At 53.1% G+C, this 230686-nt stretch carries 214 protein-coding genes, 5 tRNA genes, 4 pseudogenes, 2 riboswitches and 1 other annotated feature (2 of these 226 running past the window's edge); of the genes and pseudogenes, 88 read left to right on the plus strand and 135 right to left on the minus strand.

Annotated features, from left to right (window positions below):
• The 5 genes from iucD to mrkJ form a co-directional block, all read left to right on the plus strand.
• A protein-coding gene (gene iucD, locus OGX84_RS09825) for an NADPH-dependent L-lysine N(6)-monooxygenase (protein ID WP_012131874.1) crosses the window boundary here: on the plus strand, positions 1–195 show its 3' end. The gene continues 1140 nt to the left of window position 1, outside the view; 195 of the gene's 1335 nt are visible here — the last part of the coding sequence; its start codon lies beyond the left edge, outside the window; the stop codon is at positions 193–195.
• A gap of 25 nt (positions 196–220) precedes the next feature.
• Positions 221–2422: a ferric aerobactin receptor IutA gene (gene iutA / locus OGX84_RS09830; RefSeq protein ID WP_012131873.1), complete on the plus strand. Its 2202-nt coding sequence runs from the start codon at positions 221–223 to the stop codon at positions 2420–2422.
• A 176-nt stretch (positions 2423–2598) separates the two neighbouring features.
• Positions 2599–3312: a flagellar brake protein gene (locus tag OGX84_RS09835; protein WP_147491771.1), complete on the plus strand. Its 714-nt coding sequence runs from the start codon at positions 2599–2601 to the stop codon at positions 3310–3312.
• Positions 3313–3327: 15 nt separating this feature from the next.
• Complete coding sequence (locus OGX84_RS09840) at positions 3328–3912, plus strand: helix-turn-helix domain-containing protein (RefSeq protein WP_441302974.1); 585 nt, start codon at positions 3328–3330, stop codon at positions 3910–3912.
• 142 nt (positions 3913–4054) lie between these two features.
• Positions 4055–4771: a cyclic-di-GMP phosphodiesterase MrkJ gene (gene mrkJ / locus OGX84_RS09845; protein ID WP_058669307.1), complete on the plus strand. Its 717-nt coding sequence runs from the start codon at positions 4055–4057 to the stop codon at positions 4769–4771.
• Positions 4772–4830: 59 nt separating this feature from the next.
• Here the strand turns inward: mrkJ and OGX84_RS09850 are convergent, their stop codons facing one another.
• The 6 genes from OGX84_RS09850 to OGX84_RS09875 all read right to left on the minus strand — a co-directional run bounded on the left by OGX84_RS09850 (position 4831) and on the right by OGX84_RS09875 (position 11084).
• The gene (locus OGX84_RS09850) at positions 4831–5481 is read right to left on the minus strand and encodes a fimbrial protein (protein ID WP_112001974.1); all 651 of its coding nucleotides are present in this window, start codon (positions 5479–5481) and stop codon (positions 4831–4833) included.
• A gap of 14 nt (positions 5482–5495) precedes the next feature.
• The gene (locus OGX84_RS09855) at positions 5496–6491 is read right to left on the minus strand and encodes a fimbrial protein (protein ID WP_047462854.1); all 996 of its coding nucleotides are present in this window, start codon (positions 6489–6491) and stop codon (positions 5496–5498) included.
• Complete coding sequence (locus OGX84_RS09860; protein WP_199976043.1) at positions 6482–8968, minus strand: fimbria/pilus outer membrane usher protein; 2487 nt, start codon at positions 8966–8968, stop codon at positions 6482–6484. The genes OGX84_RS09855 and OGX84_RS09860 overlap by 10 nt, the downstream gene beginning before the upstream one ends.
• Before the next feature lie 11 nt (positions 8969–8979).
• A complete protein-coding gene (locus OGX84_RS09865) occupies positions 8980–9681 on the minus strand; it encodes a fimbrial biogenesis chaperone (RefSeq protein ID WP_012131866.1) in 702 nt (233 codons plus the stop codon).
• Positions 9682–9776: 95 nt separating this feature from the next.
• Complete coding sequence (locus tag OGX84_RS09870; protein ID WP_049011647.1) at positions 9777–10385, minus strand: fimbrial protein; 609 nt, start codon at positions 10383–10385, stop codon at positions 9777–9779.
• A 609-nt stretch (positions 10386–10994) separates the two neighbouring features.
• Positions 10995–11084: transfer RNA gene (locus tag OGX84_RS09875), tRNA-Ser, on the minus strand.
• A gap of 93 nt (positions 11085–11177) precedes the next feature.
• Between OGX84_RS09875 and mtfA the strand changes: the two genes are divergently transcribed.
• Both mtfA and OGX84_RS09885 read left to right on the plus strand, forming a co-directional pair.
• Positions 11178–11975 (plus strand): DgsA anti-repressor MtfA, encoded by a 798-nt coding sequence (mtfA, locus tag OGX84_RS09880; protein WP_012131863.1) that lies wholly within the window; start codon positions 11178–11180, stop codon positions 11973–11975.
• Positions 11976–12075: 100 nt separating this feature from the next.
• A tRNA-Asn gene (locus OGX84_RS09885) sits at positions 12076–12151 on the plus strand.
• Between the two features lie 37 nt (positions 12152–12188).
• Here OGX84_RS09885 and cbl read toward each other — a convergent pair.
• Positions 12189–13139 (minus strand): HTH-type transcriptional regulator Cbl, encoded by a 951-nt coding sequence (gene cbl / locus OGX84_RS09890; RefSeq protein ID WP_024130225.1) that lies wholly within the window; start codon positions 13137–13139, stop codon positions 12189–12191.
• 101 nt (positions 13140–13240) lie between these two features.
• Positions 13241–14158, minus strand: a complete 918-nt coding sequence (gene nac / locus OGX84_RS09895; RefSeq protein ID WP_047462844.1) for a nitrogen assimilation transcriptional regulator NAC — start codon at positions 14156–14158, stop codon at positions 13241–13243.
• Positions 14159–14485: 327 nt separating this feature from the next.
• Here nac and OGX84_RS09900 point away from each other — a divergent pair.
• A tRNA-Asn gene (locus OGX84_RS09900) sits at positions 14486–14561 on the plus strand.
• A gap of 98 nt (positions 14562–14659) precedes the next feature.
• Here OGX84_RS09900 and OGX84_RS09905 read toward each other — a convergent pair.
• From OGX84_RS09905 to OGX84_RS09915, 3 genes are read right to left on the minus strand one after another with little or no spacing between them, the layout of a single operon-like run.
• Positions 14660–15670, minus strand: a complete 1011-nt coding sequence (locus tag OGX84_RS09905) for a FecCD family ABC transporter permease (RefSeq protein WP_112001972.1) — start codon at positions 15668–15670, stop codon at positions 14660–14662.
• A complete protein-coding gene (locus tag OGX84_RS09910) occupies positions 15667–16623 on the minus strand; it encodes an ABC transporter substrate-binding protein (protein WP_112001971.1) in 957 nt (318 codons plus the stop codon). The genes OGX84_RS09905 and OGX84_RS09910 overlap by 4 nt, the downstream gene beginning before the upstream one ends.
• A 19-nt stretch (positions 16624–16642) precedes the next feature.
• Entirely contained in the window at positions 16643–17476 is an 834-nt protein-coding gene (locus OGX84_RS09915) for an ABC transporter ATP-binding protein (protein WP_232623323.1), read from the minus strand.
• 229 nt (positions 17477–17705) lie between these two features.
• On the opposite strand from OGX84_RS09915, the gene shiA reads away from it, so the two are divergent.
• From shiA to OGX84_RS09930, 3 genes are all read left to right on the plus strand, one after another.
• Positions 17706–19022: a shikimate transporter gene (gene shiA / locus OGX84_RS09920; RefSeq protein ID WP_012131820.1), complete on the plus strand. Its 1317-nt coding sequence runs from the start codon at positions 17706–17708 to the stop codon at positions 19020–19022.
• A gap of 117 nt (positions 19023–19139) precedes the next feature.
• Entirely contained in the window at positions 19140–20594 is a 1455-nt protein-coding gene (locus OGX84_RS09925; protein ID WP_112001969.1) for an AMP nucleosidase, read from the plus strand.
• Between the two features lie 15 nt (positions 20595–20609).
• A complete protein-coding gene (locus tag OGX84_RS09930) occupies positions 20610–22388 on the plus strand; it encodes an aminopeptidase P family protein (RefSeq protein ID WP_112001968.1) in 1779 nt (592 codons plus the stop codon).
• A 212-nt stretch (positions 22389–22600) separates the two neighbouring features.
• On the opposite strand, the gene OGX84_RS09935 is transcribed toward OGX84_RS09930, so the two are convergent.
• The 7 genes from OGX84_RS09935 to OGX84_RS09965 form a co-directional block, all read right to left on the minus strand.
• A complete protein-coding gene (locus tag OGX84_RS09935) occupies positions 22601–22999 on the minus strand; it encodes a P-loop nucleotide/nucleoside kinase family protein (protein ID WP_306414159.1) in 399 nt (132 codons plus the stop codon).
• Positions 23000–23568: 569 nt separating this feature from the next.
• A complete protein-coding gene (gene fdnI, locus OGX84_RS09940) occupies positions 23569–24219 on the minus strand; it encodes a formate dehydrogenase-N subunit gamma (protein WP_058669333.1) in 651 nt (216 codons plus the stop codon).
• Positions 24212–25093, minus strand: a complete 882-nt coding sequence (gene fdxH, locus OGX84_RS09945; protein ID WP_047462820.1) for a formate dehydrogenase subunit beta — start codon at positions 25091–25093, stop codon at positions 24212–24214. The genes fdnI and fdxH overlap by 8 nt, the downstream gene beginning before the upstream one ends.
• Before the next feature lie 11 nt (positions 25094–25104).
• A complete protein-coding gene (gene fdnG, locus OGX84_RS09950; protein ID WP_072025323.1) occupies positions 25105–28155 on the minus strand; it encodes a formate dehydrogenase-N subunit alpha in 3051 nt (1016 codons plus the stop codon).
• Positions 28156–28610: 455 nt separating this feature from the next.
• Positions 28611–29306: an alpha/beta fold hydrolase gene (locus tag OGX84_RS09955; RefSeq protein ID WP_112001967.1), complete on the minus strand. Its 696-nt coding sequence runs from the start codon at positions 29304–29306 to the stop codon at positions 28611–28613.
• Between the two features lie 41 nt (positions 29307–29347).
• Positions 29348–29656, minus strand: a complete 309-nt coding sequence (locus OGX84_RS09960) for an AzlD family protein (protein ID WP_047462811.1) — start codon at positions 29654–29656, stop codon at positions 29348–29350.
• Positions 29653–30360 (minus strand): AzlC family ABC transporter permease, encoded by a 708-nt coding sequence (locus OGX84_RS09965; RefSeq protein WP_047462808.1) that lies wholly within the window; start codon positions 30358–30360, stop codon positions 29653–29655. The genes OGX84_RS09960 and OGX84_RS09965 overlap by 4 nt, the downstream gene beginning before the upstream one ends.
• Positions 30361–30505: 145 nt before the next feature.
• Between OGX84_RS09965 and OGX84_RS09970 the strand changes: the two genes are divergently transcribed.
• Complete coding sequence (locus tag OGX84_RS09970) at positions 30506–31357, plus strand: LysR family transcriptional regulator (RefSeq protein WP_286457973.1); 852 nt, start codon at positions 30506–30508, stop codon at positions 31355–31357.
• A gap of 155 nt (positions 31358–31512) precedes the next feature.
• On the opposite strand, the gene OGX84_RS09975 is transcribed toward OGX84_RS09970, so the two are convergent.
• Positions 31513–32292, minus strand: coding sequence for an SDR family oxidoreductase (locus tag OGX84_RS09975; protein ID WP_058669334.1), 780 nt, complete (start codon positions 32290–32292; stop codon positions 31513–31515).
• The gene (locus tag OGX84_RS09980) at positions 32292–32618 is read right to left on the minus strand and encodes a nuclear transport factor 2 family protein (RefSeq protein WP_047462801.1); all 327 of its coding nucleotides are present in this window, start codon (positions 32616–32618) and stop codon (positions 32292–32294) included. Before OGX84_RS09980 ends, OGX84_RS09975 begins: the two co-directional genes overlap by 1 nt.
• Positions 32619–32708: 90 nt before the next feature.
• On the opposite strand from OGX84_RS09980, the gene OGX84_RS09985 reads away from it, so the two are divergent.
• On the plus strand, positions 32709–33035 hold the full coding sequence (locus OGX84_RS09985) for a winged helix-turn-helix transcriptional regulator (protein ID WP_012131813.1): 327 nt from the start codon (positions 32709–32711) through the stop codon (positions 33033–33035).
• 174 nt (positions 33036–33209) lie between these two features.
• Here the strand turns inward: OGX84_RS09985 and OGX84_RS09990 are convergent, their stop codons facing one another.
• Complete coding sequence (locus OGX84_RS09990) at positions 33210–34943, minus strand: ABC transporter ATP-binding protein (protein ID WP_161799995.1); 1734 nt, start codon at positions 34941–34943, stop codon at positions 33210–33212.
• A gap of 301 nt (positions 34944–35244) precedes the next feature.
• Here OGX84_RS09990 and OGX84_RS09995 point away from each other — a divergent pair, with 301 nt between their 5' ends.
• Both OGX84_RS09995 and OGX84_RS10000 read left to right on the plus strand, forming a co-directional pair.
• Complete coding sequence (locus OGX84_RS09995; protein ID WP_047462794.1) at positions 35245–35718, plus strand: cold-shock protein; 474 nt, start codon at positions 35245–35247, stop codon at positions 35716–35718.
• A gap of 127 nt (positions 35719–35845) precedes the next feature.
• Positions 35846–36385 (plus strand): DUF2058 domain-containing protein, encoded by a 540-nt coding sequence (locus tag OGX84_RS10000; protein WP_012131810.1) that lies wholly within the window; start codon positions 35846–35848, stop codon positions 36383–36385.
• Positions 36386–36486: 101 nt separating this feature from the next.
• Here OGX84_RS10000 and OGX84_RS10005 read toward each other — a convergent pair.
• From OGX84_RS10005 to OGX84_RS10015, 3 genes are all read right to left on the minus strand, one after another.
• Positions 36487–36562: transfer RNA gene (locus tag OGX84_RS10005), tRNA-Asn, on the minus strand.
• Between the two features lie 87 nt (positions 36563–36649).
• Positions 36650–38140 (minus strand): EmmdR/YeeO family multidrug/toxin efflux MATE transporter, encoded by a 1491-nt coding sequence (locus tag OGX84_RS10010; protein WP_012131809.1) that lies wholly within the window; start codon positions 38138–38140, stop codon positions 36650–36652.
• A 1-nt stretch (position 38141) separates the two neighbouring features.
• Positions 38142–38294, minus strand: coding sequence for a DUF5951 family protein (locus tag OGX84_RS10015; RefSeq protein ID WP_153257545.1), 153 nt, complete (start codon positions 38292–38294; stop codon positions 38142–38144).
• A gap of 6 nt (positions 38295–38300) precedes the next feature.
• Between OGX84_RS10015 and OGX84_RS10020 the strand changes: the two genes are divergently transcribed.
• From OGX84_RS10020 to OGX84_RS10040, 5 genes are all read left to right on the plus strand, one after another.
• Positions 38301–38376, plus strand: a tRNA-Asn gene (locus OGX84_RS10020).
• 244 nt (positions 38377–38620) lie between these two features.
• The gene (locus tag OGX84_RS10025) at positions 38621–40690 is read left to right on the plus strand and encodes a TonB-dependent siderophore receptor (RefSeq protein ID WP_286457976.1); all 2070 of its coding nucleotides are present in this window, start codon (positions 38621–38623) and stop codon (positions 40688–40690) included.
• Complete coding sequence (locus tag OGX84_RS10030) at positions 40690–41703, plus strand: ABC transporter substrate-binding protein (RefSeq protein ID WP_112001963.1); 1014 nt, start codon at positions 40690–40692, stop codon at positions 41701–41703. The genes OGX84_RS10025 and OGX84_RS10030 overlap by 1 nt, the downstream gene beginning before the upstream one ends.
• Complete coding sequence (locus tag OGX84_RS10035) at positions 41633–42382, plus strand: class I SAM-dependent methyltransferase (protein ID WP_047462788.1); 750 nt, start codon at positions 41633–41635, stop codon at positions 42380–42382. The genes OGX84_RS10030 and OGX84_RS10035 overlap by 71 nt, the downstream gene beginning before the upstream one ends.
• 32 nt (positions 42383–42414) lie before the next feature.
• Positions 42415–43392 (plus strand): FecCD family ABC transporter permease, encoded by a 978-nt coding sequence (locus OGX84_RS10040; RefSeq protein WP_172958466.1) that lies wholly within the window; start codon positions 42415–42417, stop codon positions 43390–43392.
• Between the two features lie 87 nt (positions 43393–43479).
• Here the strand turns inward: OGX84_RS10040 and OGX84_RS10045 are convergent, their stop codons facing one another.
• Positions 43480–44043 carry a flavin reductase family protein gene (locus OGX84_RS10045; protein WP_012131804.1) on the minus strand — a complete coding sequence of 188 codons (564 nt, stop codon included), beginning with the start codon at positions 44041–44043 and terminating at the stop codon, positions 43480–43482.
• Positions 44044–44286: 243 nt separating this feature from the next.
• Here OGX84_RS10045 and OGX84_RS10050 point away from each other — a divergent pair, with 243 nt between their 5' ends.
• The 4 genes from OGX84_RS10050 to OGX84_RS10065 all read left to right on the plus strand — a co-directional run bounded on the left by OGX84_RS10050 (position 44287) and on the right by OGX84_RS10065 (position 47009).
• The gene (locus tag OGX84_RS10050; protein ID WP_181574537.1) at positions 44287–45411 is read left to right on the plus strand and encodes a YbdK family carboxylate-amine ligase; all 1125 of its coding nucleotides are present in this window, start codon (positions 44287–44289) and stop codon (positions 45409–45411) included.
• Between the two features lie 336 nt (positions 45412–45747).
• A complete protein-coding gene (locus OGX84_RS10055; protein ID WP_181574536.1) occupies positions 45748–46116 on the plus strand; it encodes an NlpC/P60 family protein in 369 nt (122 codons plus the stop codon).
• On the plus strand, positions 46116–46619 hold the full coding sequence (locus tag OGX84_RS10060) for a YqhG/Tai3 family protein (protein ID WP_012131801.1): 504 nt from the start codon (positions 46116–46118) through the stop codon (positions 46617–46619). The genes OGX84_RS10055 and OGX84_RS10060 overlap by 1 nt, the downstream gene beginning before the upstream one ends.
• 117 nt (positions 46620–46736) lie before the next feature.
• Entirely contained in the window at positions 46737–47009 is a 273-nt protein-coding gene (locus OGX84_RS10065; protein ID WP_181574535.1) for a hypothetical protein, read from the plus strand.
• Positions 47010–47097: 88 nt separating this feature from the next.
• On the opposite strand, the gene dctP is transcribed toward OGX84_RS10065, so the two are convergent.
• Complete coding sequence (gene dctP / locus OGX84_RS10070; protein WP_258525308.1) at positions 47098–48153, minus strand: TRAP transporter substrate-binding protein DctP; 1056 nt, start codon at positions 48151–48153, stop codon at positions 47098–47100.
• A 48-nt stretch (positions 48154–48201) separates the two neighbouring features.
• A complete protein-coding gene (locus OGX84_RS10075) occupies positions 48202–48792 on the minus strand; it encodes a nuclear transport factor 2 family protein (protein ID WP_104868495.1) in 591 nt (196 codons plus the stop codon).
• 110 nt (positions 48793–48902) lie between these two features.
• Here OGX84_RS10075 and OGX84_RS10080 point away from each other — a divergent pair, with 110 nt between their 5' ends.
• The gene (locus OGX84_RS10080) at positions 48903–49805 is read left to right on the plus strand and encodes a LysR substrate-binding domain-containing protein (protein WP_071258852.1); all 903 of its coding nucleotides are present in this window, start codon (positions 48903–48905) and stop codon (positions 49803–49805) included.
• Here OGX84_RS10080 and ldtA read toward each other — a convergent pair.
• The 23 genes from ldtA to pduF all read right to left on the minus strand — a co-directional run bounded on the left by ldtA (position 49780) and on the right by pduF (position 69806).
• Positions 49780–50709: a L,D-transpeptidase gene (ldtA, locus tag OGX84_RS10085; RefSeq protein WP_104869120.1), complete on the minus strand. Its 930-nt coding sequence runs from the start codon at positions 50707–50709 to the stop codon at positions 49780–49782. The genes OGX84_RS10080 and ldtA overlap by 26 nt on opposite strands.
• 112 nt (positions 50710–50821) lie before the next feature.
• Positions 50822–51880, minus strand: a complete 1059-nt coding sequence (gene cobT / locus OGX84_RS10090; RefSeq protein ID WP_047462767.1) for a nicotinate-nucleotide--dimethylbenzimidazole phosphoribosyltransferase — start codon at positions 51878–51880, stop codon at positions 50822–50824.
• Positions 51881–51905: 25 nt separating this feature from the next.
• Complete coding sequence (gene cobS, locus OGX84_RS10095; protein ID WP_104868494.1) at positions 51906–52649, minus strand: adenosylcobinamide-GDP ribazoletransferase; 744 nt, start codon at positions 52647–52649, stop codon at positions 51906–51908.
• The gene (gene cobU, locus OGX84_RS10100; protein ID WP_012131793.1) at positions 52646–53191 is read right to left on the minus strand and encodes a bifunctional adenosylcobinamide kinase/adenosylcobinamide-phosphate guanylyltransferase; all 546 of its coding nucleotides are present in this window, start codon (positions 53189–53191) and stop codon (positions 52646–52648) included. Before cobU ends, cobS begins: the two co-directional genes overlap by 4 nt.
• Complete coding sequence (locus tag OGX84_RS10105) at positions 53188–54708, minus strand: cobyric acid synthase (protein ID WP_104868493.1); 1521 nt, start codon at positions 54706–54708, stop codon at positions 53188–53190. The genes cobU and OGX84_RS10105 overlap by 4 nt, the downstream gene beginning before the upstream one ends.
• On the minus strand, positions 54705–55520 hold the full coding sequence (locus OGX84_RS10110; protein ID WP_012131791.1) for an energy-coupling factor ABC transporter ATP-binding protein: 816 nt from the start codon (positions 55518–55520) through the stop codon (positions 54705–54707). The genes OGX84_RS10105 and OGX84_RS10110 overlap by 4 nt, the downstream gene beginning before the upstream one ends.
• An 8-nt stretch (positions 55521–55528) precedes the next feature.
• On the minus strand, positions 55529–56206 hold the full coding sequence (locus OGX84_RS10115) for an energy-coupling factor ABC transporter transmembrane protein (protein WP_047462753.1): 678 nt from the start codon (positions 56204–56206) through the stop codon (positions 55529–55531).
• Positions 56193–56474 (minus strand): energy-coupling factor ABC transporter substrate-binding protein, encoded by a 282-nt coding sequence (locus tag OGX84_RS10120; protein ID WP_012131789.1) that lies wholly within the window; start codon positions 56472–56474, stop codon positions 56193–56195. The genes OGX84_RS10115 and OGX84_RS10120 overlap by 14 nt, the downstream gene beginning before the upstream one ends.
• Position 56475: 1 nt before the next feature.
• The gene (gene cbiM, locus OGX84_RS10125) at positions 56476–57213 is read right to left on the minus strand and encodes a cobalt ECF transporter S component CbiM (protein ID WP_012131788.1); all 738 of its coding nucleotides are present in this window, start codon (positions 57211–57213) and stop codon (positions 56476–56478) included.
• On the minus strand, positions 57210–57923 hold the full coding sequence (locus OGX84_RS10130) for a cobalt-factor II C(20)-methyltransferase (RefSeq protein ID WP_104868491.1): 714 nt from the start codon (positions 57921–57923) through the stop codon (positions 57210–57212). Before OGX84_RS10130 ends, cbiM begins: the two co-directional genes overlap by 4 nt.
• On the minus strand, positions 57920–58714 hold the full coding sequence (gene cbiK / locus OGX84_RS10135) for a sirohydrochlorin cobaltochelatase (protein ID WP_012131786.1): 795 nt from the start codon (positions 58712–58714) through the stop codon (positions 57920–57922). The genes OGX84_RS10130 and cbiK overlap by 4 nt, the downstream gene beginning before the upstream one ends.
• A 10-nt stretch (positions 58715–58724) precedes the next feature.
• Complete coding sequence (locus OGX84_RS10140; RefSeq protein WP_012131785.1) at positions 58725–59510, minus strand: cobalt-precorrin-6A reductase; 786 nt, start codon at positions 59508–59510, stop codon at positions 58725–58727.
• Positions 59507–60232 (minus strand): precorrin-3B C(17)-methyltransferase, encoded by a 726-nt coding sequence (locus tag OGX84_RS10145; RefSeq protein WP_012131784.1) that lies wholly within the window; start codon positions 60230–60232, stop codon positions 59507–59509. Before OGX84_RS10145 ends, OGX84_RS10140 begins: the two co-directional genes overlap by 4 nt.
• The gene (gene cbiG / locus OGX84_RS10150; RefSeq protein WP_049011682.1) at positions 60232–61287 is read right to left on the minus strand and encodes a cobalt-precorrin 5A hydrolase; all 1056 of its coding nucleotides are present in this window, start codon (positions 61285–61287) and stop codon (positions 60232–60234) included. The genes OGX84_RS10145 and cbiG overlap by 1 nt, the downstream gene beginning before the upstream one ends.
• Positions 61268–62041, minus strand: a complete 774-nt coding sequence (locus OGX84_RS10155) for a cobalt-precorrin-4 methyltransferase (RefSeq protein WP_286457979.1) — start codon at positions 62039–62041, stop codon at positions 61268–61270. The genes cbiG and OGX84_RS10155 overlap by 20 nt, the downstream gene beginning before the upstream one ends.
• A complete protein-coding gene (locus tag OGX84_RS10160) occupies positions 62034–62603 on the minus strand; it encodes a decarboxylating cobalt-precorrin-6B (C(15))-methyltransferase (RefSeq protein ID WP_112001958.1) in 570 nt (189 codons plus the stop codon). Before OGX84_RS10160 ends, OGX84_RS10155 begins: the two co-directional genes overlap by 8 nt.
• Positions 62593–63198 carry a cobalt-precorrin-7 (C(5))-methyltransferase gene (locus OGX84_RS10165; protein ID WP_047462737.1) on the minus strand — a complete coding sequence of 202 codons (606 nt, stop codon included), beginning with the start codon at positions 63196–63198 and terminating at the stop codon, positions 62593–62595. Before OGX84_RS10165 ends, OGX84_RS10160 begins: the two co-directional genes overlap by 11 nt.
• Positions 63192–64331: a cobalt-precorrin-5B (C(1))-methyltransferase CbiD gene (gene cbiD, locus OGX84_RS10170; protein ID WP_012131779.1), complete on the minus strand. Its 1140-nt coding sequence runs from the start codon at positions 64329–64331 to the stop codon at positions 63192–63194. Before cbiD ends, OGX84_RS10165 begins: the two co-directional genes overlap by 7 nt.
• Entirely contained in the window at positions 64328–64960 is a 633-nt protein-coding gene (locus OGX84_RS10175; RefSeq protein WP_112001957.1) for a cobalt-precorrin-8 methylmutase, read from the minus strand. The genes cbiD and OGX84_RS10175 overlap by 4 nt, the downstream gene beginning before the upstream one ends.
• Before the next feature lie 12 nt (positions 64961–64972).
• Entirely contained in the window at positions 64973–65932 is a 960-nt protein-coding gene (gene cbiB / locus OGX84_RS10180; RefSeq protein ID WP_112001956.1) for an adenosylcobinamide-phosphate synthase CbiB, read from the minus strand.
• Positions 65929–67308, minus strand: coding sequence for a cobyrinic acid a,c-diamide synthase CobB (locus tag OGX84_RS10185; protein ID WP_286457982.1), 1380 nt, complete (start codon positions 67306–67308; stop codon positions 65929–65931). The genes cbiB and OGX84_RS10185 overlap by 4 nt, the downstream gene beginning before the upstream one ends.
• A 99-nt stretch (positions 67309–67407) precedes the next feature.
• Positions 67408–67581, minus strand: a riboswitch (cobalamin riboswitch).
• A gap of 298 nt (positions 67582–67879) precedes the next feature.
• The gene (pocR, locus tag OGX84_RS10190) at positions 67880–68791 is read right to left on the minus strand and encodes a transcriptional regulator PocR (protein WP_012131773.1); all 912 of its coding nucleotides are present in this window, start codon (positions 68789–68791) and stop codon (positions 67880–67882) included.
• 205 nt (positions 68792–68996) lie between these two features.
• Positions 68997–69806 carry a propanediol diffusion facilitator PduF gene (gene pduF / locus OGX84_RS10195; RefSeq protein ID WP_112001954.1) on the minus strand — a complete coding sequence of 270 codons (810 nt, stop codon included), beginning with the start codon at positions 69804–69806 and terminating at the stop codon, positions 68997–68999.
• A 523-nt stretch (positions 69807–70329) separates the two neighbouring features.
• On the opposite strand from pduF, the gene pduA reads away from it, so the two are divergent.
• From pduA to OGX84_RS10300, 21 genes are all read left to right on the plus strand, one after another.
• Complete coding sequence (pduA, locus tag OGX84_RS10200; protein ID WP_001183618.1) at positions 70330–70614, plus strand: propanediol utilization microcompartment protein PduA; 285 nt, start codon at positions 70330–70332, stop codon at positions 70612–70614.
• Positions 70611–71423 carry a propanediol utilization microcompartment protein PduB gene (gene pduB, locus OGX84_RS10205; RefSeq protein ID WP_112001953.1) on the plus strand — a complete coding sequence of 271 codons (813 nt, stop codon included), beginning with the start codon at positions 70611–70613 and terminating at the stop codon, positions 71421–71423. Before pduA ends, pduB begins: the two co-directional genes overlap by 4 nt.
• Positions 71424–71441: 18 nt before the next feature.
• Complete coding sequence (gene pduC, locus OGX84_RS10210) at positions 71442–73106, plus strand: propanediol dehydratase large subunit PduC (protein WP_047462720.1); 1665 nt, start codon at positions 71442–71444, stop codon at positions 73104–73106.
• Positions 73107–73116: 10 nt separating this feature from the next.
• The gene (gene pduD, locus OGX84_RS10215; protein WP_112001952.1) at positions 73117–73791 is read left to right on the plus strand and encodes a propanediol dehydratase medium subunit PduD; all 675 of its coding nucleotides are present in this window, start codon (positions 73117–73119) and stop codon (positions 73789–73791) included.
• A 14-nt stretch (positions 73792–73805) separates the two neighbouring features.
• Positions 73806–74324: a propanediol dehydratase small subunit PduE gene (gene pduE, locus OGX84_RS10220; RefSeq protein WP_112001951.1), complete on the plus strand. Its 519-nt coding sequence runs from the start codon at positions 73806–73808 to the stop codon at positions 74322–74324.
• Positions 74325–74339: 15 nt separating this feature from the next.
• Positions 74340–76172 (plus strand): diol dehydratase reactivase subunit alpha, encoded by a 1833-nt coding sequence (locus OGX84_RS10225; protein ID WP_112001950.1) that lies wholly within the window; start codon positions 74340–74342, stop codon positions 76170–76172.
• A complete protein-coding gene (locus OGX84_RS10230) occupies positions 76162–76512 on the plus strand; it encodes a glycerol dehydratase reactivase beta/small subunit family protein (RefSeq protein WP_112001949.1) in 351 nt (116 codons plus the stop codon). The genes OGX84_RS10225 and OGX84_RS10230 overlap by 11 nt, the downstream gene beginning before the upstream one ends.
• A 19-nt stretch (positions 76513–76531) precedes the next feature.
• Complete coding sequence (gene pduJ / locus OGX84_RS10235) at positions 76532–76807, plus strand: propanediol utilization microcompartment protein PduJ (RefSeq protein WP_004853788.1); 276 nt, start codon at positions 76532–76534, stop codon at positions 76805–76807.
• Between the two features lie 24 nt (positions 76808–76831).
• Positions 76832–77314, plus strand: coding sequence for a BMC domain-containing protein (locus OGX84_RS10240; RefSeq protein ID WP_275166046.1), 483 nt, complete (start codon positions 76832–76834; stop codon positions 77312–77314).
• A gap of 11 nt (positions 77315–77325) precedes the next feature.
• Positions 77326–77958: a phosphate propanoyltransferase gene (locus OGX84_RS10245; RefSeq protein ID WP_112001948.1), complete on the plus strand. Its 633-nt coding sequence runs from the start codon at positions 77326–77328 to the stop codon at positions 77956–77958.
• Positions 77955–78446, plus strand: a complete 492-nt coding sequence (pduM, locus tag OGX84_RS10250) for a microcompartment protein PduM (protein ID WP_058669355.1) — start codon at positions 77955–77957, stop codon at positions 78444–78446. The genes OGX84_RS10245 and pduM overlap by 4 nt, the downstream gene beginning before the upstream one ends.
• A gap of 3 nt (positions 78447–78449) precedes the next feature.
• On the plus strand, positions 78450–78725 hold the full coding sequence (locus tag OGX84_RS10255) for a EutN/CcmL family microcompartment protein (RefSeq protein WP_047462697.1): 276 nt from the start codon (positions 78450–78452) through the stop codon (positions 78723–78725).
• A 10-nt stretch (positions 78726–78735) separates the two neighbouring features.
• Positions 78736–79743 carry a two-domain cob(I)yrinic acid a,c-diamide adenosyltransferase PduO gene (gene pduO / locus OGX84_RS10260; RefSeq protein WP_112001947.1) on the plus strand — a complete coding sequence of 336 codons (1008 nt, stop codon included), beginning with the start codon at positions 78736–78738 and terminating at the stop codon, positions 79741–79743.
• Positions 79740–81125: a CoA-acylating propionaldehyde dehydrogenase PduP gene (gene pduP / locus OGX84_RS10265; protein WP_112001946.1), complete on the plus strand. Its 1386-nt coding sequence runs from the start codon at positions 79740–79742 to the stop codon at positions 81123–81125. Before pduO ends, pduP begins: the two co-directional genes overlap by 4 nt.
• Before the next feature lie 10 nt (positions 81126–81135).
• Positions 81136–82248 carry a 1-propanol dehydrogenase PduQ gene (locus OGX84_RS10270; RefSeq protein ID WP_047462690.1) on the plus strand — a complete coding sequence of 371 codons (1113 nt, stop codon included), beginning with the start codon at positions 81136–81138 and terminating at the stop codon, positions 82246–82248.
• Positions 82245–83600: a 4Fe-4S dicluster domain-containing protein gene (locus tag OGX84_RS10275; protein ID WP_112001945.1), complete on the plus strand. Its 1356-nt coding sequence runs from the start codon at positions 82245–82247 to the stop codon at positions 83598–83600. The genes OGX84_RS10270 and OGX84_RS10275 overlap by 4 nt, the downstream gene beginning before the upstream one ends.
• Before the next feature lie 2 nt (positions 83601–83602).
• On the plus strand, positions 83603–84157 hold the full coding sequence (gene pduT, locus OGX84_RS10280; RefSeq protein WP_012131757.1) for a propanediol utilization microcompartment protein PduT: 555 nt from the start codon (positions 83603–83605) through the stop codon (positions 84155–84157).
• Entirely contained in the window at positions 84157–84507 is a 351-nt protein-coding gene (gene pduU, locus OGX84_RS10285) for a propanediol utilization microcompartment protein PduU (protein ID WP_047462685.1), read from the plus strand. The genes pduT and pduU overlap by 1 nt, the downstream gene beginning before the upstream one ends.
• Positions 84508–84511: 4 nt before the next feature.
• Positions 84512–84964 carry a EutP/PduV family microcompartment system protein gene (gene pduV / locus OGX84_RS10290; protein WP_112001944.1) on the plus strand — a complete coding sequence of 151 codons (453 nt, stop codon included), beginning with the start codon at positions 84512–84514 and terminating at the stop codon, positions 84962–84964.
• Positions 84949–86163 carry an acetate/propionate family kinase gene (locus OGX84_RS10295; protein ID WP_112001943.1) on the plus strand — a complete coding sequence of 405 codons (1215 nt, stop codon included), beginning with the start codon at positions 84949–84951 and terminating at the stop codon, positions 86161–86163. The genes pduV and OGX84_RS10295 overlap by 16 nt, the downstream gene beginning before the upstream one ends.
• A 92-nt stretch (positions 86164–86255) precedes the next feature.
• Entirely contained in the window at positions 86256–87122 is an 867-nt protein-coding gene (locus tag OGX84_RS10300) for a GHMP family kinase ATP-binding protein (protein ID WP_047462679.1), read from the plus strand.
• A gap of 33 nt (positions 87123–87155) precedes the next feature.
• On the opposite strand, the gene OGX84_RS10305 is transcribed toward OGX84_RS10300, so the two are convergent.
• From OGX84_RS10305 to dacD, 4 genes are all read right to left on the minus strand, one after another.
• Positions 87156–87491, minus strand: a complete 336-nt coding sequence (locus OGX84_RS10305) for a DUF496 family protein (RefSeq protein WP_024130204.1) — start codon at positions 87489–87491, stop codon at positions 87156–87158.
• 172 nt (positions 87492–87663) lie between these two features.
• Positions 87664–88722 (minus strand): FUSC family protein, encoded by a 1059-nt coding sequence (locus tag OGX84_RS10310; RefSeq protein ID WP_012131751.1) that lies wholly within the window; start codon positions 88720–88722, stop codon positions 87664–87666.
• Between the two features lie 143 nt (positions 88723–88865).
• On the minus strand, positions 88866–89333 hold the full coding sequence (gene sbmC, locus OGX84_RS10315) for a DNA gyrase inhibitor SbmC (protein WP_012131750.1): 468 nt from the start codon (positions 89331–89333) through the stop codon (positions 88866–88868).
• Positions 89334–89581: 248 nt separating this feature from the next.
• The gene (gene dacD / locus OGX84_RS10320; RefSeq protein ID WP_115591166.1) at positions 89582–90754 is read right to left on the minus strand and encodes a serine-type D-Ala-D-Ala carboxypeptidase DacD; all 1173 of its coding nucleotides are present in this window, start codon (positions 90752–90754) and stop codon (positions 89582–89584) included.
• A gap of 224 nt (positions 90755–90978) precedes the next feature.
• On the opposite strand from dacD, the gene sbcB reads away from it, so the two are divergent.
• Positions 90979–92403 (plus strand): exodeoxyribonuclease I, encoded by a 1425-nt coding sequence (sbcB, locus tag OGX84_RS10325; RefSeq protein ID WP_112001941.1) that lies wholly within the window; start codon positions 90979–90981, stop codon positions 92401–92403.
• Positions 92404–92416: 13 nt separating this feature from the next.
• Here sbcB and OGX84_RS22805 read toward each other — a convergent pair.
• The 5 genes and pseudogenes from OGX84_RS22805 to OGX84_RS10345 form a co-directional block, all read right to left on the minus strand.
• Positions 92417–92500, minus strand: a pseudogene (locus OGX84_RS22805) (hypothetical protein); the annotation flags it as partial.
• Between the two features lie 110 nt (positions 92501–92610).
• The gene (locus tag OGX84_RS10330; RefSeq protein WP_024130202.1) at positions 92611–93972 is read right to left on the minus strand and encodes an APC family permease; all 1362 of its coding nucleotides are present in this window, start codon (positions 93970–93972) and stop codon (positions 92611–92613) included.
• Positions 93962–94024, minus strand: coding sequence for a membrane protein YoeI (gene yoeI, locus OGX84_RS10335; RefSeq protein ID WP_099433339.1), 63 nt, complete (start codon positions 94022–94024; stop codon positions 93962–93964). The genes OGX84_RS10330 and yoeI overlap by 11 nt, the downstream gene beginning before the upstream one ends.
• A 161-nt stretch (positions 94025–94185) precedes the next feature.
• Positions 94186–95170, minus strand: a pseudogene (locus OGX84_RS10340) (LysR family transcriptional regulator).
• Between the two features lie 41 nt (positions 95171–95211).
• Complete coding sequence (locus tag OGX84_RS10345) at positions 95212–96036, minus strand: SDR family oxidoreductase (protein ID WP_112001940.1); 825 nt, start codon at positions 96034–96036, stop codon at positions 95212–95214.
• A 175-nt stretch (positions 96037–96211) separates the two neighbouring features.
• Between OGX84_RS10345 and hisL the strand changes: the two genes are divergently transcribed.
• The 9 genes from hisL (at position 96212) to hisIE (ending at position 103447) form a co-directional block, all read left to right on the plus strand.
• Positions 96212–96262, plus strand: a complete 51-nt coding sequence (gene hisL, locus OGX84_RS10350) for a his operon leader peptide (protein WP_001364200.1) — start codon at positions 96212–96214, stop codon at positions 96260–96262.
• Positions 96238–96362: a sequence feature (His leader region), on the plus strand. Its footprint overlaps the gene before it by 25 nt.
• Before the next feature lie 45 nt (positions 96363–96407).
• A complete protein-coding gene (gene hisG, locus OGX84_RS10355) occupies positions 96408–97307 on the plus strand; it encodes an ATP phosphoribosyltransferase (protein ID WP_024130200.1) in 900 nt (299 codons plus the stop codon).
• Between the two features lie 5 nt (positions 97308–97312).
• Positions 97313–98617, plus strand: a complete 1305-nt coding sequence (gene hisD, locus OGX84_RS10360; RefSeq protein WP_049009130.1) for a histidinol dehydrogenase — start codon at positions 97313–97315, stop codon at positions 98615–98617.
• Positions 98614–99693 carry a histidinol-phosphate transaminase gene (gene hisC / locus OGX84_RS10365; protein ID WP_112001939.1) on the plus strand — a complete coding sequence of 360 codons (1080 nt, stop codon included), beginning with the start codon at positions 98614–98616 and terminating at the stop codon, positions 99691–99693. The genes hisD and hisC overlap by 4 nt, the downstream gene beginning before the upstream one ends.
• On the plus strand, positions 99690–100757 hold the full coding sequence (hisB, locus tag OGX84_RS10370) for a bifunctional histidinol-phosphatase/imidazoleglycerol-phosphate dehydratase HisB (RefSeq protein ID WP_047462654.1): 1068 nt from the start codon (positions 99690–99692) through the stop codon (positions 100755–100757). Before hisC ends, hisB begins: the two co-directional genes overlap by 4 nt.
• Positions 100757–101347, plus strand: a complete 591-nt coding sequence (gene hisH / locus OGX84_RS10375) for an imidazole glycerol phosphate synthase subunit HisH (RefSeq protein WP_071258894.1) — start codon at positions 100757–100759, stop codon at positions 101345–101347. The genes hisB and hisH overlap by 1 nt, the downstream gene beginning before the upstream one ends.
• The gene (gene hisA, locus OGX84_RS10380) at positions 101347–102084 is read left to right on the plus strand and encodes a 1-(5-phosphoribosyl)-5-[(5-phosphoribosylamino)methylideneamino]imidazole-4-carboxamide isomerase (RefSeq protein WP_012131736.1); all 738 of its coding nucleotides are present in this window, start codon (positions 101347–101349) and stop codon (positions 102082–102084) included. Before hisH ends, hisA begins: the two co-directional genes overlap by 1 nt.
• Entirely contained in the window at positions 102066–102842 is a 777-nt protein-coding gene (gene hisF, locus OGX84_RS10385; protein WP_012131735.1) for an imidazole glycerol phosphate synthase subunit HisF, read from the plus strand. The genes hisA and hisF overlap by 19 nt, the downstream gene beginning before the upstream one ends.
• The gene (gene hisIE / locus OGX84_RS10390) at positions 102836–103447 is read left to right on the plus strand and encodes a bifunctional phosphoribosyl-AMP cyclohydrolase/phosphoribosyl-ATP diphosphatase HisIE (RefSeq protein ID WP_047462646.1); all 612 of its coding nucleotides are present in this window, start codon (positions 102836–102838) and stop codon (positions 103445–103447) included. The genes hisF and hisIE overlap by 7 nt, the downstream gene beginning before the upstream one ends.
• A gap of 79 nt (positions 103448–103526) precedes the next feature.
• Here hisIE and wzzB read toward each other — a convergent pair whose 3' ends face one another.
• From wzzB to OGX84_RS10545, 31 genes and pseudogenes are all read right to left on the minus strand, one after another.
• The gene (gene wzzB, locus OGX84_RS10395; protein WP_047462644.1) at positions 103527–104510 is read right to left on the minus strand and encodes an LPS O-antigen chain length determinant protein WzzB; all 984 of its coding nucleotides are present in this window, start codon (positions 104508–104510) and stop codon (positions 103527–103529) included.
• Positions 104511–104656: 146 nt separating this feature from the next.
• The gene (ugd, locus tag OGX84_RS10400) at positions 104657–105823 is read right to left on the minus strand and encodes a UDP-glucose 6-dehydrogenase (RefSeq protein WP_112001938.1); all 1167 of its coding nucleotides are present in this window, start codon (positions 105821–105823) and stop codon (positions 104657–104659) included.
• Positions 105824–106059: 236 nt separating this feature from the next.
• Positions 106060–107466, minus strand: coding sequence for an NADP-dependent phosphogluconate dehydrogenase (gene gnd, locus OGX84_RS10405; protein ID WP_047462640.1), 1407 nt, complete (start codon positions 107464–107466; stop codon positions 106060–106062).
• Positions 107467–107615: 149 nt separating this feature from the next.
• A complete protein-coding gene (locus OGX84_RS10410) occupies positions 107616–109052 on the minus strand; it encodes an undecaprenyl-phosphate galactose phosphotransferase (protein WP_012131730.1) in 1437 nt (478 codons plus the stop codon).
• Between the two features lie 14 nt (positions 109053–109066).
• On the minus strand, positions 109067–110215 hold the full coding sequence (glf, locus tag OGX84_RS10415; RefSeq protein WP_047462637.1) for a UDP-galactopyranose mutase: 1149 nt from the start codon (positions 110213–110215) through the stop codon (positions 109067–109069).
• A 12-nt stretch (positions 110216–110227) separates the two neighbouring features.
• Positions 110228–111217 carry an acyltransferase family protein gene (locus OGX84_RS10420; protein WP_047462633.1) on the minus strand — a complete coding sequence of 330 codons (990 nt, stop codon included), beginning with the start codon at positions 111215–111217 and terminating at the stop codon, positions 110228–110230.
• 23 nt (positions 111218–111240) lie between these two features.
• The gene (locus OGX84_RS10425; RefSeq protein WP_012131727.1) at positions 111241–112002 is read right to left on the minus strand and encodes a DUF4422 domain-containing protein; all 762 of its coding nucleotides are present in this window, start codon (positions 112000–112002) and stop codon (positions 111241–111243) included.
• A gap of 13 nt (positions 112003–112015) precedes the next feature.
• Positions 112016–113296: an MATE family efflux transporter gene (locus OGX84_RS10430; RefSeq protein ID WP_012131726.1), complete on the minus strand. Its 1281-nt coding sequence runs from the start codon at positions 113294–113296 to the stop codon at positions 112016–112018.
• Positions 113296–114372, minus strand: a complete 1077-nt coding sequence (locus OGX84_RS10435) for an EpsG family protein (protein ID WP_101743975.1) — start codon at positions 114370–114372, stop codon at positions 113296–113298. The genes OGX84_RS10430 and OGX84_RS10435 overlap by 1 nt, the downstream gene beginning before the upstream one ends.
• Entirely contained in the window at positions 114360–115670 is a 1311-nt protein-coding gene (locus OGX84_RS10440) for a capsular polysaccharide export protein, LipB/KpsS family (RefSeq protein ID WP_104868476.1), read from the minus strand. Before OGX84_RS10440 ends, OGX84_RS10435 begins: the two co-directional genes overlap by 13 nt.
• A gap of 363 nt (positions 115671–116033) precedes the next feature.
• Complete coding sequence (galF, locus tag OGX84_RS10445) at positions 116034–116927, minus strand: UTP--glucose-1-phosphate uridylyltransferase GalF (RefSeq protein WP_012131721.1); 894 nt, start codon at positions 116925–116927, stop codon at positions 116034–116036.
• A gap of 165 nt (positions 116928–117092) precedes the next feature.
• Positions 117093–118496: a colanic acid biosynthesis protein WcaM gene (gene wcaM, locus OGX84_RS10450; RefSeq protein WP_112001937.1), complete on the minus strand. Its 1404-nt coding sequence runs from the start codon at positions 118494–118496 to the stop codon at positions 117093–117095.
• Positions 118497–118507: 11 nt separating this feature from the next.
• Positions 118508–119728, minus strand: a complete 1221-nt coding sequence (wcaL, locus tag OGX84_RS10455) for a colanic acid biosynthesis glycosyltransferase WcaL (RefSeq protein WP_047462621.1) — start codon at positions 119726–119728, stop codon at positions 118508–118510.
• Positions 119725–121005: a colanic acid biosynthesis pyruvyl transferase WcaK gene (gene wcaK / locus OGX84_RS10460; RefSeq protein ID WP_286457994.1), complete on the minus strand. Its 1281-nt coding sequence runs from the start codon at positions 121003–121005 to the stop codon at positions 119725–119727. Before wcaK ends, wcaL begins: the two co-directional genes overlap by 4 nt.
• 109 nt (positions 121006–121114) lie before the next feature.
• Positions 121115–122593, minus strand: a complete 1479-nt coding sequence (wzxC, locus tag OGX84_RS10465) for a colanic acid undecaprenyl disphosphate flippase WzxC (RefSeq protein ID WP_110494065.1) — start codon at positions 122591–122593, stop codon at positions 121115–121117.
• 9 nt (positions 122594–122602) lie between these two features.
• Positions 122603–123997 carry an undecaprenyl-phosphate glucose phosphotransferase gene (wcaJ, locus tag OGX84_RS10470; RefSeq protein WP_199976137.1) on the minus strand — a complete coding sequence of 465 codons (1395 nt, stop codon included), beginning with the start codon at positions 123995–123997 and terminating at the stop codon, positions 122603–122605.
• A gap of 54 nt (positions 123998–124051) precedes the next feature.
• Positions 124052–125422 (minus strand): colanic acid biosynthesis phosphomannomutase CpsG, encoded by a 1371-nt coding sequence (cpsG, locus tag OGX84_RS10475; RefSeq protein ID WP_012131713.1) that lies wholly within the window; start codon positions 125420–125422, stop codon positions 124052–124054.
• A gap of 149 nt (positions 125423–125571) precedes the next feature.
• Positions 125572–127008, minus strand: a complete 1437-nt coding sequence (gene cpsB, locus OGX84_RS10480; RefSeq protein ID WP_012131712.1) for a mannose-1-phosphate guanyltransferase — start codon at positions 127006–127008, stop codon at positions 125572–125574.
• Positions 127009–127011: 3 nt separating this feature from the next.
• On the minus strand, positions 127012–128235 hold the full coding sequence (wcaI, locus tag OGX84_RS10485; protein ID WP_047462609.1) for a colanic acid biosynthesis fucosyltransferase WcaI: 1224 nt from the start codon (positions 128233–128235) through the stop codon (positions 127012–127014).
• An 86-nt stretch (positions 128236–128321) separates the two neighbouring features.
• A pseudogene (locus OGX84_RS10490) lies at positions 128322–128795 on the minus strand (GDP-mannose mannosyl hydrolase); the annotation flags it as partial.
• 2 nt (positions 128796–128797) lie between these two features.
• Positions 128798–129763 (minus strand): GDP-L-fucose synthase, encoded by a 966-nt coding sequence (gene fcl, locus OGX84_RS10495; RefSeq protein WP_047462602.1) that lies wholly within the window; start codon positions 129761–129763, stop codon positions 128798–128800.
• A gap of 2 nt (positions 129764–129765) precedes the next feature.
• Positions 129766–130887, minus strand: a complete 1122-nt coding sequence (gene gmd / locus OGX84_RS10500; RefSeq protein WP_012131708.1) for a GDP-mannose 4,6-dehydratase — start codon at positions 130885–130887, stop codon at positions 129766–129768.
• Positions 130888–130910: 23 nt separating this feature from the next.
• Positions 130911–131465, minus strand: a complete 555-nt coding sequence (wcaF, locus tag OGX84_RS10505) for a colanic acid biosynthesis acetyltransferase WcaF (protein WP_047462599.1) — start codon at positions 131463–131465, stop codon at positions 130911–130913.
• 15 nt (positions 131466–131480) lie between these two features.
• Positions 131481–132227, minus strand: coding sequence for a colanic acid biosynthesis glycosyltransferase WcaE (gene wcaE / locus OGX84_RS10510; protein WP_012131706.1), 747 nt, complete (start codon positions 132225–132227; stop codon positions 131481–131483).
• A 12-nt stretch (positions 132228–132239) separates the two neighbouring features.
• Positions 132240–133460, minus strand: a complete 1221-nt coding sequence (gene wcaD / locus OGX84_RS10515) for a colanic acid polymerase WcaD (protein WP_012131705.1) — start codon at positions 133458–133460, stop codon at positions 132240–132242.
• Positions 133435–134652: a colanic acid biosynthesis glycosyltransferase WcaC gene (gene wcaC, locus OGX84_RS10520; RefSeq protein WP_047462595.1), complete on the minus strand. Its 1218-nt coding sequence runs from the start codon at positions 134650–134652 to the stop codon at positions 133435–133437. Before wcaC ends, wcaD begins: the two co-directional genes overlap by 26 nt.
• Positions 134649–135137, minus strand: coding sequence for a colanic acid biosynthesis acetyltransferase WcaB (gene wcaB, locus OGX84_RS10525; RefSeq protein ID WP_049011279.1), 489 nt, complete (start codon positions 135135–135137; stop codon positions 134649–134651). Before wcaB ends, wcaC begins: the two co-directional genes overlap by 4 nt.
• Before the next feature lie 2 nt (positions 135138–135139).
• Entirely contained in the window at positions 135140–135982 is an 843-nt protein-coding gene (gene wcaA / locus OGX84_RS10530) for a colanic acid biosynthesis glycosyltransferase WcaA (protein WP_024130193.1), read from the minus strand.
• A gap of 114 nt (positions 135983–136096) precedes the next feature.
• Entirely contained in the window at positions 136097–138259 is a 2163-nt protein-coding gene (wzc, locus tag OGX84_RS10535) for a tyrosine-protein kinase Wzc (RefSeq protein WP_153257713.1), read from the minus strand.
• A gap of 2 nt (positions 138260–138261) precedes the next feature.
• Positions 138262–138705, minus strand: a complete 444-nt coding sequence (wzb, locus tag OGX84_RS10540) for a low molecular weight protein-tyrosine-phosphatase Wzb (RefSeq protein ID WP_012131700.1) — start codon at positions 138703–138705, stop codon at positions 138262–138264.
• 5 nt (positions 138706–138710) lie between these two features.
• A complete protein-coding gene (locus tag OGX84_RS10545) occupies positions 138711–139850 on the minus strand; it encodes a polysaccharide export protein (protein ID WP_012131699.1) in 1140 nt (379 codons plus the stop codon).
• Between the two features lie 691 nt (positions 139851–140541).
• Here OGX84_RS10545 and OGX84_RS10550 point away from each other — a divergent pair.
• Positions 140542–142125 (plus strand): TerC family protein, encoded by a 1584-nt coding sequence (locus OGX84_RS10550; protein ID WP_286457998.1) that lies wholly within the window; start codon positions 140542–140544, stop codon positions 142123–142125.
• Between the two features lie 171 nt (positions 142126–142296).
• Here OGX84_RS10550 and asmA read toward each other — a convergent pair whose 3' ends face one another.
• The 3 genes from asmA to udk form a co-directional block, all read right to left on the minus strand.
• Complete coding sequence (asmA, locus tag OGX84_RS10555; protein WP_286457999.1) at positions 142297–144150, minus strand: outer membrane assembly protein AsmA; 1854 nt, start codon at positions 144148–144150, stop codon at positions 142297–142299.
• A 21-nt stretch (positions 144151–144171) separates the two neighbouring features.
• Positions 144172–144753 (minus strand): dCTP deaminase, encoded by a 582-nt coding sequence (gene dcd / locus OGX84_RS10560; protein ID WP_012131692.1) that lies wholly within the window; start codon positions 144751–144753, stop codon positions 144172–144174.
• 91 nt (positions 144754–144844) lie between these two features.
• Positions 144845–145486, minus strand: coding sequence for a uridine kinase (gene udk / locus OGX84_RS10565; protein WP_024130192.1), 642 nt, complete (start codon positions 145484–145486; stop codon positions 144845–144847).
• 327 nt (positions 145487–145813) lie between these two features.
• On the opposite strand from udk, the gene OGX84_RS10570 reads away from it, so the two are divergent.
• Positions 145814–149143 (plus strand): diguanylate cyclase, encoded by a 3330-nt coding sequence (locus tag OGX84_RS10570; RefSeq protein WP_286458000.1) that lies wholly within the window; start codon positions 145814–145816, stop codon positions 149141–149143.
• Here the strand turns inward: OGX84_RS10570 and alkA are convergent.
• On the minus strand, positions 149111–149980 hold the full coding sequence (alkA, locus tag OGX84_RS10575; RefSeq protein ID WP_286458001.1) for a DNA-3-methyladenine glycosylase 2: 870 nt from the start codon (positions 149978–149980) through the stop codon (positions 149111–149113). The genes OGX84_RS10570 and alkA overlap by 33 nt on opposite strands.
• A 135-nt stretch (positions 149981–150115) precedes the next feature.
• Between alkA and yegD the strand changes: the two genes are divergently transcribed.
• On the plus strand, positions 150116–151468 hold the full coding sequence (yegD, locus tag OGX84_RS10580) for a molecular chaperone (RefSeq protein ID WP_286458002.1): 1353 nt from the start codon (positions 150116–150118) through the stop codon (positions 151466–151468).
• A gap of 99 nt (positions 151469–151567) precedes the next feature.
• On the opposite strand, the gene OGX84_RS10585 is transcribed toward yegD, so the two are convergent.
• Entirely contained in the window at positions 151568–151627 is a 60-nt protein-coding gene (locus OGX84_RS10585; protein WP_075203763.1) for a type I toxin-antitoxin system Ibs family toxin, read from the minus strand.
• Between the two features lie 280 nt (positions 151628–151907).
• On the opposite strand from OGX84_RS10585, the gene OGX84_RS10590 reads away from it, so the two are divergent.
• The 8 genes from OGX84_RS10590 (at position 151908) to yegS (ending at position 165634) form a co-directional block, all read left to right on the plus strand.
• Positions 151908–153155 carry an MdtA/MuxA family multidrug efflux RND transporter periplasmic adaptor subunit gene (locus OGX84_RS10590; protein ID WP_071258926.1) on the plus strand — a complete coding sequence of 416 codons (1248 nt, stop codon included), beginning with the start codon at positions 151908–151910 and terminating at the stop codon, positions 153153–153155.
• Positions 153155–156277 carry a multidrug efflux RND transporter permease subunit MdtB gene (gene mdtB / locus OGX84_RS10595; RefSeq protein ID WP_012131683.1) on the plus strand — a complete coding sequence of 1041 codons (3123 nt, stop codon included), beginning with the start codon at positions 153155–153157 and terminating at the stop codon, positions 156275–156277. Before OGX84_RS10590 ends, mdtB begins: the two co-directional genes overlap by 1 nt.
• Positions 156278–159364: a multidrug efflux RND transporter permease subunit MdtC gene (gene mdtC, locus OGX84_RS10600; RefSeq protein ID WP_286458003.1), complete on the plus strand. Its 3087-nt coding sequence runs from the start codon at positions 156278–156280 to the stop codon at positions 159362–159364.
• On the plus strand, positions 159361–160776 hold the full coding sequence (locus OGX84_RS10605; RefSeq protein ID WP_114848202.1) for an MFS transporter: 1416 nt from the start codon (positions 159361–159363) through the stop codon (positions 160774–160776). Before mdtC ends, OGX84_RS10605 begins: the two co-directional genes overlap by 4 nt.
• Positions 160773–162176 carry an envelope stress sensor histidine kinase BaeS gene (gene baeS / locus OGX84_RS10610; RefSeq protein WP_047462573.1) on the plus strand — a complete coding sequence of 468 codons (1404 nt, stop codon included), beginning with the start codon at positions 160773–160775 and terminating at the stop codon, positions 162174–162176. Before OGX84_RS10605 ends, baeS begins: the two co-directional genes overlap by 4 nt.
• Positions 162173–162895 carry an envelope stress response regulator BaeR gene (gene baeR, locus OGX84_RS10615; protein ID WP_012131679.1) on the plus strand — a complete coding sequence of 241 codons (723 nt, stop codon included), beginning with the start codon at positions 162173–162175 and terminating at the stop codon, positions 162893–162895. Before baeS ends, baeR begins: the two co-directional genes overlap by 4 nt.
• 209 nt (positions 162896–163104) lie before the next feature.
• A complete protein-coding gene (gene trhP, locus OGX84_RS10620; RefSeq protein ID WP_012131678.1) occupies positions 163105–164466 on the plus strand; it encodes a prephenate-dependent tRNA uridine(34) hydroxylase TrhP in 1362 nt (453 codons plus the stop codon).
• Between the two features lie 268 nt (positions 164467–164734).
• Positions 164735–165634, plus strand: a complete 900-nt coding sequence (gene yegS / locus OGX84_RS10625; RefSeq protein WP_101744013.1) for a lipid kinase YegS — start codon at positions 164735–164737, stop codon at positions 165632–165634.
• A 78-nt stretch (positions 165635–165712) separates the two neighbouring features.
• On the opposite strand, the gene OGX84_RS10630 is transcribed toward yegS, so the two are convergent.
• From OGX84_RS10630 to dalD, 4 genes are all read right to left on the minus strand, one after another.
• The gene (locus OGX84_RS10630; RefSeq protein WP_112001931.1) at positions 165713–166375 is read right to left on the minus strand and encodes an HAD family hydrolase; all 663 of its coding nucleotides are present in this window, start codon (positions 166373–166375) and stop codon (positions 165713–165715) included.
• Positions 166376–166423: 48 nt separating this feature from the next.
• Entirely contained in the window at positions 166424–167701 is a 1278-nt protein-coding gene (locus tag OGX84_RS10635) for an RbtT/DalT/CsbX family MFS transporter (RefSeq protein WP_012131672.1), read from the minus strand.
• Between the two features lie 67 nt (positions 167702–167768).
• The gene (xylB, locus tag OGX84_RS10640) at positions 167769–169232 is read right to left on the minus strand and encodes a xylulokinase (RefSeq protein ID WP_101744014.1); all 1464 of its coding nucleotides are present in this window, start codon (positions 169230–169232) and stop codon (positions 167769–167771) included.
• 9 nt (positions 169233–169241) lie between these two features.
• Positions 169242–170609, minus strand: coding sequence for a D-arabinitol 4-dehydrogenase (gene dalD, locus OGX84_RS10645; RefSeq protein ID WP_112001930.1), 1368 nt, complete (start codon positions 170607–170609; stop codon positions 169242–169244).
• A 209-nt stretch (positions 170610–170818) separates the two neighbouring features.
• Between dalD and OGX84_RS10650 the strand changes: the two genes are divergently transcribed.
• Positions 170819–171760: a sugar-binding transcriptional regulator gene (locus OGX84_RS10650; RefSeq protein WP_012131669.1), complete on the plus strand. Its 942-nt coding sequence runs from the start codon at positions 170819–170821 to the stop codon at positions 171758–171760.
• Here OGX84_RS10650 and OGX84_RS10655 read toward each other — a convergent pair.
• On the minus strand, positions 171757–172788 hold the full coding sequence (locus OGX84_RS10655) for a LacI family DNA-binding transcriptional regulator (RefSeq protein ID WP_112001929.1): 1032 nt from the start codon (positions 172786–172788) through the stop codon (positions 171757–171759). The genes OGX84_RS10650 and OGX84_RS10655 overlap by 4 nt on opposite strands.
• A 164-nt stretch (positions 172789–172952) precedes the next feature.
• Here OGX84_RS10655 and OGX84_RS10660 point away from each other — a divergent pair, with 164 nt between their 5' ends.
• Entirely contained in the window at positions 172953–173702 is a 750-nt protein-coding gene (locus tag OGX84_RS10660) for an SDR family oxidoreductase (RefSeq protein WP_165383417.1), read from the plus strand.
• An 11-nt stretch (positions 173703–173713) separates the two neighbouring features.
• Positions 173714–175321 (plus strand): FGGY family pentulose kinase, encoded by a 1608-nt coding sequence (locus OGX84_RS10665; protein ID WP_112001927.1) that lies wholly within the window; start codon positions 173714–173716, stop codon positions 175319–175321.
• Positions 175322–175382: 61 nt separating this feature from the next.
• Here the strand turns inward: OGX84_RS10665 and fbaB are convergent, their stop codons facing one another.
• A complete protein-coding gene (gene fbaB / locus OGX84_RS10670; protein WP_112001926.1) occupies positions 175383–176435 on the minus strand; it encodes a class I fructose-bisphosphate aldolase in 1053 nt (350 codons plus the stop codon).
• 252 nt (positions 176436–176687) lie between these two features.
• Between fbaB and OGX84_RS10675 the strand changes: the two genes are divergently transcribed.
• From OGX84_RS10675 to OGX84_RS10685, 3 genes are read left to right on the plus strand one after another with little or no spacing between them, the layout of a single operon-like run.
• Positions 176688–177965, plus strand: coding sequence for a nucleoside permease (locus tag OGX84_RS10675; protein ID WP_047462559.1), 1278 nt, complete (start codon positions 176688–176690; stop codon positions 177963–177965).
• Complete coding sequence (locus OGX84_RS10680) at positions 177962–178966, plus strand: ADP-ribosylglycohydrolase family protein (RefSeq protein WP_049011729.1); 1005 nt, start codon at positions 177962–177964, stop codon at positions 178964–178966. Before OGX84_RS10675 ends, OGX84_RS10680 begins: the two co-directional genes overlap by 4 nt.
• Complete coding sequence (locus OGX84_RS10685; RefSeq protein WP_112001924.1) at positions 178963–179928, plus strand: PfkB family carbohydrate kinase; 966 nt, start codon at positions 178963–178965, stop codon at positions 179926–179928. Before OGX84_RS10680 ends, OGX84_RS10685 begins: the two co-directional genes overlap by 4 nt.
• On the opposite strand, the gene OGX84_RS10690 is transcribed toward OGX84_RS10685, so the two are convergent.
• From OGX84_RS10690 to thiM, 3 genes are read right to left on the minus strand one after another with little or no spacing between them, the layout of a single operon-like run.
• Positions 179902–180648 (minus strand): GntR family transcriptional regulator, encoded by a 747-nt coding sequence (locus OGX84_RS10690; RefSeq protein ID WP_012131660.1) that lies wholly within the window; start codon positions 180646–180648, stop codon positions 179902–179904. The two genes, OGX84_RS10685 and OGX84_RS10690, sit on opposite strands and share 27 nt — an antisense overlap.
• 44 nt (positions 180649–180692) lie before the next feature.
• A complete protein-coding gene (gene thiD, locus OGX84_RS10695) occupies positions 180693–181493 on the minus strand; it encodes a bifunctional hydroxymethylpyrimidine kinase/phosphomethylpyrimidine kinase (RefSeq protein ID WP_101744016.1) in 801 nt (266 codons plus the stop codon).
• A complete protein-coding gene (thiM, locus tag OGX84_RS10700) occupies positions 181490–182278 on the minus strand; it encodes a hydroxyethylthiazole kinase (protein WP_112001923.1) in 789 nt (262 codons plus the stop codon). Before thiM ends, thiD begins: the two co-directional genes overlap by 4 nt.
• A 31-nt stretch (positions 182279–182309) precedes the next feature.
• Positions 182310–182407, minus strand: a riboswitch (TPP riboswitch).
• Between the two features lie 281 nt (positions 182408–182688).
• Between thiM and rcnB the strand changes: the two genes are divergently transcribed.
• Entirely contained in the window at positions 182689–183009 is a 321-nt protein-coding gene (rcnB, locus tag OGX84_RS10705) for a Ni(II)/Co(II) efflux transporter accessory subunit RcnB (protein ID WP_024130186.1), read from the plus strand.
• Between the two features lie 73 nt (positions 183010–183082).
• On the opposite strand, the gene OGX84_RS10710 is transcribed toward rcnB, so the two are convergent.
• The 6 genes and pseudogenes from OGX84_RS10710 to apbC form a co-directional block, all read right to left on the minus strand.
• Positions 183083–184063: a fimbrial protein gene (locus OGX84_RS10710; RefSeq protein WP_112001922.1), complete on the minus strand. Its 981-nt coding sequence runs from the start codon at positions 184061–184063 to the stop codon at positions 183083–183085.
• Positions 184064–184075: 12 nt separating this feature from the next.
• Positions 184076–186562: pseudogene (locus OGX84_RS10715) on the minus strand (fimbrial biogenesis outer membrane usher protein).
• Positions 186563–186576: 14 nt separating this feature from the next.
• Positions 186577–187257 carry a fimbrial assembly chaperone gene (locus OGX84_RS10720; RefSeq protein WP_110494039.1) on the minus strand — a complete coding sequence of 227 codons (681 nt, stop codon included), beginning with the start codon at positions 187255–187257 and terminating at the stop codon, positions 186577–186579.
• Positions 187258–187321: 64 nt separating this feature from the next.
• Complete coding sequence (gene yehD, locus OGX84_RS10725; RefSeq protein ID WP_112001920.1) at positions 187322–187855, minus strand: fimbrial protein YehD; 534 nt, start codon at positions 187853–187855, stop codon at positions 187322–187324.
• A gap of 278 nt (positions 187856–188133) precedes the next feature.
• A complete protein-coding gene (locus tag OGX84_RS10730) occupies positions 188134–188415 on the minus strand; it encodes a YehE family protein (RefSeq protein WP_112001919.1) in 282 nt (93 codons plus the stop codon).
• A gap of 274 nt (positions 188416–188689) precedes the next feature.
• Positions 188690–189799, minus strand: coding sequence for an iron-sulfur cluster carrier protein ApbC (gene apbC, locus OGX84_RS10735; protein ID WP_012131650.1), 1110 nt, complete (start codon positions 189797–189799; stop codon positions 188690–188692).
• 165 nt (positions 189800–189964) lie between these two features.
• Between apbC and metG the strand changes: the two genes are divergently transcribed.
• Complete coding sequence (gene metG / locus OGX84_RS10740; RefSeq protein ID WP_012131649.1) at positions 189965–191998, plus strand: methionine--tRNA ligase; 2034 nt, start codon at positions 189965–189967, stop codon at positions 191996–191998.
• Between the two features lie 141 nt (positions 191999–192139).
• Here the strand turns inward: metG and OGX84_RS10745 are convergent, their stop codons facing one another.
• Genes OGX84_RS10745 through OGX84_RS10755 form a run of 3 tightly spaced genes read right to left on the minus strand, consistent with a single transcriptional unit; the run spans position 192140 to position 195058 of the window.
• Complete coding sequence (locus OGX84_RS10745; RefSeq protein WP_049011721.1) at positions 192140–192610, minus strand: YehS family protein; 471 nt, start codon at positions 192608–192610, stop codon at positions 192140–192142.
• A gap of 46 nt (positions 192611–192656) precedes the next feature.
• Positions 192657–193376 (minus strand): two-component system response regulator BtsR, encoded by a 720-nt coding sequence (gene btsR, locus OGX84_RS10750; RefSeq protein WP_012131647.1) that lies wholly within the window; start codon positions 193374–193376, stop codon positions 192657–192659.
• Positions 193373–195058: a sensor histidine kinase gene (locus OGX84_RS10755; protein WP_012131646.1), complete on the minus strand. Its 1686-nt coding sequence runs from the start codon at positions 195056–195058 to the stop codon at positions 193373–193375. Before OGX84_RS10755 ends, btsR begins: the two co-directional genes overlap by 4 nt.
• A gap of 222 nt (positions 195059–195280) precedes the next feature.
• On the opposite strand from OGX84_RS10755, the gene mlrA reads away from it, so the two are divergent.
• Together mlrA and OGX84_RS10765 are read left to right on the plus strand one after the other, a co-directional pair.
• Positions 195281–196012: an HTH-type transcriptional regulator MlrA gene (gene mlrA, locus OGX84_RS10760; RefSeq protein ID WP_012131645.1), complete on the plus strand. Its 732-nt coding sequence runs from the start codon at positions 195281–195283 to the stop codon at positions 196010–196012.
• Between the two features lie 109 nt (positions 196013–196121).
• Positions 196122–196229: a protein YohO gene (locus OGX84_RS10765; RefSeq protein ID WP_047462533.1), complete on the plus strand. Its 108-nt coding sequence runs from the start codon at positions 196122–196124 to the stop codon at positions 196227–196229.
• Here OGX84_RS10765 and OGX84_RS10770 read toward each other — a convergent pair.
• From OGX84_RS10770 to bglX, 5 genes are all read right to left on the minus strand, one after another.
• Positions 196210–196941 carry an ABC transporter permease gene (locus OGX84_RS10770; RefSeq protein WP_049011719.1) on the minus strand — a complete coding sequence of 244 codons (732 nt, stop codon included), beginning with the start codon at positions 196939–196941 and terminating at the stop codon, positions 196210–196212. The genes OGX84_RS10765 and OGX84_RS10770 overlap by 20 nt on opposite strands.
• On the minus strand, positions 196925–197872 hold the full coding sequence (locus OGX84_RS10775) for an ABC transporter ATP-binding protein (RefSeq protein WP_115182321.1): 948 nt from the start codon (positions 197870–197872) through the stop codon (positions 196925–196927). Before OGX84_RS10775 ends, OGX84_RS10770 begins: the two co-directional genes overlap by 17 nt.
• Positions 197865–199022: an ABC transporter permease gene (locus tag OGX84_RS10780; protein WP_110494898.1), complete on the minus strand. Its 1158-nt coding sequence runs from the start codon at positions 199020–199022 to the stop codon at positions 197865–197867. The genes OGX84_RS10775 and OGX84_RS10780 overlap by 8 nt, the downstream gene beginning before the upstream one ends.
• A 24-nt stretch (positions 199023–199046) precedes the next feature.
• On the minus strand, positions 199047–199964 hold the full coding sequence (osmF, locus tag OGX84_RS10785; RefSeq protein WP_130029049.1) for a glycine betaine ABC transporter substrate-binding protein OsmF: 918 nt from the start codon (positions 199962–199964) through the stop codon (positions 199047–199049).
• Positions 199965–200165: 201 nt separating this feature from the next.
• On the minus strand, positions 200166–202463 hold the full coding sequence (bglX, locus tag OGX84_RS10790) for a beta-glucosidase BglX (RefSeq protein ID WP_112001915.1): 2298 nt from the start codon (positions 202461–202463) through the stop codon (positions 200166–200168).
• Positions 202464–202714: 251 nt separating this feature from the next.
• Here bglX and dld point away from each other — a divergent pair, with 251 nt between their 5' ends.
• Complete coding sequence (gene dld / locus OGX84_RS10795; RefSeq protein ID WP_024130181.1) at positions 202715–204445, plus strand: D-lactate dehydrogenase; 1731 nt, start codon at positions 202715–202717, stop codon at positions 204443–204445.
• Positions 204446–204569: 124 nt separating this feature from the next.
• Here the strand turns inward: dld and pbpG are convergent, their stop codons facing one another.
• Together pbpG and OGX84_RS10805 are read right to left on the minus strand one after the other, a co-directional pair.
• A complete protein-coding gene (pbpG, locus tag OGX84_RS10800) occupies positions 204570–205505 on the minus strand; it encodes a D-alanyl-D-alanine endopeptidase (RefSeq protein WP_012131638.1) in 936 nt (311 codons plus the stop codon).
• A gap of 230 nt (positions 205506–205735) precedes the next feature.
• Positions 205736–206323 (minus strand): Yip1 family protein, encoded by a 588-nt coding sequence (locus OGX84_RS10805; RefSeq protein ID WP_012131637.1) that lies wholly within the window; start codon positions 206321–206323, stop codon positions 205736–205738.
• 163 nt (positions 206324–206486) lie between these two features.
• On the opposite strand from OGX84_RS10805, the gene OGX84_RS10810 reads away from it, so the two are divergent.
• Positions 206487–207056 (plus strand): DedA family protein, encoded by a 570-nt coding sequence (locus tag OGX84_RS10810; protein WP_049011492.1) that lies wholly within the window; start codon positions 206487–206489, stop codon positions 207054–207056.
• Between the two features lie 48 nt (positions 207057–207104).
• Here the strand turns inward: OGX84_RS10810 and mdtQ are convergent, their stop codons facing one another.
• The 7 genes from mdtQ to mhbT form a co-directional block, all read right to left on the minus strand.
• Entirely contained in the window at positions 207105–208541 is a 1437-nt protein-coding gene (gene mdtQ / locus OGX84_RS10815) for a multidrug resistance outer membrane protein MdtQ (RefSeq protein ID WP_110494035.1), read from the minus strand.
• Positions 208542–208805: 264 nt separating this feature from the next.
• Positions 208806–209744: a tRNA dihydrouridine(16) synthase DusC gene (gene dusC / locus OGX84_RS10820; RefSeq protein WP_012131633.1), complete on the minus strand. Its 939-nt coding sequence runs from the start codon at positions 209742–209744 to the stop codon at positions 208806–208808.
• 66 nt (positions 209745–209810) lie between these two features.
• Positions 209811–211004, minus strand: coding sequence for a 3-hydroxybenzoate 6-monooxygenase (locus tag OGX84_RS10825; RefSeq protein WP_012131632.1), 1194 nt, complete (start codon positions 211002–211004; stop codon positions 209811–209813).
• A 14-nt stretch (positions 211005–211018) separates the two neighbouring features.
• The gene (gene maiA / locus OGX84_RS10830; protein ID WP_112001914.1) at positions 211019–211663 is read right to left on the minus strand and encodes a maleylacetoacetate isomerase; all 645 of its coding nucleotides are present in this window, start codon (positions 211661–211663) and stop codon (positions 211019–211021) included.
• An 8-nt stretch (positions 211664–211671) separates the two neighbouring features.
• The gene (locus tag OGX84_RS10835; RefSeq protein WP_112001913.1) at positions 211672–212373 is read right to left on the minus strand and encodes a fumarylacetoacetate hydrolase family protein; all 702 of its coding nucleotides are present in this window, start codon (positions 212371–212373) and stop codon (positions 211672–211674) included.
• 15 nt (positions 212374–212388) lie between these two features.
• The gene (gtdA, locus tag OGX84_RS10840) at positions 212389–213426 is read right to left on the minus strand and encodes a gentisate 1,2-dioxygenase (protein WP_071258977.1); all 1038 of its coding nucleotides are present in this window, start codon (positions 213424–213426) and stop codon (positions 212389–212391) included.
• Positions 213427–213437: 11 nt separating this feature from the next.
• Entirely contained in the window at positions 213438–214796 is a 1359-nt protein-coding gene (gene mhbT, locus OGX84_RS10845) for a 3-hydroxybenzoate transporter MhbT (RefSeq protein ID WP_058669418.1), read from the minus strand.
• 126 nt (positions 214797–214922) lie between these two features.
• On the opposite strand from mhbT, the gene OGX84_RS10850 reads away from it, so the two are divergent.
• The 6 genes from OGX84_RS10850 to OGX84_RS10875 all read left to right on the plus strand — a co-directional run bounded on the left by OGX84_RS10850 (position 214923) and on the right by OGX84_RS10875 (position 219193).
• Complete coding sequence (locus tag OGX84_RS10850; protein WP_024130178.1) at positions 214923–215831, plus strand: LysR substrate-binding domain-containing protein; 909 nt, start codon at positions 214923–214925, stop codon at positions 215829–215831.
• 129 nt (positions 215832–215960) lie between these two features.
• Positions 215961–216359, plus strand: coding sequence for a CidA/LrgA family protein (locus OGX84_RS10855; RefSeq protein ID WP_012131626.1), 399 nt, complete (start codon positions 215961–215963; stop codon positions 216357–216359).
• Complete coding sequence (locus OGX84_RS10860; RefSeq protein WP_071258980.1) at positions 216356–217051, plus strand: CidB/LrgB family autolysis modulator; 696 nt, start codon at positions 216356–216358, stop codon at positions 217049–217051. The genes OGX84_RS10855 and OGX84_RS10860 overlap by 4 nt, the downstream gene beginning before the upstream one ends.
• Positions 217052–217180: 129 nt before the next feature.
• Positions 217181–218065 carry a cytidine deaminase gene (gene cdd / locus OGX84_RS10865; RefSeq protein WP_049009086.1) on the plus strand — a complete coding sequence of 295 codons (885 nt, stop codon included), beginning with the start codon at positions 217181–217183 and terminating at the stop codon, positions 218063–218065.
• A 166-nt stretch (positions 218066–218231) separates the two neighbouring features.
• Positions 218232–218951 (plus strand): outer membrane permeability protein SanA, encoded by a 720-nt coding sequence (gene sanA / locus OGX84_RS10870; protein ID WP_012131623.1) that lies wholly within the window; start codon positions 218232–218234, stop codon positions 218949–218951.
• A 2-nt stretch (positions 218952–218953) separates the two neighbouring features.
• Positions 218954–219193, plus strand: a complete 240-nt coding sequence (locus OGX84_RS10875) for a DUF2542 family protein (protein ID WP_012131622.1) — start codon at positions 218954–218956, stop codon at positions 219191–219193.
• Positions 219194–219252: 59 nt separating this feature from the next.
• Here OGX84_RS10875 and mglC read toward each other — a convergent pair whose 3' ends face one another.
• The 6 genes from mglC to folE form a co-directional block, all read right to left on the minus strand.
• Positions 219253–220263, minus strand: coding sequence for a galactose/methyl galactoside ABC transporter permease MglC (gene mglC / locus OGX84_RS10880; RefSeq protein ID WP_012131621.1), 1011 nt, complete (start codon positions 220261–220263; stop codon positions 219253–219255).
• 15 nt (positions 220264–220278) lie between these two features.
• Entirely contained in the window at positions 220279–221799 is a 1521-nt protein-coding gene (gene mglA, locus OGX84_RS10885; RefSeq protein WP_047462502.1) for a galactose/methyl galactoside ABC transporter ATP-binding protein MglA, read from the minus strand.
• A gap of 78 nt (positions 221800–221877) precedes the next feature.
• A complete protein-coding gene (gene mglB, locus OGX84_RS10890; protein ID WP_012131619.1) occupies positions 221878–222876 on the minus strand; it encodes a galactose/glucose ABC transporter substrate-binding protein MglB in 999 nt (332 codons plus the stop codon).
• Between the two features lie 279 nt (positions 222877–223155).
• Positions 223156–224196, minus strand: coding sequence for an HTH-type transcriptional regulator GalS (galS, locus tag OGX84_RS10895; protein WP_110494029.1), 1041 nt, complete (start codon positions 224194–224196; stop codon positions 223156–223158).
• A 152-nt stretch (positions 224197–224348) separates the two neighbouring features.
• Positions 224349–225506 carry a DUF418 domain-containing protein YeiB gene (yeiB, locus tag OGX84_RS10900; protein ID WP_012131617.1) on the minus strand — a complete coding sequence of 386 codons (1158 nt, stop codon included), beginning with the start codon at positions 225504–225506 and terminating at the stop codon, positions 224349–224351.
• Between the two features lie 14 nt (positions 225507–225520).
• Entirely contained in the window at positions 225521–226189 is a 669-nt protein-coding gene (gene folE / locus OGX84_RS10905) for a GTP cyclohydrolase I FolE (protein ID WP_012131616.1), read from the minus strand.
• Positions 226190–226526: 337 nt separating this feature from the next.
• Here folE and fghA point away from each other — a divergent pair, with 337 nt between their 5' ends.
• Positions 226527–227363, plus strand: a complete 837-nt coding sequence (gene fghA, locus OGX84_RS10910; RefSeq protein ID WP_112001912.1) for an S-formylglutathione hydrolase — start codon at positions 226527–226529, stop codon at positions 227361–227363.
• On the opposite strand, the gene OGX84_RS10915 is transcribed toward fghA, so the two are convergent.
• Together OGX84_RS10915 and OGX84_RS10920 are read right to left on the minus strand one after the other, a co-directional pair.
• A complete protein-coding gene (locus OGX84_RS10915; RefSeq protein ID WP_024130176.1) occupies positions 227364–227741 on the minus strand; it encodes a helix-turn-helix transcriptional regulator in 378 nt (125 codons plus the stop codon).
• Between the two features lie 4 nt (positions 227742–227745).
• Entirely contained in the window at positions 227746–229113 is a 1368-nt protein-coding gene (locus tag OGX84_RS10920) for an L-serine ammonia-lyase (RefSeq protein WP_072025320.1), read from the minus strand.
• A gap of 216 nt (positions 229114–229329) precedes the next feature.
• Here OGX84_RS10920 and serB point away from each other — a divergent pair, with 216 nt between their 5' ends.
• Positions 229330–230217: a phosphoserine phosphatase SerB gene (serB, locus tag OGX84_RS10925; RefSeq protein WP_112001911.1), complete on the plus strand. Its 888-nt coding sequence runs from the start codon at positions 229330–229332 to the stop codon at positions 230215–230217.
• A 32-nt stretch (positions 230218–230249) separates the two neighbouring features.
• Positions 230250–230686: the 5' portion of an MFS transporter gene (locus OGX84_RS10930; protein ID WP_012131609.1), read on the plus strand. Its footprint extends 886 nt past the window's final position; 437 of the gene's 1323 nt are visible here — the first part of the coding sequence; the start codon lies at positions 230250–230252; the stop codon falls past the right edge of the window.

Raw genomic sequence — 230686 nt, forward strand, 5'->3', positions numbered from 1 at the left:
CAAACCCACGGCATCGCCGAACCACAGCTCAGCCTGATGGCCTGGCGCTCCGCCCGTATTCTTAATCGCGCGCTGGGGCGTGATTTATTCGATCTCAGTATGCCGCCCGCCCTGATTCAATGGCGCAGCGGCAGCCGGGAAAAACCGCAGCCGGAGGCTGCTTCTTTAACTCGCTACACAGCATCTTTGGGCTGATTTTTTCCGCCCGTGTGAAGGAATAATGATGATAAGCAAAAAGTATACGCTTTGGGCTCTCAACCCACTGCTTCTCGCCATGATGGCGCCAGCAGTCGCTCAACAAACCGATGATGAAACGCTCGTGGTGTCTGCCAACCGCAGCAATCGCACCGTAGCGGAGATGGCGCAAACCACCTGGGTTATCGAAAACGCCGAACTGGAACAGCAGATTCAGGGCGGCAAAGAGCTGAAAGACGCGCTGGCTCAGCTGATCCCTGGCCTTGACGTCAGCAGCCAGAGCCGCACCAACTACGGTATGAACGTGCGTGGCCGCCCGCTGGTCGTGCTGGTTGACGGCGTGCGTCTCAACTCTTCACGCACCGACAGCCGACAGCTGGACTCTATCGATCCTTTCAATATCGATCATATTGAAGTGATCTCCGGCGCGACGGCCCTGTACGGCGGCGGCAGTACCGGTGGTCTGATCAACATCGTGACCAAAAAAGGCCAGCCGGAAACCCAGATGGAGTTTGAGGCTGGCACCAAAAGCGGCTTTAACAGCAGTAAAGATCACGATGAGCGCATTGCCAGCGCCATCTCCGGCGGCAATGACCATATCTCCGGGCGTGTTTCAGTGGCGTACCAGAAGTTTGGCGGCTGGTTTGACGGTAACGGCGATGCCACCCTGCTCGATAACACCCAGACCGGACTACAGTATTCCGATCGCCTGGACATCATGGGCACCGGTACGCTGAACATCGATGAAACCCAGCAGCTTCAGCTGATCACGCAGTACTATAAAAGCCAGGGCGACGACGATTACGGGCTGAATCTTGGGAAAGATTTCTCCGCCATTAGCGGGGCCAGCACGCCATACGTCAGTAAGGGGCTGAATTCCGACCGTATTCCCGGCACCGAGCGTCATCTGATCAGCCTACAGTACTCCAACAGCGATTTCTTTGGTCAGGAGCTGGTCGGCCAGGTTTACTACCGCGATGAGTCGCTGCTGTTCTACCCGTTCCCGACCGTAAATGCGAACAAACAGGCGACGGCTTTCTCCTCGTCACAGCAGGACACCGACCAGTACGGCATGAAACTGACCCTGAACAGCAAACCGCTGGACGGCTGGCAAATCACCTACGGGCTGGATGCCGACCACGAGCGCTTTACCTCCAACCAGATGTTCTTCGATCTGGCTCAGGCAAGCGCTTCCGGGGGGCTGAACAACCAGAAGATTTACACCACCGGGCGTTATCCGTCGTATGACATCACCAACCTGGCGGCCTTCCTGCAATCGAGCTATGACATCAATGATATCTTTACCCTCAGCGGCGGCGTACGCTATCAGTACACTGAGAACAAGATTGATGATTTCATCGGCTACGCGCAGCAACAGCAGATTGCCGCCGGGAAGGCGACATCCGCCGACGCCATTCCAGGCGGCTCGGTCGATTACGACAACTTCCTGTTCAACGCCGGTCTGCTGATGCACATCACCGAACGCCAGCAGGCATGGCTCAACTTCTCCCAGGGCGTGGAGCTGCCGGACCCGGGTAAATACTACGGTCGCGGCACCTATGGCGCAGCGGTGAACGGTCACCTTCCTCTGACCAACAGCGTGAACGTCGGCGACAGCAAGCTGGAAGGCGTGAAGGTCGATTCTTATGAGCTGGGCTGGCGCTTTACCGGCGACAACCTGCGCACCCAAATCGCGGCCTACTACTCGATTTCCGATAAGAGCGTGGTGGCGAATAAAGATCTGACCATCAGCGTGGTGGACGACAAACGCCGCATTTACGGCGTGGAAGGCGCGGTGGACTACCTGATTCCAGATACCGACTGGAGTACCGGTGCAAACTTCAACGTGCTGAAAACCGAGTCGAAAGTGAACGGTAGCTGGCAGAAATATGACGTGAAGGTGGCAAGCCCATCGAAAGCGACAGCCTACATTGGCTGGGCGCCGGACCCGTGGAGCCTGCGCGTACAGAGCACCACCTCCTTCGATGTGAGCGATGCAGAAGGCTACAGCATTGATGGCTATACCACCGTCGATTTGCTCGGCAGCTATCAGCTTCCGGTGGGTAAACTCAGCTTCAGCGTTGAGAACCTCTTCGACCGTGACTACACCACCGTCTGGGGGCAGCGCGCGCCGCTGTACTACAGCCCAGGTTACGGCCCCGCTTCCCTGTATGACTACAAAGGACGCGGCCGCACCTTTGGTCTGAACTACTCAGTTCTGTTCTAAACCGACCTCCTTGCCCGGCACATGCCGGGCAAATTCGCCGAATGTCAATACGCAATCAATAGCATTGAACTATTTTTGAAAATTCAACAATAGGCCGCATCCTTTTATTTTTAATAAACAGGCGATCGCAACATGGGATAATAATCTGAAAGGACATTGTATTTTAGAGAGATGGTATGTCAGAAGGAGTTTCGAAAAAATCCAGATATGAAATTATTGCTATCCTGAGAGAAGAATTCAGGGTTAAGTCTAAACTGGATTTTAGTTTTAACGATCTGAGCTGGCAATCAGATTTACGAAAAGTTGACAGTTCATCTTTTTATATCGATCTCCCTCCCTCTTTTCAGCCTTCGTTATCTGAAAACGACGATGTCTGTTTTCAGATCCACAGTAAACTTGGCAGGATTGAGTTTGCCACCGCGCAGATAAATACTGAGCACAATAGCCCGGATAATATTTTCCGCTTTGCCATTCCTGAGAGCATAAACATACTGCAACGACGATCGTCCCCCCGACTTAAGACAAGAGAGAGTTATCAATTCTGTTGTTCTGGTCGTTATAAAAATGGCATTACCTTCAGACATACATTAAATGATGTCTCTGACGGCGGGTGTTCTTTCATATCCACCCAATCTCAACTTAAATTTATGCGTAAAGATAATGTGTTAGAAAACGTTGAGATGAGCTTTGGTGAATATGGCAGCGTAATGACTAACTTAAAAATCATCAGCGTAACAGAACTCCATAGCGAAAAATCGTATGAAGAAGCAGATTTCCGCATCTCTTGTATGTTTCAGCATAAAAGTGACGATTATAAACATTACATAGAGAATGTTATCGTCAAATTAATTATTGACAATAAAATTAAAAATAAGATTTTTTTAGTTTAACAGACCGAGAAAACATTGAGTAATTTATTATTTTACACGGATGATAATCTCATTGGGCAATCAATCCTGCATTACATGGTGGACAATGAGATAAATATTACCACGCTGGGCTATCAGGAGATCGCCGGGAGAACCTGTGCCCCTCAGTCGGGTACGATTATTATCAATGTCATTCATAAAGATATCTCTGCGGCCAGGACGGTCGCCTTGCTCAATAGATTGCGAATGTATCTCACGCACTGCACGCTGCTCGTTCTGATTGTAAAAAGCGACCTCGCCAGCTTATGCCGTGAACTTCTCGATCTTGAAAATGTATTTATTCTGACGGAAAACGCGTCTTGCTCCGATCTCTCGGCCATCTTCAAACATCCTTTAACGGCCCGCGAATATCAGCGCTTATACACCCGGCGAAAACTCACTACCAGGGAGCAGCAGGTGCTGGCGCTAATGATTGCCAACCATAACAATAAACAAATAGCAGAGCTTCTCAACATTGACTATAAAACGGCCCACACTCACAGAGCGAGTATTATGAGAAAGTTAGGCATGAATAACTCGCAAATGATGAACAAAAGAATCGTCAATATGTTTCGATGCTAAACATATTAAATGTGCAGATGACCAATCAAAAACCGATAATTAATTGTTAACCAGACTTCTGTCAATCATTTTCACCGACAAAAATATCACTTATATTAATACCACCTCCTCCCACCGTTGACCTGATTTCTGACGAGATATAATGGACGCACTTATGTTTTTCAATCATAATTTGTCACGTAGCGATATATCCGTTCGATATGTCTTCCAAAAAATGTTTTCACCTCTCGGGGCGCTTGTCGCCGTTGAGTGCCTGAGCCGCTTTGACCATATCCCTGTTTCTCCAGAAGAGTTATTTCGTTATGCCAATGCGGACTTACGGGAAAGTATCTTTATGGAACAACTGGCGTTAATAGAAAAACATAAAGCGTGGTTTATAAAAAACAATGTTTCTGCCACGATTAACGTTGACGACCATATACTTAGCGTCCTGCTACGGCCAGAAGTGAAAGCGAAAGTCAAAGCACTGGGCTGCGTTCACTTTGAAATCACGGAAAACTCTAACGAACTGTTGAATAACTCTCTCGCCGCCTGGTGTGATTCCCACAGCACCCCACTCTGGCTCGATGACTTTGGCGCTGGCTACGCGGGAATTAACGCGATTCGCGGCTATCATTTTGATTATGTCAAAATCGACAGAAACTTCTTCTGGCATTTAATGCAAAAAGAGTCTGGTCGGCCATTGATGGATGCGCTGGTCACTTTCCTTTCCCGTAACCAACATAATGTGATTATTGAAGGCGTCGAAAGCGAAGCGCATAAGAAATGGTTGCAGGGTATGGAGTGGTTTGCCATTCAGGGGCATTACTGGAAAGAAGTCAGTATTGAACAACTGGTCAAAGAAGAGATTACTGTTTAAAAAAGAGAAAAAAATGCCGGAAGACTCCGGCATCAAAATCAACCTTCACACGCAAGAAATCAGTTATACACTAACTCCCAGGTCGCCCAACTGATCAACGGGCCACTGGTCGCTTTCTCCGGCGCTGGCGTAACGTAACCGATGTAATAAGTAAACACACCGCCGCTTACCGCTTTTTCCACCAAAGGCACCCGGTTTTGCTGCGGGTCAGCCGGAACAATTTTGTTGCTTTTATCCAGCGTATTATTGTCGTTGGTCGACAGCGCCAGAAAAATATGGCTGGCCCCATCCGCTCGTGTATTCGCCAGATAACCGGCATTTTCGTTGCCGACGGTATTGACCGTGAATCCATCAATCCAGCGCACACTTACCGTGCTGATCTCATCGTTATTCGCAGCGCCACCATCATGACGTAACTGGCAGTTCGACAATTCCAGGGTGAAGGATTGCGGTTTCATAAATGCGCCCGCGCCACGGGCATGTACTTCCGCCAGGCTTACCGGAGCCAGCCAGACGCTACCGCTGCCCGCATTGTCGCCCCCGTTGAGCGCCACGCTACAGGAGATATCCGTCACTCGTCCTGCGAAGTCCACCCGTCCGCTATCGTAATTGGTTTCAAATCCCCACGCTGAAGAGGCGACAAGCATTCCGCTTATCAGGGTCAACTGAGTGAGTCGTCTGATATTTTTATACTGTGCTGAATCACGCATACCCACCTCCCGAATTAATCGTACGTCAGGTTAAAGATCATGTGCGACTCCACCTCACCGGTACTTGTGGTCGATGCGTATTGATAGAAGCGTGCACGATAAGGCAATGTAATGTAACGGGTTTCCTGGGTCTGCAAGGTGCCGATATTATATTTCTTGCTAAATTCCAGCGGGGTGCCATCTTTCAGTACCTGGACGCCAATCCCTTTCGCCGCAGCGTTTCCGCTTTTTTCGTTGATGAGCACGCCCTGAGCGGCAGTGGTGCTTGTCGCCAGGTTGCCGGAAAAAGTCGTATGGATATTGGCGAAACCGGATTCACTTACGCCGCCGCTGCACTGCAACTGGATATTAAAATCTTTGCCTCCCGCCGTGGTGCCAACGCCATTCAGATCGCTGCGCTTAATCGTACCGATATCAACGTTCATATTCTTACCGCTTAACACGGTACAGGAGGGCGAGACGACGGTGATGGCATTGGCGCTGAGGAACGTTTCAAGGATCGGGTTACTGCCGTTTTCCCAGTCATAAGAGGTATATTTCCCCGCCGCCAGGGTGCCACTGCCGGTCACGTTCGCAGTTTTAATCACTTCCAGCGTAAAGCGGGAGCCTTCCAGTGAATAATTGGTCTGCCTGTTGACATAGGAGGAGTAGACATCCGGGTAGACAATATTGACCGTTGCGCCACCGCGGCTAAAACGCAAGCCGATGCCGTCTACGTTTGTCGAATAAATTTTATTCCCCAGGTCGGTGGCTCCGGGCACGACAATTTTCGCCGCAAAACGGTTAGTACCGGCTGAACAGCTATAGCTTGCGCCACCCGACGCCGACATTGTCCAGTCACGGGACACAATCACTGAGCCCACCGGCAGATCCGGCGGAACAACCACTCGCCCGATGGCCATGTCTAATGTCACCGTCGGCTGTGAAAGGCGCGAGCAGAAAGCCCATGCCGACGTTGTCCCCAGCGCCATTAATCCAATAAAAAGCGTCAGTCTTTTACTCAGCGACATAGCGTTTCCTTTGTTTTTGCCTGACTCAGATCCACCGTACATTGCCCGCCATTCCACTTAACCGTGGCTTTTGACGCGCTGGCGTCGCTGATAAACATCATGCTGCCCTGCCCCACAACACCGATCTCTTTTCCGTTCGGGTCAAAGATCGTGGCGGCGAACGGTAACGGCAGACCATTCGCCTGGCGCGCCTGCACCGTGATATTGTTTTGCACCGTGGTATTGAAGGCAACTTTGACTACGCTCCCCTCCCACGGCACAACCTGCGCCACGGTACGATCGAAAGCGATATCGTCATTACTGCCTTTCGGGTCAATTTCAACGGCGTTAATCCGGTAAGGCCGCAGATACGGCAGAATGGCGTAGCCGTTGCTGTCAATGCGGGTTCCCGGCGAACCTGGCAACATGGCGCCTGCGGCATCTTTCGCTTCGATCAGCGCCATCGTGGTGCCGCTTTCCGGCGAGAACACCACGCCGTGCTGATGGGCAATCAGCGTCCCGCTGGCGCCCAGACCACTCTGACGATACCCTTCGCCCTGGCTATAACTGCCGTTCAGCGTAGTCCACGGGGTACGATAGCTGCCGTTCAGCGCCACATCGTGCTGGCCTCCGGTCGCGGTGGTGGTCGACACGCCATAGTTGAGGTTGTTTTCACTGTCCAGCGAGCCATTGACGCCAATCTGCGAGCTGGCGAAGTGCGAGTTGTTGAACGAGGTATTTGACGTCAGATTCGCGGTGCGATTCTCGCCGAACCACAGCGGGTAGCTAAAGTTGAGCGAAACGCGATCGTCGCGACGATGACCGGAGCTGTCCGGCGTATAGACACGCTGGGCGCTGACCGACCATGAGAGACGACCGAACATATTGTTATAGCTGAGCTGATACTGCTTCTCCGTGCCTGAACGGTTCCAGTAATCCGACACCCGACCGCTTAAGTAGAAACCGCCCCAGCCGTCCGGCAGGTTCTGGTTTACGGTAAAGGTCATGCTGTTTTTCTGTCGCCACACGGTGTAGTTGCTGTTGTGGTTCTTTTCCTGATCGACGGCGTACAGCGCGTCGTTCAGGTTGTAGTAGCCTTTGGTGGAGTACCGATACGCCGCCAGGACAATACTGGTCTGCGTTTCGGTGAACATACGGTTAAAGGTGGCGCGGTAGCTCTGACCATGCTCGTCAAGGGTATCGCTCTTCAACCGCGAATGGGTGACATCGAATGACAAGGCGCCGATGCCGGTATTCATCCCGGTCCCCAGCAGGAATGCCTGATAGTCATCAAAACCGGTCACGCCAGCATAGCCGGTGAACAGGTTATTTAAGCCCTGTTGCCAGGTCGCCTGGTAGAGCATCGGCTTATTGCGCAGCGAACTATCATCAACCTTACCGGCAGAGAGCGCATAGCGGGTCATCCCCGGGCGCAGTAATTGCGCTACCGAGGCATAAGGCACGCTGAACACCTGTACCGAGCCATCGGCTTCTTTTACTGAAACCTCAAGGTCGCTGCCATAGCCGGAAGGGTAAACATCCTGTAACGTAAACGGTCCCGGCGGCACGGTGGTCTGATAGATAATATTGTTGCCCTGACGTACCGTCACCAGCGCGTTACTTTGCGCCACGCCGCGAATTTCCGGGGCGTAGGAACGCATACCGTCCGGGAACATATTGTCATCGGTCGCCAGATTTACCCCTCGCAGGCCGATGGTGTCGAAAAACTCACCGTTGGTAAAAATCTGCCCACCGCTGACAATCGAGTTAATTTGCGGAATCGGACGTTGCAGGTAGGTCTGGTTGCTGTTCCAGTGCGCCTTCCCCTGCTGTTGTTGCCAGTTCAGGTTACCAATGTGTTTGAGCAGCCAGCCGTCCCAGGAAAGACCCGCGTTAACGCCAAGATAGGCGCTGCTGTTATCTGACCCGTTGGCCGATGACGTGTGGCTGTTCCAGGCGTTAGCCATCCAGCCTAAATTCAGCGCCGCAACGCCTTTATCCCAGAACTCCGGGCTGACAAAATTCTTAAAGCGCTGATCTTCGTAGATTTGCGGTACGGAAATATCCAGCCTCAGAGAGGACTGGATCAGGTTGTCGCTGACATTTTCTTCGTTACGCCACTCTTGCAGTCGTCCGCAATAGCCCTCTTTCGCGCTAAGCTGTGGGTTAAATTTTTCTGGCGAGATACCGTATTGCATCAGCATCGCTTTGGTGTAGCAGACGCCCATTTTGCCGTCTTTTCCACGGGTGATATTCAGGTCGTAGCGGCCTTTCCACTCACCATTGGTATACACATCAAGTGAGTAAACACCCTCGGAGATAGCGCTCGTGGAAAAGCGCGACAGATCGACCTTTTCGCGACTGCCAACAATAAAGCCATCATTAAACTGATAAACCGTTCCTGGGTTTTCCTGGCCGCTTGAAAATGGCGGAAAGCAGTACAGTGCAATCGCAATTGCCGTACTTAATCTTTCCGGGCGGATTGACCTCTGCTTCATGATCGTTTCCCTTATTTAACGGCAACTTTCACTGCGACATCTGCGCCATAGTCATTAATGTTGTTAACAGTCAGGGTCTCGCCTTTGTTCACTGTCGAGGAAAGTGCGATGGTCTGACTGGACTGTGGGGCAAACATCACCGTTTTGCTGTTCAGCGCTTTGCCGCCGTCACGAGAGATACGGCTTACGGTGATATAAAAAGGCGTGGGATTGTTGACGGACAGGCTGCTGCCGTTGGCGGAAAGCACCAACTTTTCCGCCGCCGCATCACGGTTGCCTAATCCATTCGGACGATAGATAAACTTAAAGCGAGAACGAATCGCCAGTTGCAGAATATTCTGCCCTTCATTTTTCTGGTTAGCCTCTACCGGCGGAATTTCCAGAAGGTTCAGCCACCATAATGTCTCTTTATCTTTAGCAAGCCCTGCATTGCTGCCGAGCTTAATACGCAAAGTCTGACCGCTTTTAGCGTCAACGCGGGAAATAGGTGGTGTAATAATAAATGGTGTAGTAATCGTATCCGGCGTCGCATCGGCATTACCGTTATCCAGCCAGGCTTGTGCCAGTGCCGGACGATCTGCGGTATTAGAGAGCTGCACCGTTATTTCTTTTTCATTTCCTGGATAAATAAAGCGGGTGCCATTAACAATAATGTTATTAGCATTAGCCGCAAAACTAAAAATGAAACAGAAAAAAAGGGCAATAAGCTTCATGCTGACCTCTGAATAAAAAATAAGCGGCAGCAGCGGCCGCTTTATTATCGTTTTATACCGCCCCGGCGCGAGGCGGTTTTATCTCTCAGCCGATATTACTGGTAGGTAATTTCGTAAGTCGCATAGCTATTGACCACACCGGTTGTCACGCTGTTAGGCGTGCTGGTGGCATAACCAACATAGTAAGTGAAACGCGCGCCATCCTGAACGGCAGCCGCGTCGCCAGTCGCTTTCGGTTGATCGGCGTCGCCCGGGATGATTTTCTTGGCCAGCGTGGTGGCGTTATCGGTAGACAGAACCAGTTGGATATCCTTCGCGCCAGCCGCTTCCGTATTGGCCAGGTAGCCCTGTTGTTTGCCGGAAGCGCCCGCCAGCAGGTTGCCGCCGGTCCAGTTCACACCCAGTTTGCTCACGTCATCTTGTGGATCACCATTCGCCGCCTGGCAGTTAGAAACATCGATGGTGAAAGATTTTGGTTTCAGATAGGTATCCGCAGCCGCAGCTTTAACTTCCGTTAACGTTACCGGAGACAGATAAACATTAGCATCGCTGCCCTGGCCGTTTACGGAAACAGTACAAGATACGTCGGTAACTTTACCGAAGAAATTAACCTGACCGCCGCCGACATTAGTATCAGCAGCATTTGCCGCAGCCATGCCAAAAAATGCAGTCGCGATTGCAGCAGAGAGAAGAACCTTTTTCATTGCCATTTCCTTGTCAGAGTGAATTAAGTATCAATGAGCAAACAGTGAGTTCACACAAAAATCAGAAGCGATATGCGATTCTTACTTGTGCGACTGTTAATAGAAACTTCGACTGACCGGAAGCTGCTATATTTAAGGTATCAAAAACGAACTCGATAAAAACTCGTTGATGCTGTCGGCGTCAAAGAATGCTATTTCGGAGTCAAATATACATTTTTTCATATCTTGATTGAGGCCGTTTAACAGGATTACACCTATTAATCCTCACCTGAAAAATAGAAAAATCCACTCAATGGCATATTGCTATCTTAAAACTTCTACAATTTCTCTCTGTACTGCCTGTCAGTGCTTCACCAATATTGCCAAATAAGATCATTGGTTAAATTCGCGGCGAACCCGGCAAAGAGAAGCCGTAATTCTCCGGTCATAAAACGAAAAGCCAGAGGTTTGTTGCCGATCGCAAAGCGCAAGTGTTCCCCGACGCTGACTCGTCCTGTTCTGGAAAAATCGGAGGAGGATGATGGCGAGAAGCATACCCGGTGAATATACCAACACTATACCAAGTGTGACGGGGGTCGTTGAAAGGGAGTGAACTAAGTGCTTGAATAGTGGCGGAGAGAGGGGGATTTGAACCCCCGGTAGAGTTGCCCCTACTCCGGTTTTCGAGACCGGTCCGTTCAGCCGCTCCGGCATCTCTCCGTTCTGGTGGTTGCCATGATGCCAGGTAATTTGGCATTTTAACAGACCCTGTTCCTGCAATTTTGTTCAAGTGACGAGTTTGCGAGCAAAACGATGATTAAGTGGCCCTGGAAAGTACACGAAACAGACCAGAATGCGGCCTTGCCGTGGGATGACGCCCTGGCAATTCCCCTTCTGGTCAACCTGACTGCGCAAGAGCAAGCCAGATTAATTGCGCTGGCCGAGCGTTTTTTACAGCAAAAAAGGTTGGTCGCTCTTCAGGGATTTGAACTGGATGCGTTGAAAAGCGCGCGTATTGCGCTGCTTTTTTGTCTCCCGGTGCTGGAGCTGGGCATCGAATGGCTCGATGGCTTCCATGAAGTGCTAATCTACCCTGTGCCTTTTGTTGTGGATGATGAATGGGAAGATGATATTGGTCTGGTGCATAACCAGCGCGTTGTCCAGTCCGGGCAAAGCTGGCAGCAAGGCCCAATAATTCTGAACTGGCTTGATATCCAGGACTCCTTCGATGCGTCCGGCTTCAATCTGATTATCCATGAAGTGGCGCATAAACTTGATATGCGCAATGGCGACCGGGCCAGCGGCATCCCGTTGATTCCTCTGCGCGAAGTGGCTAGTTGGGAGCACGATCTCCACGCGGCTATGAACAATATTCAGGATGAAATTGATCTTGTGGGTGAAACCGCATCCAGCATTGATGCTTACGCAGCAACCGACCCTGCTGAATGCTTTGCGGTTCTGTCAGAATACTTCTTCAGCGCCCCGGAACTGTTCGCCCCGCGTTTCCCGGCATTGTGGCAACGTTTTTGTCAGTTTTATCGCCAGGACCCCTTACTGCGACTGCGTGATAACCCAGAAGAGGACAATATACCGACATCACACGTCCATTAAATCGCGGTTTTGAAGATTAATTAACCAATTGAAATGACGTGCGAATTTTACTGTTGACACGTTACAGAGCGGTCAGTATTATTCGCCTCGTTCACACGATTCCTCTGTAGTTCAGTCGGTAGAACGGCGGACTGTTAATCCGTATGTCACTGGTTCGAGTCCAGTCAGAGGAGCCAAATTTAGAAAAGCCCGCTTTTTAGCGGGCTTTTTGCTTTATATCTGATAATCAATGACCGCCTCATCCGACTCCATCACCTGGCGCTTAATATCTTCGACAGACAGCCCCGCATTACACAACTCAATAAACCGCCAGACGTAGTTGCGCTGTAACTGTCCGCGTTTCAGCCCCAGCCAGACGGTATTGGCATCAAATAAATGTCGGGTATCAAGACGCGTCAGCGCCCCCTCTTCCTGCTCGCCGCTGGATTGCTCGGCGACTAATCCAATCCCCAGCCCCAGAGCAACGTACGTTTTGATCACATCAGAGTCCTGAGCGCTCAGAACAATATCCGGCAACAACCCTTTGCGGGAGAAGGCTTCATCAATACGGGAACGCCCTGTAATGCCCTGACGATAAGTGATTAGCGGCCAGTGCGCGATCGCTTCCAGCGTCAGTGGTGAGGTCTGCACCAGGGGATGATCGCGAGGTACTAATAAACTGTGGTGCCAGCGAAACCAGGGAAAGGCCACCAGCAACGGATCATTACTCAGACGCTCACTGGCAATGCCGATATCCGCGCCACCGTTTTGCAACAGCCCCTCTATCTCCTGCGGCGTGCCCTGAATAAGCTCCAGTCGGACTTCCGGGAAAATCTCGCGAAAGGCTTTGATCACTTCCGGTAAACTATATCGCGCCTGGGTGTGCGTCGTGGCAATGGTCAGTACGCCAGATGTATCATTGGTGAACAGGTCGGCCAGTCTGCGAACATTGCTGGCCTCATTCAGGATGCGCTCGGCAATGACCAGCAGCGCCTTACCCGGTTCTGTCATCCCGAGCAGGCGCTTGCCGCGCCGGATAAAAATTTCAATACCGAGCTCATCTTCAAGCTCGCGAATATGCCGACTCACTCCCGACTGAGAGGTATAAAGCATATTGGCGACTTCAGTCAGGTTGTAATCCTGACGGGCCGCCTCGCGGATGATTTTAAGTTGCTGGAAATTCACGCTTCGCTCCGAAGACATCAGACATGACGCTATTGTTAAAGTCTGAAGCCCGGCATAACAAATAATAAAAACCTGCATCTTATACCGCGATGGAATAACGCTTAGCTCACCAGCAGAAGCTCACGGTTTTCCAGCATAGGGCGGCTCACCAGCGACATCAGGATCTCTTTCACTGCCTGTGCCTGCGGCGTCAGACTCCCCCTCGCCGACATATTCAGCGACAGCGGTAAACTCATCGACGGCGTGGTGATACGCGCCATCCAGCCATTTGCCGCGCCGCTTAACGATCGGGCTGCCGACTCCGGTAACACCGTCACCCCCATCCCACTGGCGATAGCCGCTGTTAATGTCGCGATGGATTCGATTTCACCAATCACTTTTGCGGTCAATCGGCGTAAGGAAAAGGCCTCATCCACGCGCGAACGAACGGCGCTATAGTCGCGAGGAAGGAAAAGATTCATCTCCGCAACCGCCGTTAAATCCACGCTCGGCCCAGGGCAATCCCGGGTTCCCACCAGAAAAAGATCTTCTTTCAGCAGCGGCTGGCTGGTAATACCGGCCACCGGAGAACGCTCGTAAAGAACCGCCATATCAAGTTGGCCACTGAGTAATTTATCATTCAGTACCACCCCGCTGTTTTCATGCAGGTAGACCAACACCTCTGGCAATTCCGCCCGCACGGCCTGTAGCAGCGGCATCGTCACCGACGAAGCGGCCGTTCCCGGCGCCAGACCAATAGACACCTGCCCCCTCAGCGTTTGCCCGACGTTATTAACCGCCAGCTGTGCCTGTTCACACTGACGCAAAATCGTTCGCGCATGGGTATACAGGATTTTTCCTGCTTCAGTCGGCGTCACGCCGCGCTTTGTCCGAATCAACAATTGCTGATCCAGTTCCCCTTCCAGCGTAGCGACCTGCTGGCTGAGTGCGGGTTGCGCAATGTGTAATACTTCCGCGGCCTGCGTCAGGCTACCGATGTCGACGATTTTCACAAAGTATTTCAGTCGTCTGAAGTTCATTTTGCCTCCTGTCAGGAATACCAGTCATGATACTGGCTGTCATGTTATGAAGGATTTTGCAAAAGGCTTGCCAGTTTCTGGCCGACGCTGATTTTTATGCTAACCTGCTGTCAAATAAGAGAATGTGATTACAAGACAACGTTTTTAACGTTAACAACAGTTTCCGATCTGCCCCATAAGAGGTACGTTTGCACCAGAATGGCGCAAAATAGCGGCCGAATGAAAGATCATCGCTTTGTTGATTTTGTCAGCAAACGAACGCGCAATCGCATTTCACCCTTTGACAATGCTCGTGGGCGTCGTTAATATGCGCCCCGTTCACACGATTCCTCTGTAGTTCAGTCGGTAGAACGGCGGACTGTTAATCCGTATGTCACTGGTTCGAGTCCAGTCAGAGGAGCCAGATTTAGAAAAGCCCGCTTTTTAGCGGGCTTTTTGCTTTTCTGTACTCCGAACAACCACAATCAGGTATACGTTCCAGCCGCTTACCGTTTCTGGCCGTCATATTGATGACGTTCTGGCGAGCAACACAATAATAAACAAACCGCCAATACCCGCCGTAATAATGCCGACAGGCAGTTCCTGCGAGGTCAGCAACGTTCGGCTGACAATATCGCCGCCGCACAACAGCACAGCCCCCCAGACACCACAAAGAGGCAGTAAAAGCAGATGCTTAACGCCAGAAAAGTACCGACACAGATGTGGCACCATCAGCCCAACAAAGCCGATCACTCCCGTCAGTGCCACTAAGAAAGAGGTCGCCAGCGCGCAGCACAGGAAAATTTCCATCCGCAGGCGGCTGACGTTAATCCCCAGCGATAACGCCGTCTGCTCACCGGCCAGCATGCCATCCAGCGCACGCCATCGCAGCAGAATAAAAGCGCTCAGTAATATCAGGCTCAGTAAGGCGAAAGGCAGATTGCCCCAACTGGCTAATCCCAGGCCGCCCAGTGACCAGAACAGCACGGAACTGGCGGCACGTTGATCGCCAGAAAAAATGAAATAGCTGGTTAACGCGCCAAACAGAAAGGAGATAGCAAGCCCACTGATAATTAACTGCTCAGCCCCACGTTGCTTTTTGAAGTGGAACAGTAATATCACCGCCATAGAGGAGCAGATCCCACCAACAAATGCCGATACGGGGAGCGTCAGCGTGCCAAGCTGATTGCCGAATCGGGTAATGACCAGCACCGCGCCCGCCGATGCGCCCGATGACAGCCCAAATAAAAACGGATCGGCAAGATCATTACGTGTGGTGGTCTGCAACAACGCGCCCACTATCGCCAGCCCTGCCCCTGTAAGTACAGAGAGCAGCGTCCTCGGCACGCGTAAGTCAATCACAATTCTGCTGACCATATCCGATACCGGCACATCTGCAATCCCCATCGCTCCCAGCACCTGCAACAGCGATAACGAAACAGCGCCTTTGGCAATACTGAGTAACATTAATCCTGCCAGTACCACCACCGCGCTCCACATCGCCCAGTAGTAACGGTACGAAGTGAAACTCATTGTGCAGCCGTCTGATACATGGCCCGCGCCAGTTTTTCTACTGCTTTGACATTCGCAGGGCCTGGCGTCAGTTCAGCATATTGCAGCTTCAGATAACGTTGGTGTTTCACCGCTGGCGTGAGTTTCATCAACGGGTGATTTTCCAGGAAGTGACGAAGCTCATCAGCCCCACTTCCCGTTTGATAATCCAGCAGAATGATAAAGTCCGGCTCAGTGGCAGCCACACTTTCCCAGGAAGTTGTACCCCAACTGATATCCAGCGCCTCCATCGCATTTTTACCACCAGCCGCTTCAATAATGGCGTCAGGCATCGCGTATTTCCCGCTAGTAAAAGGTTTATCCTCTCCCGAATCATAAACAAACACGCTTAATGGTCGGGCTCCTTTCGGCGGTTTGGGCAGCACCTCCAGCGTCTTTTTCCAGTGATTAACCAGCGCCCGAGCGTCATCTTGCTTACCAAAAATCTTCCCCAGCGTCAGTACGTCATTATAAAGTAGATCCATACTGGCTTTACGCTTATGCGTGGCAGTAAAGACGCAACTTTCGCTCAGAACAAAAGTCTTGATGCCATATTTATTGAGTGAAGAAGGCGTCACTTCACCCCCTACTTTCATGCCATAATTCCAGCCTGCGAAAAAGAAATCTGGATTAACCGCCAGCAATGTTTCCAGAGAGGGATATTTCGGTGCCAGTTCAGGGATCGACCCCATTGCTTTTTTAAATTCCGGCGTCATTTTGTACCACCCGCTGATACCGGTCAGACCGACGATACGATCCTGTAAATTCAGAGCGAACGCCATTTCAGACATATTAAGGTCATTAATAATCGCTCGCTTTGGCGGTTCCGTGAACGTCACGGGTGTTCCACAACTTTCTATGGTGACAGGAAAATCCGCAGCCTCTACTGCCGATACCGACAAAATAGCAACCATGCCTGCAAGCAATTTTTTCATCACAATCCTCAGATATTTATTATGCATAGCCAGGAACTTCAAAAATACGCAGCGCTTTCCCCGTATCAGGGTGTGGTACGGTAAAGCAGGTCAACCCAAAAACGGGATAAAGGTTTTCAGACACCAGCACACGCTCCGGTGTGTCGCAAAGCACCATTCTTCCCTGCGACAGAAGAAGAACGCGGTCAGCAAAAGATTCAATCAGCGACAGATCGTGCAATACCGCCACCACCGTTATCCCCTTGTTTTTCACCAACGAAAGCAGTTCCACCCGACCGGAGGGATCCAGATGGTTGGTTGGCTCATCAAGCAGCACCAGGCTCGGCATCTGAGCTAACACCCGCGCCAGCGCCGCCCGCTGCCTTTCTCCGCCAGAAAGCGCAGACAGCGACCGCTTTCGCAACGCCAGTAATCCCGTCTCTTTAATGGCATTCGTCACGATGGCATCATGCCTGTCGCGTGGTGCATCCCGGGCGTGCGGGATACGCCCCAGCGCCACATAATCCTCAAGAGCCAGCCTCAGATTGGGCGTATCATTTTGCGCCAGAACGGCGATCTGCTTTGCCCGCTGCTGCCGCGACAGCGCCGAAACAGACCGGCCCAGTAGCTGAATATTGCCCTTCTGAAGAGGGAGTTCCTGGCTTATTGCCCTCAGTAAAGACGTTTTACCGCTGCCGTTAGGCCCAATAACGGCCAGGCATTTCCCTTCCTCAACCTCAAAGCGAATTGCACAAAGCAGTTCTCCGCCTCCGGGTCGCTGTAGCGACGCAATATTGACGCTTAGAGCACTCGCCGGGTTATCACTGGATGCGACGAATTGCACAATACTTAACCTCTTCCATGATTGAACCATTAATTGGATATGTTATATCATAACAATTAATGTTAACAACCCTGAGATACAAGGCGATTTCAACCGGGGCTCCGTACTATTTTTCATCTTGTCTGCGCGTGACGGATAAAATCATTTTCTCTTTCCGTCTGTCGCGGTAGTCTCATAAAGGCCGTTAATATGTCGGCAGCAATATGAGTAATCATTTCTCCATACTAATAACTAAAAAAACAGCACAGACAGGATAACTATGGATTCCACCCTCACCTCCACGCGTCCCCAGGATGAGACGCCTTCGCTTAATCGCGCGCGCCGCGCCGCATTAGGAAGCTTCGCTGGCGCAGTCGTCGACTGGTACGATTTTCTGCTCTATGGCATCACCGCTGCCCTGGTGTTTAATCGTGAATTCTTCCCGCAAATCAGCCCGGCGATGGGTACACTCGCGGCGTTTGCCACCTTCGGCGTTGGCTTTCTGTTTCGCCCGCTGGGGGGTGTGATCTTCGGCCACTTCGGCGATCGTCTGGGCCGTAAGCGTATGCTGATGCTGACCGTATGGATGATGGGTATCGCTACCGCACTGATTGGCATCCTCCCTTCTTTCGCCACTATAGGCTGGTGGGCGCCGGTATTACTGGTGATATTACGGGCTGTTCAGGGTTTTGCCGTCGGTGGCGAATGGGGTGGCGCTGCATTGCTGTCGGTTGAAAGCGCGCCGGAGAACAAAAAAGCGTTTTACAGCAGCGGCGTTCAGGTGGGTTATGGCGTAGGGCTGCTGCTCTCGACCGGTCTGGTCTCGCTGATCAGCACGCTGACGACCGATGAGCAGTTTCTGAGTTGGGGCTGGCGCATCCCATTCTTGTTCAGCATTATTCTGGTGCTTGGCGCCTTATGGGTGCGCAATGGCATGGAAGAGTCCGCCGAATTTGAACAGCAGAAGCAGGAAACACCACCGGCGAAAAAACGCTTGCCGGTTATGGAGGCGTTGAGCCGTCACCCTGGCGCATTTCTGAAAATCATCGGCCTGCGCCTGTGCGAGCTGCTGACGATGTATATCGTCACCGCGTTCGCCCTGAACTACTCCACCCAAAATCTGGGCCTTCCGCGTGAGCTTTTTCTGAATATCGGTCTGCTGGTGGGGGGACTAAGCTGCCTGACGATTCCCTGCTTTGCCTGGCTTGCGGACCGCTTCGGTCGTCGGCGTGTCTATATTACAGGTGCCTTAATCGGTACGCTCAGCGCATTCCCGTTTTTTATGGCGCTTGAAGCCCAGTCAATCTTCTGGATTGTGTTCTTCTCCATCATGCTGGCCAATATTGCTCATGATATGGTGGTCTGCGTACAGCAGCCGATGTTTACCGGCATGTTCGGTGCAGGTTATCGCTACAGCGGTGCCGGAGTCGGTTACCAGGTCGCCAGCGTCGTGGGCGGCGGGTTCACTCCCTTTATCGCCGCCGCACTGGTCACCTTCTCCGATGGGAACTGGCACAGCGTTGCCATTTACCTGCTGGCAGGCTGCCTGATCTCTGCCGTTACGGCGCTGTTGATGAAAAATAAACCACACGTCTAATCCCTGTACGGGGGCCATCTGGCCTCCGTCTGTTCTTACGCAACGTCTGACTTTTGTTTCACATTCCTGTGACATACTATCGGGAGAGCAGTACACCTGTGGAACAAGGAGACAGACATGAATAATAAGGGCGCTGGCCTGACCCCGTCTCAGGCGCTGGATAAACTGGACGAACTCTACGAGCAATCGGTTCAGGCTCTGCGTAACGCAATTGGCAAGTATGTTGAAAACGGGGAACTTCCAGACATTACAGCCCGAAATAATGGCCTTTTTGTTTACCCATCGCTTTCCGTCTCCTGGAGCGGCAATGCGACGAATCCCCCCAAGACCCGCGCCTATGGCCGCTTTACCCATGCTGGCTGCTACACCACAACCATCACCCGTCCTGCGCTGTTTCGCCCTTACCTTGAAGAGCAATTAACGCTGCTGTATCAGGATTATGACGCGCATATCGCGGTTGAACCGTCCCATCATGAAATTCCGTATCCTTATGTCATTGACGGTTCCGAGCTGACGCTTGACCGCTCTATGAGCGCCGGATTGACGCGCTTTTTCCCCACCACTGAACTGGCGCAGATTGGCGACGAGACCGCGGACGGTTTGTTCCACCCCGGTGAGTTTTATCCGCTCTCTCACTTCGACGCGCGCCGTGTCGATTTCTCGCTGGCGCGACTGCGTCACTACACGGGGACGCCAGTTGAACATTTTCAGCCCTTTGTTCTGTTTACCAACTACACCCGCTATGTAGACGAATTTGTGCGCTGGGGATGCAGCCAGATTCTGGACCCGGACAGTCCCTATATCGCACTTTCCTGTGCTGGCGGGATCTGGATCACCGCAGAAACCGAGGCTCCTGAAGAAGCCACCTCCGATCTGGCGTGGAAAAAACACCAGATGCCAGCCTGGCACCTGATTACGGCTGACGGCCAGGGGATTACGCTGGTGAATATTGGCGTCGGGCCGTCAAACGCCAAAACTATTTGCGATCACCTGGCGGTACTGCGCCCGGACGTCTGGCTGATGATTGGTCACTGCGGCGGCCTGCGTGAAAGTCAGGCGATTGGCGACTATGTGCTGGCGCACGCCTACTTACGTGACGATCATGTGCTCGATGCCGTACTGCCGCCCGATATTCCCATCCCCAGCATCGCAGAAGTTCAGCGCGCGCTGTATGACGCCACAAAAATGGTGAGCGGCATGCCTGGCGAAGAGGTTAAACAACGGCTGCGTACCGGTACGGTCGTCACCACCGATGATCGTAACTGGGAGTTGCGCTACTCCGCCTCCGCATTGCGTTTCAACCTGAGCCGCGCCGTCGCCATTGATATGGAAAGCGCCACAATTGCCGCCCAGGGCTATCGCTTCCGCGTACCTTACGGCACGCTATTGTGCGTCTCCGACAAACCGTTGCACGGTGAGATTAAACTTCCCGGCCAGGCTAACCGTTTTTATGAAGGTGCGATTTCGGAGCACCTGCAAATCGGCATCCGCGCCATTGATCTGTTACGCGCAGAAGGCGATCGCCTGCACTCACGTAAACTGCGCACATTCAACGAACCGCCGTTCCGTTAAGGCATGAAGGTGTCTATGAGCAACCCAACTCCTCTTTCCGCCCTGCGTAATCTCCTGATTGCGCAGGGGCTGGATGGCATGATCGTTCCTCGCGCCGATGCTCATCAAAGCGAGGACTGCACGCCACACGATAATAAACTGGCCTGGTTAACGGGCTTTAGCGGTTCTGCCGGACTGGCGTTAGTGCTTCGCGACCGCGCATTGCTGTTTGTGGATGGCCGCTACCAGGTTCAGGCCCGCGCCGAAGTCGATCGTAATGATTTTGAAATTCATCACCTGCATAACGAGCCGCTTGCGGAGTATTTGCAGGAACAGGTTGCCTCCGGCGCACGTATTGCCTTCGAACCTCTGCTGATGGTCAACAGCCAGTTTGAGACACTCTCAGCTACCCACTGCGAACTGGTGGCGTTAGACAGCGATCCGTTCGACGTTGTATGGCAAAACCGCCCCGCCGCCCCCTGCGGCATCATCCGGGAAATGCCCGTTGAAATCAGCGGTGAAAGCAGCGCGCAGAAACGCGCGCGCATTCTCGACGAACTGGCAAAACAGCAGGCGGATTACCTGCCGATCACCCTGCCGGATAATATCGCCTGGATGCTGAACGTGCGCGGCAGCGACCTCAACATGGTGCCTGTTCCTTTCTCGTTTGCGTTATTGCACCGCACGGGCGAACTGGAATGGTTTGTTGATGAAAAGAAAACTCAGCAGTTACCTGCAAGTTTGCTCAGCACGCTGACCATTTCCCCGCCGGGTGAGTTCCTTGCACGCTGTCAGCAACGCGCGGCCGGAAAGCGTTTCCTGGTTGATAAAGATTTCGCCCCGGTCGCCCTGCGCTTCGCTATTGAGCAGCATGGCGGTGACGTCATCTGGTCAGCAGATCCGATTACGCTGATGAAAGCGCACAAGAACGAAACCGAGCTGGCAGGATACCGCGAATGCCATGAGCAGGACGGCGCCGCCTGGGTTAATTTCCTCGCCTGGCTGGCGCACGAAGTGCCGCTGCGTGAAGCCGCAGGCAATCCAATAACGGAGCTGGAAGCCCAGGAAAAACAGCGGGCTTATCGCCAGCAACAACCGGGATTTCTTGAGCAGAGCTTTAACACCATTTCTGCATCGGCAGGCAATGCCGCCATGTGCCACTATCATTCAAGCGAGAAAACAAACGCGCCAGTCACAACCCAGGAGATGTACCTGAACGATTCGGGCGGTCAATATCAGAATGGTACGACAGACACGACCCGTACCCTCGCATTTGGGCCGCAGGAGCCGCAGCGTCGGTTACACTACACCGCTGTGTTGAAGGGCTTTTTGTCGCTGATTACCCTGCAATTCCCCAGCGGAACTCAGGGACACCAGCTTGACGCCTTTACCCGCCGGGCGCTTTGGGATCTTGGTCTGGATTACGATCACGGTGCGGGACACGGCGTAGGCCATCAGCTATTGATTCATGAGCAGCCACACCGTATCGCCAAAAAAGTGAACCCCTGGCCGCTGGTGGCAGGCAACATCATTACGATAGAGCCGGGCTATTACCTCGCCGGACAATACGGTATCCGCATTGAAAATCAGGTCGAAATTGTCGAAAGCCGCCCTGGTTTCTGCAAATTCTCCACACTGACGCTGGTGCCGATCGACTTAAGTCTCGTGGAATTACATCTGCTTAGCGAGGCAGAAAAACTGTGGATTGATGAGTACCATCAGCAGGTAAGAGAAACATTATCCCCTCGCGTAGAAAGCGGCGCCCGTCCGTGGCTGTTCGCCGCTACCGCTCCCATACGGGTGCGCGCAAATTAACCCTGTATGCTGAAAACCAAAAGCCCGCTAAAAGTGGGCTTTTTGGGTAGAGGGTCGGGTTTGTGCCAGGAGCGGACATTGCTAAGTTCCCGCTGGAGTATTTCTCAAGACCGAGTCATGGGAAAGAACATCGATGATCCTCGAAACACATTCATCACTGGATAATCTGCTCGAGTCTAGAATGAGGTGTTCTCTGTTCCATGGTTCATAAGTCAAATCGGTGACATCTTTCCAGGCAGGGTTAACCCCTCTACTTCAGACACTCTGGTTTCTACTCGTTTACGATGTTCTATCTTATCGGAGCATATAATCTCAATTTCTAAAAAGCCGGTTCTTGCAGATAAAGCGATTTCTCGATAGGCATCACGGATTAACGCCAGTAGGTTGACTGAGTCAGTGATTACTGTTGCTCCTAATAGCAGATTCTCCCTGGCGAGTGAGTAAGCAACAAAATAACCGGCAGGGCCCATTTCACGGTCACCTTCTTCGGCTTTGAGTATGGCTTGCTCAATCGTGTCAATTCGCAAGTAAAATGCGCTTAACTGCTTTGCCAAAGCCTGAGCGATCGTGCTCTTCCCGCTGCCAGGCAAGCCACTGAAGATGATTAGCATAACGTGTCCTTTAAATGATGAAACCCTGCAGTATTAAAACACAGCAGGCCTTAGATTGTGGGGTTTCGCATCGCAGCGATATGACAAGTGAAGAGTATTACTGCTCATGTTAATACCAGGCGCATCCGCTCCTCGCTCTTAGCTGACATGATTGATCGGGAAAATCTTCCGCACATATCTCCCGACTGTAACTATAAAGCACAGGTTTAAGCTCAGAAAATTTTGGTTTATTAAGTATGGATAAATGCGTAACTTGTTGATTTATACTAAGTGTAATATTGCGGATACACCAGCGCGGAAAGTTAACGTGTTGACAATAAATTCGGTATCGAAAACCGTGTTAGGTACAACTCTACCGAGGTTCAAATTCCTATCTCTCCGCTATTATTCAAGAAGTTACCCTTCCTGTTGATAGTGACACATACCGTTGAGAAAAAATGGGAAAAACCAGTGAGAAAAAATAGCGCCAGAGTAATGACTGACGCTACAGTGTTAATCACATTTTTATGTTCAGGGTTGAGCTTATTTTTACCTTTCTGTCGTATACGAGAACCTGAGATTCATGGATGTTATTTGGTCTTTTCTTGTACTTCTTTTTCAGCAGCTTCAACATCACGATACCAGCGAGGATGATGTTTCTTAGCCCACCGTCGACTGACTTTTCCTTCGATCATGCCGGTGATGGAGCCTTTCACCCAGAACGCCATATACATATGAATCAAAATAGCGTGGATCAGCACGATAGCCGCAGTTGCGTGAATCAATAAACTCCAGCGAACGACGACGATTGGAAAATAATGGGTAAAGTAAGGTCGCCAGATAATGACACCCGTCACCAGTAGTACAAAGATCAGGCTCATGATGCTCCAGAACATCATTTTCTGTCCGGCATTATATTTCCCGACATCCGCGACTTTATGTTCATTTCCTTTCAGTACCTCGACAATACCTTTAATCCATGGAATATCTTGTTTATCAGGGATATTGTGATGGACAAAACGGACGAACATAAACATCAGTACGACGAAGATCAGCACGCCAAAGAAGGGATGCAATATCCTTCCCATCTGCGGTGTACCAAAGGTTTCGGTCAACCATTGCAGAGTAGGGAAGAACAGAGCGATACCAGAAAGCGCTACCAGAAAGAAACTGATTACTACTGTCCAGTGACAGGCACGATCAATGAACTTCGTTCTCAGGATCATTTTGCTTTTACTCATGAGCGTTTTCCTCATCATCTGTCTCTTTGTTGGGCCCAATCCCTACATAGTGGTAAATCAGCCCAGCAAAGGTAGCGATAAATCCAGCAGCGGAAAGCGGTTTGAGGATCCCTTTCCATAGATTCACCGGGGTAGCAATATGCGGATCGTTCGGTAAGTTATGGTAAAGTTCCGGCTGATCGGCATGGTGCAAGACATACATCACATGAGTACCGCCCACACCTTGCGGGTTGTACACACCCGCGTTGGTGTATCCGCGTTTTTTTAGTTGTGTTGCACGGGTTTCCGCTACGTTCAGCATCTCTTTCTTGGTGCCAAACTGGATGGCACCTGTCGGGCAGGTTTTCACACAGGCTGGTTCCTGGCCGACGCTGATCCTGTCCACACAGAGCGTGCATTTATAGACACGATTATCTTCAGGGTTCAGCCGTGGGACATTAAACGGGCAACCGGCAATACAGTAACCACAACCGATACAGTGCTCAGACTGGAAATCGACGATACCGTTGGCGTACTGGATGATTGCTCCTGCAGACGGACATGCTTTAAGACAGCCAGGATCCGCGCAGTGCATGCAGCCATCTTTGCGGATCAACCATTCCAGCTTCTCATTCTGGGTGGTTTCGCTAAAACGCATCACAGTCCAGGATTTGGCACTGAGATCTGTAGGGTTGTCATATACACCGTTGCAATATCCGACGTCATCGCGGATGTCGTTCCATTCGGAGCAGGCTACCTGACAGCCTTTGCAGCCAATACAGGTCGTGACATCAATGAGTTTTGCCACTTCGGCACGAAAATCCCGTGCATGCGGCGGTGGAGTAATATTGTTGGTTGCAGAGCGTTTAATAATATCTTGTGATTGCATAGCCATTAGATCCTCCCTTACGCTCGCTCAATGTTAACCAGGAATGCTTTGTATTCTGGTGTTTGTGAGTTGGCGTCGCCGACGGATGGCGTCAGCGTGTTAGCGAGGAACCCTTTGCGTGTAGCCCCTTCAAATCCCCAGTGGCATGGGATCCCAATTGTATCCACCTGCCTGCCGTCAATTGTCAGCGTTTGCAGGCGTTTGGTTACAACGGCTTTCGCTTTGATAAAACCACGTTTGGACATGACCTTCACTGTGTCGCCTGCCGTAATCCCCTTCTTGCTCGCCAGCGCTTCGCCAATTTCGACGAACTGATCAGGTTGGGCGATGGCGTTCAGAAGAGCATGTTTAGTCCAGTGACGGAATAGCTCGGTAATCGAGTAAGTGGTCGCGACGTATGGGAAAATGTCAGATTTGCCCATATTAGCGATATCTCCAGGGTAGATGCGCGCAACCGGACTGGAAACAACATCCGGATGAAGCGGGTTGGTACCAATAGGTGATTCAATGGGTTCGTAATGTTCCGGGAATGGCCCGTCGTTCATTTTGTCGAGAGAAAACAGACGTGCGACACCTTCCGGATTCATGATAAAGGGCCCAACGTTACTGCCCGGAGCGGCCTGACTGTAGTCCGCCACATCCATTCCGGTCCATTTATTACCGTCCCAGTGTAGAAGGGCCCGTTTGACATCCCATGGCTTGCCGGCAGGGTCAGCTGAGGCGCGGTTGTAGAGAATTCGGCGATTTGCCGGCCAGGACCATGCCCAACCTGGCGTACAGCCCAGACCATACGGATCGCTGTTATCGCGATTGGCCATTTGGTTACCTTGCTCGGTCCAGCTTCCACAGTAGACCCAACAGAAGCTGCTGGTCGAGCCATCATCACGAAGCTGAGCAAAGCTGCTCAATTGTTGACCTTTCTTCGCGATCAATTGCCCTTTATCATCGTAGAGGTCTGCCAGCGCTATTCCGTTGGCTTCGCGGGCAATTTCTTCCGGATGTGGGTCATACGGGTCTTTATAGTTCCAGTTGATACTCATAAGAGGTTCTGGATTCGCACCGCCTTCCTGTTGGTATAGCTCACGCAGACGCATAAACAGACGGCCGAGAATTTTGCCATCATGCAACGCCTCACCCGGCGGTTCGGCCGCTGCCCAATGCCACTGTAACCATCGTCCAGAGTTAGCAATTGAACCGTTCTCTTCTGCAAAACAGGATGACGGCAGGCGGAACACTTCTGTCTGGATATCTTCCGGTTTAACCTCGTTCATTTCGCCGTGGTGCTGCCAGAAGTTAGATGATTCGGTAACCAGTGGATCGATAACCACCATATACTTCAGCTTCGAAAGTGCGCGGGACGATTTGTTTTTATCGGGAAATGCAGCCAGTGGATTGAAACCCTGAACGATGTAGCCGTTTATTTTGCCTTCCAGCATCAGCTCGGCCTGAGTCATCACGTCATAAAGACGATCCCATTTAGGCAGCCAGTCATAACCCCAGCTATTTTCCGCAGTTGCATGATCACCCCAGAAGCTTTTCATCATGCTGACAAAGAACTTCGGCGTATTCTGCCAGTAGTTCACTTCATTTACGCCCAACGCAGGTGGGGTAATTTGCGAGATATAGGTCTGATAGTCCGGCTGTTTTTCGGAAGGCAGCGGCATATACCCGGGGAGGTTGGTCGACAGCAGGCCAAGGTCAGTATAGCCCTGAATGTTTGAGTGGCCACGCAGGGCGTTTACGCCACCGCCAGCCATACCAATATTGCCCAACAGCAGTTGCAGCATTCCGGCCGCACGAATGATCTGCGCCCCGGCAGAATGGTGTGTCCAGCCCAACGCGTACAGAATAGTCGCGGTGCGGTCAGGTACGCTGGTGCTGGCGAGAATGTCGCAAATACGATTGAAGTCCTCCACCGATGTTCCGCACAGGCGACTCACCATTTCCGGGGTGTAACGATCGACATGAGTTTTGAGTAAATTCCAGACACAGCGGGGATGACTCAGCGTTTCATCACGCAGGGCATTTTCCTGCTCATCAAGCTGATAGAACCAACTCGATTTATCATATTGCCGTTTTTTAGGGTCATAGCCGCTGAATAATCCGTCATTGAACTGATAGTCTTCGCGGATCAGTAGAGCAGCATTGGTGTAATGGAGTACGTATTCGTACTGTACGCGCTTGTGTTTCAGCAGATACCGAATGACACCCAGCAGGAACGCGGTATCCGAACCCGCACGGATCGGTGCATAGAGATCGGCAACAGCGGCGCTACGGTTAAAACGTGGGTCGACCACCACAACGGTGGCGTCATTTTTGGTCTGTGCTTCAACCACCCATTTAAAACCAACCGGGTGAGCTTCAGCCGCGTTGCCGCCCATAATCAGCACCACGTTGGCGTTTTTAATATCCACCCAGTTGTTGGTCATTGCGCCACGACCAAACGTTGGTGCCAGCGCAGAAACGGTTGGACCATGGCACAGACGAGCCTGGCAGTCGATGGCGACCATCCCCAGGCTACGGGTAAATTTGTCGTCGAGGATACCGGTTTCATTGCTGGCTGCCGAAGAACACAGCATGCCTGTGGTCGTCCAGCGATTGACGGTCACACCCTGCGCGTTTTTCTCGATGAAATTAGCATCGCGATCATCCTTCATTAACCGCGCGATACGGTTGATGGCATCATCCCAACTGATACGTTCCCATTTATCAGAACCAGGGGCGCGATATTCGGGATACTGCAGGCGTGTTTCACTGTGAATATAATCCAACACGCCAGCACCTTTCGGACACAAAGAACCGCGGCTGACCGGATGATCAGGATCACCTTCAATGTGGTAGATGCTTTCTTTGACGTTTTTAGCTGTATCGCCAAGACTGTACATCAGCATGCCGCAACCTACTGAGCAATAAGTACAGTTATTACGAGTCTCTTTTGCTTTTAAGAGTTTGTACTGACGTGTTTCCGCATGAACGGAAAAAGATGATAAGAATCCGAGAGATGCAACAGTTGTTCCTGCCATACCACCCGCGCAGATTCGAAAGAACTGCCTCCGGCTGAGCTCCATTTTTTCTCCAGCTTAAACTTAAGACATGAAAAAGTTCAGTTATTGTAAGGTTAAATCGAATGATAAACCATTAACTTTTAGTGGTTATTGACATGATGAAATATTGTTTTTTTGATCTCGAGGGGGATTGCCAGGTAAAGAGTTGAACTGATATCTGATGATGGAGAAGCGCTAGAAGGGTTGGCGCTGGATGGTGTCGAACTATTGGGCATCGTGACATACTTCATCAACCGTAGGAGTAATGATAATTGCCCGGTGATCTGACATCGATTCGCGTCGGGATAATACCCCCGGTTTTACCGCAACAATACCTCGCATAAAAAACCAGCATAACAGGCTGGTTCTTAAGGGGAATTTTGGTCGGCACGAGAAGATTTGAACCTCCGCCTCCTGGCACCCTATAATGGAGCTGAAGGCTGCTATGTGCCAATAGCGGACCTTACCCACTGCAGTATTTACCTGACTGAGATCCATTCAGTAATGGTTAACGCCAACGCCTCAGGCTGTTCGAACGGAATCATATGACCGCAATCCTTGATGGTTCTCAACGATGCATCAGGTATGGCATCGACCAGCTCCTCTGCTTCCTGCATGGAACGGATGGCGTCATCTTCACTGGCAATAACCAGTGTGGGACAACCTATCGTTGCTGAAGGAATACCTTGTCGGGTTAAGGTCGATTGCGTAATGAAGGCTTCAAATCCGAGACAACGTCCCATTTGCTGGATAGTTGAAATCATATCCCGATCTGATGCGTTTAGGGGGGGCAGTGACCGGGCAATAGCATGGCTGCTCAGCCCCTTAAACGTTGCGGGTGACAATGACTGCACGCTTTGCCACTTTGATTCCGCCTCTAATGGCGTATCTTCCCGTAACGAACTGGCAATCAGTACCAGGGACTCCACACGATCCGAAAAATCTGCAGCAAACTGCCGGGCAATGTACCCTCCCAGTGAAAAACCTATCAACGTAAATTTGTCTGGCAGACAGGTACTCATATGCTGCGCGATATCATGGAGGGTTAGTCCTCCGGTTACGGAAGCATGATGAACAATACAGTTTGCTGGCAGGTATGTTTCAAATTCACGCCAGAGCATTTCATTCAGCATATACCCGGGAATTAAAACGATCGTTCGTGGCGTTAGACTCATAGCACTTGCTTAAATGTATCGGAGGATTAGCTCAGAACGGTTTAAAAATATCTGACCAGGGCTGAAACGACAATCCCAAGGGTGATAGCAATTAAAGGTCTTTTAAAAACCAGCATCACGACGGCCGTGGTCAATAATGCCATCTGAGCGCCTTTGTCGCCTGTGAGGGCAACGGGGGCTAAAATCGCCACGAGAACGGAGCCTGACATCCCCTGAATAAAGGCTTTTATTCGGTTATTAAAAGGCACAAAAGACATAATCCAGACACCACCCCATCGGGTAACGAGGGTGACCAACGCCATAACAAAAATAATAATAAGAGGTCCTGTGCCTACCGTCTCAATACTCATTTTTTCTCTCTCATGATAATTCCAGTAATACCTCCGGCGAGGGCTCCAGCGATCACATGACTATTTTCTGGTAACCATTTATACGCTATCAGCGAGGCACTGGCCGCTGCGGCCCAGATAATCCACATCCTCAGGTTTCTTTCCCCTTCGAACACCATAGAAAGGAGAAAACACCCCATGACCATATCAAGACCAGCGCTTTTGGGATCCTGGATAACGCTCCCGAAATACAGTCCTGCCAGGGTTCCTGCTCCCCAAAAAAGCCATAACGCAAGACCGCCACCAAAGAGTAATCCCAGCCCCGCGCTTCCCCTGCTGAATGCCTGTATGGACATGGCCCAGTTAGCATCGGAAACGACCATCATGATCCCGTAGCGTTTAGCGGGTGTTAACGCGCGCAACCACGGGTATAAAGTGGCCCCCATTAACAGATGCCTGGCATTAATGGCAAAAACGGTGGCGATAAGGGTTAATACAGGAACCTGATCGGTCCAAAGCTCTAAGGTGGCGAATTGAGCATAACCGGCAAAAACCAGCAAACTCATCATTGTCGCCGACGTCGGGTCCACTCCTTTCTGCGATGCGGCCAGGCCAAAGGCTGCACCAAAAATAGCGACAAACAGTGAAACCGGGATAAGCTGCCGAAAACCATCCCATATCAGCGAATGATTAAGTTGAGACAAATCGGGCTGGTGATGCGTCATCCGGGACCTCATGAACTTCATAACAGTGAAAGCAAACAGGGGGCCACTATGACAGTGTTGTGGAATCGATAAAAACGCATAATAATTGATGTTAATATTTGATTACCGAATGCAAGGCTCAAAGGTGCATTATCAAGACCTCCAGATGGACTGGCTTAAATGTTTTGTCGCGGTAGTGGATGCGGGATCGCTTTCGGCTGCGGCACCTGAAGTCTATCGCTCACAATCTGCGGTCAGCATGCAACTTAAAAAGCTGGAATCTGCATTAGGGTGTCAGCTATTACTTCGCGGTCCTCGTCAACATCAACTCACGTCTGAAGGTCAAAAACTGCTGGGATATGCCCGAAGGATACTCGACCTTCATGCTGAAACGCAGGCCGCATTTCACGGTAAGGAGTTAACAGGGCGTATTCGTCTGGGGGTCCCTGATGACTATGCAGCAAAATACCTTACCCCTGCGCTGAAGAGATTTGCCCCTAACTTTGGGTCAGTCGAGATCGAACTGAGCTGTGAGCAATCAACGTCTTTAATTCCCCGCGTTGAGGTCGGCGATCTCGATTTGGCGCTGGTTTCCCGGGAACATCCCAACCAGGGCGCGTTACTGTTTTATGAACCGATGGTGTGGGTGGGTTCTCCACAGTTTGAGGTCTGGCGGCGCGATCCATTACCCATTGCGGTTTATGAAAGTACAAGCCTTGCTAAACGTAGTGCTATCAACGCATTAGCACTGCAGGGGCGGAGATATAAGGTGGTGTATAACAGCTCCAGCCTGTCAGGGCAGATTACCGCAGTGGAAAGTGGACTGGCTGTTGCGGTGCTGACCCAGTGCAGCGTGCCGCCTCATCTGCAAATTCTTGGCAGTGAACATCTTTTGGGGCCTCTTGAACCCATGGAAGTCTCATTGTTCAGAAGCCGTACTTCCCAGGGTTCTCCTGCAGTGGATAGTTTGTACGATTTGCTCCTCAGGACATTACGGGTCAGAAAAGTTGAAAGTTGAGACGATTTTTAGGTGCCTCAACGTCCGCTCATCGCTCATAGCAGACTGTTCACTTACGTCAGACTGTTTTGCGTCAAAACGGACGCTACGATTAACCATTTTCTGCCTCTGGCGATCTTAATCGGCTCATAATTCGAGCCGATTAAGATACATGATTACACCGTCGGGATGGTGCCGCCATCTATCACATATTCGGTGCCGGTGATGGTGGCAGCATGAGATGACGCGAGGAAAGCAATGAGCTTCGCCACCTCAATGGGCTTTGACGGACGACCAAGAGGAATACCCCCGAGTGCATTCATGATGATTTGCTTACCGCCTTCGTAATCCGTTCCCGCCTGCTTCGCCAGTCGCTCTGCCATCGCTACCGAAGCTTCGGTTTCGATCCAGCCGGGCGCAACACGAACCACACGGACCCCCTTCGGGGATACCTCTTTCGACAGGCTCTTGCTGTACGCCGACAGCGCAGCTTTTGCCGCCGCATAACCGGTGGTCGATTCCGGTAACGGCAGTTCACGCTGGATAGAGGTGACGTGAATGATAACCCCGCTGCCCTGCGCCAGCATCCCTGGCAGCAGCGCACGATCTAAGCGTACCGCTGGCAGCAGATTAAGGTTGAGTTCCTGCTGCCACTCCGTTTCGCCCAGTGCTGCAAAACCACCTCCAGGTGAGGTAGAACCGCCCGCAACATGGATGATGGCGTCGACACCGCCCAGATGCTTCTGAACGGCTTCAGCTACTGAAGCACACCCGTTGACCGTGGTCAGGTCCGCCGCCACGAAGGCGTCGGCGATACATTCTGTGGGCGTATGACGCGCGGTGGTTAACACCCTGGCACCCAGTTGCTTTAATAATCCAACGACCGCTTTGCCGACGCCTTTGGTGCCGGCAGTAACCAGTATGCGTTTGTCCTGAAAATCAAGATCTAACGACATCAGATAATCTCCAGTGTGTTGATCTTGCCGCCGACCAGGCCGAAAGCATGCTTAAGCACTATCGGGCTGCCGGGAAAATTACCGACGACGTTTGAGGTGACTGTCACCCGGTGGCCTTCGGTGAGGAACTGAACCGGCTCAACGCTGTAGTCAAACGCGGCCTGTGCGGCACGTTGCCATGCCTCGATCGCTGCGTGTCCCTTATGCGTTTTACCTTCGTCTGTCACGACAGCATCGGCGGTAAAACAGTGCTTAACGTTGGCAATATCTGCTCCGTTGCTGATCGCAAAATAGTCAGAAATAGCGTGCGGTAGGGCTAATGACATGGCGCTTTACTCCCGTTGTTTACAGTACAGGAATTTTCAACATAGACTGTGAAATTGACAAGTACGCACGAAAAAGTGAGCAACTGAATTATGAGTAAGTTATACACTCCAGAATCTGCCGCAAGCGGCGTGGAGCATGTGCTGCGACTGCTGGAAGGTCGCTGGAAATTAATTATTCTTTTTCATCTGTTCGATGGAAAGGTACAGCGCTATTCTGATTTTGAAAAACTGATCCCGGGTATTTCACAGAAGATGCTGGCTCAGCAACTGCGACAACTGGAAGCCGACGGCATAGTATCACGCACGGTGTACCCTCAGGTGCCGCCGAAAGTGGAATATCGCCTGACCGAGTGGGGGCAAGAACTGTGCCCGGCCCTTGATGCAATGCTGAAATGGGCGGAAAAACGCGAGGATTAGTTGTCACCAGGGCCTTTTTGTCGTGAGCGAAAATCACTGATATCTGGTTTTCGCTCAAATCGGACATGGTTATGCCGAACCTCTTGTCCGGCGTACACCGGGGGCAATGACGATATATTTGGATGGGTTACATCTGGAATGACGTGTAAATACCTGCGTACCATTCCCGTAGCATTAAACTGCCTGAGTCATCACCGATTTAAACTGCGCATGCCACATGTCGTAAAATTTTCCCCGACGGCTTATCAGCGCAGTGAAGTCCCCATTTTCGATGACCTCTCCAGCAGACATCACGATAATCCTGTCGAACTCTTTTATATTACCGAGCCTGTGCGTCACTGCGATCACGGTTGTGTTCAGGGCCAGAATATCATTAAACAGCCGGTGCTCAGTTTCAGGATCGAGTGATGAAGAGAACTCATCAAAAATAAACAGATTGGCCTTTCGGTATAGCGCCCGTGCAATCGCGAGCCGCTGCCACTGCCCTATAGAGAGTTCATCGCCGCCGAACTGCTTGCCCAGCCGGGTATGCTGGTCATACGGAAATCCTACCTTTTTCAGCAATTCATCAACCGCTGGCGACGGGGTTTCTGCATCATAATTATTCAGGGCAATGTTTTCGCCCACCGTGAACTCGTATTTTCCGTAATCCTGAAACACGGTGGCTATCTGGTTCCGGTAACTTTCAATATCCAACCTGTCGAGCGGCACGCCTGACACAGACACCGCCCCCTCACTGAAGGCGTACATACGCAGGATCATTTTAATCAGAGTTGTTTTTCCGCTGCCGTTCTCACCGAGAATAACGACCTTTTCACCGGGGGCAATTTCAAGGTTAACCCCATTCAGGGCTGGATGATTACGCCCCTCATACTGAAACCGAAGTTTGTGAATGCTGAGGGCAAAAGGTGTTTCGGCGGGTAAGGTAAGGTGCCCGTTTTTCACCGGTTCAATCTTATCCGTCATAAACGCATGGTAGCGGGTGAAAAAACTGCTCATGCTGACGAGATTCGAACCATAATTGGCTATCTCGTCGAGGTGCGATTTCATCATCACAATGGACTGAAACACCATCACCAGCGCGCTCACGGCAATATCACTGGTGCGTAAGTTGTTTAAAAAAAGAGTTACCCCGACGAACAGCATAGTCAGGCTCAGCATCATGGCTGGCACAGGCGTGATTAGCGCGCGGATGCGCTGTTTGTGCATGCGATTATAGGTATTGCGAGCGGACGCATTGAATTTAGTCAGCAGATATTTACCAAGACCGTAAAGCCGGATCTCCTGCAAAAAACTCTTGTCCATACTGACGCCATATACGTAGCGCATCGCAATCGCATCTTTAGACGTGAAGAATAAATCCCGCACGTATCTCTGCTGGATATGCATATTGATGGCAATCATCGGTATGGCGGAAAGCGCACAAATGGCCGCCCCTGCTCCTGAATAGTTGATCAGAACCAGCAGCAGACTGCCGGCCATGACGATTGCCCGGATAACGTAAATGATACAGATGATGAAATTAAGTGGTCGATACGCCGCTTCTTTTTTCAAATATTCCAGTTGCTCGTAACGCTCCTTATTATCAAACAGGCTCAGGGAAAAGGAGTCGTTCATACGGCACATAATCTTAGCGCTGAAGTGATTGGTCGAAATCTCCGTGACATCCCCCTGAACAAGATTGACCAGAGGCTGCATAAGCTGCATGCCAAGGAGTGAAACACACCAGACCGCAACGTTCAGCATCAGATCGCCGTCGGTGGTTTGCACTGCATGCAGCGTGTTGATTATTTGGCCGGTCATAAAGATGTTGAGGGCCGGTATCAGCCCCTGAAGCAACACAACGACGATAAGTGCGGTAATACGAAGTGGGCATGACGCAAAGACGTACCTGATAGCCAGTAGCACTGACGACCTCCCTTGTTGCAGTAGCCATAGATCGTGTGAGTCGCAGATCATGATAGATGAGAATGGCACTCAATTGCATTAATGGAATGTAACAGTGAACTGGGTTGTGAAGTAGACGTTCTCTCCCATCTCTGGCCATCGGCCAAATGCAATCGCGACTTCCCCTCCCCCAACGGCCCCCTGGTCTGATGGACATTTATCACCCAAACTTAAGCCAAAGACATGGTCTGCGTGGGCATTGTGCTTTACACTGCGCGCTGTAAAAACTGAGTAGATAAACGATTAACCAGGCGGTAAGGCGATGAACGGAACAATCACAACGTGGTTTAAAGATAAAGGTTTTGGATTTATCAAAGATGAAAACGGTGATAATCGCTATTTTCATGTGATTAAGGTTGCCAACCCTGAGCTGATTAAGAAAGACGCGGCGGTGATTTTTGAACCCACCACCAATAACAAAGGCTTGTCCGCTTATGCTGTGAAAGTCATCCCGGAAAGCAAATACATCTATATCGCGGGCGAGCGCCTGAAGCTCACGTCGATCAAGTCTTATCTGGTTTACAGCGAAGAAGTGCCAGCCGATACCCGAATTGATAAAGAAAACGCGGTGCTGTCTGTGGGCGTGCTGATGAGTAGTATCAGACCCAAATCAGCCGCAAAGCCCGGTGAAATGCGCTCGCTGAGAAAACTGGCAATCACCACCTTCCAGGGAACGACGTTAATCTTCTCAGAAGATGAGATAGACATAGAGGCCACGGTGAAACTGCTCAAGTAATTCATCTGAATCCCGTGCCGGAATACTGCGCCAGTTATAAACAGAATTCCGGCTCGCGTGCGCCAGGTACAGACGCAAAAATTACGGGTATAATCACATACATTATTCAACGGTTTCAGAAACGAAGATGACAAAACTCACCTTACAAGAGCAGATGCTAAAAGCGGGATTAGTAACCAGTAAAAAAATGGCCAAAGTCCAGAGAACGGCTAAAAAATCACGAGTTCAGGCGCGTGAAGCAAGAGAGGCTGTGGAAGAAAATAAAAAAGCGCAACTTGAGCGTGATAAACAGCTAAGCGAGCAACAAAAACAAGCGGCTTTATCTAAAGAATATAAAGCGCAGGTGAAGCAACTTATTGAAATGAATAGAATCAGCATTTCAAAAGGCGATATTGGTTTTAACTTCACAGATAATAACTTAATTAAAAAAATAGATGTGGATAAGGCGACGCAAGCCCAGTTGATTAATGGTCGTCTCGCCATTGCGCGTTTGGTTGTTGATAACGGTGGGGAATGTGAATACGCGATTATCCCCGCAAGCGTAGCCGATAAAATTGCACAGCGAGATGCTAACAGTATCGTCCTAAATAGTGCGCTTAGTCAGGAAGAGCAGGACGAAGAAGATCCGTATGCTGATTTTAAAGTGCCTGATGATTTGATGTGGTAATCAACGTTTGTCGTTCAGCGTCCGGCGTGCCGGGCACTGAAAGAACTGAATGCCGATGACGGAAAGCAAAAAGCCCGCTAAAAAGCGGGCTTTTCTAAATCTGGCTCCTCTGACTGGACTCGAACCAGTGACATACGGATTAACAGTCCGCCGTTCTACCGACTGAACTACAGAGGAATCGTGTGAACGGGGCGCATATTAACGACGCCCACGAGCATTGTCAAAGCCTGAATGCACAAACACGTTCGTTTGCCGAAATATTCTTCATTTCGTTGGAGATTCAGGCTGAACGGGCGATTTTATGCGCTCAGGACGCGGGTATTTCCATAGCCAACGACCGCTGACCATACGCCAGTAAAACAGTGCGGCGCGCACCGCCCAGTCAAAGAACATCCCCAGCCAGACCCCGACAACGCCCCAGCCAAGCACGATCCCCAACGTGTAACCCGCAACCACACGGCAGCCCCACATCCCCAGCATCGAAACCCACATTGCAAAACGTGCGTCCCGCGCCCCTTTAAACCCTGAGGGCAACACCCAGGACGCAGACCAAATCGGCATAAACGCCGCGTTCAGCCAAATCAGAACCACGACAACATCTTTTACATCCTGATCGTGGGTATAAAACGAGGCCATCAGTCCCGCAAACGGCGCGCTTAACCATGCAATCGCGGTCAGTCCAATGGTAGATAGCCAGAACACATGACGAAGCTGAATCTCTGCCTGGGAAATCTGACCATTCCCCAGCCGTCGGCCAGTGATGATTGTCGATGCAGAACCCAGCGCGTTTCCGGGCAGGTTGATCAGCGCGGCAATTGAAAAAGCGATGAAGTTACCGGCAATAACGCTGGTCCCCATCCCCGCCACAAACATCTGCGTTAACAATTTCCCACCGTTGAACAAAACAGATTCGATGCTCGCAGGGATACCAATCCCCATCACTTCCCAGATAATGGTGAAGTTCAGCGGCTTAAAATAGCTCTTCAACGTAATGCGCAATGCCGGGTTAAAACCAATCATCAACACCCAGATGATGGCGACGGCTCCGATATAGCGAGAGATGGTCAGCCCGAGTCCCGCCCCGACAAAACCCAGCCCCTGCCAGGAAAAAACGCCATAAATCAGGACGCTGCTGATCATGATGTTAAGAATATTCATGCCGCCATTGATCAACAGCGGAATTTTGGTATTTCCGGCTCCACGCAATGCACCACTGCCAATCAGGGCGATGGCCGCAGCGGGATAGCTGATCACCGTCAGTTCCAGGTATGTCAGCGCCAGAGCCTTCACCTCGGAAGACGCCTCCCCGGCCACGACATCAATAATCTGTTCGCCAAAATAGTGAATAACCGCCGCCAGCACGATGGCAAAAAGCGTCATGATCACCAGTGACTGTCTCGCGGCGGCCCTGGCGCGACGACGATCGCGTTTTCCCAGGCTAAACGCCACAACCACGGTCGTCCCCAGATCGATAGCAGCAAAAAACGCCATAATGACCATGTTGAAGCTATCGGCAAGCCCTACCCCGGCCATCGCCTCTTTACCCAACCAACTGACCAGAAAGGTGCTCAGCACCCCCATTAGCAGTACGCAGGTATTTTCCAGAAAGATAGGCACGGCAAGCGGGGTGATTTCACGCCAGAAAAGAACCTTGTAACTCTTACGTTTGGCATACCAGGGTGTACGGGAGACGGCCTGGCGTAAGGCTGCGGAGACGTTCAAAGTGGACCTTAATGAAGAAAGTTGAAACCTCATTTCAAATAATGAGGGAGAATCCAAAAAGCTGCAAAGTTTTTTCCCTGTAAAATGTCTGCAATTGCAACAAACTGTTGAGAGAAGCAGCAATTGAACCACCACCAGGGAAATGAGGTTTGACAAAAGATTTTTCGCCGCTAAGATAAGCCTCCACAACGATTCCTCTGTAGTTCAGTCGGTAGAACGGCGGACTGTTAATCCGTATGTCACTGGTTCGAGTCCAGTCAGAGGAGCCAGATTTTAGTCTCGAGATATCTCAGTGAGTCTTGAGGCGTTTTAAAAGCAGCAGTTAAATTGAACCGGTTGTCCTGATAAGGATTGCCGGTTTTTTTGACGCCTGTCGTTTTTGGACACCCCCACAGACCTCTCCTGCCCCCTTCCCACTTGTTCTCATTTGCCTACTTTTTTTCTTTATGAGATATGTTATGTTATAACATATCCATTATAATGTAATGCCAACCTATGAAACTTAAGCCTTCTTTGATAGCTCTCGCAGTAGCAGTAAATACTTCGCCTCTGGCCTATGCAGCAGATGAAACCATCGTCGTCACCGGCAGTGACGTATCCGACTATTCCGCCGAATCCGACTCGGCACGTCTTTCATCCGGCTCAGCCTCACGTCTCGGTCTGACCGATAAGCAAACGCCACGCCATACTGAAACCATCAGCGCCAGAACCATTACGGCTAAGGGAAAACGCACGCTCACCGAGGTTGTTGAGACCGCCCCGGGCATGTCCGGCACCAGCTCACCTACGCTCTCAAACAGCGTTTCACTGCGCGGCTTCTCCGGCGTTTCCTGGCTGCTAAACGGCGTGGCTGTACCCGGTAGCACCATTCAAATCGCCGACCCGGTTCATTATGAAAACGTGGACATCCTGTATGGCACAGGCTCCGTTTTAAATGGTCTGAGTTCTGCCGGTGGCAGCGTCAACCTGATATCACGTAGAGCAACCTTTGGTCGACAGCCAGTGGAAGCTGACTATAGCTGGTCAAGCTATAACAGCCATCGCGCCCACATCGGCGCGGGCGGTACGCTTGTTGAGGGTATAGCTGCTGGCCGCGTGGATGTAAGCGCATCAAATACCGGCACTCAGGTTGATAAAGAGCGCAGTCGCCCGAAGCGCGTCAGCGCACAGCTCCTGCTGACGCCGACCGATAACACACAGGTCACTTTTGACATCGATCGTAGCTTAACGGATATGCGCAATCCCTATTTCGGGACGCCTGTCATCAACGGTAAAGTTGATCGCGACTTGCGCCATGTAAACTACAACAACATTCAGGATGCGCATATCCGCAGCCAGGCAACCTCATTCCAGTCAACCCAGTCCTGGTATGCAACGCCTGATGTAACCTTTGATAACCAGTTCTATTATTACAAAGGATTCCGCGAATGGCAGAACGTTGAACGCTATTACCCGTCAAACAAAGCGGGCTATGTTACCCGTGATTCTTATGGCGATCTTGCTCATGATGACAAGCTGACGGGCAACCGTACAATGGTCACCTGGGATCACCCGATTGCATCATTCGCCAACCGCGTGACTGCGGGTGTCGATTTTTCAAAACGCGAATTCCAGTACTATTCTAACGGCTTCCCGGGGGGCGAAGATGTTCTGCTGACCAACCCCGCCTCCAATGACTTTCGCACCGGTGCGGGTGGCAAGATGCGCTCACCTGTTCGTCACATCACTCAGAACCAGTATGCCTTGCTGCTGGAAGACAATCTGAATATCACTGATGCTGTCGCCCTGTTAAGCCAGTTGCGCTATACCAACCTGGATATGCACTGGAATTACCAGCAGGACAATAAAACCATCAATCGTAGCTATAGCTTTATGAGCGTTGGTATTGGGCCGAGCTGGGCCATTAACGAAAACTGGACGGTGTATGCCAACTATTCCACAGGTAAAGAGCCCGGCAGCGATATCTTCTTTATCAGCCCTGAACAAACGTCCCTGCCGCTTACAGAAGTTCAGCAATATGAAGCCGGTGTAAAAGGGACATTCGACCACGGCGAAATGAAGCTGGCCGTTTACGATCTCCAGAAAAAAAATCTTTATCAACAATCGGCTGTCCAGGCCGGTGTATGGAATGCGGTTGGCAAGCAGACTTCGCGCGGCATCGAGTTCAGCGGATTGATTAAACCGCTGGATAGCGTCACGCTGGCGGGTAATGTGGCTTATACCCATGCGCGCTTTGACCATTTCAAACAAGGTACGCAGGACCTTTCCGGTAATCAGCCGCGCTATATCCCGGAGTGGACGGCTAACCTTTCTGGCCGTTATATGCCGATTAGCAAACTGGGGCTGGACGCACAGCTCCACTATGTTGGCAGTAGCTATAACGATGATGCCAACAAAAACAAAATGGGCGATTACACGACTGTCGACCTGAACGCCGATTATGAAGTGATTAAGGATGTTACCGTAGGCACCCGCGTGCGTAACCTGACAGATCGCTTTTACACCTGGCAGCGTACTTATACAGGGCAGGAAATGATTGCGCCAGGTCGAACTTACGAAGCCTATGTCAACATGCGCTTCTGATGAAACGCCTGGCCTCCCTCGCATTGCTGGCAACCTTCGCCAGCTTTGCGCATCCCGTTACGTTGCAGAATTGCGGAAGATCCTGGACGTTTGAGCATGTACCACAGCGGGCAATCGTCTATATGCCGACCGCAATGGAAAACATGCTCGCATTACGTCTGGGAGATTCCGTGATCAGTGCTGTCGGTTATCGGCCAGATGAAGATACCGCGCCCTCCCCCTGGTACAAACCGCTAAAAGCACGTCTCGACAGTTCGCCCTGGTCGGGAGAGGCCTTGCTGAGTTCCCGACCAGATTTTATCTATTCCGGCAGCTACTACTGGTTTAACAGCCCGGAGACCGCCGGTCGTGAAAGGATGGCTGAATGGGGAATTGGAAGCTGGCTCATTGAGGGGATGTGCAATGGCCTGCAAAGTGGCCCTCCTGCGCCTGTAACCTTCGACAACATCTACGACGAGTTGCGTAATATTGCGCGCATATATGGCGTGGAGCCGCGCGCAGAGGCGCTTATCAATGAACTGAAGCAACAGGTCGCGGCTGACAGCCGCATAAAACTGCCACGCAGAACGCTCATGTGGTGGTATTCCGGTACGGCAACACCTTATGTGGCGGGCGGTTATGGCGCTTCTGAGCTGTTAACCAAAACCATCGGCAGTAAAAATATCTTTGATAACAGTGCTGAACTGTGGCCCGCCATGAGCTGGGAGGTCATTGCCGAACGGGACCCTGACTACCTGATCCTGGGCGATCTGCAAAGGGGGGGAGATGGCGACAGCGCCCGGAGCAAAATCGATTTTCTTGAACGTAATCCCCTCACCGCAGGCATGAAGGCGGTTAAAGCAAAACGTTACATCATTTTACCTGGCTATGACATGGACGCATCTGCGCGTTCAGTTCTGGCCCTTCACCGACTAGTCACACAAATACACGCTAAGGAACAACATGACCTTTCCAGCCCGCGAATTACTGAAAAACTGGGACGAACAACAAAGCGCCTACATCGCTCACCGTGAAGAACGCTATAACGCCGCGCTGGATGTTCTGGCAATGCTATATGGCGAAGAATTCCATGTGGTGGATCTGGCCTGTGGTCCAGGCTCATTCAGCATGCGTCTTCTGAATCGCTTTCCGGCGATAAGAGTAACGGCTATTGACCTCGACCCGCTTCTGCTTACGCTGGCCAAAGAAGCCTTGTCTGAATACAGTGACCGTATTCAGTTCTTCAGCGGCGATATTGCAACAGCGGATTGCTTTGCCGCTATTACCGACAAACCACAGGCCGTTGTTTCCAGCACGGCCATCCACTGGCTGCTGCCGGAACAGCAGGTCGCGCTTTATCGCAACATCTTTAACCTGCTGGATGAACATGGCTTATTCATGAACGCCGATCATCAGCGATTTGATAATCGCAATCCATGCCAGAAACGGATTGCCCAGCTTCATGACGAAGATACGCAGAAAAAAGCCTGGACAGCGGGAGTGCAGGACTGGGATAGCTGGTTTGCATCGGCCACCCGTCATCATGAGCTGGCTGATTTGATGGACGCGCGCACCGCTATCTTTAAAGACCGCCCGACACCACTGCCCACCACGGTCGAATTCCAGCTCGCTGCTCTGCGCCAGGCGGGTTTTAGCGAAACGGGTACTCTCTGGCAATTCCTGGATGATTATGTGATCGCTGGCTGGAAATAATCATGCTGCGTTCTCCTGTTTTTCGCCTTTCCATGCTGTTTCCGGCCCTGATGCTGGCGTTTTGCATTGCCATTATGTATGGCCCGGTGACCTTTTCCATGAAGGACGTGGCAAATGCCATACTGGCAGGCTACTGGCATAGCGATACAGCGGGAACGCTTCATCAACGGATCGTATGGTCTCTGCGTATGCCGCGCACCCTGCTTGCTGCGCTGGCGGGTGCCGCATTAGCGCTGGCTGGAACGGTGCTCCAGTCGTTGACACGCAATCCTCTTGCCGACCCCTGGGTGTTGGGGATCTCATCCGGCGCAGGGTTTGGTGCGGTACTGGTCATTGCGCTTGGTCTCAGTGCGGGCTGGGCCGCTGTACCTGCCGGAGCGTTCTGCGGCGCGATGCTGGCTTTCGCACTGGTGCTTTTCATGGCGCGGAAATCGCTATCCGGCCAGTCCAGCCGTTTTATCCTGACCGGCGTCGCCGTGACACAGCTTCTCTCCGCCGCCACATCATTAACCACGCTCTGGAAAACGGATGCAGACACCACGCGAGGGGTGATGTTCTGGCTGCTGGGAAGCTTTGCACAGGCATCCTGGCTTCAGGTACTGCTTTGCGCACTGGTGCTGTTGCCGATATTTCTGCTCTGCTGGTGGCGGGCAATAGAGCTGGATGTGCTCACGTTTGGCAATGTGACGGCGGCGTCGCTTGGTGTGGACGTTGGCGCAATCAGGCTCGCCCTGTATTGTTTATTGACCTTATTGACTGCGGTCATTGTGGCATGTTGCGGAGCAATAGGTTTTATTGGGCTGACCGTGCCTCATATCGCCCGCATATTCATTGGTCATCGCCATCGTTCGCTGCTGCCGGCATCCATGCTGTGCGGCGCGACTTTTACCGTTCTGGCTGATACGCTTGCCCGAACGCTGTTTGCGCCCCGTGAATTACCCGTCGGCATCCTGACGGCGATGCTCGGGGTTCCGGTATTTCTGTTCCTGATTTCACGGACTTCCCGATAAAATACTGACGAAGGCGATCCCTGGCAGAAAGCCCGCTAAAAAGCGGGCTTTCTGCCATTTATCCGTGACGAGCGCCACCGGAAACGCTCAGATAAGCATTTCCGGCCTGAACAGCGCGCTCAGATTCATTGTCTTGCCCGACACCATGAACTCCCCCTTCCCTGTATAGTGAATCGTCTCAGGGTGTTCCGGTGATGTGGCCACATGCGCCTTCACGACCTCGAAAATGAAAAAATTGTAGCGTTCCACCAGCACATCATCATACAAACAGCACTCAAAATTCGCATAACATTGCTGGATCAGCGGGGCATCAACCTCATCGGCTTCCTGTGCCGTAAGATTAAATTCGGCAAACTTATCGATGTCGGCGCCGGACGTGTTGCCGATTCGCACGACCGTCTCGGCCAAATCCGTCAGCGGAACGTTGATCACGCATTCCCGGCTATGACGGATCATCTCAAAACTGTGGTTGCCGCCCGAAATCATCAGCCCGACCAGCGAGGGAGAAAATTCCAGAACGGTATGCCAGCCCAGCGTCATGATATTGGTCTTCCCGTTCCATTTGGATGACACCAACACAACCGGGCCCGGTTCTAAATACCGGCGAACCTGACTGACCGGATAATCAACTTTAGTGATAGCTAAACTCATAAGATGACTCCTGTTAAAGTGTTCCACAAAAACAGGCCACACTGCTGCGGCAATACCTGAGCAGTCCTCGCGCTACAGCATACTCTCTCTCGTCATATCGCAAAAAATTAACCATGCTAATAAAATGGTTTTATGACCGTAATCAGGGTTCCGCGATTCACCTCTGGCAGGCATGACCGTCTGACCTACACTTTTAACAATAGAATTTCAGGCCAACCACAACAACTCAGTGCAGAGGACATTATGGTATCTCTACCTTTTACCCGCTCACTGCGGTTTACGACGGGCACCGAGCTGGAACTCCAGTTAATCGACAGAAACGATACCAGGCTGGTGGATAAAGCGGATATCGTGCTGGCCGATATGGCGCACACTCAGCAAATAAAGCATGAGCTAACCAAGTCAATGATTGAACTGAACAGCTCAGTACACTCTTCGGTGTTTAAACTGCATGAAGAATTATCTTTATTAGCCTGTAACGTCAGGGAAGTCGCCAGAAAACACGGCTGCGATGTTACCGGCGGCGGCCGCCATTTAGATGGCGACTGGCGAGAACAGGTGATTAGCGATTTACAACGTCATCAAAATCTGGCCGTACGCTATGGCTACATCACCAAAATGGCCTGCGTATTTGGGCAGCATATTCATATTGGCGTTCAGGATGGCGATGACGCCATTTATCTGTGTCATGCGCTTATTCCCTACCTGCCCCATTTAGTTGCACTCAGCGCCTCTTCGCCGTGGCTGGATGGCGTGGATACCTCTTTTTCAAGTTCCCGCTTTACCGGGCAGAACGCCTTTCTGAACAGTGAACTGATTGAAAACATCTATAACTGGGACGAGTTCGTCGTATTTTATAACGAGATGGTCGATGTCGGGATCATTAAAAGTATCAAAGATATTTACTGGTACGTCAGGCCACAGCCTGCTCTGGGCACAATTGAAATCAGAATATGCGATATGCCGCTGACAATATTTCATGCCGCAATGCTCACAGGCTATAGCAAAATACTGGCTCAGTATCTGTTAGCCAACCGGACAAATATCGTCAAAAAACATCATGCTATTGAAAAATACAATATCTTTAACGCCCGGCGCGATGGCTTACAGGCCAGCTACGTCAACACGTTAACCAGGCAGCGTCAGTCGCTGGCGAGTCAGATATTGCAGACCGTAGAGAACCTGTCATTACGCATCCACAGTGATGAGGATAAGTACGTTCTGCAATATATTGCCCGGTATGTCAAAAAGGGCATCAATGATTCAGACAGAATACGCAGTATGATTAAACGCGCGGTGGACTTGAACACCGTCATGGAACGTATGCGAAAAATGCTGTTATCAGCGCCAAAGAATTATAAAAAATGATGCACGCCAGGGCCGAAAATGGTTATTCGGCCCTTTTATCAGGCAACTGTAGTAATACGTTCCCGATCGTTACGTTTTGCTTTCTCGCTTAAGGGGCCGGAGACATCATCTCGTCCAGAATGCTACTGACCTGTCTCCCGCTCATATTCCGATACCCGCATTCTTTTTTTTCGGAATTCGTTTAGGCAATCCCTTCGCTATTGATTCCGCCTGCTCTCAGCGTCAAGCGCACTTGCCTCGCTTATCACGTTACGCTTTCTGTGGCACTAAATGATTAACCCTCCTAACTAATTGGGTATCTATTAGCAATTTCTCTAACTGAAATGGATGATAATCATGGGATGGGACACAAGAAGCGCCGGAAACTGGGCAAAACATCACGCCGAACCGGGGCCAACGAATAACTGTGCATCGTATGTGCGCAAGGCCATAAAGGCAGGGGGCGTGATCGTAACAAACACGCAAAACGCCAAAGATTACGGCCCAATGCTGGAGTCTGCGGGGTTTAGAAAAATACCTTCAACGCAATCCCCCAGAGCTGGCGACGTGGTAGTGATTCAGCCTTACGCGGGAGGACACGCCGCCGGTCACATGGCTATTTACGACGGCCAGGATTGGTATTCAGACTTTAAACAGCGGGATTTTTGGGGCGGTCCTGGATACCGTTCGTCAAAGCCAGCGCATCAAATGTACAGGAAGGATTGATGAAAGCCCTTTATGTTGTTCTCATGATATTTGCAATTACCGCGTGCAGCTCAGGACGCGATAACGCAGAACGGCGTGTTTCAGATTTCTATACTTACTATCTAAACGTGTTTGCAAATAGTGAAGGGAAAATAAAGCCTGCGCCTGAAAAGATGGATGAATATATTTCGAAGGATACGCTAGCCCAACTAAATACTATCTCTCATATTTATGAGCAGGAGATTATCGACACCGATTACTATACATATGCGCAAGATTATTCAGCAGATTGGATCCCCTTATTGAAAGTTGGAAAAGCTAAAAACTGTTTTGGTGGTGAATACGTCGATGTTTGGTTGGGTCGACAAAACAATCAGACGTATCAAATTGGAGTCTACCTAAAAAGAGAGGGCGGCAAGTGGAAAATATACAGAGTGAAGAATGTTACCGCCGGTTATGAGCATTACATATTTGACGCGCACGCCATTGAGAAAGCGAAGCAACATGCTGCAACCACCAATTAAATAGGGAGATTATGACGGCCGCTAAATTAATCCCAATTCGCGGCCGACCTTAACAGTCATTATGCTTTTCTTTCGTCCTCCGGTGGATTCAACAACGTCAGCGCTACAGAATGTTTTATGATTCAGCAGTCATTTAAGGATATAAGAGCCCACTCCCGCCAGCGTCAGTCGCTGGCGGGTCAGATATTGCAGACCGTAGAGAACTTGTCATTACGCACCCACAGTGATGAGGATAAATACGTTCTGCAATATATTGCCCGGTATGTCAAAAAGGGCATCAATGATTCAGACAGAATACGCAGTATGATTAAACGCGCGGTGGACTTAAACACCGTCATGGAACGTATGCGAAAAATGCTGCTATCAGCACCAAAGAATTATAAAAAATGATGCACGCCAGGGCCGAAAATGGTTATTCGGCCCTTTTATCAGGCAATTGTCGCAATACGCTTCCGAGCGTGACGTTTTGCCTTCTCGCTTAAGGGGCCGGAGACATCATCTCGTCCAGAATGCTACTGACCTGGTTCATCACCCTTCCCGCCTCGGTAAGCCCGTTCTTTTCCTGCTCCTTCACCCACTCAGACTGAATCTCCTGGTATCGGGTGGCGGCTTTCCATTGCGCAACGTCTTCAGAGTGCAGGATTCTGACCGTCGCACCGCTTTTTTCCAGATCGGCGACTTGTGTGGTGAAACTTTTATCCATTACGGAACCCAGGGATTGATAAGCGACGTCAGCGGCCCGTTGAATCGCCGCCCGATCGTCGCGGGAAAGGTTATCCCAGGTGTTTTTATTCATCACCAGCAGGTAAACATGCCCAAGCCAGAGATCCCGCGAAACCAGCACATCAGGCGCGAATCGCTGAGCATTTAACGCATAGCCGCTATCCACATTCAACATTAATCCGTCGAGACTTCCGCTTTGTAAGGCCTTGTAGGTTTCATCTCCCCAGGGCATGGTCACGGCTTTAGCGCCGACATTTTTCAGAAACCCCTGGTGCCAGAAACTGGCGGAGCGCCACGTTCCCCCCTTAAGTCCTTCAGGATTATTCAGCGCGGTAGTGCTAAAAAAAGCCAGCGGATAGCCGGTCGCAATGAAAACATTCACCACATTTTCTTTCTTGAGTTCTGCCGAAAAATCCGGGATATCCGCATAAACGCGGCGAAAGAAAGCAACCTGCTTTTCCCCGGCAGGGCCGACGGGGAAGCTTTTAAAGATTTGCTGCAATGGTAATGCCTTAGCCGCATATTCAGGTACAACAACAGCCATATCCGCTTTGTCCCCCTTTCCCGCCATAGCCAGAGCCGTATAACCATCACTTAGCTCACCTCCCCAGTGCGCCTCTACCTTCAGGCGACCATGCGACTCTTTTTCGATTGCGGGGAAAAATACGTCATTGATAAAACGAGTGCGCATTCCACCCAGCGGTTCATGGTCGCTGTAGATTAGGGTTTGCGCAGCCAAAGTCGCACCGGGAAACATTAGCATCGCAAACAGAACGGCGATGCATTTTCGTCCTGGTATAGTGGTGAGCATTTCTCTTATCCTTTTGAGAATCATGATGATCGCAGTCGCTGATGAAGCTTAAACAACGGGCTCAGACAGCCAGCGCTGCCCTTCGGTTTTCATCTGCTGTTCGAGCGCACTGCCGCGCGTTGCGAATACACGCGTGACCGGAAATCCGCTTTTTTCCAGCAGGTATGCCAGCGCGGCGTATTCTCGCGGGTATTTTGCTACCGCGCTTTGATCAATATCGACCACGCCCAGCGGGAAGGTAAAACTCCCCATGTCATAAATGCTCTGGCGTCTGAAGAGCTTCCACACGCCATCGCGTTTTTCCGCCATATCGTAAAAGCGATTATGGGTCACCATCCCCAGATTCAGCTTCACATTCTCGCCGATGATCATGGCATTAGTTTCAACAATGGCGCGGTTGACGCAGCTATTGAAGGTCACTACCGGCGTGCCAATCAAATGTTTGGTGCGGATGTCAGAAGCCCCCATACGCATTGAGCCGTCAACAAAATCGCTCGCCAGCCCTTCAAACCAGGTTATCTCAATGGTGCCATCCGGGTGAAACAGCCCGCGAAGTTGCTCCCACTCGCCCAGATCGCGATGCATCCAGCCAGTGAGAAGATCGGTAATTTGCTGACGATCCGCCAGGTGATTGTGCATAATTTTTACTCCAGCCAGTTAAGTGGATTCAGTTTCCTCGCCATTAACGTTAAAATCCAATAGATAAATCTTACAGATTATTCAGTTTAGATGAATGATGAGGCCATCGTATGGATCTGCGCCACTTACGCTATTTTCTTGCCGTTGCACAAGAAGGACACTTTGGCCGCGCCGCCGAAAAACTCAATATTGTTCCTCCCGCGCTGAGCATGCAGATCAAGGCGCTGGAAGAAGAGTTAGGCGGCCCGCTGTTTATTCGTACCAGCCGGAAAGTTGAGTTAACCGAAGCGGGAAAATTGTTGCAGACTGAAGCGCAACGCACGCTTGAGCAGGCGGAACATGCCCGTCTGACAGTACAACGGTCGATGCGCGGAGAAACGGGTCTTGTGCGCGTCGGCTTTGCTGGCAACGCGGTGTTCAGCGGCAAATTGACAGAAGATCTGCGCGCCTTTCGCCAGGCCTATCCCGATGCGGAACTGGTCGTGTGCGAAATCGCGCCGTTGCTACAAGCGGATGCCATTCTGAGCGGCCAGCTCGACATTGGTTACACACCCGATCACCATAACGTACGCCAGCCAGAATTAGCGGCTGAAAAAATAGGCCTCTGGGGCCGGATGGTCGCCATCGCCGACGATCACCCGCTGGCTTGTGAAACCCATTTGACGGTAGATATGCTGGCTGAAGAGCCCCTCATTTTCTACGACACCCACCGTGCGGATGAGCCGCTTTATATGATGCTCACAGAGATTATGGGTCATGTTCCGCACGTCGCCCATTGCACCTCCAGCACGCTCAGCGTACTGGCTCTGGCCGCCGCCGGGCAAGGGCTGGCGCTGGTGCCTGAACCGCTGATGCACATCGCCATTCCCGGCCTGGTCTATCGCCCTCTCGACGCGCCTGAGTTATCGGCCAATCTGATGCTGCTCAGCAGAAAGAACGACAATAACGGCGCGGTAAAGGCTTTTCTGGAGATTGCGCGGAGAAACGTCAGAACCCCGTCAGACCCGCGCTGATATTTGTCGGCATCCCGGAGCGGCGCTCCAGCGCCTCGTTGACGCGATGAATGTCAACGCCGTCGCCCTTCATAAAAGTACGCATCACCGGCGTGATCGGCAGCGGTACTTTTTTGTCGGATTCAAATTCAGTGCGATTACGCGATAACGGCTCATGCACTTCAATCCAGCGACTGCCGTCCGCTTCGACGGTGGTTTTCACCGGTTGATCGATAATCTGCACGCGAGTGCCCACCAGCACATTGTCAAACAGGTATTTGATGTCATCGTTACGCAACCGGATGCACCCCTGGCTCACGCGCAGCCCAATACCGAAGTTCGCATTTGTGCCATGAATGGCATACAGCTTACCGATATAAATTGCATACAGCCCCATCGGGTTATCTGGCCCGGCGGGGACAAACGCGGGCAGACTTTCGCCTCGTTTAGCATATTCACGTCGGGTATTCGCCGTCGGCGTCCAGCTCGGTGCTTCCTGCTTACGCTCTACCGCAGTCACCCAGTTACGTGGAGTTTCTCGCCCCGCCTCGCCAATGCCAATCGGCAGGACATCAACGGTATCGCCCCCTTTCGGATAGTAGTAAAGACGCATTTCCGCCACGTTAACCACAATGCCTTCACGCACGGTATCCGGCAAAATAAGCTGCTGCGGCACCACCAGCGTCGAACCGGACTTCGGCAAAAAGACGTCCACATCGGGATTCGCTTCGAGCATATTGCTCAGCCCCTGTCCGTACTGCGCCGCAAATGCTTCCAGCGGTTGAGTATTATTGTCCGGGACGGTTATCGTCAGCGGGTTGCCGACCAGACGACTCCCTTCTGGCGGCAATGGATAACTTACCGCCAGCGCGCTCTGGCTTGCGAACAGCAGAATAAAAGAACAAAACAATTTCACACGAGGCATCATTTCCCTTTCCTCAAATCGCAGCAGATGTCGGTTAATTATAGCTTTTTTATCGCCTTTCCGACGTTAACAGCGAATAAGCGCCACCGAAGGGAAACGATACAGCTTATCTTTATTTACCATCCGGCAGGACAATATTACTTGCCGCCAGTTGCCCCATGTTGCGGTACATCGCGCAGGCGGCTTCAACGATGGGCATTGCCAGCGCTGCGCCGCTGCCTTCGCCAAGACGCATTCCCATATGCAGATACGGCTCCAGCTCCAGGTGCTCCAGCGCAATCCGCGCGCCCTTCTCTGCCGAGAAATGCGACGGAATCAGATACGGTTTAATTTCCGGCGCAATCTGACACGCCGCCAGCGCCGCAGAATAGGAGAGAAAACCATCCAGCACAACCGGCAATCCACATGACGCGGCGCCCAGCATCACGCCCGCCATACCGACCAGGTCAAAACCGCCCACCTTCGCCAGCACCTCAACGCCATCACGCGGATCGGGCCGGTTCACCGCAATGGCGCGGCGCACAACCTCAACTTTATTGCCAATTCTGGAGAGCGGAAGATTCGCGCCAATCCCCACCACATCTTCGGCATCGCTACCGGTCAGTACACTCACAATCGCCGCCGCAGGGGTGGTATTCGCCATTCCCAGTTCGCCAACGCCAAACAGCGTCACGCCGCTTTGCGCCAGTTCGCGGGTGTAGCGCATCACTTCCAGCAGCAGTTCTTCGGCCTGAACGCGGCTCATCGCCGGGCCTGTCGCAATATTCCCGCACCCACGCGCCACGCGCATATTCACCACGCCGGGGATCGGGTCGGCATCAATCCCGACGTCAATCACATGGACTTTTGCCCCGGCCTGAGCAGCCAGTACGCAAACACCGGTTGTTCCCTGCGTCATGTTGGCCGCCTGAATGGCGGTGACAACTTTCGGCGAGACCGCAACCCCTTCATCCCACACGCCATGATCGGCGCACATCACCAGCATCGCCTTCTTACCGACATGCGGAGTGCCGTTGAGACCGGGCATCCCCGCTAACTGTACGGCCAGCGCTTCCAGGCGCCCGAGGCTGCCCGGCGGTTTGAGCAAGCCGTCGATGTGCTGCCGGGCGTGCGCCATTGCGTCGCTGTCCGGTTTGGGAATGTCACGGAGTAAAGAGGTTAACGTCTGCATAAGGGTTCTCATCGTGTTGGCTGGCTCACAGCAGAGCCAGCAGGAAGATCAACTCGCCAAGTTCAATCGCCGCACCCAGCGTATCGCCGGTTTGCCCACCCAACGTGCGTTTTAATAATTGCCCAAGAATAAAAATTGCCGCCAGAGTGGCCACCAGCGCAGCGACCCCGCGCATCCCCGGCATGAGTATCGCCGCGAGAATAGCGGTTAATCCCAGCGTAACGCAGGTTTGTCGCCCGGTAACTTTGCCGATAAACACGTTGCCCAGCCCTTCTTCACGGGCATAGCGATGACGATACATCAGCAATACGGCGACACCGCGCCCCGCCGCGCAGGCCATCGCCAGCGCCGCCAGCATCGGCGTGCCTCTCAGCGCCAGTTCGCTAATCACCAGCACTTTCGCCAGCAGGACAAAAATCAACGCCAGCCCGCCGTGGGTGCCCAGGCGGCTGTCACGCATAATTTCCAGCATCCGCTCCCGGCGGCGGGCGGAAAAAATACCGTCACAGGTATCCGCCAGACCGTCGAGGTGAAAACCGCCGGTCAGCAGCGCCAGCGTCAAAACGCAAAACAGGGCCGCCAGTGGAATGCCGCACCAGGACTGAAGCGCCACAAACACCAGGCCGCCAATCGCGCCCAGCAGCATGCCGATTAGCGGGAATGTCACAATACCGCGGGAATACTCCTCAAAATCCAGCCCCTGAGACCAACGGGTCGGAACAGGCAAACGCGAAATAAAAGCGAGCATCGCCCAGAACAACTTACTCATTTAATTTTGACTCCAATACCCGATACCACCAGCCAGACCTCATCCGCCGCCGCAGCCAGACGCTGATTGACCCGCCCGGCGATGTCGCGAAAATGTCGCGCCAGACGATTTTCCGGGACAATGCCCATGCCCACCTCATTGGTCACCAGAACCACCTGAGCCGGACAGCGCTGACAGGCGTCGATCAACGTGCGAATTTCGTCTTCAATCGCCTGCTCCATCGCCGCGTAATCCCAGTTGTCCGGGTCCGTATCGCCGCCCATCGCGAACAATAAATTGGTCACCATGGTCGTGATACACTCCAGCAGAATGGCCTCTTCGGGGGCGTTATCTGGCGTAATCAGCGCATCAAGATGCCGCCAGCATTCCGCTGTCCGCCAGTGCGGCGGTCTGCCATCCCGATGGTGCTGAATCCGCGCCGCCATCTCCTCGTCAAAAATCTGCGACGTGGCGATGTACAGCACCTGCGGCGAATCCGCGATTAACGCCTCCGCATGGCGGCTTTTCCCGCTGCGCGCGCCGCCGGTCACCAGAATCATCATACGGGCTCCCGGTGCTGCTGCATGATGGTATAAATTTTCTCAATATCGATGTGTTGTCGCATCGCATCCGCCAGCAGATCAAACTGCTGCGATTTATATTGCGCGTAATGGAAGGCGTGATCCAGCGGCGTCAGCCCCTTACGCACGCGCAGGCCATTGACCAGCGCCCGCGTAAACGCATCGCTGTCGAACAAGCCATGAAGATAGGTGCCAAAGACCAGTCCGTCGTCCGTTACCGCGCCGTCAGCGATAGCGTTTTCGCCTTTGCGTAACGTCATGGCTGGCTGGCATTGTGCATTCAGTGTCGTCTCGCCCATATGAATTTCATACCCGCGCACCGCCAGGCCAGACGCCGCCGCCAGCCATCCCGGCAGCGCAGAGGCCATCTGCCCTTCAACCTGCGTGGTGGTTTTATCCTGCGCGAAGTGCGTGACGGTATTAAGCAGACCAAGACCGGGAAGCGTGCCCAACCCGGACTCCACCTCATCAATAATGGTGTCGCCCAGCATCTGATAGCCGCCACAGATGCCTGCCACCGGTACGCCCTGACGATGCGCCTGCAACACGCCATGCGCCATTGCGCTTTCACGCAGCCAGACCAGATCGCCAAGCGTATTTTTGCTGCCCGGCAGAATTATCAGGTCCGCGCCCGCCAGTTCTTCAGGATGGCGCACATAGCGCACGCGAACATCCGGCTGCGCCGCCAGCGCGTTGAAATCGGTGAAATTCGAGATGTGCGGCACCTGAACAACGGCAATGTCGATATCACGCCTATCGGTACGCAGGTATTTGCCTTTTTGCAGCGCCACGCCATCCTCATCTTCAAGATCGACCTCCAGCCAGGGCATCACGCCCAGAACCGGCACGCCGGTCAGCGCTTCAATTTGTTCAATGCCGGAGTAGAGCAGCGTCACATCACCGCGAAACTTATTGATGATCACCCCTTTCACTCTGGCGCGTTCACTATCATGCAGCAGCGCCAGCGTACCGTAGATAGAGGCAAAAACGCCGCCGCGATCGATATCCGCCACCAGAATGACCGGGCATTGCGCCATTTCCGCCATCCCCATATTGACGATGTCGCGGTCACGCAGGTTTATTTCCGCCGGGCTACCGGCGCCCTCCAGCACCAGAACGTCATATTCTTGCGCCAGGCTATTGTAAACCGTGAGGATCTGCTCACGCAGACGCGGCTTATATTCATGGTAGCTAACCGCGTCCATATCGGTGGCGACTTTGCCCATCAACACCACCTGCGCTTTCCGATCGCTGGTCGGTTTCAGCAGGACCGGATTCATCCGCACATCCGGCGAAATCCCCGCCGCTTCCGCCTGGAAAATCTGCGCGCGTCCCATCTCTTTGCCGTCCGGCGTGATGCCGGAATTCAGCGCCATATTCTGTGACTTAAATGGCGCCGTGCGCAGGCCATCCTGATAAAAGATGCGGCACAGCCCCGCCACCAGCACACTTTTACCTACATCTGATGCCGTTCCCTGCAACATTACTGCCTGCGTCATGACGCCTCCTTCAGCGCGTTCTCTCGCATACGCCCAAAAAATTCTTCTTCCGTTTTACACAGCGGCAACCCCAGTTGCGCATGCAGTTTGACCAGCCACGGTTGCGTCAGCCCGGCTTGTTCGATCAGTTCAGTGCGTGCAAACACCTCCCCCGGTTCACCGTATGCCAGTACCTCGCCACGGCGCAGCACGTAAACGGCATCGCTGACTTCATAAATGAGATCAATATCATGGCTGGAAATAACCACATGATTCCCCTGCGCCACAATCCGCTTGATGATCGCAATCATCTGCGTGCGCCCGGCAGGATCAAGCCCGGCAGTGGGTTCATCCAGCAGCAGGTAGCGGGCCTGCAACACCATCGCGCCCGCAATCGCCACGCGTTTTTTTTGCCCGTGACTTAAACACTGGATCGGCTGATGACGGAAATGCTGCGCATCAACCAGGGTCAACGCATCGTCCACGCGGCGGGCAATCTCATCCTCAGCCACACCTAGATTTCGCAGACTAAAAGCGATATCGCTGTCGATATCGGTATAAAAAATTTGTTGATCGGGGTCCTGAAAAACGGTTGCCACCTGTTGGCGCAGCGCCAGCAGCCCGCGCTTACTGTAATCCAGCGCTTTTCCCTGCCACAAAACCTCGCCTTTTTGCGGGCGCAGTAAACCGCTCAGGTTCATAAATAGCGTCGATTTTCCGCAGCCGTTCGCGCCCACCAGCCCGGTAACCGCATGGGGGGAGAAATCCAGCGTTAGCCCCTTGAGCACCTGCTCATCCTGATAGCGAAACCAGAGACCGGAGGTGGCAAGCATACGAATCCTTACAGGTGAAAATCACCCTGATACAGTTTGATATCAAGCACGGTGGTCATTTGCTGATAGCGGATAAGCACACGCGTAAACAGCAAACCCACCAGCATTGCCAGAGAACGATAGCCTTTCGGCAAACTACGATAGCCAAAACGCAGCGTTTGCGCGCGATGAATGGCCAGCGCTTCGTCTAACAGGATAAAAATAAAGCGCCATGTCAGCAGGATCTGCTCGGTCAGCAGCCGTGGCACATGCGCGCGCTTAAGCAAAATAATCAGTTGCGGAAACGGCAGATTCAACACCAGCCAGAACGTCGCCGCCAGTGCGCTCAGGCTGCGCCAGAAGGTTTCATTGGCGGTATTCAACCCTGACGAAGTCACCCCCAGCCAGTAATCGCCAACCGGAACGCTTGCCAGTAACGAGTGAGGATCGCGGCTCACGCTGAATAAAATCGTCACCACGCCCACGCTTAAAAAACCAAACGGTATCGCCATCCAGCGACACCAGCGCCAGAACGAAATCCGCAGCAGCCAGCAGCTCAGCCCGGCGATGAGCGCCAGTTCAATACCCTGCCCCAAAGGAGGCAGGGTAAAGGCCAGAATCATCATCAGCAACCAGAGCAAAAACTTACGCACCGGCGTAACATGAAGCCAGCGGCTCTGGTAGCTGAGTCGATCAAGCCCGGTCATCACGGCGCTGTCTGCCTTTGCTGTAACCGAGAATATAGAAAATCACCGCCGCGCCAAGCGAACCTTGCAGCGTAAACAGCAGGCTTTCAATTTCACCGCTGGCCGGTTCATACAATGGCTGGAACCACGGTTCATAGTGCGGCGCCACCACCTGGATCTGGCTTTCCGCTTCGCCGTCAGAGCCACCGAACTCACCGCCATGATCGATAAAAAACGGCAGGATCACCAGGGCAATCACCATAGCTAACAATATCAGCGTCTTTTTCATCTTAATGTCCTTGTGCGGTAATCAACCGGCGTTTGGTCAACTGGTCGTAAATCATGACGGTCAGCAGCCCCTCCGCGATCGCAATGGGGATCTGCGTCAGGCAGAAAATCCCCATAAATTTAATCACTGAACCCATTGCCCCAGCCTGCGGGTCCGGGAACGCCACCCCAAGCTGCACCGACGTCACGAAGTACGTCACCAGATCCGCCAGCATGGCGCAAAGAAAGACGCCGACATCGCGGCGCAGCCCGGCGCGGCAGGCCATTTGCCATACCAGATACCCGACAACGGGGCCGATAACCGCCATCGACATCCCGTTCGCACCCAGCGTGGTCAGGCCGCCATGCGCCAGCAGCAGCGCCTGAAACAGCAGCACAATCGCCCCGAGGATCGCCACAACGCCTGGGCCAAATAAAATCACCGCAAGCCCTACCCCTGTCGGGTGCGAGCAACTACCTGTAACAGAAGGAATTTTCAGCGCCGACAGCACGAAGATAAACGCCCCGCACAATGCCAGCAGCACCTTCTGGTTGTTATCTTCCTGCACGATACGGCGCAGGCGCACCAGTCCGTACCACAGGCACGGTAAAAACAGCACCCACCAGGCCAGCGCCCACATCGGCGGCAGGAATCCCTCCATGATATGCATGGCGAACGCCTGTTCCGGGACAACCATCAGCAATAACGCCGCAGCTAACCCGCTGAAAGACAGCTGTTTTAGCTGTTGTTCAAGTTTCATTCTGCATACTCCCACTGTTTGTTGACCAGAATGGTCGAAAAATAGGGCAGCGGCTGCTCGTCGCTGACCTCATTCAGGTGACGCCAGTACTGCTCACCGGGCAGCGTGGCTTCTGCCATCATCAGGGCGCACTCCAGCAAACCTTCCTGTTGCAGCAATGCTTTAATACGCGCGAAGCGACCGTAGACCTTCATCAGCACCAGACTGTCATGCTGTCTTAACGCCTGCTGAATTGTTTCTTCCGCCGCGGTGCAGGAGATCACCGCCAGCGATTGTTGTTCCATCGCCAGCGGCGTTTTTGCGCGGGCGGCAATGGCGGCAAACGAGGTGACGCCAGGAACGATTTCCAGCCACGCCGGGTTGCCGATCCGCTGGAGTAAAAAGACCCAGGTGCTGAACAGCATGGCATCGCCGAGGGTGATGAACCCCACCTGTTTACCCGCCTCCACTTCCTGAACCAGCGCTGCGGCCACCTCATTCCAGACGGCTTCTTTTTCCGCGCTGTCAGCGCTCATTGGAAAGTGGCAGCAGCGGACTTCCGTCTGCTCACCCAGATATTCACTCACAATAGAGAGCGCCAGACTGTCGCCGCCTTTGCGCCCTGCCGGAGCGTAGAGGATATCGAGCGAGCCAAGTATTCGCGCCGCGCGCACGGTGATCAGATCGGCTGCGCCCGGCCCGGTGCTTAACGCATACAGCTTTCCGCTCATGCCGCTTCCTCCATGGCCGTATTCAGCGCCTGTTGCAGATGCGCCACGAACATGGCGCGTACCGCCGGATTCTCCCCCAGACCGCTCAGCCACGGCGTCGCCGGGATGCCTGCGGCGTTGAACTGCGTTTTCCAGGAGTCCTCTTCATCGGAAGCCATATCGTTAATGGCATGATCGCCGGCGACAAGCATCAGCGGCATCAGATGCACCGCCGTTACGCCTTCCTGACGTAAGCTCCCGATGAGAATATCCACCTCCGGGTAACTCTCAACCGCTCCCACACGCGCCGGAAAACGCTGCGCCGTCATCATATGGTCCAGACACGCATAGGCCGCAAACGCGTGGTGGCTGGCGCCGTGCCCCATAAACACCACTTTCTCCGTCGCGCCAAGCGTCGGCATCTGCTGCTGTAAAGCCTGCATCAGCTGCGCGTAATCGGCATGGCTGCTCAACAGCGGCACGCCGAGCGTAAGACGGGTAAATAACGGGCGCAGAGTCTGAACTTCACGCACAATTTTTTCGTATTCGTCGCCGTTAATAATGTGCAGGGACTGAATCGCCACATCCTGATACCCCTGTTCAGCAAGCTTCTGCAATGCCTGAAGCGGCGTATCGATTTCAATGCCGTCACGCTGTTTGAGCTTGCGGATAATCATCCCGGAGGTGAACGCGCGAAACAGATCACGATCCGGGCAGCTGGCTGCCAGATCGCGTTCGCAGGCCACAATGTTCTTCTCACAGGTGTCGTGATAGCTGGTGCCAAAACTCACCACCAGAAGCGCTTTTTTCATCTCTTACTCCTTAAGCAGCGGCCAGCCAGCGCGCCAAACGCTGCGCAAATGCGGCCTGACTTTCCAGTAACTCATCACCCGTTACAAGCGTTGCCGGGCGGGTAATCACGATGCAGGGGATACCGGCATCCAGACAGGGTTGAACTTTTTCCTGATAACCGCCCTCCGCCCCCGATGCTTTTGTCACCACGACATCGGCCTGGCACTGACGATAAAACGCCGCGTTAAATTCAGCGCTGAACGGCCCGCACAGGGCGAAAATCTCACCAACGCCAAATCCCAGGTCGGCACATTGCTGAATGACCTCAGGAACAGGTAAGACGCGGGCCAGCAGTTTTTTGTGCGGCAACCCGGCTCGCCAGGTCGCCAGATCTTTACTTCCGGTCGTTAACAGAACGCGTTCGCCAAAGCGCTGCGCCACATCGCAGGCCTCAGCAATCGTGTGGACATGGTGCAACAGCGGGTGCGTAAGCTCGCTGAGCTGTTCCGGGCGCTGATAGCGGCTCAGCAACACCCCCGCGCGTTCACAGGCGTGCATAATGTTGCGGCTGACGACCTCGGCATACGGGTGCGACGCATCAATGACCCAACGCGTGCGGTGCGCTTTCAGCCAGGCCACCATCTCCTCTGGCTCCAGGCGCCCGCAGCGGATCTGACCTTTAATGTCGCCAGCCAGCTGCTTTCCTGTCGGCGTGGCAACCGACAGGGTGTATGCCACCTTTGCCGCATCCAGTTGCTGACACAGCATCCGGGCATCGCTGGTGCCGCCCATAACCAGCACGTCGCCGTAACTCACAGTACGTAACCTCGCGGCGTGATCATCAGACCATCCTGTACGTAAGTGGCTTTGTTGCCGACAATCACCAGGCTGGTCATATCGACAGGCTCAAAATCCATATCGCCGAGCGTGGTCAGCCATTTTTCCTGCTTTTTACGCCCGGCCGACTTCACCACGCCAACCGGCGTTTGCGCGTTCTTGCTGGCGGACAGCAGTTCAAAAGCACGCGCCAGATGACCTTCACGGCCACGGCTGCGCGGGTTATAGAAACAGATCACGAAGTCTGCTTCTCCGGCGGCGATAATCCGTTTTTCGATGACTGGCCACGGCGTCAGGAGATCGCTCAGGCTGATATGACAGAAATCGTGCATCAACGGCGCGCCCAGCAGGGAGGCCGCCGCGATACTGGCGGTCATGCCGGGGATCAGCCGCACTTCAACGTCCAGCTTCTGTTTGCTGACCAGTTCCAGCACCAGCCCCGCCATGCCATAAATCCCCGCATCGCCGCTGCTGATCAGCGCCACATTGTGTCCGGCCTGCGCCAGTTCAATCGCCGCCTGACAGCGTTCGATCTCTTTGCACATTCCGGTTTTGATCACCTGCTTGTCGCCAGTAAAGGCTTTTACCAGATGGGTGTACGTTTTATAGCCAACGACAATTTCCGCCGCCTGTAAGGCTTCTACGGCTTCCATCGTCATCATTGCCTGCGAGCCAGGGCCAATTCCAATTACGCTTAACATCAGTGTGAAACTCCCAAAGTAATAGTGACGCCCTGTTCGCGCAGGGTTTCGCCAGACAGTTTTCCGTGACTTAACAGCCAGGCCGCCGGGCCGGATACGCTGCCCACACCGACGGTTTGCCGCACAAATCTGGAGGCCGGGAAGCGATGTTCATGCTCACGCAACGCGTCAGCGGTAAAGGTTTCGAAGGGAACGCGACAGCAGGAGGCAAGCTGGATTAATCCCTGCTCATCTTTTTTGAGCGAGACGCTGCCAATCGCTTTCAACGCCAGCGGATCAAATTTCTGCGCCTCCAGTTGTCGCGCCAGCAGCGCTGCCAGCAGCGGGAACGGCGTATCGCGGCGACAGCCGATTCCGGCGACCACCCGCTGCGGCACCAGTTTCCAGTGCCGAACGGGTATTTCTGGCAATTCATTGCGCAAAGTGATGCAAACCAGCGCATCAAGCTCGGGAAGTTGATGCAGGTCGGTCACGGTGATGAACCCGCGTCGATCGCAGTGACTGACATCGTCTGCCAGCTCCTCATCCCACCACAGCCCGACGCGCTGGTGGCTGACCAGCATCTGGTTGACGATTTTTACCGCCGAGCGGAAATCGGTCATCCGGGCATTGAGCTGAAATGCCAGCGTATCAAGCGCCGCCATATCGTTAACGTCAGTCGCCGTCGTGATAACCGGATCGGCGCCGAGCATGCCCGCCAGATAGCGGGTCAGCGCATTGGCGCCCCCCGCATGACCAGAGAGCAGGCTGATCACATGCTGGCCCCGTTCGTCGATCACCACCACCGCCGGGTCGCTGAATTTGTCGTTTACCAGCGGCGCCAGCACGCGTACCGCGATGCCGGTCGCACCGATAAAAATCAGCGCCGAATAGTTAGCAAACGCATCGCGGGCCGATTGTGCAAATCCGCCTTCGAAGGGCATAAACCCGTCTTCCAGCAGTTTCTCACTGGTAAAGCAGGTTAACGGCAGCATCGCCGCCAGCCGCTTCGCAAGCTGTACGCCGCCGGGCGTCAGACAAAACAGGGCTATAGATTCAGGCTTTACGGTATTCATGGCTAAAGTCCGCCGCATAGAGTTTTGAGTAGTGATACTCATCCCCCAGGAAATTCCCGACCAGAATGAGCGCCGTTTTACGGATACCCGCCTCACGTACTTTGTCGCCGATATCCGCCAGCGTGCCGCGCACGGTCTGGCTTTCCGGCCAGGTCGCTTTGTAGATAACCGCCACCGGCGTGGTGGTCGGATAGCCGCCTTCAATCAGCCGCTCGGCAACCCGTTGAATACGCTGTACGGAGAGATAAATCGCCATTGACGTCTGGTGGCTGGCGAAGGACTCCAGCTGTTCACGTTCCGGCACCGGAGTACGTCCTTCCAGACGGGTAATGATGAGGCTTTGCGAAACCTCCGGGACGGTATACTCCACCCCCAGCTCCGCAGCAGCGCCGAGAAACGCGCTGACGCCCGGCACCACCTGCCAGTCGATGCCGCGCCGGGTAAGTTCTTCGCCCTGCTCACGCACGGAGCCGTACAGCGACACATCGCCCGTTTGCAGGCGTACGACCGTTTTTCCGGCCTTCACGCCCGCTTCCATCAGGTCCAGAATTTGCTCCAGATGCAGTTCGGCGCTGTCGTGGCACTCAGCGCCTGGCGGGCAATAGTCCAGCAGTTCAGTATTAATCAGCGATCCGGCATAAATAACGACCTGCGCCTGTTGCAACAGGCGATAACCTTTGAGCGTGATCAGTTCACGATCGCCCGGACCTGCGCCGACAAACCATACACAGCGGGGATCAAATGTCTCAGACATGGTTCTCTTCCTTCTGACAGGCGATAACAAAAACAGGATTATTCGGTTTGAAATAGTGGCCATTGCCGAGGGGAGTGAGTGACGACACCTGCACTTGCAGGCAATCCACCTCATGGATGCCAATCTGTGTCAGATATTCCAGCGCAGTATTCAGGTTTTCCTGAAGGATAAAGGTCATCACCAGACGGCCGCCGGGATGCAATTGCCGCATAGCCCAGTCAATCAGCGTCGTCAGATGGCCGCCGCTCCCGCCCATAAACACCGCATCCGCTTTTTCAGTCATCGTCATCGGCGCTTCACCCGGCAGAATGTCGATATTGCCGCAGGCAAAATGCTGGCGGTTTTCATCCAGCAACCGCAGGGCTGCCGGGTTACGTTCAATCGCCGTAACGTGCAGCAAAGGGTGCTGTAACGCCGCCTCTATCGACACACTCCCGGTCCCGGCGCCTACGTCAATCAGATGGCTGGCACGGTGCAAATCAAGTTTTGACAGCGCGAGCGCGCGAACCGCTTCTTTGGTCATCGGCACGTTCTCGCCACGTAGAAAAAGCTCATCTTTCATCAAGGATCACCACTGCGTTCATGTCATAGTCGGCATTGACTTCACTGACGCGCAGCCAGTGAATCCGCTCGTTTTCCATTGCCAGGTTTTCGCCTATCACCATCCAGCGATGCCCCTTGTCGCGCGCCATTAACTGCGTCGCAATTTCTCGCGGCCCGCAGCGGGCATCCGTCACCATCGCGACCTTGCGATGACGCGCCAGCTCATCAAAACAGACGCTGCGACCGTGGCTGCTGGTCAGCCACATATCGTTCATATCGATACCCGATTGCGCGCACAGATATTGCACTGCGCTGATACCGGGAATAATGCGCACCCGCTCAATGCCAAAATGGGCCACCATGCGCGTCCCGATGCCGTAAAACAGCGGATCGCCGGACGCCAGCACCACGATGCGTTTGTCCTGCTGCCCGGCAATCCAGTTGAGCAATTCCGCAATATTGGCGCCCAGAACAAACTGTTCGCCGGTGAACGCAGGAAACTGCAATAAATGACGCTTTCCCCCCACCAGCACATCGGCATCCGCCACGGCCTCGCGTGCCGCTGGCGTCATCAAATGCAGCCCTGCCGGCCCCATGCCCACTACCGTTAGCATTGCATCTCCTCCACAATCTCTTCGATCGGACGATTGCTACCGAGGATCTGGTTATCAAAAGAGAACATGATGGCGTCGCAGGTAGGTGGCGTTTTCGTGAAGCGCAGCATCTGCATCACGCGCATACAGATGCGTTGCGCAAGATGGTTGTAAATATGTTGAAAACCGTATGCTTCAATGTGCTCCATTGCCGCTTCGGTGGTGTCGCAGTCGCTGACCCGAGTCAGTAACTCAAGCGGCGCGCCAAGCAACGCCAGATGCGCCACCAGGGTTTCCATGCGGGCATCTGCGATGTGGCTGTGAGTGTGGAAAATCCCCGCGGCTATTTTAATCAACTTACCGGGATGGCCGATCAACACGATATGGCGGTATCCCAGACGTACCGCTTCTTCAATCATGTAGCCGACGAAATTGCTCATGGTGACGACAACCTGCGTGTCGATACCCATCTGTTCGCGCACAAAGCGCTCGCCGTGGTTTCCCGGCACCAGCACAACGCGTTCCAGACCGGCGGCGCGTTTGATTTCCAGCTCCAGCGACAGCGAGCGTTTCCAGCTCTCCTCCGACATCGGAGTGACAATGCCGGTGGTTCCAATGATCGAAATACCGCCCAGAATACCGAGGCGCGCGTTATAGGTTTTCTGCGCCCGTTCTTCCCCCTCCGGGGCAAAAATTTCAATATCCGCTCCCCGCGCCGGGCCTATCGCTTCGCGTACTACAGACTCAATGGTATGGCGCGGAGTACGATTAATCGCCGCGCTGCCCACCGGCAGTCCAATTCCCTTACGCGTCACGGTTCCCACGCCTTCTCCGCCCTGCAACGTAATCTCGCCGCTATCGTTCAGCGTTACGCGGGCAAAAATCAGCATTCCGTGCGTGGCATCGACATCATCGCCGCCGTCCTTACGGATCGCGGCAATCGCCTGCCGCCCTTCAATGTGCGGCGACTCGACGTTCAGGCACAATGTCACCCCGGACGGCGTAACGATGGAGACCTGATGAATCAGATGCTGGCGTAACACCATCAACGCGGCGACCTTTGCCGCAGCGGTCGCGCACGATCCGGTGGTATACCCTTTTCGCAACGCTTTGCCGTTGTGCCAGACAGGCGCGTCGAAGGATTGATCGCTCATCGCGCCCCCTGCAAGTAATAGAGCATGGCGTTTACGATCGCGGCGGCGACGTTGCTTCCTCCTTTGCGCCCCAGCGCCGCGATAGCTGGCAACGCGCTTTTCGTCAGCGCATCTTTAGACTCCGCCGCCCCGACGAACCCGACCGGTACGCCTACCACGCCGCTCACAGCAACGTCATGCTCAAGCAACCGGAACAGCGCCGTCGGTGCATTGCCGAATACAAACACCTTTTCACTCTCTTCCGTCACGGCGATATCCACCGCCGCCATTGATCGGGTAATCCCCTGCGTTTTTGCTTCCGCCACAACTCGCGGATCGCTGATATAGCAACGGCATTCACCGCCAAACGTCGCCAGCAATGTTTTATTGATGCCGGAAAGCGCCATTGTGGTATCGGTATAGATAATGGATGGGCGACTCAGCGCCGCGCAGAGTCGCTCCAGCGCGTCATCGGAAAACCAGAGAATATCCAGCCAGTCAAAGTCGGCGGTGGTGTGAATCACCCGCTTGATGATCGCTTCGTGAAGCGGGCTGGCAAACTGATACTCCGGGCGTGTCTCGCGAATGATCTCGCCAATGATGTCGAAACTTTTGGCCTCAATCGCCTGGGGCTGCTGAATATATTGCATCGTCTGTTATCCTCAGGCTGCGCCAACCAGCAGGCACCGTACGGCGATAAACAGCGCCAGTGCCAGGGTCGAGGCTACCCACATCAATCGAATCGTTCGGGAAATGTCATCTACTGAAATGCCGCGCTGCGCGTCGCCTATCCAGGGTTTTTCAACACGCTCGCCAAAGTAGTCATTCGGGCCGCCAAGACGAATACCCAGCGCACCGGCAACAGAGGCTTCTGACCACGCGCAGTTAGGACTGCTGTGGTTGTAGCGATCCCGCCAGCCGATATGCAGGGCGCGATAGCCGTCGTAACGACACAACGTCGCGGCAATGCTCAGCAGCAGCCAGCTCAGACGCGCCGGGATAACGTTCGCAATATCATCCAGACGGGCGCTGACCATACCAATGGCGCGATATTTTTCGTGTTTATAGCCAACCATTGAATCGAGGGTATTTACGGCTTTGTACGCCATTGCCAGCGGCGCGCCGCCCAAAAAGAGGAAAAAAAGCGGGGCGATGATGCCGTCTACGGTGTTCTCGGCGACCGTTTCCACCACGGCACGATTAACCTGTTCAGGCTGTAACTGTGAGGTATCCCGTCCGACAATCCATGACAGCTTCTCGCGGCTTTCAGCTAAATCGCCCGCCCGCAGCGGGCGTTCAACATCGTGGGCAGCATTCGCAAGACAGCGGCCAGCCAGCACGGTAAAAATCATCCAGATCTCTACCAGCCAGCCAAACAAGGGATGGATCTCACTCGCCAGCGCCAGCACGCTCCAGGAAACCGCCCACGTCACGCCGACCACCACCAGCCACATCACCGCTCCGCCAATGCGCAGCGATCTGTCGCTATGGCAGTAACGCCGCACAACACGTTGAGTTGCTGAAATTAAATTGCCAATCCAGCGTACCGGATGCGGCCAGTTCTGCGGATCGCCAATAACGAAATCCAGAAGCCAGGCGATACACCACGCAAGCACGGTCATAGCGCCTCCCTTCCTGCCGCCAGCCAGTGGTTCAGCATTGCAGGACGTTGTGCGAAATGAACGTGAAGGTAACTTGCGAAGGTATTTCCCACCTGCCAGCCGCCAGACCATTCCTGCAATGTCTTACCATCGCGGACTTTACGGCACGCCATCACCGCCGGGTTTTCCGGGAGAAAATCAGAATAGTGGAACTCATGTCCACGCAGCACTTCGCCTGCCGCCGCCAGCAGCGTTTGCTCTCTGGCCTGCGCTTCGCAGTAGCCGAAGCGGGTCAACCGTTTCCCCATTTTGCTGTGCCCCGGAATCACATCCACCATCCGGTGAATCTCTCCACTGGCGTCCTCCAGGGTACTGCCGAGGTACATCAGCCCGCCGCACTCTGCGTAAATCGCCACGCCGCGCTGATGGGCGGCGCGCATTTGCGCCAGCATTGGGGTGTTCGCCGCCAACGCGGCGGCGTGTAGCTCGGGGTATCCGCCTCCCAGCCAGATCATCTGGCATTCCGGCAGCGTGCTGTCATGCAGTGGACTGAAACGCGTCATCGTTACGCCGGTACGTTCCAGCAGTTTGATGTTATCGGGATAGTAAAAGTTAAACGCTTCGTCATCCGCGATGGCAACGGTAAGTCCTTTTCCCGTCTGCGGGTCGGGTAATGCTGGCCACTCGCCAGCAGGCAGCGCGGTTAGCTGACTCAGGGAAAGAAGCGCATCAATGTCCAGCGTTCGTTCAAGCGTATCGGCAAAATCCTGCCACGGCTGTTGATTAACGACGGACTCACGCGCGGTAATCAGCCCCAGATGACGCTCCGGCAACGCCACGTCTTCCACTCCGGGAACATAGCCAAGCACCGGTAGAGAACAATAGCGTTCAATCGCCGTTTTCAGGAGTTGGTAGTGAGTTTCGCTATTAACGCGATTAACAATCACGCCAGCGATATTGAGGTCAGGATCAAAGTGCTGAAATCCCATCACCGTTGCGGCAATGGAGGTAGAAACGGCTTTACCGTCCACCAGCAAAATTACGGGGCAGCCCAGCTGTTTCGCCATCGCCGCCGTACTACAGTAGTTCGGGTCGGTGCCATAGCCGTCATAGAGTCCCATCACGCCTTCGATCACCGCGACGTCCGCCTGCTGCATGTGTTCACAAAACAGCGCGTTAAGCACGGGCTCCGGGAGCATAAAGCTGTCGAGGTTACGGGACGCACTGCCGCATACTGCCGTATGCCAGCCGGTATCGAGATAATCAGGACCGACTTTGCATGGCTGAACACGCATTCCACGTCTTTTCAGCAGACTCAGCAGACCAAGCGTGACGGTGGTTTTACCACAGCCGCTTCCGGTCCCTGCGAGAATAAATGCGTGAAGCTTTGCCGCCATACCCTGATCCTGTTCAGGGTGGTAGAGGTATTGTTTAGCTGCGTATTACCCCAGTCTTTCGACTGTACGCTACTGAGCAACCCACTTCCCACCGAAGTTGTTGGTAAATACCGACAGGCAGGTCTTCTGGCTTAGCGTCCTCCTCGCCCGTCCTTCCCAATCTTGCGATCAGTGGTCTTACGGGGTCGTCAGCATCACAGCAGCGGGGGCTGCGGGGGATTCTCACCCCCTTCCCTGACACAAATGTGCCAAACCTGTCGGCTGATGTTATGAGCATCACTTTCTCGCTCATAACGACAATTAAATTTTAATTACCTGTTACGCGCCATTATGCCAACGCAATGGTGTAATGACGCCTGTTTTGAATGAAACACTGCGCAAAAGAATAATGAAACCTATTCATAATGACACTGTATCTCATCACAAAAATAAAAACTGGCTCAGTTTATCCTTCAGATAACATTATTTTGTTGCGCTATGACAATTTATTGCTCTGCTATAGTTTTTTTCATTTTATAATGACTGACATACAATACGATATCAAAAATCGGCAATAGCAAAATATTGCTATTTATGCGGACTCGGCGGACGAATTATCATTTATTTGCTGACGGAAAGCCTGTGGCGTGATCTGATAGGTCTGACGGAACACTTTGCAAAAATAACTGGTTTGAGAAAAGCCTAAATTACGTGCAATGCTGGCGATACTCCAGTCACTGTGACAAAGCAGCTCTCTGGCGCTGGCCATGCGCTGTTGGTTTACCCAGGCATTAAAACCGATTCCCTGATATTTCTTGAATAACTTACTAAAGTAGTACGGGCTGAGGTAGACGTGAGAAGCGACATCCTCAAGGCGAAGATCGTCCGATAAATGCGCATCAATGTAGCGTAACGCTTTCTTCATTTTGCTGTCGTGGGGATTGGGCCCACGTTGCGAACGAGCAGGCTCCGCTTGCGGCGGATTGTCTTTGATAACAACAAAATTAAGTTGTTTTTTAAGGCAATTTTCAACAATCAGCTTCAGCAGATCCGCAGAGGCTATCACCCGCGCGTAGTCCATTTCGGGGACGTTTCGGAACTCATTCAACAGTTCAGGATCGGCCTGCCAGCGATCATCGACATTAAGAATATCAACCAGTCCGACATCATCGCTTAAACGTACCTGACCGCATAACACAAACCCCACCAGATGACCGGCAATCACCAAAGGAATGGAGAAATCGGTTAGCCCGGCATGGCAACGATAAATACAGGGCTGATCTGATTTTGACGCTTCCAGCCCCCCGCAGCGATCGCTCATACGGCAACGAATACTGTGTTGAGGATGTTGACGCATTAGCTGACAAAAAGGCGTGAAATTGAATAACTCAGAAATTTCATCACCGTGAATATTGACAACCACGACCGCCAGACTGGTGGCTTGTGCAAAATCCTGTGCGATTTTATTAATGAGTTCTGAGTTCAGGGCACTCGCAGAAATCATGATAAAACCCCTCAGTTAATTTATTGTTGCAAATAGAACATTTATTTCACATTTACCTTTCATCATCACCATACTGTATTAGTGATAAAAAAGTATAAGGGACAATAACAAAAGTCTCCCATCCGTGGGAGACGTTTTGACCAGTTCGTGAAACCAGATCACGAAATGATTTTACGTGTTTCAAAAATACATACTTCCCGTCGTGTTAACGTCCATTTTCCTCCAGCTTACAGGTATTGCACGGTAAATTTTTACCAATCAGGTAACGATAAACCGCAGCTCCGGCGCAAGCTCCGACAATCGGCGCAATAATCGGCACAATAAAATAAGGAATATCGCGCCCCCCGGTCATGGCAATGTCTCCCCAACCGGCAAACCACGCGAATAATTTTGGACCAAAATCACGCGCCGGATTCATCGCAAACCCCGTAAGCGGCCCGGTAGATGCCCCGATAACGGCAACCAAAATACCGATAAGCAAAGGTGCCAGCGGCCCTTTAGGAACCCCATTGCCATCATCGGTCAGCGCCATGATCATCCCCATCAGAATCGAGGTAATGACCACTTCGACCAGCGCCGCCTGCCATACGCTCAGCGCGGCTGCCGGGTAGGTACTGAAAATACTGGCAAGTTGCAGACTCTCCACGCTGCCGCGCACCATATGGTTCGCCGCTTCAAACTCGGTAAATAAACTACCGTAGAGCAGATAGGCCAACAGCGCGCCGCTGAACGCTCCGGCAACCTGAGCGATGGAATAAGGCAAGACCTTTCGCCCAGGGAAACAGGCAAACAACCACAGCGCAATGGTAATCGCCGGGTTCAGGTGCGCGCCCGATATCCCGGCCGTGAGATAAACGGCAAGCGAGATCCCAAGCCCCCAAATGATGCAGATCTCCCATAATCCCAGACTCGCACCCGCAACCTTTAATGCACTCAGGCAACCGATACCAAAGAACAAAAACAGCCCGGTGCCCAAAAACTCGGCAATACATTGTGCTTTTAGTGAATCGTTCATTGTGACACCTTCTAAGCAGAGTTCGTGTCTTTACCAGCACAACGCCGTACTGGCAGTAGAGTACAACGAGCATCACTATAAAAAGCGGCACCTGTAAATTGTTGGCAATCTGCCGTTAACCTGCCCCGAAAAATCGTGTTGCTATAGCAAAATATTGCTCTCTGTTTATTCTCCAGGGCAATAATGGAGCGTACTCTAACGAATAAAATGCCAGATTAGGGATAATAAAAAATTGCGATCACCAGATATTCGTTTTCAAACAAATATCACAATTCCATTTTTCGCGTAGCAAAAGTTATTTATTTTGTCACCCTGTAAAATGTAAAAATGGAATAGCGAAAACGAAATAATCATATCAAAAACAACACATACAACCTTTAGATTCAACGAGTTATAAAAAATCACAGCAATTTAGTGCTATTGACAACCCATTATTTTTTCATTCTCTTTTTAAAGTCAGCCATTCTTTTTCCTCGCTTCTTTTTATAGTCATCAACATCGGGACAACCCAGGCGAGGTCTTTATGCAACAAGAAGCATTAGGAATGGTAGAAACCAAAGGCTTAACCGCAGCCATAGAGGCCGCAGACGCAATGGTGAAGTCAGCCAATGTGATGTTAGTCGGCTACGAAAAAATTGGCTCCGGGCTGGTAACGGTCATCGTTCGCGGTGACGTTGGCGCAGTAAAAGCGGCAACCGATGCGGGCGCCGCTGCCGCACGCAACGTGGGAGAAGTGAAAGCCGTACACGTTATTCCACGCCCTCATACCGATGTAGAAAAAATCTTACCGAAGGGAATTAGCCAATGAGCAGCAATGAACTGGTGGAACAGATCATGGCGCAGGTGATTGCCCGTGTGGCAACGCCAGAACAAACGGCCATTCCTGAAGAAACCCACCCAATACGAGAGACGGCTATGGCAGAGAAAAGTTGCAGTTTAACGGAATTTGTCGGCACCGCGATTGGCGACACCGTCGGTCTGGTGATCGCAAATGTGGACAGTGCCTTACTGGAAGCGATGAAGCTGGAAAAGCGCTACCGCTCCATCGGAATCCTTGGCGCGCGAACTGGCGCAGGCCCGCACATTATGGCCGCCGATGAAGCAGTAAAAGCGACCAATACCGAAGTGGTCAGCATTGAGCTTCCCCGCGATACCAAAGGCGGCGCAGGCCACGGTTCGCTGATTATTTTAGGCGGCAATGATGTTTCGGACGTGAAACGTGGCATTGAAGTTGCGCTGAAAGAACTCGACCGGACGTTCGGCGACGTATACGCCAATGAAGCCGGACATATCGAGCTGCAATACACCGCCCGCGCCAGCTATGCGCTTGAAAAAGCCTTTGGCGCGCCAATTGGCCGCGCCTGCGGCGTGATTGTCGGCGCCCCCGCCTCTGTTGGCGTGCTGATGGCGGATACCGCGCTGAAATCCGCCAATGTTGAGGTCGTGGCTTACAGCTCTCCGGCACACGGCACCAGCTTCAGTAACGAAGCCATTCTGGTGATTTCCGGGGATTCCGGCGCGGTGCGTCAGGCGGTTATTTCAGCCCGTGAAATCGGCAAAACCGTTCTGTCGACCCTCGGCACGACGCCGAAAAACGATCGTCCGTCCTACATCTGATATCCGTGAGGCTGATTCATGAGATCGAAAAGATTTGAAGCGCTGGCGAAACGCCCTGTGAATCAGGACGGCTTCGTTAAGGAGTGGATCGAAGAAGGCTTCATTGCGATGGAAAGCCCGAACGACCCCAAACCGTCGATTAAAATCGTTAACGGCGCGGTCACCGAGCTGGACGGCAAAGCCGCCAGCGAATTTGACCTGATCGACCACTTTATCGCCCGTTACGGTATTAACCTGGCGCGCGCGGAAGAAGTGATGGCGATGGACTCGGTCAAACTCGCTAATATGCTGTGCGATCCAAACGTCAAACGCAGCGACATCGTTCCGCTCACCACGGCGATGACGCCAGCAAAAATCGTTGAAGTCGTCTCACACATGAACGTGGTAGAGATGATGATGGCAATGCAAAAAATGCGCGCCCGCCGCACGCCTTCTCAGCAGGCGCATGTCACCAACGTGAAAGACAACCCGGTTCAGATTGCCGCCGATGCCGCAGAAGGCGCGTGGCGTGGGTTTGATGAGCAAGAGACAACGGTTGCGGTTGCGCGCTACGCCCCGTTCAATGCTATCGCTCTGCTGGTGGGTTCCCAGGTCGGTCGCCCAGGCGTATTAACGCAGTGTTCACTGGAAGAAGCCACCGAACTGAAGCTCGGTATGCTGGGCCACACCTGCTACGCCGAAACCATTTCCGTCTATGGTACTGAACCGGTCTTTACCGATGGCGACGATACCCCCTGGTCAAAAGGCTTCCTCGCCTCTTCCTATGCCTCTCGCGGCCTGAAAATGCGCTTTACCTCGGGGTCGGGTTCCGAAGTACAGATGGGCTATGCTGAAGGCAAATCAATGCTCTATCTGGAAGCCCGCTGTATCTATATCACCAAAGCCGCAGGCGTTCAGGGTCTACAGAACGGTTCTGTCAGCTGCATCGGCGTTCCTTCCGCCGTACCGTCAGGCATTCGCGCCGTACTGGCGGAAAACCTGATCTGCTCCGCGCTGGATCTGGAATGCGCCTCCAGTAACGACCAGACCTTCACCCACTCCGATATGCGTCGTACTGCGCGTCTGCTGATGCAGTTCCTGCCGGGTACTGACTTCATCTCCTCGGGTTATTCCGCCGTACCGAACTACGACAACATGTTTGCCGGTTCAAACGAAGATGCGGAGGACTTCGACGACTACAACGTTATCCAGCGTGACCTGAAAGTGGACGGTGGTCTGCGTCCGGTTCGCGAAGAAGACGTTATCGCCATCCGTAATAAAGCCGCGCGCGCGCTGCAAGCCGTGTTTGCCGGAATGGGGCTGCCGCCGATTACCGATGAAGAGGTTGAAGCCGCAACCTACGCTCACGGCTCGAAAGATATGCCTGAACGTAACATCGTCGAAGACATCAAGTTCGCGCAAGAGATCATCAACAAGAACCGTAACGGTCTGGAAGTGGTGAAAGCCCTTGCAAAAGGCGGTTTCACCGACGTCGCGCAAGACATGCTCAACATCCAGAAAGCCAAGTTAACCGGAGACTATCTGCATACCTCCGCCATTATCGTCGGCGACGGGCAGGTGCTCTCTGCGGTGAATGACGTCAACGATTATGCCGGTCCGGCAACAGGTTATCGCCTGCAAGGCGAACGCTGGGAAGAGATTAAAAACATCCCTGGCGCACTCGATCCCAACGAACTTGGCTAAGGGGTGAAAAATGGAAATTAATGAAAAGCTGCTGCGCCAGATAATCGAAGACGTGCTGTCCGAAATGCAAACCAGCGATAAGCCCGTCTCCTTTCGCGCACCGACAGCATCAACTTCGCCGCAAACCGCAGCGCCGCAAGGCGACGGTTTTCTGACGGAAATTGGCGAGGCCAGACAAGGTACGCAGCAGGATGAAGTGATCATTGCCGTGGGTCCGGCATTTGGCCTGTCGCAGACCGTGAATATCGTCGGCTTGCCGCACAAAAATATCCTGCGTGAAGTGATCGCCGGTATTGAAGAAGAAGGCATTAAAGCCCGCGTGATCCGCTGCTTTAAATCCTCTGACGTGGCGTTCGTCGCTGTTGAAGGCAACCGCCTCAGTGGCTCCGGCATTTCAATCGGTATTCAGTCAAAAGGCACTACCGTTATTCATCAGCAAGGGCTGCCGCCGCTCTCCAATCTGGAGTTATTCCCTCAGGCGCCGCTGCTGACGCTGGAAACGTATCGTCAGATTGGCAAGAACGCCGCGCGCTATGCGAAGCGTGAGTCACCACAACCGGTTCCGACCTTAAATGACCAAATGGCGCGCCCGAAGTACCAGGCGAAATCCGCCATTCTGCACATTAAAGAGACGAAGTATGTCGTGACGGGCAAAAACCCGCAGGAACTGCGCGTGGCGCTTTAACAAAGGATACCTCCATGAATACCGACGCAATTGAATCGATGGTTCGGGACGTGTTGAGCCGCATGAACAGCTTGCAGGGCAACGCACCTGCTCCGGCCACAGCAAGCGCATCAACGCATACCGCAAAAGTGACGGATTATCCGCTGGCGAATAAACATCCAGAATGGGTAAAAACCGCCACCAATAAAACGCTGGATGAATTCACGCTGGAAAACGTCCTCAGCGACAAAGTGACCGCACAGGATATGCGTATCACGCCGGATACGCTGCGCATTCAGGCGGCTATCGCCAGAGATGCCGGACGTGACCGCCTGGCGATGAACTTTGAGCGCGCAGCGGAACTGACCGCCGTACCGGACGATCGAATCCTTGAAATTTACAACGCCCTGCGTCCATACCGTTCGACGAAAGAAGAGCTGATGGCTATCGCAGACGATCTGGAAAATCGCTATCAGGCGAAGATTTGCGCAGCTTTCGTGCGTGAAGCGGCAACGTTATACGTCGAGCGTAAAAAACTCAAAGGTGACGATTAATTTTAGGGAAATACGATGCGATACATAGCTGGCATTGATATTGGCAACTCATCAACAGAAGTCGCGCTGGCGCGGCTGGATGAGGCTGGCGCGCTGACCATTACCGGCAGCGCGCTGGCGGAAACCACCGGAATTAAAGGCACATTACGAAATGTGTTTGGTATTCAGGAGGCGCTTACGCTTGCGGCAAAAAACGCAGGCATCAATGTCAGCGATATTTCGCTTATCCGCATCAACGAAGCCACACCGGTCATTGGCGATGTCGCGATGGAAACCATCACGGAAACCATCATTACCGAGTCCACAATGATCGGCCATAACCCTAAAACCCCAGGCGGTGTCGGTCTGGGTGTGGGAGTGACCATTACGCCGCAAGAGTTATTAACCCGCCCGGCGGATACGCCTTATATCCTGGTCGTGTCATCGGCGTTCGATTTCGCCGATGTCGCCACCATAATTAACGCCTCCGTACGCGCCGGATATCAACTCACCGGCGTCATTTTGCAGCAAGACGACGGCGTCCTGGTCAGCAACCGCCTGGAACAGCCTTTACCGATCGTTGATGAGGTGCTCTATATCAACCGGATTCCGCTGGGCATGCTGGCCGCAATTGAGGTTGCCGTACCAGGGAAAGTGATTGAAACGCTCTCTAACCCTTACGGTATTGCCACGGTTTTCGGCCTTAATGCCGAAGAAACTAAAAATATCGTCCCTATGGCGCGCGCGCTGATTGGCAATCGCTCCGCCGTCGTCGTGAAAACGCCGTCAGGGGATGTCAAAGCGCGCGCCATTCCCGCCGGGAATCTGGAACTGCTTTCTCAGGGACGCACGCTCCGTGTAGATGTTGCCGCCGGTGCTGAAGCCATCATGAAAGCGGTGGGCGAATGCCGCAAGCTGGACAACGTGACCGGCGAAGCAGGCACCAATATTGGCGGCATGCTGGAACATGTACGCCAGACCATGGCGGAACTGACCAATAAGCCCAGCAACGAGATCTTCATTCAGGATTTGCTGGCTGTCGATACTTCCGTTCCGGTGAGCGTTACCGGCGGGCTGGCAGGCGAATTTTCTCTGGAGCAGGCCGTGGGCATCGCCTCAATGGTGAAATCCGACCGTCTGCAAATGGCGATGATCGCCCGCGAAATCAAACAAAAGCTGAGTGTTGACGTTCAGGTTGGCGGTGCTGAGGCTGAAGCGGCGATTTTAGGCGCGTTGACGACTCCCGGCACCACGCGTCCGCTGGCGATTCTCGATTTGGGCGCAGGTTCGACAGATGCCTCCATCATCAATCCCAAAGGGGAGATCATTGCCACTCACCTCGCAGGGGCTGGCGATATGGTCACGATGATTATTGCCCGTGAACTGGGTCTGGATGACCGCTATCTGGCAGAAGAGATTAAAAAGTATCCGCTCGCGAAGGTGGAAAGCCTTTTTCATCTGCGTCACGAAGATGGCAGCGTCCAGTTTTTCCCCACCCCGCTGCCGCCAGCCGTATTTGCCCGCGTATGTGTGGTGAAGCCTGATGAACTGGTTCCATTACCCGGCGATTTAGCGCTGGAAAAAGTACGCGCCATTCGCCGCAGCGCCAAAGAGCGGGTTTTCGTCACTAACGCCCTGCGCGCGCTGCGCCAGGTCAGCCCGACCGGCAACATTCGTGACATTCCTTTTGTCGTGCTGGTTGGCGGATCGTCTCTGGATTTCGAGATCCCGCAACTCGTCACCGATGCGCTGGCGCACTATCGCCTGGTGGCCGGTCGCGGAAACATTCGCGGCACAGAAGGCCCGAGAAATGCGGTCGCGACCGGGCTGATTCTCTCCTGGCATAAGGAGTTCGCGCATGGACAGTAACGCCAGTACCCCGGCTATCGTTATTTCGACCATCGATGACGGTATCGCGGTCTGGAAAGAGGTGCTTCTCGGTATTGAAGAAGAAGGTATCCCCTTTGTTATCCAGACGCAGACTGACGGTGACGTGACCCATTGCGCCTGGCAGGCGGCGCGTCGGTCTCCGCTACTCGTCGGCATAGCCTGCGACAAAGAAAAGCTGGTTGTGCATTACAAGAATTTACCCGCATCAGCGCCGCTTTTTACGCTGATGTATCACCAGGACAGCCATGCCCGGCGAAGTGCTGGTAACAACGCGGCAAGGTTAGTCAAAGGGATCCCCTTTCGGGATCTGAATACCTAAGCAACAGGAGAATCGCAGTATGAACAACGCACTGGGACTGGTTGAAACAAAAGGGTTAGTCGGCGCTATCGAAGCCGCTGACGCCATGGTGAAGTCCGCCAACGTGCAACTGGTGGGCTATGAAAAAATCGGCTCCGGCCTGGTCACCGTTATGGTTCGCGGTGATGTTGGCGCGGTTAAAGCGGCAGTCGATGCGGGAAGCGCCGCAGCAAGCGCCGTGGGCGAGGTGAAATCTTGCCACGTCATTCCACGTCCGCACAGCGACGTTGAGGCCATTTTACCCAAGTCAGCCTAAACGGCCGCAACCAAGGAGCACAGCGTGAAGCAATCACTGGGATTACTTGAAGTTAGTGGTCTGGCATTAGCCATCAGTTGCGCGGATGTCATGGCGAAAGCCGCTTCCATCACGCTGGTGGGGCTTGAGAGAACTAATGGTTCCGGCTGGACGGTGATCAAAATCACCGGTGATGTGGCCTCCGTGCAGTCCGCCATCATCACCGGTGCCAGTTTTGCCGATCAACAGCAGGGGCTGATCGCCCATAAAGTTATCGCCAGGCCTGGGGAGGGGATTCTTTCCCGCGCGACGGTTATTCCGCCCGCGCCCATGCCAGCCCCGGAACCTGAAACAGAACCTGAAATAGAACCTGAATCTGAATCTGAACCTGACGTCGTGGTTGTAGAAGAGTCAGTACCGGAAGCAGAACCCGAAACCGGAATGGTCAGTTGCAATCTCTGTCTTGACCCTGCCTGTAAGCGGCAAAAAGGCGAGCCCCGGTCACTCTGCCTGCATTCAGGTAAGTGAGGTAAAGCGTAATGGATAAACAGCTTCTGGAAACAACCGTCAGCAAAGTGCTGGATGAAATGCGTGAGCGCCCTATTCCTCTGGGTGTTTCCAACCGTCATATCCATCTTAGCGCTGAATATTATGCCCGGCTTTTCCCTGGTCAGCCAATCAGCGAGAAAAAAGCGCTGCTCCAGCCTGGGCAATATGCGGCCGACCAGACCGTCACGCTTATTGGCCCTAAAGGTCAGCTAAAGAATGTGCGCCTGCTCGGCCCCCTTCGCCGTACCAGCCAGGTTGAGATTTCCCGCACCGATGCCAGAACATTGGGCATCGCTGCGCCGCTGCGCATGTCGGGAGACCTTAAAGGAACGCCAGGCATTCGTCTTGTCAGCCCCTTCGCCGAGCTGGATCTCGCATCCGGCGTGATTGTCGCCCAACGCCACATTCATATGTCACCGCTTGATGCGTTGATATTTCGCGTTGCGCATGGCGACAAAGTCTCTGTCGCTATTGAAGGCAATGCGCGCAGGCTAATTTTCGACAACGTCGCGATTCGTGTCTCTGCGGATATGCGTCTTGAAATGCACATCGACACAGACGAAGCCAATGCCGCAGGCGCCGACAGCCCGGACGCGTTTGCCACTCTGGTTACACCGCGATGAACGGCGAGATGTTGCAGCGCATTATTGAGGAGGTCATTTCCCGCTTGCAGCGTCGGGCGGAAAGCACGGCCACGCTCAGTATTTCGCAACTGCGGGAGGCCGATTCCCGCGCGCTGTTTTGTCAGTATGCGGCGCTGCATATTGTGCAGGCGGATCTGCCTTCGCTGACGTACATCGCAGAGCAGGATGTCGACGACCCTGTAGCGAAGAAAGTCCATGACGCACTGGCATCAGGTATTTGTCTACAGATATCCCTGCACCATCGCCTGTTGCCGTCGCTGCCGGTGAAAAAGCTGGCGCGTCTGCCCATCAGGCTGGTCGATGAACGAGGGCAAACAATCTGCCTGCATCCGACCACTCTTTTGAGTTACGCCGACGTCGCCCTACTCGCGGGGCAATTACTGGTGCTGCGTCGTCGCTGTGTCGTCACCGCTCTGGCCCGTGAAGCCGCCAGCGCGCGGAATATTCAACTTATTAAGCAGGAGTGAATCATGCATCTGGCACGAGTCACAGGCGCGGTGGTATCCACGCAAAAATCGCCCTCTCTGGTTGGGAAAAAACTTTTGCTGGTACGTCGGGTAAGTGCCGATGGAGAGCTTCCCGACCCGCCCATTACCGGAGATGAGGTTGCCGTCGATTCCGTCGGCGCTGGCGTGGGTGAACTGGTTTTACTCAGCAGCGGCTCCAGCGCCAGACATGTTTTTTCCAGCCCGAACGAGGCCATCGACCTGGCCATTGTCGGCATCGTAGACACGCTTTCTCATTAAGGAGCGGATGATGGCGATTTATACCCGAACAGGAGATACCGGCACTACGGCCTTATTTACCGGCCAACGAGTCAGTAAAACGCATCCGCGCGTCGAAACCTACGGCACGCTGGATGAACTCAATGCAGCGCTGAGTTTATGCGTTTGCGCCACAACCTGCGTGCAACACCGCACGTTGCTCGAATCTATTCAGATGCAGATATTCTGGTTTAGCGCCGAACTCGCCAGCGAAAGCGAGCAGCCGTCGCCGGAGCAGCGCTATATCAGCGCGGAAGATATTGCCGCGCTTGAAGCGGCTATTGATACCGCGATGGGACGCGTTACGCCTTTACACAGTTTTATTTTACCTGGCCGTTGCGAAGCCGCGAGTCGCCTGCACTTTGCCCGCACGCTTGCCCGCCGGGCTGAAAGACGTCTGGTCGAGCTGTCGGCAACCGCCAGCGTCAGGCACGTCCTGATGCGCTACATCAACCGCTTATCTGATTGCCTGTATGCGCTGGCGCGCGCCGAAGATCATGACGCACATCAGAACAACATCATTCGGGAGGTCACTGAGCGCTACCTGGCCTCAACCCCGGCCTCTGTCGTCAAGGAGCCCTCTATGGCCCTCTCTTTTCACGAGCTTCATCAGTTAACTCGTTCAGCGGTGGCGCGGGCGGAGGCGCTTCAGGTTCCTGTGGTCGTCAGCATTGTGGATGCCAACGGCACCGAAACCGTGACCTGGCGTATGCCGGACGCTCTGCTGGTGAGCAGTGAACTGGCGCCGAAAAAAGCCTGGACCGCCGTCGCCATGAAAACAGCCACCCACGAACTGGCTTGCGCCGTTCAGCCGGGCGCTTCGCTCTACGGTCTGGAAAGCCATATGCAGGGGAAAGTCGTCACTTTTGGCGGCGGATTCGCGTTATGGCGTGATGGTCTGCTCATTGGGGGTCTTGGCATCAGCGGCGGGAGCGTTGAACAGGACATGGATATTGCACAAGCCGCCATTGCGGCAATTAACGTGAGAACACATCAATGAATACTTCTGAGCTGGAAACCCTCATCCGTAATATTTTAAGCGAACAGTTGGCGCCTGCGCAGGCCGAAACGCAAGGACACGGTATTTTTCAGTCCGTCGGTGAAGCGATAGACGCGGCGCATCAGGCTTTCTTACGTTATCAGCAGTGTCCGCTCAAAACGCGCAGCGCCATTATCAGCGCCCTGCGCCAGGAGCTTACGCCGCATCTTGCCACGCTGGCGGCGGAGAGCGCAGCGGAAACGGGGATGGGAAACAAAGAAGATAAATTCCTTAAAAACAAAGCCGCGCTGGATAACACGCCAGGCATTGAGGATTTGACAACCACGGCCCTCACCGGCGATGGCGGCATGGTGCTGTTTGAATATTCACCGTTCGGCGTCATTGGTTCCGTCGCGCCCAGCACCAACCCTACCGAAACCATTATTAACAACAGCATCAGTATGCTGGCTGCGGGCAACAGCGTTTATTTCAGCCCGCATCCTGGCGCGAAAAACGTCTCACTCAAATTGATCGGCATGATCGAAGATATCGCTTTCCGCTGCTGCGGCATCCGCAATCTGGTCGTCACTGTCGCAGAACCGACTTTTGAGGCAACCCAGCAAATGATGGCGCATCCCAATATTGCGGTGCTGGCTATTACTGGCGGCCCCGGCATTGTTGCGATGGGAATGAAAAGCGGTAAAAAGGTCATTGGCGCCGGGGCGGGCAATCCGCCCTGTATCGTTGATGAGACCGCCGATATCGTCAAAGCGGCCGAAGATATCATCAACGGCGCAGCGTTCGATTACAACCTGCCCTGCATCGCAGAAAAAAGTCTGATTGTCGTGGAGAGCGTCGCTGAGCGCCTGGTTCAGCAAATGCAGGCTTTCGGCGCATTGCTGTTAAACGCTGCGGATATCGATAAATTACGCGCCGTCTGCCTCCCGGAAGGTCACGCGAATAAAAAACTGGTCGGGAAAAGCCCGGCCGCCATGCTGGAAGCCGCCGGTATTCCCGTTCCCGCAAAACCGCCGCGTTTGCTTATCGGTATCGTCAGTGCCGACGATCCGTGGGTAACCAGCGAACAGTTGATGCCAATGCTACCCGTCGTGAAGGTCGATAATTTCGACAGCGCGCTGGCACTGGCGCTAAACGTTGAAGAAGGCCTGCACCATACCGCCATTATGCACTCGCAGAATGTCTCTCGCCTGAATCTGGCGGCGCGCACCTTACAGACCTCTATTTTTGTGAAAAACGGCCCTTCCTATGCCGGTATCGGCGTTGGCGGCGAAGGGTTTACCACCTTTACCATCGCCACCCCGACCGGCGAAGGGACAACCTCGGCACGCACATTTGCCCGTTCCCGTCGCTGCGTACTGACCAACGGCTTTTCAATTCGCTAATGAGGTCGTTATGAATACGTTTTCACTACCAACCCGATTGTACAGTGGCAGAGGAAGTCTGGATGTGCTGACGCGTTTTACAAACCGGCATATCTGGATTATCTGTGATGGATTTCTGGCGCAATCACCGCTGATCAATACGCTGCGCGACGCCCTTCCAACGGATAATCGCATCAGCATATTCAGCGACATCACCCCGGACCCTACCATCGGTACGGTAGTGCAAGGTATTGCGCAAATGCATGCCCTGCGACCGGATGTGGTCATCGGCTTTGGCGGGGGATCGGCGCTCGACGCGGCAAAAGCCATCGTCTGGTTCAGCCGTCAGTTCGGCATCGAAATTGAAACCTGTGTTGCAATTCCCACCACCAGTGGCACCGGTTCCGAAGTCACCAGCGCATGCGTCATTAGCGATCCAGAAAAGGGCATTAAATATCCGTTATTTAATAAAGCGTTGTATCCAGATATGGCTATTCTCGACCCGACGCTGGTTGTCACCGTTCCGGCAAATATTACCGCCAACACGGGGATGGACGTCCTGACGCATGCGCTTGAAGCATATGTGTCTCCGCACGCCAGCGACTTCACTGACGCGCTGGCGGAAAAAGCCGCGCAAATCGTCTTTCAGTATCTGCCCGTTGCGGTCAGGAAAGGGGATTGTCTGGCTACCCGTGGGAAGATGCACAACGCCTCAACGCTGGCGGGAATGGCGTTTAGCCAAGCTGGACTGGGGCTGAACCATGCTATTGCCCATCAGTTAGGCGGCCAGTTTCATCTGCCGCACGGGCTTGCCAATGCGCTGCTGCTGACATCGGTCATCCGCTTTAACGCCCACGATCCTCGGGCGGCAAAACGATACGCAAGACTCGCGAAAGCCTGTCAACTCTGCCCCGCCAGCGCAAACGAGACGTCATGCCTCAATGCGCTGATTCATCAGATTGAGCAGCTCAAAACACAGTGTGCAATCCCTTCATTCGCCCAGGCGCTTAAAGAGGGACGACAGGCGTATTCACAACGAATCCCGATCATGGTTCAGGCGGCGCTGGCTGATGTGACGTTAAGAACCAACCCGCGTACCGCCGATGCCAGCGCGATCCGGGAACTTCTTGAGGCGTTGTCATGAATACCGTCAGCGCCATTGAACAGGATAGCTATGATGCGCAAACCATACGCGATCGAGTACGTGCTGCGGGCGTGGTTGGCGCCGGGGGGGCGGGTTTTCCCGCCCACGTCAAACTACAGGCGCAGGTTGAGATCTTTTTGGTTAATGCTGCTGAATGTGAACCGATGCTCAAGGTTGATCAGCAATTAATGGCGCAGCAGCCCGCGCGCCTGATTCGCGGCGTGCAGTACGCCATGAAGGCAACCGGCGCACGCGAGGGAATTATTGCGTTAAAAGAAAAATACCGCGATGCGATTGAGGCATTAACCCCCCTGCTACCTTCCAGTATCAGGCTGCATATTTTACCGGATGTCTACCCGGCCGGGGACGAAGTGCTGACCATCTGGATGGCGACAGGCCGACGCGTTCCGCCTGCGGCGTTACCGGTGAGCGTCGGCGTGGTGGTCAATAATGTTCAGACCGTACTGAATATCGCCCGTGCGGTAGAACAACAGTATCCCGTAACGCGCCGCACTCTTACCGTTAACGGCGCGGTTGCAAGGCCGCTGACCGTCACCGTCCCTGTCGGTATGTCTTTACGCGACGTTTTAGCGCTTGCAGGCGGCGCCACCGTTGATGACCCCGGATTGATTAACGGCGGCCCCATGATGGGAAGCCTGGTGACATCGCTGGATTCACCGGTGACAAAGACCACCGGCGGCCTGTTGGTGTTACCAAAAACCCATCCCTTGATTCAGCGGCGAATGCAGGATGAACGCACCGTTTTGTCTGTCGCAAGAACCGTTTGCGAGCAATGCCGGTTATGTACTGATTTATGCCCCAGGCATTTGATCGGCCATGAGTTATCTCCCCATTTACTGGTACGCGCGGTGAACTATCAACAGGCTGCGACACCGCAACTCCTGCTTAGCGCGCTGACGTGTTCAGAATGCAATGTTTGCGAAAGCGTGGCATGCCCGGTGGGGATCTCCCCCATGCGCATTAACCGTATGCTGAAACGTGAGCTACGGGCGCAAAACCTCCGTTACGAAGGCCCGCTGAATCCCGCCGATGAAATGGCGAAATATCGGCTGGTGCCGATTAAGCGATTGATTACCAAACTGGGGCTCAGCGACTGGTATCACGACGCGCCGTTAACGGACGTCGCCCCTTCAGCAGACAAAACGACGCTGCTCTTGCGTCAGCATATTGGCGCCAGCGCCGTGCCCTGCGTGCAAAAAGGTGAACGCGTTGTCCGTGGACAGTGTGTCGCCGATATGCCATCTGGCGCGTTAGGCGCTCCCGTTCACGCCAGTATTGACGGCATTGTCAGCGACATTACTGAACACGCCATCACGGTTGTAAGAGGTTAACCATGTCTCAGGCTATAGGTATTTTAGAACTCACCAGCATCGCTAAAGGAATGGAAGCAGGCGATGCCATGCTGAAAAGCGCCAGCGTCAATTTACTGGTCAGTAAAACAATCTGTCCGGGTAAATTTTTACTGATGCTGGGCGGCGATGTCGGTGCGGTACAGCAGGCCATCGAAACGGGCACATCGCTGGCCGCAGACATGCTCGTGGATAGTCTGGTGCTGCCGAATATTCATGCCAGCGTACTGCCTGCGGTCAGCGGATTGAACAGCGTTGATCAACGTCAGGCCGTAGGGATCGTGGAAACCTGGAGCGTAGCAGCCTGTATCAGTGCCGCCGATCGCGCCGTTAAAGCCTCCAACGTGACGCTGGTGCGTGTCCATATGGCGTTCGGTATTGGCGGAAAATGTTACATGGTGGTGGCAGGCGATGTCTCCGATGTCAACAACGCCGTTACGGTAGCCAGTGAAAGCGCAGGCGAAAAAGGACTGCTGGTTTACCGCGCCGTGATCCCCCGTCCGCATGAAGCCATGTGGCGACAGATCGTGGAGGGATGATGGAAAAGCAACCGACAACGGAACGCATGATTCAGGAGTATGTTCCCGGGAAACAGGTGACGCTGGCGCATCTGATTGCTAACCCAGGCAAAGATCTCTTTAAAAAACTGGGTCTGCCGGATGCGGTGTCCGCTATTGGGATCCTGACCATTACGCCCAGTGAAGCCTCGATTATTGCCTGCGATATCGCCACCAAATCCGGCGCGGTCGAGATTGGTTTTCTTGACCGTTTCACCGGGGCCGTCGTGCTGACCGGCGATGTCTCAGCCGTCGAGTATGCGTTAAATCAGGTGACCAGAACATTGGGAGAAATGATGCGTTTTACCGCCTGCCCAATTACCCGGACATAACGCCATGAAACGCATTATGTTAATCGGCCCCAGCCAGTGCGGGAAAACCTCTCTTACACAGAGTCTGAACGGCGAAGCGCTTCATTACCAGAAAACACAGGCTATTGTCTGGTCGCCCGGCACAATCGATACGCCGGGCGAATATCTGGAGAACCGCTGTCTGTATAGCGCGCTGCTGGCAAGCGCCTGTGAAGCTGACATTATCGCGCTGGTTCTTAATGCCGATGCGCCGTGGTCGCCCTTCTCCCCCGGTTTTACCGGCCCAATGAACAGACCCGTTATCGGGATCGTCACCAAATCTGATTTGGCGGATTCGTCACGTATCTCATGCGTGGAGAACAGGCTGATTCAAGCCGGTGCGCAGAAAATTTTTGTCACCAGCGCGCTGATGAAATCCGGGATTGATGAAATGTTTGTTTTTCTGAGTGCTAAGGAACCCTTATGTCTCACAAAATAATGGCGATTAACGCCGGTAGCTCGTCGCTAAAATTCCAGTTGCTGGCAATGCCGCAGGGCGAAATGATCTGCCAGGGATTAATCGAACGTATCGGAATGGCGAACGCCAGAGTCACAATGAAAACATCCGCGCAAAAATGGCAGGAAACGGCCCCCATCGCCGATCACCGCGAAGCCGTTACCCTGCTGCTGGATAAGCTCCTCAGTCATCACATCATTAATACCTTACAGGATATTGACGGCGTGGGTCATCGCGTGGCGCACGGCGGAGAGTTCTTTAAGGATTCGGCGCGCGTGACCGATGAAACGCTCGCTCAAATTGAGCGTCTTGCCGAACTGGCCCCGTTGCATAACCCGGTTAACGTGCTCGGTATTCATATTTTTCGCCAGCTGTTACCCTCAACGCCTTCTGTGGCCGTATTCGATACCGCCTTTCACCAGACGCTGGACGAGTCGGCCTATATTTACCCTCTGCCCTGGCGTTATTACGCCGAGCTGGGTATTCGCCGCTATGGTTTTCACGGTACCAGCCATAAATATGTCAGCACGGCATTAGCTGAAAGACTGGGCGTCCCGCTCAGCGCCTTACGCGTTATTTGCTGCCATCTGGGTAATGGCAGCAGCATTTGCGCTATCAAAGGGGGGCAATCCATCAATACATCAATGGGATTTACGCCGCAATCAGGCGTAATGATGGGAACCCGTAGCGGAGACATCGATCCCTCCATTCTGCCCTGGATTGCAGAACGTGAAGGGAAAACGCCCCAGCAGCTTAATTATTTATTAAACAATGAGTCGGGGCTGCTGGGCATTTCCGGCGTTTCGCATGATTACCGCGACGTTGAGCAGGCCGCCGATGGCGGAAATCGCCGGGCGGCGCTTGCGCTTACGCTATTCGCTGAGCGCATTCGCGCGACAATCGGCAGTTATATCATGCAAATGGGCGGTCTGGATGCGCTCATTTTTACCGGTGGAATCGGCGAAAACTCCGCCCGTGCCAGAGCGGCAGTCTGTCATAATCTGCATTTCCTGGGGCTGAGTATTGATGAGGAAAAAAACCTGCGCAACGCTACGTTTATTCAGGCAGAAAACGCAGTGGTGAAAGTGGCGGTCATTAATACCAATGAAGAGCTTATGATCGCACAAGATGTGATGCGGATTGCGTTAAGTGACAAGGTCACATTTGACGTTTCCGCCTGATTTTGCCCGACTGCAACTTGCGGAAAATCATGGTAATAGCGCAATCGCCGTGACACTATGCGCCGAGGATTGCTGACCAGAAAGGTGAAAACGTGGCTGTTGCGCAATGCCCCGCGTCATGCGGAGAACTTATCCAGGGCTGGATTCTGGGCAGTGAGAAACTGGTCTCCTGCCCTGTCGAATGGTACAGCACAGTGGAAGTAAGCTCGGGCGCTCCCCTTGCGGATGAGCGCCCCCTTTCACGCGCAATGGTCAATCGGCTACTGGAATACTGGCGCTACCCTGCGCAGTGGAGCCAGGAGATTCGGATCGCAGTGCATTCCACCATTCCCGTCGCCAAAGGAATGGCCAGCAGTACCGCAGATATCGCGGCAACGGCGGTCGCAACCGCACACCATCTGGGGCATACGCTGGATGAACCCACGCTTGCACATCTGTGTGTTTCGCTTGAACCCACCGACAGCACCATTTTCCGTCAACTGACGCTTTTCGATCACAATGACGCCTCTACGCAAATGGCTTGTGAAGCGCAGCCACAGCTTGATCTTTTAGTCCTCGAAAGCCCAATAACGTTGCGCACGGCAGATTATCACCGCATCCCCCGACTGGAACGTCTGCATGCGGGGGCGGCGATGTTGCAGCAGGCATGGGAGAGAGTGCAGGAAGCCTGCATAACGCAAAACCCTCGTCGGATGGGGGAAGCCGCCACGCTCAGCGCTATCGCCAGCCAACAACTGTTACCAAAGCCAGGCTTTGATGCCCTGTTGGCGCTGGTGGAAGCCTGTGATTTATACGGTCTGAATGTGGCGCACAGCGGAAGCGTTGTCGGGCTGATGCTGGACAGGCAGCGCCATGACGTTGACCATATTAAGTGGGAACTCGCACAACGAAAACTGACGGAACACTGGCCCGATCAGCATTTGCTGAAGATGGTCACTGGCGGGGTTGAATTGCAGTGAGGAACTCGCGGTGTTCCCCACTGCCACAGGCTGTTACTCTGCTTTTGCGTCGCCGTTTTTCATTTCGCCCATCGCTTTCAGCTTTTTAGAAATGTCGCGGCGTTCTTTAGAAATTTCTGCGTTTTTGATGATGTAATCATCAACGCGGTCCTCATAGTCGCTCTTCATGCTGGCGATGATGCCCTGGATCGCTTCAACGCTCATACCTGGCTTGATGTAATCGCTCAGGTTGTCCAGCAGCAGAACACGCTTCTGGTTGTCACGGATCTTTTTCTCAACGTCCTGGATTTCACGTTGCAGTTTGTTCTTACGGCGGAACAGACGAACAAATTCCAGTACGTCCTGGAAAGAAGGCTTGTTGGTTTCCATTTTTACACCCCTGATAATGTGAGATTCGGATTCGTTTAAGCAACCGCTATACGTTAGGGTAAACATTACTTTTAGCCGTTGCAGATGACAATGGTTTTATCCTTTTTCAGTATCATACCCTTAATCGGTGCTGAATCGAAGCAGCAGCCGAATCACGAGCGTCATCTGCTTTTTATTTGCGCAATGCCCGGCAGATCAAATGGGAGAGCAGCTCCAGTTGCCGCGCCGTCTCCATACTTAGCCAAACATAGCCATGAATAGGCGTTTCAGCCACGGTATTGCCATGATGCTCGTTTATCAACTGGCGCAGCTCCGCGACAATCTCATTGAGTTTTTCCGTGTTTGCCAGTACCGGTTGTGGGTTGCCTTCGAACAGCGCATGGGCGATGGTGAGCAACGTTTGCTGCGTCATTTGCTGCGTTTCGCGCAGCGTATGCGCATTCAGCATCACAAAATGGCTGGCACGAGATGCCCAGTGCGCATTAATTTGCAGCTCAAGCATACAGACCAGATTGCGGTTCACGGTTTGAATCGCTTCGAATATCGACTTTTGAATGCGGGTTTCTTTACTGGCTGGCGTAATCAGCCCACGCATTTTGACGACGTCGCTCAGCAGTTTCTGTAAATGCTTCTCCAGCCGGGGACGCTCTAACAAATTTGGCGACAACGCGGCCTGATAGACCCGATTGTACGCCGTCACACAATGCGCCATCTGAATGCGCCAGTGTAAAAATGCGCGTTGCGGCCAGATGCCGGTGAACAGCATCGCCAGCAGCGAACCTAAAATAACATCCCCGCCGCGCCACAATGCCGTGTTCATGTCGCCTGCCGGCGCGCCTACCACCACGGCGAGCGTGATGCCGATCAACAGAGCCTGATACGGCTTTTTCCCTAACGCCAGCCAACCGCACAAGAACATTGCCGCAGCGCACCAGATCAACATCAGCGGGAGGGAAAAAAGCTCCAGACGTAACGCTACAAGACCTAATACCGACCCCAGAATCGTGCCGCCGATGCGCTCAAACGCACGGGGAACCACGTTCCCCCAAAAGGAGATCGGCCCCATAATGACGACCAGTGTGATCAGCGGCCAGGTGCCTTCCGGGATGTTGAACAGTCGAACCAGCAGGAAAGTGAGAATAAACGCCAGCGCAATGCGAATGCCGTGTACAACACGATAATGGCGATATAAACGAATTTCAAAGGGACTCAGCGATTTATCAGCCCGCACTCACGCACTCCGTCTGGAAATGACCAAAAAACGAATTGTACCCGCTTTTGCAGCGAAAATATCACTATAGCGGACAGGACTCGCACGTAAACTGCCCCGTCACGACGCCTATCCGCCGGGTACTGCGTACAATTTACACAGGGCTATTTCGACTGTACGGGTACATACATTTCAATGTCCCAGTACCCGTCTTCCGTTCCATTGTTAAGATAGACCTCAAAACACGGTTTAGCCGCTATCTGGTAGTGATTGTCCTGTAACAGGCTATTGAAAAACTGATACCAGGGCGTCGCGAAATCATGATTCTCAACGCGCGCCACCGCTGTCGCATACTGCCCGCCGGCGATCTCCGTCAGGATGACGCCTTCGCTATTTTTCGGAATGGTGAAATTATCCGGGACAGACACCACCGTATCGCAGCGGAGTTTTTCCGCCGGAACCTCATCTGGATTATCGTAGTAAACCGCGATCCATTCGAGCGGAACAACCTGATTCCCGTCAACCCACATCATAAGTTGTTCAAAACCTTGCTTCACCGTTTTTTCCCACGGGCCGACCATGTGAAAACCGGCGATATTACGCTTCTCTGCCTGCCTGATTTCGTAGTCCATACTGCCTCCGATAGTTTCACTGAGACTGATAGCACACCGTCGACCCGATGGCGCTGCGCGTATCAGGTCGACGGTGTTCCATAATGCATTGAAGTCAGCGCCGGATAAGGAAGCGATGTCCCCTCCGGCAAATCTTATACTGTATATAAACACAGCATAAGATTTTGCATATAAAGGTCACAAGGAAATCATGATGAGTATGTGAGCAGACTCGCACTCTTACCAGTCTGCCGTGTCAGAAAAGGGGGTTACGCCTTATGGTGGAAGTAATCGCTCAGTCGGGAAAAAACGCCGCCTTTGCCAACAGACTCCAGCGTCACCAGAGGCCAGTGCGCCACCAGTTTATCCCGATCGTATAGCTCAATTTCACCAACCCGCTGATGTGCGGCAATAGGGGCTTCAAGTTCTTTTTTATCAAGGGCATACCGGGCCTTAATATGCGGAATTTCGGTTTTCGGCAGCGCCATCCAGAAATCCTGCTCGGTGCCCAGAGCAATATTTTCTTTATCGCCGTACCAGATACGTTCCGTGCCAACCTGTTTGCCACTGCGTAAAATTTGTACCGTATCGAAATTTTGCTGTCCCCACTGCAACAACTTACGTGCCTGATCTTCGCGCCCTTTCGCGCTTTCCGCGCCCATCACAACGGCGATAAGACGACGCTGCCCGTCCACGGCGGAGGCAATCAGGTTAAAACCCGCGCCGGAGGTATGGCCGGTTTTCAACCCGTCGATATTCATGGTTTTATCCCACAGCAGTCCGTTACGGTTCTGCTGGGTAATACCGTTCCATGTCAGGCTCTTTTCACTGTACATATGATAAAACTCAGGCTCACCGTGAATAATGGCGCGGGACAATATCGCCAGATCATAGGCTGAGCTGTGCTGGCCTGGCGCATCCAGTCCGTGTACCGTTTCAAAATGGGTATCCTGCAATTTCAGGGTTTCAACGTAGTGATTCATCATGGCGACGAACTGCGGTTGCCCTCCGGCGATGTAATCCGCCAGCGCAACGCAGGCATCGTTTCCAGAGTCAACAATCAGCCCCCGGCTGAGATCCCGAACCGAAACGCGCTCCCCTTGTTTCAGAAACATTAATGAAGATCCCACAAACACCGGGTTGTCTTTGGCCCAGGCATCACGTCCAACGGTTACGATATCGTCCGGGCTAATACGATGGCTGTCGATAGCGCGATCGACAACATAGCCGGTCATCAGCTTGGTCAGGCTGGCCGGGTTACGCCGCTGATGTTCATTACCTGCGGTCAGAATTTGCCCCGTGGTGTAATCCATAAGTACCCATGACCCTGCCTGAATGGCCGGAGGCTGGGGAGAAAAATCTGGCACATTGGCAGCCAGAGCGGAAGAAAGATTCATCGCGAGAAGTGAAGCGGCAATAAACAAACGGCGTTTCAACACTATTTCCTCAGGAAAGTCATAATTTGCCGTTCTTTTTACGGAAGTTCTGATAAACAAACAGGGATAAATTGCAAGAAAATGTGACATAACGCACGTTTTTCTATGCAGTGCCGGACAGTGTAACCTTAACGCTCCCAATAACGACTCAGAAGCTGATAACACCGCCAGGATTTGATACCCTGCTGCGCAGAACCGCGCAAACGCACAGTAACGGATAGAACTGAACAATGAATGACGGCAAGCAGCACCCTACCTTCCTGTTCCATGACTACGAAACCTTCGGGACTCACCCGGCGCTGGACAGACCCGCACAGTTTGCCGCCATCCGCACGGATAGCGACTTTAATATTATTGGCGAACCTGAAGTCTTTTACTGCAAGCCCGCCGATGATTACCTGCCTCAGCCAGGCGCTGTGCTCATCACCGGGATTACGCCGCAGGAAGCGCGCGACAAAGGAGAGAACGAAGCCGACTTTGCCAGACGTATTCATTCACTGTTCACCGTGCCAAAGACCTGTGTCGTCGGCTACAACAATGTCCGTTTTGATGATGAAGTCACGCGTAACATTTTGTATCGCAACTTCTACGATCCCTATGCCTGGAGCTGGCAGCACGACAACTCGCGCTGGGATTTGCTGGATGTGATGCGCGCCTGCTATGCCCTGCGCCCGGAAGGCATAAACTGGCCGGAAAATGACGACGGATTGCCCAGCTTCCGCCTTGAGCACTTGACCAAAGCCAACGGGATCGAACATGCCAACGCGCACGATGCAATGGCAGACGTGTACGCCACCATCGCTATGGCGCAACTGGTGAAGTCGCGCCAGCCGCGTCTGTTTGACTACCTTTACACGCATCGCAACAAACATAAACTGGCGGCGTTGATCGATGTGCCGCAAATGAAACCGCTAGTACATATCTCCGGTATGTTTGGCGCCTGGCGCGGCAACACCAGCTGGGTTGCGCCGCTGGCCTGGCATCCAGAAAACCGCAACGCGGTCATTATGGTGGATCTGGCGGGCGATATGTCGCCATTACTGGAGCTGGACAGCGATACCCTGCGCGAGCGGTTATATACCGCTAAAGCCGATCTCGGCGATAACGCCGCAGTTCCGGTAAAACTGGTACACATCAATAAATGCCCGGTACTGGCTCAGGCTAATACGCTCCGCCCGGAGGATGCCGATCGCCTGGGGATTAACCGTCAGCACTGCCTCGATAACCTGAAAGTGCTGCGCGATAATCCGCAGTTACGCGATAAGGTTGTGGCAATCTTCGCTGAGGCCGAGCCGTTTACGCCGTCTGAAAACGTTGATGCGCAGCTATACAATGGCTTTTTCAGCGACGCCGATCGTGCCGCCATGAAAATCGTGCTGGAAACCGAACCGCGCAATTTGCCCGCGCTGGATATTACGTTTGTCGATAAGCGGATTGAAAAACTGCTGTTTAACTATCGCGCCCGTAACTTCCCGGGGACGCTGGATGAAACCGAACAGCAACGCTGGCTGGAGCATCGTCGTCAGGTGTTTACGCCAGAGTTTTTGCAACGGTATGCGGAAGAGTTACAGATGCTGTATCAGCAATATGCTGACGACAAAGAGAAACTGGCATTGCTGAAATCACTCTGGCAGTACGCAGAAGAGATTGTCTGAGGAGCCACGCGTCGCTTTTGCCGGATGGCGGCGTAAACGCCTTATCCGGCCTACAAAAATAGGCAGCCGTAGGCCTGATAAGCGAAGCGCCATCAGGCGTTGGCGTTGTGCCGAAGGACGGCCGATGACCTTATCCGGCCTACAGATTTTTGCATAAAAAAACCGGAGAACATGTCTCCGGTTTTTTACCTGTGAAAGGTCATTTCATTACTGTGCGATATCTTCGTACTGCGGTACCGGATTGCGGAAGCTTTTGGTCACGCAAGCCAGATACACCAGGCCAATACCCGCCCAGATCAGACCCAGAGTCATTGAGCTTTCTTCCAGGTTGATCCACAGTGCGCCAACAGTCAGCGCGCCGCACACCGGCAGAACCAGATAGTTGAAGTGGTCTTTCAGCGTTTTGTTGCGCTTCTCACGGATCCAGAACTGGGAAATCACGGAGAGGTTCACGAAGGTAAACGCCACCAGCGCACCGAAGTTGATCAGCGCCGTCGCCGTAACCAGATCGAAGTTAATCGCCAGCAGTGCGATCGCGCCAACCAGCAGCACGTTCCACGCCGGAGTACGCCATTTCGGATGAACGTAGCCGAAGAAACGCGTCGGGAATACGCCGTCACGACCCATGACGTACATCAGACGGGAAACGCCCGCGTGTGCCGCCATACCGGATGCCAGTACGGTCACGCTGGAGAAAATCAGCACGCCCCACTGGAAGGTTTTACCCGCAACGTACAGCATGATTTCAGGCTGTGATGCATCCGGGTCTTTAAAGCGCGAAATATCCGGGAAGTACAGTTGCAGGAAGTAAGACGCCGCGATAAAGATCAGGCCGCCAATCAGCGCCGTCAGGAAAATCGCGCGCGGAATAACGCGCTCCGCGTCTTTGGTCTCTTCAGACAGAGAAGAGATTCCGTCAAAGCCGAGGAACGAGAAGCACAGGATTGTCGCACCGGTAATCATCGGCACAACGTGCGCGCCTTCAGACCAGAATGGACGGGAACTTACCAGCGTACCCGCACCTTCGCCGTGAGACACACCGTAGATAATCAGGCCGACGATCACCGCTACAATCCCCATTTGCAGAATAACAATCAGGGTGTTGAAGTTAGCGACGGTCTTGATGCTGCGCAGGTTAGAGATGGTCATAAAGGCCACCAGCGCCACCACAAAGATCCACGACGGCACTGTCGGCACCAGCGCTTCAAAGTAAATTTTCGCCAGCAGAATGTTGATCATCGGCATGAACAGGTAGTCCAGCAGCGATGACCAGCCCACCATAAAGCCTACGGTCGGGCTGATGGATTTCTGGGCGTAAGTGTACGCGGAGCCAGCGGACGGGAAACGACGCACCAGTTTACCGTAGCTCAACGCAGTAAAAAGAATCGCGATCAGCGCAAAGGCATACGCCGTCGCAACGTGACCGTCAGTGAGGCCTGAGACGATACCAAATGTATCGAACAGCGTCATCGGCTGCATATAGGCAAGACCCATCATTACAACCGGAATCAACGTAAGCGTCTTACGCAATTCCACGCGAGAGGTGTTTGGAGTAACGTTATGCGACATGGTCATTCCCCTTTACGGCGAATGCCGTCGCGTAAGCAAAAAATTGCCCCATTTTCTGGATTCCTCAGCGACAACAACTGTCGGTTTTTAGTAAGTATCTATCCGGTACGAAGCCCGGCCTCTTTTATTGAATGATTGGTTTGATGCAAAAAAATAACCGACGCGTATTAAAACGTCGGTTAATGTCATTTTTTGCAAGCGGCGCATTGTGCACTAAATTAAGGCGAAATGACAAGAGAATGAGAGCCCCGTCAAAAAATATTTTTTATTAACTGTTTGATTTCCCAGCATCCCCCATTGTATAGACGCCAGCAATAGCACTATTTGCTAAAATTTTATCTCGCCACCACGCGCTGGCCAGTCCGGCCGTCTGTTCGTTCCAGCCCATCCACACCGGCTCCGACACGATCTGCGCCGCCACGTTCTTCTCAATAAGCGCACCGCTGTCCAGAAAGCGTTGCGCCAGATAGCGCGGTAAATACCCACATCCCAGGCCGCTGATTTGCAGTTCCAGTTTGGTTTTAAAATCAAAAACCGTTATAGCTTCCTGATCATCAAGCAATTGCGCGCTTGCCGAACATGCCGGATGCGTCTCATCGCCGACCACAATCGCGCGGAACCGTTTTATTGTGCGCCGACTCAACGGCTCTTCTTCCTGCACCAGTGGATGATGCGGGGCAATCGCAAAAACCTGCTCAAGCTCTCCCAGACGCGCAAAACCGAAACCACTGGCGTAGGGCGGATCGTGCATCGCGCCAACGATGATATCTGCCCGCCCCTGCGTCAGCGCCTCCCAGGAACCGCCCAGTACGCCATTTATGAATTTCAGGCGCGTTACGCTGTGATGTTGGTAGAAGGATTCAATGAGGGGAGTAAGGAGAGAAAAAGGAAACGTATCGTCCACGCCGATGACCAGTTCGTTCTCCCAGCCTTCGTGAAGTTTGATGGCCTGTTTTTCCAGTTCGCGCACGGTATGCAGAACTTCCCGGCCTTTTTCCAGCAGCATCTGACCGGTGCGGGTAAATTTAGCCCGATGCCCGCTGCGATCCAACAGTTGGATATTCAGATCGCTTTCCAGTTTATGGACGGTATAGCTGAGCGCTGACGGCGTCTTAAACAATTTTGCCGACGCCGCCGCAAAGCTCCCCTCTTTCTCTAACGCATCGAGAATCATCAGAACGTCCAGCAGTGGTTTCATACTCGCCCCCTTGCGGTGTCTGGCGGTAGTCTGCTGGCGCGTCACTCCATCGGCATCACCAGCGGGTCGGGATACTGGTATTCAAACCCGAGTTCATTACAAATCCGGCTGCCATCAATAATCTTGCCTTTATCGTTACTCTGGCTTTCCAGAAAATGCGGCGGTTCCATACCCAGCAAACGCGCCATCTGCGGATAAAACACATTACGCGCCGGATGCGAAGGCGCACATATATTATAGATGTGTCCCCCTTTAGGTGCCTGTAACAGCAGAGTAATAGCGGCAATCACATCTTCCAGGTGGACCAGATTCACACCTTGCTGGCCGTCAGGCGCGGTTTTACCGGCAAAGAAACGCCCCGGATGCCGTCCTGGCCCTACCAGCCCGGACAGACGCAGAATATCGACGGAGGTGCCAGGCAGATTGTGCAGCCAGTCTTCGAGTTCCTTCAGGATGCGCCCACTCGCCGTGACGGGATTACGCGGCGTAGTCTCTTTCACAAGGCCGTGCACATCGCCGTACACTGACGTGGAACTGGTAAAAATGATACGCGGAACGTGATACGCCAGCGCGCTGTCGACCACCTCCTGTATTGCCTGGCGGTAAAAATCTTCCCCCGGCCCGCTACGGCGAGCGGGCAGCGTAATGACCAGAGCATCCACATCCATCAGCGCATCAAGATCGTCCGTTTCGCAAACCAGCTCAGGTTCCAGGCGCAGCGGATAGCTCTCAATGCCGCTCATGCGGGCCGCTTCCACGCCATCCTGCGTGGTTTTCGTGCCAGTAACCTGCCAGCCTCTTGCCGTCAGCGACATCGCCAGCGGCATTCCTAACCATCCTAAACCGACAATTGCGACCTTTTTCATGCGTTCTCTCCTGACTTTAACGCCATCTTATCTAAGGCTACGCCAGCCCGCCGGGACTGACAATTCATACCTTCAATATGAAATGAATTAATGATGAAAAAAAGCCCTTGCTTTCCAGCGCTAAAGTGGTTTAGGTTAAAAGGCATCAAATGAATAAGCATTCATCGAGAATTTTATGACACGCGTTCAATTTAAACACCACCATCATCACCATCATCCTGACTAGTCTTTCAGGCGATGTGTGCTGGAAGACATTCAGATCTTCCAGTGGTGCATGAACGCATGAGAAAGCCCCCGGAAGATCATTCTTCCGGGGGCTTTTTTTTGTGCGCGATTCAGACCGGTTCAGACAGGATAAAGAGGAAAAAAGAATGTTAGATAACACCCGTTTACGCATAGCTATTCAGAAATCAGGCCGTTTAAGCGATGATTCACGCGAATTACTGGCCCGCTGCGGTATTAAAATCAACCTGCACACCCAGCGTCTGATTGCGATGGCGGAGAATATGCCGATTGATATTCTGCGCGTGCGTGATGACGATATTCCCGGCCTGGTCATGGATGGCGTTGTCGATCTGGGGATCATCGGGGAAAACGTTCTGGAAGAAGAACTGTTGAGCCGCCGCGCGCAGGGCGAAGATCCGCGCTACTACACCCTGCGCCGTCTCGACTTCGGCGGCTGCCGCCTCTCGCTGGCCACCGCCGTCGATGAAGCCTGGGACGGCCCGGCTTCCCTTGACGGCAAGCGTATCGCCACCTCTTACCCGCACCTGCTTAAGCGTTATCTGGATCAGAAAGGCGTGTCGTTTAAATCCTGTCTGTTAAACGGTTCTGTTGAAGTCGCTCCGCGTGCGGGTCTGGCCGATGCCATCTGCGATCTGGTGTCGACCGGAGCGACGCTGGAAGCCAACGGTCTGCGTGAAGTCGAGGTGATTTACCGCTCCAAAGCCTGCCTGATCCAGCGTGACGGCGAAATGGCCGAAGCCAAACAACAGCTTATCGACAAACTGCTGACCCGTATTCAGGGCGTTATTCAGGCGCGTGAATCCAAATACATCATGATGCATGCGCCAAGCGAGCGTCTGGAAGAAGTCATCGCGTTGCTGCCGGGCGCAGAGCGTCCGACCATTCTGCCGCTGGCGGGCGATCAGCAGCGCGTCGCCATGCACATGGTCAGCAGCGAAACCCTGTTCTGGGAAACGATGGAAAAACTGAAAGCGCTCGGCGCCAGCTCTATTCTGGTGCTGCCAATTGAAAAGATGATGGAGTGACGGCCATGAGCTTTAATACAATCATCGACTGGAATAGCTGCAATACTGAACAGCAGCGTGCATTGCTGATGCGTCCGGCTATTTCCGCCTCCGACAGCATTACCCGTACCGTCGCAGAGATCCTGGATAATGTGAAATCACGCGGTGATGACGCCCTGCGCGAATACAGCGCGAAGTTTGATAAAACGAACGTCGCAGCGCTGAAAGTGTCCGCCGAAGAGATTGCCGCAGCCAGCGCGCGTCTGAGCGACGATCTCAAACAGGCGATGGCGGTCGCGGTAAAAAACATCGAAACCTTCCACAATGCGCAAAAACTACCGGCGGTAGATGTTGAAACGCAGCCCGGCGTTCGCTGTCAGCAGGTGACGCGCCCTGTCGCATCTGTCGGCCTGTATATCCCGGGCGGCTCTGCCCCGCTCTTCTCCACCGTATTAATGCTCGCTACGCCCGCGCGTATTGCCGGATGCAAAAAAGTGGTGTTGTGCTCGCCACCGCCTATCGCGGATGAAATCCTTTACGCTGCGCAGCTGTGCGGCGTGCAGGAAATCTTCAACGTCGGCGGTGCCCAGGCCATTGCCGCTCTGGCGTTCGGCAGCGAATCCGTGCCAAAAGTGGACAAAATTTTTGGCCCCGGCAACGCGTTTGTCACCGAGGCGAAACGCCAGGTCAGCCAGCGTCTCGACGGCGCGGCAATTGATATGCCTGCCGGCCCTTCTGAAGTGCTGGTGATCGCCGACAGCGGCGCCACGCCAGATTTCGTGGCGTCTGACCTGCTCTCTCAGGCGGAACACGGCCCGGATTCTCAGGTCATCCTGCTGACCCCGGATGCCGGTATTGCGCAGAACGTCGCGGAGGCCGTCGAACGCCAGTTAGCGGAGTTACCGCGTGCGGAAACGGCGCGTCAGGCATTAAGCGCCAGCCGTCTGATCGTGACGAAAGATTTAGCCCAGTGCGTCGCCATCTCGAACCAGTATGGGCCGGAACACCTGATCATTCAGACCCGTAAGGCGCGCGATCTGGTGGAGGATATTACCAGCGCGGGTTCCGTTTTTCTCGGTGACTGGTCACCGGAATCCGCAGGCGACTATGCTTCCGGCACCAATCATGTGCTGCCGACCTATGGTTATACCGCCACCTGCTCCAGCCTCGGTCTGGCGGATTTCCAGAAACGCATGACCGTTCAGGAATTGTCGCAGGCGGGTTTCTCCGCACTGGCATCCACCATTGAAACGCTGGCTGCGGCAGAACGGCTGACCGCCCACAAAAATGCTGTCACCCTGCGCGTTAACGCCCTTAAGGAGCAAGCATGAGCACTGAAAATACCCGCAGCGTCACCGACTTAGCCCGGGAAAACGTTCGCAACCTGACGCCGTACCAGTCCGCTCGCCGTCTGGGCGGTAATGGCGATGTCTGGCTGAATGCCAATGAGTTCCCGACGGCAGTGGAGTTTCAGCTGACTCAGCAAACGCTCAACCGCTACCCGGAATGCCAGCCAAAAGCGGTTATTGAAAATTATGCGCAGTACGCCGGAGTGAACCCCGGGCAGGTGCTGGTCAGCCGTGGCGCAGACGAAGGTATTGAACTGCTGATTCGCGCATTCTGCGAACCGGGGAAAGATGCGATTCTCTATTGTCCGCCAACGTACGGCATGTACAGCGTCAGCGCGGAAACTATTGGCGTTGAATGCCGGACGGTTCCGACGCTGGAAAACTGGCAGCTGGATCTGCGGGGCATCGCCGATAAACTCGACGGCGTTAAAGTGGTGTTTGTATGCAGCCCCAACAACCCGACCGGGCAGCTTATCAATCCACAGGATTTACGTACTCTGCTGGAAATGACGCGCGGCAACGCCATTGTGGTGGCGGATGAAGCCTATATTGAATTCTGCCCACAGGCGACGCTGGCTGGCTGGCTCTCTGAATACCCGCATCTGGTGGTGCTGCGCACGCTCTCCAAAGCCTTTGCGCTCGCCGGTCTGCGCTGCGGATTTACGCTGGCGAATGAAGAGGTCATCAGCCTGCTGCTGAAAGTCATCGCCCCCTACCCGCTCTCTACGCCGGTCGCCGATATTGCCGCTCAGGCGTTGACGCAGCAAGGCGTCAACGCGATGCGCGAACGTGTGGCGCAGATTCTGCTGGAACGTCAGTATCTGGTTAATGCGCTGAAAGAGATTGCCTGCGTAGAACAGGTGTTCGATTCAGAAACCAACTACATTCTGGCACGTTTTACCGCGTCAAATAGCGTGTTTAAATCTCTGTGGGATCAGGGCATTATCTTACGTGATCAGAATAAACAACCTTCTTTAAGCGGCTGTCTGCGTATCACTGTTGGAACCCGCGAAGAAAGCCAGCGCGTCATTGACGCCTTACGTGCGGAGCAAGTATGAGCCAGAAGTATCTTTTTATTGACCGTGATGGAACCCTGATTGCCGAACCACCGAGTGATTTTCAGGTGGATCGTTTTGACAAGCTCGCCTTTGAACCGGACGTGGTGCCGGTTCTGCTGAAGCTGCAAAAAGCCGGCTTTAAGCTGGTGATGATCACCAACCAGGACGGGCTGGGAACGCAGAGCTTCCCGCAGGCAGACTTCGACGGCCCGCACGACCTGATGATGCAGGTTTTCACCTCCCAGGGCGTACTGTTTGATGAAGTGCTGATCTGCCCGCACCTGCCAGCGGATGAGTGCGACTGCCGTAAGCCGAAGGTAAAGCTGGTTGAACGTTACCTGGCTGAACAGGCGATGGATAGCGCCAACAGCTACGTGATTGGCGATCGCGCTACCGACATCCAGTTGGCTGAAAACATGGGCATTAACGGGTTACGTTATAACCGTGAAACCCTGAACTGGACGATGATTGGCGAACAGCTGACAAAACGCGACCGCTATGCCCACGTTGAGCGCAATACCAAAGAAACGCAGATTGACGTCAAGGTGTGGCTGGATCGCGAAGGCGGCAGCAAGATCAATACCGGCGTGGGCTTCTTTGACCATATGCTCGATCAAATCGCCACGCATGGCGGTTTCCGTATGGAGATTGCGGTCAAGGGCGACCTCTATATTGACGATCACCACACGGTAGAAGATACCGGTCTGGCGCTGGGCGAAGCGCTAAAACTGGCGTTGGGCGATAAGCGTGGCATCAACCGCTTTGGTTTTGTGTTGCCGATGGACGAATGCCTGGCGCGTTGCGCACTGGATATCTCCGGGCGCCCGCACCTGGAATATAAAGCCGAGTTTACCTATCAGCGCGTGGGCGATCTGAGCACCGAGATGGTTGAACACTTCTTCCGCTCGCTCTCCTACACCATGGGCGTGACGCTGCACCTGAAGACCAAAGGTAAAAACGATCACCACCGTGTAGAAAGCCTGTTTAAAGCGTTTGGCCGCACGTTGCGCCAGGCCATTCGGGTAGAAGGCGACACGCTGCCTTCTTCTAAAGGAGTGCTGTGATGAACGTCGTCATCCTTGATACCGGCTGCGCCAACCTGAACTCGGTGAAATCCGCCGTGGCGCGCCACGGTTATGATCCGCAGGTCAGCCGCGACCCGGAGGTCGTCTTAAAAGCTGACAAACTCTTCCTGCCCGGGGTGGGAACCGCCCAGGCGGCGATGGATCAGTTGCGCGAGCGTGAGCTTGTCGAATTGATTAAGGCTTGTACTCAGCCCGTTCTGGGAATTTGTTTAGGCATGCAGATCCTTGGGCGCCACAGTGAAGAGACAAACGGCGTCGACCTTCTGGGCATTATTGACCAGGACGTCCCGAAGATGACCGATTTTGGTCTGCCGCTCCCGCATATGGGCTGGAACCGCGTTTACCCGCAGGCGGGTAATCGTCTTTTCCAGGGCATTGAAGATGGCGCCTGGTTCTACTTTGTTCACAGCTACGCTATGCCCGTCAATCCGTGGACCATTGCTCAATGCAACTACGGCGAACCCTTCACTGCGGCAGTGCAAAAAGACAATTTCTTCGGCGTGCAGTTCCACCCGGAACGTTCCGGTGCCGCTGGCGCGCAGTTGCTGAAAAACTTCCTGGAGATGTGATGATTATTCCGGCATTAGATTTGATCGATGGCACCGTAGTGCGTCTCCATCAGGGCGACTACGCCCGGCAGCGTGATTACGGTAACGATCCCCTTCCCCGCCTGCGGGATTATGCCGCCCAGGGCGCCGAAGTGCTGCATCTGGTCGATTTGACCGGGGCGAAAGATCCGGCCAGACGGCAGATCCCGCTGATTAAAACGCTGGTCGCGGGTGTGAACGTGCCCGTGCAGGTTGGTGGTGGCGTGCGTACTGAGGACGATGTTGCGGCGCTGCTGGACGCAGGCGTTGCCCGCGTGGTGGTCGGCTCCACGGCGGTCAAATCTCCCGAGGTGGTCAAAGGCTGGTTTGAGCGCTTTGGCGCTGACGCGCTGGTGCTGGCGCTGGATGTGCGTATTGATGATCGGGGCAACAAACAGGTTGCCGTCAGCGGCTGGCAGGAAAACTCCGGCGTTTCGCTGGAAGAGCTGGTCGAGACTTATCTGCCGGTTGGCCTGAAGCATGTACTGTGCACCGATATCTCCCGTGACGGCACGCTGGCGGGTTCCAACGTCTCGCTGTATGACGAAGTGTGCGCGAAATATCCGCAGGTCGCCTTTCAGTCTTCCGGCGGAATTGGCGGGATTGAGGACGTGGCCGCTCTGCGCGGCACGGGCGTTCGCGGCGTGATTGTCGGCCGCGCCCTACTGGAAGGTAAATTCACCGTTAAGGAGGCCATCCAATGCTGGCAAAACGTATAATCCCTTGCCTGGACGTACGCGATGGTCAGGTGGTAAAAGGCGTACAGTTCCGCAATCATGAAATCATCGGCGATATCGTCCCGCTGGCAAAACGCTATGCCGATGAAGGCGCAGACGAGCTGGTGTTCTATGATATTACCGCTTCCAGTGACGGGCGCGTGGTTGATAAGAGTTGGGTGTCGCGCGTCGCGGAAGTGATCGACATTCCATTCTGTGTCGCGGGTGGCATCAGGTCTATTGATGACGCCGCTAAAATCCTCTCTTTCGGCGCTGATAAAATTTCCATCAACTCCCCTGCGCTGGCCGACCCAACGCTGATCACCCGTCTTGCTGACCGCTTTGGTGTACAGTGCATCGTCGTGGGCATTGATACCTGGTTTGATGCCGAAACCGGCAAGTATCACGTCAACCAGTATACCGGCGATGAAAGCCGTACCCGCGTGACGCAGTGGGAAACTCTCGACTGGGTGCAGGAAGTGCAAAAACGCGGGGCCGGTGAAATCGTGCTTAACATGATGAATCAGGACGGCGTGCGTAACGGTTACGATCTGGAGCAACTGAAAAAAGTCCGTGACGTCTGTCATGTACCGCTGATTGCCTCCGGCGGCGCGGGCACGATGGAGCACTTCCTTGAAGCCTTCCGCGATACCGATGTCGACGGGGCGCTTGCTGCCTCCGTCTTCCACAAACAGATTATTAATATTGGTGAATTAAAAGCGTACCTGGAAGCACAGGGCGTGGAGATCAGGATATGTTAACAGAGCAACAGCGCCGCGAGCTCGACTGGGAAAAAACCGACGGATTGATGCCGGTTGTCGTGCAACATGCGGTATCCGGTGAAGTGTTAATGCTGGGTTACATGACCCCTGAAGCGCTGGATAAAACAATCGAAAGCGGCAACGTCACTTTCTTCTCACGAACCAAGCAGCGTTTGTGGACCAAAGGCGAAACATCCGGCCACTTCCTGAAGGTAGTCCGCATTGCGCCGGATTGTGATAACGACACACTGCTGGTGCTGGCCAATCCAATTGGACCAACCTGCCACAAAGGCACCAGCAGCTGCTTTGGGGATGCCAGCCATCAGTGGTTATTCCTGTATCAACTTGAGCAACTGTTAGCCGAGCGTAAAACTGCCGATCCGGCAAGCTCTTACACGGCAAAGCTTTACGCCAGCGGCACCAAGCGTATCGCGCAGAAAGTGGGTGAAGAAGGTGTCGAGACCGCGCTGGCCGCAACGGTACATGACCGTTTTGAGCTGACCAATGAAGCCTCCGACCTGATGTACCACCTGCTGGTGCTGCTACAGGACCAGGACCTTGATTTAACGACCGTCATTGAGAATTTACGTAAGCGTCATCAATAGCTTCTGATACGAAAAAACCGGGCAATGCCCGGTTTTTTGTAGGTCGGATAAGCGTAGAGCCATCCAGGATAACAATAAATTACTGCGCTTTCTCTCTGTAGTCGCGCAGAGCATTACGCCCCAGCACCACACCTGCACCAATCATCCCGCCCAGTAGCACCGCCAGGACCAGCACAATTGCCTTTTTCGGACTGTCACGACGAACCGGCAGCGTCGGCTTCATGACGTAACGGTAGGCGTGAATGGATGCGGTTTCGATTTTCAGATTTCCGATATCCAGCAAATTTTGCTTGGTCTGATAGTAGGCCCCAGAGAAAACCAGCGGACGCGTGGATTCATGTTCAATCATTGATTTCAGTGCATCACTACCAAGAAGGAACATACTGTCCTGGGTGACATCCTGAGTTTGCTGAATTTGTGGCTTTATCACATTCGCCTGCTCCGCATAACGCAATGCTTCCTGAATTTGCTTGATACGCAAATCTTTTTGCTCCTGCGCGACCACTTCCTGCGTTTTTAACGAGTCCTCAAGCGTAGTTGTCTGCAACTTGATGTTATCTTTCAGATCCGCGTCCAGTTCTTTCGCAACGCTCTCATCTACCTGCTGGATATACTCTGCCAGCTGGCGCTGCGCCCCTTCCGCAGACTCTCCAACGTAAGAAACAGCCAACGGCAATGATTGACCCTTAACAGAAGGAGTAATAGTTAATTCTTCAGGTTCTTCCTGATTATCCAGAGCTGCTGACAATGCGGAAAAGGCGGAGCTAAAGCGACCGATAAAGCCAGTCTGAATATCCGCAACTTTCGGAGCGTTATCGCCATACAAAACGCTCATCGCATTATTATAAGTGGCAATCTGCCCCACATCCGGCTGGGTGATAATGGCGGTAGAGGTCCATTTCTCTTTCGCTACCAGGATGTAACCAACAGCCAATAGAATTGCGACAATGACACACACAAAGATTGTCATTTTTCCGCGCCACAATTGCATCACTAAATCAATCAAATCAATCTGTTCCGGGTCATTACTGCGCCCGGTAGCATTGTTATTGTTCACTGTCATCAGTACCCTAACTAAGAAAATGCTTAAGCTGGAGACAGTGTAGTCATAAACATCGTTAATGCTATAGGATTATTGATAAAATTTACGGATTATTTCAAATACTTTGATAGCCAATCAGGGGCTATTGTAGCCCCAATAACAGAAGGTTAATCACTGCCAAAGAGATCGCGTGTATAAACTTTGTCCTGAACATCCAGCAGTTCAGACGCCATGCGATTGGAGATAATCACGTCGGACTGCTGTTTAAACGTATTCAAATCACGTTCAAGGCGGGAATTAAAGAACGACGTTTCCTTCATAACCGGTTCGTAAATAATAACTTCCACACCTTTAGCTTTGATACGCTTCATAATCCCCTGAATTGAAGACGCGCGGAAATTATCAGAACCACTCTTCATAATCAGACGATAGATGCCCACCACTTTGGGTTTTCTGGACAAGATGGCATCTGCAATAAAATCTTTACGCGTCCGGTTCGCATCCACGATCGCGGAGATAATATTGTTTGGTACTGACTGATAATTCGCCAGAAGTTGCTTCGTATCTTTCGGCAGACAATAACCGCCATAACCAAATGAAGGATTGTTGTAATGATTGCCAATACGAGGATCCAGACACACACCTTCAATAATTTGTCGGGTATTCAGTCCTAAACTTTCCGCATAGCTATCAAGCTCATTAAAGTAAGCAACACGCATCGCAAGGTAAGTATTAGCAAAAAGCTTAATCGCCTCTGCTTCCGTCGAATCGGTAAACAGGGTTGGTATGTCCTGTTTTATGGCGCCTTCCTGTAGCAAAGCAGCGAATCGCTCCGCACGCTCAGAGCGTTCACCAATCACAATCCGCGAAGGATGCAAATTATCATAAAGCGCTTTACCTTCGCGCAGGAACTCGGGGGAGAAAATGATATTCTGCGTATTAAATTTTTTACTCATCGTTGCGGTGAAGCCAACCGGCACCGTTGACTTGATCACCATCACTGCCGATGGGTTAATCTCTGTCACATCCTGAATAACCGATTCTACACTTGATGTGTTGAAATAATTTGTTTTTGGATCATAGTCGGTTGGTGTTGCAATAATGACATAATCAGCATTTTGGTAGGCGGATACCTTGTCTAAGGTTGCTTCAAAATTAATATTCCCGGACGCTAAAAATTGCTGTATTTCTTTATCAACAATCGGAGATATCCGATCATTTAGCATTTCTACACGTTCGGGAATAATGTCTAACGCGGTAACCTGGTGATGCTGTGCGATAAGCAAACCGTTTGACAGACCAACGTACCCGGTTCCAGAAATGGTGATTTTCATTTCACGCTCTCAGAATTAACTTAATTATGCATCATGATGTTTATACATCCTGATAAGATATAAAAGTTTTAACGCCTGAATGAATATTGTGTCAATGAAGGCTAAAACAATTCAGATTTTCTTTATCAGGTTAAACATTAATTATTAAGTTAATATTAAGAAGTAAAAATAAATCAATCAGATTAGGGACAAAAAAAAGCCCGGCGAATCACCGGGCTTTTGATGCGAATCAGGAATTACTCCAGCCATTCAGTATGGAAAACGCCTTCTTTATCAGTACGCTTATACGTATGCGCCCCAAAGTAGTCACGCTGCGCCTGGATCAGGTTCGCAGGAAGAACGGCTGCGCGATAGCTGTCGTAGTAGGCAACAGCGGCAGAGAACGTCGGAACCGGGATACCATTCTGCACGGCATACGCAACCACATCACGCAGCGCTTGCTGATAATCGTCCGCGATTTTCTTGAAGTACGGTGCCAGCAGCAGGTTAGCGATACCCGCATTTTCTGCATATGCGTCGGTGATTTTCTGCAAGAACTGTGCACGAATAATGCAGCCGGCACGGAAGATCTTCGCAATTTCGCCGTAGTTCAGATCCCAGTTGTATTCGTCAGAAGCGGCACGCAGCTGGGAAAACCCTTGTGCGTAAGAGACGATCTTGCCAAGGTAGAGCGCGCGACGGACTTTCTCGATAAATTCCGCTTTGTCACCCGCAAGCTGCGCTTTAGGTCCCGACAACACTTTAGACGCTGCGACACGCTGCTCTTTCAGAGAAGAGATATAACGTGCAAAAACGGATTCCGTGATCAGCGACAGCGGCTCGCCCAGATCCAGAGAACTCTGGCTGGTCCATTTACCGGTGCCTTTGTTCGCCGCTTCATCCAGAATCACATCAACCAGATATTTACCCTCTTCATCCTTTTTGGTGAAGATGTCTTTGGTGATGTCGATCAGGTAGCTGTTCAGCTCGCCTTTGTTCCACTCAGTGAAAGTATCTGCCAGCTCTTCGTTAGACAGATTCAGGCCACCTTTCAGCAAAGAATAGGCTTCTGCGATCAGCTGCATGTCGCCGTATTCGATACCGTTGTGAACCATTTTCACATAGTGACCGGCACCATCGGCACCAATATAGGTCACGCAAGGTTCGCCATCTTCTGCAACTGCGGCAATTTTAGTCAGAATCGGCGCAACCAGTTCGTAGGCCTCTTTCTGACCGCCAGGCATGATAGATGGGCCTTTCAGCGCCCCTTCTTCACCACCGGAAACGCCGGTACCAATGAAGTTAAAGCCTTCAGCAGAAAGTTCGCGATTACGACGGATAGTGTCCTGGAAGAACGTGTTACCACCATCAATGATGATGTCGCCTTTATCCAGATACGGCTTCAGGGAATCGATAGCAGCATCAGTGCCCGCCCCTGCTTTCACCATTAACAGGATACGACGAGGCGTTTCAAGGGATTCAACAAACTCTTTTACCGTGTAGTAAGGCACCAGTTTTTTGCCTGGGTTTTCGGCAATCACTTCTTCGGTCTTTTCACGGGAGCGGTTGAAAACGGAGACGGTATAACCACGGCTCTCGATGTTGAGCGCCAGGTTGCGCCCCATCACTGCCATACCGACGACGCCGATCTGTTGCTTGGACATTACATACTCCTGTCAGGTGTGGATACCCCGCCGTAAAATGGCGGCGAGTAAAGTGAAGAACATGTTAACTCAGGTTAGAGGCCAGAAGGTAGCAATAGATGTCCTCTTCAGAATGAACTTAATGCACATAAAATGCAGTTTCTGCTACATCAATATGCACCATCTCTATGGAGGACTACCTTCACTGTTTTGAAAAGAATAGCGATGTCATTCCACAGCGACCAGTTCTTGACATACCAAGAGTCAAAGTAGACTCGGGTATCGTAATCCACATCGTTACGTCCACTTACCTGCCACAACCCTGTCATTCCCGGTTTCGCCATTAGATAGTAATCAACATTCTCATCATAGCGTGGTAACTCTTCAGAGATAATCGGACGCGGGCCAACCAGACTCATTTGACCTTTCAGCACATTAAATAACTGAGGCAATTCATCAAGACTGGTTTTACGAATAAATCGACCGACAGGAGTGATTCGCGGATCGTTTTTCAACTTAAAGTCACGCTCCCATTCTTCCCGTGCAGCAGGATCGGAATCAAGGAGCTTTTGTAAAACCTCCTGCGAATTCATCACCATTGAGCGAAACTTATAGCAAGGGAAAAGCTTACCGTGACGCCCTACTCGCATATGACCGTAGATTGCCGGACCACCATCACGGGTAACTTTGTACCAAAGATAAATGAGCAGTGGCGAAGAAATTAAGATAATCAGTGATGAACAGACAATATCGAAAGTCCGTTTAAGGAAACGAGATGTCCGTTTTGCCAGATTATTATGAATACGCAGCAACATGACTTCATGACTAAAGATGAAAGACATATCGGTATTATAAAGTGGTAACCCGCGCAGGGACGGAATAACCGTGACAGAACGGCAGTCCTTCTTCGATAGTTCGCGCAACCAGTTAATGGTCTTATCGCTGTTTTCCATTTCAAAAGCTACAATGAAATGAATATCGCCTGTTTTCTTCATTTCCCAAAGAATATTGGGGTCCTGAAGAACCGGCAGTCCCTGTAGCGTTGCCTCTGTACACTCTTCGTCATAAAATGCGACAACATCAAAGCCAAGCATTTCCTCACTTTGCAGTGCATAATAAGCTTCCACTGCATTACTTCCGCTACCCATAATGACAGTCTTTTTCTTCCAAATCCCAAGACGATTAAGAAGTTGTTTGGTCATTGCTCGGAAAAGCGGTAGCAGAATTAATGCAAACGTCCAACAAAAGACCCATACATACCGAGAAAATTGCCATTTAGAAAAAGCGACCAGCGCCAGATCAAAAACAGCAAAGATCACAATAGTACGGATAATCTCCTTCAATTCAAACCAAAAGGGTTTGCGATAGGAATAATGTCGCAACCGAACCCAGAACCATCCCACACATATCAGACTCAGGATGACATGAGAAATTATGCGCATCTCTAGTTGAGCATCGGGGATAAAACGATAAAGATCGTTAAAAATCCAGTATACACAACCAATAGAGAGGGCCAGTGATAAGTTAAAAAATATAAAATCCGATGCTGCGAGAAAAACCTTGCATAGCAATGGATTATATTTATTCAAAAAATTATCCGTATCCATGACAACACCTGACGTTAGCGAGGATTTATATTAAATACAGGCATTGGCTCCTGACTCTTTTGACATTCAAGGAATTTATTTGCAACATCAATAGCTTCACGAATAGTGACATCCATATCCAGATAGCGGTAGGTACCAAGACGCCCGACAAAAGTGGTATTGCTTAATTCCATCGCTTTATCCAGGTAGCGATTGAGCAGTTCTTTTTCCTTAACCATACGGATCGGATAATACGGAATATCATCTTCGGTGCAGAAGCGACTAAATTCACGATAACATGTTGTTTTTTCGTGTGACTCCCAAGGTGAGAAATGCTTATGCTCAGTGATTCGGGTATAAGGTACATTTTCTTCGCAGTAGTTGATAACAGCCGTTCCCTGATAGTCACCTTCTGCTGAGAATTTTTCGAAATCCAGCGTGCGATAACCCAGACGCCCCTCACTAAAGTTAAAGTAACCATCCAGCGCGCCTGACCAAAATACATGCTGGTAGGCCCCACTCTCGGTAGCTGAAAACTCAGTATCTGTTCTTATTTCAATCAGTTCGTGATCAAGAATTTTTCCAACCATATCGGTATAGCCATCTCTGGGCATCCCCTGATACTGGTGGTTAAAATAATTGTCATTATAGTTAAAACGAAGCGGCAAGCGTTTCAAAATACTGGCTGGTAACTCCGTCGGCTCACAACCCCATTGTTTACGCGTATAGCCTTTAAAGAATGCTTCATACAGTTCCCGACCAATCATGCTGATGGCCTGTTCTTCAAAGTTTTTCGGTTCGACAATAGATTTGTCAGCTTTAGATTCGATGAAAGCACGGGCTTCATCCGGACGCATTGTTTTATTGAAAAACTGATTAATCGTATGCAGGTTTACTGGTAGTAAGTAAACATTGCCTTTGTAAATGGCCTTCACACGGTTGGTGTAAGGCATAAACTCTGAATACTGATTAACGAAATCCCAAACTTCTTTATCATCTGTATGAAAAATATGGGGACCATAAACGTGCAACATGACGTTGGTCTGCGGATCACGTTCTGAATGACAGTTACCAGCAATATGAGAACGTTTGTCAAAAACAACAGACTCAATCCCTTCCTCTGCTAATAATCTCGCAATAACCGCACCAGAAATACCCGCACCGACAATAGCAACAGATTTCATCAATGACCTCAATTATTTTGCTTCTTTGTAAGTTACAAACATTTTCCCATTCACCAGGGAATTAAGAGCTGGCCAGCATGCAATTATTTTCACAAGAATAGCGAGCAATATGATCTGAATAATAAAACTTAATATGACATAGTATTCCATATGTGCAAAAGTTAATATATTTTTCGCTATGGCATTAATATAATAATTAAACCCCAATATAACTAAGGTATTTTTACCCAACCAAGAGATAAATTCCGAATTAATATAACCCGCAATATAATAGAGCAGATAACTTCCTGCTAAAGCAGAAGCAAGATTTATAAAAGCCCATACTCCATTCCCCACCTGTAATGCAGACATATCAACCTCAGTGGGAGTTAAATACGAAAATCCCAAAAGCAGTACAACAGAAATCATCGCATAATTAATATGTCTGGTTATGACAATACTTTGCAATATGTATCCAATTAAAAAATATGGCATAGCGATAAAAGCTATATTCACATTAAAAAAATGAAAAATATCTACATTTTTCGCAATTAAATAAAAGGAAATTACAATCAAGGCAATAATATATTTATTTGAAGAGATTTTCATTATTAAATAAAACATAGCCTCAACTATAAACAGGCAATATAAAAACCAAATGGGAGTAACAAAGAAATTGTTTGCTACTTTTGTTGCACCTGTTAATGTTCCATATAGTTTCATAAGGAAATCACTACCAGATATATTACTCATCAATAACATAGCAACAAACGGCAAGCCACAAATTACTCCAATCGTCCATGCAGGAATAATCAATCTATAAAATCGCTGGATGATAAATATCCAAGGTTTCAACTCCAGATTTTTAACATTTACCAGATAACCAGAAAGAATGAAAAAAGCAGGCATATGAAAACTATAAATAATCTTATGCCAGGATGGACTGAGGAAGGATACATGTCCTAACACAACCAACAATATCCCCAGTCCACGATATATATCTATATCCGTACGTCGAGTCATTGAATACTCTCGCTGCTTATATTTTATTTTAGGAAATGCCTAACCAAGAGTGCACTTCCTTTTTTTATTAAATTTTCACCTTCAATATTTACAACCTTTCTGTATCCAACTTTAATATTTCTTTTATTATGTTCAATCCATACATTAAATAATCTTTCTGCCATGAATCCCAAAATTCTTTTTTGATAAGAATCATAACCAGAGAAATCAATCTGTTTATTCACTTCGTCTAATAGAGGGAAAAGCCACTGGCAATACTGATTGACCACATCGGCCTTACCTACGAACATATTATACAGACTTATTTTCCGACCATGCATAACCGTATCGAAGGCTTGATTATAATCAGGATACATAGCCTCCACGATAGAGCGTAATATATTCAAATCACCTTCTGAATGAGCTCGGCAGTAATGATTTTTTATATTCGTAACATAGTAATTACGTTTACGAGCGACAATTAAATCATATTTATTTAGGTCAAAATCATTACTAGAAGCAATGCCCTTACCATGGAGCGGTATAATATTATGAACGCCAGCGAAATAACGACGATAATGAACTAAACCAACAATATCTTCATCTGAATTTTTCCAGATCCAATATAATGCAGTCAATTCACAATATGATGGATTTAATTCTGATATATTATCTCCTTCATTATCACCGATAACACTTATACCTAAATCTGATGTACTATTCTTCTTACCTACATGGATAGGTTGATAACCTTCATCTACAGGAAAATCATATTGCTTATGTGTTGCGATATATATTCTAATCATGATATTACCAATTTTACTTCAAATAAAAATAATCAAGGATATTGATATCCAGTTTTCTTTTCACAAAATAGACAGCAATGACATTCTGTATAATCACAGAAAGAGCAACAGCGCAGGCAATTCCTTTTATGCCGAATCCCCCCCCCATGAAGTTAAGGTTGATAATCATCATAAATGCATTAAAGAAAATAATATTTCTAAATATTTTCTCATTACCTGTCATTGTTAATAAGAAAGCGACCGACCCTGTCAGGACATTAATTAACTGACCAATGCAAACTATTCTAAGTATGATAGATGCTTGAGTATATTCACGCCCAAAAATTGAAAGCACAAACTCAGGGAATAGTAAGAGAAACGCTACTCCTGGCAATGACAAAATAACGACAAGACGGGTGCTACTTCTTACCATTAATTTAAGCTCATCAAATTTCCCTTCAGTATACAGCTTGGAAAAATTTGGTGCAAAAACAACATTTAATGAAATAAGGAAGAAACTGATAACTAAACCAATCCGCAAGCAAACAGAGATAAGAGCAACGTCTTCACTTGAAATATAGTAGTTAGAGATGATAGGTGTAATCCATTGTATAATGGTATTACATATTAATATTAGCAAGAAAGATAGTAATGTTGTAATTATATATTTATATTTAAGCTTCTTCAAATAAACAACAGCATTTATATTAGTAAATATATATTTTTTCCACAAAACAGCACAAAAGATAAAACTAAGTATAATTGATAAAAATAAAAACCTTACTAAATTTAATGCATTAGCTTCCATATGCAGAACGGCACATACTAAAACAATAAACGAAAATATCAGCGGATAGGATATATTAATTATAATAACAGATAATAATGATCTCCCATTAGTCTGAAATATATATCCCGTATATTGGATCATGGAAAGAAGAGGGATGCTCGCACAAATATATAAAGCACCATAGACCTTTAATGACTCTCCGTAAGTCAGAAAAAGATATATAGCGCCTGATAACAGACATGATATAACTATAATTATTAATGCTCCAAACAATGCCAATGAACTTGCCTGGATATAATTTCTTGTGGCTATAAGTTGCGGTCGCATTCTAAGAATGGCATCACAAAACCCTGATGTACCGATAAGTCCCCACAACATAATAATAGAGAAGGAGGTGAAGAATATTCCGGCTTCATTTACATTGACCCAGCGAGTAACAAGTATATTCATCAAAAAACTAATGGATACACCAATTACTCTCGCTGCGATAACAGCAAACAATGCCTTAGTTTTTTTTCTAGTCATTAGATAAATCGAGTCACTAATTCAGATAACCAGTTATGTGATATAACCCCATAAAGCATAAAAATAATAACTATTAGTAATAATATTACCCTTCGTTGAGTTTTAACAAAAACGTGTTCTATACTCATAATATAAAAAGGGATTAAAAAAACATTTACTACAAACAAATATCTGATCGATGATTCTTTGGTGAAAAATAAGATGGCAGAGAAAACATATGCTAACAGAGCATATTCTAAAATAAGAGACGCGCTTTTATTTTTTATTATTTTATCCAATAAGAATAAAGGAATAAATACAAATATTGAAGAATATAGAAACTTATATATATATATGGCGTGTTCATTATTTCGATCTGAATACTCAAATGCTCGAATTATTTTATTAGCAAACACACTTCCCGGGGGTAATGCTTTGAGCACAAAACCAACAATATATTCTGATGCCAAAGCAAAAATAAGTGATAGCAAAATAATTATATATTTTTTATGAAAATCAAGTCGTCTCCATATAGGCATAACCAAAAATATTAAAGCAGAGAAATGTAGACTGATAGCTATAATAATAGTGATAAAAGATTTAATCGATGCATTTCTTGATTGGTATGCTATTGATAAAAGAATAAAACTAAAACTGATAGCTTGTCGCATTCCTCCCATATAGAGATACATGAAACTTATCATACTTGTCAGACAAAAAGCAATTATAGTTGTCTGTACATATTCATTTGTTAGCTTCAGTATTGCTATAAAAGATAACCATGTTGTAATTAATATTGTTATTACAGGAAATAACTCAGATGGTATACCTATTGTTCGTAATATATAGACTAATAAAGTAAATCCTGGCTCAAACTTTCTGGAGGTATCACCCTCATAAAAAGGTATATAATAGTGAATAGAATCATATCCCCAACGATTAGCTATACCAAGATATAATCCAATAAGTGTTATGTTAATAGCCAATAAAAAAAAGGAAAACTTGCTTCTTTTTAAGAAAGATATTATAGAAACAAAAAAAATCTGTAAAACAGAGAATGCTGCAAAACCAATTGGTGAAAATATTACCTGCAGCATATTTTTTCTACCGCATTGTTGAGATCATAATAATTGCTATTTTTATAATTATCTTTAACCATATAGTTTTTAAATAAATAAGCTATATAAAGTTTCACTTCTTCCTGGGTAGCTTTATTATCGATGGCTTTAACTATTTCAGTTTTTAACGATTCTCGAGATGTTAGATTATTTACTATTTGAGGATAATATATATCACCAAGTGTTAATACAGCAGCACCTCTTACAGCAGCCTCAAGTCCTACAGTTGAGTTTATTACAATTACTAACGAAGATTTATCGATTAAATGATCAATTGGAGTATTATTATCAATATGTACATTCACATTTTCATTAATTAACTTATACAGTGATTTATTATATCTCCCTTTATTCATTGGATGTTCACGAACAATAAGATCATATCCCTCAGGTAATGATTTAATAACTGAAGTTAACATATCATCAATTGATGAAAATAATTTACAGTTTGAGATAATCTGGACATCATTTGGCACTTGTAACGCAACAAAAATATATTTCCCTTGTTTTTCTATATCAATATTATTTGCTTTACTATTCTTTTTAAATGGCAGACGTCCTAATAAATAAGGAATAGACTCCCAAAAACCCTCCCCTGTATATAGCTCGACAGCACATACTTTCCTAAAAATAGATGGAGGGACACTTTGAAGGACATCTTTTATCTTCCTGAAATAAGAACCAATATTCTTTTCATAAAATTTCTTTTCACTGACAGATGTAATGCATTTATTATATAAATATTCTATTTCATCTTCATTTACATTATTCCGCATCATATCGAGACTAGCAGTAGTGATGCTCATATTACAATTGACGCCTTTCGGATCAAAAATCATCGTCCCATATGGGCCAGGTTCAAAATAGAATACTTGAACCTCTTTTAATTTTGCAAAATAGCCACCAATAGAAGAATATAAACGTTTATCTCCAATAAATACCACACTGTGGAAATCTTCCCATGGGAAATAATTCTCATAAAAATCCCAATATTTCCTAGAGATATCTAAAAAATATTTTTCTAATTCAGGGAAAAGAGAGACATGAAACTCATAAAAATGACGAGGTATTGTAATATTTTTTTCTGACTTATATTTACGAACATTTCCAGGTAAATCAATATATTCTAATGAGTTTTTGATGCAATAGTTAGTCGAAGAAGCATACATACACAACTGGACAGTATCTCTACCAGTCACCTCTTTTATCTGTTTTGATAGTTGATGTATATATCTTGAATTACTCTCATAAAAGGACATTATTGCTATTTTTTTCATTTCTACAAAAATCTTTTTTGATGACAAAATTAAAAATCGCGTCGAATTTTTGATATGCTGTCCACGCTACCGCCCTTGGCTCTACAGCTACCAATACACTGAGAAACAAGGATTCAAAAATCCATGTAATTAATACCCCAGTCAACCTCTTCTGAAATCAATCTCAACTTCCGTTTCCGTGTGAGACACAACCTCACGACAGTTGTTTGTGATTGCCCTAAGAAAGAGTTTGGCAGGGGTTGTTTGTTGATCATTTTACACTAAAGTGCAAAACAAAACGGCAATAAGCATCAACTTTCCACAGTCGAGCTTATTGTCGAGTGATAACTGTCTATGGTTCTAATGACAGTATCCTGGCTTAGCTTACTCGTTAAGCAACGCCTCAATCCCCTTCCGAAACTTCGCCCCTTCCTTCAGGTTGCGCAGCCCGTACTTAACGAACGCTTGCATATAGCCCATTTTCTTACCGCAGTCGTAGCTATCGCCTGTCATCAGCATGGCGTCAACAGACTGTTTTTTCGCCAGTTCTGCAATTGCATCCGTCAACTGGATGCGGCCCCAGGCGCCGGGTTCTGTTCTTTCCAGTTCTGCCCAGATATCTGCCGATAACACATAGCGACCTACCGCCATCAGATCTGAGTCCAGCGTCTGCGGTTGATCCGGCTTTTCAATAAACTCAACAATACGGCTGACTTTCCCCTCATTATCCAGAGGTTCTTTGGTCTGGATAACGGAATACTCTGAAAGGTCGCCTTTCATGCGTTTTGCCAGCACCTGGCTGCGTCCCGTTTCGTTGAAACGCGCTACCATTGCCGCAAGATTATAGCGAAGCGGATCGGCCGTCGCGTCATCAATGATGATATCAGGCAGCACCACCACAAACGGGTTGTCACCAATCACAGGACGTGCGCATAAAATGGAATGCCCCAGACCCAGCGGTTGAGCCTGGCGAACGTTCATAATCGTCACGCCTGGTGGGCAAATGGACTGCACTTCCGCCAGCAACTGACGTTTCACGCGTTGCTCCAGAAGTGACTCTAATTCGTAGGAGGTGTCGAAGTGGTTCTCTACCGCATTTTTGGAAGCGTGAGTAACCAGAACGATTTCTTTGATCCCAGCAGCAACAATTTCGTCAACAATGTACTGTACCATCGGTTTGTCAACAATCGGCAGCATCTCTTTGGGGATTGCCTTGGTGGCAGGCAACATGTGCATACCCAGACCAGCTACCGGAATAACTGCTTTCAAATTAATCATTATTTCATCCACCTATAAAATGGTTGCTGAATTATAGCTCTTTAGCATGTTTTAGCCAGCATGAATTACATTATGGCGTTGGATGTGATGGTACGCCGCTTATCCGCAGATTGCAGTAGCCATAATCTTAAGTATGAGTAACTTTCGCCAGGAATGGTCGCAAAACTACCGCCCCCGCTCCGGCAACCTGAAATTGACCGCTTCCACATTCACCACCTTGTGGTTAATCCTGTCGATATCAACCGAGCTCTGCCCCTTCTCATTGACTGCATGAACGTTCGCCAGCGACAGCAAAGTGTCCTGTTTCGCCATAAACTTGCCGCGTATATCTTTACGCAGATCAAAGTGCATCTTCAGCGCGGGCCCTGTCGCAGACTCCTGCATTACCTTGATATTACGCAGGAAAAGATGCTGCGGCTGGTTGTGTAGTTCAAGCGTAGCGCGCTTCATCTCCAGATTGGTGATCGCCACAAAGGAGGTCGCATTCCCTGAAGAGATCTGAATGCCGCGCAGTTTATAGTCCAGGCGAGTGTTATCAAGATGAATATCATTTAATTTGAAGTTTTGCGGAATGGATAAATATTTGCCTTTGACGACGCCATAACCAATAAGCATCCCCGCACAATTCACCATATCGATATTATCAATCACGAAATTATCACACCCATAAATTGCTACCGTCGCATTATCAATGCCCGCTTTCTTACTGAAATCAGGCGTGATATTCCGCGCTTTTACATTACGAATGATAAAGTGTTTTCCGTTCTCCACATGAACCAGTTGTCGGCAATCCGATCCGGTAATATTGGCCACGACAAAGTTCTTTACGGTTTGCTCTTCAGGGTAGGCATTATCGTAGGTGCTGCCCGCCAGCCCGATGCCAATCCCCCAATTGATTTTCCCGTTGGTGCAGTCGATGCGTTCTATAACATGGTCAGAGATCAGAATGTTACGATCGTTAATCGCCACGTTCCATTCGATGGCATCCCCTTGCAGATCGCTGAATCGGCTATTGGTGATGCGTGCGCCATCCACCTGGTTGTGGAATCCCTGGCGCAGAATGGCGTAATTTGCATGGCTGACCGAAATATCATCAATGGTGAGATTACGCATCACTCGCGGCTTTTTGCCGCCAATGTAGATCTGGGTAACGGGGCCGAACCCGCTCATGGCAATCCCCCTGATGGTGCAATCTGAACCGCGCACATCCAGGGTGATGTTGTGCAGGCTACCGCCCTGCTCCCCTGTTACCTGGCAGCCATCCTGCAACACGAACCGACCGCGACCATTGCCGCTTAAGCGCCCGCGCACATGCAGCGTTTTTCCTGCCGGGATAAAGATGCCGGTATTGACGTTCTCGCAGACCAGCCCCGCAGGAACAACAACCGTCTGCGCTTCGCTAAACGCCTGTTTAAACGAGGCTATCCAGTCTCGGGGGTTATAATCCTGAATATTGACGGTTTGCCGGGGTTCAAGCGCGCGGGCAAAGGGGGAATGGAGGACAGGAAGTGCGGCAAGCGCAGAGCCTGCCGTCAGGAAGGTGCGACGGGAGAGTTTATTCTCTGGCATACAACCTCGGTTTACATCGTTTGCAGCAGGCTGGCTAACTGTTGATTAATCACCTGCTGATTAAAATCAGCCTCAACTTTTTCACGGGCGCGTTGTACCACAGGCCGCAACGACTCGGTGTCAATGCGACTGAATGCCGCCAGTTGCTCCGCCAACGCCTCAGCATCATTTTCAGGCACCAGCCAGCCCGACTTACCGGCATCCACCAGTTCGGGGATTCCGCTGTGAACGGTTGAAACCACCGGCAGCCCGACTGCCATCGCTTCCATCAGCGCCACCGGAATACCTTCCATATCGCCATCCGTACCGGTGATAGACGGCAGCAGAAACACATCCGCGTCATCCAGCATCTTTTTCACTTCATGGCTGGGCTTAAAGCCTGGCATTTCAATCACATCATCAAGCTGGTACTGCTCAATCAATGTGCGCAGGCGTCTCTCCCACGGCCCCATGCCCAGGATGCGATAACGGAACGCCACCCCCTGCGCTTTGAGCTGTCGGCAGGCCTCAATCGCTACGTGCAGTCCTTTCTTCTCGGTTAATCGCGCCACGGAGATAATCTCCAGCGGCGTACCCGGCGCTTTTACCGGACGGTGAGTAAAGCGCGTCATATCGACGCCCATCCGCGAGACCGCAATTTTCTCGGGCGGGCACCCCATTGTTTTAAGGCGTCCCGCCCATAATTCACTGATAGGCAGCATGAGATCGCCACGCTGGAACAGGCGCTGATATTCAGGCGTGTAGTGATTGAGCACATCGCGGTGCGATACATCAATACCGTGAAAAACGGTGGAAATTTTGCCTTTGATCACGCCAAGTTCCCGCAACTTCGCCGCCGTTACACCCGCCGGGCCGAAATGTGCGATAAAAACATCCGCCTGGAACATTTTTGGCGTCAGCCCGCAGATTGCGGACAGAATCAGGTTGCGCGCTTCATCACCGTAACGTGAAACATTCAGCGCCTTCCAGGTCGATGCGCGCGTACCGCCACGCAAAGACGCAATGGCGCGATAGCGCAGCTTCGCCAGCTTGCCTTCCGGCTCATCCAGCAGCCAGTGCGTTTTTTCACCCAGGCGGTAGGTGTCATACGCCGCATGCGTGTTCTCAAGGTCGCCTTTATGCAACGCGACAATTTCCACCTCAAACCCCATATCGATAAACGCGGTGATCTGGTTCAGCACGAAGGTCTCTGACGACAGTGGGAACTTCAGTAAAAAGAAGCTGACCTTCATTTCCCCTCCCCGATACGGGTTAACACTGACTGCACCATGCGAAAGCCCTGTTCACGCTCGCGGTTTACGGCGTCCGCCAGTCGCGCGTTGAGCGCGGGCAACTGCCCCAGCGTATCGGCCACCATCGCTTCCAGGCTGCCGTCCAGCAAATGACGAATGTCGATCGCCATTTCAGGCAATCCCAGCTGTTGCATAATTCCGGCAGATTTGTGCTCATAATTAATGGCAATCGCAGGGGTCGCGAAATTCATGGAAATAATGGCGGAATGCAGGCGCGTGCCCACGGTCAGCTCACAGGCGCCGAGGATTTTCCCCATTTCAAGATCGTTGAGTTCGTCCATTACCACATGGTAACGATCCGGGTCGCTGACGTGCTGGCGCAGGTTTAACGCCACCATGCGATCGTCTTTGTTATAGCTGTCGATACCGGTACAGGTTGACAGCGCAATCACCTGATAGCCTTCCTCAAGGATACGGTTCACCACGCCAGCAAACGCCTTCTCGTAAGCCTGTTGGGTGGTTCCCAGACGCTTATCGAATGGCGCCAGTTCACGCAGCGTAATCGCAACCGTCTTTTGCTTTCCGGCAAGGGCTAACCAGTGCTGAACGGCATAACCCGGTTCAAAATCGTCATTGTGATGATCAACCAGCCAGGCGGTATCGACCCCCGCTTCAACTTTCGTCGTGGTGATATCGCTACGCTTCATCAGCTCCAGACTGACTGATTCACGCAGAATCAACGTATCACAGTGGCCAAAGACGTAATTCGCCAGCGTGTTGAACTGCTCGTCCTGGAAGGGGCCGACGCTGTGACCAATCATATACAACGGCTTCTTCGCCATAAAAGTACACAGCGCATGTTCAAACTGCGGCACACCGTACAGATCGACGAAAAACGAGCCCCCGACCTGGATAATGGCGTCATAACCGGATAACAGACGCACGAAGTCGGTAAACCCTTGCGCAATGGCAATATTGCGCAGCTTGCCGGTATCTGTGACGCGGGAGAGCAGTACCTGATGCTGATAGCGGCGACGCAGCACTTTTTTCACGCGCCCCATCACGCCCGCCACGTTATTGTGCTGTTTCATCTGCGAATAGAGCGGATCGCCCATCACCGGGCGATTCAATAACCAGGATGAGCTCACCGGATAGCGACTCATCACATCCACTTCTGCGTCAGGCTCAAGACGGTTAATGGCATCCAGCAGGCCGCGCAAAATTGCGCTGTCGCCACGGTTGCCGCAGGTGTGGTTGCCCAGGATCAGTAATTTCATATTTGCCCCTTAAAATCGTTGCCGGATGGCGGCTGTTGCCTTATCCGGCCTACCGCAAAATCAATTCGTAGGCCGGATACGACGCGTAAACGTCGCCATCCGGCAAAAGTTATCCTGCGCGAAGCAGTGTTTTCATTTTTTCGCTACGGCAAAACTGGCGCTTCATCTCCACCACCAGCGGATGGCGCGAAAGCACAATCATCACGGCGAAGGCCAGCGCGCCCGCCACGATTTGCGTTGCCAGCAGTACGCTCAGCGGCAGATGTCCATTCAGCGCAATCCCCAACCCATAGCTCACCGCCAGGGTAGGTAAAGAGAGATAAAACGGTAGCCACAGGCTAAGGATGTACTGGCGGTAGCTCGACCCCAGCACCGGTTTAATCATGACGAAATAGCTCAGAACGGTATTGATGATCTGCACCAGCAGGAAGCCCAGCGTCACGCCTGTCGCCCCCGCCAGATGGCCGCCAACGATAATTGCCGGAATGAACAGAAAGGTTTTGAACACATTGAATTTGAAGCTGATATCAACGCGCGCTTTCGCCATCAGCAACGAACCAATCGGGTTGCCGACAGAGCGCAACAGCCCCACCACGCACAGCAGTTGCAGCACCGGAATGATGCTGTTCCACTTCTCGCCAAAAACCAGCGGTACAAAATTATTCGATACCACCATCAGACCGAGCAACGCGGGAAAATTAATAATCCCCACGACCGACAGCAGCTTGTAGAAATTGACGCGCAGCTTCTCCGTATCATCCTGAATTTTGGCGAACGCCGGGAACAATACGCGGGTAATGATCGGGTTAAGCTTCATTGGCGGAACCACCGCCACGTTATAAGCAAGGTTGTATCCCCCGGCGACGCTCGCGCCGAGAATACGCGCCAGCACCAGCGTCGACAGGTTAGTATTGACGTAATTGATGATGCTGTCCGCCGTCAGCCATGCGCCAAAGCGCAGGTTCGACGAAACAGACGCCAGCGAAAAATGCAGGCCGGGGCGGTAGATCTTCCGGCCAAAATAGCCGAACAGCAGCGTACGGACGGCGCTGTTGACCAGATAGCCGAGGATCGCCGTCATTGCCAGCGGCCAGAAATGGGCGCTGACCACGGTAAAGGTGAACCCCGCCAGCACCGAGCTGGTCTCGATCATGCCTATTTTGTTAAATTCCAGCTCCTTTTGCATCAACGCGCGAAACTGCTGCCCGTGAGGGATCACCACAAACGCCAGCGACAGGGTTTTAATCAGCGGCGCCAGATCGGGGTTATGCAGCACGTTGCCGATCACGTCGCTAAGCAAAAACACCACGACGCACACCGCCAGCCCTAAGCCAACGTTCAGCCAGTACAGGGTGGTGAGTTCGAGGTGGCTTATCGTTTTACGCTGGATAATCGAGTTGGCAATACCGAAGTCCGACAGCGTATCGGCGAGGGCGATAATCACCAGCGACACGGTCAGCAGACCAAACTGGTGATTATCAATAATCCGCGCCAGCACGGTCATCTGAATCAGTCCCAGCCCGATGATGATAACCGTAGCGATCGCCGACCACTTCGCCCCACTGATGGTTTTTTCTCGTAAGCTCATGATCGTTCCTCAGTACGCCGCTTTATTCACAAAGCCTTTGAACACCGTCAGAAAAACAATCTTGATGTCAAACCACACGCTCCACTCACGGATGTACTCCAGATCAAACTCCACGCGCTTTTCCATTTTCTCCAGCGTGTCGGTCTCGCCGCGCCAGCCGTTGATCTGCGCCCATCCCGTAATGCCGGGTTTGACTTTATGGCGCAGCATGTAGCCTTCGATAAGCTGGCGATACTGCTCGTTATGCGCCACCGCGTGCGGGCGCGGCCCGACGATAGACATGCCGCCGGTCAGAACGTTGATAAACTGCGGCAGTTCATCAAGCGAGGTACGGCGCAGAAAATTCCCCACGCGGGTTACACGCGGGTCGTTTTGCGTCGCCTGCGTCACCACTTTGTCGTTTTCCATCACCTTCATGGAGCGGAATTTCCACACTTTGATCGGCTTACCGTCCATGCCATAACGGGTCTGGCGGAAAATGATCGGCCCTGGCGAACTGAATTTGACCGCCAGCGCAATACAGCACAGCACCGGAGAGATCAGCAGCAGAATCAGCGACGCCAGCACGATATCTTCCGCGCGTTTCAGCAGACGATTGATCCCTGACAGCGGCGTGTCATACAGCGGCACGACCGGCACGCCGCTTACCTCTTCAATACGCGAGTGCAGAATATTGAAGGTAAAAACATCCGGGATGAGGATGACCGAGCAGGTAGTGTCCGCCAGAGCGCGCACCAGTTTTTTTACCTGCGCCCCGTCACTCATCGACATGGCGATATAGACGTTATGAATGCGTGAGGCTTTAGCATCCTCAACCAGCTGTTGCAGATTTCCGGCCCAGTCAGAAGAGACGCCGCCCGGTTTCGGATCGTAGTAAACGCCGACCACTTCAAAACCCAACCACGGCTCCTTGCGGAAGCTGTCCAGCAGCGACTGACCGGCAGGAAGATCCCCCGCCACCGCCACCCGGCGCGTGTTGTACCCACGGTTACGCAGCCATCCGGCTCCGTAGCGAATGAACGAGCGGCAGACCACCAGACCCACGCTGGAGAGCGCATACCACGCCAGCCAGACGGTAAGACGGTTATCGAAGTCGCTATTGAAGGCAATCAGGCCCGCGCTGAAGACCAGACTCAGCGTCCAGTTTTGCAGCAGCAGCGCCAGTTCCGTCGAAATCTTCACGCCGCGCCAGGAACGGTAAAAATCAGTTATGCCGCCCAGCATCTGAAAAACCACCAGCGTGATCAGCGCCACCAACAGATGCATATACAGGAAAGGCAATCCGCTCAGCTTGCAGACAACCCATAACCCGCCAAACATGATGGTGATATCCGAAAAGCGTTGCACCATAGAGATTAACGATGCATTGGTTTTGGCTCGCTCGCGCTTTTTTAGATTTGTCATCGTTGTTCCTGTTATTAGCCCCTTACCCGTCGCCGGGTAAGGGAAGAACCGACATTACTGATTCAGCAACGTCAGCAGGGTTCGCGTTCGCGCTTCCATCAGCGGAATGTCGCCGCGTGATTCCACGTTCAACCGCACCACCGGTTCGGTATTGGAAGAACGCAGGTTGAAGCGCCAGTCGGCAAACGACATGCTGATGCCGTCAGTTCTGTCCACCGTCAGCGCTTCACGCGCAAAGTGTGCTTCCACCCGGCTGATGGCGGCCGCAGGCTCTGCCAGTTTGCTGTTGATTTCACCGCTGGCCGGGAACGCCGCCATCCGGTCACGCACCAGTTCCCCCAGCGACTGCCCTTTCAGACATACCAGCTCCGCCACCAGCAGCCACGGGATCATCCCGCTGTCGCAGTACGCAAAATCACGGAAGTAGTGATGGGCGCTCATTTCGCCGCCGTAGATAGCATCTTCATGGCGCATACGTTCTTTAATGAAGGCATGACCGGTTTTCGACATCACCGGCGTGCCGCCCGCCGCCGTCACCACATCAACGGTGTTCCAGGACAGACGCGGGTCGTGGATGATCTTCGCCCCCGGGTGTTTCTCCAGAAATGCCTCCGCCAGCAGGCCGACAATGTAGTAGCCCTCAATGAACTGCCCTTTCTCATCAAACAGGAAGCAGCGGTCGAAATCCCCGTCGAAGGCAATGCCCATATCTGCGCCGTGTTCAATAACGGCGTTGCGGGTGTCATCGCGACACTCCGGCAGCAGCGGATTAGGGATGCCGTTCGGGAAGTTGCCGTCCGGCGTGTTGTGGATTTTGATGAAGTCAACCGGCACACCCTGCGCCTTAAAGCGGGCTTCAATGGCATCCACCACCGGGCCTGCCGCGCCGTTGCCGGAGTTGATGACCAGCTTCAATGGCGTGAGATTGTTGACGTTGATGTAGCCGAACAGGTGGTCGATGTAGGCGTCACGCAGATTGATCTGCTTATAGCTGCCGCGTCTGGCTTCGTTGACCGGTGGAAAATCATTGGCTTCCGCCAGACGCTGCACGTCGCGCAGGCCGGTGTCGCCGCTGATGGGGCGCGCGCCCTCGCGCACCAGTTTCATACCGTTGTAGTCCATCGGGTTATGGCTGGCGGTCACTTCAATACCGCCATCGACGCCCAGATGGAAGGTCGCAAAATAGATCTCTTCCGTGCCGGAAAGGCCAATATCCAGTACGTCAACGCCCGCATCCTGCAACCCTTTCGCCAGCGCCAGTTTCAGCGACTCGCTTGTCAGGCGCACATCGCCGCCCAGCACAATGGTTTTCGGTTGCAGGAACTCGCCGTAAGCGCGGCCAATACGCCACGCGATATCCTCATTCAACTCTTCGCCCAGCCTGCCGCGAATATCGTAGGCTTTAAAACAGGTTAATTTCGTCATGTTTTTTACCCTTCTTCAGGCAACAGTTGGCCCTGACTCTCGTAAGAGCCTTTTTCAATTTTTGTTTTATTGCCCGGTGGCGCTGCGCTTACCGGGACTACGGACCTGTAGGCCGGATAAGCAACGCGCCATCCGGCAACTTACCAGGCTTACACCCGCCCGTAGCGATCGGCGAAGCGCACCACGTCGTCCTCTTCAAGGTACGAACCGGAGCGGACTTCAATCAGGTCGAGCGGAATTTTTCCCGGATTCTCCAGGCAGTGGGTCGCCCCCAGAGGTATGTAGACAGACTCGTTTTCACCGAGCAGTTTGATTTCGCCGTTGATGGTGACTTTTGCCGTCCCTGCGACCACCACCCAGTGCTCCGCCCGATGGTGATGCATCTGCACGGAGAGCCCCTCGCCGGGTTTAACGGTAATACGTTTCACCTGATAACGGTCGCCAGCGTCGATGGAGTCGTATTTGCCCCACGGCCGGTAGACTTCACGGTGGATATGGTGCTCATGGCGACCATCAGCTTTAATCTGCTCCACCACTTTTTTCACATCCTGCACCGCATTGCGATCGGCAATCAGCACCGCATCTTTGGTCTGTACAACCACCAGGTCTTTCACCCCGACGGTCGTCACCAGGCCCGACTCCGCATAAACGTAGCTGTTTTCCGTTTTATGGCTAATGACGTCGCCGTGATGCACGTTTCCCTCGGCGGTGTGCGCGCTGATTTCCCACAGTGAAGACCAGGAACCCACGTCGCTCCAGCCGGCATCCATCGGCATAACCACCGCATCCGCCGTGCGCTCCATCACCGCGTAGTCCACCGACTCTTCCGGGCAGGCGAGGAACGCCTCTTCATCCACGCGGATAAAGTCGAGGTCGGGGTCAACGATGCTCATCGCGTTTTCGCAGGCGTCCAGAATATCGGGACGGTATTTTTTCAGTTCTTCCAGATAACGCCCGGCGCGGAACAGGAACATCCCGCTGTTCCAGTAGTAGTCGCCGCTCGCCACGTAGGCCTGCGCGGTTTCAAGATTGGGTTTTTCGACAAACTGCGCGACGTCAAAAGCAACCGCGTCTTGCTCGCCGGGAGAGACATCGCCGCGACGAATGTAGCCATAGCCGGTTTCCGGCAGATCCGGCACGATGCCGAACGTGACCAGCTTACCCGCTTCGGCATACGGAATGGCGTTACGCACCGCGTCGCGAAACGCCCCTTCATCAGCGATGACGTGATCGGCCGCCAGTACCAGCATCAGCGGATCGCCTTCCGGGCTGTGGCGTTTCGCCGCCAACGCCGCCAGCGCAATCGCTGGCGCGGTATTGCGTCCGGCAGGTTCGAGAATAATGTTCTCCGTCAGTTTGTTTAGCTGGCGCAACTGTTCGGCGACAATAAAGCGGTGCTGCTCATTGCAAATCACCACCGGGCTTTCGCACTCCACGCCGTTCAGACGACAAATGGTCGTTTGCAGCATGGTGAGATCACCCTTCAGGCAGAGAAACTGTTTTGGATAAAGTACACGAGAAAGCGGCCATAAACGGCTACCCGAGCCACCCGCCATCACGACCGGATAAAGTTTACGTTGACCCATGATTTATCCCCGAATATCTGTAATAAATTGACGTAACACGTTCTCTTTATCGAGCGTGCGTTCGGCATATTCGCATGCCACCGTGTTGTTCTCAGGCATGGCAAGCGCCTGGGTAATCCCCGTCACCAGCGCGTCGACCGACTCCGGTTCCACGCAAACGGCAATGCCGGGATAGTCGCGACAAAGCTGGCCGAGTTCGGTTTCCGGTTCAGCGGTAATCACCGCGTTGCCGCCCACCGCCAGAATATTGGTCAGTTTCGACGGCAAAACGGCATCCGCCGCGCCGCGCTTTTGCACCACCAGATGGCAATCGCCCATCTTCAGCAGCGCAGGTAAGGCTTCATAAGGCTGAAGCGGATAAAATTTGACGTTATCCAGGCCGCGCTCACGGGCCATTTTTTCCAGCCGCGCTTTGCCGCCGCCCTGCCCGACAATGACAAACAACCAGGGGCGATCGGTAAGACGCTCAGCGGCGTCAATCACGTTTTCAAGCCCTTGTTTTTCACCAATATTGCCGGAGTACAGAATGATTTTTTTATCATCCGGCAACCCCAACGTCTGGCGTAAGCGGGCCGCATCGCTAGCGGTCACGTCGCGAAAACGCGCCACTTCCGACCAGTTAGGGAAGAAAATCACTTTGTCTGCCGCGACCCCTTTCTCCTGCGCTTTATTCATCATTGAGCGGGAGATGGTGGAGACGTTATCGACGTTGTGCAGACCGCTGCGCTCGAACGCGGCGGCCAGTCGGGCAACCTTACCGCTCTTGCCTTGCCCGGCCAGCCCCAGACCGAGCATCGCATCCACCTCGTAGTCCTGAATGTGCAGCAGCGTACGCGCGCCGGAGAGTTTCGCCAGCAAACGCATACCCGGCGTGCAAAACAGCGTCGGCACCACGCCGATAATCCGATCCGGCTTCCAGCGTCGCTGCGCCATCAGCGGGAAGAAACTGCTCAGGGCGAAACTGCCCAGGTGCAGCAAGCGTTTCAGCGTCGATGGCTGCGTCGGAACATATAACGGGCAGCGCCAGACGGTAGCCGCCCCCTCTTCCCGGCGATAACGCCAGGAGGAATACTGCTCGCCCACTTTCCACTGCGGGTAATAAGGCGGCGCGGTGATCACCCGAACTTCGTGCCCTTCACGCGCCATCCACTCCACCATCTCGCCGGTGTATTTACCGATGCCGGTTAGCTCCGGCGAGTAGTTGATGCCGTACACAAGGATTCTCATACGCTTCATCCTTCAACCTGACTCTGCGTTGGCTGCATCTGCTCACCCCTGCCGCCTTGATTCAGGCTGAATGATTTCGTGTAACATCCAGGCGCCCCGGACTGACGATCCGCGAGGAAGTACGCCCGACTGTTGTCGTGAACGCTGGCGCTTGCCAGAAGCCGCTCAGGCGTCTGCCAGCGATAATCTTCATGTTGTTCATCAGGCAGATGCAAATCCGCCTGATTCACCTTCAGGCGAAAACCAAGCACAACGTAATGAGTGGTAAAGTCTTCGCCGGAGAAGTTATCGTCATAGAAGTGCTGCCAGACGCCATAAAACGCGCCTGCGGACAGCGGAAAACGCAGCCCCAGTTCCGCCTGAGTGAGACGCTCAAACGCATTTTCCAGCGTCTCATCCTTCTGCACGCGCCCGCCCGGTACGAACCAGTAACCCTGCGCAGGGCGATTGGTGCGCTTGCCCAGCAGGAACTCGCCGCGCTCATTCTCCACGATCAAATCAATGGAGATCAGCGGCGTAGAGCGCACGACGGTAGCGAAATCTTCCTGACGTAAAAACATGTTTACCCCCGGAACCGGTGCTGGTTCTCAAGGAACCACTGGTAAGTGCTGGCAAGCCCGGCCTCCAGCGACACCTCGTGATACCAGCCAAGCTGATGCAGACGCGTTACGTCGAGCAGTTTGCGCGGCGCACCGTCCGGTTTCGTGGCGTCAAACACCACCCGCCCTTTGTAGCCCACGACCTGAGCGATCGTTTGCGCCAACTCCCGAATGGTGCAATCCACACCAGTACCGACGTTGATGTGCGAGAGCATCGGCTGCGTGTTCTCCTGCCACACTTCGCGATCCAGCTCCATCACATGGATGCTGGCGGCAGCCATATCATCCACATGCAGGAACTCGCGCATCGGTGTCCCGCTGCCCCATACCACTACATCCGGCGCGTTCTGCTCGGTCGCTTCATGGAAGCGGCGCAGCAGCGCGGGAATGACGTGCGAATTACTCGGGTGGAAGTTGTCATGTGGCCCGTACAGGTTGGTCGGCATAACCGAGCGGTAATCGCGGTCAAACTGGCGATTCCAGGACTCGCACAGTTTGATCCCGGCAATTTTGGCGATGGCATACGGCTCGTTGGTTGGTTCAAGCGACCCTTGCAGCAGTTCGCTTTCCGCCATCGGCTGTTTTGCCAGTTTGGGGTAGATACAGGAGGAACCGAGGAACAACAGCTTGTTCACGTTGTGCAGATGCGCGGCGTGAATGATGTTGCTCTCAATCATCATGTTCTCGTAGATGAAATCGGCCGGGTACGTATTGTTGGCGACAATACCGCCCACCTTCGCCGCCGCCAGATAAACCTGGTCAATGCGTTCTTCAGCGAAGAATGCCTGTACTGCCCGGCTGTCCAGCAAATTCAGCTCGTCGCGGGTGCGAAGCACCAGCTCCACATCCTCGCGCTGCGCCAGCTGTCTTACGATGGCGGAACCCACCATCCCGCGATGGCCCGCCACAAAAATACGTTGTTTCATCATCCTCAGGACTCCAGCGCGATGGCAACCTCGTAGCCATGAGATTTCAGCAAGGAATGTTTCTTCGCCGCTTCCAGGTCTTTCGCAACCATTTCAGACACCATCTCCTGGAGTGTGATCTCCGGTTTCCAGCCCAGCTTCTCGTGCGCTTTTGACGGGTCGCCCAGCAGGGTTTCCACTTCCGCAGGACGGAAGTAGCGCGGGTCAACGGCGATAATCACATCACCCGGCTTCACGCCCGGCGCGTCATGACCGGTGACAGAAACGACAATCCCTTTCTCTTCCACGCCTTCCCCTTCAAAGCGCAGTTTGATTCCCAGCTGTGCCGCCGCCATTTCGACGAACTGACGCACGGAGTACTGTACGCCGGTCGCGATCACGAAATCTTCCGGCGTCTCTTGTTGCAGCATCATCCACTGCATCTTGACGTAGTCTTTGGCATGGCCCCAGTCACGCAGGGAATCCATGTTGCCGAGGAACAGGCAGGACTCCAGCCCCTGAGCGATATTGGCAATCGCGCGGGTGATTTTGCGGGTCACGAAGGTTTCGCCGCGACGCGGAGATTCATGGTTGAACAGAATGCCGTTACAGGCGTAGATGCCGTAGGATTCGCGGTAGTTAACGGTGATCCAGTAGGCGTACAGTTTGGCGACGGCATACGGAGAGCGCGGATAGAACGGCGTGGTCTCTTTTTGTGGAATTTCCTGCACCAGACCGTACAGCTCAGAGGTGGAAGCCTGATAGAAACGGGTTTTCTTTTCCAGGCCCAGGAAGCGGATTGCCTCCAGCAGACGCAGCGTACCCAGCGCATCTACGTCGGCGGTGTATTCCGGGGACTCAAACGAAACCGCAACGTGGCTCATTGCCCCCAGGTTGTAGACTTCATCCGGCTGCACTTCCTGCAAAATGCGGGTCAGGTTGGATGAGTCGGTCAGATCACCGTAGTGCAGGTGGAATTTCGGGTTGCTGGCATGCGGGTCCTGATAGATATGATCCACGCGTTCGGTATTGAACGAAGACGCGCGACGCTTGATACCATGAACCTCGTAACCTTTCTCCAGCAGAAGTTCCGCCAGGTAAGAACCATCCTGCCCGGTTACGCCAGTAATGAGAGCGACTTTTGACATTTTATTTTCCTCAAATAGTCCCGTTAGGGAGTAACTTTCTCAACGCGCTCGCGCGTTACCACTGCGGGATTGCCACGGCAGATTGTGTTTGCCGGTAGCGATTTAAAAACACTGCTTCGCGCACCAACGACGGTGCCGTCGCCTATCGTTACGCCGGGAGCGACAAAGACATCCGTCGCCAGCCAGCATTTCTCGCCAATCACAATTGGCGTGGCGTTAATATCAAAATGGGCGCTGGCATAATCATGGCTGCCGGTACATAAATAGCTTTTCTGCGAAATAACAGAGTGTGCGCCAATCGTAATGTCACCCAGCGTATATAAAACGGCGTCATCGCCGACCCAGGCGTAATCACCTAACGTCAATTTCCACGGATACGTAATTTTTACAGAAGGTCGGATGACTGCGTTTTTTCCTATTTTTGCGCCAAACATCCGTAATAAAAATGCGCGCCAGCGATACATCACCTGCGGCGACCAGCTAAATAACGTCGCCTGCACCGCCCACCATAATTGCACTTTTATTGCATTGCCGCCCCGGAACCCTTTCGGCACCGAGAAGCCGCTTAAATCCTGCATCATTTTTCCTTATATTCAGGCTTTGTTATATAAGGCTTTTGCTTTGCCTGTCGTTTTCAGACGTAGTAAATAAGATAATTCCGCCCAGAATCCGGGGACGCGTAATATTTTACGCTGCACATTTTTTGCATCCCGGCATAATTCCAGATTATTTGAGGTTGACACGCCGCCCATAGAAAATTCAGACACCAACCCTTTGATTCGACGGAAAGGATAGCCTGATTTATAAAGACTGGCCGCCAGCGCGTAATCAGATGACACCTTATATTGCAGATCGTATGGATGTTTTTTCAGCCCTGCGGTCGGGAAGAAAATAGCCTGATGGCTGGCGGGTAAGCTGTGGTAGATATACCAGCCATGTTTGGCGCTTCGTCGGGTTTTATTTCCTTCACCAAAATCCAGTAACGCGTCGCCAATGTACATCGCGTCATCATTTTTTCGCCCCAGTTGACGGACAAAATCGGTGACATCTTCATGAAACACATCGCCGGAATTGAGGAAAAGAGTATAGCGCCCTTGCGCCATCGCAATGCCTTTGTTCATCGCGTCGTAAATACCGCGATCTTTTTCACTTACGAAGCGTAAGTTAAACTCACCGTTGAGTTTTTCCAGAAACTGGGCGGTGCCGTCATCCGAACCGCCGTCCACGACAATCCATTCAAAGGTCAGGCTGGGATCGCGCGCCAGGTTGCGCAGCGAGCGCCAGGTGTTTACCACGCCGTCGTAATTACGAAAGGCGACAGTAACGACGCTAAGTAACATAAAACCACCTCGTCATGAATTCGTAATATTTAGCGCTTTGCGCAAAATAAAAGGACAAACGATTAAAAATGCATATTCCGGGCTAAATATCGAACCGGTAAAAAACAACGATACCGGCGTAAAGAGATAAAGCTGCACCCGAAAATTCTGATTATCGCCAAACGCATTCAGCGTCATTTTTAAGATTTTCCACATGTACCATGCGGTCAATAACACCGCGAACCATGAGAAATAAATAATCAGCAGATACAGGCCATTGTCTATTGTTTTCCCGACATCCGCACCGTTAAAAATTCCGAATGATGCGACATATTCATAAAGTGAGCCAAATCTGACTACGCCATCAATATGGGTCAACGAATAACCGACCATCACTAATGGCCCAACGATACGATAATACGATGATGAGCCTTCCGTTCCTAAATCTCCAAGACGTTCAGCGATATAAGGAAACGCAAAAACCACACCGACTAAAAACACGCCCAACGAAATAATCGCCAGTGGCAATTTTTTCCTTATCGCATCCTTATTCAGATACTGAAATGCCCACTCCAGTAAGTAAAACAGGATAAAGGTCATTACCCCTGAAAATGATCCTGATAATATTATCCCTGCCAGAATCATAGCATCGGTCTTAGGGGTTTTGATACCAAACTGTTTGATGCTGAGCCAAATTGAGATTAACGCCAGAGCAAAAAACGCCGGTTCAAAATAGAGCGCAGTGGTTCGCTTACCGCCAAATTTAATAAAATTCAGCACATAGCTATTACTGTAAATAAGATATTTCGAAATTCCTTCCATTAAGCTGCTGCCGCCGGTGAGAATGATCTGCGCCATCTCAACTGCCGCCAGCGCCACCACAAACGCCACCACCATATAGAAAAAACGTAATATCTTGCGGTAGTTATGCGGGGAAACGGTTTTAAAGCGAATACTCCACACCATGCCGATAATGATGACGATGTAAACAAACAGCATCGTCGAGGTGACATATTTGCTGGCATCCAGCGACTGACCGAACAGGTAGTTAAACGCCGTCAGCCCCGCCCCCACGCCCAGCGCAATCATCAATTTTTTAATGCTGATGCGCTCAATGAACAACAACAGCAAAACGGGTAGAAAGGTGACGATGGTGATGGGGAAGCTTTCGCCCAGTTGGGCAATTTTGACGTTGACCAGCAGGTAGATCAGCGGCAGTAGCAGGTAACTACAGATTCTGATAGAACGAGACATACTCCTCCAGCATCTGTTGTCCGCTGTATGCGGTGCGGCTACGCTCGCAAAAGGCCTCCAGCGAGGCGCCAAATACGGCCTGGGCAATGTCGGATTTGCTCATCTGCACCAGGTTCAGCACCTCGTCTTCACTGAACGTTCGCCCGCCCGATTTTGCCAGCACCTCCTGCGCCGCGTCGCTGTGCGTGGCGATCACCGGCACGCCGATAGATAACGCTTCACACAAAATCAGCGGGTAATTATCGACCCGGGAGCTGAACACCAGCGCATCCATCTGGTTAAGGGCGCTCATCAGCTTGCGTTTATCGGTTTCAAAGCCGTGATTCACCACGTTCTCACCGTCGAAGGGGGAAAACTTACCGAAGGTGTGCAGCTCAATGTTGTTGCCTGCCGCCATCATGTCGCGCACCAGCTGCTGGTTTGTTTTGCCGTCATAGCGCAGATCGTGCGCCACCACGGCAATTTTCGGTTTGCCCTGGCGCTCGCTCACCGGCGACAGTTCGGACAGAATCGCTTCGGTCGCCACATCAATGCCATTGTTGATAATGCGACAACGCCCTGCCCCGTACAGGCTGTTAAACGCCTCCGCCACATGCTGGCTGGGCGAGATAAACTGACAGCCCAGCGAGAGCATCTGCTGAAACAGCTGCCGCTTGCCCACCACCAGCTGGTGCGCTCTGTCCACTTTTACCGGCGGATAATTGGTCAGCGTCGGGCATTTCTGACAGCCGCTTTTCCAGCCTTCACAGCCGTCAGTAAAGGCACAGCGTCCGGTCACGCTCCAGTGATCGTGCAGCGTCCAGACCAGCCTCACGTCCGGCTTATGGTTTTTCACCTTCTCGCAGAAAGCGACAACCTCCGCCAGATTCAGCCAGTAGCTGTGCAGCACATGAAAATGCAGCACCAGCGGGCCGGGTGTCCGGGTCACTTTGCGGTACAGGTTATCGAGATTGCCAAAGAGGTCGCGGTTAAACAGACGAAACAGCGCGATATTGGCGACCGATGTCAGACGCGGCGTCTGTTTAATCACATGCGGATAGTTGCTGTGGCTGACGCTTTTCTTCCCGCCTTTGCCATAGCCATAGACAAAGTGCGAGGTCAGGCCTTTTTGTAGCGCGCGCAGGTGCAGGTCTAATGCCACGCCCGCCGCGCCGCCTTCCGCCAGTCGAACATTAAATTGCAGAATATTCATTTAATTACCTTCACTCGCGCCTTCTCTCCCACTACCAGCGCGTTATCGGGAACCGTGTCGAGCACCACGCTGCCCGCCCCGATAGTCACGTTATTGCCGATGGTGATATCCCCCAGCAAAATGACGTTAGCGCCCAGCTCAACGCCGTTACCAATGACCGGGCACGCCAGGCTGTCGCCGCCCCGGTTGCCGATGGTGACGCCATGACGCACGGTGAAGTCGTCGCCCGCGACGACATGCTTATTGATCACGACAGCATAACCGTGATGGATGGTGAAACGTCGGCCGATGGTTGCGGCGGCCTGAATTTCGTAACCAAACAGGCATTCGGTCATCAGACGGTACAGCACCAGCACCGGCGCGGCCCACAGGTTATTCAGCACATTTTTTTTGCGCCAGACGGAACAAAAATGGGCGACGCGGTAGGCCAGCACCATGCAGCACGGGCGCAGACTCCAGCTGTTTGCGCGTAGATCCTCCAGCATCCTTAACGCCCCCGCAGTCCGTCAGCCAGGCGTTTGCCGTTACGCACAGAAAACAGCGTCAGCAACGTGCGCCAGGTCATTCGCTTATTGCGGATCTGGTACAGCGTAAACAGCTGATACTTTTTGCTGGCGCGGTCGAATTTGTCTTTATGCTTGCGGTAGAAATGAAAGTAGCCGGAGAATTTTTTCGGCGAGGAGGTGATCTGCATTTCACCGTGATTGATGTGCAGAATCTGCGTCGCCTCTTCCACTTTCCACGGTTCGCCGTACTCAACCACCATACGCAGGAAAATATCGTAGTCCTGCGCGGCTTTCAGTTCGGTATCAAACAGGCACTCTTTAAAACGCCAGGCCCAGGTAAAGACCTGATTGCCAATGATATTGCGTTTATAAAAAAGACGGCGTGAGTACGGCGACTTCGGGTACAGCGGCAGACTGGCCGGCTGCGAGTAAACCTCGCCTTCACAGACATAGTCATTGGCATATAAAAACGCGTGCGTTACCAGCTGATGCTTATGTTCAAGGAACACGCTCAGACGGTTCGGCGTCCATTCATCATCATCATCGATCCCGGTGATGTACTGCCCTTTCGCCTGCATAATGGCCTGATTACGCACCGCGCAGGCGCCGGAATTGATCGCATTGTGGGTGTAGCGCACGCGCGGGTCGTTTAACCCTTCAACAAACTGCTGCAACTGCTCATACGATGAGGAGCAGTCATCCACAATGATCATTTCCCAGTGGGTATAGTCCTGGCGCAGCACCGATTTAATCGCGCGAATCGCCAGTTGCTGCCGATTCCAGGTTGGCATGTAGATCGAAATCAGTGGGTTGTCTATTGTCATTCTCATTCCCCGGATAGTGTCGGATGGCGGCGTAAACACCTTATCCGGCCTACAGTTACCAGCAATTTTGTCGGCCCTGTAGGCCTGATAAGCGCAGCGTCATCAGGCGACTTATTATTTTGAATCCGACTTGTATTCGTACTCGTAGTAACCGTAATCCTGATAACCGGTCGCCCGTCGGAAGATGGAGTTGAGGATTACGCCTTTTACCGGAATGCCGTTCTGCTCAAAGCGGCTCAGGCTGGTTTCCACCTCTTTTAATGTGTTAACGGCGTAACGCGCCACCATCAGCGTAGTGCCGACATGCCGTCCGACGATTGCCGCATCGGTCACCGCCAGAATCGGCGGCGTATCGATTAAGACCAGGTCATAGTGCGCGCTGGCCCAGGCAATCAGTTCGCCAAAGCGCTCGCTCATCAGCAGTTCCGACGGGTTAGGCGGCACCTGTCCGCGCGGCACCAGATCGAAATGCGGGATGGAGGTGGGTTTGGCGCAGGAGGCGATATCCCCTTTGCCCACCAGAATGTCGGACAAACCATTCACGTTGTTGGTGCCCAGCAGCTCGTGGGTATAGCCTTTACGCATATCGCAGTCGATCAGCAGCACGCGTTTGTTGGTCTGGCTGATGACCGCCGCCAGGTTGGCGCAGACAAAGGTTTTGCCGATAGACGGGCTGACCCCGGTCAACATCAGCACATTGTTTTGCGCCTGCATCATGGCGAAATGCAGGCTGGTACGCAGGCTACGCACCGCCTCAATCGCCAGATCGGTTGGATTCCCCACCGCCAGCAACTGGCTCTGTTTGTAGCGCTTAACACCCTTAATCGTTTTGACGTTATCGCGCGCTTTCTGCCACTCCGACAGCGGAATGCTGGCATAGACGCTGATGCCGTGTTCTTCGAGCACCTGCGGACTTTCAATCCCACGGTTAAACAGCGAACGCAGCAGCACGCCGACGATAGAGAGCATCAGGCCAAGAATAATGCTGCCAAGAATAATCAGCGCTTTTTTCGGCTTCAGCACGCCCGGCTGGGCAATCGCCGGGTCAACAATACGTACATCCCCGACGGTGCTGGCCTCGGTGATCTTCAGCTCCTGCTGCTTGTTCAGCAGTTGCATATAAACCTGCTGGCCGGATTCGACGTCGCGCGTCAGACGCACAATTTCCTGCTGCGTTTTCGGCATGGCCGTCACCCGCCCGTTCAGTTTGGCTTTTTCATCTTCCAGCGCTTTACGTTTTTCCAGCAGCGTACGGTAAGCCGGATGCGCTTTAGTAAACAGCTTGGAGATTTCCGCCTCTTTGAAGGTCAGTTCGTTAAGCTGGGCGTCGATATTCACCATCGAATCCAGCACCGCCTTGGCCTCCAGCGGTAAGTCCACGGAGTCTTTATCCTGACGGAAGGCGTTGAGTTTGTTTTCCGCGACGTCCAGGCGACTGCGCACTTCCGGCAACTGTTTCGCCAGGAACGCCAGGCTTTTCGCCGCTTCCGCAGATTTCCGCTCAACGTTCTGTTCGAGATAGTTGCGGGTGATGCTGTTGAGAATATCGCGGATCTGATCCTTGTCTTCACCGGTGAAGGCCAGGCTCAATACGCCGGTATCTTTGCCGTTTTCCGTCACGGTCAGGTTGTTTTGCAGATTGTTGATCATCCCAAGCGTGGAGAATTTAGTGACGGTAAATTCACTGTCCGGGCGGGCATGGATAGCGCTCACCATCATCGTCACGCCATCTTTACTCAGCAGTTGCCCGGCCTGACCGCGAGCGCTAAAGCCGCCATCGCTGGTCAGTTCGTAGGTTTTGTCACTCAGCACGTTAAGCGTGAAAACCTGCTCGCCCATCTCTTTTGGACGGGTGAACGTTGTCACTTTCACCGTCTCATTCTGCCGCCCCATCAGGCGCTCCCAGCCCTCACCAAACAGCGGGAAGGTGTTTTTGGTGACGGAGATATCCAGGTCGAGATCGTCAACGGTTTTCCCCAGAACCAGACGCGACTGAATCAGCTGAATTTCCGCTTCTGATGCCGGCGGTTTATTGGCCAGCGCAGAGCCAATATCCTGCACCAGCGAGTTACCGGTATTTTGCTCGATTTGCACCAGCGCGTCGGCGCTGTAAATCGGCGTGGCGAATAGCGTGTAAATCACGGCGCACAGCGCAAATACCGCCGTAATGCCAAGCACCCACCAGCGCGCTTCAATGACGGTTCCCACCAGGCGACCGATATCGATTTCATCACTGCCCGTTACCGGAGCGGCAAGCTGTTTTACTTTTTCTGTCATTGTTATACCTGCTCTGCGTTCAATGCCTGCGCCCATTGGCGAGCAGACCTTTCAAGTAATGTGTACACCGCTTCAAACGCCTCGCGACTTTTGCGATACGGATCGGGTATTTCACGCTCGCTGTCCCAGTGGCCGAACAACATCACTTTCCCGCGCATCTCTGGCGCCATCTCGCACAGTCTGGCGATATGGCGTTTTTCCATCGCCAGAATCAGGTCATAATCCCGGCACATACGCCCGGAGATCTGGCGGGCGCAATGACCTTCAAGAGAGAGGTTATGCGCCGCCGCCACGCTGACCGCCGACCGGTCGGCGCCCCTTCCCACCAGCGCGCCCAGCCCGGCGGACTCCACCGTTAACGACGGGTGATAACTTTTCAGCAAGCGCTCTGCCGTCGGGGAACGGCAAATGTTCCCCACGCAAACAACTAAGATTTTGTTAAACATGACGTTTACCAGTTATGAATGTCGCTGGCCGTATCCGTCATATAACGGACACCGCTGATGGTCGGCAGCAACTGATTGATCAGACGGTTCCAGCGCGCAACCGGTGCGGTCGTGACGTACACCACATCGTAAGGTTGCAGTCGGAACTCCGTCGCCATCACCAGAGAGGTGGCATCAGACATATCAAGCTGATAAATATTGGCGATCTTGCCATTGCGTCCGCCCTCGCCTTTCAGCGGTCGAATCACGAAGATGCCGCTGGCATTGGAGGTGGTCAGGTCGATACCTTCCGCCGTACCCAATGCTTCGGTGAGCGTCATACCGCTGAAGTCCATTTTGAGGGTGCTCTGTTTCTTCACTTCACCCATTACGAAGACTTTCAGATCGTCATTACGCGGTACAAACAGGATGTCTCCAGGGTAGAGCAACCGGTTCTGGCTGAGATCGCCGTTTTGCATCAGCGCCTGCAAAGAAATTCGCTGCTCCTGGCCATTGTGCGTCAGCACGACGTTGCGCCAGTCGGCGTTTTCGGTCAGACCACCTGCGGCGTTGATGGCATCAAGAACGGTGAGCGGCACGTTGGTGATCGCCTGCTGGCCGGATTTATTCACCTGCCCGGAGACATACGCCTTCTGCGAGCGGAAAGCGGCGATATTAACGTCCACCTGCGGGTCAGCAATGTACTTCGCTAAGCGCCCGGTAATATCACTGCGAATTTCACCCAGCGTTTTGCCCACCACAGTCACTTTGCCGATGTAGGGATAAAACATGGTGCCATCGGGTTGAACCCAGTTGCCGGTATCACTGGAGCTGCGGTACTGCCCGGCGGGCGTGGTCAGTTCCGGGTGATCCCAGACCGTCACATTCAAAACATCGCCTGGGCCGACGCGGTACTGGTAGCTTGAGATCTCCTGGTCCAGTGACATATTGGGCTGCGCCACATTTGGACGTGGTCGTAATTGCTCCACCAGGCGCGGCGTCAACGGATAGACATTCACCATACGGTCGAGATCAAAATCAGCGTCTTGCTGTTTGATCACGTCTTTACCCATCGTAGACATATTGCTGCCCGGAAGTACTGTGCAACCACTTATCAAGGTTACCGACACCAATAATGGCATCAATTTCATTTTGGATTTCATCATTGATTATTTATCACTTTGGCAGAGTAATTATCCCGTGCAATTTAAATAGCGACTTCGCCTGTACACATTTACATTGCAGTTAATTGAAAAGAAATTTAACTGGCATCAGTCCTAAAAAATTTGGATTCATCCGTAGGCTATTGACAGAATAATTCAGACTTGTCACCAGGTTATCAGACACGCTACCGCCCTTGGCTTTTTAGCTACCAATACACTGATTAATTTAGGTTTTTATAATCCTCTTTATTTCCTCTTCTTCGCGACAGAGAAACATCACAGGAAATAAGAAAGTTACTCAGTAATGGCCTGCTTGACGGCGACAGGATATTTTTGTTGCCCACCATTAATGCTGCAAGAATTGTTGCAGTTAACGTAATAGCAGGCAAGGTAACAAGCCTGTACTTCACCCTTTTTAAGATTAATATTAAGCGTGGCGAAATTATAATTTTAGGATTTTATTGATGTTGACAAATTCTATATTTAACGCCCAACCTGCGATATTTCCGAAATATGTCCACATTAAAAAAACCGTACCATATGGAAACTTTATGGTTATTTTTCCGCCACGTTTTCAGCATAAAAGCCTGATATAAAAGAAAGAGAAATGACGTTATGTCATTGCATTTTGCGCCAGCTTTATCCATGATCGAATTGTGACAACTGTCATATAACGAAAGGTATTATTCTCACTATGGAATGGATTGCCGATCCATCAATCTGGGCCGGACTCGTCACGCTTATCGTCATCGAGTTAGTCCTCGGCATTGATAACCTGGTCTTTATTGCCATCCTCGCTGAAAAACTGCCGCCTGCGCAGCGCGATCGTGCGCGCATTACCGGGCTGCTGTTAGCGATGATCATGCGCCTGCTATTGCTGGCGTCTATCTCGTGGCTGGTCACGCTGACGAAGCCTCTCTTCAGCATACGCGACCTGAGCTTCAGCGCCCGGGATCTGATTATGCTGTTTGGCGGTTTCTTCCTGCTCTTTAAAGCCACGATGGAGCTCAACGAGCGGCTGGAGGGGAAAGACAGCGATAACCCCACCCAACGCAAAGGGGCGAAATTCTGGGGCGTGGTGGCGCAAATTGTGGTGCTGGACGCCATCTTCTCCCTCGACTCGGTCATTACCGCCGTGGGGATGGTCGAACACCTTGCGGTGATGATGGCGGCGGTGATTATCGCCATCAGCCTGATGCTGCTGGCCAGTAAATCCCTGACCCGGTTTGTGAACAGCCACCCAACCATCGTGATCCTCTGCCTCAGCTTCCTGCTGATGATCGGCTTCAGCCTGGTGGCGGAAGGGTTTGGCTTCCATATTCCGAAAGGTTATCTGTATGCCGCGATCGGCTTCTCGGTGATGATTGAAGCGCTGAACCAACTGGCGATCTTCAACCGTCGTCGCTTCTTATCCGCCAACCATACGTTGCGCCAGCGCACCACCGAAGCGGTGATGCGTTTGCTCAGCGGGAAAAAGGAGGATGCCGAGCTGGATGCTGACACCTCCGCTATGCTGGCGGATCATGACGACAGCCAGATTTTCAACCCGCAAGAGCGGCAGATGATTGAGCGGGTGCTGAACCTCAACCAGCGCACCGTCAGCAGTATCATGACCTCGCGCCATGATATTGAGCACATCGATCTCGACGCGCCTGAAGAGGAAATTCGCGCCCTGCTGGAAAAAAACCAGCATACGCGTCTGGTAGTGACCGGAGAGGACGAACAGGAAGAGTTGCTTGGCGTGGTGCATGTCATCGACCTGCTACAGCAATCGCTGCGCGGCGATCCGCTCGATCTGCGGGCGTTGATCCGTCAACCGCTGGTGTTTCCTGAAACGCTGCCGCTACTTCCGGCGCTGGAGCAGTTCCGTAACGCCCGCACGCATTTTGCTTTTGTCGTGGATGAGTTTGGTTCCGTTGAAGGGCTCGTAACCCTGAGCGACGTCATGGAAACCATCGCCGGTAATCTGCCGAACGAAGTGGAAGAGATCGACGCCCGTCACGATATTCAGAAAAACCCGGACGGCTCCTGGACCGCCAACGGCCATATGCCGCTGGAAGATCTGGTGCAGTACGTTCCGCTGCCGCTGGATGAGAAACGCGAGTACCACACCATCGCGGGGTTGTTGATGGAATACCTGCAACGCGTGCCGAAAACCGGAGAAGAGGTTCAGGTGGGAGATTACCTGTTGAAAACCTTGCAGGTTGAGAGTCACCGCGTACAGAAAGTGCAGATTATTCCGTTACGTAGCGATGACGAGTTAGATTACGAGGTGTAAGGCAGAACGGCATGCCGGGTGGCGGCTGACGCCTTACCCGGCCTACGGTTGTGTCGTTGTAGGCCTGATAAGCGCAGCGCCATCAGGCGTAGGGTGTTGCCGGATGGCGGCGTAAACGCCTTACCCGGCCTACAAATGTTGTCTGTTTTCACAGCCGGCATTCAGATTCGCTTACAGCTTATCCAGCAGCTTCTTCACGTCTTTACCGTTGCGGGTCTCTTTATTACGATCCGCCCAGTCGCTCAGACGACGTTTTGCTTCATCCTGCAAATGCTTACGCAGAATCTGGTCAACCTGGAGATTGTAATTCAGCGCCTGCCACTTACCGTATACGCGCAGCGGAACCGGCGTCTCTTTCAGGAAATCAATCAGCTTGCTTTCACCTGTCCAGCCGCCCAGCACGCGCACGTTAAACTGCGTGTCGCAGGTCTGCTCAACAAGATTCAACGCGCCATTACCGGAAACCGCCAGTATTGCAGACTGCCCTTCCATGCTGCCCAGCGTGAGCTTACCGTTATCCAGCGCCAGGTCGGTGACAAAGCGATCCAGACGGGTCGCGTTATCAAAATTCTGCTGCGATTGCTGCACATCGCCACCGCTACGCGTTACCGCCTGCTGCACCAGTTGCTGGAAGTTCATCCCTTCCATACGCGTGTCGCGCATTTCAACATGCGCCTGCCCTTGCCAGCTGTGACGAAACGCCTGAGCGTCAATATCCGCGCCGGAAAAATCGCCCGCCAGCGACATTTTGCCGGTCAGCGCGATGGGATAGTCAAACGCGTTCAGAATCGTACCGATTTCCACATCCTCAAGGCGCGGCTGGAACACGGCGCGCGGATTTGCCGCTCTCGCGTCCAGCGTACCGGGCAGAGAAATCTCACCGCCGTCGAGTTTCCCCTGCAACTCGACGATATTCAGCAAACCGGCCTGATTCGTCATTTTCGCCGACACGTCGGTAAACGCCATGCCACGCCACTGCGCGTTATCCGCCCGCAGAAAGAGGGCCGCAGAAAACCCTTTTAGCCCCTGATAAGCGGGTTCATCAACGCGGGACGCGATAACCGGCCGCGGCCGCGTCGACTGCTGCCCCGTTTGCGCCACGTTTTTGGATGCGCTTGCCACGTCATTTCGCGGAAGAAGGTTATCCAGATTCAGCTTGCCAAATTGCAGATCGATCGCCCATTCCGGCTCATCGCTCAGCGTCACCTGAGCCTGCCCGGTCAGGGTGCTGTCGTTGGCGGTTAAACTGAGCTGACTGAAGGAGAGCCTTTTTTGCCCTTCCTGCCACTGCGCCTGTAATTGCCCCAGGCCCTGAATACCCTGTTTCGGTAAATCGGCTCCCTGCAACTGCCAGTTGAGCTGCTCGATACCGGCCGTTAAGTTGTGCGGATAGTCAGACGCATCGACCGTTCCGTTGAAGGAGAGCGAGAGATCGCGCTGATCGCGGTTCACCCGCCCGGAAAAATCAAACGTCCCGCGATGCTGTTCATCCTGCTCCATTTGCAGGCGAATATCGCGAACCGTAATTTGCTCGTCGTCTTCATGCTGGAACACCAGCACGCTGTCAGCAACGCGTAAGCTGCTGATATCAAAAGACCAGCCACGGTCTTCCGGGACATCCGGCAGCGTATTGTCTTTTGGCGCAACAGGCGCGTCTTCCCGGCGCGCCGCTTCCGTCTGCGGCGTCAACTGGATGACCGCGCCTTTGAGCATCACCTGTTCAACCTTCAACTGATGACTAAGAAGCGGCCACAGCGCAACGTCCAGGCGCATATTGTCGGCCCGAACCAGGGGTTCGCTGGCGCCTTCCGCCGTCAACGCCATCCGTCCAGAGAGGATGCTGAGTTGAGGCCATACGTGCCAGCGCAGAGGGCCATCCAGTTGCAGTTGATATCCGCTACGCGCAGCGACCTGCTGCACCATATACGCGCGGAAATCATTCGGATTCACCAACATCACCAACGCCGAGAAACCGGCCACCAGCACGACCAGGAGAATCATCAGCGTCGTCAGAAATCGTCTCATGCTATCCTCAGTGGAGCAGACTCAGTCTTTGTCAATCCGGCTGGCAACAGCGCCTTGCTGATCGCGGTATTTCGCATCCTGGCGACGGTTATAAGGGCGTGCGGCAGGGCCGGAGAGCGGCTCAAAGCTCAGGGCGCCAATCAGCATTCCCGGACGCAGGGCCAGCGGTAATTTCCCGGAGTTGTAGAACTCCAGAACGATGCAACCGGACCAGCCGGGATCGATACGGTGCGCGGTAACGTGCACCATCAGCCCAAGACGCGCCAGCGAGGAACGGCCATCCAGCCACCCCACGAGATCCGGCGGCAGCGTGACGGACTCAAAGGTCACGGCCAGCGCCAGCTCGCCCGGATGAAGATAAAACGCGTCGCCTTCATCCAGCACGATTTCATCGCTCATCACGCGATCCAGCGCAGCGCTGACCTCATCCTTCGGGCCGCTTAAATCAATAAACGCAGCCGTGTGGCCACGAAATGTACGAAATTTATTGCCAAGGCGCACATCCACCGTCGCGCCATTAATACGCTCAACAGGAGGACGCGGGTTGATCGACAAGCGGCCTTCATCCAGCCAGGCTTCAATATCTCGGTCACACAAACGCATGGCACTTTCTCCTTTCGTGCATCAGGCCCTTAACGTTCAACGCGTCAAGGGCGAACCAGGTTATCACTGAACGGTACACAATTCGCTGGGCTTATTCAAAGAACTGACTGATTTTCGCTTTCAGAATATCAATCGCAATGCGGTTCTTACCGCCGCGCGGTACGATAATATCGGCGTATTGCTTGGAAGGTTCAATAAATTGCAGGAACATCGGGCGTACGGTTTTCTGGTACTGCGCCATCACCGAATCCATTGAACGCCCACGCTCGTTGACGTCGCGCTTAATACGGCGCATCAGGCAGATATCCAGCGGGGTATCGACAAAAATAGAGAAGTTCATCTCTTCACGCAAACGCGCGTCCGTCAGCAGCAAAATCCCTTCGAGAATAATGACTTTTTTGGGCTCGACGCGAACGGTTTCCTGCATGCGGGTATGTTCAACATAGCTGTATACGGGCAATTCAATCGCCGAACCGCGCTTGAGCGCTTGCAGATGCTGGAACAGCAAACTGTGATCCATCGCATTAGGATGGTCGTAGTTGGTTTTTACACGCTCTTCCATCGACAGATGGCTTTGATCTTTGTAATAGCTGTCTTCGGGAATAACGCCGATATGTTCATCACCCACTTGTTCACGCAATTCGCGATAAAGGGTACTGGCAATAAGACTCTTGCCGGAAGCCGATGCGCCAGCAATACCGATAATGACGCACTGATGAGACTGAACAGTCATAAATTTAGCGACCTGATTAACCTGGATGTTAGGGAGGGCGACGCCGAAGCGTCAAACGCGGCAATTATAGGGATTTCAGCGGCACGATACCAGTCGAGATAACAGAACGCTAAATTGCCGTCCATCTCTCCCTGTCGCAAATTAAAATGCTTATTTTTAAAGCAGCTGCCGGATTTATTCGTTTATGCCGGAATTAATCCCCCGGAGATGTCAAATTATGAGCCGCTGACGTATAAATCGTAAATTGTTTGTACTAGCATGATCCTGAATGAAAACTGACGCGTCCGGGCCCTCCGCGACGGCAAGGGCTATTCGGATAACGTGGTAATGAGTAAACAAACCCAACATGTTTTAGTTACCTTGCCTCACCCTCTACTGCGTCTCGTCAGTTTAGGTCTGCTCACCTTTATCTTTACACTCTTCTCGCTGGAACTGTCGCGTTTCGATACGCCGCTGGCGCCGCTGTGGTTCCCGACGTCAATCATGATGGTCGGTTTTTATCGCCACGCAGGACGGATGTGGCCGGGGATCGCACTGGTCTGTTCCCTCGGCAGCATAAGCGCGTCACTCGTTTTTTCTCCTGCCGGTTCGCTGAATTTTGGCTGGACGGCGATCAATATTATTGAAGCGGTGGTCGGCGCAATCCTGTTACGTAAGCTACTGCCCTGGTATAACCCCTTACAAAATCTGAATGACTGGCTCCGCCTGGCGACGGGCAGCGCGGTGATTCCACCGTTACTGGGAGGCGCGCTGCTCTGGCTGCTGATGCCCGAAGGGACGCCAGTAAAAACATTTTTGATTTGGATTCTGTCCGAGTCTATCGGCGCGCTGGCGCTGGTGCCATTAGGCTTGCTGTTTAAACCGCGCTACCTGCTTCGCCATCGCGATCCCCGTTTACTGCTTGAAACGCTGCTTACGCTGACAATAACGCTGGGGCTAAGCTGGCTCTCTATGCTGTACGTCCCGTGGCCTTTCACCTGCATTATCGTTCTGCTGATGTGGAGCGCGATACGTCTGCCGCGTATGGAAGCGTTTCTGATCTTCCTCGCCACCGTCATGATGACGTCGCTGATGCTGGCATCCGACCCGGCGCTGCTGTCAACGCCCAAAACATACGCCATGATGAACGTTCCCTGGCTGCCGCTTTTAATGATCCTGCTGCCCGTCAACATCATGACAATGGTGATGTATGCGTTTCGGGCGGAACAAAAAAATATCACGGAAAGCGAATTACGCTTTCGTAACGCGATGGAATATTCCGCGATCGGCATGGCGTTAGTGGGCACCGAAGGCCAATGGCTACAGGCCAACAAGGCATTGTGTCAGTTTCTTGGCTACAGCCAGGATGAACTGCGCGCCCTCACCTTTCAACAGCTCACCTGGCCTGAGGATCTGCATAACGACCTTGAACAGCTGAATATGCTGGTGCGCGGCGATATCAACAGCTATTCCATGGAGAAACGCTATTACACCCGCGACGGCGATGTGGTCTGGGCATTACTGGCCGTTTCACTGGTTCGCCATAGCGACAACACCCCGCTCTATTTCATTGCGCAAATTGAAGATATCAACGACCTGAAACATACCGAACGGGTAAACAAGCGCCTGATGGAGCGGATTACGCTGGCGAACGAAGCGGGCGGTATCGGCATCTGGGAATGGGAACTGCGGCCTGACGTGATCAGTTGGGATAAGCGCATGTTTGAGCTGTATGAGGTTCCGCCGCATATCAAACCCACCTGGCAACTCTGGCACGACTGCCTGTTGCCGGAAGACCGCGCACCGACGGAAAAGATCATCCGCGAGTCTCTGGCGGCGCGTCTCCCCTTTAAGCTCGAATTCAGGATTGGCGTAAAAGATGGCATCCGGCATATCCGCGCCCTGGCGAACCGGGTGCTGGATAAAGACGGCGACGTGGAACGTCTGCTTGGCATCAACATGGACATGACCGAAGTCAAACAGCTTAACGAGGCGCTGTATCAGGAAAAAGAGCGCCTGCACATTACGCTGGACTCCATCGGGGAAGCGGTTGTCTGTATTGACGTCGATATGAACGTAACCTTTATGAACCCTGTCGCCGAAAAGATGAGCGGCTGGCAGCAGGAGCATGCGATCGGCGTCCCGCTGCTGACGGTATTACGCATCACTTTTGGCGATAACGGCCCGCTGATGGAAAATATCTATAGCGCGGATATGTCGCGTTCCGCCATTGAGCAGGATGTGGTGCTTCACTGTCGCAACGGCGGTCGCTACGACATTCATTACAGCATTACGCCGCTCAGTACGCTGGACGGCGGGAATATCGGCTCCGTACTGGTCATTCAGGACGTCACGGAATCGCGGAAAATGCTGCGCCAGCTCAGCTACAGCGCCTCTCATGACGCCCTCACCCACCTGGCTAACCGGGTCAGTTTTGAAAGCCATCTTAAAGAAATCCTGCTTACGGTACGCGATACGCGCCAGCATCATGCGCTGGTCTTTATTGATTTAGACCGCTTTAAAGCCGTTAACGACAGCGCCGGGCATGCCGCAGGCGATGCGCTGCTTCGCGAGCTGGCCGCCTTAATGCTCAGTATGCTGCGTTCCAGCGATATGCTGGCCCGCCTGGGCGGGGACGAATTTGGCCTCCTGCTGCCGGATTGCAATATCGACAGCGCACGCTTTATTTCTACGCGGATCGTCAACGCGATTAATGAATACCGCTTTACGTGGGAAGACCGTGAACACCCCATTGGCGCCAGCGCCGGGATCACGCTAATCAATAACGCCAATCGCCTGGCGGCAGACGTGATGTCCCAGGCGGATATCGCCTGCTATGCCTCTAAAAACAACGGTCGGGGACGTGTCACCGTGTACGAAGCCCAGCAGGAACAGGCGCACAGCGAGCGGGAAGTCACGTCTCAGGATGAACAATGGCACATAACCAAAGATAACCCTCTATTGATGATCGCCCGCGGGGTCGCGTCGCCGCGCATCCCTGAAACGTGCGGTTTTTGGCTGATCTCGCTGCGGCTGTGGACCAGCGACGGCGAAATCATGGAGGAGCAGGCATTCCGCGCAGGGCTAACCGATCCCGAACTCAGCCACGCTCTCGATCGTCGCGTGTTTCAGACATTTTTCCAGCACGCGGCATCCACCGTCGCCAGTAAGGGGGTGAGCATCGCCCTGCCGCTTTCCGCCGCCGGACTCAGCCGCGCAACATTCATTGATGAGCTGCTCGAACAACTGGAGCGCAGCCCACTTCCGCCGCGCTTATTGCATCTGCTTATCCCGGCACATGTCCTGATGCAAGAGTCCGATAAGGCCATACCCGCGATACAAACACTGCGTCAGGCGGGCTGTCGCATTGTTCTCAGCCAGGTCAACCGTGACCTGGCGCTTTTCGATTGCTTAAGCGCCCACATGGCTGACTACCTGTTGCTTGATAGCGAACTCTGCGCCAGCCTTCACGGTAATTTAATGGATGAAATGCTGGTATCGATTATTCAGAGCCATGCGCAGCGGCTGGGCGTCAGAACCATTGCCGGCCCGGTACAAATGCCGCTGATCATGGATGCGCTTTCCGGTATTGGCATCGATCTGATTTACGGCGACGTCATTGCCGATGCCCAACCGCTGGATCTGTTACTGAACACCAGTTATTTCGCCATCAACTGACGGCTGCCAGCCATCCGTATACCAGATATGCAGCAACGCGTAGGAGCGCCAGGGTTTCCAGCGCTCCGCATAACGGCGGATTTGCGCGGGCGTCATTCCCGAAAACCGCTGTTTAATCAGATAATCATCCGGCAAAAAGATATCTTTCGCCTGCCAGCCGCGCAGCGCGAAGTAGTTGGCCGTCCAGCGCCCAATCCCAGGAAAGGTTTGCAGGTTTTTCACCCCCAGCGCAATATCCTGCGGCGCGACCGTCTCTAACGTTCCATCCAGCGTCGCACGCGCCAGATGGATCAGCGCTTCCGCGCGTTTCAGCGGCATCCCCAGTGCTTTAAGCGCGAATGGGTCCGCCGCCGCCAGCGTTTGCGGCGTGGGGAAACAGACATACTCCGGCGCGTCGGCAAGCACATCGCCATAACGACGGGCGACTTTCGCCGTCAGCTTTGCCGCCATCGCCACGCTGACCAGTTGCCCGAGTATCGCCCTTACGCCCTGTTCGAAGGCATCCACCGAGCCGGGCAGGCGCAATCCCGGTCGCGCAGCCCCCAGACTGCCGAGCGCGTCGGCAATCTGATCGGGGTTACAGCGCAGATCGAACAGGCGTTCAATTTTTGCCAGACATTCTTCGGCGACGGGCAACAAGCCCGCACTCAGGGTTACGCGCAGCGTATGCGTCTGGTGCTCCGGTACAACGGCGATCAGTCCCCGATGTTCTCCCGTCGCCAGACTGCGAACATAACGCGTGGGTTCAACCGTTTCGACGCCGCTCACCGCACGCGCGGCGAGAAAACCCAACATCCAGGACCAGTCATAAGGCGGCTGCCAGCTTAGGATATACATTGCGACTCCTGTTTTTATTCTCCTTCAGCATAAACGCTATTCAAACGCCGCGCCTTGCTTTCATATTCCAGTTGTCGGGATTACAACATTTCGTTAAAGTCACGCCCCTTCTTCACTGGCATGGGGATTATTAAGGTGTTTATTGGTTTTGACTACGGCACGGCAAACTGTTCCGTTGCCGTCATGCGCGACGGGCAACCGCAGCTGCTAAAAATGGAAAATAACAGCACGCTGTTGCCCTCAATGCTTTGCGCCCCGACGCGTGAAGCCGTCAGCGAGTGGCTGTACCGCCATCACGCGGTTCCGGCGACGGATGACGAAACGCAGGCGCTGTTGCGGCGCGCAATGCGCTACAACCGTGAAGAAGATATTGAGGTCGGCGCAGGCAGCGTGCAGTTCGGGCTGGCTTCGCTGAGCCACTACATTGACGACCCGGAAGAGGTTTACTTCGTTAAATCGCCAAAATCCTTCCTCGGCGCCAACGGCCTAAAACCGCAGCAGGTTGCGCTGTTTGAGGATCTGGTCTGCGCGATGATGTTGCACATCCGTCATATGGCGCAAACGCAGTTGCCGGAAAGCATCACGCAGGCGGTGATTGGTCGACCGATTAACTTTCAGGGGCTGGGTGGCGACGAGGCTAACCGCCAGGCGCAAGGCATTCTGGAACGCGCGGCAAAACGCGCCGGTTTTCAGGATGTCGTCTTCCAGTTTGAACCGGTTGCGGCGGGTCTGGATTATGAAGCCACGTTGCAGGAAGAGAAGCGCGTACTGGTGGTGGATATTGGCGGCGGGACGACCGACTGTTCATTGCTGCTGATGGGGCCGCAGTGGCATCAGCGCGCTGACCGCGCCTCCAGCCTGCTCGGGCACAGCGGCTGTCGCGTGGGCGGTAACGACCTGGACATCGCGCTGGCGTTTAAACACCTGATGCCGTTGCTGGGCATGGGCGGCGAAACCGAAAAAGGCATCGCATTGCCGGTTCTGCCGTGGTGGAACGCTGTCGCGATCAATGATGTTCCCGCACAGAGCGATTTCTACAGCAGCGCCAACGGTCGCCTGCTCAACGAGCTGGTTCGGGACGCCCGCGATGCGGATAAAGTCGCGCTACTGCTTAAAGTCTGGCGTCAGCGCCTCAGTTATCGTCTGGTACGCAGCGCGGAGGAGAGCAAAATCGCCCTGTCCGGGCAGCCCGATATCCTCACCAAGCTGCCGTTTATCAGCGATGAGCTGGCGACGTCTATCAGTCAGCAGGGGCTGGAAGCCGCGCTGAGCCAGCCGCTGGCGCGTATTCTGGAGCAGGTACAGCTGGCGCTGGACAATGCGCAGGAAAAACCGGATGTCATCTATCTGACCGGCGGCAGCGCGCGCTCACCGCTGATCAAAAGTGCGCTGGCGGAGCAGTTGCCGGGCATTCCGATTGCTGGCGGCGATGACTTCGGTTCCGTCACCGCCGGTCTTGCGCGCTGGGCGGACGTCGTATTTCGTTAACCGCCTCGCAAGCTGAGCGGCTTGCAGATTGACATTATTTTTGCTGTGGCTTATTTTCAGGAGTGAGGGTTAGGGAGGGTTTCCCCTCCCCCTGGTGTCTTAGTAAGTCTGAAAGCTAATCACTAAGAGTATCACCAGTATGATGACGCACTTCATCATAACCCTTTCCTTATTTTAGCCCCTTCCTCGGGAGGGGCTTTCCCGTTCCAGCGTCCTGCTGAAAGCTGTGGCTTACCTCCTTTTTTTGCCGTGCCGCCACTCTAACGTAAGAGTAAATATCCGTGTTTTTCATGGGTGATTGTTGCGTAACGCCTCGCAAAGGCCGACGTCATTCAGACGAATCCAGACAGTGTTTCATAATTCCTCCATTTTTCTCCCGTTATGGATGACTAAACTAGTATCATTCCGCGAAACGTTTCAGGATGAGAAACTTATAACGATGAAAGGCAGTAAAAAATCCCGCTGGGTGATAGCAATCGTGGTCGTTGTGGCGGCCATTGCCGTGTACGGGTTCTGGCATAGTCGCAGCGAAACCCAGGGGAATGCGCCGGGCGCTAACGAACATGCGCAACGTCAGGCTGGCGCAGGACGTCGCGGCATGCGTTCCGGCCCGCTGGCGCCGGTTCAGGCGGCCACCGCAACGGAACAAGCCGTACCACGCTATCTGACCGGGCTGGGCACGATCGCTGCCGCCAATACCGTCACGGTACGCAGCCGCGTGGATGGTCAACTGATGGCGCTGCACTTCCAGGAAGGACAACAGGTCAAAGCGGGCGATCTGCTGGCGGAAATCGATCCCAGCCAGTTTAAAGTCGCCTTAGCGCAAGCGCAGGGGCAGCTCGCGAAAGACAAAGCCACGCTGGCGAATGCCCGTCGCGATTTAGCACGCTATCAACAGCTGGTGAAAACCAACCTTGTCTCCCGCCAGGAGCTGGACGCGCAACAGGCGCTGGTCAGCGAAACAGAAGGCACCATTAAGGCCGATGAAGCCAGCGTCGCCAGCGCGCAGTTGCAGCTTGACTGGAGCCGCATCACCGCACCGGTAGAGGGTCGCGTGGGGTTAAAACAGGTGGATGTCGGTAATCAAATCTCCAGCGGCGATACCACAGGCATTGTCGTTATCACCCAGACGCACCCAATCGATCTGATTTTTACCTTGCCGGAAAGCGATATCGCCACCGTCGTACAGGCGCAAAAAACGGGCAAAACATTGACCGTTGAAGCCTGGGATCGCACTAACTCACAGAAATTAAGCGACGGCGTACTGCTCAGCCTGGACAACCAAATCGACGCCACGACCGGCACCATCAAAATCAAAGCCCGTTTTAACAACCAGGATGACGCGCTGTTCCCTAACCAGTTTGTTAACGCCCGCATGCTGGTCGATACGCAGCAAAACGCGGTGGTGATACCGACAGCGGCCGTGCAAATGGGTAACGAAGGCCACTTTGTCTGGGTGCTAAACGATGAGAACAAAGTCAGCAAGCATCTGGTTAAACCAGGTATTCAGGACAGTCAGAACGTGGTAATCAGCGCCGGGCTGTCGGCAGGCGATCGCGTCGTGACGGACGGGATCGATCGTCTGACGGATGGGGCGAAAGTCGAAGTGGTGGAAGCGCAAGCGCCTGCGGCGAAAGAAGATAAAGCCACGAATCGGGAATACGGTAAGAAAGGAGTGCGCTCCTGATGCAGGTGTTACCTCCGAGCAGCACAGGCGGCCCGTCGCGCCTGTTTATTATGCGCCCTGTCGCGACCACGCTGCTGATGGTGGCGATTTTACTCGCCGGGATTATCGGTTACCGCTTCCTGCCCGTCGCCGCATTGCCGGAGGTGGACTACCCCACCATTCAGGTGGTAACGCTCTACCCCGGCGCCAGCCCGGATGTGATGACCTCCGCCGTCACCGCGCCGCTTGAACGCCAGTTCGGGCAAATGTCCGGCCTGAAACAGATGTCGTCACAAAGTTCCGGCGGCGCATCGGTTGTGACGTTGCAGTTCCAGCTGACTCTGCCGCTGGATGTCGCCGAGCAGGAAGTACAGGCCGCCATTAACGCGGCCACAAACCTGCTGCCGAGCGATCTGCCTAACCCGCCGGTATACAGCAAAGTTAACCCGGCAGATCCACCGATCATGACGCTGGCCGTCACCTCAACCGCCATGCCCATGACGCAGGTGGAAGATATGGTGGAAACCCGGGTGGCGCAGAAAATTTCCCAGGTTTCCGGCGTAGGGCTGGTCACGCTGTCCGGCGGCCAACGCCCGGCCGTGCGTGTGAAGCTGAATGCGCAGGCGATTGCCGCGCTGGGGCTTACCAGCGAGACGGTTCGCGCCGCCATCACCAGCGCCAACGTCAACTCGGCGAAAGGGAGTCTTGATGGCCCAACTCGCGCGGTCACGCTCTCTGCTAACGATCAGATGCAGTCCGTCGATGAGTATCGCCAGTTAATCATCGCCTGGCAGAACGGCGCGCCGGTACGTCTGGGCGATGTGGCAACGGTCGAACAAGGCGCGGAAAACAGCTGGCTCGGCGCGTGGGCCAATAAAGAACAGGCCATTGTGATGAATGTGCAGCGCCAGCCCGGCGCCAACATTATCTCCACGGCGGACAGCATTCGTCAGATGCTGCCGCAGCTTACGGAAAGCCTGCCGAAATCGGTCAATGTCACCGTGCTGTCGGATCGCACCACCAACATTCGCGCTTCCGTTACCGACACCCAGTTCGAGCTGATGCTGGCGATTGCGCTGGTGGTGATGATCATCTACCTGTTCCTGCGTAATGTCCCCGCCACAATCATTCCGGGCGTCGCCGTGCCGTTATCGCTGATCGGCACTTTTGCGGTAATGGTCTTTCTCGATTTCTCGATCAATAACCTGACGCTAATGGCGCTGACCATCGCCACCGGCTTCGTCGTGGACGACGCGATTGTGGTGATTGAGAACATTTCGCGTTACATCGAGAAAGGGGAAAAACCGCTGGCGGCGGCGCTCAAAGGCGCTGGCGAAATCGGCTTTACCATTATTTCATTAACCTTCTCGCTGATTGCGGTACTGATCCCGCTGTTATTTATGGGCGATATCGTCGGGCGTTTATTCCGCGAATTTGCGGTCACGCTGGCGGTAGCGATCCTGATCTCCGCCGTCGTGTCGCTGACCCTGACGCCCATGATGTGCGCCCGGATGCTCAGCCAGGCGTCGCTGCGCAAGCAAAACCGCTTCTCCCGCGCGGCGGAAAAAATGTTTGATCGCGTCATTGAGAAATACGGTCAGTGGCTGGCAAAAGTGCTCAACCATCCGTGGCTGACGCTGAGCGTGGCGCTCGGCACCCTGCTTCTCAGCATCATGCTGTGGGTCTTTATCCCGAAAGGGTTCTTCCCGGTGCAGGATAACGGCATTATTCAGGGCACATTGCAGGCTCCGCAATCCAGCTCGTTCGCCAGCATGGCCCAGCGCCAGCGCCAGGTGTCTGATGTGATTTTAAAAGACCCGGCGGTGGAAAGCCTGACCGCCTTTGTCGGCGTTGATGGCACCAACCCGGCGCTGAACAGCGCGCGTCTGCAAATTAACCTTAAGCCGCTGAATGAACGTGACGATCGGGTGCAGAAAGTCATCGCCCGCCTGCAACACGCCGTGGCGAAAGTGCCCGGCGTCGATCTCTACCTCCAGCCAACGCAGGATCTCACCATTGATACTCAGGTGAGCCGCACGCAGTACCAGTTTACGCTACAGGCCACCTCACTGGATGCGCTCAGCACCTGGGTGCCGCAGCTGATGGAAAAACTCCAGCAGCTTCCGCAGCTTTCTGACGTCAGCAGCGACTGGCAGGACAAAGGTCTGGTGGCGTATGTGAACGTTGACCGCGACAGCGCCAGCCGTCTTGGCATCAGCATGGCGGATGTCGATAACGCCCTGTATAACGCCTTTGGCCAGCGCCTGATTTCGACCATCTACACCCAGGCGAATCAATATCGCGTCGTGCTGGAACATAACACCGACACCACGCCGGGGCTGGCGGCAATGGACACCATCCGTCTGACCAGCAGCGACGGCGGGATTGTGCCGCTTAGCGCCATCGCCAAAATCGAGCAGCGTTTCGCGCCGCTTTCCATTAATCACCTGGATCAGTTCCCGGTAACGACCTTCTCGTTTAACGTACCGGATAATTATTCGCTCGGCGATGCGGTACAGGCCATTCTGGACACGGAGAAAACGGTCAACCTGCCAGTCGATATCACCACCCAGTTCCAGGGCAGCACGCTGGCCTTCCAGGCCGCGCTCGGCAGCACCGTCTGGCTGATCGTGGCGGCAGTGGTGGCGATGTATATCGTGCTTGGCGTGCTGTACGAAAGCTTTATCCACCCAATCACGATCCTCTCCACCCTGCCGACGGCGGGCGTCGGGGCGCTGCTGGCGCTCATGATTGCCGGTAGTGAACTGGACGTGATTGCCATCATCGGGATCATTTTGTTGATCGGCATTGTGAAGAAGAACGCCATCATGATGATCGACTTCGCCCTGGCCGCCGAGCGCGAGCAGGGAATGGCGCCGCGTGATGCGATTTTCCAGGCCTGTCTGCTGCGTTTTCGCCCGATTCTGATGACCACGCTGGCGGCACTGTTAGGCGCGCTGCCATTGATGTTAAGTACCGGCACAGGCGCGGAATTACGCCGCCCGTTAGGGATTGGCATGGTAGGCGGCCTGCTGGTCAGCCAGGTCTTAACCCTGTTCACCACGCCCGTCATCTATCTGCTGTTTGACCGCCTGTCGCTGTATGTGAAAAGCCGCTTCCCCCGCCAGGAAGAGGAGGCGTAAATGAAATTTTTCGCCCTTTTCATTTACCGCCCGGTGGCGACCATTTTAATCTCCATCGCCATTACGCTCTGCGGCGTGCTGGGTTTCCGGTTATTGCCGGTCGCCCCGCTGCCGCAGGTGGATTTTCCGGTCATTATGGTGAGCGCATCGCTTCCGGGCGCTTCGCCGGAAACCATGGCGTCGTCGGTCGCCACGCCGCTGGAGCGTTCGCTCGGACGCATCGCGGGAGTCAGTGAGATGACCTCCAGCAGCTCGTTGGGCAGCACGCGAATTATTCTTCAGTTTAACTTTGACCGCGATATCAACGGCGCGGCGCGTGACGTGCAGGCGGCAATTAATGCCGCACAGAGTCTGCTGCCCAGCGGGATGCCCAGCCGCCCGACCTACCGTAAAGCCAACCCGTCCGACGCGCCGATTATGATTCTGACGCTCACATCGGACACCTGGTCGCAGGGAGAGCTGTATGACTTCGCCTCAACGCAGCTGGCGCAGACAATCGCGCAAATTGACGGCGTCGGCGATGTGGATGTCGGCGGCAGTTCGCTGCCCGCCGTGCGCGTGGGGCTTAACCCGCAGGCGTTGTTTAATCAGGGCGTATCGCTGGATGACGTGCGCAGCGCCATCAGCAATGCCAACGTGCGTAAGCCGCAGGGCGCGATCGACGACAAGACTCATCGCTGGCAGGTTCAGACAAATGATGAACTGAAAACGGCGACGGAATACCAGCCGTTGATTATCCACTACAACAACGGCGCCGCCGTGCGTCTGGGCGATGTCGCCACGGTAACTGACTCGGTACAGGATGTACGTAACGCCGGGATGACCAACGCCAAACCGGCGATTTTGCTGATGATTCGCAAGCTGCCGGAAGCCAATATCATCCAGACAGTAGACAGCATTCGCGAGAAGCTCCCGGAATTACAAACGCTGATTCCCGCCTCAATTGACCTGCAAATCGCTCAGGATCGTTCCCCGACGATTCGCGCCTCGCTGGAGGAAGTGGAGCAAACGCTGGTTATTTCCGTCGCGCTGGTCATTCTGGTGGTCTTTTTATTTCTGCGCTCCGGGCGCGCAACGTTGATTCCTGCCGTTGCGGTTCCCGTGTCGCTGATTGGCACCTTCGCCGCAATGTACCTGTGCGGTTTTAGCCTGAACAACCTGTCGCTGATGGCGCTGACTATCGCCACCGGTTTTGTCGTCGATGACGCCATTGTGGTGCTGGAAAATATCTCCCGCCATCTTGAAGCCGGCATGAAGCCCTTGCAGGCGTCGCTTCAGGGAACGCGTGAAGTTGGCTTTACGGTGCTCTCCATGAGCCTCTCCCTGGTGGCGGTATTCCTGCCGCTCTTGCTGATGGGGGGATTGCCCGGAAGATTATTACGCGAGTTTGCCGTCACTCTTTCGGTGGCGATCGGCATCTCGCTGCTCGTCTCGCTCACGCTAACCCCCATGATGTGCGGCTGGATGCTGAAGTCCAGCAAGCCTCGCGAGCAGACGCGAAGCCGCGGTTTTGGCCGTCTGCTGACTGGCCTGCAACAGGGGTACGGCACATCGCTGAAATGGGTGCTAAACCATACGCGGCTGGTGGGCGTCGTCTTGTTGGGCACCATTGCGCTGAATATCTGGCTCTATATTTCCATCCCCAAAACCTTCTTCCCCGAACAGGATACGGGCGTACTGATGGGCGGCATTCAGGCTGACCAAAGTATTTCGTTTCAGGCGATGCGCGGCAAACTTCAGGACTTTATGAAGATCATTCGCGACGATCCGGCGGTCGACAACGTGACCGGCTTCACCGGCGGTTCGCGGGTCAACAGCGGGATGATGTTTATTACGCTGAAATCACGCGGCGAGCGCCATGAAACGGCGCAGCAGGTTATCGACCGGCTGCGGGTCGCGCTGGCAAAAGAGCCGGGCGCAAACCTGTTTCTGATGGCGGTGCAGGATATCCGCGTCGGCGGGCGGCAGGCTAACGCCAGCTACCAGTACGCTCTGCTGTCTGATGATTTAAGCGCGCTGCGGGAATGGGAGCCGAAAATCCGTAAAGCGCTGGCGGCGCTCCCCCAACTGGCGGACGTTAACTCCGATCAGCAAGATAACGGCGCGGAGATGAACCTGATTTACGACCGCGAAACCATGTCCCGGCTGGGGATCGACGTGCAGGCCGCCAACAGTCTGCTGAATAATGCCTTCGGTCAACGGCAAATTTCCACCATCTATCAGCCGATGAACCAGTACAAGGTTGTGATGGAGGTCGACCCACGCTATACCCAGGACATCAGCGCGCTGGAGAAGATGTTCGTCATTAACAGCGACGGGAAGGCGATTCCGCTCTCTTATTTTGCAAAATGGCAGCCCGCCAATGCACCGCTGTCAGTGAATCACCAGGGGTTGTCCGCCGCCTCGACTATCGCGTTTAACCTGCCTACGGGCACGTCGCTGTCCGAAGCGACGGAAGCCATCAACCGGGCGATGACACAGCTTGGCGTACCGTCAACGGTGCGCGGCAGTTTCGCAGGAACGGCACAGGTTTTCCAGGAGACGATGAATTCGCAGGTGATTCTGATCCTGGCGGCGATCGCGACGGTCTATATTGTGTTGGGGATATTGTATGAAAGTTATGTTCATCCGCTGACCATCCTCTCTACCCTCCCCTCCGCAGGTGTGGGGGCGCTGCTGGCGCTGGAGCTGTTCAATGCCCCGTTCAGCCTAATCGCGCTCATCGGGATCATGCTATTAATTGGCATTGTGAAGAAAAACGCCATCATGATGGTCGATTTTGCGCTTGAGGCGCAGAGAAACGGCAACCTGACGCCGGAACAGGCGATTTTCCAGGCCTGCCTGCTGCGTTTTCGCCCAATCATGATGACCACGCTGGCGGCGCTGTTTGGCGCGCTGCCGCTGGTTATCTCCGGGGGCGATGGTTCAGAGTTACGTCAACCATTAGGGATTACGATCGTGGGCGGACTGGTGATGAGCCAGCTGCTGACGCTCTATACCACCCCGGTGGTCTATCTCTTTTTCGACCGTCTGCGGCTGCGTTTTTCACGTAATAATAGCCAACCGGAACCCATAACAGAGCCATGACAGAACTTCCTGACAGCACACGCTGGCAACTCTGGATTGTGGCATTCGGCTTTTTTATGCAATCGCTGGATACCACAATCGTCAACACCGCGCTTCCCTCTATGGCGCTCAGTCTGGGGGAAAGCCCGCTGCATATGCACATGGTCGTGGTTTCCTATGTACTGACCGTGGCGGTAATGCTGCCTGCCAGCGGCTGGCTGGCGGATAAAGTCGGCGTGCGTAATATCTTCTTTACCGCCATTGTGCTGTTTACGTTGGGATCGCTATTTTGCGCCTGGTCCAGCACGCTGAATGAACTGGTGCTGGCGCGCGTTTTACAGGGCGTAGGCGGCGCCATGATGGTGCCGGTCGGCAGACTGACGGTCATGAAGATCGTTCCGCGCGAACAATATATGGCGGCAATGACCTTCGTCACGCTGCCCGGTCAGGTCGGGCCGCTGCTCGGCCCGGCGCTGGGCGGCATTCTGGTCGAGTATGCCTCCTGGCACTGGATTTTCCTGATTAACATTCCGGTCGGCATTGTCGGGGCGATTGCGACGCTCATGCTGATGCCGAACTACACCATGCAAACCCGGCGCTTCGATCTTTCAGGGTTCCTCCTGCTGGCCGTCGGCATGGCGGTACTGACGCTGGCGCTGGACGGCAGCAAAGGCACAGGGCTCTCTCCTCTCTCACTGGGCGCACTGGTGTTGTGCGGCATCCTGGCGATTGCGCTCTACCTGAAACACGCCAAAAACAATCCGCGCGCGCTGTTTAGTCTGGCGCTGTTTCGCACCCACACCTTCTCGCTGGGCCTGTCTGGTAGCTTCGCCGGGCGCGTCGGGAGCGGCATGCTGCCCTTCATGACGCCGGTCTTTTTGCAGATTGGTCTGGGGTTCTCGCCGTTTCATGCCGGGTTGATGATGATCCCGATGGTACTCGGCAGCATGGGAATGAAGCGTATCGTCGTACAGGTGGTAAACCGCTTTGGCTATCGTCGCGTACTGGTCGCCACCACCCTCGGCCTGTCGCTGGTCAGCCTGCTGTTTATGAGCGTCGCGATGCTTGGCTGGTATTACGCCCTGCCCTTTGTGCTGTTCCTGCAAGGCATGGTCAACTCCACCCGTTTTTCATCCATGAACACCTTAACGCTCAAAGATCTGCCCGATGAACTCGCCAGCAGCGGCAACAGCTTGCTGTCCATGATCATGCAGCTGTCGATGAGTATTGGCGTGACCATCGCCGGGCTGCTGCTGGGCATGTTTGGTCAACAACATATCGCGGCCGACAGCGGCGCGAGCCACACGGTGTTTATGTATACCTGGCTGTGCATGGCCCTGATTATCGCGCTGCCCGCACTCATCTTCGCCCGGGTGCCGAACGACACGCATAAAAACGCCGTCATTTCACGACGCAAAAGGAGCACGCAATGAAGTTCTGGCGGCCCGGTATTACCGGCAAATTGTTTCTGGCGATTTTCGCCACCTGCATTGTCTTGCTGATCAGCATGCACTGGGCCGTACGCATCAGCTTTGAGCGTGGGTTTATCGACTACATCAAACATGGCAACGAACAGCGGTTGCAGATGCTCGGCGACGCGCTGGGCGAGCAGTACTCGCTGCACGGCAACTGGCGTTTTTTACGCAATAACGATCGCTTCGTTTTCCAGATCCTGCGCTCTTTTGAGCATGACAACGACGATAACAAACCCGGCCCCGGGATGCCGCCGCATGGCTGGCGAACCCAATTTTGGGTCGTCGATCAACACGCCAATGTGCTGGTCGGCCCGCGAGCGCCAGTCCCGCGTGATGGCACCCGCCGGGCTATTCACGTAAACGGTGTGGAGGTTGGCGCGGTGATTGCCTCTCCCGTTGAGCGACTGACGCGCAATACCGATATTAATTTTGATAAGCAACAGCGCCGTACCAGCTGGCTGATCGTGGCGTTGTCGACTCTGCTGGCGGCGCTGGCGACGTTTCCGCTGGCGCGCGGGTTGCTGGCGCCCGTTAAGCGGCTGGTGGAAGGCACGCACAAACTGGCCGCAGGCGACTTCACGACGCGCGTAACGCCGACCAGCGCGGATGAACTGGGTAAACTGGCGCAGGATTTTAACCAGCTCGCCAGCACGCTGGAAAAAAATCAGCAAATGCGCCGCGATTTTATGGCGGATATCTCCCACGAACTGCGCACGCCGCTGGCGGTATTGCGCGGTGAGCTGGAGGCTATCCAGGACGGAGTCCGCCAGTTTACGCCCGAATCGGTGGCCTCGCTCCAGGCTGAAGTCGGCACGCTCACCAAGCTGGTTGACGATCTGCATCAGCTTTCTATGTCCGATGAAGGCGCGCTGGCGTACCAGAAAACATCGGTGGACCTGATTCCCCTGCTGGAGGTGGCGGGCGGCGCGTTTCGCGAGCGCTTCGCCAGCCGTGGGCTGACGTTACACTTTTCCCTTCCTGACAGCGTGATGGTATTCGGCGATCCGGATCGTCTGATGCAGTTATTCAATAATCTGCTGGAAAATAGTCTGCGCTACACCGACAGCGGCGGCAGCCTGCACATTTCCGCCGAGCAGCGCGACAACATGCTGCTGTTAACGTTCGCCGATTCCGCGCCCGGCGTTCGCGATGAGCAGTTACAAAAACTGTTTGAACGTTTCTACCGCACAGAAGGCTCCCGCAACCGCGCCAGCGGCGGGTCCGGTCTGGGACTGGCGATTTGCGACAATATCGTACAAGCGCATAATGGTCGTATCCGGGCGTCCCATTCGCCTTTTGGCGGGCTTAGCATTACAGTAGAGTTACCGCTGGAACGCGATTTACAGAGAGATGTATGACTGAGTTACCCATTGATGAAAACACGCCGCGTATTTTAATCGTGGAAGATGAACCCAAGCTGGGACAACTGCTGATCGACTATCTGCGCGCCGCAAGTTATGCCCCCACGCTAATCAGTCATGGCGATCAGGTATTGCAGTATGTGCATCAAACACCGCCAGACCTGATCCTGCTGGACTTAATGCTGCCAGGTACGGACGGCCTGACGCTGTGCCGGGAAATTCGCCGTTTTTCTGACGTGCCCATCGTGATGGTCACGGCAAAGATTGAAGAGATCGACCGCCTGCTTGGGCTGGAGATTGGCGCCGATGATTACATCTGCAAACCTTACAGCCCCCGTGAGGTGGTCGCTCGCGTGAAAACGATTTTGCGCCGCTGCAAGCCGCAGCGTGAGCTGCAACAGCTGGACGCGCAAAGCCCGCTGATTGTTGATGAAGGCCGTTTTCAGGCATCCTGGCGCGGCAAGATGCTCGACCTGACCCCCGCAGAGTTTCGCCTGTTGAAAACGCTGTCTCACGAGCCGGGGAAAGTCTTCTCCCGCGAGCAGCTGCTTAATCATCTCTACGATGATTATCGCGTGGTGACGGACCGCACCATTGACAGCCACATCAAAAACCTGCGCCGCAAGCTGGAATCGCTGGACGCCGAACAGTCGTTCATCCGTGCGGTATACGGCGTCGGGTATCGCTGGGAAGCGGATACCTGCCGGATTGCATAAGTCACGCCTGCAATAGCCGGATGACGCTCCGCTGATCCGGCCGACAAATAAGAGCGTTGTCGGCCAGAGAAGGCGCTACGCCGCCATCCGGCGTTTTTCTTTACCTGCCTCCCCCACAGCGCTACAATGCCCGCCCTTAACGTAGGGGCACTCCCCTAACCGCCTCATTCAGTGAAGCGGATCTGACCTGTCATCAGAACGAGAAAATTATGTTTAAACCGGAACTCCTTTCCCCGGCGGGAACGCTGAAAAATATGCGTTACGCTTTCGCTTATGGCGCAGATGCCGTGTATGCGGGCCAGCCGCGTTACTCCCTGCGCGTGCGCAACAACGAATTTAACCACGAGAATTTGCAGCTCGGCATTAACGAAGCCCACGCGCTTGGCAAAAAATTCTATGTGGTCGTGAACATTGCGCCGCATAACGCGAAACTGAAAACCTTTATTCGCGATCTTAAACCGGTTGTGGAAATGGGGCCGGATGCGCTGATCATGTCCGATCCTGGGCTTATCATGCTGGTACGTGAAAACTTCCCGGAGATGCCGATTCACCTTTCGGTGCAGGCCAACGCCGTAAACTGGGCAACGGTGAAGTTCTGGAACCAGATGGGGCTGACCCGCGTTATTCTTTCCCGCGAACTGTCGCTGGAAGAGATTGAAGAGATTCGTCAACAGGTGCCGGAAATGGAGATCGAAATCTTCGTACACGGCGCGCTGTGCATGGCCTACTCCGGTCGTTGCCTGCTCTCTGGCTACATCAACAAACGCGATCCGAACCAGGGAACCTGCACCAACGCCTGCCGTTGGGAATATAACGTGCAGGAAGGGAAAGAAGACGTCGTGGGCAACATCGTCCATAAATACGAACCGATTCCGGTACAGAACGTCGAGCCGACGCTGGGTATCGGCGCACCGACCGACAAAGTGTTTATGATCGAAGAAGCTCAGCGTCCGGGCGAATACATGACCGCGTTCGAAGATGAACACGGCACCTACATCATGAACTCGAAAGATCTGCGCGCCATTGCTCACGTTGAGCGCCTGACCAAAATGGGCGTGCACTCACTGAAAATCGAAGGCCGTACCAAATCCTTCTACTACTGTGCGCGTACCGCTCAGGTTTATCGCAAAGCGATCGACGATGCCGCTGCGGGCAAGCCGTTTGATCCGCAACTGCTGGAAACGCTGGAAGGCCTGGCGCATCGCGGTTACACCGAAGGTTTTCTGCGCCGCCACACGCATGATGACTACCAGAATTACGAGTACGGTTACTCTGTTTCTGAACGTCAGCAGTTCGTGGGTGAGTTCACCGGCGAGCGTAAAGGCGCCCTTGCTGCCGTTGCCGTGAAGAACAAATTCTCCATCGGCGACAGCCTGGAGCTGATGACGCCGCAGGGGAACGTCAACTTCACTCTGGAGCATATGGAAAACGCCAAAGGTGAAGCAATGCCGGTGGCGCCTGGCGATGGCTACACCGTCTGGATGCCGGTGCCGCAGGATATGGATCTGAATTATGCGTTGTTAATGCGTAATTTTTCCGGCGAATCCACGCGGAATCCACACGCTAAGTAGTTAATCCACGTTATTTTTTCATTATGGGAAGATTCTTAGAAATCGATCACATACCGCCTCGTTCATTACGGGTATTATCCGAGGCGCTGAAAAACATAACCCATAAATGCTAGCTGTACCAGGAACCACCTCCTTAGCCTGCGTAATCTCCCTTACGCAGGCTTATTTTTTTGTGCTGCACAAACCTTCCATTTTCAGCCTGTTCTGACCTTTCCGCGCCTTTTCTGCTATACACTTTCAACAGGTTAACGACAGAGGCAAACAAAGGATGGCTACGTTTCCCGCCAGCTTACTGATTTTAAATGGCAAAGGCGCTGATAATCAGCCCCTGCGCGACGCGATAGGGCTACTTCGCGATGAGGGCGTGGAGATTCACGTCCGGGTCACCTGGGAAAAAGGCGATGCCCAGCGTTATGTTAATGAAGCCAGACAGCTTGGCGTTGAGACAGTTATTGCGGGCGGCGGCGACGGCACCATCAATGAGGTTTCCGCCGCGCTGATTCAGTGTCAGGGCGGCAACGTTCCCGCGCTTGGCATTTTGCCTCTGGGCACGGCCAATGACTTCGCCACCAGCGCTGGCATCCCGGAAGCGCTGGATAAAGCCTTAAAACTGGCGATTGCCGGTAACGCGGTTGCGATCGATATCGCCCAGGTCAACGATAAAACCTGCTTTATCAATATGGCGACAGGGGGTTTCGGGACGCGCATTACCACCGAAACGCCGGAAAAACTCAAGGCCGCGCTGGGCGGCGTCTCTTACTTTATTCATGGGCTGATGCGCATGGACACCCTCAAGCCCGATCGCTGTGAGATTCGCGGCGAGAATTTTCACTGGCAGGGCGATGCGCTGGTGATTGGCATTGGTAATGGTCGTCAGGCCGGTGGCGGACAACAGCTCTGCCCTGGCGCACTCATTAATGACGGGCTGCTGCAACTGCGGATCTTCACCGGTGAGGAGCTGCTTCCGGCGCTGTTTTCCACATTGACGCAGCCGGAAGAGAACCCCAACATTGTCGATGGCGCATCCGCCTGGTTTGATATTCAGGCTCCGCATGAGATCACTTTTAACCTTGATGGCGAGCCGCTCAGTGGTCAGGAATTTCATATTGAAATACTTCCCAACGCGCTGCGTTGCCGTTTGCCGCCAGACTGCCCGTTACTGCGCTAACGAAAAAAGAAAGTAAGCGCAGAGAGGGATAATCAGACCGGCGACATCCCGGAACCTCTGCGCTCACAAACGGGTCATTTACCCTGCGGCCCGAACCGGCGGGACCAGCGTCTCCAGGAGTTGCGGCATTGACGTGTAGCGCCCGATGGCCTCACTAAAGCAGGGATGCTGGCAGCCGTCAGACACCACAATGGTATCAATTCCGGCGGCCTGCGCGGCGCGAAAACCGCTCAGGCTGTCTTCAATCACCAGACACTCTGCGGCGGGCAGGCCCAGCTTTTTCAGCGCGGAGAGATACACCGCCGGGTGCGGTTTGCCGTAGCGTTCATCGTCAGCGCTGCAAATGACGTCAAAATGCCCCCGGAGATTAAGTTTAGAGAGAACAGCCTCAATAACCTGATGGGATGATGACGTAGCCAGCGCAATCCGATACCCCCTGTGGCGAAAATGATGCAATACCGCGTAGACGCCGTCCATCGCTTCGCCTTCCGTTGCAATAAGTCCGGTAATGCGTTTGCGAATGGCCGACTCCAGCACCCCGGGGTCTGTCTGCAACGGGCAGTATTCGCACCAGACGCGGGCAATCTCATCCAGTCGCTTCCCTTTGGTTAACGTTTCACACTCCTCGTCATTAACCGTCACTCCCCAGCCTGCCAGCGCGTCTTTTTGCGCCTGACGCCACAGCCCTTCGGAGTCAATGATGACACCATCCATGTCGAAAATTACCGCTTTACTCTTCATCATTTGCCGCCTTAAAAAGACCCGGCAGCACAGCCGGGCCCGACATCATTAAGAAATACCGACCGTTTCGCCTTCACATGCCTCCTGACGCGTGAATCCGGGTTGTTCAACACGAATAAACGGACACAGAATAAACGCCACAATATAGAGCAACGTATACGCAATCACGACGCCAATGGTGCTGAAGTGCGGTAACAACACCACGGCGATCGCCGGGGCGAGGAAGTTGGAAAGCCCAGCCGACAGGTTGTAGACCGAAATCGCGGCTCCTTTATGTTTTGGCTCAAGCGCAGGAAAGACGGCGGCCATCGGCACAAACGCAGCAACGAAGATCCCCAGCGCGATTGCCGGAACCAGCGCCATCGCGAAGTTATGGCCAAAGTGCTGCGGAATGTAATAAAACGCGAGGCTGGAGAGCGCCATCCCAATGCAGCCAAACCAGCGGACAACCTTCATCCAGCCCATTTTCTCTGCCAGTACGCCCCAAAAGACGTTGGAGAAGATGGTTGTGAAGAAGAACGCCGCCCATACCTGTAGCCATTCAGAGGTGGTGAAGCCCAGTTCATCCACAAACATCATCGGCATGACCACCGCAAAACCGAACAGCGATAACGTATTGATAATACGCACGATGCTGGACAACATAATGCTACGGTTGGTGTAAAGCAGCGTGACCGCACGCCCCAGTTCGCTGAACTTTTCACGGGTGGTGAGGTTTTGCATATGGCGCGGCGTTTCAATTTTACGCAGCGAAACCAGCGCGATAACACCGCCGGTCAGGCAGAACGCCAGCGCCAGCCACAAGGTGCCCATTTCGCCAATATGCGGAATGGTAAAACTCGGGATATAACTGCCGAAAACGCCGATCCCAATAGAGTAGACCGCCCAGAACCAGCCCAGCGCGGCGCTGGTGCTGTCGCTACGGACGTTATGCACAATGGCGACGATAAACGCATAAAGGAACAGCGGATACGCCAGACCGCGAATACCATAAAACAGCAGAATTAAGGCGTAGTTGGACTGACCCAGCCCAAAAACGAGGAACAATACGTGGAATACGCACCACAGCACAAAGCCGATCATCATGGTTTTTTGCGGCGTGATGATCTCCGCCACTACGCCGGATACCCAGGCCGACAGCGCCGCCGCCAGGCCATATAGCGTAAAGGCGAAGGAGGCTTCCGCCGGGGTAAAGCCCAGCGCTTTGATGTAGTGCGACAAAAATGCCAGCTCGAAACCATCACCAGTCATGAATACGGCGATGGCGATATACCCCCAGACCAGACTTAAGGGTAATCCCAGCCATTGTTTGTTAGTTAACGACATATTGACCTCGTTTTAGGGTGCAGGGAGCCACTCCGGTACATTCACCGGAGGGCTTTTGTTATAGAAATTATTGATTTCGATAGTTCAGGTCGTTTCGGTACAGTGCGTTAAACTGCTGATAACGCTGCATCAGCGCCGTATGGCGAACCGGATCGCCATACCAGGTTTTATAGACTTCCGGTTTTTCGCAAACGGACGCCAACGGTTTACCTGCCGCAAGGCACGCCAGTCGCGCCGCGCCCAGCGCGCCGCCGGTTTCTCCGCCTTTGTGCGTCACCACGGGCATATCCAGAATATCTGCCAGCAGTTGCGCCCAGAACGGACTTCGGGCGCCGCCGCCCACCAGCGAACATTGTTCGATATTTGTACCGCTCTCCTGCAAAACACGGAGCCCGTCAGCAATGCCGAAACTGACGCCTTCCAGCACCGCATACCCCATCAGCGCGCGCTGGCTGGAGTGCGTCAGCCCCCAGAACATGCCCCGGGCGTCAGGATCGTTATGCGGCGTGCGTTCGCCGGAAAGGTACGGCAGGAACATCGGCGCGCTGGCTTTTTCCGCATCGCTTAACTGCGCGATTTCTTCCAGCAGTTCCGTTTCCGTTGTCCCCACCAGGCGGCAGAACCATTGCAGACAGCTGGCGGCGCTGAGCATTACGCTCATCTGGTGCCACAAATTCGGCAGGACGTGGCAAAAAGCATGTACTGCGGATTGCGGCGCGGGACGGTACGCGTCCGTCACCACAAACAGCACGCCGGACGTCCCCAGTGAAATAAACGCATCGCCGGGCGATACCGCGCCAACGCCAATAGCGCTGACCGCGTTGTCTCCGCCGCCCCCGGCGACCACCACCGAAGGGTTTAACCCCCAGCGTTGCGCGACGACGGGATCGAGCGTGGCAGAAATATCGCAGCCTTCCACCAGCTCCGGCATATTGGCCCGCGTCAGCCCGCATTTCTCCAGCAGCGCATCCGACCAGTCGCGCTTCTCGACGTCAAGCCACAGCGTCCCTGCCGAATCGGACATGTCGGAGACTTTTTTACCCGTCATTTTGAAACGCAGATAATCCTTCGGCAGCAGCACCGTTTCGATGCGGGCAAAATTCTGCGGTTCATGGCGACGCACCCACAGCAATTTCGGCGCGGTAAACCCCGGCATCGCCAGATTACCGGCAACCTGATGCAGCTCTGGGGCGATTTCTTCCAGCTCTGCACACTCCTGGGCGCTACGGGTGTCATTCCACAGAATCGCCGGGCGGATCGTATTCCCGGCGGCATCAAGCAGTACCGCGCCATGCATCTGACCGGAAAGACCGATCGCCTTAATCGCCTGCCAGTGATGACCACATTTCTCCCGCAGGGTGGACATCAGATACTCCGTCGCGTCCCACCAGGCTTCCGGTGATTGCTCTGACCAGTGTTGATGGGGCCGCTGAATCGTCAGCGGCGCGCTATGGGTGGCGACAATGTCATTATTTTCATCAATGACCAGCGCCTTCACTTCAGATGTGCCGAGATCGATACCCAGATACATAGCCACCTCTCAGTTAATCAGCATGTGAACAGCGGCGATTTTCTCGCGCAGCAGCGCGGCGAAATCATCACGTTCCGTCAGGTCGCCAAACAGCGCTTTATCACTGGCATACGCCGCGATCGGATCGGCGGATTCAAACATGGCATGTACCGCTGGCGCATCCAGAATGCCGTCCTGGTACTCATAAGGCAGCGTGCCCTTGTGCCACTGCTCCATGAAGACGTAAAACAGTGCGGGCAGCATAGCGGTAGCGTTCGGCCGTGCACCACGCTGATAGCACTCGCGCAGCGTCGGCGCAATCATCGCCGGGATTTTCGAGAATCCGTCGGCGGCAACGCGCTGGTTGGTATCCTGAATATGCGGGTTGGTAAAACGCTTAAGCACCACATCACGATAGGTCGGGAGATCGATGCCGTTATCTCCCAGGCAAGGGATCACGTCTTCCGTCACGTAGCGGTCGGCAATCTGGTAGATAAAGTCCGTCAGGGTGCTTTCATGAATATACTGCTGGCCGATTAACGTACCCGCCCACGCAATGCAGCTATGTGATGAGTTGAGGATGCGGATTTTTGCCTCTTCATACGGGATAACAGACGTCACCAGCTCCACACCGACATTTTCCAGCGCAGGACGCACATCGCGGAAACGATCTTCAACCACCCACTGGATAAAGGTTTCGCCCATTACCGGCGCTTTATCATCAATGCCCGTCTGCGCTTTGATACGCGCCGGAAGATCGGCTGCCGGACGCGGCGTGATGCGATCCACCATCGTATTCGGGCAGGTCGCATTGGCGCTAAGCCAGTCAATCACCGCCTGTTTGCCGGTCAGCTGTAAAAACTCAACCAGACCATCGTGGAACCGTTCACCGTTGTGGCGCACGTTGTCGCAGTTGAGCAGCGTCAGCGGCCCTGCGTTATTGGCCATACGCGCTTCCAGAATGCGGGTAATGACGCCGTAAATCGTTTTACAGCCGCCGTTGAGATCGCTCGCCAGATCGGGGTTATTCACTTCCAGCTTGTGGCTGGTGTTCAGGTAGTAGCCCCCTTCCGTCACGGTAAAGGCAATCACTTTGGTCTGCGCTCTGGCGCCTTCGGCAATCAGCGGCTGCAAATCCGCCTGCCACGGCAGCAGTTTCTGAATCGACGTGATCTCTTCGTACTCACGTTCGCCCTCCGGGCTGACCGTTTCCAGCACATAACGACCGTTTTGCGCCGCCAGCGCCTGCACAACGTGCTCGGCGTCATTGCGAATATTGCCGGCGGCAATGTGCCAGCGCGTATCGCCGGAAGCGATCAGACGATGCAGATACCACGCCTGATGGGCGCGGTGAAAAGAACCTAAGCCAATATGAAGCCATGTGTATTGATCGTTCATTGTTCTGCTCTCCAGTGAGGTTATGCCTGCACTCTAGTCGATCATTTGTATTAAATAAGAGCCGCAGATCACAAAAGAGCAATTGCTCTATAAAATTACAAATGACCACAAAAGAGCAAAGAGCTTGCCTCAATCCTGAGCACCCGCCAGAATGACCTTATCGGTTGAGGGAAATTAACGCCCCAACGCCACTCTTAAGGTAGGGAAACGTGAGCAAAGAAGATGACATCAGGCTGGATCAGAAAGTCCGGGCCGCATGGATGTACTACATTGCGGGTTTAAACCAAAGTGAGATAGCCAGCCAGCTTGGGACGTCAAGACCGGTGGTACAACGCCTTATCGCTGCGGCGAAAGAGGAAGGCATTGTTTCGATTGGTCTGCACCATCCTGTCGCGAACTGCCTCGATTACGCGCAGCTTTTGCAGGAAAAGTATCAGTTAATTAACTGCAATATTGTTCCCGCCTACAGCAGCGAAAGCACCCTCGACAGCGTAACCTTTGGCTGTTATCAACTGATGGCCCGCTACTTACAGGGCGACAAACCGACGGTAGTCGGCATTGGTTCCGGGTTGACGCTGAAAAAAACCATCAAACGCATTGATTTCGACAGTCGCAATACGCGCTGCGTGGCGTTGATCAGCGCCATGAACGAACACGGACAATGTAACTATTACGACGACGTCCCGCTGTTGCTGGCGCGTAAAATTCAGGGCAAATATTACCAGTGGCCCGCGCCACGCTATGCGCAATCCTGTGATGAATACGAGATGTGGTGCACCAGCCGTCTGTTTCGCAACGTCTCTGCCGTCGCCGAAGCGTCGGAGGTCATTTTTGTCGGCATCGGCGCGCTGGGGAAACAGAGCCCTATCTTCAAAGACGGTTTTATCAATGAGGCGCAACTGGACGAACTGACCGCGCGCGGCGGCGTAGGAGAAATACTTGGCCGCTTTATTGACGCAGACGGCAACGTAGTGGATAGCCTCATCAACCGCTACATCACCAGCTACGATATACGCCAGAGCCAGTGTCCGCGTATTGCGGCGGCCTGCGGTGAAGATAAGCGCCCTGCTATCCTCGCCGCACTGAAAGGCGGCTGGATCAACGGTCTGGTCACCGATGAACATACCGCGCGCTGGTTGCTGACACGCTAACGCACCATGTTCTGGCTGGCGATCAATTCCGGCGGGATCTCAATACGACGTATTGTGGTGTCGCCGGAATCCACAATCTCAAACACTTTGTCCAGCATGGCTGGCACATCCTGGCGCACCATATCGATATCATGCCCCAGCAGAGAGACAAACGGGTCCCAGTCAAAACAGCCCATTGGCGGCTGATGGCTTCCCGTCTGCCCGTTCTGCGCCAGCCAGCGCACCACCCCTTCGAGCGAAATTGTCGAATTAACAAACAGCCCCGGCAGCGGAATATCAGGCGACGGGTAGACCGATTTCAGTAGCCCTTCCACCCTTGCGGAAGAATACCCCGTGACCAGTTGCTGCGTTTCCGGCACCGTCAATCCATGCGCTTTATGCGCGTCGAGGAAGCCGCGCAAGCGTTCGGCGGTGTTGTTATCGGTGATTCGCCCCCCCACAAACGTCAGCGGAGCCAAAACGCCATACCGCTTTTGGCTGCTGGCGAGAATGCTTTCCGTCAGCGCTTTAGCCCCCGCATAGTTATCCGAAATAATCGACGGCGCCAACGTTCCGGGCAGATCGAGGTTCAGCGTGGGCACACCCGCCTGATGACACATCTGCGCGATCTTATCCGGGTGCGTCGCCCCGGTGGCGATAACCCAGTCCACCTGCCAGGAGAGCATCGCCCTCGCCGCTTCAACCTCCAGCTCCGGTTGACGCCGCGTACAGGTAATGATGGGCAGCAGCCCCCTGGCACGCGCCATCTCTTCAAACTTTTCAGCAATGGAGCCAAAGTAGCGGTTGTCGTATTTCGGGACAATCATCCCGATGACATTCGATTTCTTACTGCGAAGCAGGCTGGCCTGTCGGTTCACCGCATATCCCTGCTCTTCAGCAATCCGGGTCACCTTCTCCGCCAGCTTTGCGCTAATGCGTCGCTTCTTCCAGTTGCCATTCAAAATTGCGCTCACCGCGCTGGCGGAAACCCCGGTTAACTCAGCCAGGTCGTAGATGGTTGTTTTCTTCGTTTTCTCAACGCGCGTCACAAAATCGCCTCTTCATTTTGAATGTCTCTTGCTGAGGAAATAAACAAGTGCTAGATCAGCTTCATCGATTGAGCAATATGCTTCACACGCCAGTCAGAACGCCCCCGTTCTTCGCGCAGAAGCAAATACACCTTAAAAATCACCTATGCATAAAGGATTATAAAATGAATCACTCTGTCCCCTCCATGAATACTTCCCTCAACGGCAAGGTTGCAGCCATTACCGGCGCAGCCTCCGGTATCGGCCTTGAGTGCGCGAAAACCCTGCTTGCCGCAGGAGCAAAAGTGGTCCTGATCGACCGCGAAGGCGAGAAGCTGAAGAAAATCGTCGCGGAACTGGGCGATAACGCGTTTGCGCTGCAAATCGACTTGTTCAATACCGGGCAGGTCGACAACATGCTGGCAGGCATTATCGAGCTGGCCGGTGGGCTGGATATTTTCCATGCTAACGCAGGCGCTTACATTGGCGGGCCGGTCGCCGAGGGCGATCCTGACGTCTGGGATCGCGTACTGAACCTCAACATCAATGCCGCATTTCGCTGCGTCCGCGCCGTATTGCCGCATATGATTGCGCAAAAATCCGGCGATATCATTTTCACCAGTTCTATCGCTGGCGTTGTACCGGTCATCTGGGAACCTATTTACACGGCCTCCAAATTTGCCGTTCAGGCCTTTGTCCATACGACCCGCCGTCAGGTGTCCGAACATGGCGTACGCGTCGGAGCGGTGCTGCCGGGGCCGGTAGTGACCGCGCTGCTGGACGACTGGCCGCAGGCGAAAATGGAAGAAGCGCTGGCAAATGGCAGCCTGATGCAGCCGATCGAAGTCGCAGAATCGGTACTGTTTATGGTCACTCGTTCGAAAAACGTCACTGTTCGCGATCTGGTTATCCTCCCCAACAGCGTTGATCTGTGAGGAAAAGCGCCATGAACAGCTTACAGAAAACCGTTATCGGCGTGGATGTTGGTTCAGGCAGCGTCCGCGCAGGTATCTTCGACCTGAGCGGCACGTTGCTCTCTCATGTCACGCAAAAAATCACTACCACTCACCGGAGCGGCAGCCGCGTGGAGCAGTCCAGCCAGGAGATCTGGCAGGCCGTTTGTCACTGCATCCGGGAAGCGCTCAGGCAGTCCGGCGCGGCGCCGGAAAGCGTGGCGGGGATCGGTTTCGACGCCACCTGCTCGCTGGTGGTTCTGGATAAAAACGGCGCGCCGCTCCCCGTGAGCGCCGAAGGCGATGCGGCGCAAAACATCATCGTCTGGATGGACCATCGCGCGACTGAACAGGCTGAACGCATTAACGCCAGCCAACATCCGGTGCTGAACTATGTCGGCGGGAAAATCTCACCGGAAATGGAAACGCCTAAGATTTTATGGCTGAAGGAAAATCGCCGCGAGGTGTACGAAAACGCATGGCAATTTTTCGACCTTGCAGACTTCCTGACCTGGCGCGCCACCGGCGACCTTGCCCGCTCCATCTGTACAGTCACCTGCAAATGGACCTGGCTTGCTCATGAAAACCGCTGGGACCCGGACTATTTCCGCACGATCGGGCTGGCAGAACTGGCTGATGACGAGTTTGCCCGCATCGGGCAGCGCATCGTGCCGCCGGGTACGCCCTGTGGCGACGGCTTAACCGCGCAGGCGGCGCAGGAGATGGGCCTGCCTGCGGGCACGCCGGTCGCCGTGGGTCTGATTGACGCCCATGCGGGCGGCATCGGGACTGTCGGCGTTGAAGGCGGCGCCCTCAATAATATGGCATATGTGTTTGGCACCTCATCCTGCACCATGACTTCAACGAACGATCCCGTTTTCGTTCCCGGCGTCTGGGGGCCGTATTACTGCGCGATGGTGCCAGGGCTCTGGCTTGTTGAGGGAGGGCAAAGCGCCGCGGGCGCGGCTATCGATCAGCTATTGGCGTTTCATCCCGCCGCCGAAGACGCGCGGAAACTGGCGCAGGAGGCAGGATTACCGCTGCCGGTTTATCTTGCCGATCGGGTGTCAGAAAAAGCGCCGCAGGCATCGGACGCCATCACGCTGGCGGCGGGTATTCATGTTGTACCGGAGTTTTTAGGCAACCGCGCGCCGTTTGCCGACCCGCACGCACGCGCCGTTATTTGCGGATTGGGTATGGAACGCGACCTGGACAATTTACTGGCGTTGTATGTGGCGGGACTGTGCGGTATCGGTTACGGTTTGCGGCAAATTATTGATGCGCAGAATGCCTGCGGCGTACGGAATAAAAATATCGTGATTAGCGGCGGTGCGGGTCAGCACCCTCTGGTGCGGCAACTATTAGCCGATACCTGCGGACTTCCGGTATTAACCACCCAGTGCAGCGAGCCCGTTTTATTAGGTTCCGCAATCCTTGGCGCCGTCGCCGGAAATATTTCCCCCTCGGTTGCCGAGGCCATGACGCAGTTTACACATGTGGATACCTGTTATTACCCACAGACAGCGTATCAGCCATTGCATCATCGTCGTTACGAGGCCTATAAGCAGTTGCAACATACGGCGAAAATGCTCAGAGAGTGATTTTTGCGCCGTCCTGATAACCAATACCCCTCCCCGAAAACCTGGGGAGGGGTACGTGACATCAGGCAATCGTCACTTTATTGTCCAGGTAGACGTCCTGCACGACGTTAATCAGTTTCACGCCATCCGCCATTGTTTTCTTGAAGGCTTTACGCCCCAGAATCAGGCCCATACCGCCCGCGCGTTTGTTGATAACCGCAGTACGCACAGCGTCGCTGAGATCGGTCTCGCCGCCCGCCGCGCCGCCGGAGTTAATCAGCCCCGCGCGCCCCATATAGCAGTTGGCTAACTGGTAACGCACCAGATCGATAGGGTTATCGCTGGTCAGCTTGCTGTAAACACGATCGTCGGTGTAACCGAAATTCACCGCCTTATAGCCACCGTTATTTTCCGCCATTTTTTGTTTGACGATATCCGCGCCAATCGTCGCCGCCAGGTGGTTAGCCTGCCCGGTCAGGTCGGCGGAAACGTGGTAATCCACGCCGTCTTTTTTAAATGCAGAGTTACGCAAGTATGCCCACAGGACGGTCACCATCCCCAGCTCATGCGCACGTTCAAAAGCGGCGGAAATCTCTTCAATCTGACGACGCGACTGCTCAGAACCGAAGTAAATGGTCGCGCCAACGGCCACGGCGCCCAGATTGAACGCCTGCTCAACGCTGGCATAGAGCGTTTGATCGTACTCCGTTGGGTAGCTCAACGTCTCGTTGTGGTTCAGTTTGACGAGGAACGGAATGCGGTGCGCATAACGGCGTGAAACCGATGCCAGTACCCCATACGTCGAGGCCACGCAGTTACAGCCTGCTTCAATAGCCAGTTCGACGATATTCTTTGGATCAAAATAAAGCGGGTTTGCGGCAAACGACGCCCCGGCAGAATGTTCAACGCCCTGATCGACGGGCAGAATGGAGAGGTAGCCCGTTCCGGCCAGACGTCCGGTATTATACAGCGTCTGCATGTTACGCAGTACGGCAGGCGGACGGTTGTTATCAACCATCACGCGGTCTACGTAGTCATGTCCGGGTAAATAAAGTTGGTCAGAAGGAATGGTCATACAACGATGCTGTAAAAGGCTGTCGGCGTCTTTGCCAAGCAACTGCGCAATATCAGTCATAACTATGCTCCCGTAAGTTCCGATTGAGTACCGGAATGTGGATTGTCCTGACCCGCGTTTTGCGGGCAGCAATAAGCCTGGTACTGACCGGCCATTTTTTCCATCTGTAGCGCATTTTTCAGCGCTATCTGCTGGCACGTTTCAGGTACGAAAAAGTGTTACAGCAGTCAAATTTACGCCTCAAAGGTATTTAAAAGGTATTATTAAGTGGTACTGTCATCGCGTACCTTACCTGTCATGAAGGATTTAACGATGAAAACTACAGTGAAACTGTCGTTCATGATGTTCGTGGAGTGGTTTATCTGGGGCGCCTGGTTCGTCCCCCTCTGGCTTTGGCTGAACAAAAGCGGTTTTAGCGCCGGAGAAATCGGCTGGTCTTACGCATGTACCGCGATTGCCGCCATTCTCTCGCCGATTCTCGTCGGCTCACTGACTGACCGCTTTTTCTCCGCACAAAAAGTGCTGGCGGTGCTGATGTTCGCAGGCGCAGTCCTGATGTATTTCGCCGCGCAGCAAACAACATTCGCCGGGTTCTTCCCGCTGCTGCTGGCCTATTCCTTAACCTATATGCCCACTATTGCGCTGACGAACAGCATCGCCTTCGCCAACGTACCGGACGTCGAGCGCGATTTCCCACGCATTCGCGTGATGGGCACCATTGGCTGGATCGCATCCGGGCTGGCGTGCGGCTTCTTACCGCAAATGCTGGGCTATAACGATATTTCGCCAACCAATATTCCGCTGTTGATCACCGCAGGCAGTTCCGTCCTGCTGGGCGCCTTTGCGTTCTTCCTGCCGGATACGCCGCCAAAAAGCACCGGCAAGCTGGACATTAAAGTTATGCTGGGGCTGGATGCGCTGATCCTGCTGCGCGATAAAAACTTCCTGGTCTTTTTCTTCTGCTCGTTCCTGTTTGCGATGCCGCTGGCGTTCTACTACATCTTCGCGAATGGCTATCTGACGGAAGTCGGCATGAAAAACGCCACCGGCTGGATGACGCTGGGCCAGTTCTCCGAAATCTTCTTTATGCTGGCGTTACCCTTCTTCACGAAGCGCTTTGGCATTAAAAAGGTCTTACTGCTTGGTCTTATCACTGCGGCAATCCGCTACGGTTTTTTTGTTTACGGCGGCGCGGAAGAATATTTCACCTATGCCCTGCTGTTTCTTGGCATTTTGCTGCACGGCGTCAGTTACGACTTCTACTATGTTACGGCCTATATCTATGTCGATAAAAAAGCGCCTGTGCATATGCGTACTGCCGCTCAGGGGTTGATCACCCTCTGCTGTCAGGGGTTTGGCAGCCTGCTGGGCTACCGTCTCGGCGGCGTGATGATGGAAAAAATGTTTGCCTATAAAGAGCCGGTAAACGGCCTCACCTTCAACTGGGCGGGCATGTGGACATTCGGGGCGGTGATGATCGCCGTGATTGCCGTGTTGTTTATGATTTTCTTTCGCGAATCCGACAAAGAGATCACTGCGATTAAAGTGGACGATCGCGATATTGCGCTGACACAAGGGGAAGTTAAATGAAAGCTGAACGTATTCTCGGTGCCCTTTATGGGCAGGCGTTAGGGGATGCGATGGGAATGCCGTCGGAGCTATGGCCCAGAACGCGCGTAAAAGCACATTTTGGCTGGATTGATCGCTTTCTGCCCGGCCCTGCGGAAAATAACGCGGCCTGCTATTTTAACCGCGCTGAATTTACTGACGATACGTCGATGGCGCTGTGTCTGGCGGATGCGTTGCTGGAGCGCGACGGGCAGATCGACCCGGACCTGATTGGCCGTAACATTCTGGACTGGGCGCTGCGCTTTGACGCCTTTAATAAGAACGTTCTTGGCCCGACGTCGAAAATTGCGCTGAACGCCATTCGTGACGGCAAGCCCGTTGCTGAACTGGAAAACAACGGCGTGACCAACGGGGCGGCCATGCGCGTTTCCCCACTGGGGTGTTTGCTTCCGCCACGCGATCTGGATGCGTTTATTGATGATGTGGCCCTGGCCTCCAGCCCGACGCATAAGTCAGACCTGGCTGTTGCTGGTGCGGTCGTTGTGGCATGGGCTATCTCACGCGCGATTGAAGGTGATTGCTGGTCTGATATTGTCGATTCGCTACCGGCTATCGCCCACTATGCGCAGCAAAAACGCATCACGACCTTTAGCGCCTCGCTCTCCGCTCGCCTGGAGATCGCACTGAAGATCGTCCATGACGCGAACGGCATTGAATCCGCCAGTGAGCAGCTTTACCAGGTGGTTGGCGCGGGCACCAGCACCATTGAATCGGTGCCCTGCGCCATCGCAATGGTCGAGCTGGCCAACACCGACCCTAACCGCTGCGCCATTCTGTGCGCCAATCTCGGCGGCGACACCGACACCATTGGGGCGATGGCAACGGCGATTTGTGGCGCGCTGCACGGCGTGGAGGCCATCGAGCCTGCGCTGAAAGACGAGCTGGACGCGGTAAACCAACTGGACTTCATGCGCTATGCCACCGCGCTGGCGCGCTATCGCCAGCAGCGGGAGGCGGTATGAACACAACGCGCCTGCGGGCGTTGCTGCCCGATTTAGCCCGCCGCCAGCCGGTGACGGTCGTGGGCGCTGCGGTCATTGATGTGATTGCCGATGCTTACGCGCTGCCCTGGCGTGGCTGCGATATTGAGCTTAAACAGCAAGGCGTCAACGTCGGCGGCTGCGCGCTCAATATCGCCGTCGCCTTAAAGCGTCTGGGGATTGATGCCAGTAATGCCCTGCCCCTCGGTCAGGGCGTATGGTCAGACATTATCCGTCATCGCATGGCGAAAGAGGGGTTACACAGCCTGATCGACAACGCAGAGGGAGACAACGGCTGGTGTCTGGCGCTGGTAGAACCGGATGGCGAACGCACGTTTATGTCGTTCAGCGGCGTTGAGAACCAATGGAATGCCGACTGGCTGGCGCAGCTGACAATTCCGCCCGACAGTTGGATCTACTTTTCCGGTTATCAACTCGCCTCGCCATGCGGCGAACTGCTGGTGAGCTGGCTGGAAGGGTTAGAGCGCGTGACACCGTTTATCGACTTCGGGCCGCGAATCGGCGACATTCCCGACCCGCTAATGGCGCGGATTATGGCCTGCCATCCGCTGATATCGCTGAACCGTCAGGAGGCAGACATTGCTGCCGAACGGTTTGGCTTTAGTCATGAACCCGACGCGTTTGGCGCCGCCTGGCTTGCGGCGTTTGCCTCACCGGTTATTGTCCGCCACGATAAAGACGGGGCATGGTATTTCAGCCAGCAATCATCCGGCTGCGTGCCGGCATTTGCCACAACGGTCGTCGATACCATTGGCGCGGGAGACAGCCACGCGGGAGGCATGCTGGCCGGGCTGGCATCCGGCTGGGCGCTTGCAGACGCGGTGCTGCTGGGGAACGCAGTCGCCTCCTGGGTGGTAGGCCATCGCGGCGGCGATTGCGCGCCAACGCGCGAGGCGCTACTCCTCGCACACAAAAACGTATAGATCGCTGCGACAGTAGCTGATGCTGTATTCAATGGGCCGCTGTTGCTGGTCAAGCGCCACCTGCTTGATCACCAGCACCGGCACTTTGCTGTCCATCTGAATATGTGACTGAAATTCCGCATCCGGCATGCGCGCGCTGACGCGAGAGCGTGTACGTTGCGGAAAGATATGCTGGCTGCGGAAATAGTCATACAGCGAGATCCCGATGGCGTCCGCATCATGAATCAGGTGCGCAGGCACCCAGGACTCCTCAATGGACACCGCATCCTCATCCACATAACGGATACGTTTGAGCAAGAACACATCGCTGCCTGCGGCGATCGCCAGCTGCTGCGCCACCTCATCCGGGCATTTCACTACCCGCTTGTTGACCCACAGGGTATCCGGCTTTTTACCGCGCAATACCACCTGCTGCGAAAAGCCGCGCGCCTCTTTCAGGGAATATTCGAAGATGTTATTAATCTGCGTTCCGTAGCCACGGGCGCGGGTCACGACGCCTTCTTCTTCCAACGCCTGCATTGCCTTGCGCACCGTAATACGCGAAACGCCGGTCAACTGGCTGAGATCGCGCTCGCCGGGCAAAATGTTGCCATGCTCAAGAATCCCGCTGCGAACGGCATTTTTGACCGTCTCGGCAAACTTCCTGTACAGCGGCGTGTTATCCACCGCGGCAATTCGTTCATTCAGTTGCGCGATAAGCCGGGTATGCGCTTGTTCCATTTATCTTTTTCCAGGCCGACAAGTCTGGGATCAGTATACTACCATTACCACCACGCGTGGAAATGATGTACCGGGCCAATCCCCTCGCCTACCTCCAGCGTATCCGCCTGGGCTAACGCCGCCGAAAGCCAGGTTTTTGCTTCCTGCACCGTATCGGCCCAGTTGCTATGGCGCGGGCGCAGCGCCGCCAACGCCGCCGACAGCGTACACCCGGTGCCGTGGGTATTTTTGGTCATCACCCGTGGGGCGGTAAAACGCTGCTCCCCTTCACGGGTAAAGAGCCAGTCCGGGCTTTGCGCATCATCCAGATGACCACCTTTCATCAGCACGGCGCCACAGCCCAGCGCCAGTAGCGCACGCCCTTGTTCCAGCATTTCCTGCTCCGTGCGGGCGTGCGGCGCATTCAGCAATGCCGCGGCCTCCGGCAGATTCGGCGTGATAATCGACACCTGCGGCAATAGCCGGCTGCGCAACGTTTCCACCGCCGACGGAGAAAGCAGCGGATCGCCGCTTTTCGCCAGCATCACCGTATCCAGCACCACGTTTTGCACCTGGTGACGCTGCAAACGCTCTGCAACAGCTTCAACAATATCCGTTTCCGCCAGCATACCGATTTTGGTGGTGTCGATACGCACATCGCTGAAGACAGAATCCAGCTGCGCTGCGACAAAATCTGGCTCAATGCGGTACACCGACTGCACGCCTCGGGTATTTTGCGCCACCAACGCCGTAATGACGGAGCAACCATACGCGCCCAGCGCCGAAAAGGTCTTCAAATCGGCCTGAATCCCGGCGCCGCCGCTTGGGTCAGTGCCTGCAATGGTTAACGCGTTAATCCGTTTCATACCTGCTCCTCCGCATTAAGGTGATACAGCGCATCAAGAAAAGCCGGAATAAAGCTCCCGGGCCCCTGACTGCGTTCGGCAGCAGACTGCCCGGCCTGTTTCATCCAGCTACAGGCTGACGCCACATTGTCCAGCGTATTTCCCGGCAGCGCGCAACTGGCCGCCACAATCGCAGATAAGGCGCATCCCGTCCCGACAACGCGCGTCATCAGCACATCGCCGCCGGTAACGCTGACGGTACGCTGCCCGTCGGTGACATAATCCACCTCCCCCGTTACCGCAACGACGGCCCCCGTCTGACGCGCCAGCGCCTGAGCGGCCGGTAACGCCGATACCGCCGTATCGGTGGTATCCACTCCACGCCCGCCCGCCGCTAATCCAGCCAGGGCGAGGATCTCCGAGGCATTGCCGCGTATTGCCCTGGGATTAAGAGACAGCAGTTCCAGACAGAAACGGCGGCGATAATCGAGCGCGCCAACCGCCACGGGATCAAGCGTCCAGGGGGTTTTCGCTATATGGGCCTGCTCTGTCGCAGCGCGCATGGCCTCCGCGCGCGACCGGGTCAGCGTGCCGACGTTAATCAGTAACGCACTGGCGATAGCAGCAAACTGGCGCGCCTCTTCGGGCTCAATCACCATCGCCGGTGAGGCGCCTGATGCCAGTAATGTATTGGCGGTAAAGTTCTGCACGACGTCGTTCGTCATACAGTGGGTCAGCGGAGAAAGGATACGAAATTGTTGTAAGGTATGGGCCGCAAGCGCGCGGCGGTGCAGGTCAGGCTGCATGGTTCAGCTCCTGCCCGCGTGAAGAAGGGACACGAGCAGTGTCAGACTTCCCTACGCTGGCATTATCCAGATCAGGTAATACGGGTATGTCTCAGCCCTTCGTGAAAAGGGGCACCCCGAGTCGTTGAAACCGAAGCATTTATTATGCATGTTTCGCCAACAGGATACTGGGTGCGTCAGGGGATGTAAATCAGCGAAATGCCGATATCGCTGGCTCCAGCTCAGGTCAGATAGTTCCCAAAACCGTCATTCGTGATGTGAACTGCCTACGGCATGTGTTGCTTGCGCGCGCTTTCGTTTACACTTTTTACGAAATTATTGGCGTGATAACAAAATAGTTCTTGTCAGACTTGCTACACAGTGAGAATGATACACGACTGATTTTTATGACCCGAATACGTGGAGAGTTTATGGGTATGAAGAATAAATTTTTAATGGGCGCACTGCTGCTGGCAACCAGCGCAGTCTGGGCCGCACCCGCCGCAACGGGGATTGATCAGTACGAATTGAGCAGCTTTGTTGCCGACTTTACCCATTTCAAACCTGGCGATACCGTTCCTGAGCTGTACCGCACCGACGAGTACAATATTAAGCAATGGAAGCAACGCAATCTGCCAGCGCCCGACGCAGGAACCCACTGGACCTATATGGGCGGCGCTTATGTACTGATTAACGACACCGACGGCAAAATTATCAAAGCCTACGACGGCGAGATTTTTTATCATCGGTAAATGCTTTACTGTAAAAACAACAGACAAAACACGTCCTTTCATTCAGAAAAGGACGCGTTTTCAGAGAAATGACTTAATCATATGAAACAGCAAATATTACTTTGCTTTGCAAATTTCCAGGTCGTAATGGTTCGTTGCTGACTCTGACATATTTTGCGGTGATCGGGATAGTATACTTATCCTCAATACTGGTCATTTTTACCATTGTTCTTAGTATATCACCCTGCATTAAAGGCGTAGTACCTGAGCCACTGTATATCTGAAACCCCACACCTTTTGCACCCTCCGTCAGCGTATTTTTAAGTATCGTGCCGTTTTCATTCCAGTCACCATGAGAAACGTTGAAACTCACTGGATTAGTCGTAACATTATATACGCTATCACAGTTTAAAATCAGATTCGTGGTTCCTGTTTTCGTATTATTTCCAGTTATTATCTCATTTAATGTTGTTTCTGGCATCGCAATAACATATTGATTCTGTGAAAAATGGCAGGTCGTAGGTTTATGTTTTACTGTAAAAATAATGTTTTGTAAATAAGAAACATTACTGTTTAGCTTTCCCGTTATCCAACAAAGAATCCATGAGAAAAGATTATTATTACAGGTATTATCAGTAAGAATGCTGATAGCAGGACGGTTTAAGTTAATGCTATTACCTGAAACGGTTAAGTCCGCAGTTCCAGACTTTATATAGTTCGCTTCAAGCGTAAACGACTTCGTATTGATCACATTATCTGTTGTAGTCTCCTGGTTACCAATCGTAACGGGAAACCCATTTCCAGTCAGCTTTAATTGCATAAAAATGGATTTCTGCGACCCTGTCCCTTTAAACTCAACGATATAATTTTGTAAAGGCGTCGCATAGTACATCTTGTCGCTTGACGCATTACAGGTAAACGTATCATGTAAATTAGTTTTGACAGGAATCACCGCAGCACCTGATGTCATATCTATTTCAATAGATTGTTGTGCGGTTGTGTTATTCCCTAGTGAACATTTAGCCTGTGATAAGACAGGGAATAACAGTAATAATATTAACCAATACTTATTCATAGCAAGTCCTTTTCATCGGCAAATATAGGTCTTATTCTCATCAATTACGCCATCAAAAGTAATAATGCAAAACAATCCTTGCTGTTTGTTTGTCGCGACTTTCAAAGAGGCAGGAACATTATCTGTACGGATAAAGAGGCGACTTCCTTGCCCAACTAAGCCAACATTTTTCCCGGAATGATCTTCTACTTCATAACCGAAGGTTAATGGAGAACCATCTGGACGTCGCGCCAGAAAATACCAGGGCTTGCGCCTGTCGGTTTCAAACTCAGCTAACACAACCGCACCACGATAAGGCACAATCCCCTTACGATTACCGCGTAGTTCGACATCACTGTAGGTATGGGAAAGATCCAACGTTAAAAAGTTTTCACGATATGGCGTCAGACTGTCATATATGGCATACCCATTCTTGTCCGTGGTCAGATAACGGTGACCTTGCACTGCTGCCCCTTCTAACCCAGGCGCTTTAATAATGGCAAGTGTATCTGAGAGGCGGTTGGTTAAATGTATGCCATCAGACCAGGCGACAATTCCCCCCTGGATATTCCCACCAGCCTACCGGTATTTATTAGACTGGCTATAGCTGGCGCCTACCGTCGCAACCGGCGCTCGCCACGTCAGGTTTCCACCTGCGCTTGTTTCATTATTTTGCCGCTGATGCGCAAGATTCGCGCCATAGCTAAATTGATCTCGACCACCCGCAATGCCGCTTAGGCTGGTATTATTCGACTGATAGCCTTCGTTATCAAACGTCGTTGAGTTTGAAACAAAGATATCGCGTTTCGTTGCCGTGACGCCATCGCCCCAGGAGAATGGGATGGAAATATAAATATTAAGACGCTTATCCTCCCGATTATCCTCATCATAACTCTGACTCGCAGACAAGGTATAACTAATACGCCGCCAGTCATTAGAATAACTCAACTGATAATCCTTTCCGCTGCCATTGCGTCCCCAATAATCACGCCATAATCCGCTCAGTGCCAGGTTCCCCCATCCCTCTGGTAACCCCTGGTTTATATTGACAGAAAAACTATTCTTACGACCAAAATCATTTTGGTAATAATCAGTGATGTCATACACATCATTGTTATCCCGATGATAGCTGTTTTTATTATTCGCCCAGACATGATCATTAAATGAACGGTAATCACGTGAAGAATAACGATAGGCTGCTAACGCGAACTGCGTACCTGTTTGTGAAACATATTTATTCCACGCTATCTGATAACTTTGACCATTAAAAACATCACCATTATCCTGTTTACTATGAGACTGAGTGGCATCCACAGAAACAGCACCAATATGTGTATTCCACCCTGTGCCTAATGTAAAGGCCTGGTAATGGTCAGACAGCATAGTGCCACCATATAATGTCAGTAGATTATTTAATCCATACTGATAATTGGCTTGCAAAAAATCCGTCTGCTTTGTCGCGCCTTCTATATGGCTACGCCCTGCCGCAATATCGTATTTTGATACGCCAGACTGTAGCATATTAGGTACAGATGAATAAGGCACAAGATAATGGGAAACTGAACCATCAGCTTCTTTTACACTGACATCCAAATCGGCACCACCTCCAGCAAGCTGTAGATCGGCAATCGCAAATGGGCCAGGCGGAACCTCTTTTTGATAGACAATAAAGCCATTCTGTTCAATGGTTACTAAAGCATGACTTTGTGCAATACCACGAACAATGGGTGTAAAGTTTTGTTTCGAATTGGGCAGCATTTGCATATCACGCCAGATACGTATCCCGGTGAAACGTACAGAGTCAAACAGATCGGTTCCGGTATACATATCTCCGGCACGTAGCGTTCCTAATATTTCAGGGATGCCACGTTCCATATACAATGTATTATTTTTCCATTCTCCGCTGTCATCATTACTTTTCGTGAAGTTTGCATTCGAATGTAACTGCCAGCCAAACAGATTTAGCCCACTGTTCAGACTTACGTAGCTGCTTTCATCATTACCACCACTTTTATAATTACTGTAATACTGACTGGCATAATAAGACATGTATAGAGCATTAATGCCCCGATCCCAGGTTTCAGGTAACATATAACCCGGCTCGTATTCATTCACGTAGGCATGAGGCACCGTCAAATTTAGAGCAAACTGACTGATATCATAGCTAATATCCCCCCCCTGAACTGCGGCTCGTAGCGATACACAATCAACTTTCTTATCCACTTGAAGACCATCGGACTTAATACCAATCTGATGCAACTGAGCTATAGACAAGCAAGTATCATCAGGATCATCCTGGATATTTAATTCGTAACGGCCACGCCACTGATTGTTAAGATAAACATCCATATCATAAAGACCCGGCATCGGTTTATCTCCGTCGATCTGATAACGGGAAACCTTTTCACCTTTTAATCCGCCAAACATAAAGTGTGTGTCAAATGTTTCGGTTTCTCCCCATACCGGGGATATCACCAGCACAGAAAGGATCGCTAACGTAATGGAGTTTATCTTTAACATAACCAATCCTTGGGCTATCTATCCGTTTTTACTTTCTCACTCAAATAATTACCATGATCATCAATAAGTGTGACAGTATAATGATTAACGCCAACAGAAGTGCTTACTAATTTATCTGACCAGGGTGCAAGCACATAAGTTTCTTTATTAATTTTGGTTTTTCCAACAATTTCAGGGATGGTAATCCAGTTTGCTGAATTATTTTTGATGTTTATGCCGTTGTATGATTTACTAATCCGCAGACGAGAAAAGCTATTTTTATCTACAGAAGAAATTCCTTGTGGACGGTAGATAAACTTCACACGGTTTTGCATCGCAAATTTGATTACATTTTTCCCTTCCGTTTCTGCTGAATTTGGCGGGATATCCAACACATTGAGAAAGAACAGACTTTCACGATCACCCGGCAATCTATTCTCAAGTAATTTAATCTTCAGTTGTTGGCCAGAACCCGCAATCACTCGGGCGACTGGCGGTGACAGAACAAATGGCACCTGAATTTTTTCAGGTGGCAAACTGGTATCGCCGTCATCAATCCATGACTGCACCAACGCGCTACGCGTACCTTCATTCATTAACTGTACAGTAATTTCTTTTTTCTGGGCTGGATAAATAATCCGTGTGCCGTAAATATAAATACCTGCCCACGCAGGCATTACAGCACCAGCCAATAATAATACCATTATCTTTCTCATGGTTAACTCACCTTATTATCAGAGAAATCGGCGGCGACAAAACGCCGCCGACTAAAAGGGTGTGTTAATCAGTTACTACCGTCAGCGTCAAAGAGGAGCTCACCTCACCCGCAGTTACATTATTTTGTCCAGCCAGATTAGCATAACGCGCTGAGAAGCTAAGCTCATATTTCCCATCATCACTTTTATCCAGGGAAATACCATTATCTGCATTAACCTTATTCCCGTCATAATAGACAGAGAAACCAGCGCCATTGTTTGATGCAGTATTCCGTGTAACAGAGGTATGTGAACTATCAAACTGTGAACGGGAGAAGGTAATACGAGGTGCATTATCACCCGTACACTCAACTTTCAACGGCGTGATAGTGGAGTTAGAATATCCATCATAAACGCCGCCAGCATTCAGTATATTTAAACGGTCCACCCCCACCTGGTTCATATCAATCTTTGCAGTTGCATCACCAACAAATTTACATGTTGTGCCAACAACTTTACCCGTAATAATCAGTTCGCCATAATCTGCATCCGCCGCAAAAACCCCGGCACTCATAAAAATAGCAGACAATACGGAGGCAGCAATAATTGAACGTTTCATAGTATCTTCCTTAATAAATGAATTTCTATTTGTTAAGAGGGATTAACTCTTGAAACTAAATTCGCACACACAAAACGTTATCGCAATGTAAACGTGTTGTTTTGTTGATTTAAAACAATTTACAGAATGCAATATAATTACAACAAATAAGTTGTACTAATTATCATTTTTAGAATTTATTAATAATCGTGATTTATCATTAAATACATTCAAAATATAAATATAAAAGCCCACGTCATTCATGTGAATGATGTGGGCTTTCTCGTATTCACGTTATTTTAGTCGTAGCGGTTTAGGACTATCTGGCGAGCAGAGCCTCCAGGCAGGGTGATAACTTCCGTTACAACGCCTCTGACCGGCATTGAGGCCGTTTCTCCTGCGTTTGTCAGATAGGTGTTATTACCGCAACGCTGTTGCAACTGAGTATCCACAACATCAGCGTGACAGGTGGGGGTCGTGACGCTTCCGCTAATCGTGAGCGTCGCGGTATCAGAGGCAAAAACAGGAGAACTCATTCCATAAGCCAGAACTATAATTCCCATCAGCAAAGGATTCTTCATGTTTAGCGTTAATCCTGTCGTAAAAGAGAGCACAGCACAGTTTATCTTCACGGGAAATTATGCTCGCTGGTTCATTGTAAGACCAATCGAGATAATAAATTAATAAGATAGCTATGATCAATTCAAATGATGTATTTGGCGATTTTTTAAGAAAAGCGCCCAAATAATGAAGGGAAAATAAATAATAGTGTGATGATTATTTCATTAATATATTCACCGCATCAATATATTTCTGATGCGGTGAATAGCAGTCATCCTGACGGTTCAGGCGAAATTAAACCGCGCGGAAAGCTATTTCTCCGGGAATAACCTCACCCTGCCAGTACAGTTGCGCCGCAACGCGCCCTGCCAGCTCGCGGTATATCGCGGTAAACTCACTGTCGGGACGGCTGATTACCGTCGGCGTTCCGCGATCGAGATCTTCACGCAGGCTGATATGCAACGGCATCTGCCCCAGCAGTTGCGTACGGTACTGCTCGGCCAGTTTCTGTGCGCCGCCGGTGCCAAAAATTGGCTCATGGTGACCGCAGTTGCTACAGATATGCATACTCATGTTTTCAACAATCCCGAGCACCGGTACTTCGACCTTCTCGAACATCACAATGCCTTTTTTGGCGTCAATAAGCGCGATGTCCTGCGGCGTGGTAACGACAACCGCGCCTGTAACCGGAATGTTCTGCGCCAGCGTCAATTGAATGTCACCGGTTCCCGGCGGCATATCCAGTACCAGGTAATCCAGATCCGGCCACAACGTTTCCTGCAACATCTGCATCAGCGCTTTGCTGGCCATCGGGCCGCGCCATACCATCGCATTGTCATCCGTCACCAGATAGCCGATGGAGTTGGTCGCCAGACCGTGAGACATAATCGGCGCCATATGGGTGCCATCCGGCGAAGTTGGACGCTGATTCTCAGCCCCCAGCATAGTCGGGATAGACGGGCCGTAGATATCGGCATCCAGAATACCGACTTTCGCCCCTTCCGCCGCCAGCGCTAACGCCAGGTTAACAGCGGTAGACGATTTTCCCACGCCGCCTTTACCGGAACTGACGGCGATAATGTTCTTCACGCCGTTAATGCCAGGCTGATTTTTAACGCGCTTCAGCGTCGCGATGTTATGCGACAGCTTCCAGTCAATGGCTTTCGCGCCCGTAATCCGCAGTAAATCGGCGCTGCATTGCTCTTTTAACACCTCAAACGCGCTGTGCCAGACAAACGGCATGACCAGCTCAACGTGCAGCGTGTCATCCAGCCAGGCGACATGGTGCAACGCTTTCAACGTCGTCAGGTTATGCTTCAGGGTTGGGTGCTGAAAATTCGCCAGCGTCCCGGCGACCATCGCGCGCAGGGTCTCTGGTGATTTAGCCTGGGATTGTGCGTTCATCCCGACTCCTTTTTATCGTTATGAAAAGTACAATTGTAACTTTCTAGTTTACTCCTGCGGTAATAATTATTCATTTATGGATTAATGCCCTTATCACTTGGCGTAGTTATTCCCTTTCAGGTAACATCAGAACCCCCTTTTACTAGAGAAGAAGTAATACCTACTATGACTCAAGTCGCGAAGAAAATTCTGGTAACGTGCGCGCTGCCGTACGCCAACGGCTCCATCCACCTCGGCCATATGCTGGAGCACATCCAGGCTGATGTCTGGGTCCGTTACCAGCGAATGCGCGGCCACCAGGTCAACTTCATCTGCGCGGACGACGCACACGGCACCCCTATCATGCTGAAAGCACAGCAGTTGGGTATTACGCCAGAGCAGATGATTGGTGAAATGAGTCAGGAGCATCAGACTGATTTCGCAGGCTTTAACATCAGCTATGACAACTACCACTCAACGCACAGCGAAGAGAACCGCGAGCTGTCCGAGCTGATTTACACCCGCCTGAAAGAGAACGGTTTCATTAAGAACCGCACCATCTCTCAGCTCTACGATCCAGAAAAAGGCATGTTCCTGCCGGATCGTTTTGTAAAAGGCACCTGCCCGAAATGTAAGTCTCCAGACCAGTACGGCGATAACTGCGAAGTGTGCGGCGCGACCTATAGCCCGACCGAGCTTATCGAGCCGAAATCCGTGGTTTCCGGCGCTACGCCGGTGATGCGTGACTCTGAGCACTTCTTCTTTGACCTGCCCTCTTTCAGCGAAATGTTGCAGGCGTGGACCCGCAGCGGCGCGTTGCAGGAGCAGGTGGCGAACAAAATGCAGGAGTGGTTTGAATCCGGCCTGCAACAGTGGGATATCTCCCGTGACGCGCCATACTTCGGTTTTGAAATCCCGAATGCGCCGGGCAAATTTTTCTACGTCTGGCTGGATGCGCCGATCGGCTACATGGGTTCATTCAAGAATCTGTGCAACAAGCGCGGCGATCTGACCAGCTTTGACGACTACTGGAAGAAAGATTCTGACGCCGAGCTGTACCATTTCATCGGTAAGGATATCGTTTACTTCCACAGCCTGTTCTGGCCGGCCATGCTGGAAGGCAGCGGTTTCCGCAAACCGACCAACCTGTTCGTTCACGGCTATGTAACGGTGAACGGCGCGAAGATGTCTAAATCGCGCGGCACCTTTATTAAGGCCAGCACCTGGCTGAACCATTTTGACGCCGACAGCCTGCGCTATTACTACACGGCGAAGCTCTCTTCCCGCATCGATGACATCGACCTGAATCTGGAAGACTTCGTGCAGCGCGTCAACGCGGATATCGTCAACAAGGTCGTCAACCTGGCTTCCCGTAACGCGGGCTTTATCAACAAGCGTTTCGATGGCGTACTGGCTGCTGAACTGGCCGATCCCGCGCTGTACAAAACCTTCACCGACGCAGCAGCGGTCATCGGCGAAGCGTGGGAAAGCCGCGAATTCGGTAAAGCGATCCGTGAAATTATGGCGCTGGCGGACATGGCTAACCGCTATGTTGATGAACAGGCGCCGTGGGTTGTCGCGAAACAGGAAGGCCGCGATGCCGACCTGCAGGCGATCTGCTCGATGGGCATCAACCTGTTCCGCGTGCTGATGACGTACCTGAAGCCGGTTCTGCCAACGCTGAGCGAACGTGTGGAAGCGTTCCTGAACACCGAGCTGAGCTGGGATGCAATCGCGCAACCGCTGCTGGGCCACAAGGTTAACGCCTTCAAAGCGCTGTATAACCGCATCGACATGAAACAGGTCGATGCGCTGGTTGAAGCCTCGAAAGAAGAGGTGAAAGCGGCGGCGGCGCCAGTTACCGGCCCGCTGGCAGACGACCCGATTCAGGAAACCATTACCTTTGACGATTTCGCTAAGGTCGATCTGCGCGTGGCGCTGATTGAAAACGCTGAGTTCGTTGAGGGTTCTGACAAACTGCTGCGTCTGACGCTGGATCTGGGCGGCGAAAAGCGCAACGTCTTCTCCGGCATCCGTTCCGCGTACCCTGACCCGCAGGCGCTGATTGGTCGCCATACGGTGATGGTCGCCAACCTGGCTCCGCGTAAAATGCGCTTCGGCATCTCTGAAGGGATGGTGATGGCCGCCGGTCCTGGCGGAAAAGATATCTTCCTGTTAAGCCCGGATGACGGTGCGAAGCCTGGCCAACAGGTGAAATAAACAAAAAAGCCGGAGACATTCTCCGGCTTTTTTATTCCAGTACGCCAGCGAATCACGCCGTAGGTCTGGTAAGCGAAGCACCATCAGGCGCAAATGCCGGATGACGGTGCAAACACCTTATCCGGCTTACCACTTATCTTATTACGCTTTCTTCTCGTGCTGACGCGCCGCCAGCCCGCGCAGGAAATAGCGCAAGAACTGATCGCCGCACTCACGGAAGTTTTTATGCTCCGGGGCGCGCATCATCGCCGTGATTTCCGGCATCGAGACGCGGAATTTTTGCTCCGTCAGAATCGCAAGGATATCGTCGGTTTTCAGCGAGAACGCGATACGCAGCTTTTTCAGCACAATATTATTGTTAACGCGGCGCTCCGGCTCCAGCGCTGGCGCGGACTCATCTTTACCACGCTTTTCGTAAATCAGCCCATTCAGGAAAGCAGAGAGGATGATATCCGGGCAACGTTGAAAGCCCTCTTCCTCTTCTTTACGCAACCAGACAGTAATCTGTTCCGCAGTGGCTTCGGCATTACCCAGCGCCAGAATGCGCACCAGATCGTTATTGTTTGCTTTCAGGATGTAGCGCACGCTACGCAGAATATCGTTACTCAGCATGGGGCCTTCGGGTGTTAATGAGGCAAAAAATCATTTTAGCAGTCTTTTACAGCCCAATCGCCTCTTTTAAACTTTTCAGGTAGCGACGGCTGACAGGAACCGTTAAACCGTTGCGCAAAATCAGCTCGGCCTGACCATTATCCTCCAGACGAATTTCCTGCAACTGCGCCATATTCACCAGATACTGACGATGGCAGCGCAATAACGGTGTGCGGCTCTCCAGCGTTCGCAGCGTCAATTCGGTAAACCCTTCCTTCCCCTCGCTGCTGGTTACGTACACGCCGCTCATCCGGCTGCTAACAAACGCCACGTCATCCATTTGCAACAGATAAATACGGCTGTGTCCGGTGCAGGGAATGAATTTCAACGCTTGTTGATTTTCCGGCAGCACCGAAACGTCCTGCATGTTTCGTTCCTGTCGCAGACGCGCCAACGTTTTCTCCAGCCGCTTCTCTTCAATGGGCTTAAGCAGATAGTCAAAAGCGTGCTCTTCAAACGCTTTAATGGCGTATTCGTCAAAAGCGGTCAGAAAAACAATGTACGGTCGATGTTCTGGATCGAGCATCCCGACCATTTCCAGCCCGCTGATGCGCGGCATCTGGATGTCGAGAAACAGCACGTCCGGGTGCAGCTTATGCACCGCGCCAATCGCCTCTACCGCATTCGAGCACTCACCCACAATCTCAATATCACTTTGTTCCTGTAACAGAATCCGCAGATTTTCCCGCGCTAACGGCTCATCATCCACAATCAGCACTTTAATCATGCGTTTTCCTCCAGGGGAAGTCGTAAGGTTATCCGGGTAAAGAGATCGGGTTCGCAGGCCACGTTGATGCCGTAATCATCGCCAAAGCGTTCGCGCAGCCGTTTATCCACCAGGTTCATCCCCAGGCCGCTGGCATTGGTCGTGGGCTGGTACAATCCGGCGTTATCCTCAATGTCCAGCATCAGGTGCTGCCCGTCCTGTCTGGCCGTAATGGAGACTTCACCGGTGCCGAGCAGTTGCGACGTGCCGTGCTTAATGGCGTTTTCCACAATCGGTTGCAGAGTGAACGCGGGCAGTTGCTGGTGCGAAAGTTCCTCCGGCACGTTTAAATTCACCTGCAACCGCGCCTGGAAGCGCGCCTTCTCAATTTGCAAATAGGCATTCACATGCTCAATTTCATCGGCAAGGGTCACAATCTCCGAGGGGCGCTTTAAGTTCTTGCGAAAGAAGGTCGAGAGATACTGCACCAGTTGGCTGGCCTGTTCGCTGTCGCGGCGTACCACCGCTTTAATGGTGTTAAGCGCGTTAAACAGAAAATGAGGATTCACCTGCGCATGCAAAAGTTTAATTTCCGACTGTGTGAGCAGCGCTTTCTGGCGTTCATACTGCCCGGCCAGAATCTGCGCCGACAGCAGTTGCGCAATCCCCTCGCCCAGCGTTCTGTTGATGGAGCTAAAGAGCCGGTTTTTGGCTTCATACAGTTTGATGGTGCCCATCACGCGTTGGTTTTCGCCGCGCAGCGGAATCACCAGCGTTGAGCCTAATTTGCACTGCGGATGCAACGAGCAGCGGTAAGGCACTTCGTTACCATCGGCATACACCACTTCGCCGGTCTCAATCGCTTTCAGCGTGTAGCTTGATGAAATAGGTTTCCCCGGCAGGTGGTGATCGTCGCCAATGCCGGTAAACGCCAGCAGTTTATCGCGATCGGTGATCGCCACTGCGCCGATGTCCAGTTCCTGATACAACACCTGGGCCACCTTCATGCTGTTCACTTCGTTAAAGCCCTGACGAAGGATACCCTCCGTGGAGGCCGCCACTTTCAGCGCGGTGGCGGAAAACGCCGAGGTGTATTTTTCAAACATCGCACGTTTGTCGAGCAAAATGCGCATAAACAGCGCCGCCCCGACGGTGTTAGTCACCATCATGGGCGCGGCAATACTGCTTACCAGATGCAACGCATCTTCAAAAGGTCGGGCGATCAACAAAATGATCAGCATTTGCACCAGTTCAGCGACGAAGGTAATCGCCCCGGCCGTTAACGGGCTGAAGACTTTATCGGTGCGCCCGCGACGGATCAGCACGCTATGCACCAGGCCGCCTAACAACCCTTCGACAATGGTGGAGATCATGCAGCTCAGCGCCGTCATCCCGCCCATCGAATAACGGTGTAAACCGCCGGTGAGTCCGACCAGGCCGCCGACCACAGGCCCGCCCAGCAAGCCGCCCATCACGGCGCCAATCGCACGGGTATTGGCAATGGAATCTTCGATGTGCAACCCAAACCAGGTGCCCATAATGCAGAAAATAGAGAAGACGATATAACAGAGAAATTTATGCGGCAGGCGAACGGTAACCTGCATTAACGGGATGAATAAACGTGTTTTACTCATTAACCACGCAATGACCAGAAACACGCACATCTGCTGAAGCAGCAGCAACACCAGATTAAACTCGTACATACCCGCAAACCACACATCTCTTAAAAACGCGTAACATACATTGGCTGCGCTTATCTTTCTTTGAACTGTTGCAAAAAAACATGAATTCGTGAGAACGATCACTCAAAAGCGCACGTCAGGCCACAATCTCACCCGCACACTGATTAAAAAACAGACAAAACTACCTGGTTCGTAAAAGAGCGTCTAAAGTAAAACTGGGACCTCGCGAGCAAGGGTGAAACGATGGCGCTTTACACAATAGGTGAAGTGGCTTTGCTTTGTGATATCAACCCTGTCACGTTACGCGCGTGGCAGAGGCGTTACGGATTATTAAAGCCCCAGCGAACAGACGGGGGGCACCGCCTGTTTAATGACGCCGATATCGACAGGATTCGGGAGATTAAACGCTGGATTGATAACGGCGTGCAGGTCAGTAAGGTCAAGGTGCTGCTCAGCAACGATAACATCGATGTGCAAAACGGCTGGCGCGAACAGCAGGAGACGCTGCTGCACTATTTGCAAAGCAACAATCTGCATAGCCTCAGGCTATGGATTAAAGAACGTGGGCAGGATTACCCCGCCCAGACGCTCACCACGCACCTGTTTACTCCTCTGCGACGACGCTTACAGTGCCAGCAACCCACTCTCCAGGCGTTGCTCGGCATCCTTGACGGCATCTTGATCAATTACATTGCGATTTGTCTTGCCTCCGCGCGCAAAAAACAGGGGAAAGACGCGCTGGTGGTCGGCTGGAATATTCACGATACCACCCGGCTGTGGCTGGAAGGCTGGGTCGCCAGCCAGCAAGGATGGCGCGTCGATGTGCTGGCTCACTCACTGAACCAGCTTCGCCCGGAGCTGTTTGACGGCAGGACGCTGCTTATCTGGTGCGGCGAGACGCAGACGCCCGCGCAGCAGCAGCAACTCAACGCCTGGCGCGCACAGGGGCACGATATTTACCCGCTGGGCCTGTAGCCTTACCGGATGGCAGCACCAATGCGTGATCAGACATTCTGCGCATTTAATGATTCATTAACAAACGTGCTTTACGGTACAATCCTTTTGTTAACATAAGGAGTGCACAATGCGCGCAGCTAAAATTGGTGTGATTACCCTCTTCCTGCTGATGGCTATCGGCGGTATCGGCGGCGTGATGCTCGCTGGCTATACGTTTATTTTACGTGCCGGTTAAGGCGCAGTACCAGACGCTCGAACAGGCGATCGACAATGATCGCCGCCAGCGCGACCAGTAAAGCCCCCTGAATCACATAGGCGGTGTTAAAGCCGCTCAGCCCGATGATAATCGGCGTGCCGAGCGTGCTGGCGCCCACCGTCGAGGCGATCGTCGCAGTCCCAATATTGATGATTACCGAGGTGCGAATCCCCGCCAGAATCACCGGCGCGGCCAGCGGCAGTTCGACTTTCCACAGCTGCTGTCCCCGGCTCATCCCCATCCCGCGCGCCACGCTCATGACGCTGGCGGGAATCGCCCCCAGCCCTGCGAGCGTGGCCTGCAATATTGGCAAAACCCCGTAGAGGATCAGCGCGATAATGGCTGGCTCCTGACCAAACCCCATCACCGGAACGGCTATCGCCAGCACCGCGACCGGCGGAAAGGTCTGCCCGACGGCGGCGATGGTTTCCACCAGCGGGCGAAACTCTGCCCCCCATGAGCGAGTGACCGCAATCCCCGCCCCGACGCCAACCGCCACAGCAATCAGGCTTGATACGCCCACCAGCCAGAAATGGGCCAGCGCCAGCGCCATAAAGCTTTCTTGCTGGTAAACCGGTCGTGGCAGCTGCGGAAACAGCGCGCCAAACACCGCCTGGCTGTACGGCAGCCCCGCAAGCAGCGCCAGAAAAGCGACAATAAGCCAGAGCAGCGGATCAGACAGTCGTTTCACCGGGCAGCGCCTCCGAAAGCAGATCGCGAAAATGGAGCGTCCCGCAGGGAGTGCCCTGCTGATCCACCACCGGCAATACGTCGCACCCTCGCGCCACAAAGACAGACAGCGCATCGCGCAGCGTCATCTCTTCCGCCAGCGCGTCACCGCCCACTTGCTCATGACGACGCACATAATCCCCCACGCTGCGCAGCGACAGCAGCCGCACGCCCAGTTCGCTGCGCCCAAAAAACGCCTGCACAAAATCATTCGCCGGCGCGGTCAGCATTTCCAGCGGCGTGCCCTGCTGTACCACTTCGCCGCCATCCATCAGCACCAGATGCTCCGCCAGGCGCAGCGCCTCGTCGATATCGTGCGTCACCAGCACGATGGTGCGGCCAAGCAGCCGGTGAATACGGGTCATCTCCTGCTGAAGCGCCCCGCGCGTTACCGGGTCCAGCGCGCCAAACGGCTCATCCATCAGCAATACCTGCGGATCGGCAGCCAGCGCGCGAGCCACCCCAACGCGCTGCTGTTGCCCGCCAGAGAGCTGGTGCGGATAACGGTGACGCAAATTCACGTCCAGCCCCAGCAGCGTCATCAGTTCTTCCGTGCGGTCATCAATACGCGAGCGCGACCACTTTTGCAGTTGCGGTACGGTGGCAATGTTTTGCGCCACCGTCCAGTGCGGGAAAAGGCCGATCGACTGGATGGCGTACCCCATGCGACGACGCAGTTCCAGCACCGGCAAGCTGCGGATCTCTTCCCCGGCAAAACGGATCACCCCGCTGTCATGCTCCACCAGGCGGTTAATCATCTTCAGCGTGGTGGATTTTCCCGACCCCGATGTGCCAATCAACACTGAAAAGCTGCCTTCGCGAAAATGCAGATTGAGGTCGTTGACGGCCTTCTGCGCACCGAAGGTTTTGCTGACATGGCTAAATTCAATCATCATTCGTTACCTTCAGGAGTGCGATCCATAAATCAAACAGCGCGTCGATCAGCACGGCCAGCGCAATGACCGGGATCACCCCCAGCAGAACCAGATCAACGGCGCTGCTGAGCAGTCCCTGAAAGACCAGGGCGCCAAACCCTCCCGCCCCAATCAGGGCGGCGATGACCGCCATCCCCACCGTTTGCACCATGACCACGCGCAGGCTGCGTAAAAAAACCGGCAACGCCAGCGGCAGTTGTACATGGATAAAGCGTTGAGAAGCGCTCATCCCCATCGCCCGCGCGCTTTCCAGCACGTCTCGCGGCACCTGGTTAAGCCCGGCAACCACGCCGCGCACCAACGGCAGTAACGCATAGAGCACCAGCGCAATCAGGGCGGGCGTTAACCCGGTTCCCGCCACGCCAAGCGTTCCCAGCCAGGGCCACGCCTTCACCAGCCCGGCAAGCGGGGCAATCAGCAGGCCAAACAGCGCAACGGAAGGGATGGTCTGGATAACATTCAGAACGGCAAAGACCGGCCCCTGCCGCGCCGTTGCAAACGAGCACCAGATGCCCAGCGGTACGCCAATCAGCAACGCGGGCAACACGGTTCCCGCCAGCAGCGTCAGGTGCTGAACCAGCGCATTATCAAAAATATCCTGCCGGTTCGCGTACTCTTTGAGTAAAGAGAGATCGTTGAATGCGCCGGTGAGCAGCAGCGCCAGCGGTAAGAGCGCAATTTGCGCATGCAGAAGCCAGCGCCAGAGCGGTTGGGTGGTGATACGGCGAATGGCATCGCTACAGGCCAGCAGGGTAAGCCCAAGACCCAGCCACAGGCCGCTCCCCAGGCTGGTGCGCGCCAGCGGGCTGCCGGCCTGCGCCAGATGCGTTGCCGCTTTCCCCACGCTCCAGAGCATAGCGATCACCAGCGCCTGCGCCAGCACAAGCGTCAGCACGCTGCCCTTTTTTCCAGGGACAAAGCACAACACCAGCAATGCACACCCGGCGCCCGCCAGCAGAGAAACCGAACCCGGCCAGATATCCCAGATCTGACGCCCCGCCCCTGACACCAGGCGATTGGGGGCGTAATTGACGAAAGGCAGCGCGGCGGCAACCCCCGTCAGGATCACCAACAGCAGCAACACACGGTTAAGACTGACTTTTGACACCTTACTGACCTGATACAAAATGTGTTACTTCACCCAGCCTTTTTGCTTCAGGTAATCTGCCGCGACTTTTTTCGCATCCAGCCCTTCAACGGCGATACTGGCATTCAACTGTTGCAACGTTTTTTCATCCAGGCTGGCAAAGACCGGCTGCAACCATTCCGCCATCTGCGGATATTCTTTTAGCACCGACTCACGAACCACCGGAGCAGGCGCATAGATAGGCTGGACGCCTTGCGGATCGCTCAGTGTTTGCAGCCCCAGCGCCGCGACCGGGCCATCGGTGCCATAGGCCATTGCCGCGTTTACGCCGGACGTTTGCTGAGCGGCCGCTTTAATGGTCACCGCCGTATCGCCGCCAGCCAGCGACAGCAACTGGTTCTGATTCAGTTTAAAATCGTAGGCTTTTTCAAAGGCAGGCAGCGCATCGGCGCGTTCAATAAACTCGGCAGAGGCGGCCAGCTTGAACGTTCCGCCCTCTTTCAGATAGCGTCCGAGATCCGCAAGCGAAACCAGTTTATTCTTTTCCGCAACATCCTGGCGTACCGCAATCGTCCAGGTATTGTTTGCAGGCGCTGGCGTTAACCAGACCAGCTTGTTCTGCTCAGCATCCAGTTTTTTGACTTTTTCAAACCCCGCCTGTGTGTTTTTCCATGCCGGATCGTTTTCGTCTTTAAAGAAGAATGCGCCGTTTCCGGTATATTCCGGGTAAATATCCAGCTCGCCGGAGGTAATCGCGCCGCGTACTACCGGGGTTGTACCCAGTTGCACTTTATTCACCGTTTTAACGCCGTGGCTTTCCAGCACCTGTAAAATCAGGTTGCCAAGCAAGGCGCCTTCCGTATCGATTTTTGATCCGACCGTTACGGGTGATGCGGCCTGCAACGGCAGGCTAACCGCCGCTAACAGCAGCAGCGCCCCCGCCCCTGTTTTTGAAATTGTCATGCTGCTTTCCTCATTCTTTTACATCCCTTTTCAGAGACTTGAGGAAAAAGCATAGTTGAAAAATAGCAGAGCGACAAAAGGCAGGAGCAATTCGCAGGCCGGATAAGCGCAAGCGCCATCCGGCAATCAGGCGCTCCGGTGCCGGATGGCGACGCTAACGCGTCTTATCCGGCCTACGGAGCTGACAGGCATGGCGCGTGGCTACAGCAGTTCAAACTCGCCCTGCTTCACACGGGCGGAATCGACGCCAATAAAGACGTTAAACTTGCCGGGCTCCGCGTCATACTTCATACGCTGGTTCCAGAATTTCAGCGCCTCAATATCAATCGGGAAGCTAACGGTCTGCGTTTCTCCCGGCTTCAGCGTTACCTTCTCAAAGCCTTTCAGCTGTTTTACCGGACGACTCATCGATGCCGTGACATCCTGCAAATACATCTGGATTACCGTCGCCCCCTCGCGCTTGCCGGTATTCGTCACCCGCACGCTGGCCGTTACCGCGCCATCGCGCTTCATGGTGGGCGCAGAGAGCGTCACATCGGAAACGGTAAACGTGGTGTAGCTCAGACCATAACCAAACGGATACAGCGGGCCATTCGCCTCGTCAAAGTAGCGGGAGGTGTACTTGTTCGGCTTGTCGGCGTTATACGGACGACCGGTGTTGAGATGGCTGTAGTAAACCGGGATCTGCCCGACAGAGCGCGGGAAGGACATCGGCAGTTTACCCGACGGGTTATAGTCGCCGAACAGAACGTCAGCAATGGCGTTACCGCCTTCCGTACCGGCAAACCAGGTTTCCAGAATGGCGTCAGCCTGCTGATCTTCTTTCACCAGCGCCAGCGGACGACCGTTCATCAGCACCAGCACCAACGGTTTACCCGTCGCCTTCAACGCCGCGATCAGATCGCGCTGGCTTTGCGGGATCTGAATGTCGGTGCGGCTGGAAGCCTCATGCGCCATACCCTGCGCTTCCCCGACAACGGCCACAACCACATCGGACTGTTTCGCGGCATTAACGGCCTCGTCAATCATCGCTTCTGGCGAACGAGGGTCTACTTTCACCGCCTCCTCATACTGATTGAGGAAATCAACAATGCCTTTGTCATTAGTGACATTCGCCCCTTTGGCGTATATCACTTTGCCTTTGTCGCCCAGCGCGTTTTTAATCCCCGTCAGCACCGTAACGGACTGGCTGGCGACGCCAGCGGCAGACCAGCTTCCCATCACATCACGCTGACTGTCGGCCAGCGGCCCCACCACCGCAATGGTGCCGGATTTATTCAACGGCAGCGTTTCCAGACGGTTCTTCAGCAGCACCAGACTTTCGCGCGCAACGTCGCGCGCGTCTTTGCGATGCAGGCGGCTCTCGGCGTTCGTGTCCTGCGGATCGGACTCTTTTGCGCCCAGGTGGCTGTACGGATCGTTAAACAACCCCATGTCATATTTCACGTTCAGCACATGGCGCGCGGCATCGTCCAGTTCCGCCATCGTTACTTTGCCTGATTTGACCAGCCCCGGCAGGTATTTGCTGTAATACTCATCGCTCATACTCATGTTGATGCCGGACTTGAGCGCCACGCGCACCGCGTCTTCCGGGTCGGATGCCGTGCCGTGTTTAATCAGCTCTTTGATCGCGCCGTGATCGGAAACGGTGATGCCTTTAAAGCCCCACTCGTCGCGCAGCACCTCTTTCAACAGCCATGAATCTGACGTCGCAGGCGTGCCGTTCAGTGAGTTGAGCGCCACCATCACCGCGCCGCTGCCCGCGTCCAGCCCGGCTTTATACGGCGGCATATAGTCGTTAAACAGGCGCTGCGGGCTCATATCGACGGTGTTGTATTCCTTCCCGCCCTCAACCGCGCCATAGGCGGCGAAATGTTTCACGCTGGTCATCACCGAATAGCGATCCGCCGGGCTTTTACCCTGCATCGCCTCGACCATCGTTTTGCCCATGATCGCCGTCAGATACGTATCTTCACCAAAGCCTTCCGACGCGCGTCCCCAGCGCGGATCGCGGGACACATCCACCATCGGCGCCCAGGTCATGTTCAGGCCATCGTCAGCCGCCTCATACGCCGAGACGCGGCCCACGGTTTTTACCGCCTCCAGATTAAACGAGGAGGCCAGGCCGAGGCTGATAGGGAAAACGGTACGCTGCCCGTGCAGCACGTCATAGGCGAAAAAGAGAGGGATTTTCAGGCGGCTCAGTTCCATCACCTGATCCTGCATTTTTCGGATATCCTGGCGGGTGACGGTGTTAAAAATCGCCCCGACCTGCCCGTATTTGATCATCTCCCGGATGGCTTCTTTCGGGTTGTCGGGCCCAACGCTTATCAAACGCAGCTGACCGATTTTCTCATCGACGGTCATTTTCGTGAGCAATTCAGTGACAAACGCATCCCGAGCTTCAGGCGTCAGCGGATGGTTGCCAGACAACGCTTCCGCCAGCGCTGGCTGCAACGCAAGGCTTACCGCAACACCTACAGAACATAGCCATTTCATCTTGATTCTCTCTTTTTCTTTAGCCCGACGTGGCAGCAAAAATATAACAAAAACCGCAGTTTGCCATAAGCCTAATCGGGAGAGGAGAAGAAAGCTAAGGTTATTCTCTGATTTTTTTAACGTCCCCTGCGCAGGGAGGAGGATCAGGAATACGCTAAGCCTGCACCGAGACAAGTTGCATGAGAAAGCGTATTGTCATACAAAGCGCTATGCTTAGTTCCGATAGTTTGTCCCACCACAAGGAGTGGAGAATGTCTTCCATTACAACGACAGATAATAAAGCCTTTCTTAACGAGCTCACCCGTCTGGTGGGTCATTCGCACCTGCTCACCGATCCTGCAAAAACCGCCCGCTACCGCAAGGGGTTCCGTTCCGGTCAGGGCGAAGCGCTGGCCGTGGTCTTCCCCGGCTCGCTGCTGGAATTGTGGCGCGTACTGAACGCCTGCGTAAACGCCGATAAAATCATTCTGATGCAGGCCGCCAATACCGGCCTGACTGAAGGTTCCACGCCGAACGGCAACGATTACGATCGCGAAATTGTCATCATCAGCACGCTACGCCTCGACAAGCTGCACGTCCTCAGTAAAGGCGAACAGGTGCTGGCATACCCAGGCACCACGCTGTACTCACTGGAAAAAGCGCTTAAACCTTTTGGTCGCGAACCGCACTCGGTTATCGGTTCCTCCTGTATCGGCGCGTCAGTTATTGGCGGCATCTGCAATAACTCCGGCGGGTCGCTGGTACAACGTGGCCCGGCGTATACCGAAATGTCGCTGTTTGCGCGCATTGATGAACAGGGCAAATTACAGCTGGTGAACCATCTGGGCATCGAACTGGGCCAGACCCCGGAACAGATCCTCAGCACACTCGATGATGAACGCATCAAAGATGAAGATGTGCGCCACGATGGCCGCCACGCCCACGATTACGATTACGTGACTCGCGTCAGGGACATTGAGGCCGATACCCCTGCCCGCTATAACGCTGACCCGGATCGCCTGTTCGAATCCTCCGGCTGCGCGGGTAAGCTGGCGGTGTTCGCCGTGCGGCTGGACACTTTCGAGGCGGAAAAAAACCAGCAGGTCTTTTACATCGGCACCAATCAGCCCGACGTGCTGACCGAGATTCGTCGTCATATCCTGGCGAAGTTCGACAACCTGCCGGTTGCCGGTGAATATATGCACCGCGATATTTACGACATCGCGGAGAAATATGGCAAAGATACGTTCCTGATGATCGACAAGCTCGGCACCGACAAAATGCCGTTCTTCTTTACGCTCAAAGGCCGTACCGACGCGATGCTGGAAAAGGTAAAAATCTTCCGTCCGCATTTCACCGACCGCGCGATGCAGAAGTTCGGCCATTTATTCCCTAACCATCTGCCGCCGCGCATGAAAAGCTGGCGCGACAAATATGAGCATCATCTGCTGTTAAAAATGGCGGGAGACGGAGTGGCGGAAGCGCAAAGCTGGCTGACCGAGTTTTTCAAAACCGCCGAGGGCGATTTCTTTGCCTGTACCCCGGAGGAAGGCAGCAAAGCGTTCCTGCACCGTTTTGCCGCAGCAGGCGCGGCAATCCGTTATCAGGCGGTGCATGCCGATGAGGTGGAGGATATTCTCGCACTGGATATCGCCTTACGACGTAACGACACCGAATGGTATGAGCATCTGCCGCCGGAAATTGACAGCCAGCTGGTGCATAAACTCTATTACGGTCATTTCATGTGCTATGTCTTCCATCAGGATTACATCGTGAAGAAAGGCGTCGATGCCCATGCGCTGAAAGAGCAAATGCTGGAACTGCTGCGCCAGCGCGGCGCGCAATATCCGGCAGAGCATAACGTTGGTCATTTGTACAAAGCGCCGGAGACGCTGGCGCGTTTTTATCGTGAAAATGACCCCACCAACAGCATGAATCCGGGTATTGGTAAAACAAGTAAGCTGAAATTCTGGAAAGAAGCGGCGTCCGACGAGACGCATTGATTTCTCATTTTTACAGCGATGGAGCTGTTTTAAATATCGTGCCGGATGGCGGCGTAAGCGCCTTATCCGGCCTACAAACTGTAGGCCTGATAAACGAAGCGCCATCAGGCACATATCAACAAACTCAATCGTTTTGCGCGGTCTGCTCGCCTGCTGCGGCCATCTGCGCGGCTTTCTGCTTTTTGTAACTCAACGCGGCGGCCGGAACGGGCATCGCTTTGCCGGTTTCAATCCAGGTGCGTAAACGGCTGGCATCGGCAAAATGGGTATATTTGCCAAAAGCATCCATCACCACTAACGCCACCGGTTTGTTGTTGATCATCGTGCGCATCACCAGGCAATGACCGGCAGCGTTGGTAAACCCGGTCTTGGTCAACTGAATATTCCAGTTATCGCGGTACACCAGGTGATTCGTATTGCGAAACGGCAAGGTGTATGCCGGGTTTGCAAAGGTCGCCATATCCTCACGCGTGGTGCTTAACTGACCAATCAGCGGGTACTGCTTGCTGGCAATCAGCAGTTTCGTCAGGTCACGGGCGGTCGATACGTTATGAATCGACAGTCCCGTCGGCTCCACAAAACGGGTGTGGGTCATGCCCAACGCTTTGGCTTTAGCATTCATCGCTTTAATAAAAGCGTTATAGCCCCCCGGATAATGATGCGCCAGGCTTGCCGCCGCCCGGTTTTCCGAAGACATCAGCGCCAGCAGCAACATATTTTTACGGCTGATTTCACTGTTCAGACGCACGCGTGAGTAAACGCCTTTCATTTCCGGCGTCTGGCTGATATCGACTTTCAGTTTTTCATCCAGCGGCAGTCGCGCATCAAGCACCACCATCGCCGTCATTAATTTGGTGATCGACGCAATCGGACGCACAAGATCCGGGTGGTTCGAATAGATCACTTTGTTGGTGTTCAGATCAACAATCATCGCGCTTCCAGAAGCAATTTCCGGTTGAGACGCTACGGCGGCAGCCGCGGTTTTCGCCACAGCGTGTGGCGCAAAAGGGACAGCCAGCATCAGGGCAAGGCTAAATAATGAAACTCGGAATTTCAGCATGATGAGATTTCTGATAATGATTCACGCACGTAGAACGTACACCGCCTGAGCCAGGATTTTACTCAAGCTAGCTCCGGCATCATAGCGACCCGACAGCGTTGCCGCCATAAGAGAATCGTCACGAAATGCTGCATGCTGGCTTTTACACCCGTCTCTTCCCTGTTTCGGGGCGCAGGTGCGCTGCTATTGTCCATTTATCGCCCTCCTGCGACCCGAATTCTTTTCATATCTCAGAATAACCGGTATCCATATCCCCACAGGATCACCGTCATCGCCAGCAGCACTTCCAGTACCAGCACGCCGATAGCCAGCGTCGAACTGGAAAAGCTCAGACCTTCCTCTTTACTGATGTTCAGGAATGTCGGGATGCCGAGATACAGCAGATAGCCGGTATAAAACAGTGCGACAGTACCGACTAACGCACAGAGCCACACCAGCGGATAAAGCGCCACCAGACCACTTAAAAACAGCGGCGTTGCGACATACCCGGCAAAGACCATACAGTGTCCCAGGGAAGGCCGTTGCGGGTAGTTGCGCGCCATCCACCAGATGACCCGCCCCATCACGGCAACCCCGGCCAGCATCATGCCGTAAAACAGAACCGCGAACGCCAGCCCTGTAAACAGAGACAAGCGCAGCACATTGCCATCACCAAAATTCCAGCCAATTTGCGTGGTGCCGATAAAGGCGCAAATCACCGGGATCGCCGCCATCAGCAGCACATGGTGGGTATAGTGATGCGACACCGTTTCGTTTTCGCTTTTGATCACGCGCATTTCACGATCGGGATGGGAAAATAGCCCCCAGACATGGTTCATACCGCCCCCCTGCTTGTCAGCTCTGGATCTCAACACTTCAAGTATAATTCAGCTTTCGATTATTTTATGTACAGCGCATAAAAACCGATGCGCTAACGTCGCGCCTTTTCCGGCCATAAACATTGATAGGGTGTATGCTAAAGACGGGAGGTCGTTTTCACGTATGGATATCAACAGTCTTATCACGCATTACGGTTACGCCGCGCTGATTATTGGCAGTATGGCGGAAGGCGAGACCATCACCCTGTTAGGCGGCGTGGCAGCCCATCAGGGATTGCTTAAATTCCCTCTGGTGGTGCTCTCTGTCGCACTCGGCGGCATGATTGGCGATCAGGTGCTCTATTTGTTGGGTCGTCGCTATGGCGGCAAAATTTTGCGGCGCTTTTCCCGACACCGCGCCAAAATTCATCTGGCGCAGAAAATGATCCAGCGCCGCCCGTACCTGTTTGTGATCGGTTCCCGATTTATGTACGGCTTTCGCATTATTGGGCCACTATTGATTGGCGCCAGCCATCTGCCGCCTAAAATCTTTCTGCCGCTGAATATTCTGGGAGCGATGATCTGGGCTTTGCTGTTTACCACCCTGGGCTATATTGGCGGCGAGGTGATCGCGCCGTGGCTGCACAGTTTCGACCAGCATATAAAGCATGTGATTTGGCTGGCGCTGGTGGTTGGGCTGGTTTTTGGCGCTCGCTGGTGGTTAAAACGACGCAATAAGCCTGATGCGCCGTAGCGCTTCAGGCTTATTTGGCCGGCATTAAAGCGCCATCCGGCATGACGCTCAAAGATGATAACCGCCGCCCAGCGCGCTGGTGAGCTGGATGGACGCATCCAGCCATTGCCCTTGCAAAATCAGGCCGTTGCAATGTTCCCGCAGCGCCGGGATCTTCGCCTGGCTGACGCGGGAGCCCGCAATAATTCCGGCATTAAAGCGCGCCTGTGCCAGACCAACCACCCGCTGTGCGTCATGCTCAATCTGCCGTTGGTGCTGATTTTTTTCAGCCATCGTTTCAACCTGACTGGCGGCGCGCGCCACATCATTCACCGCATCCACCACCGCTTTGTTGTAATTCGCGACAGAGAGATTACTTTGCGCTTTCGCGATATCAAGACTGGCGTTCAGCCTGCCGCTGTCAAAGATCGGCAGCGTCAGCCCGGCGGTGACGCCCATCTGCTGTGCGGAATGGCGAAACAGATCGCTCAGGTGCAGGGCGTCCTGTTGCAGAAACGCCATCAGGTTGATATCGGGATAAAACGCCGCTTTTGCGGCGTCAACGCTGCCTAAAGAGGACTCAATGTACCAGTGCGCCGCCTGTAAATCGGGTCGGCGAGCCAGAAGTTCATAGCTCAACTGAGCGGGCAACTGGCTTTCAGTCACTGGCAGAGCAACCGTATGCAGGGTCAGCGAGGCCGATTGCGCATTGGTCAGCGCACTCAGACGCGCCTCAATAATCTTCATTTTACCGGCCACATCATTTAGCTGCTGCTGCGTTTTACCGGCATCAATATCGGTTTCCACCCCTTCGACGGAGGAGGTAATACCGTTTTGATACAGCTGGCGATCAACCGTAATGACGTTTTGCTGTTCATGTTCGATTTGCGTCAGCACCGCTTTAAGCGCCGCCTGCGTCTGCCATTCCCAGTATAAACGCGCGACACCGCTTGCCAGCAGTTGCCGGGTTTGCGCCTGTTCCGCTTCACGCGCTTTCACTACGCCGATTCTCGCGCTGACTTCAGCCCGATTCTTGCCCCAGAGATCCAGATCCCAACCGGCGGTTAAACCGAACGTCCCGTTGGTGTACCACGGCCCGGTGGTTCCCGCCGCCGGATCGGTGATGGCGAACGGCCCCATCAGCCCTTCCGCAGACATTTTCTGGCGCTCAACATCCGCAGAGAAATCCAGCCGGGGGCCATCCTGCGCTTCAACCGCCTTCGCCTGCGCCTCGGCGAGTTGTATACGCTGTTCAGCCACCTGCATATCAGGAGAATGCTGTAATGCGTTGTCAATTAAGGCATCAAGCTGGGGATCGTGGTACGCCTTCCACCACTGGCTGTCCGGCCAACCGTTTTTTATTGCCGTCGGTAATGGTGAATCAACCTGTGCAGCAGGCGTTTGTCGCGTCAGCGACTGGCGGGTATCGTGCATCGGCGCGCAACCCGCCAGCAGCGTAAAAAGAGACAGGCACACCGTTGTGGCCAGGAGAGAATCGCGGTTCATGGAGACGTTCTGGTAAGAAAAGGTGCGCAGAGATTACGTGGTGTTGCGTCCTGTTTTTTAGTTACGCGTGGCAATACATCTTTGGAAAAGGAAAAATATAATTAGAAAATTATAATTTAAACAAATAATTATGATTAAAGTATTTCATGAAATGATATTTACCTTTTGCGTAATTCCCTGTCGAACCGCTGACCGCTGCCGGATGGCGACGTACCGTCTTATCCGGCCTACACAGTCTGTAGTCTGTAGGCCAGATAAGGCGATTTAAATATCAATGGACTGAATGGCGCGAGCAATATCGGGGGAATTATTAAGCGCACGGATTTCCTGAAATAGCGCGGTGGCTTCCGTATATTCCTTACGCAAATACCCCAGCCACTGCTTAATACGCGCCACATGATACAGCCCGGTATCCCCCTGCTTTTCCAGCCGGGTGTATTTTTGCAGCAGTAAAACCACTTCCGGCCAGGGCATACGCGGTTCGTTATATTTCACCACGCGGCTGAGATTCGGGATGTTTAACGCTCCACGTCCCATCATCACCGCGTCGCAGCCGCTGACCGCCATACACTCTTGCGCGCTCTGCCAGTCCCAGATTTCACCATTGGCGATAACCGGAATAGTGAGTCGCTGGCGGATCTCGCCAATCGCCTGCCAGTCAATATGTTCGGCTTTATAACCCTGCTCTTTGGTGCGCCCATGCACGACAAGCTCTGTCGCTCCTGCCTGCTGGACGGCATCGGCAATTTCAAATTTTCTTTCGCCACTGTCCCAGCCCAGACGCACCTTCACCGTGACCGGTAAATGCGCAGGCACGGCTTCGCGCATCGCTTTTGCCCCCTGATAGATAAGCTCAGGATCTTTGAGCAACGTCGCCCCGCCTCCGCTGCCGTTCACCATTTTCGATGGACAGCCGCAGTTTAAATCCACGCCGTATGAGCCCAGCTCCACCGCGCGGGCGGCGTTTTCCGCCAGCCACTGCGGGTATTGCCCCAGCAGTTGAATACGCACAACTGTGCCGGACGCCGTGCGGCTGGCATTGTGCAGTTCCGGGCAGATGCGATGAAACACTTTTACCGGCAGAAGCTGATCCACCACGCGCAAAAACTCCGTGATGCACAGATCGTAATCATTAACCTCAGTCAGTAGCTCGCGCACCAGAGAGTCGAGCACGCCTTCCATCGGCGCCAGTAAAACACGCATAGCATTTCGTTACCTGCAAAAAAAGAGGCGCTATGGTAGCGCCTCTGTGGTGCGGTTTAAAGTCTCTCAGCGCGGCTCAAGGCAGTTATCTTCCTTCCAGCCATACAGCCACTCAATGCCGCGATAAAACTCCTGCTGGGATTTGCCTTTCCACAGCAGATTACGCACCTGTCGCTCCACGCCTGCGGCATGGTAGACGCGCCCCATCTCGCGGGTTGACCAGACAATTCGCGCCGTGCGGGGAATACGCACCGACTCATACAACGCAAAGGCCTGCTGCGCATCGCCATGACAACGCTCCAGCGCTTTACCCAGCGTAACGGCATCTTCCAGCGCCATGCAGGCGCCCTGCGCCATATATTGTGCAACCGGGTGCGCGGCGTCGCCCACCAGCGTGATGCGGTCGGTTCCCCATTTCTCTACCGGTTCCCGGTCAGCGGTCGCCCAGCGGCGCCAGGAGGTGGGTTTGTCGAGCATTTGACGCGGACGCGGGTGAATCCCGGCAAAATAAGAGAGCACCTCTTCTTTGCTTCCGTCTTTCACGCCCCACTCCTCCTGCTGACGGCTATGGAACGTCACCACCAGATTGTACTGTTTCCCGCCGCGCAACGGATAATGCACCAGATGGCAGTGCGGCCCGGCCCACAGTACCGGCGCGTTGATGCGCAAATCTTCCGGCATGTCGTCGCACTCCACCACGGCCCGGTACACCACATGCCCGGTTACGCGCGGCGTATCGCCAAGCAGACTCTGGCGCACGACCGATTTCACGCCATCGCAGCCCAGCAGAATATCTGCCGTCCAGCTATTCCCCTGCTCGTCAAACACCGTTACATCGTCCGGCGTCTGGCGGATATCGACAATATTCGTCGAAGTCCGGTACTCCACGCCCGGATGGGTCAGCGCCGCTTCCCAGACGGTGGCATGAATATCCACCCGGTGAATCACGGCATACGGGCCGCCAAAATGGTCGCGAAAGGCCTGGCCGGTTTCAATGCGTACAACCTCTTCGGCATTCACGGCGTCCATCATCGTAATATGATCGGTAAAGACCGCGCGCTGGCGAGCCACTTCGCCAACGCCGAGGCTGTCCAGCGCGGAAAATGCATTCGGCCCGAGCTGAATCCCCGCCCCAATCTCACCAATTTCATGAGCCTTTTCCAGCAGCATCACTTTAATGCCCTGGCGCGCCAGCGACAGCGCGGTCGCTGCGCCGCCAATACCGCCACCCACGATAATTGCGCTTGTCACTTTAGCCATTGTCGTTCTCCTTATCAGGCTGAAATTTTGTCTTGTTGATTTTCGGGTGCGGCGGCGATAAAGGCCGGAAGCCGGGTGCAGGCGTCATAAACCGCCTTGCAGCGCGGATAACCGCTCAGGTCGCATCCCATTCGCAGCGCATTGGCCCATTGTGGAATCAGGCAGCAATCCGCCAGCGTGGGCGCATCCCCCACGCAAAACTGCCCGGACTGCCCCTGGCGCAACAGCTGTTCCACCGCGCTAAGCCCTTGTTGTACCCAGTGGGCGTACCAGCGTTTCTTGTCTTCTTCGCCGATCTTCAGCTCGTCAGTCAGGTAGCGCAGTACGCGCAGGTTGTTCACCGGGTGAATATCACAGGCAATGGCATAGACAATTTCCAGCACCTGGCTGCGCGCCGGATCGACCTGCGGCAGCAACGGCGTCTGCGGGAAGTGGCGATCCAGCCAGTCGATGATTGCCAGCGATTGCCCGAGAGATTCACCGTCATCAGTCACCAGCGTCGGCACCAGCCCGATCGGGTTCATCCGTCGGTAGCTCAGCGCATTCTGCTGGCCGATACGAATGTTGACGCCCACCGTCTCATAATCGATGCCTTTTAATGCCAGCGCGATACGCACGCGATAAGACGCCGAGCTATTAAAAAAACTGTACAGCTTCATCATTCACCTCAGACAATCTTCACGGCGATCGGCGTTAACCCTTCCACATTGCCGGTAATTACATCCCCTTTCACCACTGCCCCAACCCCTTCCGGCGTACCGGTGAAAATCAGGTCGCCCGGTTGCAGTTCAAAAAAGCCGGACAGGTAGCTGATGGTTTCATTGACGGACCAGATCAGATGGCGAATATCGCTGCGCTGATGATCTTCCCCGTTTACCTGTAACCAAATCGGCGCGTTGTTGACGTCTGCCACATCGGTCGCTTTATGCAGCGGCGCAATCGGCGCGGACAAATCAAACGCTTTGCCGATTTCCCACGGGCGCCCCATCTGACGCATTTCCATCTGGCGGTCGCGGCGGGTCATATCCAGCCCGGTGGCATAGCCCCAGACATACTCATGCGCCTGCTCAAGCGGAATATCGCTGCCCTGCTTGCCTATCGCCACCACCAGTTCAATTTCATAGTGATAGTTATCGGTCTGCGACGGATAGGCCAGCGCCAGCGTTTCGCCAGCTGCAACCGGTACGACCGCATCGGCCGGTTTGCAGAAGAAGAACGGCGGCTCACGATCGGGATCGAACCCCATCTCACGAGCATGGGCGGCGTAGTTACGACCAACGCAGTAGACGCGGCGAACCGGGAATTGCTCATTGCTGCCAACAACCGGCACCGCGACTGGCGCCTGAGGTTCGAATACATATTTGCTCATCTTTTCTCTCCCAATTTAATCACGCGCTTCGCGGAACAAGCCGAGGGCTTCCTGAACCGGTTTGTCCGAAAAACTGAATAAAACGGTATCTTCCGTGGTCTGGAACGACACCCCGTGCCATGTCGGCACCACAAAGATATCTTTCGCCGTGAAGTGGAACGTCTCATTGCCAATGGTGACCTGCCCGGAACCTTCCACAACGTGATAAATGGTGCTGTCGGTCGTGCGCGCCACGCGCGACGCAAACCCTTTCGGCAACAGTTGCAAAAACGCGCCCATCGAAGGCATCGGATAGCCCCCGGTGACCGGGTTGACGTAGCGCATCTTGTAGCCATCCCACTCGTCAGGTTCCCCCATCCGGGTCAGGTCATGCAGCGCTTCACGGCTACGGTCGTAGCGATAGTTGAAAATCGGCGAGGAATTGCCGACCTGGTGGCGTAGCGGCAGCATGTTGGCGGCGTAGCGCGGCAGGTAATCACCTTCTTTGCGCGTCACCGGCTGCTGTTCTTCCGGGTAATCTTCCGCAAACCCGCAGCCCAGCGTATTCACCAGCGGCAGATCCAGACCGTCCAGCCATACCACCGGCTCGTCGCCAGGGTTGCCGTGATCGTGCCAGCGCCACTGCGGCGTCAGAATAAAGTCGCCCGGGTGCATCTGCGTCCGCTCGCCGTCAACGGCGGTGAACGCGCCTTGCCCTTCCACAATAAAACGCAGCGCCGACTGGTTGTGGCGATGACTCGGCGCCACCTCGCCCGGTAAAATCAATTGCAGCCCTGCGTACAGTGTCGCGGTAATTGACGACTGTCCGCGCAGCGCCGGGTTTTCCAGCACCAGTACCCGGCGGACAGCCTCTTTCGCGCCTATCAGGTTGCCGCTTTCCAGCAACAGCGGGCGGATCTCCTGATAGTTCCAGTACGCAGGCGCGCAATTGGCGTTCGGCGTTTGCGGCACCAGGTGGTGCAGCGACTCCCAGAGCGGCGTCAGGTTTTGCCCGGAAATGTGCTGATAAAACTGCTGACGGTTGTGTTTAACATCCTGATTCACTTCAGACATGGAGGTTCTCCTTATTCGTTCACGACGCCTGCCCGGGGCAGCACGTCAGGTTCAGAGGCAGAGTGGCGGACAACCGCCGTCAACATGGCGAGCATCACCGCGCTAATGGCAGCCGGAATCGCGATGACGAAAAACAGCGTATCGAAAGAGAAATTCATCGCCATCATCATGCCGCCGGAGAGCGAGCCGACAATGGCGCCGCAGCGCCCGACGGCATTGGACCAGCTCACGCCGGTTGCACGGCTTTGAGTCGGGTACAGCGTCGCAGTTAAGGCATTCAACCCCACCTGCGATCCGCTGATGCCAATGCCCGTACCAAAAATCGCCAGCGCCATCAGCCACAGTCCGTTTTCACTCAGGCCAATCATCACGATGCAGACCGCGCCCAGCGCGTAGCTCACGGCCAGCACCCGGAACGGATTGTGCTTGTCCATCAGTACACCGAGTAACAGCGCGCCGAGCGTACCGCCGACCTGGAATGCGGCAGTGACCCAGGAGGCATGCTGCAAATCGATTCCCCGGTGGTTCAGGAGCGTCGGCATCCAGCTGGAGAGCAGGTAGATAATGAGCAGGCTCATGAAGAACACGACCCATAACATCAGGGTAATGGGAAGCTGACGCCCAACAAAAAGCTGGCGGATACTGCCTTTTGAAATGGCGGCGGCTTCATGAAGATAGAAATGCGTATTGTCGTAGCGTTCACCGGTGATGGCGCTAACCGTTCTGGCAATCGCCGCCTGCGGGCGCTGACGACGCACCTGCCAGCGTGGCGACTCGGGCAGAACAAACAGCAAGGCGAAGAACAGCATTAAGGGCAATACGCCGCCGAGCACCAGAATGCCGTGCCAGCCAATCAGCGGCACCAGTTGCGCGCTGACGATGCCGCCCATCGCCGAACCAAGGGTAAACCCGCAGAACATCAGCGTTACCAGCGCGCCGCGACGGCGGGCGGGAAGGTATTCCGACGTCATCGTGATGGTATTCGGCATCGCGCCGCCCAGCCCCAGCCCGGTTAAAAAGCGCAGTACCACCAGCGTTTGCAAATCCGGCGAGAAGGCGGAAAGCAGGCTCAAGGCGCCAAACAGCGCCACGCACAGTTCAATCACCCGTTTACGGCCAAAACGGTCTGACAGCGGGCCGCACAATAGCGCCCCTGCCGTCAGCCCCAGCAGACCCGCGCCGAACAGCGGGGCCAGATCGCTGGCGCTCAATTGCCAGTGCGTACGGATATCCGGCGCAATAAAGCCAATTGCGGCCGTATCAAAACCGTCGAGCATTACCACCAGAAAGCAGCAGATGATAACGCGCCACTGCATTTTGCCGACGGGGGCGGCGTCAATCAGTGCTTGTAGATCACGTCGTTGAGTCATAGTGAATGCCTCGGTGCAGGTAAGGTAGATGTCATTTTTGTTTTTTGTATGTTGCAAGTTTGTAATTGTGGCGATGAAATGTACAATGGCATTTCGGGCAGAGGCATAACCTGGGGGTTATATCAAATGGCGAATTGGGCGCAAAAATTGAAGCTGCACCACCTGCAAATGCTGGTCGCGCTGGGGGAGCAAGGGAATTTGACCCACGTTGCGCGAATGATGAACATCACCCAGCCCGCGCTGTCGAAGTGGCTGTCACAGCTTGAAGATGAGATCGGAATCACGCTTTTTGAACGCCACAGCAAGGGGTTACGCCCTTCAGAAGGGGGCAAGCTGTTGCTCCAGCATGCACAGCGGCTCATCAACGATATGGAACGTTCGCAGTATGAGATCGCGCGCTTTAAGCAAGGTGGGCTGGTGGGAAGCCTGAAAATCGGCTGTTCACCGGTCGCGACAGACTGCGTGTCGCAGGCGATCCTCTGCCTGCTCAATGAGATGCCGACGCTGCACCTGAATATTGAAGAGAAAGTCATGACCCCGCTTTTACACGATCTGCTCGCCGGGTCGCTGGACGTGGTGGTAGGTCGCGTGGGCGGTCGGGCGCTCCAGCTGCCGTTAAACTATCAAGTGCTCTACACCGAACCGGTCTGCTTTGTCGCCCGCCCCCATCATCCCCTGGCCTCACACGCCACGCTTTCCTGGAACGACCTCGCCCACTGGCGCTGGATTGTCTGGCCGACCGGTACGCCAATTCGCATCAGCATTGATAACGCCCTGGTGGACAACGGCGTGATGCTGCCGGAAAACACCATCGAATCCGCCTCGATGAACGTCAGCACCAATTTGCTGCAAAGCAGCGATATGATCTCTATTCTTTCTCTACGCCTGGCGCAACGCTATGCCAGCCAGGGCCAGTTGGCTATCTTAAACCTGCCGAAAATAGAACAGAAAGGAAGCGTGGGCATGTTCTGGCGCAAGAACGAGACCCCTTCTCTCGCGTTGAGTCGTTTTCTGCATTTTCTGGCGCAGGTTTAGCGCGGGCAACGGGGCGTTGCCCGATGTTCCCGTTGTCTATTTCCACTATGCTCAGAATTCATGATGTGATCGGTAGCACGTTTTAAAGTTTAATTGTATGATGAATCTGTTTCATCAAGGGCTTTTACCATGAGTAAATCACTGAATATCATCTGGCAGTATTTACGCGCATTTGTACTGATATATGCCTGTTTGTATGCGGGTATTTTCATTGCATCGCTGCTTCCTATTACGATTCCCGGCAGCATCATCGGCATGTTGATTCTGTTTGTTTTACTGGCGCTACAAATTCTGCCAGCGAAGTGGGTAAACCCGGGATGCTATGTCCTGATCCGTTACATGGCGCTGCTGTTTGTGCCGATTGGCGTCGGCGTCATGCAGTACTTCGATTTGCTGCGCGCGCAGTTTGGCCCGGTGGTGGTCTCCTGTGCGATCAGTACGCTGGTTGTTTTCCTGGTCGTGAGCTGGAGTTCGCATATCGTACACGGTGAACGAAAAGTGTTAGGGCAGAAAGGATCGAAAAAATGATGTCGTATATCTGGTGGTCGTTACCCCTGACGCTGGCGGTCTTTTTCGCCGCCCGCAAACTGGCTGCGCGCTTTAAGATGCCGTTGCTTAACCCGTTGCTGGTTGCCATGGTGGTCATCATCCCGTTTCTGATACTGACCGGCATTCCTTACGATCACTATTTCAAAGGCAGCGAGGTGCTCAACGACCTGCTGCAACCCGCCGTCGTGGCGCTGGCGTACCCTTTATATGAACAACTGCACCAGATCCGCGCCCGCTGGAAATCCATCATCACGATCTGCTTCGTCGGCAGCGTGGTCGCCATGGTGACCGGAACCACTGTCGCCTTACTGATGGGCGCCACGCCGGAAATCGCCGCATCGGTATTACCGAAATCGGTCACAACCCCAATCGCAATGGCGGTGGGCGGCAGCATCGGCGGCATTCCCGCCATTAGCGCCGTCTGCGTTATTTTCGTCGGGATACTGGGCGCCGTATTTGGTCATACCCTGCTCAACCTCATGCGTATCCGTACTAAAGCCGCACGCGGTCTGGCAATGGGAACCGCCTCGCACGCCCTGGGCACTGCGCGCTGCGCCGAGCTGGATTACCAGGAAGGGGCGTTCAGTTCGCTGGCGCTGGTGATCTGCGGGATCATCACCTCGCTGCTGGCGCCGTTTCTCTTCCCGATTATTCTGGCGGTAGCGGGTTAAAATTTGCGATGCGTCGCGCATTTTTAATTTAAGTTTCACAAGTTGCAATCACAATGAGATTTGGATCACATATAAAGCCGTAACAGCTCCGTAAACTACGATTCCATTACATTGTTATGAGGCAACGCCATGCATCCACGTTTTCAAACTGCTTTTGGCCAACTTGCGGATAATCTGCAATCAGCGCTGGCGCCGATTCTGGCAGATGAGCATTTTCCCGCCATGCTGACTGCGGAGCAGGTCTCGACGCTTAAGCGTGAATCGGGGCTGGACGAAGACGCGCTGGCTTTCGCGCTCCTGCCGCTGGCTGCCGCCTGCGCACGCACCGACCTTTCCCACTTCAACGTTGGCGCTATCGCGCGCGGCATCAGTGGAACCTGGTATTTCGGTGGGAATATGGAGTTCCTGGGCGCGACGATGCAGCAAACCGTTCATGCCGAGCAAAGCGCGATCGGCCATGCCTGGCTGCGCGGTGAAAAAGGGCTCGCCGCCATCACGGTTAACTACACCCCTTGCGGTCATTGCCGTCAGTTTATGAACGAACTGAACAGCGGCCTGGATCTGCGTATCCACCTGCCGGGGCGCGTACCGCATACCTTACGCGACTATCTGCCTGATGCTTTCGGCCCGAAAGACCTGGAGATCAAAACGCTGCTGATGGACGAGCAGGATCACGGTTTCGCGCTGGAGGGCGACGCGCTGACTCAGGCAGCGATTGCCGCCGCCAATAAATGTCATATGCCTTACAGCCACTCCCCAAGCGGCGTGGCGCTGGAATGCAAAGACGGGCGTATTTTCACCGGCAGCTATGCCGAGAACGCCGCCTTTAACCCTACGCTGCCGCCTTTGCAGGGCGCACTGAATCTGCTGAACCTGAACGGGTATGACTATCCAGATATTCAGCGCGCAATTCTGGCGGAGAAAGCCGACGCGCCGTTAATCCAGTGGGACGCCACCGCCGCCACGCTGAAAGCGTTAGGCTGCAATAATATCGACCGCGTACTGCTGGGTTAAGCCCTGGAACACGCAATGTGCGTAGGCCCGATAAGCGCAGCGCCATCGGGCAACATGCAAATGGCAAGAATGTCTAAAATCCCCCCAATCAGACTGCTGTTTCTTGCGCTTCGACAGCGGGTACAGTAGCCTGATTGAAATTTCATCCCTTTATCGAGTTCTCTGCATGTTAAAGCGCGTGTTTTACAGCCTGTTAGTCCTGATCGGCTTGCTGCTGTTGACTGTGCTTGGTCTCGACAGATGGATGAGCTGGAAAACCGCGCCCTATATTTACGACGAATTACAGGATCTCCCCTACCGCCAGGTGGGAGTGGTATTAGGCACCGCAAAATACTATCGCACCGGCGTCATTAATCAGTATTACCGCTATCGCATTCAGGGCGCGTTAAACGCCTACAACAGCGGCAAAGTCAATTATCTGCTGCTCAGCGGCGATAACGCGCTGCAAAGCTATAACGAACCGATGACGATGCGTAAGGATCTGATCGCCGGGGGCGTTGATCCTGCCGACATCGTGCTCGATTATGCCGGTTTTCGCACGCTGGACTCCATTGTGCGCACGCGCAAAGTGTTTGATACCAACGACTTCATCATCATTACCCAGCGTTTCCACTGTGAACGCGCGCTGTTCATTGCGCTGCATATGGGAATTCAGGCTCAGTGCTATGCGGTGCCGTCGCCAAAAGATATGTTAACGGTACGCGTACGTGAATTTGGCGCCCGATTCGGCGCGCTGGCAGACCTCTATATTTTCAAACGGGAACCTCGCTTCTTAGGCCCGTTAGTTCCCATTCCAACAATGCATCAGGTGCCGGATGACGCCCAGGGCTACCCGGCAGTAACGCCTGAGCAATTGCTGGAACTGCAAAAGAAACAAGGAAAATAAGCGTGGAAGGGAAAACGATCTTTGTGGTCATCGCCGTCCTGATGGTGATGCTGTTTAGCTTACGGGAAGCCTACAAAGGCTGGCGCTCTGGCGCCGTGGATAAAATCGTCAGGAACGCCCGCGAACCCGTATACGCCTACCGTGCAGAAACCCCTCTCCTTTACTGGAGCTACATCGGGTTATATCTGTGCATGTCGGTTTGTACGCTCGCCGCAGGCATTTATTTTCTGTTCTTTAGATAACGTGCAGAAACAAAAAAGCCCGAAACAGTTGCCTGCTTCGGGCTTTTTCATGCCGGTAATTACTTCTTACGGGCGTATTTCAGCGAGTCCAGCGCCACCGCGAAGATAATGATGCCGCCTTTAATGATGTACTGCCAGTAAGGGTTCACGCCGATATAGGTCAGGCCGTAGTTGATGACGGTAAAGATAATCACACCGGTCACAACGCCGAATACCGTCCCGACGCCGCCGCTAAACGACACGCCGCCGACCACGCAGGCGGCAATCGCATCCAGCTCATACATAAAGCCGAGGTTGTTAGTCGCAGAACCGATACGCCCCGCTTCCAGCAAACCGCCGAATGCGTAGAACACACCGGACAACGCATAGATCATCAGCAGGTTCAGCCCCACGTTAACACCGGACACTTTTGCCGCTTCCGGGTTGCCGCCGATAGCGAAAATGTTCTTACCGAAACGGGTTTTATTCCACAGGATCCAGACGAACGCCACCGCAATCAGCGCATAGAAGGTAATGTAGGAGAGCCGGAAACTGCCCAGCGCAATAAAGCCCTGCGCAAACGTCGAGAACCCGCTATCAAACCCCGAAATCGGCGACGCCCCGACGAAGTCGTAATACAGGGAGTTGATGCCATAAACGATAATCATCGTGCCCAGGGTCGTGATGAACGGCGTCACATTAAGGTACGCAATGATAATGCCGTTAAGCAGACCAATGACGGCCCCAATTGCGCAGACAATCAGGATCACCAGCGGAATCGGCATGGTGGCCATTTCCGGGAAGACCTTATTGGCGTTTTCCACGGACTGCAACAGCGTTGCGGCGACCACGGCCGCCAGGCCAACCTGACGCCCCGCAGACAGGTCAGTCCCCTGGGTGACAATCAACCCTGCCACACCCAGCGCGATGATAATACGCACGGAGGACTGCGTCAGAATGTTACTTAAGTTCAGCAGACTTAAAAATGTAGGGTCCTGGAAAATAATAATGGCCAGCAAGACTAAAAGAACAACGTAAATTCCGCCTTCTTTCAGATAAGTAAGAAAACTTTTCTTATTTAACGCACTCATGAGGAGCCCCTGATCTTAAAGGTGCAAAGACGCAAGACGCAGAATTTCGTTTTGCGTTGTTGTTTTTGTGTCAACAATCCCGGCAACAAGGCCATTGCTCATTACCAGAATACGATCTGTAATCCCTAACAATTCCGGCATTTCGGAAGAAATGATAATAATCCCCTTCTCTTTTTTCGCCAGTTCCGCAATCAGTTGATAGATTTCAAATTTTGCGCCGACATCAATACCGCGCGTTGGCTCATCCAGCATTAATATTTCTGGCTGCGTTAACAGCCACCGGCCGATAATGACCTTCTGCTGGTTGCCCCCCGAAAGAGAGCCAATTTGCGTGCGATGACCTGGCGTTTTCACGCGCATTGAGTCAATAACCCACTGGGTATCGCTCTTCATGCGGGAATTATCCAGCAAACCGACTTTATTTCTGTAATTGCGGATGTTGGAAATTAAAGAGTTAAAACCAATATCCAGGTACGCGTAGATCCCGGTTGAACGACGTTCTTCCGTTACCAGCGCGAAACCGTGATTAATGGCTTCGTTCGCGTTGTGGTTATTAATCTTTTTGCCGTGCAGCGTAATCGTACCCGATGATTTTTCCCGGATACCAAAAAGCGTTTCAACAATATCGGTACGCTTTGCCCCTACCAGACCCGCAATCCCGAGAATTTCCCCTTTATGCAGATCAAAAGAGACGTCGCGGATCGACGGCTGGCGCAGAGACGTCAGGTTACGCACTTCCAGAATGACCTCTCCCGGCTTGTTTTGCTTGTCCGGGAAACGCTGGTTCAGGGAACGACCCACCATCATGGCGATGATCTTGTCCATATCCAGCCCTTCCAGCGGCTGCGTCGCAATCCACTGGCCGTCGCGCAAGACGGTGACTTCATCGCACAGCTGGAAAATCTCTTCCATTTTATGCGAGATATACACAATACCGCAGCCGCGCTCCTTCAGTTTGCGAATAATAGTGAACAGATGGTTAACCTCTTTTTCCGTTAATGAAGAGGTCGGCTCATCCATGATCACAATTTTGGCATTGTAGGAAAACGCCTTCGCAATTTCGATCATCTGCATTTGTGAAACGGATAATGTCCCGACACGCGCACGCGGATCGATATCAATATCCAGTTCATCAAATATCGCTTTGGTATCCCGGTACATTTTATCCTGATCGACAAACATACCTTTGGTTGGGTAACGCCCTAACCACATGTTATCCATAACGGAGCGCTGTAACACCAGGTTTAGCTCCTGGTGAACCATCGAAATACCATTCTCCAGAGCTTCTTTGGCAGAATGAAAATCGATCTCTTTCCCCTGAAATAAAATGCTACCGGAATCTTTTTGATAGATCCCAAAAAGGCATTTTAATAATGTTGATTTTCCTGCGCCATTCTCCCCCATTAAGGCGTGAATCGAGTGCGGGCGGACTTTTAAATTAACATTATCAAGTGCCTTTACGCCGGGAAAAGACTTGTTGATGCCGCTCATTTCCAACAAGTATTCGCCTGACGACGGAGTAGTAGTGCTGACCATAATTATACCTTGTTGGCCTCGCAGAGTGCGTTAATAAAGGGCGCAATGTTATTGCGCCCAAAGAAAACGATATACGAATTACTTGTTGGTAAACTCAGCCAGATTGTCTTTATCAACACCTACGTACGGAACGCGAACAATTTTGTTCTCGATTTTCCAGTCGGTGCCGTCAGCCGCGCCTTTACCATCGGCCAGGTTTTTCGCCAGATCAAAGGTGGCTTTCGCCTGGTTGTTGGCATCGTTCAGCACGGTACCTGCCAGCGCGCCGGATTTCACCAGCGCCAGCGCTTCAGGTAACGCATCTACGCCGAATACCGGAACGCTGGTTTTATTGTGCGCTTTCAGCGCTTCTACCGCGCCCATCGCCATTGCGTCGTTATTCGCGATAACCACTTCAATTTTGTTGGCGTTCGGGCCGGACAGCCATGCGTCCATTTTGTCTTTCGCCATTGCGGTATCCCACATTGCGGTATCCATTTGCAGCTGCTCAGTTTTGATGCCTTTGTCGTTCAGCTCTTTGATAACATAGGTGGTACGCGCTTCAGCATCCGGGTGGCCCGGCTCGCCTTTCAGCAGTACGAACTGGATTTGGCCATCTTTGTTCAGATCCCAACCCTGATTAGCCTGCCAGTGTTTAGCGATCAGATCGCCCTGGATGATACCGGATTCTTTGGAGTCAGTGCCGACGTAATAGGCTTTGTCATAGCTATCCAGCGCTTTGCGGGAAGGTTCTTTGTTGAAGAACACAATCGGGACATTCTGACCACGCGCTTTCTCAATTACCGTACCTGCCGCAGCCGGGTCAACCAGGTTGATCGCCAGCGCTTTTACCCCTTTTGCCAACAGCACGTCGATCTGGTCGTTTTGCTTGGACTGATCGTTCTGCGAGTCATTCATCAGCAACTGCACATCAGGCGCCGCCTGGGCGTCTCTTTCGATAGCCTTACGCACGACGGACATAAAGTTATCGTCATATTTATAAATCGTCACACCAATGCGAGTATCAGCAGCGTGCGCAGCCGCGCCAAATAACATGCTTGCCATCACAGCAGACAGAGTTAACGCCTTCTTATTCATGGTATCTCCGGTTTTATTATGCAGGGTAGTGCTTGAGAAAAATGCTCGGCAGGGCAGAACGTTAATGAAGTGTTACTGAACGCCGAAGCTCACTGTTAAAAAATCTTTCTTCCGTGCCCGGTAACGCTCCAAAAATATGCTTTAATTGCTGTTTAATGCCCTGACGATGCGTTAAAAGTGATTATTCACCGTTACATAGTATTTACAGTGCTTCAAACGGTGCCATCATAGCTATCGTATTGTTAAGATACTGTGAATTTACTCACATATTGAAAGCGGTTACATCCCCTGACGTTGCTGGTTAGTGATCGGGGCCGCATTCTGTCTTAGCGCAACCGAATGACGACGCACCAGCGTTGGCATAAAACAGTGCGTCGCCGTTGAATCCAGCGTGCCGGCCGCACCCTGCAACGCCAGTTCCGTTGCCATTTTCGCCATAGAAGCAATGGGATAACGCACCGTGGTCAGCTGCGGATCGGTGTAACGGGCAATAGGAATATCATCAAAACCGATGATGGAAAGATGTAACGGGATGGCAATGCCATTGTCTTTTAACGCCGTGAGCGCGCCAGCGGCCATGCTGTCGTTATAGGCGAATACGGCGGTCAGTTGCAGGTTTCGCCCCAGCAGTTCCACCATCGCCGCTTCACCGCCCTGCATATCCGGGGAACCCGTGCCAATCCAGCTTTCTGGCGGCGTAATCCCCTGCTCCTGCAACGCGTTCAGCCACCCTTCTTTACGCATCGTGTCATCTTCAATGCGGTGGCTGGAAGCCAGATAACCAATCCGTTGATGACCATTATTGAGCAGCATACGGGTCGCCATTTTTGCGCCGCTGATATTGTCCAGGCACACGCAACGGTGGGCATAACCCGGCACAATACGATTGATCAGCACCATGCCTGGGATCTGGTCCATAAACGCCCCCAGCTCCTGGTCACTTAATGCTTTCGAGTGAACAATCAATGCGTTACAGCGCTGTCGAATCAGAACCTCGATGGCATGACGCTCTTTTTCAGCCTCATGATAACTGTTGCCGATCAGCACATATTTGTTGTGTTGTTGGGCAACCACATCCACCGCTTTGACCAGTGCGCCGAAAAACGCATCTGACACGTCCATCACCACCACGCCGATGGTGTCGCTTATCTGCGTCGCCAGCGCTTGCGCATTAGCATTAGGACGGTAACCCAGCAGCGTGACCGCCTTCATTACCGCTTCGCGCGTATCGGGACTGACCAGCGCACTGTTATTCAGCACGCGAGAAACGGTCGCTACGGAAACGCCAGCCTGACGTGCCACATCACGAATGGTTACCATATTCACTACCCTGTTTGAGATTGCCGTTGCTCACAGACACCCTGTGTTTAGCAGGTGGGTATTTTGTCAGCGCTTCGTTCAGGACTACGTGAGTAAGGTCACAGGGCTGGAAACGGTTACATGCGTTTTGTTAATGAATGTGATCCAGATCGTTATCTGGATGTTCCCGATAATGACGTCCCGGAAGCACGGAGGGTTAATTGCCGCCAGAGCCATTCCACCGGCCCTTGCCGATAGAAACGCAGCCAAATCCAGGAGAAAAGCAGGTTCGCCAGCCAGACAGGAATGACAAATATCAGCAGCGTCAGTCGGTCGAATTTCATAAATAAACCGAACTGGTAGAACAGCGTGGTGCAGATCAGCGTCTGCAACAGATAGTTGCTCAACGCCATCCGCCCTACGCAGGCAATGGCAATGACCAGTTTAAAACGGCTGAGCTGCGGCCAGAATCCCAGCATCAACGCGGTGTAACCTATAGTCTGAAACGGCGCGCTCAATTCACGCGGCGCCTGTAGCAGAAAAGCGCACCAGCGATACGCCCAGTCCAGCCGCCACTGTACAATAATGGCCGGAAGGTTAATCAGCATGCCGACGACGACAAGCAATACGCCCGTACGCCGGTAGTGTTGCAGACTGTACTGGCCCTTCAGCCAGCCGCTGCGCATCAGCGCCGCGCCCAGCAGCATCATTCCCGCCAGCTGCCAGCCATACTGCGCCCCCAGCGCCAGCAGACTGTTCGACAGCAGATCGACCCGGTTGCTGACCGCCTCCATGCCGCCGTTAATCTTCCAGTATTTTTCATACAACAGGGCAGAGGCATCCGGCGTCCAGGCGCGGCTGGTTTCACTCGCCGAGATGGACCCTAACAGCAGCAACACGCCAATCCCCGCCAGATAGAGCAAAATACCGGTATTAAATAAACTTTTTACCGACGGCGCGTCGCGCACCAGCCGCCAGCAAATCAGGCCGACAAGGCCATACGCCAGCAGAATGTCGCCATCCCAGAACAGCAAACCGTGGATAAAGCCCAACAGGACGAGCAGCGTCAGACGCGACTGAATCCAGCGTTTGCCGCGCGGCAGCAGCATTTGCAGACCCGCGCCGAATAACAGCGCAAAAAGCGTAAGGAATTTTACCTGCGCGAACAGGTCGAGGATCGCCCACGTCCATGCGTCAGACGCGGTGATCTTGCCATACCAGGCGGGATTAAGGTAAGCCGCCTTTGGCAAGCCAAAGGCGCTGATATTAAGAAGCAGGATACCGAGGATGGCGACGCCACGAATAAAATCCAGCGTGACATTACGCTCCATACTCCCTGCCCTGATCAGTTATGGTGACGCACGGCGCGCAGGAACTCCTGGCGCGTGTTCTGGCTGGATTTAAACAATCCGCCGAGGGAAGTCGTGGTGGTGGCGCTGGTCGCATCGCGAATGCCGCGCGCTTTCACGCAGTAATGCACAGCGTCGATTGAGACCGCGACGTTATTGGTGCCAAGCAGCGTTTGCAGCGCGGTCAGAATCTGTTGGGTCAGACGCTCCTGAACCTGCGGGCGCTGCGCAAAAAACTGCACAATACGGTTAATCTTCGACAGGCCAATCACCGAATCTTTCGGGATATAGGCCACCGTCGCTTTCCCGTCGATCGTGACGAAATGGTGTTCGCAGGTGCTGGTAAGCGTGATATCGCGCACCGTCACCATTTCATCCACTTTCATCTTGTTTTCAATCACGGTGATCTTCGGGAAATTGGCGTAATCAAGGCCGGAGAAAATCTCATCGACATACATTTTAGCGATGCGATGCGGCGTTTCCATCAGACTGTCATCGCTCAAGTCGAGATTCAGCAACTGCATAATCTCGGTCATATGCCCCGAAATAAGACGTTTGCGCGTTTCGTTATCCATCTCATGCACGGGCGGGCGCAGCGGCGTTTCCAGACCACGCGCAACCAGCGCTTCATGAACCAGGGCCGCTTCTTTACTGAGTGATGACATTTATTCTTCTCCTGCAGGTGTGGCGCCTCTGCCCTGCGTGGGGCAAAGTTTTTAGGCTGTTGGCAGCCCGTTTATTGTGCGTGAGGCGGCGCACATAATCCAGTATTCACAACGATAATTATTGAAATCGCCGCTGCCTTTCATGTCCCGGATTCCCCACGGCGGTTCCGCGCGCTAAATCTGACGGGCCATGACGCCAGGTGTTAATGTAAAGTTGTGTAGATGATGAAGCATGTTAGATAAATGCGGAAGTGAAAGTTACTCACAGCGCAATGAATAATCTGTATTATGGGGAAATTGCACGACTCATTCAGGTTCAACACAAAAGGAGCCACGCATGGATATGCTCGAAGAGCACCGTTGTTTTGAAGGCTGGCAGCAACGCTGGCGACACGACTCCACCACGCTGAATTGCGCCATGACATTCAGCATCTTTCTCCCGCCTCCCCGCAGTACAACGCCACCTCCGGTGCTGTACTGGCTGTCAGGGTTAACCTGTAATGATGAGAACTTCACCACCAAAGCCGGTGCGCAACGCATTGCCGCCGAACTGGGCATTGTGCTGGTGATGCCGGACACCAGTCCGCGCGGCGAACAGGTCGCCGATGACGAAGGTTATGATTTAGGTAAAGGCGCGGGATTCTATCTCAACGCGACGCAGCAGCCCTGGGCCGCGCATTTCCGCATGTACGACTACCTGCGCGATGAACTCCCGGCGCTGATCCAGTCGCAGTTTAACGTGGGTGAACGTTGCGCGATCAGCGGGCATTCAATGGGCGGACACGGCGCATTGATCATGGCGCTGAAGAATCCGGGGAAATACACCAGCGTTTCCGCCTTTGCGCCCATCGTGAATCCGTGCCGCGTACCGTGGGGAGAAAAAGCGTTTACGGCCTATCTGGGGGAAGAGAGATCGGCCTGGGCTGAGTGGGACAGTTGCGCGCTGATGCTCGCCAGCCAGCCGGAACACGCCATTCCAACGCTGATTGATCAAGGCGATAACGATCAGTTCCTCGCCGATCAGTTACAACCGGCGGTACTGGCCGAAGCCGCGCGCCAGAAGGACTGGCCGATGACGTTACGTATTCAACCGGGCTACGACCACAGTTATTACTTTATCGCCTCGTTTATTGAGGATCATCTGCGCTTCCATGCACAGCATCTGCTGAGCTGATCACCAGTACACGGCTTTTTCCAGCGCCGCAATATCGTTATTGTCATCGGCTTGCGGCGCAGACGATTTCCGGTTTAAATCAGCAACCTGCTGGCGAATCTGAAGTCGCCCGGCACTCTCGCTCTCGCTAAAATTGCGCATTTCTGATTCAAACAAAATCGCATCCAGATTGTGCAGTTTATCAAGCGCGCGCAGGAGAGAAATCAGCGTATCGAGGTTCAGGCCAGCGCCTTTCTCAATACGCTTGATCGTCGCGATGCCTACCTGCGCGCGATCGGCAAGCTGCTGTTGCGTCATAGACAGGGAAATCCGCGTTTCCTTGATACGCGCGCAGAGCGACCAGACGATCTCGTCATTATTCATTGTTTGGTATTTCAATGTACTAGCACCTTTTTCTTGGCTGAATTTTTCCGAGGCATCCGTGATAAGTCTCGCGATATTTTGCGCTCATGTCTTTGCCAGTTTCATACATGGCGGCAATAATTTCATCCAGAGAAATACAGGGCTCGCTGATGCGGCTCATCGCCATCGTCGCCGCATTAATGGCTTTTACGGCAGAGATGGCGTTTCTTTCTATACAGGGAATTTGCACCTGCCCGCCAACCGGATCGCAGGTCAACCCCAGATGGTGCTCCATCGCAATTTCCGCAGCGCTTAATACCTGCCCGACGGATGCGCCCATCAGCTCCGCCAGCCCTGCCGCCGCCATCGAACATGCGACGCCGATCTCCCCCTGGCATCCCACTTCCGATCCTAAAATCGACGCATTCTGTTTAAACAACAACGCGACGGCACCTGCCGTAAGAAAAAAACGGGTGATAGCGCCCGCGTCCAGCGGACAAACAAACTTATCGTACCAGCTCAGCACCGCCGGAATAATGCCGCTTGCGCCATTCGTCGGCGCCGTGACAATCTGCCCGCCTGCCGCATTCTCTTCACTCACGGCAATAGCAAACACGTTAACCCAGTTCAGGGTCGTCAGAAAATCCGCTGCCGAAGGCTTCATACACAACGATTTATGCAATGCGCAGGCCCGACGCGGGATCTGATAAGGGCCGGGAAGCAGCCCTTCGGTATGCAGGCCACGGTGAACGGCCTGCTTCATAACCTCCCAGACCTGCGTTAAATAGCGCTGTAATGAGGGCTGAGAATGGCTGTTCAGCTCATTTTTCATCATCAGCGCCGCAACGGAAAGCCCGTTGCGTTGGCACAGCGTCTGCAACTGCGCGGCGTTGCGAAAGGCAAAGGGAGAGGCGCGTGTCTGATCTGTCGCCACGGGCGCAGACTCACCGTATTTTCGTACCTGCCCGGCGCCGGTCGAAAACCACGTCTCCTCGTATAACGTAAAGTAATCATCTTTGGCGCGAAAGGTCATCGCATAAGGATGTCCAGGATGCGCATGGTGATTCGCAATAATTTTCACCGCCACTGTCACCGTGCTGTTCGCCGGGGCTGGCACGTCAAGCATACCGTCATTTTCCGCACGCCTGATGGCGGTCAGTTGCATACGTAAATCCACCTTCTCCGGCTGATTTCCCAGCAACCCCAGATAAAGCGCGGCATCAACATTGTGGCATTTACGGCTTAACGATAATGCGCCAAACAATTCAATTTCAATATTCCTGAGTAACGGCAGCGTATCCTGCCGTTTTAGCTGCGAAATGAAATTGCAAGCCGCACGCATTGGCCCCACGGTTCTTGAACTGGATGGACCTATCACAATTTTGAATATATCAACGCAACTTTCCATTTTTATATATGTATTCCTAAAAAAAGCGCAGGGTGGGATGGCGATAATATACCGTAATCAACATATTAAAAATGATACTTTTCATGCTTATTCATTATCAGGTATTAAAAACAATACCATTTTATCTTTTCTTTAACATTCATATCTGTGATAGCACGATGCACAAGAAACAAACGCCGCCCATTATAATAAAGCGCAATGTAAAGGAGCAACATGATGGCAATAACTTACTTCGTCACATCAACAAACACAGAGCAACTTCAGGCATGGTTATATAATGATTTTCTTCGTTCTCACGCGATGCAATGTCATTATTTATTAGAGCGTCGGCATCTGGCATTAATCAATAAGGATTATTTAAAACTTACGCTACCCGATGAAATGCTGACGCAGGCTATTTATCAGAAATTACGCGCTGCATCACTGCAATTGCAGTTTGATTTTTTTGTCAAACCTCAGAGCATCCCCACAAAGGGACTGATTGCATTTGATATGGACTCAACGTTTATTGAAGAGGAAGGCGTGGATGAAATCGCTCACACGCTTGGCATCTCTGCGCAAATCGCGGAGATGACCCAACAGGCGATGGAAGGGAAAGTAGATTTCGACACCAGTTTTACCCGCCGTATTCGCATGTTAAAAGGCACGCACTGTGATGTCCTCAATGCCGTTTGCGATCGAATGACGATTTCCCCCGGCCTTGCCGCTATGTTGCCGGTACTGAAAAACAAAGGGTTTAAAACGGCCATTATTTCCGGCGGTCTGGATATTTTTACCCAACGACTGAAAGAAAAGTATCAGCTCGACTACGCCTTTTCCAACACGGTTGAAATAAAAGATAACGTCCTGACGGACAATATTACCTTCCCGATCATGAATGCCGGGAAAAAGCGGCAAACGCTCTCTGCGCTGGCAACACAACTCAACCTCGCTGTACACAACATTATTGCCTGCGGCGACGGCGCAAACGATCTGCCGATGATAACGTATGCGGGAACCGGTATCGCGTGGCGGGCAAAACCCGTTGTCAGAGAAACAATCCATCATCAGATTAATTTTCATGGATTCGAATCACTTCTGTTCTTTATTGAAGATGAATTATAACCACATTTCCGTCGCCGGAAGGGAAACTCACGATGAACATAAAAGCATTTATTTTCAGTCAGGCCGATCGGCCTGTTATGAACGCGAAAAAAGAGATTGATCATACTTATAAAAAATTTCGCACAGAGATCATCACCTCGGTATTTATCTCTTATGCCGTATTCTATCTGACCCGTAAAAACTTTTCTGCTGCGATGCCAGCCATGCTGGCGGATACGTCGCTAACCGCAGAAGATTTCGCCATCATGTCCTCCATTTTTTACATTCTTTATGGTTCCATGAAGTTTGTTGGCGGCATGCTGGTTGATAAAATTAACCCTAAAGCCATGACCGGCCCGGTGCTGATTGGCGTCGGCATCGTCAATATTCTTTTTGGCTTTTCCGATAGCGTCGCGGCGTTCTACGTATTGTACAGCCTCAATGCGATTCTCCAGGGCACCAGCTTCCCGCCAATGGCGAAAATTATGGC

The sequence above is a fragment of the Citrobacter sp. CK202 genome (assembly GCF_030333225.1).
Classification (GTDB): domain Bacteria; phylum Pseudomonadota; class Gammaproteobacteria; order Enterobacterales; family Enterobacteriaceae; genus Citrobacter_B; species Citrobacter_B koseri.

Bases quoted from the DNA above. Each gene is read 5' to 3' on its own strand.
- iutA (WP_012131873.1), top strand. From the start codon at position 221: ATGATGATAAGCAAAAAGTATACGCTTTGGGCTCTCAACCCACTGCTT.
- OGX84_RS09835 (WP_147491771.1), top strand. From the start codon at position 2,599: ATGTCAGAAGGAGTTTCGAAAAAATCCAGATATGAAATTATTGCTATC.
- mrkJ (WP_058669307.1), top strand. From the start codon at position 4,055: ATGGACGCACTTATGTTTTTCAATCATAATTTGTCACGTAGCGATATA.
- OGX84_RS09850 (WP_112001974.1), bottom strand. From the start codon at position 5,481: ATGCGTGATTCAGCACAGTATAAAAATATCAGACGACTCACTCAGTTG.
- OGX84_RS09855 (WP_047462854.1), bottom strand. From the start codon at position 6,491: ATGTCGCTGAGTAAAAGACTGACGCTTTTTATTGGATTAATGGCGCTG.
- OGX84_RS09860 (WP_199976043.1), bottom strand. From the start codon at position 8,968: ATGAAGCAGAGGTCAATCCGCCCGGAAAGATTAAGTACGGCAATTGCG.
- OGX84_RS09865 (WP_012131866.1), bottom strand. From the start codon at position 9,681: ATGAAGCTTATTGCCCTTTTTTTCTGTTTCATTTTTAGTTTTGCGGCT.
- OGX84_RS09870 (WP_049011647.1), bottom strand. From the start codon at position 10,385: ATGAAAAAGGTTCTTCTCTCTGCTGCAATCGCGACTGCATTTTTTGGC.
- mtfA (WP_012131863.1), top strand. From the start codon at position 11,178: ATGATTAAGTGGCCCTGGAAAGTACACGAAACAGACCAGAATGCGGCC.
- nac (WP_047462844.1), bottom strand. From the start codon at position 14,158: ATGAACTTCAGACGACTGAAATACTTTGTGAAAATCGTCGACATCGGT.
- OGX84_RS09905 (WP_112001972.1), bottom strand. From the start codon at position 15,670: ATGAGTTTCACTTCGTACCGTTACTACTGGGCGATGTGGAGCGCGGTG.
- OGX84_RS09910 (WP_112001971.1), bottom strand. From the start codon at position 16,623: ATGAAAAAATTGCTTGCAGGCATGGTTGCTATTTTGTCGGTATCGGCA.
- OGX84_RS09915 (WP_232623323.1), bottom strand. From the start codon at position 17,476: ATGGTTCAATCATGGAAGAGGTTAAGTATTGTGCAATTCGTCGCATCC.
- shiA (WP_012131820.1), top strand. From the start codon at position 17,706: ATGGATTCCACCCTCACCTCCACGCGTCCCCAGGATGAGACGCCTTCG.
- OGX84_RS09925 (WP_112001969.1), top strand. From the start codon at position 19,140: ATGAATAATAAGGGCGCTGGCCTGACCCCGTCTCAGGCGCTGGATAAA.
- OGX84_RS09930 (WP_112001968.1), top strand. From the start codon at position 20,610: ATGAGCAACCCAACTCCTCTTTCCGCCCTGCGTAATCTCCTGATTGCG.
- OGX84_RS09935 (WP_306414159.1), bottom strand. From the start codon at position 22,999: ATGCTAATCATCTTCAGTGGCTTGCCTGGCAGCGGGAAGAGCACGATC.
- fdnI (WP_058669333.1), bottom strand. From the start codon at position 24,219: ATGAGTAAAAGCAAAATGATCCTGAGAACGAAGTTCATTGATCGTGCC.
- fdxH (WP_047462820.1), bottom strand. From the start codon at position 25,093: ATGGCTATGCAATCACAAGATATTATTAAACGCTCTGCAACCAACAAT.
- fdnG (WP_072025323.1), bottom strand. From the start codon at position 28,155: ATGGAGCTCAGCCGGAGGCAGTTCTTTCGAATCTGCGCGGGTGGTATG.
- OGX84_RS09955 (WP_112001967.1), bottom strand. From the start codon at position 29,306: ATGAGTCTAACGCCACGAACGATCGTTTTAATTCCCGGGTATATGCTG.
- OGX84_RS09960 (WP_047462811.1), bottom strand. From the start codon at position 29,656: ATGAGTATTGAGACGGTAGGCACAGGACCTCTTATTATTATTTTTGTT.
- OGX84_RS09965 (WP_047462808.1), bottom strand. From the start codon at position 30,360: ATGACGCATCACCAGCCCGATTTGTCTCAACTTAATCATTCGCTGATA.
- OGX84_RS09970 (WP_286457973.1), top strand. From the start codon at position 30,506: ATGGACTGGCTTAAATGTTTTGTCGCGGTAGTGGATGCGGGATCGCTT.
- OGX84_RS09975 (WP_058669334.1), bottom strand. From the start codon at position 32,292: ATGTCGTTAGATCTTGATTTTCAGGACAAACGCATACTGGTTACTGCC.
- OGX84_RS09980 (WP_047462801.1), bottom strand. From the start codon at position 32,618: ATGTCATTAGCCCTACCGCACGCTATTTCTGACTATTTTGCGATCAGC.
- OGX84_RS09985 (WP_012131813.1), top strand. From the start codon at position 32,709: ATGAGTAAGTTATACACTCCAGAATCTGCCGCAAGCGGCGTGGAGCAT.
- OGX84_RS09995 (WP_047462794.1), top strand. From the start codon at position 35,245: ATGAACGGAACAATCACAACGTGGTTTAAAGATAAAGGTTTTGGATTT.
- OGX84_RS10000 (WP_012131810.1), top strand. From the start codon at position 35,846: ATGACAAAACTCACCTTACAAGAGCAGATGCTAAAAGCGGGATTAGTA.
- OGX84_RS10010 (WP_012131809.1), bottom strand. From the start codon at position 38,140: ATGAGGTTTCAACTTTCTTCATTAAGGTCCACTTTGAACGTCTCCGCA.
- OGX84_RS10030 (WP_112001963.1), top strand. From the start codon at position 40,690: ATGAAACGCCTGGCCTCCCTCGCATTGCTGGCAACCTTCGCCAGCTTT.
- OGX84_RS10035 (WP_047462788.1), top strand. From the start codon at position 41,633: ATGACCTTTCCAGCCCGCGAATTACTGAAAAACTGGGACGAACAACAA.
- OGX84_RS10040 (WP_172958466.1), top strand. From the start codon at position 42,415: ATGCTGTTTCCGGCCCTGATGCTGGCGTTTTGCATTGCCATTATGTAT.
- OGX84_RS10045 (WP_012131804.1), bottom strand. From the start codon at position 44,043: ATGAGTTTAGCTATCACTAAAGTTGATTATCCGGTCAGTCAGGTTCGC.
- OGX84_RS10050 (WP_181574537.1), top strand. From the start codon at position 44,287: ATGGTATCTCTACCTTTTACCCGCTCACTGCGGTTTACGACGGGCACC.
- OGX84_RS10055 (WP_181574536.1), top strand. From the start codon at position 45,748: ATGGGATGGGACACAAGAAGCGCCGGAAACTGGGCAAAACATCACGCC.
- OGX84_RS10060 (WP_012131801.1), top strand. From the start codon at position 46,116: ATGAAAGCCCTTTATGTTGTTCTCATGATATTTGCAATTACCGCGTGC.
- OGX84_RS10065 (WP_181574535.1), top strand. From the start codon at position 46,737: ATGATTCAGCAGTCATTTAAGGATATAAGAGCCCACTCCCGCCAGCGT.
- dctP (WP_258525308.1), bottom strand. From the start codon at position 48,153: ATGCTCACCACTATACCAGGACGAAAATGCATCGCCGTTCTGTTTGCG.
- OGX84_RS10075 (WP_104868495.1), bottom strand. From the start codon at position 48,792: ATGCACAATCACCTGGCGGATCGTCAGCAAATTACCGATCTTCTCACT.
- OGX84_RS10080 (WP_071258852.1), top strand. From the start codon at position 48,903: ATGGATCTGCGCCACTTACGCTATTTTCTTGCCGTTGCACAAGAAGGA.
- ldtA (WP_104869120.1), bottom strand. From the start codon at position 50,709: ATGCCTCGTGTGAAATTGTTTTGTTCTTTTATTCTGCTGTTCGCAAGC.
- cobT (WP_047462767.1), bottom strand. From the start codon at position 51,880: ATGCAGACGTTAACCTCTTTACTCCGTGACATTCCCAAACCGGACAGC.
- cobS (WP_104868494.1), bottom strand. From the start codon at position 52,649: ATGAGTAAGTTGTTCTGGGCGATGCTCGCTTTTATTTCGCGTTTGCCT.
- cobU (WP_012131793.1), bottom strand. From the start codon at position 53,191: ATGATGATTCTGGTGACCGGCGGCGCGCGCAGCGGGAAAAGCCGCCAT.
- OGX84_RS10105 (WP_104868493.1), bottom strand. From the start codon at position 54,708: ATGACGCAGGCAGTAATGTTGCAGGGAACGGCATCAGATGTAGGTAAA.
- OGX84_RS10110 (WP_012131791.1), bottom strand. From the start codon at position 55,520: ATGCTTGCCACCTCCGGTCTCTGGTTTCGCTATCAGGATGAGCAGGTG.
- OGX84_RS10115 (WP_047462753.1), bottom strand. From the start codon at position 56,206: ATGACCGGGCTTGATCGACTCAGCTACCAGAGCCGCTGGCTTCATGTT.
- OGX84_RS10120 (WP_012131789.1), bottom strand. From the start codon at position 56,474: ATGAAAAAGACGCTGATATTGTTAGCTATGGTGATTGCCCTGGTGATC.
- cbiM (WP_012131788.1), bottom strand. From the start codon at position 57,213: ATGAAACTTGAACAACAGCTAAAACAGCTGTCTTTCAGCGGGTTAGCT.
- OGX84_RS10130 (WP_104868491.1), bottom strand. From the start codon at position 57,923: ATGAGCGGAAAGCTGTATGCGTTAAGCACCGGGCCGGGCGCAGCCGAT.
- cbiK (WP_012131786.1), bottom strand. From the start codon at position 58,714: ATGAAAAAAGCGCTTCTGGTGGTGAGTTTTGGCACCAGCTATCACGAC.
- OGX84_RS10145 (WP_012131784.1), bottom strand. From the start codon at position 60,232: ATGTTAAGCGTAATTGGAATTGGCCCTGGCTCGCAGGCAATGATGACG.
- cbiG (WP_049011682.1), bottom strand. From the start codon at position 61,287: ATGAATACCGTAAAGCCTGAATCTATAGCCCTGTTTTGTCTGACGCCC.
- OGX84_RS10155 (WP_286457979.1), bottom strand. From the start codon at position 62,041: ATGTCTGAGACATTTGATCCCCGCTGTGTATGGTTTGTCGGCGCAGGT.
- OGX84_RS10160 (WP_112001958.1), bottom strand. From the start codon at position 62,603: ATGAAAGATGAGCTTTTTCTACGTGGCGAGAACGTGCCGATGACCAAA.
- OGX84_RS10165 (WP_047462737.1), bottom strand. From the start codon at position 63,198: ATGCTAACGGTAGTGGGCATGGGGCCGGCAGGGCTGCATTTGATGACG.
- cbiD (WP_012131779.1), bottom strand. From the start codon at position 64,331: ATGAGCGATCAATCCTTCGACGCGCCTGTCTGGCACAACGGCAAAGCG.
- OGX84_RS10175 (WP_112001957.1), bottom strand. From the start codon at position 64,960: ATGCAATATATTCAGCAGCCCCAGGCGATTGAGGCCAAAAGTTTCGAC.
- cbiB (WP_112001956.1), bottom strand. From the start codon at position 65,932: ATGACCGTGCTTGCGTGGTGTATCGCCTGGCTTCTGGATTTCGTTATT.
- OGX84_RS10185 (WP_286457982.1), bottom strand. From the start codon at position 67,308: ATGGCGGCAAAGCTTCACGCATTTATTCTCGCAGGGACCGGAAGCGGC.
- pocR (WP_012131773.1), bottom strand. From the start codon at position 68,791: ATGATTTCTGCGAGTGCCCTGAACTCAGAACTCATTAATAAAATCGCA.
- pduF (WP_112001954.1), bottom strand. From the start codon at position 69,806: ATGAACGATTCACTAAAAGCACAATGTATTGCCGAGTTTTTGGGCACC.
- pduA (WP_001183618.1), top strand. From the start codon at position 70,330: ATGCAACAAGAAGCATTAGGAATGGTAGAAACCAAAGGCTTAACCGCA.
- pduB (WP_112001953.1), top strand. From the start codon at position 70,611: ATGAGCAGCAATGAACTGGTGGAACAGATCATGGCGCAGGTGATTGCC.
- pduC (WP_047462720.1), top strand. From the start codon at position 71,442: ATGAGATCGAAAAGATTTGAAGCGCTGGCGAAACGCCCTGTGAATCAG.
- pduD (WP_112001952.1), top strand. From the start codon at position 73,117: ATGGAAATTAATGAAAAGCTGCTGCGCCAGATAATCGAAGACGTGCTG.
- pduE (WP_112001951.1), top strand. From the start codon at position 73,806: ATGAATACCGACGCAATTGAATCGATGGTTCGGGACGTGTTGAGCCGC.
- OGX84_RS10225 (WP_112001950.1), top strand. From the start codon at position 74,340: ATGCGATACATAGCTGGCATTGATATTGGCAACTCATCAACAGAAGTC.
- OGX84_RS10230 (WP_112001949.1), top strand. From the start codon at position 76,162: ATGGACAGTAACGCCAGTACCCCGGCTATCGTTATTTCGACCATCGAT.
- pduJ (WP_004853788.1), top strand. From the start codon at position 76,532: ATGAACAACGCACTGGGACTGGTTGAAACAAAAGGGTTAGTCGGCGCT.
- OGX84_RS10245 (WP_112001948.1), top strand. From the start codon at position 77,326: ATGGATAAACAGCTTCTGGAAACAACCGTCAGCAAAGTGCTGGATGAA.
- pduM (WP_058669355.1), top strand. From the start codon at position 77,955: ATGAACGGCGAGATGTTGCAGCGCATTATTGAGGAGGTCATTTCCCGC.
- OGX84_RS10255 (WP_047462697.1), top strand. From the start codon at position 78,450: ATGCATCTGGCACGAGTCACAGGCGCGGTGGTATCCACGCAAAAATCG.
- pduO (WP_112001947.1), top strand. From the start codon at position 78,736: ATGGCGATTTATACCCGAACAGGAGATACCGGCACTACGGCCTTATTT.
- pduP (WP_112001946.1), top strand. From the start codon at position 79,740: ATGAATACTTCTGAGCTGGAAACCCTCATCCGTAATATTTTAAGCGAA.
- OGX84_RS10270 (WP_047462690.1), top strand. From the start codon at position 81,136: ATGAATACGTTTTCACTACCAACCCGATTGTACAGTGGCAGAGGAAGT.
- OGX84_RS10275 (WP_112001945.1), top strand. From the start codon at position 82,245: ATGAATACCGTCAGCGCCATTGAACAGGATAGCTATGATGCGCAAACC.
- pduT (WP_012131757.1), top strand. From the start codon at position 83,603: ATGTCTCAGGCTATAGGTATTTTAGAACTCACCAGCATCGCTAAAGGA.
- pduU (WP_047462685.1), top strand. From the start codon at position 84,157: ATGGAAAAGCAACCGACAACGGAACGCATGATTCAGGAGTATGTTCCC.
- pduV (WP_112001944.1), top strand. From the start codon at position 84,512: ATGAAACGCATTATGTTAATCGGCCCCAGCCAGTGCGGGAAAACCTCT.
- OGX84_RS10295 (WP_112001943.1), top strand. From the start codon at position 84,949: ATGTCTCACAAAATAATGGCGATTAACGCCGGTAGCTCGTCGCTAAAA.
- OGX84_RS10305 (WP_024130204.1), bottom strand. From the start codon at position 87,491: ATGGAAACCAACAAGCCTTCTTTCCAGGACGTACTGGAATTTGTTCGT.
- sbmC (WP_012131750.1), bottom strand. From the start codon at position 89,333: ATGGACTACGAAATCAGGCAGGCAGAGAAGCGTAATATCGCCGGTTTT.
- sbcB (WP_112001941.1), top strand. From the start codon at position 90,979: ATGAATGACGGCAAGCAGCACCCTACCTTCCTGTTCCATGACTACGAA.
- OGX84_RS10330 (WP_024130202.1), bottom strand. From the start codon at position 93,972: ATGTCGCATAACGTTACTCCAAACACCTCTCGCGTGGAATTGCGTAAG.
- OGX84_RS10345 (WP_112001940.1), bottom strand. From the start codon at position 96,036: ATGAAAAAGGTCGCAATTGTCGGTTTAGGATGGTTAGGAATGCCGCTG.
- hisG (WP_024130200.1), top strand. From the start codon at position 96,408: ATGTTAGATAACACCCGTTTACGCATAGCTATTCAGAAATCAGGCCGT.
- hisD (WP_049009130.1), top strand. From the start codon at position 97,313: ATGAGCTTTAATACAATCATCGACTGGAATAGCTGCAATACTGAACAG.
- hisC (WP_112001939.1), top strand. From the start codon at position 98,614: ATGAGCACTGAAAATACCCGCAGCGTCACCGACTTAGCCCGGGAAAAC.
- hisB (WP_047462654.1), top strand. From the start codon at position 99,690: ATGAGCCAGAAGTATCTTTTTATTGACCGTGATGGAACCCTGATTGCC.
- hisH (WP_071258894.1), top strand. From the start codon at position 100,757: ATGAACGTCGTCATCCTTGATACCGGCTGCGCCAACCTGAACTCGGTG.
- hisA (WP_012131736.1), top strand. From the start codon at position 101,347: ATGATTATTCCGGCATTAGATTTGATCGATGGCACCGTAGTGCGTCTC.
- hisF (WP_012131735.1), top strand. From the start codon at position 102,066: ATGCTGGCAAAACGTATAATCCCTTGCCTGGACGTACGCGATGGTCAG.
- hisIE (WP_047462646.1), top strand. From the start codon at position 102,836: ATGTTAACAGAGCAACAGCGCCGCGAGCTCGACTGGGAAAAAACCGAC.
- wzzB (WP_047462644.1), bottom strand. From the start codon at position 104,510: ATGACAGTGAACAATAACAATGCTACCGGGCGCAGTAATGACCCGGAA.
- ugd (WP_112001938.1), bottom strand. From the start codon at position 105,823: ATGAAAATCACCATTTCTGGAACCGGGTACGTTGGTCTGTCAAACGGT.
- gnd (WP_047462640.1), bottom strand. From the start codon at position 107,466: ATGTCCAAGCAACAGATCGGCGTCGTCGGTATGGCAGTGATGGGGCGC.
- OGX84_RS10410 (WP_012131730.1), bottom strand. From the start codon at position 109,052: ATGGATACGGATAATTTTTTGAATAAATATAATCCATTGCTATGCAAG.
- glf (WP_047462637.1), bottom strand. From the start codon at position 110,215: ATGAAATCTGTTGCTATTGTCGGTGCGGGTATTTCTGGTGCGGTTATT.
- OGX84_RS10420 (WP_047462633.1), bottom strand. From the start codon at position 111,217: ATGACTCGACGTACGGATATAGATATATATCGTGGACTGGGGATATTG.
- OGX84_RS10425 (WP_012131727.1), bottom strand. From the start codon at position 112,002: ATGATTAGAATATATATCGCAACACATAAGCAATATGATTTTCCTGTA.
- OGX84_RS10430 (WP_012131726.1), bottom strand. From the start codon at position 113,296: ATGACTAGAAAAAAAACTAAGGCATTGTTTGCTGTTATCGCAGCGAGA.
- OGX84_RS10435 (WP_101743975.1), bottom strand. From the start codon at position 114,372: ATGCTGCAGGTAATATTTTCACCAATTGGTTTTGCAGCATTCTCTGTT.
- OGX84_RS10440 (WP_104868476.1), bottom strand. From the start codon at position 115,670: ATGAAAAAAATAGCAATAATGTCCTTTTATGAGAGTAATTCAAGATAT.
- galF (WP_012131721.1), bottom strand. From the start codon at position 116,927: ATGATTAATTTGAAAGCAGTTATTCCGGTAGCTGGTCTGGGTATGCAC.
- wcaM (WP_112001937.1), bottom strand. From the start codon at position 118,496: ATGCCAGAGAATAAACTCTCCCGTCGCACCTTCCTGACGGCAGGCTCT.
- wcaL (WP_047462621.1), bottom strand. From the start codon at position 119,728: ATGAAGGTCAGCTTCTTTTTACTGAAGTTCCCACTGTCGTCAGAGACC.
- wcaK (WP_286457994.1), bottom strand. From the start codon at position 121,005: ATGAAATTACTGATCCTGGGCAACCACACCTGCGGCAACCGTGGCGAC.
- wzxC (WP_110494065.1), bottom strand. From the start codon at position 122,593: ATGAGCTTACGAGAAAAAACCATCAGTGGGGCGAAGTGGTCGGCGATC.
- wcaJ (WP_199976137.1), bottom strand. From the start codon at position 123,997: ATGACAAATCTAAAAAAGCGCGAGCGAGCCAAAACCAATGCATCGTTA.
- cpsG (WP_012131713.1), bottom strand. From the start codon at position 125,422: ATGACGAAATTAACCTGTTTTAAAGCCTACGATATTCGCGGCAGGCTG.
- cpsB (WP_012131712.1), bottom strand. From the start codon at position 127,008: ATGGGTCAACGTAAACTTTATCCGGTCGTGATGGCGGGTGGCTCGGGT.
- wcaI (WP_047462609.1), bottom strand. From the start codon at position 128,235: ATGAGAATCCTTGTGTACGGCATCAACTACTCGCCGGAGCTAACCGGC.
- fcl (WP_047462602.1), bottom strand. From the start codon at position 129,763: ATGATGAAACAACGTATTTTTGTGGCGGGCCATCGCGGGATGGTGGGT.
- gmd (WP_012131708.1), bottom strand. From the start codon at position 130,887: ATGTCAAAAGTCGCTCTCATTACTGGCGTAACCGGGCAGGATGGTTCT.
- wcaF (WP_047462599.1), bottom strand. From the start codon at position 131,465: ATGCAGGATTTAAGCGGCTTCTCGGTGCCGAAAGGGTTCCGGGGCGGC.
- wcaE (WP_012131706.1), bottom strand. From the start codon at position 132,227: ATGTTACTTAGCGTCGTTACTGTCGCCTTTCGTAATTACGACGGCGTG.
- wcaD (WP_012131705.1), bottom strand. From the start codon at position 133,460: ATGTCTCGTTCTATCAGAATCTGTAGTTACCTGCTACTGCCGCTGATC.
- wcaC (WP_047462595.1), bottom strand. From the start codon at position 134,652: ATGAATATTCTGCAATTTAATGTTCGACTGGCGGAAGGCGGCGCGGCG.
- wcaB (WP_049011279.1), bottom strand. From the start codon at position 135,137: ATGCTGGAGGATCTACGCGCAAACAGCTGGAGTCTGCGCCCGTGCTGC.
- wcaA (WP_024130193.1), bottom strand. From the start codon at position 135,982: ATGACAATAGACAACCCACTGATTTCGATCTACATGCCAACCTGGAAT.
- wzc (WP_153257713.1), bottom strand. From the start codon at position 138,259: ATGACAGAAAAAGTAAAACAGCTTGCCGCTCCGGTAACGGGCAGTGAT.
- wzb (WP_012131700.1), bottom strand. From the start codon at position 138,705: ATGTTTAACAAAATCTTAGTTGTTTGCGTGGGGAACATTTGCCGTTCC.
- OGX84_RS10545 (WP_012131699.1), bottom strand. From the start codon at position 139,850: ATGATGAAATCCAAAATGAAATTGATGCCATTATTGGTGTCGGTAACC.
- OGX84_RS10550 (WP_286457998.1), top strand. From the start codon at position 140,542: ATGGAATGGATTGCCGATCCATCAATCTGGGCCGGACTCGTCACGCTT.
- asmA (WP_286457999.1), bottom strand. From the start codon at position 144,150: ATGAGACGATTTCTGACGACGCTGATGATTCTCCTGGTCGTGCTGGTG.
- dcd (WP_012131692.1), bottom strand. From the start codon at position 144,753: ATGCGTTTGTGTGACCGAGATATTGAAGCCTGGCTGGATGAAGGCCGC.
- udk (WP_024130192.1), bottom strand. From the start codon at position 145,486: ATGACTGTTCAGTCTCATCAGTGCGTCATTATCGGTATTGCTGGCGCA.
- OGX84_RS10570 (WP_286458000.1), top strand. From the start codon at position 145,814: ATGAGTAAACAAACCCAACATGTTTTAGTTACCTTGCCTCACCCTCTA.
- alkA (WP_286458001.1), bottom strand. From the start codon at position 149,980: ATGTATATCCTAAGCTGGCAGCCGCCTTATGACTGGTCCTGGATGTTG.
- OGX84_RS10590 (WP_071258926.1), top strand. From the start codon at position 151,908: ATGAAAGGCAGTAAAAAATCCCGCTGGGTGATAGCAATCGTGGTCGTT.
- mdtB (WP_012131683.1), top strand. From the start codon at position 153,155: ATGCAGGTGTTACCTCCGAGCAGCACAGGCGGCCCGTCGCGCCTGTTT.
- mdtC (WP_286458003.1), top strand. From the start codon at position 156,278: ATGAAATTTTTCGCCCTTTTCATTTACCGCCCGGTGGCGACCATTTTA.
- OGX84_RS10605 (WP_114848202.1), top strand. From the start codon at position 159,361: ATGACAGAACTTCCTGACAGCACACGCTGGCAACTCTGGATTGTGGCA.
- baeS (WP_047462573.1), top strand. From the start codon at position 160,773: ATGAAGTTCTGGCGGCCCGGTATTACCGGCAAATTGTTTCTGGCGATT.
- baeR (WP_012131679.1), top strand. From the start codon at position 162,173: ATGACTGAGTTACCCATTGATGAAAACACGCCGCGTATTTTAATCGTG.
- trhP (WP_012131678.1), top strand. From the start codon at position 163,105: ATGTTTAAACCGGAACTCCTTTCCCCGGCGGGAACGCTGAAAAATATG.
- yegS (WP_101744013.1), top strand. From the start codon at position 164,735: ATGGCTACGTTTCCCGCCAGCTTACTGATTTTAAATGGCAAAGGCGCT.
- OGX84_RS10630 (WP_112001931.1), bottom strand. From the start codon at position 166,375: ATGAAGAGTAAAGCGGTAATTTTCGACATGGATGGTGTCATCATTGAC.
- OGX84_RS10635 (WP_012131672.1), bottom strand. From the start codon at position 167,701: ATGTCGTTAACTAACAAACAATGGCTGGGATTACCCTTAAGTCTGGTC.
- xylB (WP_101744014.1), bottom strand. From the start codon at position 169,232: ATGTATCTGGGTATCGATCTCGGCACATCTGAAGTGAAGGCGCTGGTC.
- dalD (WP_112001930.1), bottom strand. From the start codon at position 170,609: ATGAACGATCAATACACATGGCTTCATATTGGCTTAGGTTCTTTTCAC.
- OGX84_RS10660 (WP_165383417.1), top strand. From the start codon at position 172,953: ATGAATCACTCTGTCCCCTCCATGAATACTTCCCTCAACGGCAAGGTT.
- OGX84_RS10665 (WP_112001927.1), top strand. From the start codon at position 173,714: ATGAACAGCTTACAGAAAACCGTTATCGGCGTGGATGTTGGTTCAGGC.
- fbaB (WP_112001926.1), bottom strand. From the start codon at position 176,435: ATGACTGATATTGCGCAGTTGCTTGGCAAAGACGCCGACAGCCTTTTA.
- OGX84_RS10675 (WP_047462559.1), top strand. From the start codon at position 176,688: ATGAAAACTACAGTGAAACTGTCGTTCATGATGTTCGTGGAGTGGTTT.
- OGX84_RS10680 (WP_049011729.1), top strand. From the start codon at position 177,962: ATGAAAGCTGAACGTATTCTCGGTGCCCTTTATGGGCAGGCGTTAGGG.
- OGX84_RS10685 (WP_112001924.1), top strand. From the start codon at position 178,963: ATGAACACAACGCGCCTGCGGGCGTTGCTGCCCGATTTAGCCCGCCGC.
- OGX84_RS10690 (WP_012131660.1), bottom strand. From the start codon at position 180,648: ATGGAACAAGCGCATACCCGGCTTATCGCGCAACTGAATGAACGAATT.
- thiD (WP_101744016.1), bottom strand. From the start codon at position 181,493: ATGAAACGGATTAACGCGTTAACCATTGCAGGCACTGACCCAAGCGGC.
- thiM (WP_112001923.1), bottom strand. From the start codon at position 182,278: ATGCAGCCTGACCTGCACCGCCGCGCGCTTGCGGCCCATACCTTACAA.
- rcnB (WP_024130186.1), top strand. From the start codon at position 182,689: ATGGGTATGAAGAATAAATTTTTAATGGGCGCACTGCTGCTGGCAACC.
- OGX84_RS10710 (WP_112001922.1), bottom strand. From the start codon at position 184,063: ATGAATAAGTATTGGTTAATATTATTACTGTTATTCCCTGTCTTATCA.
- OGX84_RS10720 (WP_110494039.1), bottom strand. From the start codon at position 187,257: ATGAGAAAGATAATGGTATTATTATTGGCTGGTGCTGTAATGCCTGCG.
- yehD (WP_112001920.1), bottom strand. From the start codon at position 187,855: ATGAAACGTTCAATTATTGCTGCCTCCGTATTGTCTGCTATTTTTATG.
- OGX84_RS10730 (WP_112001919.1), bottom strand. From the start codon at position 188,415: ATGAAGAATCCTTTGCTGATGGGAATTATAGTTCTGGCTTATGGAATG.
- apbC (WP_012131650.1), bottom strand. From the start codon at position 189,799: ATGAACGCACAATCCCAGGCTAAATCACCAGAGACCCTGCGCGCGATG.
- metG (WP_012131649.1), top strand. From the start codon at position 189,965: ATGACTCAAGTCGCGAAGAAAATTCTGGTAACGTGCGCGCTGCCGTAC.
- OGX84_RS10745 (WP_049011721.1), bottom strand. From the start codon at position 192,610: ATGCTGAGTAACGATATTCTGCGTAGCGTGCGCTACATCCTGAAAGCA.
- btsR (WP_012131647.1), bottom strand. From the start codon at position 193,376: ATGATTAAAGTGCTGATTGTGGATGATGAGCCGTTAGCGCGGGAAAAT.
- OGX84_RS10755 (WP_012131646.1), bottom strand. From the start codon at position 195,058: ATGTACGAGTTTAATCTGGTGTTGCTGCTGCTTCAGCAGATGTGCGTG.
- mlrA (WP_012131645.1), top strand. From the start codon at position 195,281: ATGGCGCTTTACACAATAGGTGAAGTGGCTTTGCTTTGTGATATCAAC.
- OGX84_RS10765 (WP_047462533.1), top strand. From the start codon at position 196,122: ATGCGCGCAGCTAAAATTGGTGTGATTACCCTCTTCCTGCTGATGGCT.
- OGX84_RS10775 (WP_115182321.1), bottom strand. From the start codon at position 197,872: ATGATTGAATTTAGCCATGTCAGCAAAACCTTCGGTGCGCAGAAGGCC.
- osmF (WP_130029049.1), bottom strand. From the start codon at position 199,964: ATGACAATTTCAAAAACAGGGGCGGGGGCGCTGCTGCTGTTAGCGGCG.
- bglX (WP_112001915.1), bottom strand. From the start codon at position 202,463: ATGAAATGGCTATGTTCTGTAGGTGTTGCGGTAAGCCTTGCGTTGCAG.
- dld (WP_024130181.1), top strand. From the start codon at position 202,715: ATGTCTTCCATTACAACGACAGATAATAAAGCCTTTCTTAACGAGCTC.
- pbpG (WP_012131638.1), bottom strand. From the start codon at position 205,505: ATGCTGAAATTCCGAGTTTCATTATTTAGCCTTGCCCTGATGCTGGCT.
- OGX84_RS10805 (WP_012131637.1), bottom strand. From the start codon at position 206,323: ATGAACCATGTCTGGGGGCTATTTTCCCATCCCGATCGTGAAATGCGC.
- OGX84_RS10810 (WP_049011492.1), top strand. From the start codon at position 206,487: ATGGATATCAACAGTCTTATCACGCATTACGGTTACGCCGCGCTGATT.
- mdtQ (WP_110494035.1), bottom strand. From the start codon at position 208,541: ATGAACCGCGATTCTCTCCTGGCCACAACGGTGTGCCTGTCTCTTTTT.
- dusC (WP_012131633.1), bottom strand. From the start codon at position 209,744: ATGCGTGTTTTACTGGCGCCGATGGAAGGCGTGCTCGACTCTCTGGTG.
- OGX84_RS10825 (WP_012131632.1), bottom strand. From the start codon at position 211,004: ATGGCTAAAGTGACAAGCGCAATTATCGTGGGTGGCGGTATTGGCGGC.
- maiA (WP_112001914.1), bottom strand. From the start codon at position 211,663: ATGAAGCTGTACAGTTTTTTTAATAGCTCGGCGTCTTATCGCGTGCGT.
- OGX84_RS10835 (WP_112001913.1), bottom strand. From the start codon at position 212,373: ATGAGCAAATATGTATTCGAACCTCAGGCGCCAGTCGCGGTGCCGGTT.
- gtdA (WP_071258977.1), bottom strand. From the start codon at position 213,426: ATGTCTGAAGTGAATCAGGATGTTAAACACAACCGTCAGCAGTTTTAT.
- mhbT (WP_058669418.1), bottom strand. From the start codon at position 214,796: ATGACTCAACGACGTGATCTACAAGCACTGATTGACGCCGCCCCCGTC.
- OGX84_RS10850 (WP_024130178.1), top strand. From the start codon at position 214,923: ATGGCGAATTGGGCGCAAAAATTGAAGCTGCACCACCTGCAAATGCTG.
- OGX84_RS10855 (WP_012131626.1), top strand. From the start codon at position 215,961: ATGAGTAAATCACTGAATATCATCTGGCAGTATTTACGCGCATTTGTA.
- OGX84_RS10860 (WP_071258980.1), top strand. From the start codon at position 216,356: ATGATGTCGTATATCTGGTGGTCGTTACCCCTGACGCTGGCGGTCTTT.
- cdd (WP_049009086.1), top strand. From the start codon at position 217,181: ATGCATCCACGTTTTCAAACTGCTTTTGGCCAACTTGCGGATAATCTG.
- sanA (WP_012131623.1), top strand. From the start codon at position 218,232: ATGTTAAAGCGCGTGTTTTACAGCCTGTTAGTCCTGATCGGCTTGCTG.
- mglC (WP_012131621.1), bottom strand. From the start codon at position 220,263: ATGAGTGCGTTAAATAAGAAAAGTTTTCTTACTTATCTGAAAGAAGGC.
- mglA (WP_047462502.1), bottom strand. From the start codon at position 221,799: ATGGTCAGCACTACTACTCCGTCGTCAGGCGAATACTTGTTGGAAATG.
- mglB (WP_012131619.1), bottom strand. From the start codon at position 222,876: ATGAATAAGAAGGCGTTAACTCTGTCTGCTGTGATGGCAAGCATGTTA.
- galS (WP_110494029.1), bottom strand. From the start codon at position 224,196: ATGGTAACCATTCGTGATGTGGCACGTCAGGCTGGCGTTTCCGTAGCG.
- yeiB (WP_012131617.1), bottom strand. From the start codon at position 225,506: ATGGAGCGTAATGTCACGCTGGATTTTATTCGTGGCGTCGCCATCCTC.
- folE (WP_012131616.1), bottom strand. From the start codon at position 226,189: ATGTCATCACTCAGTAAAGAAGCGGCCCTGGTTCATGAAGCGCTGGTT.
- fghA (WP_112001912.1), top strand. From the start codon at position 226,527: ATGGATATGCTCGAAGAGCACCGTTGTTTTGAAGGCTGGCAGCAACGC.
- OGX84_RS10920 (WP_072025320.1), bottom strand. From the start codon at position 229,113: ATGGAAAGTTGCGTTGATATATTCAAAATTGTGATAGGTCCATCCAGT.
- serB (WP_112001911.1), top strand. From the start codon at position 229,330: ATGGCAATAACTTACTTCGTCACATCAACAAACACAGAGCAACTTCAG.